Origin of the sequence: Rhodococcus sp. PML026, assembly GCF_000963615.1 — a bacterium.
In the GTDB taxonomy this organism is placed as follows: domain Bacteria; phylum Actinomycetota; class Actinomycetes; order Mycobacteriales; family Mycobacteriaceae; genus Rhodococcoides; species Rhodococcoides fascians.
This window is the reverse complement of record NZ_KQ031370.1, coordinates 275,490-506,175: the sequence shown is the minus strand read 5'-3', so window position 1 is coordinate 506,175 and position 230,686 is coordinate 275,490. Positions and strand designations below refer to the sequence as shown.

Below are 230,686 nucleotides of genomic sequence, written 5' to 3'. Positions count from 1 at the left end.
TCAGCACGTGCATTCTCCTCGGAGCCGAGGTGCGACGGGAGTGCGACGAAACTGGTGTAGAGGGCCCTGATTTGGTACGCAGACACCAGCTTCAACGGTGCTCCGCGTAAATCGGCTTCGCGTGCGGCCCAGCCGACCGCGTCGAGTGACGAACCGGATCCGTCGACGCCGACGACGATCGCCTTCGAGTTCACGGTACTCATGCGTGCGGCACAACGAGGACGGGGCATTCGGCGTGCCGCAAGACTTTCGTCAACGTGCTTCCCGGCACGCGATCGCGCTCGTGCCCCACCACCAGCAGCTGTGCAGTGTCGGACACCGCGATCAGTTCCGAACCCGCATCGGCCTCGGCGTAGACCGACGCGACCCGCACCGAAGGATAATCGGCGCTGAAGGGTTCCAACCGGACGTCCATTGCCGACTCGGGGTGCAGATGGTCGACCGGACCGCCGATGGCGCTGGCCAGAATGGTCGAGACAGTCTGGGTGTGCACGGCCAACACGCTGGCCCCGCGCATCGACGCTTCGTGGAATGCCTGCGCCACAACGAGGTCCGATGCCGAAACCTTCGCGTCTCCCAGAGCGGCGACGACCGCGCCGTCGCGCTCGGAATCGAAGGTGTGCACGATCGCCACGGGGTTCGGTGAGCATTCGACCACCGTGCGCACCATGGATCCGAGAACCCGTGCAGCGATCGAATTCTCGGTCTTGGCACCCAATACGATCAGGCACGCAGACGCTGCTTCGGACAGCATCACCGTTTCCGGGACACCCTGTAGAACAACAGCTTCCACGATGACGGTCGGGTCGCTCGCCCTCGCTATGATCGCGGCCTGGTCCAAGACGGTTCGCGCATAGTCACCGTCCACGTCGGGTGCTCCGTATACCGTTTCACGCTGAATCTGGGGTTCGATCACATGTACCAGTCGCAGTGATGTTCCTCGGCCTCGCGCCTCACGCACTGCGAAGCGCACTGCATCGAGCGCGGCCGTCGATCCGTCGATTCCGACCAGAACGGGTCCGGTGGTGTGTGAGATGTTCATCGGGTTCCTCTCGGTGGTGCGACGCAGGATCAGCACCGTCACCGAAAACGCTACGAGCTCATCGCCACTCGCGGTAACGGCCGGAGGTCATCGAAAGAGGTGACCAACGACTGGAGCCGTCAGGGCAGTGGTACCGCCCACGTAACATCGGTGCCGCTGCCGGAGGCACCGGGGCAAACGGTCATGGTCCCGCCGCACTCGGCCGCACGGGCCCCCAGGTTGGACAACCCACTGGTGGTGGTGTTGTCGGGCATACCGACCCCGTTGTCGGACACCACGATTTCGAGCTCGTTCCCCACCGACAGAGTAACGGTCACAGTGTCGCCCTGGGCGTGATGAACGACGTTGCTGACAGTCTCGCGGACAACGGCAACGGCATGATCGGCGAGTTTGGTGTCGACGACCGACAGTGGTCCGAACATCCGCACGACGGCACGGATATCGACGTTCTCGGTGAGTTCGAGTACCGCGCTGTTGATACGTTGCCGCAACCGTGTTGCGGAGTGGGATGTGCTCTGCAGGTCGAAAATGGTCGTCCTGATGTCCTGCACCGTGTCCTGCAGGTCGTCGATCGTTCTGGACAGACGCTGCCGTAGGTCCGGGGACTCGGTGCGCTGCAGGGTGCTCTGCAGCGCCAATCCTGCAGCGAAGATCCTCTGAATCACGTGATCGTGCAGGTCACGGGCAATACGATCCCGGTCGGACAACACGTCGAGTTGATGCATCCGCCGACTGGCGTCCGCGATCTGCATCACCAGCGCGGCCTGGTTGGCGAAGTTCGAGACCAGTTCGAGTTGGGTCTCGTCGAACGGTCCCCGCCCCGCGGCGCGCAGAACCACCAGGACTCCACTGACGCCCTCTGCCACGCGGAAGGGTGAAATCATTGCGGGTCCGAAAGCAGAGCCCAGTTCCTTGACCCCGTAGTCGAGTCGCTCCTTCCGCAACGCTGTTCGACGCCGAAAGGCTACTCCCGAGCTCGAGCCCTCGATCGGAACGACTGCCCCGATCATTCGATCGGCCCCGAGCCCGTCGCTGACCGTGACGACGAGTTGCGTGACATCCCCGAAGGCTTGGTCTGTGTCCTCGGGTACCGCGATGAACGCCGCATCGGACCCGGTCAGGTGCAACGACTTACGCGCCACCATCTGCAGTACTTCGTCGATGTCCGTCCCGGAAAGGAGCTCGGTGCCGATGTCCCGCGTTGCCTCCATCCACGCCTGACGCACCCGCGAGTCCTCGTACAGTCTCGAGTTGTCGATGGCGATGCCGGCGGCGGACGCCAACGCCTTGGTGACGACTTCGTCGTCCTCGGTGAACTGCTTGCCGCCCTTCTTCTCGGTGAGATAGAGATTGCCGAAGATCTCGTCGCGAACCCGAATCGGCACTCCGAGAAAGGTTTTCATCGGAGGATGGTTGCGCGGGAACCCCACCGATTCCGGGTGCGATGTCAGATCGTCCAGACGTAGCACTTTCGGTTGGTCGATCAATAGTCCGAGTACCCCGCGTCCGGTGGGGAGCGGGCCGATGGCCACCCGGGTGTCCTCGTCCATGCCGTAGTTGATGAACGCACTCAATCCGTGGCCTTCTCCGCGCACGCCGAGCGCACCGTACTGGGCGTCGACGAGCTTGACGGCCGATTCCACGATCGAACGCAGCGTCACCTCCAAATCGAGTCCCGAGGTGATGACGAGCATCGCGTCGAGCAGACCGTCGGCTTGAATCCTCGCATCGGCGATGCGACCGATACGATCCTGCACCTCGGCAAGCAGCTCCCCGAGCCGGAGTTGCGGTAGCGAAGACCGGGTTTCCCCGTGCTGGTCATCCATCCCGGGACCCCGGTTTCCGGTGGGCAGGCGGATCGCCGTCGGCGAGCTTCGACGCATACACCGCAGCTTGGGTGCGGCGTTCCATCCCGAGCTTGGCGAGCAGCCGAGACACGTAGTTCTTCACCGTCTTCTCCGCCAGGAACATCCTGGCCGCGATCTGTCGGTTGGTCAGGCCCTCTCCCAGCAGATCCAGCAGGGTGCGCTCCTGGGGCGTGAGGTGATCGATAGGGCCCGATGACGCCGTCCCGGCTCGCAATTTGTCCATCAACGCCGCGGCTGCACGGTTGTCGAGCAGCGACCGGCCGGAACCGACGTCCTTGATCGCTCGGGTCAGTTCCATGCCGGTGATGTCCTTGACGACATAGCCGCTCGCGCCCGCGAGTATCGCGTCGAGCATGGCCTGGTCCTCGGTGAACGAGGTCAGCATCATGGTCTTGAGGTTCGGCAGTCGATCGAGAAGCTCACGGCACAGTTCGATGCCGTTGCCGTCGGGTAGCCGCACGTCGAGCACCGCGACGTCGGGCTGCAGGGCCGGAATTCGGGCCAGCGCCTGCGCAAAACTACCTGCCTCGCCGATGACCTCGAGATCGGGATCGGAGTCGATGAGGTCGATCAGACCGCGCCGCACGATTTCGTGATCGTCCACCAAGAACACCGTGACCACGTCGACACCCCTCTACCTGCGTCCATGTCGAACGCCTCGACTTCTGAGCCTACGGGGGACGGGCGGCGGTGGTCCGACCTTTCGTCACCGAAACAGAGGACCAAAGTCCTCGGTCCAGGTGTTGTTGTCCTGCCGCGCCCGAGGCTGTGCGCGGCGTCTGATGGATGTTCGACACCACGACCGAGGAGGAAATCGATGGGTCCACTTCCGACCATCGTCGGGGTCGACGGTTCGGCGGCGGCTCTGGACGCGGTGCGCTGGGCCGCTCTCGACGCACGATTGCACCTGTCCGATCTGCTTGTCGTCTCGGCGACGTCGCTGCCCAAGGTCTTGACCGGGTTGGGCGTCCTCCCCGATACCGTGGTGCACCAGGCCAGATCGGAAACCGACCGAATTCTCAGCGAGGCCCGGGAGACTGCGTCTCGTGGGACGGCGACAGTCACCGTCGATACCGTCTCGTCCGAAGCCTCTGCGGTGTCCACATTGCTCGAACTGTCCGAGACGGCCCGCATGGTGGTCATTGCCACGCGGGGGCTCGGTGGCACCGAGCAGCGGTCACTCGGCTCGATCGGATTCGCCGTCACCACTCATGCTCGCTGCCCGGTCACCGTGGTGCGTGGCTGGACCGACGGCAGTATCGACCACGCGATCCAACCGGTGGTCGTGGGCGTGGACGGCACCAAGGCGAGCGCTGCCGCAATGACGTCGGCGTTCGAGGAGGCGGATGTTCGATCGGCACCACTGACTGCGGTGCACTCCTGGTCGGACACGGATCTGTCGATCGGCTTCCCGATTCGAGGAATGGAGTGGCCGGACAACCGACGCGCGGCTGCAGATCACTTGGCGCGGCTGCTCGAACCGCACACTCGACTCCATCCGACGGTGTCGGTGCGGTCCGTGGTGGTCAAGGACAAACCGGTGCAGGCACTTCTCGATCACGCCCAAGGTGCTCAGCTGGTGGTGATCGGTAGTCACGGACGCGGCGGCTACGCGGAGATGATGCTCGGCTCGACCAGCCGGTCGGTGCTGACGCGAGCGCACTGCCCGGTCACCGTCGTGCCGTCGCCCGGTCGCCTCGCCGCTGTTACCCACCGGCCCATCATGTGACTGTCCCCGACCGGACAATGCCGTTCGTCGACCTACGAGGGTCCTAATGCCCTACGACGGCCGGGCCGAGCCGAGCACGCTGTGTTCATGAGCCGACCGGACACCGCCGCCTACGCCATCGAAGTACGCGCACTGAGCAAGAGCTACGGCGGGAAGCTCGTCATCGACGACCTGTCGTTCGTCGTCGAACCCGGCACCGTCACAGGCTTTCTCGGCCCCAACGGATCGGGTAAGTCCACCACGATGCGATTGATCGTCGGATTGGATCGCCCCAGCGCGGGCACCGCACTGATCGGGGGCGTCGAGTACGCGCAGCTGCACCGCCCACTACTCACGGTCGGCACCTTGCTGGATTCCGAGGCCGTCCACCCGGGCCGGACCGCATACGACCACTTGTTGTATCTGGCTCAAACTCAACGTATCCCGGTCACACGCATCATCGACGTACTGAAGCTGGTCGGTCTACGCGACGTCAGTGGCGGCGCGCATTCTGCACCTGAATCGCTGCATTCATCACTGCTCGATTCCTTGTGAGCACACGCGCTGGTCCAGCGCGTGTCTGCCCTCGAGCAACCCTACGGCGAATCGAGCCCATGGGGAACACTCGTCGAGATCGGAGAGCCCCTCAGAACTCGAAAACCTGACGAGCGGTGACGCGTCCGGCCATCAGGTCGTCGAAGCAGTCGTTGACCTCGTCGAGTTTGCGCGACACCGCCGATACCGTCGTTCGTCCGGCCTCGTGCAGTGCGAACACTTCACGCAGATCTGTCCTGGTGCCGACGATCGAGCCGAGTACCGAGATTCCGCCGACCACCGTCTCGAAGATCGGGATCGGGAACACGCCGTGCGCCGGCATCGACACGCACACCAGACGTCCACCGCGGCGTAGCGACCGGAAGGCCTGATCGAACACACTCGGGATGACGGCCAGGACGATCGCGACATCGGCTCCACCGAGCGCCTGAATTGCCTCCACCGGATCGGTCGTCGCCGAGTTGACGGTGTGGTCTGCGCCGAGTTCTTGTGCGAGGTCGAGTTTTTCGTCCTCGATATCGACCGCGGTGACGAAGCCGCCGGCGATCTTGGCGTACTGCACCGCCATATGACCGAGCCCGCCGACACCGAAGATGGCCACGCGCTGCGCCGGGGTGACGCCACCGACCTTGACAGCCTTGTACGTGGTCACGCCGGCACAGGTCAGTGGGGCAGCGTCGAACGAGGAGATCCCGTCGGGAACATGGACGACATACTTCGCATGGGCGACAGCGTATTCGGCGTACGCACCGTCGATCGAGTAGCCGCTGTTCTGTTGCGTGTCGCACAGCGTCTCCCAACCCGAGACACAGTGATCGCATTCGCCACATGCCGAACCGAGCCACGCGATGGCGACTCGCTCACCGATTCTGTCCTTCGACACCTGCGACCCGACCGCCTCGATCACTCCGATGCCCTCGTGCCCGGGGACGAAGGGCAAGGTCGGCTTGGCCGGCCAATCCCCCTGCGCAGCATGGATATCGGTGTGACACACACCGCACGTCTCTATCTTCACCAGCACCTGTTCGGGCGCGGGCTGCGGTATCGGGATGTCCTTGACTATTAGGGGCCCGCCGAACTCGGTGACAACAGCTGCTTTCATCGTGAACTTCCTCCAACATCAGAAACCGGTGCCGTTCTCGACCGTCGAGCAATGCACACCGTCGATGATCGGCGCTGCGGCGGTCGGCGCGTAGGGCCGGAAGTCATCGACCGGTCGGGACGTCTCCCGAGGTGCGCGTGGGGAGGCAAAAGGCACAGCAGTCATGGACTTTCGTCCCTGGTGACTCTGGCGATCAGGGGCCACACTAGGCACCATGGACACTTCTGCACCCTCCGATTCGAAGACTTGCGAACGATGAACCTGTGGAGAAGACATCCGGGCGTCCGAACCGGTGATGCACTGACCACGGGTGAGCGTGCGGCGGATTACGTCCGAAACGGAATGGGCTCCTGGCCGTTCGTCTTCCTGTTCCTGGGCGTGATGGCGCTGTGGGCCGCGTACAACCAGAACGACGGGTTCGATCCGTACCCTTTCATCCTGCTCAACCTGTTCCTGTCGATGATGGCAGGACTGCAGGGTGCCATTCTGCTGATCTCGGCCAAGCGCGCGGACTCGGTGAGCAGTGAGGTTGCCGTACATACACTTTCGAATACCGCACTGCTGCAGGACATGATCGAAGCGAATACCGTCTTGACCGAATCGGTGGCACAGTTGGCGGCAGAGATTCACGAGCACGTCTGCCCGTCCGCTCGGCGTGTCGGTGCAGGCACGTCCACGAAGGTTACGAGCCCGGTGTCCCAGCCCTGAGACAGGCAAGGATCTCTCGGGCCCAGTTGCACACACGAACCCAGTCTCGGAAGTCTCCGGCAACCGCGCCGGAGTTGTCGAAGATCTGACGTTCGCCCACCGAGAGCCGTTCCGCGTCGAGCCGACCGGGAAATGTTCGATGCGAGGATGCATCCAACATCGATACCGCGCGTGCGGCGTCGGCGGTGTCGTTGACCGGTCGGTCGCTCGAATGCAATGGCCCGCAGGAGAACAGCCACACGGGTGGGTGCGCAGACCTGGAGACCCGCTCGACGAGCCGCTTGGCGGCGGGGACCCACCGATCGGAATAGACGGCACTTCCGATGACCAGGGCGTCGTAGCCACTGATGTCGACGACGGAATCCGGAGCGCAGACCTCGACCTCGGCTCCCCCGTGCCGGAACACGCGGGCCATCTCCTGCCCGAGCGAGTTCGTCGCTCCGTGCCGTCCGGCGGTCGAGACCAGGATTCTCATGCGGTGCGACTTGCGAGGCGGTTCGTGTACGCCGTGATCCGCCACCCTCGGAGGGCGACGAGAACTCCCAGTATGCCGAACATGCCCTGCAGCCAACTCGTTTCGCCGATCACAAGCGGCTGGACCACTATCCAGGCAGCGAGCAGTACGCCCGCCGTGTGGGCGATGGGGCCGGTCTTGCCGCCACCCGCAAGAGCCGACGCCGCCGCCAGTCCCATCGGCACTCCGACGACCAGAACCAACGCGAGGCCGGCGAGCGCGGTATTCGACAGCGGCAGGCGTGCGTGCGCCTCGGTGCTCAGATCGATGGCACCCGAGGCCAAACCGATCGCGCCCCCGAAAGCGTTGATGGAAATTCCGGCGCACACTGCGCCCAGCCACGGCCATCGTCGGTCTTTCGTGGTGAGCGCTCGCGTTGTCGACATCATGGATTCAGCATGGCTGCCCGAACAACTCGCGAACTAGGGCACAAGGTCCGCCGCCACGAGGACTTCTCTCCACTTCGTCGTTCAGCGGCGAAAGAACGACCGCACAGTTCGCCGTTCCTCGCGCGGTGGCGTCGGGTTCTCACCGCAGGTGCAGCGGTGCGATGCCGGCACCGATCGCATGACGGCGTCGACATGTCGACCACAGCCACCCCATCCGGTCTTGCGGCACGTCGCACAGGTAACGGGATAACACATGAACTTCTCCTCTACGAGTCGTAAGAATCGATCAGGCCGGGACGTGGGCGTCGACCCAGGCGTCGTATCCGCCGGCCAGGTCCGAGACGTTCTCGAACCCGTGTGCGCGCAGTAGTGACGCAGCCACGCTCGAGCGCCACCCGCCTGCGCAATACACCACGATCGGCTTACCTGTCGGAACAGATGCAAGTCGAGTTCGTAGCTGCGCCAACGGTATCGGCGTCGCTACCGGTATCGTGCCGAGGTCGCGTTCACCGGGGTTACGAATGTCCACCAATGTCACCTCGCCTGCCGCGAGCATGGCGTCGAGTTGCTCGACCGTGGTGCGTGGGGCGGTCTCGACCAATTCGGTCAGCTCCACGGGGAATGCTCCGTCTCGGTCGACCACCAGGTAGCCGATTGCATTGTCCGATCCGATTCTGGCCAGACGCAGTGCGGCTTCCTGTTCCTCCCCTGGGTACGCGATGAGGACGATTCGTCCGCCGATCTCCGCAACCATGCCCCCGGTCTCGGCGAAACGACCGTCGAAACCCACATTGACCGATCCCCGAAGATGGCCGGCAGCGAAGTTGTCCACACTCCGCGCGTCGAGCACTCGGGTGCCGGCGGCAAGCTCGCCTCGGACCTGCTCCGGCGTCAACGCAGGGATCGTGCGGCTCGGAGACAGCAACGGGTGGATCTGCTTGTTCATCGCGGCGTCGGCGGCAAAGTACGACGGTGCCGCCGGCTGACCTTCGGTGACCAGCGCGACGAACGCGTCTTCGGTCATCGGCTGCACCGACGGGTTGGTCGCCCGCTGCTCGCCGATGGTGGAGGTCAGCTCGGTGGACAGGTTCTTGCCGCAGGACGAGCCGGCTCCATGGGCAGGCATGACGACGACGTCGTCCGGCAACGCCAGCAGCGTGTTGTGCACTGTGCGGTACATCGCTCGGGCGAGGTCGGCGGTGGATCCGTCCCCCAGGTTCACCAGATCGGGTCGCCCGACATCGCCGATGAACAGGGAATCCCCGGTGAGCACCGCCGTAGGCGTGGCCCCGGGGTGCTCGCGCACCAACACCGATATCGACTCCCAGGTGTGACCGGGCGTCGAGAGGATTTCGAGTTCGACTTCGCCCAGGGACAATCGCTCCCCGTCACGCAGTCGCCGGATCGGGTAGTCGGTCTCGGCGGCCTCGCCGAAACCGATCCAGGCACCGGTAGCGTCGACCAGTTCGAGGTGCCCCGAGACGAAGTCGGCGTGGAAGTGGGTGTTGACGACACCCTCGATCGTGAGGCCGTGTTTCGCCGCATCGTCCAAATACTCGGCGATGTCGCGGCGAGGGTCGACGACGATCGCACGTCCGGTGCCCTCGTCACCGATCAGATACGAAGCGTGGGAAAGGCATTCGAGGTAGTACTGCTCGAGGATCACGGTTTCCTCCGTCCGGACGTCGCCGAGCGAGTGTCGCTGGGCGGTAGACACAGTGTGCAATACCCCCTAGGGTATGTCAAGTACCCCCTGGGGTATGCAGGCATCTTCGATGGGAGTGAATACGCGATGACAGTGGGGCTGGCGCTCGGGTTCGGCGCCGTGATCGGAATTCTCCTCGGCCTGCTCGGCGGAGGCGGATCCATCCTTGCCGTTCCGGTGCTGGTGTTCGCCCTCGGCCTCGGCGTCGAGGAAGCGATACCCGTCTCGCTGATCGTTGTCGGTGCCGCCGCGGCTGTGGGGGTGATCCCGAAGCTGCGCGCCGGACGCGTCGAATGGCGACTGGCGGCGGTGTTCGCTGCGACCGGCATTCCCGCGACCTTCGCCGGCAGCGCCATCGGCCGATTGCTTCCGGACAGGATATTGCTGCTCGGGTTCGCCGCAGTGATGGTGGCCGCAGGAGCACGGATGCTCGCCGAGCGGGGTGATATCGGAACAGCCTGCACCACTTCGGCATCGGGCATCAATTGGAGACACTGCGCACCGCGCTCGATCCCGGCCGGCCTTGCTGTCGGCTTCATGACCGGGTTGTTCGGCGTCGGAGGTGGATTCCTCATCATTCCGGTGCTCGTGCTGATGCTCGGCATCGAAATGTCGGTCGCGGTCGGCACCTCGCTGGTGATCATCGTCGCCAACTCCGTCGCGGGTCTGTTCTCACATCTGAGCGGCACGACCATCGACTGGTCGATCACCCTTGCCTTCGCCGGCACGGCAATCCTCGGCTCCGTCGTGGCCGCATACTTCGGAACTCGTCTCGATACGGCGCGGCTGCAACGCCTGTTCGCCTACCTGGTGTTCGCCGTCGCCGGGTACGTCGTCATCGACGCTGTTCTTCTGAGCTGATCGGGACGTCTTCGGGTCCCATGTCGAGCCGGAACGGTGGGTAGTCGTCGGTCATCAGGGCCGCGTAGGCCGCGACTCGATACACCCACCGGTTGATGCCGAGCACCAGGTCGAACAGACCTTTCGGATAGCGACCGGTGAACAGCAGCGATACTGCGACGATCAGGACGAGCACACCGAGGACGGAGCCGAACAGATACGGCTGGCCCGTGGGGCCGGCGTCCCCGCTACCGGCCAGCCGGAAGCCGGCATACCAGCCGCCGGCCAGCAGGGAGAGCACCAGGTAGTGCGGGATTGCCAAGAGCCACCACTTGATCAATACCTTTCCCCGTGAAAGCTTTTCGGGATAGTCCACCGTTAAGTCGGCGGGATAGCTCGCGTGATGCAGGGTGAACGGCGGGTAGCGATCGGTCCCCAGCGCCGAGTACGAGTAGAACTGCACACGCCACATCCATCGGAGAACGCCGACGTTGAAGTGGAACAGCCCGCGCGGATATCTTCCGGTAAACAGGATGGCCACGCCGGCAACGAATGTCGTGACGACAAACCCTGCCGCGAGAAAGACCAAAACGACGTAATGCGGCATGGCCAGAAGCCATTTGACGATCCACAAGCCACGGGACAGCGACTCGGGACGCTCGCCCGTCAGCGTGACCGGATATCGAGACCGTTCGATGCTGCCGGACACCGGGATGGGTTCGGCAAGTGGTTCCGAGACGGGGTCGGAGTCGGACCTCCTCCCGAGCCCGGACGCTCCGAACACGATGGACACGACACCGAACACCAGAAGGATTGCAGAGCCCGCGAGAACAAATGCGGCCACCGGTCCGAGCGACTGCACTCGAACGCCTGCACTCACGTCCACGTCGATGCCGGCGCTACCGTCGGCATTCATGACGACCAACGTCCACGAGCCGCCCTGTGGCGTCCATTCCACCTGTGTAGTCCCGATGCCGCTCGAGCGGGCCGACCACCACTGCTGATCCAGCGGCGGACCGGACGGTTCGCCGCCGGCGACGGTGTCGTATCGAGCCCGGAAGGGCGAGAACTCGACGTCGGTGACCACGGTGTGCGCCACACCGCGAAGGTAGTCGTCGACCTCCGCGGTGGGCGCGACGCCGATCAGTACTTCGCGTGCAGGGTCGGACGAGGTGACCCGGGCCGAGACTGTCACTTCGTCCGCCACCTGCCAGTCGATCGCACCGACCAGCGAGACGTCCTCGGACACAAGCGCATACGACGCCGTCGTCAACGGTGCAGTCGGCAAGCTGATTCGCCCCTCGTCGTCCTGCGCGAGGTAACCGGCGAACAGGAGTAGGCCGACACCGAGCATGGCGAAGGACACGAATGCCACCACACATCCGACGACGAGCGCGAGAATTCTGTTGATTCCCATCGGGCATCCTTCGGTCGATACAGCTCGTACTGCTTCGGGCATCCGGCAGTCCGGACGACGCTACGAGGCCGGCGACGACGACAGAGGGGCCTTCGGTAACCGGCCTGCCGACGAAAGGCCCTACATCACGTGAGACGCGTCGGCCACCCTCGGTGGACAAGCTCTTTGCGCCCACGATCCACCCACCGGTGAACGGTGCCGTCCCGGGCTGAAATGCCTGGATGGGAGACATTCATGACCCTGATCGATTCGGCACCATCGACGTTGCCGTTGACCGGTGAATTGGCATCGATTGCCGCGATGCTCGCCGAGAGGTACCCCGATCTGACTCGTGCGAGCGTCGACGATGCAGTCCTTGCCACATACGACCGACTGAACTCGACGGCACGCCTTCGCGGCCACCTGTTTCCGTTGACCGCCAATCGAGCTCGGGTGCTCCTCGAACAACTCGAAGCCGAGCGTGCGATCGACGAAGATCTCGCTGACGTCGCGGTCGACATACGTCGCGCCCTGGCACCGGTGGTCGGACGATCATGGTGAGCACGGTGCCGCAGAATCGCCCTGCGGGCTCCGCTCCCGGGTTCTGGGCGAAACCCGAGTGGGGTGACATCGTCGTCGCGCTCGACGGGACACGGGAATCGCGCGGCGCACTGATCTGGTCGGCGGGCATGGCATCGATCACCGGATCGCGAATTCGCCTCGTGCACGCGCTGATATCGCGACACTCACCGACAGTGGGTAACCAGGAATCCACACGATCGAGGGTGCAGATACAGGGTCGGCGGCTCCTCCGATCGGCTCGCAGCGAGCTCTTCGGCATCGACCCCGGTATCGTCGTCGATTCGATTCTGACGGACGACCCGATCGCCTCAGCTCTCGGCGCACTGTCGCAGACTGCCGATCTGCTCGTCATCGGCGGTCATACCTCAGGTCCGATCAGAGACATCGTGTTCGGCCGCAACGCAACTCGAATCGTCATGGCGTCACGGTGCCCGGTTCTGGTGTGGCGTGCCCAGCCCCGAGACGCCGCGCCGAACTCGCCGGTCGTCGTCGGGGTGGATCGATCCGAATCCTGCACCCGTGCGATCGACGCAGCCTTCTGGTGCGCGGACGCACTCGGTGTCCCGGTCACCGTTCTGCACGTCCGCTCTCCCCACGAACGTCCTGCTCCGAAAGAGTCTGCACCGGAACGAATGCGAACCCTGCATTGGCTGGGCGGACGCGTCGCAGCTGCCGCGTCCGCACACCCATCCGTTGTCGTGCACCTACACGTGCTCGAGTCCTCGGCCGAGCACGAACTTCGTCTCGCATCGGAGGCCGCACACCTTCTCGTGGTCGGCAGCCGCGGGCACGGACCGTGGGCCGCTCCGATTCTCGGCTCGATCGGACGATCACTGGTGCATGCGTCGGGCGGCCCGATCCTCGTGGTGCGTTGATTCTTCGATCGATCGAATTCACGGTCCACCGCCCTCGGCGTATCGGGACCTTGTGCCCTTACCTACCAGGGCGCAGCGTCGGAGACTCGTAATCGACGCCGAACACACGGCGGTGAGGGGTAGGTGACGGCATGCTCGCAGAACTCGCGCACCGGTGGTGGCACCAGAGTCCTTGGTCTTCCAATCCGCTGATGCGACTGCCCGACAGGATCGAACGAACGGCCTTCGTCGTCGGTGTCGCTGTCCTTCTGTTACTGATACCCGTCGCGGCGACGATCGGCTCGGTGACCTACAACGACCTGTCGTCGCGGTCGCAACAGCAACGGGCAGAATACGTTCAGGTCGACGCCCGAGTGATCGACGCCGTGCAGTCCAGGAGTGCCGGCGGCGACAGCACCACGCTCGCCACCGGTATCGCAACGGTGCAATGGAGTGCACCGGACGGGTCGATTCGCTCGGAATCGACCGAGGTTCCCTCGGACGTGCAGATCGGTGAGACCACTCCGATCTGGTGCGATGCGAACGGAACCCTCGTGCATGCGCCCGTCAGTGCGGTCGGTGCCGTCATCAACGGTGCCTCCACGGCCATGTTCGTATGGGTTCTCGGCGCAGTCTTCGTCGGATTCCTGGTCTACCTCACCACCGTCGCCGGTGACCGAAGCCGCATGCGGCACTGGGACACCGACTGGGAGGATTTTCTGCAGGCGCGAAACCACCCGTCGCGGTAGTGCTGTCCAACCTGTTCTCCAACACCTTTCGAAGGATGCACCATGCCTGCAGTCGTCGATTGCGATCCGTCGGCCGACAGTGCCGCAGTGGTCCACGAAACCCACAGTGCCTACGTTTTCCTGTTCGGCGACTTCGCCTACAAGATGAAGAAACCGATCCGAACGGATTTTCTCGATTTTCGGACCGTCGACTCTCGACGGACAGCGTGCGAACGCGAGTTCTCGTTGAATTCGCGATTCGCACCCGATGTGTACCTGGGCATTGCCGAGCTCACCGACCCGCAAGGCGGTCCAGCCGAACCAGTGCTGAAGATGCGTCGTCTTCCCGACTCCACTCGACTGTCTGCTCGTGCCGCGGCCGGCGACGATATCGGCAACACGGTCGATCTGGTCGCACGGGCGGCCGGGGTCGCCCACAAGAACAGCCATCGAAGTAGTCGCATCGACGACGAGGGACGACAGAGTGCTGTGGAAGAGAGGTGGCGCAACAACATCGCCGAATTGCATTGGCTGGCGGTCGGCGTGCTCGAGCCGGCGCTCGTCGAGCGACTGGAGAGTCTGTCGGCACGTTACGTCAGCGGGCGTGCCGCCCTGTTCGATCAGCGTATTTCGCAGGGCCACATGGTCGACGGGCACGGCGACCTTCTCTCGGACGACATCTTCTGTCTGCCCGACGGCCCCCGGATACTCGACTGTCTGGACTTCGACGACCGCCTTCGCTTTCTCGACGGGATCGACGACGTCGCCTGCTTGGCAATGGATCTCGAGTTTCAGGGTCGCCCCGACGCGGCACGACGCTTCGTGGCGTCGTACCTCGAGGCGACCGAAGACGATCCTCCCTGCTCGCTGATCGATCACTACATCGCCTACCGCGCCACCGTGCGCGCCAAGGTGGCCTGCCTTCGCTTCCATCAGGGTCATCCGTCTTCGCAGACCGACGCGCTCGCCCACATGCAGCTCGCGCTGGACCACCTGGCGTCCTCGGCGGTCACCATCACGTTGGTGGGAGGCCTGCCCGGTACCGGCAAGAGCACGATGGCGGCAGCGCTCGGGGAACGTAGCGGAGCCGTGGTGTTGTCGAGCGATGTGGTGCGTAAGCAGCGCGCCGGACTCGATCCGCGGTCACCGCATCCGGCGGCTGTCGGATGCGGACTCTATACATCCGAGAGGACAGCAGGCACCTACGCCGAGATGATGCGTCGAGCGCACGAGCAGGTCACGATGGGCCGTTCTGTCATCATCGACGCATCGTGGAACGACGAGCACACCCGAGAGCAGGCACGGGAGCTCGCCGCCGACACCCACAGCGATCTCGTCGAGTTCGAGTGCCGGGTTCCGAGGCGAATTTCTCTGGACCGCATCGCGACTCGACCTCGGGGGGCCTCGGACGCGTCCACGTCGGTGTACGACGCCATGGCCCGTTCCCGCTGCCCCTGGCCGAGTGCAACCGTGATCGACACTGACGGAACTCCTGCCCGATCACTCGCCGCTGCGCGCACTCGATGACACATCTCGACGGCGAATTCGGAAAAGTCTGGCGCACAACGGTCCCCGGGTCGGTGGACAACAGTCCGCTGCAGCTCGTCGACGAAGGCCGCCCGATCCCTGGACCGGGAGAACTGTTGGTCTCGGTCGAGGCGTGTGGTGTGTGCCGGACGGACCTTCACGTCGTCGAGGGCGATCTTCCGGTGCACGCCCCTCACGTCGTCCCCGGGCACGAGATCGTGGGGGTCGTGTCTGCCGTCGGGGTGGATACCCTCACCTCGTTCCGGGTCGGCGACCGCGTGGGAATTCCGTGGCTTCGGCACACGTGTGGGACCTGCTCGTTCTGTACCGCTGGGAAGGAGAATCTGTGTGCCGAATCCCGCTATACCGGTTGGGATCACGACGGAGGGTTCGCAGAGTGGGCGGTTGTTCCCGCTGACTACGCTCTCGCGTTGCCGGACGGATACCGCACCGCCGAGCTCGCGCCCCTGTTGTGCGCAGGAATCATCGGTTACCGAGCACTGCTCCTTGCCGAGCTTCCCGCCAACGGCATACTCGGGCTCTACGGATTCGGGGGCAGCGCACATATCGTCGCCCAGCTCGCTCGTTCGGCCGGAGCCACGGTGCACGTGATGACCAGGGATCCTGTTGCTCGCGCGTTCGCCTTGTCTCTCGGACTCGACTCCGCACAGGACACATTTGCCGCGCCTCCCCAGCAACTGGATGCAGCGATCGTGTTCGCGCCGATCGGTGAGATCGTGCCGGTGGCGCTCGACGCACTCGTACCGGGCGGAACCGTCGTACTGGCCGGAATCCACATGACCGATGTCCCTGCCCTGAATTACCAGCGACACCTGTTCCACGAAAAGCGTTTGCGCAGTGTCGAAGCGAACACCAGAGAGAATGCACGGGCATTTCTCGAGATCTGCGGTCGAATCCGCCTGAAAGTCGAGGCCACGGAGTACTCGTTCGCCCACGTGCCGGATGCCCTGCGAGATCTGCGGCACGGCCGGTTCGCGGGTGCCGCGGTCATCGTGATGTGAAACCGGGCGACGCGCCCGGACACCGCGAAAGGGCCGAGTGGCCTTGATAAGAGGGCACTTGGGCCGATGGCACAGCCCTCTGGTCGTCGTACGCTCAGGACTGTCGTCCTGGCAGTCGTCGACACGAAGCAGACCCGTTCGAGGAGACGATGACATGAGCGATCTCGACACCGAATATCGGTCCGCCCGCATCGACTACGAGCGCAAACTCATGCGCAGCCCTCTGGCGGCGCAGTTGCGTGTTGTCGAGCAGCTGATGAGACTGATGATGGCCGAGCAAGGCGTGCTGCACCCTCGTGATCTCGTTGCGTCGGCGCTGCCGCCGAACATGCACCCGACGCTGAACTCTGCCTGACGTCGGCGGGGTCGTATGACCTTCGAGACGCTCGCCCTGTGTGCCGCGGTGGGTTTGTTCGGCCCACTTCTGGCGCTTCCGCGTGGGCTTCGGATACCGGTTGTCATCGGAGAACTCGTCGCTGGAATTGTCATCGGTCACACAGGCTTCGACGTCATCGATCCGAGTGAGCAGACACTGAGCTTTCTGGCGCAGGTCGGGTTTGCGCTCGTGATGTTCGTGGCGGGCAGTCAGGTACCGATTCGCGATCCTCGACTGAGGGTCGGCCTCCGGGTGGGCGCTGCGCGGGCTGTGGCCGTCGGGCTGCTGGCTACCGCACTCGGCTGGGCCGTCTCCACTGCGTTCGATCCACCGCACCCCGGTCTCTACGCGGTGTTGATGGCATCGTCCTCGGCCGCGGTCATCATGCCGATAGTCGAATCCAGCAAGACGGCCACATCCGGGCTGATGTCCTTCCTGCCACAGATCGCGATCGCCGACGCAGTCTGTATCGTCGCTCTACCCCTGGTGATCGATCCACCGCGCGCTGTTCCGGCCGCGCTCGGATCCATCACGGTCATCGCTGCCGCGGCCGCGATCTTCTTCGTACTGCGACACTTCGACCTCACCGGACTGCGCCGCCGAATCCACCATGTATCTGCCCAGCGTAAGTTCGCTCTCGAATTGCGACTCAACCTGGTTCTGCTGTTCGGCCTCACGGCCCTCGCGGTCCACACTCATGCGTCGGTGATGCTGGCCGGCTTCGGCTTCGGACTGGCCATCGCTGCGATCGGAGAACCGCGACGTCTGGCGAAACAGCTGTTCGCCATCACCGAAGGTTTCCTGGGTCCGCTGTACTTCGTCTGGCTCGGCGCGTCACTCGACCTGCGTGCACTGGGTGGCCACCCGAGCATGATCGTGCTGGGGCTCGTGTTGGGTCTGGGTGCAATCGCGGTGCACGGTGCGATGCGCGCGACAGGCCAGCCCGTCGGGCTTGGGATACTCGCGGCCGCCCAACTGGGCGTTCCGGTTTCGGCCGTGACTCTCGGGGAGCAGAGCAGCGTGCTGGCACCCGGTGAAGGCCCCGCCATCGTGCTCGGCGCACTGGTGACCATCGCGGCGGCGGCCGTCATATCTCGGTCTGCTGCTCGTCGTCCTGCCTGAGCGGTGGGCCAGAACTGCGGGGCCCAACGGCGGGTCTTCGGCGCCGCAAGGCATTTGGTTGTTTCGAGTCTCCAGGGATGGGGAATAAGCGTTGTGGAACGATCGGCACGACGCGAAACGGATCACGACGATGACGGATGACCAGGTCTGGCGCCTCAAGGGTGCGTGCATCGAAGACATGGATGCATACGACTCGCAACAACTTCCTCGGCACGGACGCAAACGCGCAGAGAAGGCATGGCGGCTGTGCGCCGACTGCCCGGTGTTGCGGAACTGCGCCGAGCAGACGGCTCGCGATATCGAGTCGGGTCGAATTCCGGTCGGCGTGGTCGTCGCCGGCGCGGCGTATCACGACAATGCCAGCAACGGTCGGCGAACGGATGCCTACCGCACCCTCGAACTTCTGATCGGGAGACCTCTGGCCAACCCGGCTGCCTGATAACGAGGCGGTTACGGAACACTACGCCACCGGTAACGGCTACGGCACGGTCTGTCGCTTTCACCGCGTGTCTTTCGGTCTTTGACCTGCATGGACGTCAGGTGCGCAACAATCAATGCATGAGCACAGCGCACGTGACGAGGATCGAGGGCCCGCTCGATCTCCAGGACGCGTTGGCGCGTCGCGCGCCGATCGAACAGGCAAAGGGAATCCTGATGGCGGTGCACCGCATCACTGCCGACGAGGCGTTCGCTTTGTTGGTCGAGAGGTCGCAACGTGCCAATCGCAAAGTGCACGACATCGCTCTGGATTTCGTGCACGAGATGTCCGAGTTGCCCTGACCGACAAGTCGACCCCGCACGCTGTGTTTTCAACGTACGGGGTCTGAGCAATGTGGCAGTCCGGACTACTTCATCACCTGTTGTGCCGTATGCCCTGCCGTGGCTGCCCGAAACATCCAGTACGCACACCGCCGACTCGACGGTTCAGAAGCGCGCGAGAATTGCACGGGCGCAACGGACTACGGTGGCGCGGTCGTACGACATCACATAGTCGAATTCACGATCCGCATCGGCTTCGCCCCGGTGTAGGTCGATGGCAGCGAGCACTCCGCAGAAATGCGGGCCGAGAACTACCACGTTCCACTCCTCGACGAGTGAGTCCGTCGGGTCGAGCGGGGCGTGCACGATGCCGCCCTCTTGCACGTAGCCCATCCCCACGCCGTAGACGCCGGCATACGAGATCTGCTCCGCCATCGACACCCACCGCGCACGGCTGGTCGGTGTGAAATGCTCGGCCCGCTGAAAGGTGCCGAGTACCAATGTTTCCGGGCCCGATGCCGATGCCTGCATCTCCAGGGACGTGCTCATGGCCACCAACAGACGCTTGGTGCTCCGCGTAGCGACCTTGCCTGCGGCGGCAATTGCGTACGGCGACTCCAGCGCGGTGGCGGGGGTGCTCCAGGTGGGGAACGGCGGCATGATCTCCGCGGCGTCGGCCGGCAACTCTTCCGTCGTCTGAGCAGCCGGGTACAGCTCGCCCACTCCGTAGGTGGCACCGAGACCGAGTGCCCGGCTGCGGTGCACGGCGGTGTCGACTCCGCTGGCCACGACCACGGCACCGGTTCGCTCCACCTGAGCCGACACCGCGTGCGCCGTACGGGCGGTGGCCAGATCGGGCCGGGTGGAGACCATGGAGGAAGACAGAATGATGACATCGGGTTCGATGAGCGGCAGCAGCGTCAGGGACTGCGGTCGGCGACCGACGTCGTCGACGGCAACCACTTTTCCGTCGCGACGTGCCTTGTCGATCGCGGCCAGTGTGCGCGCCGGGCTGTCCACGAGTGCCGCCTCGGTGACGACGACGATGTCGCGACGCAACTGTTCTTCGGTGGCTTCGTCGAGTGCTGCGAGCGAGTCGACATCCATCGAGACCAGCATCGGCAGCCGAACGGCGCTTTCCAGCCGGGCCACTCCCCACGCGAGAACATCGAGTTCACGCTTGGCGTCCATGGCGCGAGCAGCGCGCTTCAGTGCATCGGCGGAGGCGAGTGGCCCATCCTTCGGGCCGCGCAGTTGTACTTCGATTGCCGCCAGCGCACCGTTGTCCAGTCGACAGACCGGGGCGAAATGCGGCTGCACCGTCAACTCTCCCGTGTCCGTGTCGACTGTTGAACCAACTTCGGCCAGCGCGAACGTCACACCATAGTTTGACATGAAAAAGCCACCCCCGTAACGCAGGGGTTGCTATCTGTTTCAAACCTCTTCGGGTCGTCTTTTCTCGCTGACGCCAGCTTGAACGACTCAGGTGTCACCGAAGCAATACGGCGCGTCTCGTTTCGGTAACGAACCATAACGGTTCGATAACGCCACAGATGAGCGTCCGACGCGCCCACGATGCCGACTCCCCCAGGAAAAACGGGCCGAAAACCCATGAAGCGCATACCTTCCGAGGTGCCGACCGAAATCAATACCAAGACTTACAACAAACATACCGACCGGATTGTGACTTGTCACTGTCTTGCAAAAGAACATATCCGACATCCATTTCGTCGTCCTAATGTTCGTTCCGGCTGCCGGAGCACCGGAGCCACCGGATGCCCGTCTGGGAGCCGGAAGCTGCTCGGACTTGGAGGATCGATGACGCTCAACCTGCCGTCCCGTACCCGAACGTTCACCACTGTCGCTGCTGCAGTCGCCATTGCCGGGGCCACCCTCGGCGCCGGAAGTGCCGCTGCCGCCACCATCTCACCGGCGAATACCGCCTTCACCGCACCCGGCACGATCGTCGTCACCACACCGGCCTCGTTCGGGGTACCCGTCAGCTGCTCGATCACCCTGTCCGGATCCACCAGCGCGGACGGCTCGTCGGCGTCGATCACCGACGCGAAGATCAGCGGATCGAACCGCCTCTGCGGTCTGCCGCAGCTGAAGAACCTGCCCTGGACCCTCACTCCCACCAGCTCCACCACCGGTGAGGTCTCGAACGTCGGCTTCTCGCTTCTGGGCTACAACTGCGGGCCCGCAACGCTCGCAGGTTCGTTCGACAACATGACCAACACTCTGACGTCGAGCAACCAGCCGATGTCGGGCAACTGCACGGTGAACAGCCTGTCGGTGCAGCCGAACCCGGCATTCACCTTGTCCTGATCGCCAATCCCTTTCCAGCACAACAACAATATTCAGGAGAGCACGTGAAGATCCGTAACAAAGCCGTCGTCACCGCGACGGCCTTGGCGTCGAGTGTCGCTCTGGCGACCTTGGTCGCCGGCCCGGCCAACGCTGCCGACACCCTTCCCATCACGTTCCAGGCCGACACCACGACCGTGATCGCCAAGACCGGCCAGCCGGTGGTCTTCCCGACAACCGCTCTGGCCACCGACGTCGACCTCGTCGGCGGAACGGTGACCGGCACTCTTGCCTTGCCGCAGGCGTCGGCCGATCTCAAGCTCGGCCCGGCGACGCTCGCCAACTTCACCATCTCGATCGTCGACGCCACTCCGGTCTCCGGCACCATTGCAGCCGGCGGTCCCGCCGAGGCACCGCAGCTGGAGCTGAATGTCGCGCAGAGCTTCAAGATTCGCATCGACTCCGTCAAGCCCCTCGGCATCGGCGGCACCGGATCGTCCGGGTCGGCGGCACTCGACCTGATTCCCCCGGGTAGCAACTGCGTCACCAGCGAGACCACCGCCAATCTGACCGGTGCCCTCGACGCGATCGATCTGATTCAGAACAACGAGGCCGACACCCATGTGAAGGGCACGTACACGATTCCGCAGTTCCAGAACTGCGGCACGTACACCTCGTTGCTCAACGGTCTCATCGCCGGCCCCAACAACACCCTCGACGTGCACCTGACCAACCCGGTCTTCGACGTCGGAACGCAGCAGGCCATCGCGGCCAAGGTTGCTCTGTAGCACCATATTTCGACTTCGTTGACGGCGTCGACCGGTTCCAGTAGCGGGATCGGTCGACGCCGTCGCTCGTCAGTGCGGCTCGCCGGCCGGCCGCGGCGATCGAGGCTCGCCCTCCGACAGGGCGACGCGGTCGCCGCCGAGCCCCTTGGCCCGGTACATCGCCCGGTCCGCGCGACCCAGCAACTCTTCCACTGCGGTACCGATCTCTCGCGCGTCGACAATCGCATGCGCGACGCCTATCGAGGCGGTCAGTGGGGAGCGATCGGTGGCGTTGCACAGTCGAATTCGTAGTACCTCAGCGCTGGCGACAACCGAGTCACGGTCATCGAGGGCAATGATGGCGAACTCTTCGCCGCCGAGTCGAACGGTGATGGCGGGTGCCGGAAACACGTCGAGGATGCGGGACGCCGCCAGCCGGATCACGGCGTCTCCCTGCAGATGGCCGTATCGGTCGTTGACGGCCTTGAAGTTGTCGATGTCCATCACCACGGCCGTCATCCCGGTTGCCGATCCCGGCCGAAGTCGCAGGTTCCCGATCGCCGCGTCGAATCCCCTCCTGTTCTGCAATCCGGTGAGGGGGTCGTAGAACGCGCCGGTGGCATCGCGTCGCAACATCATCATGAACGTGTGCACGATCAGCGGTGCCGAGAACATCACCAGTATCAAGATCACCAGGTAGACCGTGGCCAGTAACCGTAGTTCGGGTTCGGACACCAACGCCGAGCCGTACAGCACCGCGGTCGTGACCAAGGCGAAACCGTAGTGGGCAGTGAGCAGCTTGGGACCGTGGAACCCGACGACGTAACTGCCGATGACGGTGAACAGAGCGGCTGTCGGCAGAACCGTCGTGGGAACACCGATGGTGAGCACCACGGCAGCGAGGACGACGTCGGCGTAGAAGACGAAGGCGATCGACATCTGCCAGCTCGGCCAGCCACCGACCCACCAGGCGACCCCGACCGGGACTGTCGTGGCGACGGTGAACCACAGTGCAGCCGTACCCAGGCTGCCTTCGGCGAGGCCCGGCACCACCAACCCGATGGCCGCCGCCGCGCCGAACAGCCAGCACCAGAGGCCGATGAGGATCTTCGTGATCTCGAGCGCCTGCTGCGAGCGCGCGAAGGCAACGTTCCATCCGTAGTCGACTGGAAGTGCCCACCATTCGCGCAGACTGTTCACGTATCTCGAGCGGCTTTCCTCGTGTCCCGACTTGGATCAACCAGTGAACCACAGAAGATACCGCCTGGTACGCGAACGGCAGATGTCTTCGGCAGGCGTCAGCCGCGCATGCCGTCCGCCAATTCGAGCACTCGGCCGGCATAGGTGCCGACGAACGCGTCGAGTGCCTGCTGCGACAACTCGGGGCAACCCGCTCGGCGGAAGTAATGTTCGAGATCGACCAGCCGGTCACCCATCCCGACGCGTTGGCGGTCGAGGGCCTCGAGCTCGGCGACCAGTGCTTTGAGCTCCGCTACCTTGCGCAACACGTCGTCCATCGCCGTCACCGTCCACTCGCTCGGGTGTCATATGTAGGAGCGGTGGAGCAAGGCTTCCCTCCTCGCTCCACCGACTCGAACTCTACTCCCGATCGAACAGGTGTGCGAATCATATCGGCACATTGGTCGGTTTGTACCATCCAACTTGTGCACAAACCCGAAAAGTGACCTACAGTCTGTGCCATGCTCCAGAAAAGGGGTCCGAACGGCGTTCGGCCACCAGGCTCGACCAGCCCAATCCAGTTGGCACTCTTAGCAATACTCATTATCGCGGCGATCGCTCTTGTCGTACTCGCCATCGCCGAGGGCCGCTTCTAGCTGTTCGCCATCGAGCGTGTGCGGCGATGCCCCGCGTTCACTCCTACCGCTTCGCCACTGACGCTCTGCGGGCTGCGCCGGCATTCTCGCCGACGCAGCCCCTTCGGGTCAGGATCCGAGGATTGCGCTCACTGCGGTGCTGCCGCTCTCGGCACTTCCGCTGCCGATGAGCCCGAGGATGACGTCGACGATGATCTTGGCGATGAATGCGTCCATAACTACTCCTGATGTGAAGTACCCCCGACGGGATACAGACGAACCTGCGAGTGCCGTGACCATTCGTGACCGATCACAACGAGTCGGAAGGTAGCAGGCCGATTCGTCCAAACGGTGACACTGTGACTGCCGCAACAATCCATCCACTGATGTACAAATATCTTTATTTGTACACACGGGATACAAATTGCGCGTATTGTCCACAGCACAGTGATCCGCCCTACACGAGGAGTGACGATGACGGCATCGAATGTCGACGATCAGGCACAGGCGCCCGTCGACGAGTGGCACGACCGCAAGCGATACCTCTGGCTCATGGGCCTGATCCCGCCGACGGCGGTGTTTCTGGCAACCGGCCTGGTGTGGGCTTTCAACCAACTCGGCTGGAACGCCGTGGCGCCGGTCTGGTGGTGGATCGGCGCGCTGCTCGTCTACGGGTTGCTCCCGATCCTCGACAGGTTCTTCGGACCGGACGGCGACAACCCGCCCGACGAGGTGATGAAGGCGCTCGAGGAAGACAAGTACTACCGCTACTGCACGTACGCCTACATTCCGTTCCAGCTCGCCAGCCTGGTGTTCGCCTGCTACCTCTGGTCCGCCGACAACCTCTCGTGGCTCGGCATCGACGGCGGTCTGGGGCTGCTCTCGAAGATCGGCCTGGCCATCAGCATCGGTGTCATGGGCGGCGTGGGCATCAACACCGCGCACGAGCTCGGTCACAAGAAGGACGACCTCGAACGCTGGCTGTCGAAAATCACACTGGCACAGACGTTCTACGGCCACTTCTACATCGAACACAACCGCGGTCACCACGTGCGCGTCGCGACTCCCGAGGATCCGGCGAGCTCCAAGTTCGGTGAGAGCTTCTGGGCCTTCCTCCCCCGCAGCGTGTGGGGAAGCCTGCGGTCGTCCTGGGAACTCGAGAAGACTCGCATGGAGCGACTGGGCAAGAGCACGTGGAGTATTCACAACGACGTACTCAACGCGTGGCTGATGTCCGTCGTCCTCTACACGGTCCTTGCCGTTGCGTTCGGCCCGATCGTGTTGCCGTTCTTGGTCGTTCAGGCAATCTACGGCTTTTCGCTGCTCGAAACGGTCAACTACCTCGAGCACTACGGCCTGCAGCGCCAGAAGAAGGACAACGGCCGTTACGAGCGATGCACCCCCGAGCACAGCTGGAACTCCGATCACATCGTGACCAACATCTTCCTGTATCACCTTCAGCGACACAGTGATCACCATGCCAACCCCACCCGGCGCTACCAGACTCTGCGCAGCATGGACGGAGCACCCAACCTGCCGAGCGGTTACGCAAGCATGATCTCGCTGGCCTACTTCCCGCCCGTGTGGCGCAAGGTGATGGATCACCGCGTTCTCGATCACTACGCCGGCGACATCACTCGCGTCAACATCCAGCCGTCCAAGCGGGAGAAGATCCTCGCTGCCTACGGAGCGAAGTGATGGCTGTCTACGAATGCCCGGTGTGCGAGTTCGTCTACGACGAGACCGCGGGCGCACCACGCGAGGGCTTCCCGGCCGGAACTCCGTGGTCCGAGGTACCCGACGAGTGGCCGTGCCCCGACTGCGGCGTCCGAGAGAAAATCGACTTCAGGAGCAAGCAATGAAGCTTTATCGCTGTGTGCAATGCGGATTCGAGTACGACGAAGAGCTCGGCTGGCCCGAGGACGGCATCGAACCCGGCACGCGTTGGGACGACATTCCCGACGACTGGTCGTGCCCCGACTGCGGTGCGGCCAAGGCCGATTTCGAGATGGTCGAGGTCGAGCGCGGGTGACCGCTCGCCAACCCGGCAACGTCGTGATCGTCGGCACCGGGGCCGCCGGATACACCGCCGCCAAAGTGCTTCGCGCCGAGGGTTTCACCGGATCCATCACGATCGTCGGTAGCGAACCGGAGACCACGTACCGTCGACCGACTGTCTCCAAGGAACTGCTGCTGGGTACGAAATCGGTCGATCAGGTTCAGCTCGGTGCAGCCATCGACGGGGTCGATGTACGCACAGGCGTCACGGCTACCGCCGTCACCGATTCCGAGGTGCACCTGGACGAGGGAGCTCCGGTCCCGTACGACGCCCTGCTGCTGGCAACGGGTTCTCGTGCACGGCAACTCGACCTACCGGGTGCCGAGCATGTGTTCACCCTTCGCACCGCAGCCGATGTCGCCCCGCTGCAGGCCGATATCGTCCGCACGAGATCACTGCTGGTGATCGGCGGCGGCCTGATCGGGTGCGAGGCGGCGGCAGCGGCACGATCGCTCGGTGCCGAGGTCACGGTGTTGGAGGCGGCATCGGCTCCGCTGAACCGGATCGCACCGGCCGCGATCTCGCAGATGTACCGAGACCTGCATGCCGACAACGGCGTCACGATGCACACCGACGTCGCCGTGACCGCCCTGGAGAAGCTGGCCGACGGCACCGTTCTCGCAACCTCCGCGGACGGTCGTTCATGGTCTGCCGGCACCGTGCTGGTGTCCGTCGGCTCGGTCGCGAACATCGAGCTCGGGGCGGACATGGGCCTCGAGACCGCGTCGGGAATCCTGGTCGACGCCGGCATGCGCACGTCGAGACCGAACATCTACGCCGCGGGCGACGTCGCCGAAGTTCCCAACTCGGTACTCGGCGGGACGTATCGGAGTGAGCACTGGAACGGAGCCGTCGATCAAGCCACCCGGGCGGCGCGATCCATCCTCGGTCTCGACGTCGGTGCTCTCGATGTCCCGTGGGGATGGTCCATGCAGCACGGCGTCAACCTGCAATTCGCGGGGTGGACCGATGCACACGACGAGTATTTCGTGGTGCGCGGCTCCATCGAAAGCCGTCGGTTCACGGCCTGCGCGGTGCGCGACGCCAGGCTCGTCGGGGCAATCGGGGTAGGTCATCCCAAGGACATCCGGCAGGTTCGCACCCTCATCGCGAGCGAGGGCCCCGTCGATCGGAACAGTCTCGAAGAAGGTTGGCTGGACAGGCCACATGCGGTCGTTCGATAGAGTCGTGTTCATGCCCGCCGCCGAACAGACGTCGACTCCCGGTCGATACCGTGAAGCCGCGTCCACTCTGGCGCGCGATGTGGCGCTCGATGCGCTGCGCGAGTTGTTGCACGAGCGCAACTGGCGCAACGTCACGATGAGCCACATCGCCAAGGCCGCGGGGTTGAGCAGGCAGAGTCTGTACAACGAGTTCGGTTCGCGACGCGGCGTCGCACAGGGGTACGCCATCAGATTGACGGACGCGTTCGTCGCGATGTGCGAGACCGCGCTGTACCAACACGAGAACGATGCGTCCGCCGCTCTGAGACAGGGCTTTTCGTCGTTCTTCGAGCTGAGCGGTCTGGATCCACTCGTCCGATCTCTGCACAGCGGCGACGCGCCGGAGGATCTTCTGCGCCTGATCACCACCGACAGTGAGGTGCTGATCGACCGTGCGGGCGAGCGTCTGGCGGAGACATTTCAGCGTGGATGGGTGGGCGCAAGTGCACGACAAGCCGACGTCATCAGCAAGTCCATCGTGCGCCTGGCCCTGAGCTACATTCCCGAGCCGCCCGACGATGTCGCCTCTGCCGCAGACGATCTCGCCCTGCTGCTGACGCCGTTCATCGACTCCATCGCCGACGGCAACTGACCTCAGCGCCCATAGTTCGTACCCACCCCCAGTTCTCGCACCCACCCCCGCAGATCTCGCACCACCCCGCAGATCTCGCACCCACCCCCGCTGATCTCGCAAACGCGCGCGCGTTTGCCAGGTGCGAGCGAAATAGGCCCCGAATCGGTAGCAAACTCGGCCGCGTCTGACGAATGCGCGCGCGTTTGCTGCAGCACAGCCACATCAGTCGACGTTCACACGACTGCGCGGAGGGCCCGTCGGCGCGCTTCTCCCTCCCTCCCGTAGGGCGACCACGGTCCATCCCGCGCCGACCAATGACAAGGCCAATACAGCTCCAATTGCGATCATGCGACAACAATGGACTGGTTTTACCGTGAATAGTTCAGTCCAGTGTGCGACAGTGGACTGCATGGACTCGTTCGACGCCACCGCGATCTCGGCCCCAGAGTTGGCCGCACGTATCGGCCCGTCGACGCTGCGCAACAGATCCGGTGGTCCGCTCTACCTCGAGATCGCCGACGAGTTGCGGCGGTTGATCGAGAACGGCGAGGTGTCGGCTCAGACGCGGCTACCCGCCGAGCGGGCGCTCTCGATCAGTCTGGACGTCAGTCGGGTCACGGTGGCGTCGGCCTATCGCCACCTCCGTGAAGGTGGCTGGATCAGCGCCCAACGGGGCTCGGGCACATACGTTTCCCCGACGGGGTCGATGCCGGCGTGGAGTTCCCTCGCGGGCGATCGTGACAGCGCGACAGTGGAATTGGTCAACGCGTCACCGTCGGCTTCTCCCCTGCTGGCCGATGCGTACAGAACCGCGGCCGAAAGGATTCAGGGCCGATTCGCGTCCGGCGGCTATGCCCCACTCGGGCTGTTCGAGCTCCGCGAATCGATCGCCACCTACTACCGCGGGCGTGGGGTCCCGACCACTGCCGACAACATTCTCGTCACTTCCGGTGCCACCGACGCCATCCATGCGGTGTTGGCGACATTCACCGAGCCGGGCGCCCGCGTGTTGGTCGAGCACCCGACGTATCCGGGTGTCGTCGAACTCGTCCACTCACTCGGCGGCCGATGCATCCCGGTGCCCATCGACCCGGACGAGACCGAGGCGTTCGTGTCGGCCGCAGACCGGGCCGCACGTCAAAGCGCACCGACCCTGGCCTATTTCATGCCCGATTTCTCCAATCCATCTGGAGCTCGACTCCCCCTCGGCACCCGCCGACAGCTGTCCGCAACAATGCACCGCCACGCAGTACTGACCATCGTCGACGAGGTAGCGGCGGACCTGTCCCTCGACGGGTCGCGCGACATCGAACCCTTCGGGGCGGCAACGCCGGATAGTGCGACGGTGACGATCGGGTCGACGAGCAAGACGGTGTGGGGTGGGCTGCGAGTCGGGTGGGTTCGCGCCGAGGCAGGGCTACTGGCGAGGATCGCCGCCACCTATGCGCGACGCCAACTTTCGACGTCCATTCTCGATCAACTCGCTGCGGTCGAGTTGATGGGCAAATACGACGAGGTACGCCGAGTGCGCGCCGACATATCGAGAGTCGCACGTGATCACACCGTTGCTCTGATACGAGATCGATTGCCCGATTGGCACTTCCGCGTTCCGGACGGCGGGCTCGCATTATGGTGTTCCCTGCCCGACGGTCTTCGATCCAGTGCCCTTGTCGCCGAAGCTCAGTCGCACGGAGTGCTGCTGGCACCCGGACTACGATTCGGGACGGGATATGCCTTCGACGACCGTCAACGCATCCCCTTCACTCGTTCACTTCCCGACATCACCTCGGCTGTAGATATTCTCGCGCGCCTGTCTGCGACGGACAGGCCGACGGAGGTCATCGCATCGAACAGGCCCGCGACAGTGGTCTGATCGACGCTGACACCCGCGCCCCAATGCCGGGTGGTACGTCAGGGCCGAAGAGCCTCGACGATCGACGCGATGCGTCGGTCGCGGGTGTCGGCGCGCTTGGCGTCGGCGACCGATCGTGCGTGTTCTTTTCTCTTCGACGGAGACAGTGCGTCGAATGCTGCGCGCACCGCAGGTTCGGCGTCGAGTGCAGTGGCGAGCTCGGCCGGTAGCTCGACGGTGCGCGGTTCGTCGTCGAGTTCGATGGTCACGTCGACGGTGTCGCCGGCCTCGACTCCGAGCGTGGTGCGCACACTTTTGTTCAGGCCCAGCAGGTTCTCCCCGCCCATGCGCCCGATGCGTCCTGCCACCGTCTGCCCACCGATCGTGAACCGCACTGGCGGCGTCTTGGTGCTGCCGAGTGACGCGACCTGGGCGTCGGTCAGCACGATCGCAGCCGCTGGGCCGCGAGGCTCGAGGACCGTGGTCAGTTGAAGAACCGTGGACGTCATCGGCACAGAATAGGCGCGACTACAGGGCTGAGTGTCCACAATTCGCGTCGACAGGCGGATTCTCCCGCACGCCGACGCACAAAGTGGACAGCCAGCGCACCTGCCTGTCAGGACTCCGATTCGATGATGCGCTTGATTGCCGCCAGGGTGCGCGGAATGCCGTCGAGCGCGGCCTTGCTGCGGGTGTCGATCTGCTCCTGCGCGGAGTCTCCGAATTTGCGGTGGAAGAGAGAGATGCCGTCGGGCAGGAAGTTCCAGTTCTCGGTCAGTCGGGTGCCGCCGTCCACCGGTTCGAGTGTGTATCCCCAGCGCACGAAGTTGTCGCCGACGACCCACGCGAATTCGCGTCCGGGCTCGGCCGCTGCGACGGTCGAGACCGTTTCCCAGGTGCGGTCGGGAGTGACGTTGCGTCCGGTGAACGTCGATCCCACACCGCCGCCGTCGGGTTCGTTCCACCAGCATTCCTGGCAGATCGGGCTCCATTCACCTGTTCGGGTGACGTCGGATACGACGGCATAGACATCCTCGGGCGATGCGGCGACGACGACGGAATCGGAGAATTCGAGTGTGGTCATGCCTCCATTGTCCCTCGAGCGTCGCGCAGCTCTGAGCAGCGTCGCTGCCGACAGCAGAATCGTTGGCACACAGCGCTATTGGAGTTCACACTCGAACTATGAGCGAGACACCCCGAATGTTCCCACCCGAACTGCGCGACCGACTCCTACGTCATCGAATCCTCGTGCTCGACGGCCCACTCGACGACGACAACGGCACCGTCCTCACCACCCATCTGTTGACGATGGCGGCCGAGAATCCGTCGGCCGATATCGCCCTGTGGATTCACTCCCCTGGCGGATCGGTGCCTGCCATGCTCGCGATCCGCGACGTGATGCACCTGATTCCCTGCGACGTCTCGACGTTGGCACTCGGATTGGCCTGCAGCGCTGGTCAATTCCTGCTGTCGTCGGGCACACCCGGAAAGCGCTACGCGCTACCGCATTCGCGGATTCTGATGCACCAGGGCTCGTCCGGCATCGGCGGTTCTGCTGTCGAAGTGGAGGTGCAGGCCAACGATCTTCGTCATACCCGCGATACGGTGCTCGGCCTCATCGCCGACGACACCGGGCAGACACGAGAACAAATATTCGACGACTCCTTGCACGATCGTTGGTTCACCGCGGACGCCGCGCGTGACTACGGGTTCGTCGACGCCATCGTCAGTTCGTTCGATCAGGTCATGCCTGCGCGTCGGGTGTCGTTCGGGATGGAGATGGCCCGATGAGTACGTACACCATTCCCAATGTCGTCACCCGTGATTCGCGCGGCGAACGCGTCGTCGACGTCTATTCGCATCTGCTCAGCGAACGCATCGTGTACCTCGGTACCGCACTGGATGCCGGTGTTGCGAATGCGATGATCGCGCAGCTGTTGCATCTCGAGGCCGACTCGCCCGATCAGGAGATCTCCATGTACATCAACTGCGAGGGCGGCGATACTGCGGCCATGTTGGCGATCTACGACACGATGCAGTTCATCGGATCCCCTGTCGCCACAACATGTGTGGGGCAGGCAGTGGCGGCCGGCGCGGTGCTGCTCGCCGCAGGTGCGCCGGGTCGACGTTCGGCGTTGACGCACAGCCGGGTGGTGTTGCATCAGCCTGCCGGGCAAGGGCGAGGCACCATTCCCGATCTCATTCTCGCCGCCGACGAGATCGTCAGGGTACGCGCCGAGATGGAGATGATCCTGGCGAAACACACCGGACGCGATGCCGCGAAGATTCGGCACGACACAGACCGTGACCTGGTGTTGACGGCTCCGTCGGCGCTGCAGTACGGCCTGGTCGACCAAGTCCTCGAGGGACGACGTCAGGCAGCCATCAACGTCGCATTGCCGCGGGACAGGTCGTGATGCGCCAGGCCTGAAATTTCGGCCATCGACGTGCCGAGTGCCCCGACGACGGCCGCAAGAATCTCACTCGACGGGTCCTTGCGGCCGCGTTCGAGCTCCGAAAGATACTGCGGTGCAATCCCTGCGCGCGCCGCCGTGTCGGCGAGCGTGTCGCCGCGGGAGTGTCTGCGCTCGCGCAGCCGGCGACCGACCACCTCACGCCACAGCGGTTCCACTGCGCGTGCTGCTCGGCGCTCATCGATTCGTATGACCTCGCCCATGATCGGAGCCTAAGCCTCGATTCCATGGAGGGTCGGCGATTCTGCTCAAAGCAGAGAACCTTCGATCACCCGGGCTGTGTCCATTCGATGGTGTGCCTGAATCCGACGCGATGTCGCATCGTTGCCCCGGGCAGTATCGCGTCGACCGACCGCTTCACTTCGTCGAAACTGAGCACCGGGTCCTTGACCGGGAAAGGTGCCGGCTGCTTTCCCGCTGGGCTCGGCCAGGGATGGCCGACGAAGCCGATCAGCGGGTTGGTCACGATGGATACGGCGTCCCACAGCAGATCCCGGGGACTTCGTGGCGCAGCCATACCCACGACGAGCAGCCGGCCGTTCGGCGCGAGAACACGCTCGACGTGGCGAAGCGTGTCGTCGATGTCGAGGTGGTGGAGAACGGCGATCATCGTGATCAGATCGACGGATTCGTCCGCCCACGAGTCGAGTTGGCGTTCGGAGACAGTCACATTGGTGACATCGGAGCACGCAAGACCTGTGCGGCGGCGCATGTCGGAGTCGATGTCGACTCCGGTGACGTGATCGAAATACGGTGCGAGAGAGTGCACGAGACCGCCACGGCCACAACCCACGTCGAGTGCCTCGCGTCGTCGGCTCGGCAGGTTGGCGAGAATCCAACTGTGGAAGTAGTCGTTGTGACTCCACGGATGCCGCGCGTTCAGCGCTTGTACCCATTGAGCCCCCTTGCCTCCGATCAACGAGGTTCCCATTCGTCTGAGCATGCGTCGAGTATCCAGGTCAGTGCCCGGCCGTTGCGCTTGAACATGTTCAAAAATGGGTCTACCGTTCTTTTTGAACACGTTCAGAAAACGAGGTGACCGCATGGCCCGCACATCCGAGACGCGCGACAAGCTGGTCGAAGTGGCTCTTCGGCTGTTTCGCGAAGAGGGGTTCCAGGCCACCACCATGCGCCGGATAGCCGACGAGGCCGGCGTGTCGCTCGGCAATGCGTACTACTACTTCGCGGGCAAGGACGAACTGGTCAACGAGTTGTACGTGGTGATCCAGCGCGATCACCGCGAACGTGCGGAGCAGGTCATCACCCAGGGCGGGTCGCTGTCGGAGAACCTGGCCGCGGTTCTGCATTCCGGCTTGGACGTCCTGACGCCGTATCACGCGTTCGGCGGCGCGTTCCTCCAGCTGGCGCTACCGACGAGGTCCAGCTCCAGTCCGTTCTCCGAGGAATCCTCCGACGCCAGAGCCATGGCCATCGATCTGATGCGCACGACGTTGGATGCATCGAAGCAGAAGGTACCCGCTTCGCTGAACGATGCACTGCCGCTGCTGCTCTGGATGATCTACATGGGCGTCACGCTGCACTGGGTCACCGATTCGTCCGACAACCAGACTCGCACCCGCACTCTGGTCGACGGGCTCGTGCCCGTCGTATCCAAGGCGGTTCGTCTCGCCCGACTCCCGGTAGCGCGCGGCCTGGTAGCCGATGTCGCCGCTCTCCTGAAACGAATGACCTCTCCAGAAGGGTTGAGTCGATGACCGATTCACCATCGACCGTCGTCCTGTGCGGTGCCTCCGGCTACATCGGCGGGTATCTGCACAGCTACTACGAAAACCGCGGCATCGGCGTCAGGACGGTCGGACGCGGATCGTCCAGCGATGCACCATGGTCCGACCATCGCGGCCTCGTCGAGGTCCTGAACGGGTCCGATCTGGTGGTCAACCTCGCCGGCCGCTCGGTGAGCTGTCGCTACAACAAGACCAACGCCGATGCGATCATGTCGTCGCGGATTCAGACCACAGCCCAGCTCGGGCGTGCCTTGGCACAAGCACACAATCCGCCCGCGCTGTGGGTCAACGCGAGCACCGGAACCATCTATCGCGATGCCCGCGACAGGTCGATGAGCGAACGGGACGGCGAACTGGGATCGGGCTTCTCGGTCGAGGTGGCCAGATCGTGGGAACGCGAACTGTTCGACGCCGATGTGTCGATTCGCCGAGTGGCACTGCGGTTGTCGATCGTGTTGGGCGCAGGCGGTGGGGCGATCAACCCCATCATCGATCTGGCGCGAGTGGGTTTGGGTGGCCGCATGGGTGATGGCGGCCAGATGTTCAGCTGGGTGCACGTCGATGATGTCGCTCGGACTCTCGACCATCTGTACGCCACCTCGGACATCGCCGGACCTGTCAACGTGGCGACACCGTTCCCGGTGACCAACGAGGTTCTCATGCACCAGGTTCGATCTGCTCTCGGTCGCGATCACGGACTGGCGACGCCGGCATGGCTGCTGAAGCTGGGCGCACGGGTGATCCGAACCGAACCCGAGCTGGTCCTCAAGAGTCGGTGGGTCGAGCCGCAGGTGTTGACCGACACCGGGTTCGACTTCCGATACCCGACGTTGGAGGGTGCGTTGGCCGACATCGCATCTCGGACGCGACCCGGCCTGCTCCCCGTCGCACTCGGCTGACGGGGAGCACCGAGCGCTACACCAGGGACGCCGAGAGGCCGCCGTCCAAAATGTAGTGACTGCCCGTGATCCATGTTGCGCGGTCCGAGGCCAGGAACAGCGTCACTTCTGCGATGTCCTCAGGTGTTCCCAGCCGTCCCTGCTTGGCGGCGACCAGATCACCGAACGGGACCTGAGTTGCCGCTTCGAAGTCCGGAACGAGGCGTTCGACCATGGCGGTATCGGCGAAGCCGGGGCACACGGCGTTCACGCGTACGCCTGCGGCACGCATCTCGATGGCCGCGACGCGTGTCAGCTGAATGACGGCTGCCTTTGTGGCGCAGTACGACCCGAGCAGCGCCGTGCCGCCGACACCGGCCAGCGATGCGATGTTGACGATGTTGCCCTTCGACTCGACGAGCGCACCGATCGCCGCTTTCATCACCAGGAATGTGCCCCGCACATTGACGGCGTAGATCTTGTCGAAACTCTCCGTGGACTGCTGCAGCAACGGGGACGAGACCTCGATGCCCGCGTTGTTGACGACGATGTCCAGTCCGCCCAGAATCGCGACCGCGCCGGCGACGGCTCGCTGTACCTGGCTCTCGTCGGAGACATCGCAGTTGGCGGTGCCCTCGGCACCGATTTCCTGGGCCGTCGTCGCTGCGACATCTTCGTCGATGTCACTGACCACGACGCGCGCGCCCCGCTCGATGAACATCCGGGAGATGGCCTTTCCGATTCCGGCACCGGACCCGGTGACGAAGACTCGTTTGCCCTCGAACTCGCTCATACTGTGCTTCCCTTCGCTGGTGACGGTGCAGACATCGTGCTGCGTACTTCGGTCTTGAGGATCTTTCCCACCTTCGAGCGGGGCAGATCGGTCCATATCTGAATCTCTTTGGGAGCCTTGACACTCCCGACCCGTGCCTTGACGTGTGCGATCAGATCCTCGGGGGACGCGTCGCGACCGGGGCGCAGAAGCACTGCAGCCGTGACTCGCTCACCCCACTTGTCGTCGGGAAGGCCGACGACTGCGCATTCCTTCACCGAGGAATGCGACAGCAGGGCCTGTTCCACCTCGGCCGAGTACACGTTGAATCCTCCGGTGATGATCATGTCCTTGGCACGATCGACGACGTAGAGGTAACCGGCTTGATCGAGGTACCCGATGTCTCCGGTGTGGTGCCAGCCATGAGCGCCGACTTCGGCTGTGGCATCGGGATTCTGGTGATAGCCCTGCATCACGAGAGGCCCTCGGACCACGATCTCGCCGCGATCCCCTCGATCGAGCAGGCCGCCGTCCTCGTTCATGATCGCCACCGTCGTCAGTGGCGTCGGCTTGCCCGCCGAGGTCAACCGTTCGACCGCGATGGAACCGTCACTACGGAAGTGATCGGCCGGTGCGAGCGTTGCGATCATGTTCGGTGCCTCGGTCTGCCCGAAGAGCTGCCCCAGCACCGGCCCGATTCGGGTCAGCGCCTCCTCCAAACGGGTTGGCGACATCGGCGCAGCCCCGTACCAGAGGCATCGGAGCGACAACAGATCCCGCGTGTCGAGGTCGGGATGGTCGAGTACCCCGTAGATGACCGTCGGCGGCAAGAATGCGTGTGTGATCCGGTGCTGCTCGATGAGTGAGAGAAACTCTCCGACGTCCGGAGCCGGCATCACGACGACGTGGCCACCCAGGCTCAGGATGGGGAATGTCAGTACCCCCGCCGAATGGGTCAACGGTGCCAGTGCGAGGTATCGGGGCCGGTCCCCGAACGGATAGCTCATCAGTGCCGTCGCCGTCGAGGTCATCATGTTCTCTTCGGTGAGTCTGACGCCCTTCGGTTTTCCCGTCGTTCCGCCGGTTCCGGCGATCATGGCGAGCCCGTCGGCCGGTCGCCTGTCGACGACCGAGTCCGAGCGGTGTTCGACGAGCCATCGGTCGTACGACAGTGCTCCCGGCACGTCGCCGTCCAGGCAGACCAGCCACTCCAGTTGCGGCAGGTGGTCTCTGATGCGGCCGACCAGATCCGCGAATGCTTTCTGGAAGAACAGGAATCGGCACCCGAACAGATCGAACAGTTGTCGATTCTCGTCGGCCTCGTTTCGCGGATTGATCGGACACCACACTGCGCCTGCGCGGGAGATTGCGAAAACGCAGGTCAGGGCGAGTGGATCGTTACCGGAGAGCACCGCAATACGATCCCCGGTCTCGATACCGTTGTGTTGCAACGCTCCGGCGATGGAGACCGTGTCGTCGTACACCTCGCCGTAGCTCTTCGTGGTGTCACCCATGGTGAGGCAGGGGGCGTCTCGGCCGAGGGACAGGCCCTTGTCGAGGTAGTCGGAAAGCCGCATCGGCCGGGTCCTCAGCTGTGTGCTGTGACGACGGGGTCGAGGACCAGACCGAAGGCGCGGAGCACGCCGAGCAGTTCGCGGTGTCCGAATGCCTGGCAGCTCGAGGCGAATCCGACCTTCTTGGGCGGCCCCTGCAACACGTGTGCCGCCGCGAATGCGTTGAGCAGAGCGGTCTGCTTGTAGTTGCAGTTGCCGTGAATCACCGTGTGCACGCGGCCGAGTGGGCCCGATGCGTAGACCGAGTCGAGGGAGGTGTTGATACGGGGATTCTCCCGCGGCGGTGTCTCACTGCGCACCGACGCCGACACCGTGTCGATGATGTCGTACTTCTCGGCGTCGGTCTTGCCTTCCATCTGCGCCATTGCGCCGGCGATGATCTGAGGCACGGCGAGCATGAGGGGCTTGTTCATCACCCCGCCGTAGGCGCGTGCGTTCGCGACTCGGGGATCGTTCTTGAACCACACCGGGTGCGACGTACCGCCCCACGGCAGCGCCAAGCCCAGATCGTGCTGGCCCGGCACGACCACCTGGAACACCCCGTCGTCGGGCCATTCCACGTACTCGTTCTGTTCGAGGTAGTACGCCTTGGAGAAGGCGGCATTGGTCAGGATGGTGTTGGTCGACGCGACCGTCGGATGCCCCTTCCAGAAGACCTCGATGTCGAGGGTGTCGAGGCCCGGGGTCTCGAGGCAGATATTGGCCGCGATCTCGCCGATGCTGTACATCTGCGCCAAACCCGGTGTCAGAACGATGTTTCGGGCGGCAAATTCCGCACCGTACTTCTTCTCGGCATCGATGATCCAGTCCTGCTCACCGGTGGTGTCGGTGTAATGCGCACCGATCTCGATGCATGCCTGCGCCACCTCGTGTCCGAACCGCGAGAACGGACCGACCGTGTTGAGCACGATCTCGACTCCTCGAAACGCTTCTGCCAGTGCGGAAGCCGTGTGCTCGACCTCGACGACATCGTATTCGACCGTCTCGACGCCGGGGACGGCGTCGACGATGCCCTTGACTCGGCTTTCGTCGCGGCCGGCGGCCAGGAAGGGAATGTTGTACTCGCGCAGGTATTCGCAGATCAGTCGCCCGGTGTATCCCGATGCCCCGTAGACGACGACGCGCTTGTCGGTTGGCATGAAGAGTCCTCTCGTGATCGGCCGTCGTCGGACGGGCCGAGGTTGATCGAGCCGTGAAGCACCGGAGGCAGGTGTGCATCCACCCCTCTGACGTGTGCTGCAGATCACACTAAGTTAGAATTTGTACACCCGTCGAGGTTTTTCTTGACGACTGCCCAGAATCCGGTTTTCGACGGCCGGGCATACACTGATCGACAAAACGCCGCGCGGAAAGGACACCGAACATGACCCAGACGGTCGATCCGCGCGCGCGCATCGAAGAACGCGCCCGCAACAAGTTCGAGTCCAAGCGAACCGAGCTGGCCGAGGCGACGCTCCACACGCTGGCCGAGCTAGGGTACGCCCGCACCTCGTTGCGGGAGATCGCGCAGAACTCCGAGTACTCGCACGGCGTTCTGCACTACTACTTCACCGACAAGCTCGACCTCATCACCCACGCAGTTCGCCAGTACGAGGCCATCTGCGTCACCCGGTACGACGAGGTGGTGGCCAACGCCGTCGACGCCCCCGGCCTGTACGCGGACTTCGAGACGAAGTACTTCGCCACCCTGGTGGCGGACGCCGGAATTCATCGACTCTGGTACGACCTCCGCAACCAAGCCCTGTTCGACGGTTCCTTTCGAGGCGACGTCCTGGACATCGAGGAACGTCGCGAAGACATGATCTGGCGTGTGGTGACGAAGTACTGCGAGCTGCGCGGCTCCGAATCGGCCCTCGACCGCCCCTCCGCCTACATCCTGCTCGACGGGATCTTCCAACGCGCCTTGCTGCACCATCTGGCGGGCAACACATCCGAAGTCGACGCAGCCCGAGCGCAATTGACGGCCGCGTTCGCGTTGTTGGACCATCCCAACGTCACGACTTCGTGATCTTCTCCAACGGGTAACCGCCGACCACCACGACGACGAAGACGTAAGCAGCCAGACCGGCCAGCTCCCAAGTCGTTCTTTCACGGTGAAAGTCGGAGCCGATCCATACGATTGGCACCACAGCCATCACGGAACTGACCGTGCACCAGATTCCGACCGATCGATTGGCTCGTGCACGAAGTCGGGGTGTCGATTTCACCGTGTCCGACACTCGTGCACCGTAGTAGTCGGGATTCGTTGCCCTGCCGCGAAATCCGACGGATGCCGCGTACGCGAACACGACGAACCACAGCATGAGCATCAGTATCAGCACGGTGTTCATGGGTTATGTTGCGGACGCTCGACGTCGACTCTTCAGTGCGCGATGGTTACGAATCGTGTTGGAGCAAGCCCACGCCGCAATGAGCGGCGCCAGGAATCCGGCTGATGCGGTAGCGGTCACGAACACCAGAACAACGACGGCGTAGGCAATCAGTGTCACCACCACCGCGTCGACTTTCCGCCCGATCGACGACCCCGGTGTGACGACAATTCCTGGGAACCTCGGAGACTCGGCCAGTGCGCGAACTGCCGCAACACATGCAGCGAGACCGCCCACAATCATGAACGAGAACAGCAACACTTCACCGAAGCCCTTGTCGGCCCAGTCTATTCGTGGGTCGAAGATCCCGTGGATCAGCGATGAGAGGGTCGGCACCGACGCGAAGTACCCCAGATACAGCAGCACAATGGGTCCCGCGAGCCCTGCTACTGCTCCCCGATCGGCCATACCGAACGGTATCAAAATTGGGGCGACGTCAGCGGGAAGTTATGTTTTTCGTTTCGATCACCGTCGCGAACTCGCCGTGCAGGTTGGTTGCCGTGATGGCAGACAGTGTTGCGGCAAGTACGACTGTCCCGTCGGGCGCGACGCGATCGAAGGTATGCGTCGCGTCTATGACGAAGTAGGTGTCGTAGCCGAGATTCCCGGCCATCCTCGCGGTTGTCTCGCAACAGTGATTGGTGGTGATTCCGCAGATGACCACCTGGTCGATGTCCTCGCCGCGTAGCCAGGCGTCCAGATCGGGAGTTCCGTAGAAGCTCGAATTGACGCGTTTACGAACGAGCAGATCCGGAGTCCCGTCGAGCATGTCCTTGAAGCGATGCCCGTCCTGCGTCGGCGACAACGGCGACTGTGGATTGTCGGAATCGTGCTGAACGAATACCACGGGCCAAGCCCTGGATTGCCAGAACTGAACGAGCTGAGCAATATTGTCCTCGCACGACGGGTTGTCCCGTGGACCCCAGAATTCCGAATCGTCGAAACCGGCCTGCACATCGACGACGATCAGTGCAGGTCGGCTGAGGGACATCGATAGAGCCGTCATTCTGACCAGACTAGTCGCGAACACAGGCGCAAACCATCATGCCGGGTGGCCCCTTACCCACCCTCGTTTCCGTTCGATCAGCACACGGTAGTGCAAGGTATGCTGTGCACCGTTCTGCGTGAATTGTACTGAGCTGCACTGTGACCGAGTGAATGCCCGGAACGCTGCTCACCACGCAGGAGAAGGGCCGGAAGACCGCCGACCCGCGGTACGTGCTCGCCTCGACCGAAAACTACCTACTACCCGGCATGTGGCATGCTAGTCGACTAGGTCGAACTCCCAATTGACGCGTTGGATCTCCAAATCCACCAACCGAATCTGCTTGGCAACATCATCTGCGGCAGAACGTAATTCGGCAACCGGAAGAGCTGCGACGTAGACCAATTCCGACCTCAGCTGACGTGGGCCGTATCTGTGCTCCTGGTTGCGTCCCGATGCTGCGTCCGCGGCCGCAGAGATCGCCTTGTGTCGCATACGCAGCACGTCGCGGGACGCGAGCGCATCGGTGATGGTTCCATCCCGCACCGCGGCAGCACTGTTGGTTCGGTTGATCCTACGGATGAGAACTTCGAGACGATCGAGCGCGGAGTTGTACTCGGACAACAAGATCGCTGCATCCTCAGCCGGTGATTCACCGTCTTGATGGCGAGCGTTCGCCAGAATCCGAACCTTCAGATGTTCGGTGCGCTTGATCAGTTCCCCTCGTTCAGCGAGGGCCTCGGCAAGCTTCATGATCTGCACCTCGGTGTAGTGGAACCGGAGGTGGGATAGCTACGGGCGCTCATGCGCCTTTCGACGTGTCGAATGTGTTCATGACTCAAGAAGTACCACAGTTCTGTGGCCGGCGATAGGCCTGCTTTCAAGATCCGGTTGGGAAATCGGAACGCCCCGGGTCGATGCTCGTCGAGCATCCACCCGGGACTTCAGTCGAATTATCGCGTCGCGAGTTCGTAGATCAGTAGTCCGGAGAGCGAGAGGATGGAGAGGAAGCCGAGACCTCCAATGATGTTCTTCCACCAGGTGTTGCGGAGTTCGCCCATCAGTTCTCGGTTGTTGCTCATGACGTAGAGCAGGAAGCCGAGGAACGGCGCGATCAGCACGGTCAACGCTTGCGCGAAGATTATGAGCTGCACAGGCGATTTGGTGAAGATCAGCGTGATGGCCAGTCCCCAGGCAAGGATGGCCGCGCTGGTGCGTTTGGCGGTCATTGTGCTGGGTGACGGGCCCTTGCCGAGTGCGTCCGAGAGCATCGTGCCGCCGGCGGTTGCGTTGGCGACCATGGCCGAGAAGGCAGCACCGGACAGGCCGAGGGCAAAAATGGTCGATCCGACGGGTCCGGCGATGGGCTCGAAAATCTTGGCGAGGCCGACGAGTGTCTGCGCTTCTGCATTCTGTCGACCGAGCACGGCCGCGGCGACGATGATTACCAGAGACGTCATGATTCCGGGAGCGATGATGCCGGGGATGGTGTCTGCGATGGTCGTCTGCTTGTACTGCGCGCGGGTGCGGCCGCGTTCGTGGGTGCCGTACGAGGTGAAGAAGGCGGCGTTGAGCGAGAAGTTGGTGCCCACCAAGGCCACGACGAGGAGCGCTCCTCCCGGGGGGATGCTGGGGACGACACCGCTGACCGCTTCGTACCAATCGGGCTTGGAGATGACGGCACTGATGATGAACGTGGCACCGAGGAGTCCGACGATGACCAACAGGACGCGCTCGACGGTGCGATAGACGTTGCGGAACAACAGGATCAGGCCGACGAATGCGGTACACACTGCCGACCAGATCAGCGGTGATCCGCCGAACACCATCGAAAGCCCGAGGCCGGAGCCGACGGCGTTACCCACCGAGAAGCACAGCGTGATGATGAAGACGCCGAATCCCGCAGCGACGCCAACCTTCTGGCCGAGGACGTCTTTGACGGAGCTGATAATCGATTTCGGGGTGCGAATGCCGAGCCGGACACTCATGTCCGCGTACACCAGCATGAACACCGTCGAGAGCACGATGACCCAGATCAGGCTGTAGCTGTACTTGCTGCCGGCTTCGACGGCGCTGGCGAGGTTGCCGGGGCCGAATTGCCATGCACCGGCGATGAATGCGGGGCCGGCCATCGCGATGGTGCTCAGGAAGGCTTTCCATTTGCCGGAGCGGGGTGCGGGAGTTTGCGAAGTTCGCACGGCTGCGGACGGTACCACCGGTGTTGCGTGGTGCTGACTCATTGCGAGCCCTTTCTCGAAGCACTTTTCGAGCCGGCGACGTGGCGCACGTCTGCTGTCGGCCTGATGTGGCAAGGGGCGAATACGTGGGGTGGATCTGATGCAGAGCTCGGCAGTCCAACCGAACGGACTCGACCCGGTCCGCGTGCGCGGTGATGCATGCCGAAAGAAGTGGTGCTCGGTGCCCTTCCGGGCCGTAGCGGCTACTACGGAAGGGCACCGAGGGTAGGGAGTGACCGTCGACCGGGTCAGACCAGCGCAGGTACTACCGAGCCGAGGTTCGCGGAATCGAGTGCCGCTGCGATCTCCTCGTGGGCACCGGCAGCGAGCGGAAGCAGTGGTGAACGCACGGTGGCGTGTTCGAGGATGCCGCGGTGCACGAGGCCTTCCTTGAGGGCGACGGTGCCTTCCATGTGGGATCCGCGGTGGTAGACGTTCGCGGTGACGGGCAGCAGACGGTCGTGAATGGCGCGCGCGGCCGGGTAGTCCTTGGCCTTGCCCGCCGCGATGAGCTCGACGAGCGGCTCGGGCGCGAGGCCGCCGTACCCCACCAGCAGGCCGTCGACGTCGAACATGGTGTGCAGCAGGTACTCGTCGTGGCAGCTGAGGATCTGCAGTTCGGGGTTCTCCTTGCGCAGCACCGGAATCTCGCGATCCCAACGACGCATGTTGCGGACACCGTTCTTGGTGGCGAAAACGCCCTCCTGAGCGGCAATTTCGAGCTGTGTGTCGAGGTTGTACGTCGCCTTGGTGACGTCGGGGTACTGGAACAGGATGAGCGGCAGGCCCGAGCCTTCGTACAGTGCCTTGTACCGGTCCTGCGGCGCACCGTCCTGGTATCCGAATCGCAGCCATCCGTGCGAGGGGTAGACCAGGCCGGCGGATGCGCCGGCGTCGACTGCACGCTTGGCTTCTTCGACGGATACCGCAGTGCCCTCACCGGTGATGCCGGCGACGATCGGGAGCTTGCCGTCCACCGAATCGCGGAACGCACCGATGACCTTGGCCTGCTCGGCCTGCGTGAGGAACGTGCCCTCGCCTGCATGGCCGAGGACGACCAGGCTCTTGACCCCGTCGACACTGCCGAGCCACGACCCGAGTCGCTGTATCGCGTCGTAGTCGACCTCGCCGTCGCGGGTGAAGGGCGTGATCGGTGCCGGGCTGAGTCCGCGGAGATCGAGTGAATTCATGGTGACGTCCTTTTCGAGAGGCGGTTGGGAACGTTCTCGGGAACGTTTGCATGACGCTAAACCCGCGACCCCGAATGTGTCAACCATCACCTCGCCGGCTGAGAGGTGACAGGGCTCGCACCCGGCGCCGACCCACATGCAACACTTCGTGCAAACGTTCCTGGGACGTTTGCATGTGCGATCAGCTGGGGATCGGTAAGTTCGGTCCTGTCGTGCGATCGGGCCGATCGATCAAGGAGGTGTGGATGCGTCCCACTCGAACCGGGCTCTCGGCGGAACGGACGGACGTCGTCACGCTCCGCGACGTCGCCAAGGCGGCGGGCGTCAGTGTGTCGACGGTCAGCCGCGTGCTCGACGACCGCGTCGCCCCCTCCCGTACCGCGACGGCCGTCCGGGTGCGAGAGATCGCCGAGCAGCTGGGCTATCGGCGCAACACGTTCGCGTCCAACCTCAGGCGCGGTGCAACGGCGACCATCGGAGTGCTGGTTCCGCGGCTGTCCGACACCGTCATGGCCCTGATGTTCGAGGCGGTCGATCGGGCCGCGGGCAAAGACGGCTATCACGCCATCGTCGCGACCAGTGGCGACGACCCCACCGACGAGTGGAACGCCGCGCAGTCCCTGCTCGAACGCAATGTGGACGGCGTCGTTCTCGCCACCAGCCGAACCGACGATCCTCTCCCCAGCCACCTGCGCGACAACGGCATTCCGCACGTTCTCGTCCTACGAACCGACGGCAAGAGTCCGTCGTCCATCGGCGACGACGAGACAGGCGGGTACCTGGCAGTTCGACACCTCATCGATCTGGGCCACACCGACATCGCGGTTCTGACCGGTCCGCTGTTCACCTCCAGCGCCGTCGGACGGCTCGCGGGTGCCCGACGGGCTCTCGACGAGGCCGGCGTGTCACCGAGGTCGGAGTGGACTGTCGAAACCGGTTACGGAATCGAAGCGGGCGCGCGCGCAGGACACGAATTGTTCGACGCCACAGAACGTCCCACCGCGGTCTTCGCGGCCAACGACAATCTGGCCCTCGGCGTGTTATCCGCAGCTCACCGCCACAATCTGGCCGTCGGCGTGGACCTGTCACTCGTCGGATACAACGACATTCCCCTCGCCCAGTTGCTGCCGGTGCCGTTGACGTCGGTGCGTACCGCGTTCGATCAGATCGCCGGCACCGCGATGGATCTGTTGATCAACGGAACCGATGACTCGGCGGCCGTACACAAAGCGCTCCCCACCCTGATACCCAGGCAATCGTCGAGCCGAGCAATCCGCTGACAAAACGTACCGGTCTGTCCGTGTCGAGTTCCTTGTATCAGGTACAACGATCTATCGTGTAGGCCATGACGACGTCCAGTTTTCGGCCGCTCTACGCGCGGTCAGACTCGGACGTGCGCGTAGAGAACGACCAGAAGACGGCCATCCGGGAGACGCAACCGGAAGTGCATGCGACGCGCGTCGGCCGGCTCGGTTGGCGCTGGTTCGTCGCGTCGGCCATCGCCGCGTGCGTCGCGGTCGTTGCGCACGCCTACTTCTTGGGATGGACAACCCCCTTCGGTCTGTTCGGCAACGGAATCGACACCATCGTCTATCGACACGGTGCGTACGTCGTTCAGCATGGGGAGCCGCTGTACGAGTTCGCATTGTTCGACATCGGCCTCCCGTTCACCTACCCGCCCTTCGCGGCGTTGGCCTTCGCCCCGCTCGCCCTCCTCTCGGTCACGAGCGCTGTGGCGGTGGTGCAGGCGATCAATCTGTTGCTGATCTACGTGGCCGTGGTCGCGAGCTGGCGCGCGCTCGGATATCGAAGCGCAACAATGTATCTCGTCAGTGTCGGATTGGCAGTGGCGCTGACGTGGCTCGAGCCCGTCCGGATGACCATCTGGCTCGGCCAGATCAATGTGCTTCTACTGGTTCTCGTTCTGCTCGATCTCACCCGCGGCGAGGGCAGTCGACTCCGCGGTGTGGGGGTCGGCATCGCTGCAGGACTGAAACTGACGCCCGCATTCTTCGTGCTTCATCTACTGGCACAGAGACAGTGGCGAGCAGCCGTCACGGCGATCGCAGCGTTCACAGTGACCGTGCTTGCAGGACTGATCGTCATTCCCGCCGATTCGTGGAGATTCTGGACGTCGACGATGATCGACTCGGAACGAATCGGCGCACTGGCCTCGCCCGCCAACCAGTCGATACATGGCGCGTTGGCTCGACTGTGGCCGGGCAATACACCTCCATTTGCCGTGTGGCTGGTGCTCGCCATCGTTGTCGCCGCCCTGGCGCTGTGGGTGGCGGCACGCGCACAGGCAGCCGGAAAGACGTTGCTGGCCCTGACGATATGTGGAATGGCGACGCCGATGGTCTCGCCTTTCGCGTGGGGCCATCACTGGGTGTGGTGCATTCCGCTGACCGTCCTCGCTCTCGACTACGCCAACCGACACCGAACCTGGTGGAGTTGGCTGGCCCCGATCGCCGTGACCACGCCGATGATCGCCTGGTACTTCACCGACTACCGCGGCATCAAGGCCATCGGAATCTTCATGTTCGAGGGCTCCCCCGCCTTCGAGTTCGCCGTCCAATTCACCTATCCCGCGGTGTTTCTGACGACCCTTGTCGTTGTTCTCGTCGGCCTGAGGATCAGGCCCACTGCGGGCCATGACGATGCTCGCCAATAGGCGCACACGCGTCCCACAGATCCGGTGACCGTCCTGCTCACCAGGGATGGGCAGCGATCATCTCTGTACATCTACTGCCCAGGACATTGACGCGACATCCGGCCGTGTCCGCGCCCCCACCCCAGGTTTCCAAACCGACTCGTCTGTCGAAATCGCGAGGACAGCGCTACGATCTTCGATACAACGGACCGAGCGGTCTTGGACATGGAGGGACACAATGCCGTATTTCGGTTTGCTGGTCATGCTGCTGTGGGTGTTCTGTCTGATCGACGCGATCACCGCAGACGAGGGTGGCATCCGCTATCTACCCAAGATCGTCTGGATTCTGCTCATCGTCTTCCTCCCGTTCGCTGGGTCGTTGGCCTGGCTCGTTGCGGGCCGACCCGTCGGTGCCGGGATTTGGGGAGGTGCCGGCGGGTCCGGTTACGGTCGCGCAAGCAACTCCGCGTACCCCGAATACGAGACGCGGCCGGGACGTCAGGCCGCCCAGAATCCGGATGCGGACGCCGAATTCCTCCGGCAATGCCGCGAACGCGCCGAGGAACAGCGACGCATCGAACGCGAGCGTCGTAAGCGCGATCTCGGGTTCTAAGACGCTGCTACTCGACGGGATCATGGGAATGCGCTCGATGGTTCTGATTCTCACCACCCTCGGCTTCGTGGTGGGGCTGCTTCCCATGGGCGCTCACCTCGTCGAGCTGGCGTTGGCCCCTGACATCGCATCACCCGAGATCTATTACGGCACGTACACGCCGCTGTCCGGAGTCACGATGAATTCGGACTACGTGAATGCGCTGGACCTGTCCTTCGAGGTGCGTTCACGCACTTGGCTGTGGCTGTGGCTCGCTCCGTTCGCGGGATCGGCGATAGGAGCGGTCCTCGCCGTTGTTCTGTACTGCAATGGTTTTCGTATCACACGCAGGCGCGACGCCGACTAGCGATCAGCGCTGTATCGCAGGCGAGTCGATGACACCCCATCTCGACGGTGGCAGCACGATGAATCTGGCCTTGCCGATCACATTCTCGATGGGGACCGTTCCGCCCAGTTCGTCACGGGAGTGTGCCCTCGAATCTGCTGAGCCGCTTCGATTGTCGCCCATCATCCACAGATTGCTGGACGGTACGGTCACCGGCCCGAAACAGCGACCGGACTGCGGAACTGTTGCGCAGTTGAGTGTGTCCGCGTCGTAGGGGAAGTCGAACGCGATGTAGGGCTCGTCGAGCGGCTGCCCGTCGACCTCGACTCTTCCTTGCACATCGCAACACTGGACGGTTTGCCCGCCTGTTGCGATCACCCGTTTCACCAGGTCGTTCTCGTCGGGCGCGACGAGTCCGACCCACGATCCCGCGTCCTGCAACGCCTTCACTCCTGCGTTGCTCGATCGGCTCGACGTGTATCCCCTGTTCCACGACTCCGTCGGAGCCTTGAACACCACCACATCACCCGGCTGCGGATCTCCGAATCGAAACGTCATCTTGTCCACCACGATTCGATCGCCGGTACAACCGGGACAGCCGTGCAGCGTGCGTTCCATGGACTGCGACGGGATGAGATAGACACGGCCGACAAAAGTTTGCAGCAGCACACTCAGTAACAATGCGACCACGACCAGAACCGCCAACTCTCGTAACCAGGACGGCACCCGACGACGGGTCGCATCGGAATTCGCAGCGGCAGTCATACCAGCAGCCTAGGGCCACAAGTTTGCGTATCGTACTGAGCATGTTGTTTCTCGGCCTCGTGATCGCCGCCATCAGCGCGGCCATGATAACTGTCGCTACGCTGCAGCTGTCACAGGTGAACGAGGGCCACTATCTGCCGATGACCATCGGCAAATTCGCAGTTCGTTCACCGTGGACAGTGACGGCCCTCCGACTGGGTGCGCAGGCCATCGCGGCCGTGGGTGCATGGATAGTGGCTGTAGCAATCCACAACCTGACGACTGCTCCTGCTGCCCTCGTGCTTCCAGCGGCGGCCCTGATCCTGCCGATCGCCATACCGGTACTGGTGATCACTGCCCAACACAACCGGCGCCTGACGACGTCGGGTATCTGAACCCGATTCACCTACCCACCATGCTGTTTCGGTTCATACTGGGCCGGTGAAACTTGTTGGAGTGAGCGCGGTCGCTGTGGTGTTGCTCGCCTGCGCCTGCTCCCCCGCCGAGGTGGACGAGCCGGAGTCGCCGGTCGCATCGATCAGCCCGACGCAATTCGCCTCTCCGCCACCGCCCATCACCGACGATGTGCCGACCGCAGCCCAGTTGACGGCTCTGTTCGCAGCGAGCGTGGACTACTCGATTCGCGAAGAAGATCGAGCTCGATTGTTCGACGGGCCGGCCGAGAACAACGTGCGGCTCGCACGTGCCTGGGGCGCTCAGCCGGATCCGCAACACATCGAGTTCACAACCGTCGCCGCGACCGGTCCCGATTCGGTGGAGGCCATGGGTGTCGGAACTTTCCGAAGCATGGACAGTTATCCCGTCGGACCGATGTCATTCGTGCGATACGACAATCAGTGGAGAGTTCCGCGTGATATCGCCTGCCTCTTGGTGGGCGCGTTCGACGGCCCTGACGCCTGTCGGTGAGCGTGTCCTCGGCGCGTTCACCGGTTCGGACTGAACCGCTCCAGCCGGAGTCAGTTGACCTCGGGCGCAAGGAAGTACGCGAACACGTAACTGATTGCAGTCAACGCAATTGTCACCATCAGCTGTATCGGCGGCTCCGCGCTGTCCGAAGCGACCATCCCCGAGGCAGCGCTGGCCCATGCAGAGAGCCCGGCAACGAACAGTGTCACCAATGCCGCAGTGCACAGGGCGAATCGGTGTCGCCATTGTTTTCGACCGCTAGGCGGCCACGGCACCGCAGTCTTCAGTGCGTACTTTCCGCCGACCACCGCCGCGAATCCCACCAGCAGTCCACCAATTGCACCGAGTACGGCTGGGAGAGTCAGATCCAACCACTTGCCATCGATGACCGGTGCGATGAGTACCGCCGACGTGACTACCCCACTCCCGGCGGCCACGCTCAGCTCCCTGCCGACCCAGTCCATGGGACTCACCCAAACACATGGCCTCACCACCCTCGAATCGGGTGCAGCTGAGCGCGGCTATCTGCACCCGATTCAGGTGGATTGGGAGGCAACGGGTGCCCACGCCGAACTGCTCCGGCCGAGTCACGAAACGGGACTGAACCCCGCCGCAAACGCGCGCGCTTTTGTCGAATGGCCCTCTCTGGCGGTCGAAATTGGCGACGAATCCGCGCGCACCTGACGAATGCGCTCGCGTTTGCGCCGCCACGCCGACCCGACGCCGACCCCCGAGCATCGATCTAAGACCGCATCCGTCCGTCTATTCGCCGGATGGCCTTCCATCCCGCAGGAGTAGCGACGGTGCAGATGATCGCGCCGAACATGATTCCCTGACTCAGGGCCGACCAGTGGCCGGGGCTGTCTCCGAACACCGGCCACTTGTAGATGATCGCGAGTACAGCGAGGAAGACAACAGCGCGCACAACTCGAACCCTACCTAAACCAACTCTCCGGTATCGTGGCTGAACGGGACAAATCAGACCCATACGAGGAGCCTGAGATGCAGAAGCCATTTCGCGAGTGGGTCATGACCGGCGCGTTGAGCAAGAAGTGCGGCGCAACTCGCGCCGATTACATCAACGCCCTGGCACTCGTCCCGGCCGTTGCAATAGGGTTCCTCCTGCTCCACTTGACGATCAACTCGGGATCCACCGCCCTCGATATCGCAGCAGGATGTCTCGGCGGCACCGTTACCGGCTTCCTGTATCTCTATCTGGCGTATCGGGTCGATTCGCGCAAGAAGCGTGGGCCTATCCCCGCGCCGCCGCTAGGTGCTCGGCCGACACGGCTTTGAGGTGCGTCAGGTCGGATGCAACGGTGGCCAACGTGTAGCCCTGGGCAAGTCGTTGCGCAGCAATGCTTCCCGATGCGGTATGAATTCCGGCGGTGATGCCCGCTGCCGCGGCGGCCTTCTGGACTCGGACGAGAGCGGCATCGAATTCTTCGTCCACTGATGGGTCGCTCGGCGAGGACCCTCCGACGGCCAGGCGTAGGTCCGATGGCCCTACGTAGACGCCGTCCAGACCGGGGACCGCACAGATCTCTTCGACGTTGGCCAGGCCCTGAGGTGTCTCGATCATCGCGAGGACGACGGTATCGCGGTTGGCATCGGCGGGGTTGGGTCCGATGCGTAGTTGGGAGCGCATCGGACCGTAGGACCTTATGCCTTCGGGCGGGTAGGTAGCTGCCGCTACCGCGGCGGCAGCGTCTTCGGCAGTGTCGATGAGGGGCACGATGACTCCCGCTGCACCGGCATCGAGGGCCCGGCCGATCACCGTGGCGTTGTTGGCTTCGACGCGCACCAGAGCGGCCGGTCCCTGTGCGGCGTCGATAGCGGTGATTCCTGCCAGCATGCCCGAGTATCCGATCAGGCCGTGCTGCAGATCGAGTGCGATGTAGTCCCACCCCACATGGGCGAGCCATTCGGTGGAGACGGGGCTGTCGATGACCGACCAATACCCGAGTATCTGTTCGCGGTTGCGTACGCGGGCGGCGAATTCCTGTGCAGTCATTGAAAGCCTCTCAGCGGTTGTAGTTCGGCATCGGTCCGCGCAGAGCCGCGCCGACCTCGTCGCACGCTGCGACCACGTCGTCGGGGAGCGGCCCGCGGCCGAGGGCGGAGATGTTCGATTCGAGATGCTCCACTTTGGAGCCGCCGAGCAACACCGGTCCGGTCGCGGGCTTGGACACCAGCCATCGTAGAGCCAGCTCGGTCAGCGGCATTCCGGCATCGTCTGCCACGGTACCGAGCTGGGCGATGGCGTCGAATATTGCGGTGTTCCAGTACCGTTCGCGGTACATCGTGGCCAGGCGCGAATCTCCGAACCGGCCGTCCGTCGGTTGCACTCCCGCAGCGTGCTTGCCGGTGAGGAGCCCGCCGCCGAGCGGGTTGTAGACCATCGTGATCAGGCCTGTGAAGGCCGCGAACTCCACGTACTCTTCTTCGATCCGACGGGCGAGCAGGTTGTACAACTGCTGCGCCACAACGGGTCGGGGCGCACCCACGTCGTCCGCTACCCGATTGACTTCACCGATCTGCCAGGCAGCGAAGTTCGAGACACCGAGGGCTCTGATCTTTCCTTCGGACACCAGCTCGGCGACCGTAACAAGAGTGTCGGACAAGGGAGTCGCACGGTCTGGCTGGTGCAGATAGAACAGGTCCACGTAGTCGGTGCCCAGCCGCGACAGGCTGGCATCGATGCTGAGTCGCAACCCTTTCGGAGACAGCGGGCTGTTGCCGTCGGCGTCCGGGTGCGGCATTCCGGCCTTGGTGGCAAGCGTGACGCGATCACGGCGAGTGGCGAGAAGGTCAGCGAGAATCCGCTCCGATTCACCGCCCGCGTAGCCGTTCGCGGTATCGATATGGGTGATGCCGGCGTCCAGGGCCGCGTCCACCATCTTGGCCGCCCCGGATGCGTCGACGGTATCGCCGAACGTCATCGTTCCCAGGACGAGGGGTGAGATATTGAGCGCGGTCATGCGGTTACTCCAGTCTTGGCGAGCCGCGAAACGATATGTCGCGGTTTGGTTCCTGTCATCGTCGAGGGGTCGAGAGCTGCCGCTCGCAGCGCGCGGGTGTACGGCTGCTTCGGTCGCGCGAGTACTTCCTCGGTGTCACCTCGTTCGACGATGCGTCCCTTGGACATGACGACGACCGTCTCACTGATTTCGCGCACGACGCCGAGGTTGTGCGAGATGAACACGTAGGTCAATCCCGTCTGCTGCTGGATCTCGCGCAGCAATTCCAGCACCTGGGCCTGAACGGAAACGTCCAACGCGCTGGTGGCCTCGTCGCACACGAGGATCTCCGGTCCCGACGCCAGTGCGCGGGCGATACCGATTCGTTGACGCTGTCCGCCCGAGAACTCCGCTGGTCGACGAGTCAGGGCAGTGCTCGGCAATCCGACGCGGTCGATCAGTTCTGCTGCTCTGGTCGCGCGTTCGGACTTACTCCGAATACCTTTGAGCCGAAGCGGTTCTCCGACGATGTCGACTGCGGTGAGGTGCGGATCCAGTGAACCGTAGGGATCCTGGAAGACCATCTGGACGCGAGAGCGGAAGGGTCGCAGTGCTTTTTCGGACATCTGCGCGATGTCCGTGCCGTCGACCATGATCGATCCCGACGTAGGGGTCAACAACCGCACGATCGACTTGGCGATCGTCGATTTCCCGCAGCCCGATTCACCGACTACAGCAACGGTTTTGCCCCTCTCCACCGAGAAACTCACCGAGTCGACGGCTCTGAACACGCCGTTACCGACCGGGTATTCGACGACGAGGTTCTCCACCGACAACAATGGTGCGCTCATACCGAGGCCTCCACCTTCTCGTTCCAGGGCCCCAACTGCGGGATCGCGTCGAGCAGTTTCTTCGTGTACGGGCTCTTGGGAGCGTTGACGAGCTCCTCGGCTCCACCGTTCTCCACGAACACACCGCTTTTCATGACGTAGATACGATCGGACATCAGTCGAGCCACGCCCAGGTCGTGGGTGATGACCAGCATGCCGATGCCGGTGCGCTCCTGTAGTTCGAGCAGCAGATCGAGGATGCTTGCCTGCACGGTGACGTCGAGCGCACTGGTCGGCTCGTCCGCGACGATGAGCTCCGGCCCGGAGGCCAATGCGCCGGCGATCAGTACTCGTTGCAGCATGCCGCCGGACAACTGGTGTGGGTATTTGTCCAATTGTGTTGCAGGGTCGGGTATGCGGACCTGTTCGAGCAGTTCGATACAGCGCTTGGTCTGTTCGGATCGACCCGATACCCCACTGTGTCGAACGGCTTCGCGCAGCTGACTGCCGATGGTGTGCACCGGACTCAGAGCCGTCATCGGATCCTGCGGGATCAGCGCGATGTGCTTGCCTCGGATTCCGCAGAGCTCCTTGTCTTTTCCGAGTATCTCGGTGTCCTTGAACGTCACCGATCCGGACAGCACCGCCAGATCGGACGGCAGCAACCCGAGGATGCCCATTGCAGTCGTGGACTTGCCGGAGCCCGATTCACCGATGATGGTCACCGTCTCTCCTGCTTCGATGCAGAACGAGACACCGTCGACGGCTCTGATGAGGCCCTTGTCGGTGACCAACTCGATCTGCAGTTCGTCGACCTTCAGTAGATTGCCCATGTCTCAGGCACGCCCTTTCTTGTTCGTGCGGGAGAACATTCGCAGCAGGCCCGATCCGGCGGGACGGTCTCGAAGTCCGTCGCCGAGCAGGTTGACTCCGACGACGAGGAGCACGATGACCAGGCCGGGCAAGGTGACGAGCCACCACGAGGTGGTGATGTAGTCCTGGCCGTCGGAGATGATGCGACCCCAGGTGGCGAACGGACGTTGCGGCCCGGCACCGAGGTAGCTCAACGCGCTTTCGAGCAGCACGGCCTGCGCCAGCAACAGCAGAACCACGAGCGACGCCTGCTTGATGATGTTGGGAACGACGTGGCGAAGCAGGATGGCGATGCGGCCGAGGCCGAGCACCCGAGCCGCGGCGATGTAGGGCTTCTCCCGCTCCACAAGCACCAGTGATCGCGTGAGACGGGCGATTTCGGGCCACTGCGCGATGGCGATGACGAAGGTGATGACCGGAATCGACGGACCGAACAGGGCGACGACGAGCAGCAGCATCATCAGAAGTGGCAGTGACAGCTGAGCTTCGAGCAGGCGGGAGACCGTCGCGTCCACCCAGCCGCCGAGAAAGCCTGCCAGTGATCCCAGGGTCAGTCCGATGAGACCGGAGACGATGACGGCCAGAATTCCCACGGTGAGCGAGACCTGTCCGCCGTAGAGGACGCGCGCCAGCAAATCTCGGCCGAGTTGATCGGTGCCGAACAGATGTCCGTCGGTCAGCGGCGCGAGCCGGCGTTGACCGAGGTCGGTGGCATCGGGCGAGTCGAGGGGCAGGACCCGCGCGAAGGCGACCGGGAGAATGACCACGAGTGCACACGCGGTGCCGATCCAGATCTTGACGCGGCTGTCGCGTCGGCGACGGGTGGCACCCGCCGATGCGAAGTCCTTCGCGGTGACGGCGCTGGGACGTGGAGTGTCCGTTGGCTTGTCGACGACTGTCATCAGTTTGCTGCCTTCCCGAGGCGAACGCGTGGATCGAGGAGCGGATAGCAGAGGTCGACGGCCAGTTGCACCAGAACAGCGAGCACTGCGGTGACCAGAACGGTGGCTTGGATCAGCGGGTAGTCCCTGGTTTCGAGGGCGCGAACCACGAGTGAACCGACGCCCGGCCATGCGAAGACCACCTCGACCACGACGACGCCGTTGAGCATCGAGGCGAATCTGGTGCCCAATGCTGTGACGACGGGGATCGACGAGTTCCGCAGGGCATAGCGCCAGGTGATCTCGCGTTCGGTGACGCCTCTCGATCGGGCGACGGTGACGTACGGGGAGGCATAGGCGTTGACCATCTCGCGCCGGACCATGCGGGAGATCAGGGCGATCTGCAGGATGGCCACGGTGACGGCGGGCAGGATCAGCGAGGACCAGCTGGTGAATCCGGCTGCGGGGAGCACGGGAACCAATACGGCGAAGAACGTCAGCAGCATCAGGCCGGTCCAGAAGTCCGGCATCGACTGACCGGCGATCGTCACGACGTTCGCGCCGAGTTCGCGTCGGGTATCGGCGCGGCGAGCCATCCAGATGCCCAGGGGAATCGACACCACGGTGGTCAGCAGGATGGCGGCGAAGGCCAGGGTGATCGTGTACGGAATGCGCTGCAGAACCACGTCGAGTGCCGGTGCCTGGAAGGAGTACGAGGTACCGAGGTCGAGTGTGAACAGGCCCTTCAGGTACAGCGCGTACTGAGTGAAGATCGACTGGTCCAGACCCAGATTGGTACGAATCTGCGCGAGGTCCTCCGTGCTGGCGAGCGGGCCGGCCATCGAGTAGGCCGGGTCGCCGGGAGCCATGCGAATGAGCACGAACACCGTGGTGAGCGTCAGGAAGATGGTGAGCAGGCTCTGCCCGAGGCGCCGCACCACGTAGCGCGCCATGGGCGCAGCGAGAAATGCGGGCAGCACGGAATCGGCCCTGGCCTTCGGCACACTCGGCGGGCTGGCGGTGAGCTGGGTCATCGACCCACCTGCGATTGTGGTCTTACCTGGGTCATCGTCGACCTTTCGATAACACTGCCTTGTTGTAACTCAGCTCACAATTGCACTCATGCGCGTTTTGCGCAACTGGCAATATTTTTCTGCGCATTTCAAGCATTTCGTAGTACAGTCCGGTTGTGTCCACGATCACTTTCGTCGACGCGGGTCTACGAGACCCGAACCGACATCCACATTTCGATGTGACAGTCCCGAGAGGTCAACGATGACCGAAAGCTTTGCCAACCAGCGCTTTTCACGACGGTCACTGTTCCGCACGAGTCTGATACTCGGAGCCGGGCTTTCGCTCGGCGGCGTGAGCGCCTGCGCAACTCCTACCGGTCGTCCCGGCCCCGACACCGTCAGCCTCGCGATGAACCGATCCATGGTGAGCCTGGACAACAAGCTTCTGCAGTTCGACGCCGCACTGACTGTTCAGCGCTCGATCCGCCAGGCCCTGACCACCATCGATTCTGCTCTGGCAGTCCAGCTCGTCCTGGCCGACAGCTTCGAGCTGGTCGCACCGACGCGATGGCTGGTGCATCTGCGACCGGGTATCGCCTATTCCGACGGTCGGCCGGTTCGGGTGGAGGATGTCGACACGGCACTGCGCATGTACAGCCAGGTCACCGGTGGGTTCGTGGGCACCTTCTTCCCCGAGTGGCCCACCGTCGGCAAGATCGACGACTCTACGTTCACGCTCGACACGCAGCGCCCCATCCCGGTCCTGGACTACCTGATGTCGAACATTCTGATCACTCCCGCTGAGGACAACGTCCCCGAGGATCTGCAGGGTGGCGTCGGTACCGGGCCGTTCGTGGTCACCGACGCAGACCGCGGTACCGGCAACTACTCGCTGGCGCGTAACGAGAAGTACTGGGGCACGCCGGCTTCGGTCGATTCGGTCAACGTACGTTTCGTTCCCGACGAGTCCAATCGCGTCGTCTCTCTGCGCAGCGGCGAAGTCGATGTCATCGACGCCATCACCCCGGATGCCGCCGATCAGCTCTCGGGCCTGGCCGGCGTCACGGTAGAACGCACCGACGGGGTGCGCCTCAACCAGCTCTTCTACAACTTCCGCAAACCGGCCGGGCACCCACTGGCCGATCCGCGCGTCCGTAGAGCACTGAGCTACGCGATCAACGGGAATGCGTTGGTCGACCAGGTGATGCAGGGCGCGGCAACTCCGTCCCGCGGCGTGGTCCCCGGCATTCTGACCGGCGCGATCGAGACCGGTGAGTACGTCTACGATCCACAGCGCGCACGCCAGGAGCTCGACGCGCTCGGAGTGCAAGACCTGGAAGTGAAGATCATCTGGGAGACAGGTGAATTCGCCGCCGACACCGACATCATGGAGTCGGTTCTGCAGATGCTGTCCGCAGTCGGCGTCCGTGCGACCCTGCAGCAGTTCGAGCCGGGCGGCGACATCTCGACGTGGCGTCAGGGCAAGGCGGGCGACTGGGACATTCTCGGCAACGGTTTCCCCAGCCCCACCGGACTCGCGGTCACCATCATGCAGGGTATGTACGCGGGCACTGCTGCGAAGGAAGAGACCCGAGATACGTATCACGGCTACATCTTTCCCGAGATCACCGCACTGATCGCCAAGGCTTCCGAGGATGCCGACAGCGTCACCCGCAACGAGACACTCGCGCAGGCGCAGCGTCAGATCTGGGAGACGTGGCCGTGCCTGTGGTCGTTCGTACCCAAGACGGTCATCGCCCGACGCAATCGCATCGACGGAATCGATCTGCGGCCCACAAACTCCTACGACATGGCTTCGGTCACTCTCACTTCCTGAGAGAGAAGAGGTAGAACATGAGCAACACGAGCTTCCTCACCCCCGGCGACCTCCTCGCCGACGGCACCCTGCGTGCGACGTCCGAGCCCGGTCGATCCGACGCGTTCCTCCCTGCCCCGCAGGTGCAGAATCATGCGGCGAACCTGGCGATCCTGCCCGACGGCGCCCTGGCATGTGTGTGGTTCGCCGGCACGCAGGAGGGTGTTCCCGACATCAGTGTCTGGTTCTCGCGCCTCGATGCCGAACAACAGCAGTGGAGCACCCCGATCCAGCTGTCCGACGACGGCACCCGTTCCGAGCAGAACCCCGTTCTGTTCGTTCGTGATTCGGGCGAGGTCTGGTTGCTGTGGACTTCTCAGCACGCCGGCAATCAGGACACCGCACGGGTACTGCGTCGCATTTCGTCCGACGGCGGGTCGACGTGGGGCGAGACGCACGTGTTGGTTCCCGAGACCGACGCGGGTGGCGTGTTCGTCCGGCAGCCCGTCGTACAGCTGGCATCGGGACGCCTGTTGCTGCCGGTCTTTCACTGCGTCAAGATCGACGGACGGAAGTGGGTGGGCGATCGCGACTACAGCGGGGTCCTGATCTCCGACGACGACGGTGCGACGTGGCGTGAGGTCGTCGTGCCGGGCAGCCTCGGATGCGTCCACATGAACATCGTTGTGCAACAAAACGGTTCGCTGGTGTCGTTGTACCGCAGCCGCTGGGCCGATCACATCTACCGAAGCGTCTCGACCGACGACGCCGAGACGTGGAGCGCCCCCGTCGCCACCGAGCTACCGAACAACAACTCCTCCATTCAGGTCGTCGGGCACGGGGACGGAACCCTCGCGCTCGTGTACAACCACTCCTCCGCGCTCGACGCCACCGCCCGCCGAGTATCTCTCTACGACGAGATCGACGACGACGGACTGGCCGAGGGCACCGACGCCTCCGAGAGTCCTCTCGACGACGGTGACGACCGCGCCGCATTCTGGGGCGCACCGCGTGCCCCGATGACGCTGGCACTCTCGTCCGACGGTGGCGTGACCTGGCCGATTCGACGCAACCTCGACGAGGGCGATGGTTACTGCTTGACCAACAACTCCAGGGATGGGTCGAACCGCGAGTTCTCCTACCCGTCGATCGTCTACGGCCCCGACGGCCGAATTCACGTTGCGTACACGTACTTTCGTCAGGCCATCAAGTACGTTCGGCTCGAGCCGACCTGGATCGGTGACGGCCGGTGACATCCCCATTGCATGCCGTCGTGACCGGAGTGAGCAGCGGCATCGGTGCATCGATCGCTCGGACGCTGTCCGCCCGCGGTTGGCAGGTGACCGGCCTGAGCCGCTCTCGGCCTGCGACCGGCTTCGAGGACGACGGCCCACATCGGTGGATCGGCGTGGATCTGGCCGACAGTGCGGCGGTGTCTGCCGTCGTCGACCGACTGCCCGACCCCCATTCGATCGTCCATGCCGCGGGAGTCCAGCGTTCGGGGCGGCTCGGCGCGCTCGATCCCGCGCACAGCGAGCAGATGTGGCGGGTGCACGTGGCAGCGGCCGAGATTCTGGTGAACGGGCTGGCGCCTCGGATGGTCGACGGCGGTCGAGTGGTCATGATCGGCAGCAGGACGATGACCGGGGTGGCAGGCAAGAGCCAGTACGTCGCCACCAAGTCCGCGTTGACAGGAATGGCTCGCTCGTGGGCCATGGAGTTGGTCTCGCGCGGAATCACCGTCAACGTTGTCGCGCCGGGCCCGACGGACACACCGATGCTCAACGATCCCGGACGCGTCTCCACCCCTCCGATCACGCCGCCGTTGGGTCATTTCATCGCTCCGGAGGAAGTCGCCGAGACTGTCGCGTTCCTGCTGTCCCCGCACGGACGCAGCATCACCGGGCAGACGATCGTCCAGTGCGCAGGGACATCACTATGAAGCTGCGTGAAACACGCAATAGTGTTACCTTGAAGTGCGCACTCAGCGCAGAATCGAAGGGGTGAGCGCACGATGACCATCGCGCAGCGCCCCGCCATCGCCATTCTCGCCGACGACCTGTCGGGTGCAGCAGAATCGGCCGCACTGTTCCTCGATCGTGACGTGTCACTGCGAATCGACATCGGCAGCATCGACGACGGGACCGACACCGACGTCTGCGTCGTCGATCTCGGCACCCGGGTCATGTCCCCCGACGAGGCCGCGGCCCGCGTACGTGAGTCCATCGCACTACTGCCGTCGCACGTCACGGTCGTGAAGAAGATCGATTCGATGCTGCGCGGACACATTGCCGCCGAGGTCGAATCGCTGCTCGCCACCGGCCCCGTCGTGTTCGCGGCCGGGCTTCCCGCTCTCGGCCGCACCGTCGAGAACGGCGTCCCTCACATCGACGGCGTTCCGCTGCACCTCAGCGGCCGGTGGGCCATGGAGCCCACCGAGGCCCCGTCCTCGATCACCGAACTCTTCGGACGAGTCCCCACCGTCGCCGTCGCATCCGACGCCGGCCCCGAATCACTCCGTGCTGCAGTCGATTCCGGCGCAGTGGCAGTGTTCGACGTCAGGTCCGATGCAGACCTCGACGCCATCGTGGCGGTGTCGGCGAACATTCCGGGTGTCCGACTCGTCGGCACCTCGGCGCTGGCGGCGGCCGTGGCGCGTACCCTCGATCCTCGATATCGCGGCGCTGCGGCAGTGAACCAGGATTCGGTTCTCGTCGTCGTCGGAACCGCCGAATCGGTTGCGATGCAGCAAGTATCGGAGTTGGTCGACGCCGGTGCAACGCACGTCGCCGTCCACGTCGACGAGTTGCCGCAAACCCACGCCTACGCAGACAAGGTGCGCAGCGCCCTGTCCGACGGAACGGTGGTGCTGTCCCTGGCGGGGCCGGTGGACGCGTCGCGTTCGGCCGACATATCCCAAGCGCTCGCCGGCACGGTGGCCGAGGCCGTTCGCGGGCTCTCGGTGAGTCTCGTACTCACCGGCGGGGAAACCGCCCGCCGGGTGCTCGACGGCCTGGGTGTCACCGCCCTTCGTCCGGTTGCCGAAATCCATCACGGGGCGGTCGTATCCCGCACACCCGCAGGCGAATACGTCGCCACCCGCCCCGGGAGCTTCGGCGGCCCGGACAGTCTCGTCGCAATGGCCGCGTACCTACACGGCACTGCTCGTACGCTTTCTTCTTCTCACAGTGAGGCTTTGACATGACCACAGCACTTCGGCCGTACATCGCGGTAACCATGGGCGACGGCGCGGGCATCGGCCCCGAAGTCATCGTGCCGGCCATGATCGATCCGGCAACGCTCGAACGGTGCAAGCCTGTCGTCATCGGCGATGCTCCGCGGCTGCGCCTGGCCGCTCAGGTTCTCGGCGTGGACGTCGACATCGTCACGATCGACACCGTCGATGCCGCACAGTTCAGCCCGCGGCGCATCAACGTGATCGATCTCGGCCTGCTTCCCGACGACCTCCAGTGGGGGCAGTTGTCGGCCGTGGCAGGCGACGCCGCGTTCCACTACATCCGCGTTGCGAGCGAACTCGCCGTGAGAGGTGAAGTCCAGGCCATCTGCACCGCCCCGCTCAACAAGGAGGCCTTGCACGCCGCCGGGCACATCTTCCCGGGCCACACCGAGCTGCTGGCACACCTGACCGGCACCGAGGAGGTGTCGATGATGCTGTCCACCCCCAAGCTCAAGGTCATTCACGTCACCACGCACATCGGTCTGCTCGACGCCGTTGCGAAGATCGAGCCGGGACTCGTCGAGCGAACCATTCGACGCGGACATGAGGCCCTCGTCCGCTCGGGCACTCCGAACCCGAAAATCGGTGTGTGTGGCATCAATCCGCATGCCGGCGAGAACGGCTTGTTCGGTTACGGCGAGGAGGACCTCAAGATCGTGCCTGCCGTCGAGAAGTTGAAGGCCGACGGCATCGATGCGGTGGGCCCGCTGCCCGCCGACACCGCGTTCTTCCTGGCCGGCCGAGGCGATTATGACTTGATCGTCGCGATGTACCACGATCAGGGTCACGGCCCGGTCAAGGTGCTCGGAATCGAGGCAGGCGTCAACATCACCGTCGGACTGCCGGTCATCCGTACCTCCGTCGATCACGGCACTGCGTTCGATATTGCAGGTAAGGGCATCGCCGAAGCCGGTAGCATGGTCGAAGCCCTGCGGCAGGCCGCCGAATTGGCAACGAGCCCAGCATTACTGGGCTGACGAGGGGGTAGTAGGTGCGAGCATCGGAAGCGCGGCGCGGCGAGATCGTCCGGCTGGCCAAGTCCGGTGGCCTCACCAGCGTCGACGAGCTCTCGTCACTGTTCCAAGTGACGGCCTCGACCATCAGGCGCGATCTCGATCACCTCACCAAGCAGGGGCATCTGGCCCGCACCTACGGCGGGGCGATTGCCATCGGCAGCCGTCACGAGGCGTCGGTGAAGCAACGCTCCCTCGAGGGATACGAGGCCAAGCGGCTCATCGCAGCCAAGGCCGCGGAGTACGTGCAGCCGGGGGAAACCGTCCTGCTCGACGCGGGTACGACGGTCGGTGCCATGGCGGAGTATCTGCGCCATGCCGTCGACCTCACCGTCATCGCGGCTGGATTGACGGCACTCGAGGCGTTGGCCGACGCCGACGAGGTGCACGTCGAGTGCATCGGCGGCACACTGCGGCACCTGAGCCAGGGTTTCGTCGGTCCTCTCGCCGAGGCGTCGCTGCGACGAGTGTCCTTCGATCGGGCGTTCCTCGGTGCCGACGCCGTCGCCGCCGATTTCGGGATCTGCGAAGCGGGTTACGAGCAGACTCAACTCAAGGAGTTGATGATGGAACGTGCCACGACGACGTACATCCTGGCGCATTCGACCAAGCTCGGCCAGAAGCCCTTTCACGCCTGGGCCCCGATTCCGCCGGGCACCACGCTCATCACCGATTCCGATGCCGCGCCGGAGCAGATCGAGGCCTTCCGTGACAGTGGCGTCGAAGTGGTGCTCGCGTAGTCCGCACCCTTCGGGCCGGTCGCCCGCCGTGCAGACGACGCAGACGCGAACAATCCGGTCCGCACCTCCCCGCCGCCCCGCTCACCCCCCCCTACCGGCGGATCAATGCGACTTTGTTGCACTCCAAGCGACTGCAAGCCACATTGATCCGCAATGGGGAAGCCGCGCGAGGGGTCAGCCGCACGTCGGGGAGCCGCACGAGGGGTCAGCGTCGTTTCGACGAGTACATGCGTTCGTCCGCGATGTGCAGTAACTTCTCCGGGCTGACGGGCTTGTCCCAGCTCCATCCGACGCTGACCGATGCGGGTACCGGAACACCGTCGATGAGGTACGGGCCGGCCAGTAGCACCCGCACTCGTGCGGCGAGGCGTTCGACGCTGTCGGCCGATCGGGAGCTACGCAGCAGAGCGACGAATTCGTCGCCTCCGGTGCGGCAGGCGATGTCTCCGGCGCGGAGGTTGGCGCGGATGCGGGCTCCGATGGCGGCGAGCAGTCGGTCGCCTACTGCGTGGCCATATCGATCGTTGACGGACTTGAAGGAGTCGACGTCGACGAACAGGATTCCGACCGGGTTCTCGTCGGCGGCTTCCTTGAGGGCCTGAAGTTCTGCCATCAACCGTCGGCGATTGGCCAGGCCGGTCAGGTCGTCGATCAACAGTTGGCGCTCGAGTGCCGCCTCGGCTCCCTTCCGGGCGGTGATGTCCTGGATCTGGGCGATGATGATGTCGTCGCCGTCGTTGTCTCGCACCACGGTGGCGTTCCGCTGGACCCAGATCGTGGCTCCGTCCTTGCGGATGTATCGCTTTTCCGATGCCACGCTGGTGAGGGTCCCATCGGCCAATCCGGCGAGGTGTTCGTCTGCCATCGCGATGTCGTCGGGATGCGTAAGGTCTCGAAAGGTTTTCTGCAGCAGTTCTTCCGAGGTGTACCCGAGGAGATCGCACAGTGCTTTGTTCACTTGCAGCCAGCGGCCGTCGATCGTCAGTAGCGCTTTGCCGATGGGTGCGTACTCCATGGCGATCTGGAAGAGGCGGACGGCACGGTCGCGTTCGCGTTCTGCCTCGGCACGGGCGCTGACGTCGACGACCATTGCCGTGAAACCGACGACGCCGCCGTCGACGACATCGGGGACGTAGGTGGCCTGGGTGACGCGTACGACGCCGTTGACGTCGATGAGTGTGCGGTCGAACTGTTGCTGCTCGCCCGCGAGCGCTCCCGAGATGTAGGGCTTGTTCAGTTCGTACAGTCCCTCACCGAGGAGCTCGCTGATGTGCATACCGACCAGGCGCGCCGGCTCGATGCCGAAGTAGTCGACATAGACCTTGTTGGCGAAGACGTTGCGCTGCGCGCTGTCCCAGTAGCCGATCATCGACGGCAGCTGATCGATGGCGCGTGCCAGTTGCCCCACTGGATACGTGCGCTGATCGGCCATTGACCACCCCTGGATATTCGTTGAGCCGACAACCGACAACGCTACAGAAAATAGCCCCTTCGTGGGGCGTTCGTCGGTGCATCTTCAATAAAACATATGAGTGCGCAAGTGCGCACGCATATGTACAGTGAACGCATGCTTCGGCACAATCACACTTTCCGACGCCTGTTCACCGCACAGGTGGTCGCGCTCGTGGGCACCGGGTTGCTGACGGTGGCGCTCGGGCTCCTGGCCTACGACATCGCCGGCAGCGCCGCCGGAGCCGTCCTCGGCACCGCATTGGCGATCAAGATGATCTCGTATGTGGTTGTTGCGCCGATTGTTTCGTCACTGACCGGCACAGTGCCGCGCAAGCTCGTCCTCGTCGCCGCGGACCTCGTCCGAGCGCTCACCGCGCTGGCGCTCCCCTTCGTCGATCAGGTGTGGCAGGTCTACGTCCTGATATTCGTGCTGCAGGCGGCGTCGGCCACGTTCACACCCACCTTTCAGGCCATCATCCCGTCCGTCGTGCCGGACGCGCAGCAGTACACCCGCGCGCTCACGCTCTCCCGCCTGGCCTACGACCTCGAGTCCCTGGTGAGCCCGCTGGTCGCCGCCGCACTGCTGACGGTCGTCACCTTCCACACCCTGTTCGTCGGGACGGCGGTGGGGTTCGTCGCCTCCGCAGCAATGGTGGTCGGCACAGCCCTTCCCAGATACGTTGCACCACAACACAAGAAACCGCTCGACGGCATAGCGACGTTCGTCCGTCAGCGGGAACTCCAGGGTCTGCTGGCGCTGAACGTCGTGGTCGCCGCAGCCACGGCTCTCGTACTCGTCAATACTGTTGTCTACGTGCGTGATCTGTTCGGCGGTTCGAGCACGCAATTGGCCGTCGCCCTCGGCTGTTTCGGTGCGGGGTCGATGGCGGCGGCGCTGCTCGTTCCGAGAGCCCTCGAGCGGATCTCCGACCATCGCCTCATGCTCGCCGGTGCCGCCGTCGCGGTCGTCGGCACGGCAGCCGCAGCACTCGTCGCCACCCTCGGCGGCGGGCCGACCGCGTGGACCGCTCTGGCGATCACGTGGTCGATCCTGGGTATCGGCACCTCGCTGATCAACACGCCGTCGGCGAGGATCTTGCGCCGAGAGTCGGACGAACACAGCCGAACCTCGATCTTCGCCGCTCAGTTCTCCCTGTCCCACGCGGCGTTTCTGCTCACGTATCCGTTGGCCGGTTGGGTCGGGGCGCAATTCGGACTGCTCGCCGCGGCGACGGTGCTCACGGCCTTGGCTACACTTGCGGCACTGTCCGCAGCACGCCTGTGGAGTCGCTCCCGAATCCCGGTCGCCGCCTCCGCATGAGGAGACGCCGTCCACAAAGGAGACACCTCGATGCCACCGAAGAAGGAACAGCGCATCAGTCTCCATCACGAGGCACAACCCGACTCCGCGCGACTGGCGACGGCAACCGACACGTTCCGGATGCTGTCCGATCCCACTCGGCTGCACATACTCTGGCTACTCGATCGCGGCCCCGCCGACGTCAGCGAGCTCACCGCGGCCACCGGCACGTCCCGCACTGCCGTCAGCCAACATCTGGCCAAGCTCCGGTTCACCGGTCTGGTCGAGACTCGCCGCGACGGACGCAACGTCATCTACAACCTCGCCGACGGGCACCTCGCTCGGCTGGTGCGTGAGGGCCTCAATTTTGCCGACCACAAGGTCACCGGTGAACCCCCGCACGAGTGACCTCCGAACCCCAACGCGCCCACAGCAGCCCGTGGAACATGAGACCATGCAGCATGAGTGACGGTGGCGCACGCCCGAAGGCCGATGGCCGCAAGCGGCGGTGGGAACAGCACAACACCGATCGTCGACGCCACATCATCGAGGCCGCGATGACGGTACTGGCCCGTGACATCGCTCCCGGGGAGCGTCTGACCACTGCACAGATCTCGGCCGAGGCGGGCGTTCATCGCACCGGCCTCTACCGGTATTTCAACGATCGCACCGATCTCGACACCGCGATTCAGCGTGCCATCTGCAAGCAGCTGAGCGCTGCGCTGGTCGCCTCGTTCGCGTTGACCGGCACTCCACGCGATGTGGTGCATCGTGTCGTGAGTACCTACGTCCGCTGGGTCGCCGAGCATCCCGCGTGGACGCGCTTCGTCGAGCAGGATGTCAGTGCCGAGTCGCCCAGTCCGCTCGAGGAGACCAATGCCCTGCTCGCCGAGCAGCTGGAGGTCAGCGTCGCGGCGTTCCTCGCGTTGGTGAATGCCGATCTGTCGCCGGAGGATTGGTCGCTGGTGCGCCCGTGGGTCGCGGGCCTGGTCTCCGGATGCATGGGCGCGGTGCGCAGCTGGAGCGCGCAAACCGAATCACGCACCGGGCTGGATCATTTCGCGACGTTCCTGGCCGACACCATCTGGCTGCAGGTCAAAGGACTTGGGGCATCCCGCGGAATCGCGATACCCCAAGTCCCTCTCGAATCTGTCACCGGCCCCCAGACAGCTCAGCCGAACGAGGGCTCACTGCGGTAGCGCGACGGTCGTCCGTCGATACCGAGGGCGCGCCACACGCGCTTGGAGACGCGGTTCATCAGTCCCAGTTCACCGGCGAGCATGCGGACGTCACCGAAGGTGTCGCGCAATGCCTTTCGTGACGATTCGCTGTTCCACCACACGGCATCCACTACCTCGTCGGGGATGTCGAGTTCGCGTCGCATCTGCTTGCTCGGCTTCATGATGACGTCGCACAGCAGCCGCATGATGACGGGCGTGAGAATCGAGATCGACGCCTTCTCGAAGGGACCGAGACGAGGTGCCTTGTACCGCAGGTACTGATGCGCGAAGCCGATGTGGCGCGCTTCCTCGGCGATGTGGATCTGCATGACGCGCTGGACCAACGGGTGGCCGACTGAGCCTCCGCGCAGAACGCCCTTCTGCATGTGGTCGATCGGCTCTTCGCCCGCGAGGACGCCGACGAAGAATCCGAACGGTGCCGAGCGGCTGGCGAACACCGTGAGCATCGGCACGATCTTGCGGAACCATCCGGGTCCACCCGGCACGTCGATGCCGATGCGGTTCACCAGCTCCTGGAACATCTGCGTGTGGTGGCACTCTTCGGTGGCCTCGTGCGTCGAGTACCGGAATTCCGGTGAGTCGTTGGGCAGCGTCAGGGCGTACTGCATGAGGCCGCTGATGAGGATCTGCTCGAACTGCAGGCCCACCTTGACCATGCTGGCCTGGCGATACATGCCGATGTGGATCTGCCGATCCAGGGGAAGCGACTTGTACCAATCGGTGTGACCGAGAGGATCCTCGTCCGGGAGTACCCACCGGGGATCGTTGGGAACGATCGCGTATTCGGGCTCGTCCCAGGGAATGTCGAGGAAAGCGTCGAAGTGCTGATGCACCGATGCCGTCGACAAGGAGTGCAAGGTTTCTCGGTAGTGCGTTCGTGCGTCGTCGACTGCAGTCATGGTGGTCCTTCCGCCTGCGTCCCGAACGATCTTTACGCTACAGAGCGTCACATATAAATCCCGTTAGTGCAACGGACCGTCGCAGATACTTACCGAAATGTTGCCGAAGACGACGAAAGCCGGCCGACGCGTCGTCGACCGGCTCTCGCCACGAACCCTCACCTCACCAGTGCGGCAGCACCATCAACAGGAAGCCGAGACCGATGAGAACGCCGACCGCTCCGGTGCCGATGGCGAGCGCGGTATCGCTGCGTTCGGCGCGCGGCCCGGAGAGATCCGGGCTTCGATCCGCCCACAGCGCGGACACGATGGCGATCAGGCCGGCTGCGATGCCGAGGCCGGCGGCCCAGAACGACACGATCGACAGAGCGCCGAACATCACGGCAATCTCGGTCACCTGCGTTCGGGTGCGAATATGTCGATTCCACCACCGCGGCGGCACGTCATCCGTGTCGTGAGCGTCGAAATCGGGGGATGTCACTGTCACTGTTCTCTCCTTCCTCAGGCTCGCTGAGCTGGGGTTTGTTGCACGAAAGTATGCCTCTCCATTTTGGCACCCGACGCCCGAGAGTGCTAATCCCAAATTAGTTGTATACGCGCTATAACGGCGTAGGCTCACAACGAACACGACGAGGAGGATCCATGCACATCGATCTCGACGGACGTACTGCCCTGGTGTCCGGCTCCACGCAGGGAATCGGCTTGGCGATCGCTACAGCGCTTGCACAGTCGGGTGCCCGCGTGGTGATCAACGGGCGTTCACAGGCCACCGTGGACAAAGCCGAGCAGCAGATACTCGACACCGTTCCGGGCGCGCGTGTCATCGGCGTCGCCGCCGACCTCGCCACCGCCGAGGGCGTCGAGCAACTCACCGCGCGCGTCCCCGCGGTCGACATCCTCGTCAACAACCTCGGCATCTTCGGATCCAAGCCCGCCCTCGAGATCGACGACGACGAATGGCGTCGCTACTTCGAGGTCAACGTGCTCTCGGCCGTCCGCCTGATCCGCACCTACCTGCCCGGGATGATGGAATTCGGCTGGGGTCGAGTGCAGAACATCTGTAGCGACTCCGCCGTGGTCATTCCCGAGGAGATGATCCACTACGGCATGACGAAGACCGCGTTGCTGGCCGTAAGTCGCGGATTCGCCAAAGCTGCTGCCGGGACCGGAGTTACGGTCAATTCCGTCATCGTCGGCCCCACCCATACCGGCGGGGTGGAGGATTTCGTGGCCGAGCTCGTCGGCGACGACCTCCCGTGGGATGAGGCTCAGGCGACGTTCATGAAGAACCATCGCCCGAACTCGTTGATAGGCAGACTGATCGAGCCCGAGGAAGTCGGCAACATGATCGTCTACTTGAGCTCGGATCAGGCGTCGGCCACCACCGGCGGCGCTCTGCGGGTCGACGGCGGTTACGTCGATTCCATCCTGCCCTGACCGAGCACTGTCAGCGCCTGCGGCGCAGCATCTTTCGGCGGTACATGTCGGCGTCGGCAACCTGGGTCAGCGCCTCGAGTACGTCGGGTCCGGGGGAACCGACGGCGATGCCGTACGTGACCGAGACGACATGCCCGTCGACGAGTTCCTGCGCGAGAGCGTCGATCTGCAGCGCGTCGAGGCCGGCGACGAGGACGATGAACTCGTCGCCGCCGAGCCGGGCGATCACACTTCCGGCCGGTGCTTTCTCGGTCAGCGTGTCGGCGAGCCCGATGAGAATGCGGTCGCCCGCAGCGTGGCCGTCCCTGTCGTTGACGGCTTTGAAGTGGTCGACATCGAACACGATCGCGGCGATGTTCTCGGATCGACGAGCCGCTCGGGCAGCGAGATTCGTCGCCGCGTCGACGGCACCGGCGCGGTTGAACACCCCGGTGAGCGGGTCACGGAGAGCGCCTGCGATCAGGGCGGCACCGAGAGCGCCGAACACCTCTGCGGCAGCGAGAATGCACACGACGTAGAGCGCGCCCCACAGCATCGGTGCCGGGGCAGGCGCGAGCAGCAGCGCCGTGGCCGACAGCAAGGCCAGCGCCACACACAGGACCCGTGCTACGACGACGGGGTACGTCGCGCGCAGGTAGAGCGCCAGAAACATCGCGGGAATCAACGCCCACACCTGGGCAGCGAGATTCTGATGGGTCAGCATCGTCAGCGCTGGAGCCAGTGCCGCACAGGCAATCGCGATCCCCTGCCGCACCGGGCCTGGTCGACGAGACAGGATCGCGACGAATCCCACCGCAGCGACCACTGCGGCCCACATCTCACCCATAGCCCCGGCACCGTTCGTGTCGGCCCAGGATGCGAAAAACGCAGCCGAATAGAGCACCAGCAGTACGGCGAGAATGGACGACAGAACGCGGCGACGCGAGTCGATCACCACCGACCCCGCGCTCGCCGGCTGCCTGTTTCGCCGTGGGGACACAGCTCATCATCGCCGCCTACCCGCTGGCGTTACCGGACCGCCCCGTACTTTTCCTGCACCAGCAACACGATCAGCCCAAAAAGCGGGCACGCTGTGGCGGCATTCACCGCCGCCGATGAGCTCGTTCGATGCGAAAGTCGTCGCAGGCAACGGAACGGCGGGGTCGTGGTCGAGACAGCCGCCGTGCGCCCTGGCAGGGTATTGGCCATGCCCTCGTTCCCGCACGTTCCGCATCCGAGTTCGGTGCACGGTACGGCGGGTCTACGGACGCGGCTGTTGATGTACTTTCTGCTGGCCACAACCGGTCTCTATGCAGTGGGGGTGATCTTGACGTTGCTGCCTCACGGGGACCGGGTGACGTCCGATGTCACCGGTGGTGTCGTGGCTGTCGGTCTGGGAGCGGCCGGCGTGGTGATGCTGTGGGTTCGGCCCGGTACCGCGGTGGCGCTTCGGCTTGCCCTGGCCGCGGCGATGGTGGCGACACCCGCGGTGATGGCGTTCCATCGGCTCGCGGCGGCGCAGAGCCAGTGTCTGATCGCGGCGATGTTTCTGGCGATGTACATCCGTGCGTTCCATCGGGACGGACCCGGCAGAGTGCTGGTCGGCGTGCTCGTGGTGAGTGTGCTGTCTGCGGTGTGGGTTTCTCCTGCTCCGATGTATCCAATTTCGTACCTGATCTTCGGCGTCGCGGTGATTGCCGCAGGCGAGGCGTTCGGTGTGGTGACCAAGGCTCTCATCGTGGCGTCGTGCACCGATCCTCTGACCGGAGTGTTCAACCGGGCGGGATGGGAGATGGCCGCGGCGGAGGTGGCAGGCAACAGGACTGCGGAGCTCCCGGTCGCGGTGGTGATCGTCGACGTGGACAATTTCAAGGCCGTCAACGATTCGGGCGGACATCGTGCGGGTGACGAACTGCTGATCGATCTGGCGCAGTCCTGGACCCGCGCAGCTCCCTCCGACGCCGTGATCGCACGTCTGGGCGGTGACGAGTTCGCGGCGCTCCTGACAGGGCACAGCCGTGACGTGGTCGACGAGTTCGCCCGGATCACCGCCGAGTCGTTGCCCTACGCCAGCGTCGGAACAGCTCAGTCCACGGATCCGCAGGAGTCTGTCTCGGACGTTCTCGCCCGCGCGGACGAAAATCTGTACGGCGTCAAACATGTTCGCCGAGAACGCCCTTGAGGAGTCGGTGTCATGGGGGAATCCCCACGTCGCCAAAGCAAATCCCTACCCGCATCGCTGCCGCGTCAGTTCCCGGCTACCTCGGTAGCCCGAGCGAGTCCGTCGACGAGGGTCGGCAGGAAGTACGGAATCGACAGTGCCGTAGGGCCTACTGCGGCACCGGCTTCCTGGCCGACGAATCCTGCCACGGCTCCCCCGGCGACGGCCGGGATCTGCCGCGTCACCGGTGATCCCGTGAATTCGGCCAGTGCAGCGTCGGTGTCGACCTGAGTGAACACCACGTCGGCGTCGATTTTCGAGATGTTCTCCGCCGAGACGGTGGTCGAGAACGTCGAGTCGCCGCTCGCCAGGGCCGTCACCGACGGGTCCGAGGTGAAGCCAAGATTCTCGAGCAGCTCCACCCGTGGGTCGGACGGCAGCAGCAGGTAGTAGACATCTGCGGCCTCGGACACGTAAGCGATTGTGCGGCCATCGAACTCGGGGTGTTGCGAACCTGCGTCGGTGACATGCTTGTCGAGATCGGCCACGAGATCTCGAGCCCGATCCGGCACGCCCAGCACGTCGCCCGTGGTGGTGATGACGTCGCGCCACGGCGTCGACCACAGCTCTTCCGGCGGTGCGATGACGGGGATCCCGGCGGCGGTCACCGCGTCGTACTCTGCCTGGGTCAGACCCGAATGCGGGGCGAGCAGAACGTCGGGGTCGGCGGCGAGCACCTTCTCGACCGTCAATGCGTCGGTCACGTTGTCCAGCAACGTCGGAGCGGGCCCACCGCTGGCGTCGATGGCGTCGGAGATCCACGGATAGATCAGGTCGTCGCCGCCGCCGTATTCAGCCGACGGCATGGCCACCGGCACCACACCCAGTGCGAGCACGGCGTCGGTGGTGCCGAAGCCCCACGTGGCAATCCGCTCGGGCACGGCGTCGAGGGTGGTCTCTCCGTACATGTGCTGCACGGTCAACGGAAACGAGTCGGTGGACGACGCGGCGGGGGCGGAAGCGTCGTCGGCATCGGACGAGCTGCAGCTCACCAGAAAGAGCGAGGTGAGCACAGCGGCAGCGAGGCTGGTCAGTACACGATGGGTCATCAAAAGTCCTGTATGTCGGGGTAGTGACTAGAGGTTAGCCTTAGCTTGCCCTAACCGCGAATCGGGCTCCCAGGAACCTCCCAGCCGGAGCCCAGGGTTCTCCCCGGATCTCCGCAGAGTATTGGCACTACCGAAACATCCAGTGCCACATCGAAGGAGACAGAGCGCGATGCCTCGCATTCCCGAACCCACGAACACCCCCGACGGACCCGCGTACGAAGGTCGACTGCTCGACCGTCCCGACGAGGAGGTGGTCGATCAGGGTGCCGCTTTCGACATCACCACCCTTCTGACCCGCCGCCGTGTTCTGAGCATCGTCGGAGCCGGTGCCGGAGCACTCGCCCTTGCGGCGTGCTCGAGTACGTCGAACGCCGGAAGTACCACCACCACAGCTGCATCGACGACGGCGACCACCGCCTCGGCCACGCGCGAGATTCCGCAGGAGACCAACGGCCCGTATCCCGCCGACGGCACCAACGGCGTCAACGTTCTCGAAGAATCGGGAATCGTTCGCCGCGACGTGACGTCGAGCCTCGACGGTGGCACCACCGTCAGCGGTGTCCCACTGTCGTTCACGTTCACCGTCACCGATATGGCGAACGACAACCGCCCCTTCGAGGGGGCAGCGGTGTACCTGTGGCAGTGCGACGCGAACGGCAAGTACTCGATGTACTCCGAGGGTGCCGAGGACGAGACGTACCTGCGCGGTGTACAGACGGCCGATGCGAGCGGGAGTGCCACCTTCGACACGATCGTGCCCGGCTGCTACTCCGGCCGCTGGACGCACATGCACTTCGAGGTCTACCCCGACGCAGCGTCGGCAACCAACGCGGAGAACGCAATTGCCACGTCGCAGGTCGCCTTTCCGCAGGAGATCCTGAACGACATCTACCAGCTCGACACCTATCCGGGCTCCGCGAGCAACCTGGCCCAGCTCGGCAGTCTCGACAACGACAACGTGTTCGGTGACGGCTACGACCTGGAGATGGGCACCTTCACCGGCGACCCCACGAGCGGTTACGTCGGCTCGCTGGCAGTCGCGATCGACACCACCACCGAGCCCGCCATGAGCGCAGCGCCTTCCGGCGGCGGTGCGGGTGGCGGACAACCGCCGATGGGCGGCACACCCCCTGCCGGCGGACCTGCCGGAACCGCTCCCACCAACTGACCCTCCCCGACCTTACCCACCGAAGGAAACATCATGTTGCACAACCTCACTGGATGGCACGCCCTCGTCGTTCTCGCCATCGTTCTGCTCGTGTTCGGTTCGACCAAACTCCCCTCGCTCGCCAAGGGTGTCGGTCAGTCGATGCGCATCCTCAAAGACGAAGTGCGTGAGGACAAAGCGAAGACATCGGCGACGCCCGACGACGTCTCGGTCCCGGTTCCGTACCGACACGCCTCATGACCGCAGCCACCGCCGTGCGGGGTGCGATGCCCCTTGCCGGGCACATGCGCGAGGCACGTCGCCGTGCGATCCGTGCGGCGGTGTCGCTGCTCGTCGGCGTCGTGATCGGCTTCGCAACCTCCGATCGGATTCTCGACATCCTCCGCGGCCCCGTCGAGGAACTGGCGCTGTCCCGCCAGGCCAGCCTCAACTTCGAGACCGTCACGGGCGCATTCGACCTCCAGCTGCGGATCGCACTGTTCACCGGCGTCATCGTGTCGAGTCCGGTGTGGCTACGGGAGATCTTCGCTTATCTCACTCCAGGATTGACCCGTCGCGAGAAGAAGTACGTTCTCAGTTTCTCTGTGGCCGCCACCCCACTGTTCGTCGCCGGGTGCGCGTTCGGGTTCACCATTTTCCCTCGCATGGTGAGCGTGCTCGCGGGCTTCTCCTCCGACGAGGACAGCACCATCCTCAACGCGTCGTACTACGTGGATTTCGTCATGAAGATCGTGTTGGCAACCGGTATCGCCTTCGTCCTGCCGGCAGTGTTGGTGATGCTGAACTGCCTCGGCATCGTCTCCGCGCACAGGCTACGCAGCAGTTGGCGTGTCAGCGTGGTGGCGATCGCCCTGTTCAGCGCGCTGGTCACCCCCGCGGCAGACGTGCTGTCCATGTTCCTCGTCGCGCTGCCGATGGTCACCCTGTTCGGCGCGGCTCTCGCGATCACCGAGATACACGACAGACGATCGTCCAGACGTGCTACTGCACAGGAGAATTCATCATGTTCGGCCTGACATTCGAGAAGTTGTTCCTCGTCGCGATCATTGCGGGGTTCATCCTCGGCCCGCAACGACTGCCCGGCTACGCCCACCGACTCGGACGGGCGGTGCGCACGCTGCGGCACTTCGTCGACAGCACCCGCAGCACAGCGGAGGCCGAGATGGGCGTCCCGCTGCGCCGCAGCGAGTGGGAGTCGTTGGACCTCAAGCAGTACGACCCACGCCGCATTGTCGCCGACGCACTGCGAGAGAACGACGCTCTGCGAGAGAACGACACGGGGACACCGGCTGATCCAGATCTGGTCGCAGAGGCCGCCCGAGTGCGACCCGGTCAGAAGTATCTGATCACCGGACCGTCATCGCATCCGCGTCGCGTGCTCATCGAGTCACTGCCCGAGAACGATCCACGCCGGATCGCGGCCGAGGCATCGACGCGCGAAAGTGCGTGCTGAGGCGGTAAATTGTCGGCTCAGCAGCCAGGACTCCAGGAGAGTGAACGCCGATGTCCGATCACCGTGCACACGAGTTCGAGATCCCCACGATCGACATCGGTCCCTTCGCCTCGGGCAGTACGGCCGACGCGGTAGCCCGAGGTCGTGTGGTGGCCCAGATCGACGATGCCTGCACCCGTTCCGGATTCATGCAGATCGTCGGGCACGGCATCGGAGACGATGTACTCGACGGTCTGGCGCGGTCCATCGACTCGTTCTTCGCGCTGCCGCTTGCGACCAAGAACGAGTACCGGATACCCGACGCGAATCGTGGATACAGCCCGCCCAAGAGCGAATCATTGAGCCTCAGTGTGGGAGTCGAGTCGGCATCGCGGATGAACGACTTCTTCGAGGCGTTCAATGTGGGGGTCGAAGCGCGGTCCTTCGACTCCCTCGATCTGGACGAGTCGGATTACGGGATCAACGTGTGGCCCGACGAGCTGCCTGATTTCCAACGCGACGTCGAACGGTATTTCGCCGAGGCGTCTCGGGTCGCCCGCACTCTCACCGGAATCTTCGCTGCGGCACTCGAGCTACCGGTCGACTTCTTCGACACTCTCACTGACCACTCGATCGACGTGCTGCGGATGAACAACTACGCCCTGCCCGAGGGCATGGTCACCCTCGACGGTGACCTCACCGGGATGGGCGAGCACACCGATTTCGGGATCGTGACGGTGTTGTGGGCCGACCAGGTGGCCGGTCTTCAGGTGCTGGGTACCGACCGCGTGTGGCACGACGTCGCTCCTCGTGACGGAGCGCTGTTGGTGAACCTGGGAGACCTCACTGCGCGATTGACCAACGACCGGTGGCTGTCCACTCTGCATCGCGTCAAGCCACCCGTCGTCGACGGCACGATCGTGCGTCGGCGGTCGGCAGCGTTCTTCCACGACGGCAATGTCGACGCGGTGATCTCCACGTTGCCGTCCCACCTGGACGCGGATTCCGGCCTGGCCTACGAGCCGGTGTCGGTACGCGATCACATCGCCGCCAAGCTCGCCGGATCGCGGCAGGGCAAGGCGAATGTCGGCGCGGTCCGCGAGGCCGCACGCGTACGCGCGGCGGAAGGCCGATGACGGACGCGTCGGTCAGTCTTCCGACCTCTTGAGCACGGCGATGCACGTCAGAAAGACGATCTTGATATCGAGCCGGAGGGACCAGTTCTCGATGTAGTAGTTGTCCCATTCCGCCCGATCCGCGATGGGGGTCTGACCGCGTAGTCCGTTCACCTGAGCCCATCCGGTGAGACCCGCTTTGACGCGATGTCGCTCGCCGTAGCGTCTGATCTGCGCTGCGAACAGGTCGACGTACTCCGGCCGCTCGGGACGGGGGCCGACCAGGCTCATGTCGCCGCGCAGCACGTTGATGAGCTGCGGCAGCTCGTCGAGCGAGGTCTGCCGCATGATCTTGCCGATCCGGGTGCGTCGATCCACGCCTTCCACACCGCCGGGTGCCGCTCCCTCGGTCCGGACGAAGTCCGCATCGGAGTCACGTGGTGGCCGCATGGATCGGAACTTCAAGCAGTCGAACGGAACTCCGTCTCGGCCGATTCGTTCTTGCGCGAAAAAGATGGGCCCGGGGGAACTCGCCCGTACCAGTACGGTGAGCACGAGGAACACCGGCGACAGCAGCAGCAGAGCCAGTCCCGCAGCGACCCGGTCCAGCGCGCCCTTGAGGACGAACTGCCACCCCCTCGGATCGACATGCCGCAACACCATCAGGGGCAGCCCGCCCAGATGCTCTATGCGCGCGTGCATTCCGACGGTATCGAACATGCGGGGTACGAGCCAGACGCGGGCACCGGCATGCTGTGCTGCACGGATCGCGTCGACTATTTGTTCGTGCGGAGCCGACGCGAACGCGATCACCACCTCTTCCACCCGATGCGCTCGGAGTATTCGAGTCAGGTCGGTGAGCGGTCCCAGATACGAAAGCCCGTGTTGCACAGAGGGGTCGACGTCGGGCGAGGAGTCGACTGTCCCGACGAGATCCATCCCGTATTCGGAGGACTGCTTCATTCTGCGCGCCAGTTGCTCTGTGACGGGACCACTACCGACGATGACAGTCGGTGCACTCGCATGGTGTTTCGCGCGAAACCAGCGCTGCCCCCACGCCCGTGCCAGGCACGCGATCGCGAGCGCAACCGCTGCGCACAGCCACACACGGACCATGACTGCACCTGGGCGATAGGGAGTCTCGATGGCCAGTATGAAAGCGAGCGTGATCAGGGTCGCGAAAGCGACGGCGGATTGAACCGGGCCGATTTCATCGATGAAGTTTCGTCGAAGCCCACGCCGGTAGAGCTTTCTCGACGCGAGCAGCACAATGACCGTGGGCACGAACAACCATGGGTACCAACCCAACGCAGCGACGCTGCCGGAGCTCCAGTGGACACCTTCGGCTACGCCGATGGCGGTGGCGAGCACGTCGAAGAGAACGGTGAGGATCGTACGAACAGGGTTGCTCCGTATTCGATCCGATACGTTCCTCCCGAAGCGGGCTTTCACTGACTGCGGTGTCGATATCGTCATCGTCGATCCGCGCGAGTTCGACTCGATATCCGGTCCTTCCAAATTTCATGTCCTCAGAGCGGTGTTGCCGTTCGGCAGTCGACATTTCGTACACCGAAGACATATCACCCTTCACGTTCTTCCGGCGTGCAACGCAAGCATCGTCACTGTCGAAACAGCGCTGCTGTCAACGAATTCGCTGTTGAATGAGCCAGGCGATGTCTTCGAGGGTCTTCACGTGGCCGGACGTCCATTTACGTGGCCGGTAGTCCCACACATCCAGCATTCCGACGGTGAAACCCGAGTCGGACTTGATCGGCGCTGCCATATAGGCCATCAGATCCGCAGTCGCGTGATCCCCCAGTAGCGCATGCTCTCGAATGTCCTGTGCCACCAGCGTTTCGCCGGTTTCCACCACGACACGGCACGCCGACCGCTCCACCGCTACGGTCTGTGGCTGCGCTGCCGTTCCCGATGTTCCGACGCTGGCCTTGATGAATTGCGTGTGATCGTCGACGAACGAGATCGACGCACCCTGTGCTCCCATGGCTCGCAAGGTCATCCGGGCCAGTTTGTCGAACTGCTCGTCACGAGAACTGCCGATCATGCCCGTAGCTCGTACGGCGGCGAGACGGTCGACGTCGCCGATCTGCAGGTACGTCTGCGGAAGTGACGTCGAATCGGGATCGGACAACTCGATGTTCTCGTATTCGAAACTACGGGCGTCCGCGAGCACGGCGGCCACTTCCGGTGAGGACTCTCGTTCGAGTTCGGTGACGAGCCGAGTGATGATTGCCCGACGTGCGTAGGTGTTGAGGGACTCGCCGGCCTTGTCGGCATGGTGCGTCAACAGCCTGTTGATTCGATCTCCGAATCCGGTTTTTCCCAAGTCCACCTATCGGACGGTGATTCACTCCGCTCTGTTACGCGCAGCGATCGGCGGCCACCCCGGCTCACACTGGGCGGAAACCGGCTCCCGGCTCTCCCGATTGATTCAGCAGCCGAACGGATTCCGCTGCCGACGCGTACGCGGTGGGACTGATCAGCGGCACCCCGGATGCGTGGCTGGTGATCCCGACGAGGGTGGTGCCGACGACCAGTGGCCCACCGGAGTCGGCCCAGACGGTGAGGGCGTCGGACATCAGGTCGCTGCCGCGGGCGTCGACGATGCTGCCGCAGGTCACTCCGCTGCCGAGCCCGGTCTTGCAGACGGGCTGCCCCACCGATGCGGTACCGATGTCGGTGACGGTGATTCCACCCAGACTGTTGACGGGTGTCACCTTGGTGGGGTCGAGAACGATGACGCCGTAATCCGGCCCCCAATGTCCGACGGCGGTAGTGCCGACCGGGGCCGCGGGCGATCCGACGAGCGTGACGGGGAGTCCCGACCGAAGGATGCAGTGGCCTGCGGTGAGTGCGACGAGTCGGCCCGCGTCGTCGTAGCCGACGGCCGCGATGGAACAGACGGTGAGATCGTCGAGGCCTCCGGTGGTGACGAACCCACTACCGGGGCCGACGACCGGAAGTGGCGCCGCGGTTGCGGTGCCAGCGGACGTCGCGGTGAACGCGAGAACCAGGGCGGTGAACAGTCCACTGACAACACCGAATCGAGCAGTCTTCATGGTGGGCATTCCTCGTCGATGAACGTCGGTTCGGGGCGAGCGACAATTGTCGCGTTTCACGCCCATCCAACCAGCGCCCGGCTACGAATGCGACTTGTGTGGTGGATTGTCGGCATCGTCGCCGTGTGGTTGCTGATCGGCGCGCTCGTTGCCGTGTGGATCGGTCGTGGCATCCGTCGAGCCGACGTCGAAGAGTCGGCAACCGAGTCCACGATCAGATCGACACAGGAACCACCACCTGAAAAGGACGCCGCGTAGTCAAGCGATGTCACTGCGAGCCGGCGTCAGGAACGCATTACGAACGAACCGTGCGACTTCGAATCAACACGGCAACTCCCATCCCGATGAGGGCCAGGATCGGCGGAGCCGCTATTGCCATGTTCGCACCGATGGCAGTGAACAGGACCACCGCCGCCAGAGCCGCGAGAAAGTACACAACCGCAAAACGTGGTGCCCAGAACACTGTGTGCACGGATTCCTCCTACATCGGAAGCAGTCTCACTCGGACCACAAGACAAGAACGATTACGACCAAGACGACGAACAGCACCAGGCCACCGCCGGACAGAGCAAGTGTTCGTGCGTTGGTCACGGTGAAAATCCCGTCGCCTGCTGGGGTGGCGTTAGTTTCGGTGATCGAGAACGTGACCGCGAGCAAGAGCAAGAACTCGACAACCCATGCCCACCAGGGCAAGTCGAGTCGTGCCATCGTCAACGCGGATCCAAGCGTGACGGCCAGCGACACTACTGCCGCGTAGACCACTGACGGCAGGGTCACACCCCACGGAGTCCGGATGCTCTTCATGTCTCCACCCCGGCCCAACCGCTGCCCCGCATTTTACGAACATGGCCACTGTCGTTAGCCAGAGTACCTAGTTGACCTCCCCAGTCAAGGACTGGTCGCACCATCACTCCGCAGGCGTGTCCCCGGCTTCGAGGGTGAACTGCACAACGTTGATGCGTGAGTTCTTGAATCGCTCCGACGACCCGGTGAGGTACTGCACGTATTTGTCGTAGGTCGCTTCCGACGACAGTGCGATGGCCTCGTCCTTGGACGCGATCAGCTTCTCTGCCCACGTGTCGAGTGTCCGCGCATAGTGTGGTCCCAGCGCGTGCTCGCGGAGCAACTCGAATCCCGCCTCGGCCGCTTTCGCCTTCACCACCTTGACCAACGTCAACTGCCCACCGGGAAAGATGTCGCGCAGAATGAAGCGAGAGAAGTGCGCATCCTCACGCGTCAGTCCGCCTGCACCCGACGCCGGATCGGGCGGCGTGATGACGATGGTGTGCAACAACATTCGACCGCCCGGCTGCAACACCGAGCGGCACTTGGCGAAGAACGCCGAATACCGCTGACGTCGAAAGTGCTCGAACGCGCCGATACTGACGATCCGATCGACGGGTTCGTCGAATTCTTCCCAGCCCTGCAACCGGATGTCGACGTTGCGTTCGGTCGGGAGATCCGCGACGAGCGCGCGACCACGGTCGTACTGGTTTCGACTCAACGTCAGACCGATGACATTGACGTCGTATTTCTCCACCGCGCGTTTGACGAGAGCTCCCCAGCCGCAACCGATATCGAGCAGTGTCATGCCCGGCTTCAGATCGAGCTTGCCCAGCGCAAGGTCGATCTTGGCCGTCTGCGCTTCCTCCAACGTCATGTCGTCACGCTCGAAGTAGGCGCAGCTGTACGTCATGCTCGGATCGAGGAACAGCGCGAAGAAATCGTCCGACAGGTCGTAATGCGCCCGCACATCGTCGACGAACGGCTCCAGTTGTTGGTTCATCACGCCACACCCTTCCCCACAGCATCGGCGCCGATCACTCGGCCTAGTGCACGGGCACCCTGCTCGCCCAGCATGTCTTCGTGTTCCACATCGACCTGTGTCACCGAGATCCGCCCGTCGACGAGGCCCGTCCAGTGCTTCGCGCCGTCCGAGCCGCGGGCGGCGAAGTAGTGGACATCGCCCGCGTACACCGCCGGCTCGTACGGCGCGACCCAGCTGGGCGCGGAGGCAACCGGCCGATACATGGCACGTAAATCGTCCTCGGTGAGGAAAGTCAGTTCGGTTCGCGTACTCCGCAATTCGGCAACGATGTCCTCGAAGGAGGTCGCCTCGACCCCGAGCTGACGAGCCAGATCGTCGACGCCGAATTCCTCGGCGTCGTCGGGGGCGGAAAGTTGCGCATCGACGAGGGCCAGCAACGCGACGTCCTCGCCTTCCGACTGCAACTGCACGGCCACCGCGTGGGCGATCACACCGCCGAGCGACCACCCCAGCAGGTGATAAGGCCCGTGCGCCTGAACCTTTCGGATTTCACGCACGTATACGAAAGCGAACTCCTCGATCGACGACGGCGCAGCGTCGCGGTTCGAGATGCCCGGATCCTGCAGGCCGTACACCGGTCGGTCCGTCTCCCCGAGCAAAGACAGGTAGCTCCAAGCAATTCCGATGGCCGGGTGCACACAGAACAGAGGTGCGCCCACGCCGTCGGTCCGCAGGGACAGCAGCACATCGAACGCGCCACTCGGTTCGATGTCCCCATCGTCCATGTCGAGGCGCGAGGCCAGTGCCGTGATCGTCGGGTGCTCGAGCAATGCACTGATCGGAATTCGACGGCTCAGTTTGTCGCCGAGGGCGTCCATCACCTGCACCGCCGAGAGGGAATGCCCACCGAGGTCGAAGAAGTTGTCGTCGATGCCGATGTCGTCGGCGGCGATGTGCAGTACGTCGGAGAACACGGTGTGTACGAGTACTTCGGTGGACGAGACCGGCGCGCGTCGTTCGGTCGACATCACTGTGGGTTCGGGCAGCCCGCTCGTATCGACCTTGCCCGACAACGTCATCGGCAGTGCATCCACGACGGTCACCGTGCTGGGCACCATGTAGGCGGGCACCGTTCGCGCGAGGAAGTCGCGAGTCTCTCGCGGTTCGACCGCACCCACCACGTAAGCAGCCAACGAGTTCGCATGCCCGATCACGCTGGCTTGACGCACAGTCGGGTGACGCAGCAATGCCGCCTCGACCTCGGCGAGTTCGACGCGATGGCCGCGGATCTTCACCTGTGAATCGACTCGGCCCAGGTATTCGAGTTCGCGTCCGGTCTCGCGCGCCACCCACCGCACCAGATCGCCGGTGCGATAGAGCCTGCCGTCACCGAACGGATTGGCGACGAAGCTGCTCGACGTCAACGCAGCGTCGCCCACGTACCCTTCGGCCAGGCCGGCCCCGCCCAGGTACAGCTCCCCCACGACGTCGGTGCCCACCGGTCGCAGACGGGCGTCGAGAACCACCGTGTCGAATCCGAGAGTGGGTTCCCCAATGGTCACCGCAGCCGATGCCCAGTCGCGCTGATGTGTGGTGCAGGTGCTCATGACGGTGCCCTCGGTGGGCCCGTACGCGTTGAACACCGAACGATCCTGCGACCACCGCTGCAGCAGTGCAGAATTGGCGGCCTCGCCGGCCATGACGACCACACGAAGAGAAGGCAGAGCCGCAGAGTCGGTCACCTGCAGCACGGTCGGCGTGAGGCAAGCATGGGTCACCTGGTACCGGTCGATGAGCGCTTCGAGCTCACGCCCTCCATGCACCTCGGGCGGCACGATCACCAGGCTCGCTCCGGCCCCGACGGCCATCAGTGTCTCGAAGATCGACGCGTCGAAACTCGGTGACGCGAACTGCAACACGCGGGATGTCGGCTCGACGTCGAACAGGTCTCGTTGGCTCTGAACAAGATTCGCGATGCCGCGGTGCGTTACCCGCACGCCCTTCGGCACCCCGGTGGATCCCGAGGTGTAGACGACGTACGCCGTGCTGTCGACGGGGACTGCGCGTACCTGGAAGTGGTCGAGCTCGTCATCGTCGACCGTCAGCCAGTCGTTTCCGGCCGAGAAAAAGTCCACGGATGCGATTCCCGCGACGGGGGCTGCGCGATCGAGAATCTCCCGTACTCGTGCAGCGGGCTGCGATGGATCGATCGGCAAGAAGCCGGCACCGGTCTTGGCCACGGCCCAGATCGCGGTGAGGTACTCGACGGACCGTGGCAGGGCGATCGCCACCAGAGATCCCAGCTCAGCGCCGGCCCGGACGAGCTTGTCGGCCAGTGCATTCGATTCTCTGTCCAGCTCGCGGTAGGTCACCGATCGTGCATCGTCGATGACCGCGATGTTGTCGGGCCAGCTACTCGCCGCCCGCACGAATACTTGCGTCAGTGTGGACTGGTCGGCCGTGCCGTCTCGACGGGACACGACAGCCGATCCGCCCTGACCGAATTCTGCGCTGCCGAGCCGAAGGTCCGGTGCCGCGGCGACCGTGTTCAACACCGTGGTCAGACGTTCCGCGAGTCCGGTGACGACGGCCCGGGAGAACCGGTCGGCGGAGTACGCCAGAGTGCCCAGCAGCCCGGCATCGGATTCTTCCACCACGAATTCCAGATCGAATTGCGTCGCCGTGATGTCCACCCGGCGCGGGCTGACGGCGCTCTGGCCCAATTCGATTGTGGGCGTGTTGACGTCGCCGAAGGCCAGGAGCACCTGGAACAGCGGGTGGGTATCGACGGCGCGGGTGGGTTGCACCGCGTCCACTACCCACTCGAACGGGACGTCCGAGTTCGCGAAAGCATCGAGGTCGCGGTTGCGCACCTCGGTCATGAAGTCCTCGAACGTCGTCGCCGGATCCACGTCGGTCCGCAGGACGACGGTGCCGACGAACATGCCGACGAGGTGGTCGAGCGCTGGGTCTGCTCGGCCCGACACCGGAGTTCCGATGGCGATGTCCCGCGTGCCGCTGGCCTCGGCAAGTACGGCCGCCAGCGCCGCATGGACGACGACGAAGACCGTCGCGCCCAGTCGATGCGCGAGCGACCGCAGACTCGCGAGAGTGTCTGCGTCGATGGCGAACTGGACTCCCGACGCCTCCTGCTCGGCGTCAGGAGTGCCGGTGGGCAGGTCGAGGAATTCCGGCAGGCCGGCCAGGGTGCGCCGCCAGAAGTCGAGTTGGTCGAAGGCCACCGCGTCCAGGACGTCGCGTTGCCACACGCGGTAGTCCGCATAGTCGACGGCGAGTGGAGTGAACTGGGGTGCAGCTCCGGCCGTTCGAGACAGCAGAGCCGTCTCGATGTCGCGGCTCAATGGGCGTAGCGACAGGCCGTCGACCGCGATGTGGTGGGCGACGACGGTCAGCACGCGCTCACCGCGACGTTCGGCGAGCATGAGTCGTAGCGGTGCCTCGACGGTCAGGTCGAAGCCCTGCTGTGCCACCCCGCCGATGCCGGCATGGGCGTCGTCCAGTGTCGAGAGTACGATCTGCGGATCGAGGACGACGGTCACGGGCCCATCGCCCGTCGACGGGTATACCGTGCGGAGCGGCGTATGCCGTTCCAGCACATCGGCAATCGCCGAACGCAGTACCTCGAGGTCGAGGCCTTCCGGAAGCGTCACCTCGAAGGCGATGTTGTAGGCCGCCGATGTCGGGTCGTATCGATTCTGCAGCCAGATGCGTCGCTCGGCCGGCGCGAGGCCGGAGTAGGAGCGCGCATCGGCGCGGTGCACCAGCGCAGGGAGCGCGGTGTAGTTGTCGGACAGCAACTCGATCGCCGACGCGAGCTGCGCCGCGGTGGGGGCCTCGAATACCGTCCGCACCGGAACCCGAACGCCGAGAACCGCACTGATGCGGGTGGATACGCGGGTGGCCGCGAGGGAGTCTCCGCCGAGGACGAAGAAATTGCTGTCGACGGCCGGCACGTCGACCCCCAACGTGTCGGCGAAGATTCCGAGAATGACGTCCTGCGTCAACGTACGTCCGGCCCCCGATTCGGAGTCCGACGGCACCGCCGGAAGCAAGGCAGCCTTGTCCACCTTTCCGTTGCCGGTCAACGGAATACGATCGATCGATGTGATGACGGCCGGCTGCATCGACAACGGCAGCTGGTCCAGGAGCCACTGGGCCGCGTCGAACTCGCTGATTCCCACCACCCAGGCATGAATTCTGTTGTCGACCACCAGTGCTGTTGCTGCGCTGACGTCGGGATGTGCCTTGAGTGCGCTCTCGATGTCTCCCAGTTCGATGCGCACACCGTTGATCTGCACCTGGTCGTCGCGCCGGCCGCGGTAGTCGAGCAGTCCCGACAGCTCACGTCGGACGAGATCACCGGTCCGGTACATCCGGGCACCGCCGTCGGTTGCGACGAAGCGCGCGGCGGTCGACGCCGGGTCGGAGCGGTAGCCGCGAGCCACGCCGGACCCCGCGAGATACAGCTCTCCGACGCCGCCGAGTGGCACCGGCTGCAACCGGTCGTCGAGCACGAATGCTCCGACGTGGTCTAACGGGCGGCCGATCGTGACGGGCTCTCCGGTGCGCAGCGAATCGGCCAGGGTGGCCACCACCGTGGCTTCGCTGGGTCCATAGGCGTTGAGCATCGACCGTCCGGGCGACCACTCGTCGACGACCCCGGCACCGAGCACATCTCCGCCGACGGCGACGGTCTCGACGCCGTCCACCGGCGGCACCGTCGCGAGCACCGCGGGTGTGGACAGGTAGTGGGTCACCCGATGCTCGGCGAGGAAGGCCGCCATCTCCTCGCCGCCGAGGAGGTCACGTGGCGCGATCACCATGGTCGCTCCGGCCCCGAATGCAAGCACGAGCTCGAGCACCGCGGCATCGAAGTTCACCGAGTATCCGTGCAGCACCCTGGCAGTCGCTTCGACTCCGTAGCGCGTAACAACTTGCTGCGCCAGTGAATACACACCCTGATGCGTCACGACGACGGGCTTGGGCGTACCGGTGGAACCCGACGTGTGGATCACGTACGCCGGGTGCGCGGGTTCGAGCGTGGCCAGGCGGTCGGCGTCGGTCACTGGCGCTTCGCTGAACGTCTGCGCGTGGCTCTCCTCGACCCACAGCACTCCCGGTTCCGTTCCGCCGAAACCGATCTCGATGGGCCCCAGCATCTGCTCCCGTCGGGCCGCCGGGTAGCGGGGATCCACCGGTACGAATGCTCCGCCGGCCTTCACCACGGACCACAGCGCCACGATGTACTCGGCCGAGCGCTCGAGCGACAACGCGACGAGGGTTTCCGGTCCCACGCCGTGGGCGATCAGCAGGCGTGCGATTCGGTTGGACCGACGATCGAGTTCCGAGTACGCCAGCGATTCCAGGCCATCGATCGCCACCGAATCTGCTGTGCCACGGACCAACACGTCGAGGAGCGTGCCGGTGTCGGATTCGGCGGGTTGTGTCGGTGCATCGGCAAGAGCGAGGTCGCCGACGACGAACGCGGGGTCCGACACCGCCGCATGCAGGAGTGCCGTCATCGCGGACGCGAACTGTTCGACGGTGGCCCGCTGATACAGGTCCAGCGCATATTCGATCTGTCCGACGAGACCGGCCGATTCGGCATGTCCGGCGGAGGATTCCTCCAGCACGAGATTGAGGTCGAACTCCGAGGTGCGAGTGGGTATCTCCAGCACCGAGAACGGCAGGTCGTCGACCGATCGGTGCGGTGCGTTGTCGAATGCCAGCATCACCTGGAACAGCGGGTGCCGGTCCAGAGATCGGTCGGTAGTCACGGCGTCGACGATGCGCTCGAACGGCACGTCCGAGTGCGAGAAGGCGTCGAGGTCTGCGGAACGGACGGCACCCAGCAGGTCGGCGAAACTGCCGGCCGGGTCCACTGTGACTGCGAGAGGGAGTGTTCCGACGAACATTCCGACCATCTCGTCGAGCGCCTCGTGGCCTCGCCCGGCCGTCGGAGATCCGACCACCACGCGGTTCGACGTTCCGAATCGACTCAGGGCCGCAGCCACGGCGGCGTGGACCACCATGAACGTGGTCGCGTTGTTCGACCGCGCCAGCTCACGGATACCCGCATGTAGGTCCGGCCCTATCTCGAACGGAACCGCGTCGGTGGTCATCGATTGCACTGCTGGCCTGGGGAAGTCCGACGGCAATTCCGCCAACGCGGTGTCGCGCTCCCCCAGCACCGACGTCCAGAACGAGAGCTGTTCGCCGGCAACCGCATCCACTGATGCCCGGTTCCACACCGAGTACTGGCCGTACTGCGCCCGCAAACGTTGCCAGGTCGGTGCGTGCCCGGCCGCTCGTGATGCGTGGGCGAACGCGAAGTCGCGCACGAGTGGGTCGAGAGACCATCCGTCCATCGAGATGTGGTGCACTGCCACGACGACCACGGTGTCGCGGGACTCCTCCACGCTCAGCAGCGCTGCCCGGATGGGCACGTCGGCAGCGACGTCGAACCCCTGCCCGGCAATAGCCGCGACGGCGTCGTCGAGATGATGCCCGGGCACAGTGCGGGCCGGAACGTCGACCAGGACGGTGTCGGTGGGCCGCACCACCTGCCGCGGACCGTCGCCGTCGTCCGGGTAGTAGGTACGCAGCGCTTCGTGTCGTTCGGCGACATCGCGCAGTGCTGTCAGGACCAACGAAGCATCGCCGCCCGCTGCGACCCGGATGGCGATGGGCATGTTGTAGGCGGGGGATGTGGGGTCGAACTGGTTGAGGAACCATAGCCGCTGCTGCGCATACGACAGCGGAACATGCTCCGGCAGAACGGTATCGAGCAAGTCGAGCGACACTGCACGCTCGGCCGACGAAACGATGGCGGCCGCGACGGCGCGGACGGTGGGGTCGGCGAACAACGCGGTGAGCGAGACTCCCGAGCCGAGACGAGCGAGCACTCGGGTGGCGCTGAGCGAGTCACCACCGAGCTCGAAGAAGGAGTGCTCGCGACCCACCTCCTCGACGCCGAGGACGTCGGCGAAGGCTGCGGCGACAGCACGTTCGGCGGCGGTCTGCGGCGCTACGTACTCGGTGTCCGTCGGCGCGGTGGGGGCCGGTAGTGCGCGGCGGTCGACCTTGCCGCCTGCCGTCATCGGCAGTGCGTCCAGAACCACGATGTGACGGGGAATCATCCATGCCGGCAACCGGTTCCGCAGGTGACCGTCCAGCCCGTCGCAGGCACCGGTGACGTACAGGGCCAGTCGGTCGTCGCGAACGACGGCTGCGGCCGCGGTCACTCCAACGAAAGAGGTTGCTGCGGCTTCGATCTCACCGAGTTCGAGTCGGCGCCCGTGCAGTTGGACCTGGTGGTCAGAGCGTCCCAGGTATTCGAGCGAGGACCCGTCGAACGACCATCGGACGATGTCGCCCGTGCGGTAGAGCCGCGCTCCGGCCACGCCCGGGTCTGCAACGAACCGCGTCGCCGTCGAACCGGGTTGGCCGTCGTATCCGCGGGCGAGTCCGTCGCCGCCGAGATACAGCTCGCCGACGCCGCCGTGGGGTGTGGACCGCAGGTGCGAATCCAGTACCAGGGCACGAACACCCGGCAGTGGCGCACCGATCGTGACGCGCTCACCGGCGACCATCGGGGCAGACAGTGTCGCCAATACCGTTGTCTCGGTGGGGCCGTAGGCGTCGAGCATCGTTCGTTCGGGAGAGGCGAACCGGTCTCGCAACGTGGGTGGGCACTCTTCGCCGCCGACGTCGAAGACCTCGATGGAGTGCAGATCCGCCGGGTAGAGTGTCGCCAGCACCGTCGGCGAGGTGATCAGATGCGTGATCTTCTCGCTGGCCAGGAACGCGGCAAGGGCAGGCCCGGCGTAGACATCGGCCGGCGCGATCACCAGGGTGGCACCCGCCGCGAATGCGGCAAGAACCTCCTGGATGGACGCGTCGAACACCGGCGAGGCCAGGTGCAGCACTCGTGAGTCGGCGGTGACGGCATACCGATCGACGACGTTGTCGGCCAGTTGCGCCAGGCCGCGATGAGTGACGCTGACGGCCTTGGGTTTTCCGGTCGAGCCCGAGGTGTGGATGACGTATGCCTCGTTGTCGACGTGCAGCGCCTGCGGCACGAGGTCACGCTCGTTCGCGTCGAGCAGATCCTCGATGTCGAACCATTCGATCGTGTTCGGAAGTTGTTCCAGCACATCCTTGGTGGTGATACCGAATTCGATGTCTGCGCCGGTCAGCACAGTCGCCAGCCGCTCCGTGGGCTCGGTGGGGTCGATCGGAACGAACGAGGCCCCAGCCGTGGAGATCGACCACGAGGCAAGCAGGGATTCGTAGGAGCGTTCCATCGCCACGGCGATGCGCTTCTCGACGCCTGCGCCCAGCGAGATCAGTTGCGCAGCAATGTGTTCTGCGACCCTGGTGAAGTCCTCACTGGACTGATCGACACCCGCGGCACGCACCACCGTCCCGCGTCGCAGCAGCGCCGGCAACGGCCTAGGCGACACCGTGTCCGCTGGACGCGCTGTCAGGAACGCGGATTCGTCCGCGGCGTCGAGCACATCCAGTTCCGATACGGCAAGGCCCTCAGGGGCATTGACCACCGCACGCAGCAGAGCCAGGAACCGGCGGTGATGGGCTGCGAGTTCGTCGGTGGAGTAGAGAGCCGGGTTGCCGAGGAAGTCGACGCGGGTGCTGGTGCCGGCAACTCCGGGGTAGACGTTGACCATCATGTCGTCGATGGGGCCGCTGGAGAGCACGCGGTATTCGCCGATGACATCGCCGAGCCGAATTGTGCTGTTGTACATCATGATGTTGACCGTGGGGCCGAACACTCCGCGTCCCGCGGCGGCGCTGTCGGTGCCGTCGCCGGTCTCGCGCTGCATGTCCTCGACGCGGAATCGCTGGTGGCGCAGCGCGCCGGTGAGTTCCACCTGAATGCGTCGGAGGAGTTCTTCGACGGTCACGCCCTGTTCGACGCCGATGCGCAGGGGCACGACGTTGGACATCATGCCGGACGATTCCCGCAGTTTGGTGGTGGCTCGGCCCGATACCGGGAGGCTGAGCATGACGTCGTCGGTGTCGGTCATGCGCGCGAGATACAGCGCGAATGTGGCGAGCACGACGGGAACGTCGGAGCTGTTGTACCGATGTGCCACGGCCGCCACGGCTTCGGTGAGGTCTGCGTCCAGCACGGCACCCACACTCACCGTCACGCCGCTCGGTGCCGCGCGCGTGTACGTGTTGCCGGCCAGTCGGGGTGCGTCGAGGTGGCCGTCGAGTCGGCCGAGCCAGTACTGGCGGTCGGTGTCGTAGCGGGAGGAGTTGGGGTACGCGGCCTCGTAGTCGTAGATCTCGCGGACGCCGATGGCGCGCGTCTTGGGAATCTCGGTGCCCTCGGTCAACGCGGTGTACACCGCCGCGGTGCGTTCCTGGACGGAGATCGCGCCGAGTCCGTCCATGACGATGTGGTGGGCGCGGCTGTACCAGTAGTAGTGCCCATCGTTCACCTGAATGATCTCGGAGGCGATCAACTGATCGCGAACCAGATCGACGGGGCGACGGTACTGCTCGTCCATGTAGCGCTGAGCATCCTCGACGGGATTCTCGCGGTCTCGGAAATCGCGATAGATCATCGCGTACGGCACCCGGAGGTCTCGCCACTGGTACGGATGACCGTCGTGCAGTCCGATCCGCACTGCGGGCGATTCGAGTTGCCTGCATGCGATGTCCGTGGCTCGGATCAGTACGGCCGGATCGATAGCGCCGCGAATTTCGACGTATTGGGCGATGGTGAACGGCACGTCCGGTGCCAGCTGCTGGGCGAGATAGATATTCATCTGAGCAGCCGACAAAGGGAAGCGGCCATCCTCGAACAGCTCACCAACCTCTGGCGACACTCGATGACCTCCTCAACGCATATGCTTCGACGGCGTGAATTTTCGGCTGACGTGCCGCCCAGCAACGTCGATCTACATCGCCCGTAACAAACCTAGTCGACCCACTGTGAATGCTCTACCCGGATCGGACGACAGGTACGCCGGAACCGCCGCTCCCCTTTAGGCTATGCACTCGACCGACTTCCTATGACCGAGAGGCCACCGACAATGGCGACCAGTTCCACCGATGTTCGTGGTTCTCGATCCGGTAAGAAGCGGCCGATTCTCCTCACGGTAGGGGTGTTGCTGGTCGTCCTCGTCGCATTTCTGGTGTGGCTGGGGTACGAGGCCTACACCGCGCAGTCCAGCCTGAACGCCACGCGCGACTCCGCCACGCAGGCGAAAGATGCTCTGCTCGACGGTGATGCGGCCGGTGCCGAGGCCGCAGCGGCGAGGGCCTCGGAATCGGCGGACGACGCGGTGTCGGCAACGACGTCCATCCCGTTTTCGATAGCGAAAGCCGTTCCTTACCTTGGTAGTCCGCTGAAATCGGTAGCTCAGATCACCGATGTGGTGCACGGACTGGCCGTGGACGTCCTCACCCCGGCATCGACGGCCGGCGAAAGCCTGAATCCCAGCAGCCTCGTCGAAGGCGGCGGCAAGGTCGATACCGCGGCTCTCCGGGACGCACAGCCTGTACTGGAGCAGACCGCTGCCGCAGCCGAGGAATTGAGCCTCCAGGCGCAGCAAGTGGACGAGCCCGCATTCCTCGGCGTCGTGAGCGATGCTCGTACGTCGTTGATCGATCAAACACACGATCTCGCAGGCCTGCTCACCAACACCCGCATCGCCAGTCAGCTGTTGCCGTCGATGCTCGGCGACAACGGTCCGCGCAGTTACTTTCTCGCGTTCCAGACCAATGCGGAGGCCCGCGGTACCGGCGGTCTGCTCGGTGGTTACGGCATCATTCGCGCCGAGAACGGCACCGCCCGTGTCGACACTCTCGGTGCCAACAACGAACTCGAATTCGCGAAGCAGCCCATCGACCTGGGGCCCGAGTACAACGCACTGTGGGCACCGCGTAACACCACGACCGACTTCCGTAACTCGAATGCGAGCCCACACTTTCCGTATGCCGGCCAGATCTGGTCGTCGATGTGGACGGAGCAGACCGGTGAGGTGCTCAACGGTGCCATCGCCACCGATCCGATTGCGTTGAGCTACATCCTCGGAGCCACCGGCCCGGTCACGTTGGCCGACGGCGAGCAGATCACGGCAGACAACGTCGTCGAAATCACCCTCAGCACAGCCTATTCGAGGTTCGGCGACGATCAGTTGGCACGCAAGGAGTATCTGCAGCAGATTGCGTCTGCGGTGGTGCAGAAGATGACGACGGGCGCTGCCCCCACCAGATCTTTGCTCGACGCGGTGGGCCGCGCCGGCAGCGAAGGCCGTATTTCGGTGTGGAGCGCAGATCCGGCCGAGGAGGCAATTCTGGCCGGCACAAAGGTGGGTCACGTGTTGCCGGACAACCCGGCTCCCTACGCCAATGTGGTGGTCAACAATGCCGGTGGCAACAAGCTCGATTACTACCTGGCCCGCGATATCAAATATTCGGCCGAATCCTGCACAGCCGGGACCCGTAAGTCGACGGTGACGGCGACACTGACCAACAACGTGGATCCGAACGGCCTGACGTCGTACGTGGCGAGCACATTCCAGCCCAACGTCCCGTACGGCACCAACGAATCGATCGTCTATCTGTACGGCACTCAGGGCGCGAAAATCACGTCCATGAAGGTGAACGGCGTTTCCGGATTCTCCATCCAGGCCGGCACCGAATTGGGTCGCCCCGTACAGGCCGCGTATCTCACCATCCCGCCGGGAAAGTCGCAGACGGTCACCTGGGAGCTCGAGGAGCCCTCGGCTCCGGGTGAGGCGACGGTGCCTGTGCAGCCTTTGGTCGATCAGCCGACGGTCAGCATCGACGTCCCGCAATGCTGACTCCCCAGCGCTGACAGCCCGATAACCCCAGCCCCGCGCGTCTTCGTCACACTAGGCGCGACGGGGCTGCGGTTGTTCTTCGACTGATTTACAGTTCGGTCCGTGTTCGGAAAACGACGTAGGGACCGAGTCAGGCCGCCAGAAAATGCGCATCCATTTGTTTGGATCGTATTGGTAGTCCTGACGCTTGCACTGATCGTGCTGTTCGTGGTCGCGGAATTCGAGGGTCGCGTCTAGCTTCCAACAATCGACAATGCCCCGCCACTGTGAATGTGGCGGGGCATTGTCGGTTGCGGCCGTGATACATCACGATGCGAACTGCTCTTGTGTTGGCGGAACCGACTATTTACGGAAACGGGGGTTGTCGGTGCCGTTCGTCGACGGGTCGGTGTGCACCTCAGGACGGCGTGCTCGTCCGTATGGAGCCGCACTGACGGCCGTGCGTGCAGTTTCGGTCGGTGCCGACGGCGCAGGCTGCGCCGATCCGGGGTACGTCGAGGCAGCCTGTGGCGGAGTGGGTGCAGCTGCCGGCGTCGGATGCTGTACCGGACCTTGGGGTGCCGGCGCGGGAACCGGGGGTACAACCTGACGCGGCAGGTTGGTGTCGGCCGTGTAGTTGTACGAGTAGCTGTACATATCCCCCTTCTTCGACGGGGTCAACGCCAGCACCACGCCGAGAACATGTGCGCCGATGGTCTCGAGGTTGCTGATGGCCCGCGCGAGTTCGTTGGACTTCGTGTGTCCGTAACGCGTGACGAGCAGGGCACCGTCAGCATGGGTGGTGAGGACGGCCGAGTCGGTCACGGGGAGCAACGGCGCACCGTCCACGATCACATAGTCGAATCTCGAACGCAGTTCGACCAACAGAGCACGCGAGGCTTCGGAGCCCAACAACTCGGACGGGTTGGGCGGAATGGGACCGGACGCCATGGCCTGCAGGCCCTCGTACTTGGTCGGCTGCAGCACCTCCTCGACCGTTGCTTGGCCGGCGAGAACGGTACTCAGTCCGACCGAACCGATGAGACCCATGTATTTCGAGACCCGCGGACGACGCAGATCGCCTTCCACGAGAGCCACATGGTGACCTGCTTCGGCAAGGGCCACAGCGAGATTCACTGCGGTGGTCGTCTTACCTTCACTGGGAATTGCACTGGTGACGACGATGACACGTGGTGGATGGTCGACCTCGAGGAACTGCAAGTTGGTGCGCAGCTCGCGGAACGCCTCGGCACTAGCCGATTGAGTGAGGTCCTGAAAGTCGACGGCCGGATGCGCCTTACGTTCTTTGTCGAACGGAATCGTGCCGACGAGCGCCTTGCCGGAGATTGCTTCGATCTCGCGACGACCCTTGATCGTGTTGTCGAGGCGGTCGCGCAGGACCGCGAGAGCAATTCCGAGCAGAAGGCCGACAGCCGCACCCAGGGCGAGATTGCGCTTGGTCTTAGGGCTGACAGGCGTTGACGACGCCTCAGCCTGTTGGAACGTCTTGACGCCAGCTGCGGGGTCACCGCCATTGGCGGGCGTCTCCAGTTCTCGGACTTGCTCGGTCAGCTCGGTCGCCATCGCATTGGCGATATCGCGAGCCCGTTCAGGCGATGGATCGGTGACCGTCAGATTGAACAGAACTGTATCGGGTGTCGACGACGCCTTGACCTTCGACGCCAGCTGTGAGGCGCTCATCCCTCCGAGCGGAAGGACATTGAGAACCCGAGCCGCCAGCGCCTCGCTGGTCGCCAACTCCGAGTACGAAGCCACGAGCTGCTGCGAGGTCAGGTTGCCCTGATAGGTCTCACTCACCGACGCACCACCAGAGGTGGAGACGAACATCCTGGCGCTGGCTTCGTAGAGCGGAGTCGTCAGCAAGGACGCACCCAGGGCACCAAGGATCGCTACGACCACGGTTACGGCAATGATGATCCATCTCGCCTTCAGGATTTTCAGATAATCCTGTATCTCCATGCTTCGAGCTCCTCGTCCGTTCGTACAACCCCGCAACGGGCTACTGTGTGGCTCAATCGTTACATAAGTATTCGATCGCCGTGCACCGGATCAGTATTGCCTCTGGAGCCAGTCACTCATTCGTTCGATTCACGAAGACCTACTCGGCGAATTCCCTGTTGTGACGTGTCACGACAATCCGTGTCCCCAATTTCGTTTTCAAAATTTACGAACGGGCGTGGAGTGCCGGTAGCGTTCGACCAGCTAGAGCAGGAACCATAAAATGCTTCGCAAACCCGGCCCAAGTCAGGGTGATTCTCGACACTGGAGTCCTCGCATCCTCTCGTTCGAGCTGCGAGACAGCCCGGACCCCGGCGAGCCGCACCTGACTGCTCTCTGAAGCCTCTCGATCTGCCATCGCCACGGCGGCCGCCTCCGCAACCGCCAGAGCGATGACGCCAGGCCCCGTAGACCACGGCGCTACTGCGCGAACAGCTAGGGCGGACGTCCTTCACCTTCGAGGAACCCCGGCACGCTGGAACAAACCGCGGGTCCCTCGAAAGAACCACAAAGAAACTTCCGGGCTCGCCAAATTGCCCACTAGACAGAATCGATTCTGTTAAGAGCATCTTTCAAAACCGACACCAAGTTCGCGAAATCGGTTTGTGCACGCAATGTTTCGTTTTCACGCGTTGGACGGACAAAAGCGTTGCCGCGTGTATAACATCCCTTTCAAATTGCTATGTCGAATGTCAGGGAATCGACGAGCGCACTGGTATGTCGACGCTCAGTGGGAGCACTATGACTCGTACGGTCGCCATCATCGGCACACGGGGATACCCGAGTTTCTACGGCGGTTTCGAAACCTTGGTCCGACATCTGGCCCCCTACCTGGCCGATCACGGCTGGAACGTGGTTGTGTACGGCCGAGGAAAGGCGTTGAGCACCAACCCGATCGACATGGATCCCCGTGTGCGTTCCGTGGTGACCCCTGGCATCGACAGCAAGTCGGCCAGCACCATCACGTACGGGGCCACGTCGTCGATCCATGCGGTGGCGACGAAACCCGATGCGGCCCTGGTAATGAACGTGGCAAACGGCTTCTGGTTGCCGTTGCTTCGGCTTCGCAAAATCCCCACGTTGGTCAATGTCGACGGAATCGAGTGGGAACGGGAGAAGTGGGGACGCATAGCCAAGGCGATCTTCGCCATCGGCGGCCGTGCGACAGCGCGGTACGCGACCACTCTCATCTACGACTCCCGAGCGCTGGGTGTTCGATGGGAGGAACTCTCCGGCCGGGTTGGTGTATTCATTCCGTACGGCGGCGATCCTCGAACCGGAGACGATCCGCCCGACGGTCTAGCGCGCCGGAAGTACATTCTGATGGTGGCTCGCTTTGTTCCCGAGAACACCATCGGACCGTTCTTGGACGCCATCGAAACACTGTGCGAGCGTTGGCAAGTGGTGATCGTCGGTTCGTCAGGGTACGGCGGTGCCCTGGAGGAGCGGGTGGCCGACATAGCCGCCCGAGAGACCAACGTGCGGTGGTACGGGCACATCAGTGACGACGACATGCTGTTCTCATTATGGGAGAACGCCGGTGCGTACTTCCACGGGCACAGCGTGGGAGGAACGAACCCTGCGTTGGTTCAAGCCATGGCCTGCGGTGCGCCGGTAGTCGCACGCGACACCGTCTACAACCGTGAGGTTCTCGGCGACGGAGCGGTGTTCGTCGACCCGGATCCGCGGTGCATCAGCGCCGGACTCGAGACCGTGCTGGACGACAGCGAACTACAACAGGAGTTGAGCACAGAATCGATCCGCCGTGCTCACGACCACTACACCTGGGAACGAGTCTGTGCCGATTACGATCGAGCGCTTCGCGACCACCTGTCGTCGGCGGACGCCGTCAGTGCTCGGAACACCGCGTTGGAGTGACGAGTGAAATCTCCGGCTGCGCGATGCAATTCGGCCGAGCGATGCAACAGAGACTGCAACAGGAAGACGACGGCCCGGAACCGTAGACCACATCCCACCACGAGCGCCCACACGATTCGCTGCAGGCGCGACTCGGCAAGGTCTGCGCAGTAGAACTCGTAAAGATTGAGCACCCAGGCGGAGTTGGTGCCTGCCTCCGGCGCACCATTGCTGCTGCCCACCAGATGTTGTGCATGCGCAAGCGGCTGGATCAACACCACGCCCCCTGCGCGGGCTACGCGCCAGCAGAATTCGATGTCCTCGGCGTACATGAACCACCGCTCGGTCAATCCGTCTACTCGCCACCACGTTTCGGAATCGACCATCAGACAGGCACCGGTCACCCAGTCGGTGGAGACCACGCCCTCCCCGACGTCCGAGGGCAGCAAATAGTGCCCCTGCAACCACGTCCGGCCCCGCGAGAGCCGGGAGATCCCGAAATAGTGACTGGCCATCGCCCAGATCGTGGGCATTCGGCCGGCTGCCATCACGCGCACGCCGCCGGTATGGATGACAGGCGCGACGATCCCGCCGTGGGTCGACGGCACCGTCCTGGCCAGAACCAGTACGTCCGCGGCGGCGATGACGGCATCGGGATTGAGCAGCATGATGTTCCGGCCGGTGGCTGCTTCCGCAGCTCTGTTGACACCCTTGGCGAATCCGAGGTTGCGCGCGCCCGCGATCACGCGCACGGCCGGCCAATTCCGCTCGATCAGTGGCACCGTCTCATCCGTCGAGGCGTTGTCGTACACGATGATTTCCATCTCGCCGTCCCGTCCGTGCCCCGCTTCGAGCGCATCGAGGCATGCAGAGATTACGTGCGCGCTGTTGTAGGTGACGATCAGAACCGAGACCTCGGGTCGAGTCATGTGACGGTGTGTTCGCGGGCCTTGATCAAACGGGCCGGCACGCCTCCTACGATCGTGTAAGGCGCAACGTCTTTGGTGACCACCGAACCGGAGCCGACGATAGCGCCTTCACCGATAGTGACCCCGCGGGTGATCACGCAGCCCGCCCCGATCCACGTGTCCGCTCCGATGACCGTCGGGCTCCGGAGGTAACCCTGCCTGTTCATGGGCTCCGACATGTCGGCGAAACCGTGATCCTCACTGAAGATCGACACATGGGGCCCGATCATGGCGTTGTCCCCGATCGTGATCCCGCCCTGACCCCAGATCACGTTGTACATCCCCACCGCGACACCCTCGCCGATCACGACGCCGACACCGGGTTCCGAGATAACACCCGATCCGTTGATCGACGACCCACGACCCACAGTGGTCCTGTCGCCGAACGTGATTCCATGTGCCGAGTGCGCGTCGATGGCCACGCCGTCGCCGAACACCACGGCGGTGCCCACGCGCAGTTTGGCTGCGTTGCGCACCTTCACGCCGCGGCCCCGAAAGTGCAGTGCCGGTCCCCTCAAATAGGGCAGGCCCAGCAGTTGCCCCCGGAGCGCCTGACCGACTCGATCGACCACGAAGGTCAACAAGGCCGTAGAAGGAATGTCGTCGGGCATTCGCCTCCGACGCAGCTTCCAGTAGATGGTGTCGATCAACGCGTGCAGCATCTTGCACTCCTTAGAACGCAATTCGGTGCGCTCACGGTAACCGTCCACGCCAGGATCGGCACCCCGTTCGGACGCTATGAGCTTGGCGAACTACTCTGTCGCACAACATGAACCAGATGGGCATCATCAGTCGACGGCAAGAAACAACCAACATGAAGGTTAGCGGGCCATTCGCCGGACCACCCTGAACGCATTCCGCCTTCTAACCGCCGTTCGGATCGTTGACGGTTTCTGTGTTCGCTTACCAAAGCTCCGAATCCGGCTAGTATTCGCTTCACCGACCGGGGTTTTCCGGAAGTCACGCACATGCCTCGAGGACTGCAGATGTCACTGCACGAAAGGAAAGCCGGCCGACCGCCGGCTGTTTCGACGCCACCGAGTATTCCCGGCAAGTCCAACGACTTCGGATTTCTGCTCGACATTCAGGGTTTGCGGATGATCGCCGTGACGTTCGCGATTTTGCATCACGTCGTTCGTTGGCCCGAAGGCGGATACGTCGGCGTGGACATGTTCTTCGTCATTTCCGGGTTCCTCATCACGAGCCTGCTACTGCGAGAGGGAATGCGCTACGGCCGGGTGTCCATAGCGAACTTCTATCGCAGACGTGCCCGCCGGATCCTGCCCCTTGCACTGCTGGTCCTGGGCGCAACTCTCACCGCGTCGTACGTACTGGTTGTCACCAGCAGGTTCGAGGCGATCGTGGTCGATACGTGGTGGTCGGCTGCGTTCATGATGAACTGGCATCTGATCTCGATCGGGACGGACTACTTTCAGACGGCGTTGCCGCACTCTCCGTTGCAGCACTACTGGTCTCTTGCCGTCGAGGAACAGTTCTACGTGGTGTGGCCTCTACTCGTGGTCGGCCTGCTCTTCATCGCTACGAGATGGCGAAAGAACCTGCCGCTGCGGCCGTTCGTCGGCGGATTCGCTGTGGTCGCGATTGCGGTGTCGTTCCTCTGGGCCATGGACGAGAGCGTCGCCAGCCCCACCGCGGCCTACTTCTCCACCTTCAGCCGGGTGTGGCAACTGGCAGCAGGGGCATTGCTGGCATCCATTGCGCCGATCTTCCACCGGCTGCCCGTGTGGCTCCGGTCCGTCATGGCGGTCACCGGCCTCGTGGGAATCTTCTATTCCGAGTTCACCTTCGAGGTCACGTACACCATCCCTGCGCCCTACGGCGTCGTCCCCGTCGTGGCCACGTGTCTGGTGATCGCAGCGGGTATCGGATCCACCGGCCTGGCGGTGACGAAACCGCTTCGGCTAAAACCCGTGGTGTACATCGGTGCCATCTCGTACTCGTTGTATCTGTGGCACTGGCCGCTCGTCGTGCTTCTCCTCACCGTCATGAATGTGGGCATCACGTACTACGTCACCGTCATCGTGTGCACCGTTCTGCTGTCCGTGGCGTCCTACCACCTGGTGGAGAAAGCCGTCCTCGACTCGGACTTCCTGGCTCCCCGATCGAGACGCCCCGGGCACCGCTCCGTTGCGAGCGACAGTCACGACGGTCAACGCGTGTTCGTAGCCGCGCTGGGGGCAGTCATGGTCTTTCTCCTGGTCGCCCTGTTCAATCAGCCGTCCGTCGTGCTACCCGCGAGCGGGCCCGCCCCGGTTCTCGCCGCAGCATCCGTCGGAGAGGACCGCGACCCGCTCGAGGCCGCCATCGTGGAGTCGCTCGGTGCCACGTCCTTTCGGGTCACAACTCCCCCGCTCGACGACGTCGAGAGCGGTAAGCCAGTCGAGATGAGCCCGGAGGCCGGGTGCTTGGATCCCCCGGAACTGAGCCTCGATGTGTGCAATTACGGACCTCCCGACGCGCCACGTTCTGCGATCGTCGTCGGCGACTCCTTCTCGGCTTCCTGGCTGCCCGCCATCGTCGGAGCGTTGATTCCCAACGGCTTTCGGGTGCACGGCATGGGACTCAACAACTGCCCGTTCGTCGCCTCCGACGTGACTATCGGCGTGGACGAGCAATCCACCGATCGATGCAACTCCAGCCGCGACGAGATGGTAGATCAGATCAACACCGCCCGGCCCAGCATGGTGGTGATGGTGGATATGGAATACGGGATCCAGGCCATGGTGGACAACAAGGGCTCGGCGCAGGCGTGGACAGCCGCGCGCACCGCGATCATCGAGCGGATCGCACCCAGCGATGCCGCCGTCGTGATCCTCACCCCGAACCCACTCGGCAAGGCCGCCACGGAATGCGCGGGCAGGCTGGCCGTTCCATCCAATTGCGTCAGCACCATTTCCGAGAACTGGCTGACCGCTCGCATCGCCGACGAGGCAGCCGCACAACAAACGGGAGCCACGTTGATCGACACTCGTTCCTGGTTCTGCTATCGCAACACGTGCCCATTGGTCGTATCCGGCATAGTAATCAGCTGGGATACCGGTCACATCACCCGACAATACGGCGAATACCTGATTCCCAGAATGCAAGAAGCGTTGCTACCGACCTGAATTGTCCCGCCACGAATATCGTTCTTGCACCCGACGAGTCACTTAATGCGTTGCTATGGTTTGCCAATGACGACGGAAGTCACCGATATCGACTTGGTGAGAGGTCTTTATCTGAACACGGTCAAACGCGCTTTGACGGGCGCTCTGGCGGAAGACAACGATTCGGTGCTGGGCGGCGTTCGGTGGCAGGGAAACCCATCGCTACCCAAACGATTGGCGAGCTCCTTCGCCCATGCGGCCGGCCGATTCGGTGTCGAGATTGCGATCAAGAAACCGTACGACGAGCGCGAGCGAGAATCCGGCCTCGACTGGCCCTCCCGGGCGGAGTCCATGATCGGTCTGCGCCGAATGACCAACATCGAGGAGTGCGTCGCAACGATCGTCTCGGACGGGGTCCCCGGCGATCTGATCGAGACCGGCGTATGGCGCGGCGGTGCATCGATTTTCATGAAGGCGAACTTGGTCGCCTGGGGTGACCGGAGGCGGACCGTATGGGTTGCGGATTCGTTCGAGGGACTCCCGCCCCCGGACGCCACCCGGTATCCCGCCGACGCGGGCGATCGCAACCATCAACTCGGCGGCCTCGCGGTGGGCCCCCGCACGGTGCAGCACAACTTCGAGCGATACGGCCTTCTGGACGAGCGCGTGCAATTTCTCGTGGGGTGGTTCAAGGACACGCTTCCGACCGCACCGATCGATGCGCTGGCGCTGATGCGACTCGACGGCGACATGTACGAGTCGACGATTCAAGCTCTGGAGTCGTTGTACCCCAAGCTCTCACCGGGCGGGTTCTGCATCGTGGACGACTATGGAAGTCATTCCTCTCAGGCCGGACAAGCTGTCCGGGACTACCGCCGGGCTCACTCGATTCAGGACGAGATCATCGACATCGACGGTTCCGGCGCATTCTGGCGACGCACCGTTCCCTGATCGCTCGGCACACAACACACCGAAGTTCGAGGGCCTGCAGTTCGAGGGAGAGATGCGAATGACAGTTCGCCGGTACGCTGCCGCGTTGCGCGCGAGGTGGCTCGTCATCGTGGCCACGACCATCGTCGGCACCCTCATTGCTGTCGTGTTCTCGCTCGTGTCCACACCGATGTATCAATCGACCACGCAATTCTTCGTCACGACGACGGCGGTGTCGCCCAGCGACGTGTACCAAAACAACTTGGCGTCGCAGCAGCGAGTCGTCTCCTACACCGAGTTGCTCACCGGCCGGGAGTTGGCTCGTCGTGTCGTCGACCAGCTTGGGCTGCCCATGAGTCCGGACGAACTGACCGACCGCATCACCGCCACGGCCAAACCCAATTCGGTTCTACTCGACGCGTCCGTTGTCGATTCGTCTCCGGCTCAGGCCCGCGACATCGCCAACGCCATCGGCGAGCTGTTCCCCACGCTGGTGGGCGAACTGGAGAAGCCTGTCGACGGGGGCACGGCCAGCGCTGCGGTGACCGTGGCCGAGACCGCGGAGGCATCGACCACGCCGGTCTCGCCCAAGAAGGTCCGCAACGTTGCCCTCGGATTCGTCCTCGGACTTCTGGTCGGCATCGCGGGCGCACTGGTTCGCGACAGGATGGACAACACCGTCAAGGAACCCGACGAACTCCAGGCGCTGACCGACAGCGTGCTCATCGGGTCCATCCCGTTGGACAAGAAGATCCGCGACACCCCTCCCATCGACTTCGGTTCGTCCACCGCGCCCATCGCCGAGGCGTTCCGTCAACTGCGGATGAACCTCAAATTCCTTTCGGTCGACAATCCACCCCGCATCCTGCTGGTCACCAGTTGCATTGCGGGCGAAGGTAAATCGACCACTGCCGTCAACCTTGCCCTCTCCCTCGCGGAATCCGGCAACCGGGTCGTCCTCGTCGATGCCGACCTGCGACGGCCACACATTGCCGACTACCTCGGCATCGTCGGCTCGGTAGGTGTCAGTTCCGTGCTCGCACACGACGCCGGCCTCGACGAGGTGGTGCAGACAACCGGCCACACCGATCTGTGGGCACTGGGCTCGGGCCCGGCCCCGCCCAATCCGAGCGAACTGCTGGGGAGCTCCACCGCCCAATCCCTCCTGCGCGATCTGGGACGGGCCTTCGACTACGTGGTGGTGGATTCGCCTCCCCTGTTGCCGGTCACCGACGCCGCCACTCTCGCCACGCAATGCGACGGCACCATCCTGGTCACGCGGTACGGATACACCCGCCGCGAGGAATTGACGCGCGCTGCGGCCAACCTCGAGAACGTGGGTGCCTCGTTGCTCGGTGTGGTCATGTCGATGGTCCCGGCAACGGGACGCGGACGAGATCAATACGGTTACGACTTCGAGCCTGGTCGAGTGCCGACACCGCCGACGCAATCGGCACCCGTGCGCACCAACCGGCACTGACCCGATGTTCCTCACCGGGCGAGTAGGCCGCAAAGCAGGCCCATCCTCTGCAGAAATAACAGGACTCGTCTGCGCTGCCTCCGTCGTCGTGTACCTGGCGCTGGCCGTTCCCACGATCGCCTCGATCGCGCTGGCTGCGGTGATTGCTGTTGTTCTCGCTGTCGGATCCTTGAGAAGCATGGAATGGGCATGGTGCGTCTTCTTCTTCGCGTTGTGCTCCAACGGTGTTCAGGTGACGGTCGCAGGGCTGAGCATTCGTCCGGAATACTTCGCAACACCGTTGTTCCTGCTCGCCCTGCACGCCCATGTACGGCGGAACCCGTCCGCGAACGTCGGCAACTCACTCGGTCCGGGTCTCGTCCTCGGCGGGGTCGGGCTCATCGCAGTCGGACTCGCGTCGAGCATGGTCTTCGCTCTCGACCCCGGAGCGAGCCTGCGCATGGCCATCCAGCTGCTCGTCGCGCTCGTCGCGGTGGTTCCACTGGTCACCTCGGCCCTCGACCTGAGGTTCATCGTCCGTTCCGGCACAACCATTCTCGGGTTCATCTGCGTCATGAGCATCGCTGCCTTCGTACTCGATCCAAGTACCCGCATCGACGGCCTGGCCTTCGAGTACAACATCATGGGCTGCTTGTGCTTCGGATGGCTGGGCATCGTCTACTACTTCGCCGGTACATCGGCCGTGACGAAAAGCATTCTGGTGATGACTATTCCGATCACCATCGCACTGATACTGACGTCCACCAGATCGGCCTGGATTGCCCTAGCGCTCCTCGCCGTCTGCGTCTTGTTCCGTTGCGTCAAGCGTTATCCCACAGCCGTAGTCTCGGCGGTGGCCGCGTTCACCCTCGTCGCCTTCTACCTGCAGGACGTGTACTACCGCGTGGGTGACGAGGACACGTTTCTGTGGCGCGTGGTCCACGTGATCGACACACAGAGCGGGACCGGTGCCTACCGCGTCCAACTGTGGAACAACGCGATCGATCAAATTGCCGCACGCGGCTGGGGCGCGTCGTCGTTCGGAACCGGACTGAACACGTTCTCGCAGTTCAACCCCGTCGACCCGACCAATACCGGCCCCGCGTATCTCAGCTCGATGTGGCTGTCACTTCTGTACGACGTGGGCTTCGTGGGCTCGGCTTTCTTCGCCGTCTTCGCCGTCGCACTGTTCCTGGCCGCCCGAGACAAAGCGCACGCCCTTCCCCTGTTTCTGGGATTGGCGATCTGCACATCCGTGACCAGCGTGATTTGGTTTGCATTCCCCTGGGTCTTCCTCGCACTGACGGCGACCACACCGATTCGGAACGCAGAGACGCATGCCCGGACGCCGGCGTCCCACGGATCGCCCCGACGGCGCAGACGGCACCGCCTCGCGGGGACGCGATGACCTTCACGGCGTCCGATGGTCGACCGCGTGCAATCGTGTTGTCCTCGTTCACGGTTCACCCGGACATGCCCAGCGAACCGGGGATCGGCTGGCAGTTCTTGATCGCCACCCTCGAGCACGCCCGAACCGTTGATGCAACGGTGGTCCTGGTGACGATGCGCCGTTCTGCCCAAGCCTGCGCCGGGCGGGTTCCGGCCGAGCTCGAGCAGCACCTCGAGATCGTCACCGTCGAGATTCCGCTGGCACCGCCGTTCTTTCGATGGCACTATCCTCGGTTCACCCGGCTCGAGCACGAACTATGGGTTCGACTGGCTGTCAGACACATTCGAGAGATCGAGCGGAGACACTCGGTGGTCTACGCGCATCACGTGACGTTCGCATCGGAGATACTGTCGACACCGATCACGAGGATGTCACCGAACACCTACAAAGTCTGGGGGCCGGTCGGGGCGGGCGGCGTCGCCGCGGTGTTCGCCATTTCGCCCACCTCGCCCGCATCACGTCGACAGAGGATTCTGCAGACGGTTCGGGACCGTGTGGCATCAATTCCGGCGACGCGCATCGCGCGGCAATGCGATCTCGTACTCGCGCAGAACGGAGCGATGGAAGCGACTGTCGGACAAATTGATACCGAGTTCCGGCGGTTTCCCAACGTCGTGGTTGATCTTCCCACCGCACGGCCGTCTCGGGCCGACCACGACGGAATCGAGATCCTCGTCGTCGGGCACCTCATCACGCGCAAGCGGCAGGAACTGGCGATCGAGGCGTTGGCGTCGACCATGCTGCAGAACGCCCACCTGCACATCGTGGGCTTCGACAGTACGAGCCACGGCGCGTACCTGCGCAGAAGGGCAGAGATTCTGGGCGTGAACGATCGAGTGACCTTCCACGGATCCCTCGACCGCGCAGCGGTATTGGACATGATGGTCCATTCGGATGTGCTGATGCATCCCTCGGGTCGGGAAGGTGCGAGCGGCGTGGTGGGCGAGGCGGCCTCGTGCGGGCTCCCGGTGGTGTGCTTCGAGCGAACCGGCGCCAGCTCGGTGCTCGAGGATTCGGGAACGTCCGGGGTCGTGCTCGCTGCCGACCCGACGACCACCCGGGACATGTTGGCGGCGGCCGTCGTTCGGGCATCCACCATGCCGCGCATCAGCACGACGCAGTGGACCAAGCAGCGGTTCATCGACCTCGCCGCGCAGCTCTACGCCGAGGGCCTGGCGTTCAGCACAGCGATGCCCGGCCGGGTAGGTCGGCCACGATGACCGCGAGCCCCTCGGTGGAGAACTCGTCCGTCACCCGAGCCGGGATCCTGGTCCGCACTCTCGACCAAGGCTTGTGGTCCCTCGGCTTCTTCGTCTTCAACGTCACGGCCGGTGTGTCGCTGACGGTAGGCGAATTCGCTTCGCTGTCGGTCGGTGCCGCACTGGGTTTCATCGCCGTCGGGACCTCACGAGCGTGGGGGATCTACGCCCCCATCGTCGACGCAGCACGAATAGGTATCCGCCCCGAGGATTCCATCGACCGGTGGTCGAGTTGGCGCGGAACCCTTGTCTTCTCGACGGTCGTCGGTGTTGCTTCGTTCGCGTGGATAAGCCACGGCGGCGATTGGGGCTATGCCGCCGTGGTGGGGGCCTTGGCAGCGACGATGGCTATCTCCGATCTGCCGCGTCAGGTCCTCATCATCCGTGGCAGCTATTCCCGTGCGGCACTGTTGGCGGGGCTCTATGCCGTCGGCGCGCTCCTGGCCGCGGGTATGATCGCACTCGGTGTCGACAACACAGCGCTGCTGCCGATCTGGTTCTGCACCTTGCTGATCGTGCTCGCGGCCGGGCTCGTCTCCTGCGGCACAGCCACCTCCACCAGTAAGTCCGATTCGCACTTCTCCATCGCGTGGCGGATCACCGCAGAGGCCGTCTACCTGGGATTCGGAAGCCAGATCGCCACACTGCTGCTATATCTGATTCAGGACGACACTGCCACTGCCGGGATCCGGTTCGCCTACTCATTGGTGTTCGCGCCGGCGTTCGTGATCATCCAGAGCATCCAGCCGTTGATATTCAAACAGTTCGCCACACTCAGTGCTCAGGGCACCTGTGCAGTACTCGCGGTCTCGGTGCGTTGGAACATCGCGGTGGCCCTCGGCCTCGGCGCCTGTGGGGTGGTGGGTTACACGGCGCTTTCGACGGTGTTCTCCGACGTCGGTCCCGCCGCCGCGCTGCCGTACGTTGTTCCGGTGGGAATGGCGATCCTGTCTGCGCAGACCTTCGAGGTGGCGCTGATGGCCACCCGATTCTTCGTCGGCCCTGTGTTCACACATCGAGCCCGACTGGCCTCAGTGCTCGTCGACGTAGGTAGCCAAACGATCGGTGTATTGGTCGGCGGTGCAGCAGGTTTGGTGTGGACGTTGATAGTCCTGAGTGCGCTACGCATCGCTGTGTCGGTGGCGATGCTCGTCGTACTGCCCCGACGCGACAGAACGGAGACGACATGAGGGTCCTGTTCGACGGGTACTACTGGTTCGACGGTCCGCCCGCCGGCATAGTCATCACACACGAGAAGATCGCGGCGTGGCGACGCGAGTTTCCTGGCGATGTGCTGACCGTCGCGCTGCGGCGCAGTCCCACACCGGCGGAGGCGGCAGACTTGGAACGGCAAGGTGTGCGATGGATCCGCACATACCTGCCGACGCAGCCGCTGAAGAACATGGTGGAGCTGTCGCTTCGAGTTCGCCTCGGCCCATACGACATGGCGTGGGGATCGAATTATTCTCCACTGCTGGGTAAATCGGCCGTCTTCGTGCACGATGCGCTGTTCCAATCCAACCCGGAGTGGTTCACCCGCATTGAGCGGATCTACCTCTCGCCGATCATGATCGCCGCCCGTTTCGCGACCGTGCTATTCGTCAGTAGCAACACCGAGGCTGCGCGCATCGTTCAGCACAACCCTCGGCTGGCGCCCACGGCGGTCACCGGCTTCGGCATCTCGCAATCCTTGCTCGACGCCGATCCGCAACCACCTCCCGCACTCGACCTCCGTCCCGGCTCCTTCATGTTGTCCGTCGGTCGGTTGAATACGCGGAAGAATCTGGCAACGACACTCTCCGCAGCCGTACGTTCGGGTGCAATCTCACCCAACCGCCCGTTCGTGGTCGTGGGTCCGGCCAACGGAAAGGCCGACCAGCTCGAGCAGGAGGTACTCGCTGCAATCGACGACGGCTCCATTCGCTACACCGGTTTCGTACAGACCGAGCAGCTCTCATGGCTGTATCGCAACGCCGCACTGTTCGTATACCTCTCGCTGAACGAGGGCTATGGTCTGCCTCCACTCGAGGCGCTACGCCTCGGGGCACCGGTGCTGGTGAGCGACCGCCCCATCTTTCGAGAATTGCTCGGTGAGTCGGTACGGTACTGCGATCCCACCGACATGGACGCGGTAGCGCAGGCCATGACAATGAGCCTGTCCAGCGGTCCGCGCCCACTGCCGTCCGGTTTCGGATTTCCGTCGTGGGAGCACATGGTCCACACGATGCGAGTCGCTATGACCCATCCGAAAGGCGTGTCCTGCCGGCGGTCGATCTCGTGACGCGGTGGCAAGTGGGGGCATCATGACGGCGCGCAGAACGGTGCTCATCTCGATCGCTGTCTCGGTGTTGGTCGTGGCGTTCAGCGGAATCGTGGGATGGCAGATCGGGTCACGGTCCGAGGCTCCCCAGGCAGCAACACCCCCACCTGTGTCCATTCCGGATTCCGTGCCCGTGGTCGCATTCCTGGGTGACTCGTACAGCAAGGGCATCGGTGCGTCCTCGAATGGACAGCGCTGGACGACGCTCGTGTCGGCGGCGATGGGGTGGTCGGAGCTGAACCTCGCTGAGGGCGGCTCCGGGTACACCACGAGCTATCTCGGGCAGAAGACCGACTACGGAATCAAGCTGGATGTGGTTGCCGCGGCCCAGCCCGATGTCGTCGTCGTGTCCGGTGGCCGCAACGATTACGAGGCCGGTACCGCGAGCGTCACCGGAGCCGTTGCATCATCGCTATTCGCGGCCATCAAGGCTGCGGCACCGAACACGGAGGTGATAGTCACCAGCCCGATCTGGGATTCAACCGAACCTCCGGCAGAGTTCGCGACCCTGATCGACGGGGTGAAGGCCGCAACCGCAAGCGCAGAGGCCAGGTATGTCGATATCGGTGAGCCACTGGCCGGTCATCTGGACATGATCGACCCCGACGGCCTACATCCGAACAACGCGGGTCACCGGACCATCGCGAACGCGGTAGTCACTGCGTTGGTGTGAGACTTGCCCGACTCAGTCGTTCTAGTTGGACGCGCAAGTTCCTATCTCAGGAACGAGAATTTACTCGATGGCAATTCGTCAATTCAAGAATGGCCGAATTAGCCAACAACAGTAGCTGCTGCCAGAGCCAACAGCGAGTCACGCAACCAGTTTCGTGTTGGCGATATAGCGAGTTTCCGACTGTTCGAACGGCTGCGGGTGCAACGGGTGAGTGAATCAAGACGGGATCATCGATACAATCGTAGGTATGGCGAACTAGACGTCGACTCCGGTGCGAACTCTGCCCGAGTCCGACAGGGCCGTCGCTCAAAGCGGCACCACGGCCTGAAGAGCGAACACCAACAGTCGACCCGTGTCCGTGGCGAGAGGGAGAACCGCAACGCTCAACGAGATCGTCGTAGAAAAGACTTGTAGATGCTGATGGTCGAGGGTTCGGCGCCGCCGCGAAATCTGTAGAAACGTCACCGCAGCGAGAAGCCACCCCGCTCCTAGAACGAATGCCAGATTGACCACAAGCCAACCTGAGCATTCTGCGAGTATGACTAAGCCTGGGGCTGAGGAAACCACCACCCCGCACTAGACCAACCCTGCAAGCCCGAGATCGCCCGAGGGCAACACACTCCGCTCTATGGCCGAACAGTGCCCATCGTCACCCTAGGCTGGTGGGACTAGAACTACTAGACAGAGCCTGCGAAGTACACGTACCGCCGGCCGGCACTACGTAGGAACAACAGACCTCACGCCGGATAGTCATTCCGTCTCAAGCCCTGCGGCTGTAACACTCAACATGACGGGAGATCTGCGGTGGCGGTCCAGGTGAAGACCGCCAAGCAGCCGAAAACTAGACCACCATTGGACACCCAGACCGGAAATATGGTCTGCGCATCTACCACCAGTCAGCCATAATGGGGCGTGGAAAAAATCCTGTGGGTGATGATCAGCATCCTCGTAGCCCTGCTGAGTATGGGCTATCTCGCGGACCGGAGGGCTCGGCTACTGGAGCGACCGATTCACGTGAATCACCTGCTAGCATCACTGCTGATATTCTCAGCTTGGGCGTACGGAGTCGTTCCAAATTACCTGAACATCGTCTCATCAGGTCGAGGAGAAGTCCTGACAACAAACGTACGGGTCATTTCAGGAACAGCCCAAGTCATGGGACAACTGTTTCTGCTACTCACGGCAGCGTGCGCAGTAGCCCTGCTAATCAACACGATGAGTCGACCCTCGACCCTCCACTACCCCGCAATTATGCTTCTGCTACTCCCTTTTATACTCCTTTCTATCTCATCAATAACAAACGCAGGCGGGTACAGTATCTACTCGCTCGTTTACCCACTGGTTGTAATCGCGCTTTGGCGAGCCCAAGTCGGCCTCTCCGTTCTGGCAACGGTTGGATGGCTGACCGTATTTTTGGCCATTGCCAGCCTTGCACTCGGGCTGATAAATAAAGAAATCGGCACCACACCTGCACCAATTGAGGGCGGCAAAGTCATCTGGGACTCCTTACTAGCGGGCCCCCACTCGCACCCGAATGTTCTCGGATTAGCACTATCACTGGGGCTGCCATTCGTACCACTCATAAAGCAACTTCCGGTGAAGGTCGTAGGTACGGCCCTGATAGCAGTCGCGCTAGTTTGGTCGGGTAATAGAAACTCGATCTTCGCGGGCGGGGCAGTATTGCTCATCTGGTTACTCATATCATGCACGCGGCGGAAAAAGTGGGTAATCTTGCCGATCATAATCGGAACAGCAATGACGATCATGACTCCGATACTTTCTAATAACGCCGCAGACTTTAGCTTCAGAGGTCGAATTTGGAACGCAAGTTTGCTGCGCGCTCATGAAAGCCCTCTGTTCGGACTCGGTCCACGGTTTTACCAGCTAATCGCCCGATTCCGAAACGAACTCGGTCAAACGGCGTTTTCTGGACACAACGCTTATGTCCATACAGTCACAACTGGCGGGATCGCAACCACTTTAGCCGTCGTTCTGTTGCTCACACTGATCGCAAAGAGATCGATTGAAAGCACTTCTCGTGATTTTGTCCCGGCTCTATTCATAACAGGCCTAATTTTCAACTCTTGGCTTCAAAACCCCGGCACTTATAGCGGGTTGGACGTGATGTCATACGCGTTCTTTATACCAATGGCAATCTTGCTATTCCAGCCCCAAACAAATTCACGATTAACAGCCGACGGCGGCAAAGAAACACCCGAGGGTCTGTCGTCACGTGCCCGCCCAAGACATACATTCGACTACTCGCGCACATAAGACTGCTGAACAAACGGGGGCAAAGGAATACTTTTGAGAAACTTCGACGACTTAACCGTAGTCATTCCGGCTTACAATGCGGAGAAGACTCTCAGCGACTCAATCCGGAGCGTATCCGATCGGCTACGATGTAGGATAATCGTGGTAGACGACGGCAGCACCGATCACACATCTGAAGTAGCAAATCAGATGGGGGCTGAAATTAAATACCAACCAAACGCGGGCGCATCAGCCGCCCGATATGCCGGTATTCGCTTAGTGAATACCCAATACGTCATTCTCTTGGACAGCGACGACCGACTTGCAGACGGCATGATGGCAGCCATCGACGTTATTCGAAGGAATTCCGACGTCGTTGCTGTCGGAGGCCGAGTCGCGATCCTGGGACCGTCGGGCAAGACTCAGCGAGTCACCCGCCCTATTCCATCAACCTGGACAACGCAGACAATACTCGGAGAGCCGAACAGCCCTTGGCCTCCAGCAGCAGCCGTCTGGCGTACCGACGCGATCCGCGCCTCCCTCAGAATCGATCCGGATAGACTCCGCACAAAATTTGCGGAGGACTTCGAACTGCTTATTAGGGTCTCTACATTGGGAAAGGTGGCCGCCGTATCCGACACTACCTGCAACTACCGTGCGGACGGCGGCAAGTCAGCCCGCAGCTCTCAAGCTGCGGTCCTAGACAGCGAAAAGATTCGTGCCTATTACTCTCGTGCTTTTAAGGTTGATATTGACCTAATGTCGACACAGGCAGTGTCTGATCAAGCAAAATGGCGCCACTTTCGAGCTTGTCAAGCAGCGTCAGGCCTCCGATCAGCTGCATTTACACTCTTACTAGAACCATCATCGTTATCAGCAGTGATACGACACCACGCACGGAATACTCGACGCCGAATGAAACGTAATTTTAGGTCGGAATGACGTATCATCCATCGAAACACTGCGAGCGAGGAAATGAAATATGAGATCTGCAATACATTTGGCCAAGACCCGACTCAAATCAGCTCTCATTAACCGTCACGGGCTCGAACTTGGACGACGGGTATCGTTCAATGGGCTACCCAGGGTGAACCGATCCGAGGGGTCGGTGATCAAACTCGGAGACCGGGTGGTCCTGAACTCGAAGTGGAACTCCAATGACATCTCATGCGAGAACCCCGTAACACTTATCACATTGGAGAAAAACGCACGTATTTCAATCGGAGTAGACACAGGCGTGTCATCGACCGTAATCTCAGCGCGCATGTCTGTGTCCATTGGCGACCGCGTCTTAATCGGGGCGGGTTGTTTGATCACGGACTCGGACCACCACCCAACCGAGATCGATCCGGTAACGGCGAGACGGTACGGGTCCGTGAGGCCGGCGGACTCGAGGCCTATTCTGATTGAGGACGACGTCTTTATCGGCACGCGCACTACTATTTTGAAGGGCGTTACAATCGGAAAGGGTGCCATAATTGGAGCAGGCTCAGTCGTTACCAAGGATCAACCTCCAATGACGATCTGCGCCGGCAATCCATGCGTGCCGTTACGTGCCGTCCGAAACGAAGCCACGTGATGAAGATCGCCATTGCAATGGCCTGCAGAAACCGAGCCGCGCAGTCTGAAGCCATAGCTCGGTCGCTTCTTGAACAACAAGACGATTCCACAAGCATCAAGATATTTGCGGTGGACGACGGTTCTTCCGATGACACATCTCATCGTTTAGGGCAAGCAGGCGCAACTGTCATCCGCGGAAACGGAGAACTATACTGGGCAGGCGGCATGCGAGTCGCCCACAATCGAGCGATGCGAGAAAGCCCAGATATAATCGTGTGGGTCAATGACGACGTAAAGCTGAATTCAGATGCTATATCTACACTTGTACAAGGCATAGGTGAGTGCGCGGGTTCTGGCACAATTCTTGTCGGGGCTGTAGTTGGGCCAGAAGGCGAAATCACCTACGGTGGCCGACTGCAGGCGCGATCGAATCCGTTGTCGTTTAGACTAGCAAGTTCCGACCTGCTTGGCCGCGCGGTGGATACCTTCAATGCCAACTTTGTCGCAATCCCTCGACCTGTTTTTCAACAAATTGAGTTTCCATCAAAGTACCGACATGGATATGCAGACCTGGTCTACGGTCTACTAGCAAGGCGAGCCGGATTCAACGTCCGAATGTTAAGCCGGCCAATTGGCCAGGACTCACGGAACCCAGCGACGGGATCTATGTTCAACAGGAGCGTCCCACTTAGAGCGCGGATAAATTTTGCGCTCTCGCCTTTTGGCATTCCGCTGCGAGACCATTGGCGTTTCTCTCGAGTTTGTGCAAACTACGCGGCACCCGTCTGGTTTGTTTACTCGTACGTTCGAGTACTTTTACCGAAATCAAACAATGAGACATAGACGTCATCCGACACGCGACGTACAGAGCCGGGAGATATTGTCGAAAGCACGAGCAAAACTGACAACCGGCGTCGCCGGTGCCGGAATGGCCAGGATGCTTGTCCTGCTCAGCTCGCTGTTCTTTACCGCAATCTCTTCTCGCCTAATATTTCAGCATTATGGTCCGGCCACATTTGCCGTTGTATCGATCTTCGCAACGCTGCAGCTAATGATACCTTTCGCCGATCTGGGCCTGGGTGCAGTCGTTATGAATAGGGTCGCTCGCTTAGTTGACGAGCCCGGACGTTCCGGGTTGCGAATACTGGTGCAAAGAGTTCTGAAAGCACAACTGGCGGTGGTACTAATCGGAACTTTATGCGTAGCAATCGTTACGCTGTCTGGTCTAACGGGCGTAGCCCTTCATAGCAATGGTGAAATTCTACCCGCTGCGATGGGTGCCCTCGCGATTCTCTTAATATTTATAAATGTTCCAGTTTCCATTGGAAATCGTCTTTTAATCGGCGCGGGTAAGACTCATCGGTCAGTTCTCTGTTCGGTATTTGGGCCGCCCCTGGTCTTCCTTATGACGACATGCGCCACCAATTTGCATGTTGACGGAAGTGTTTTATACGCGGCGTGGCCGTTGTCTTCATTGCTGGTACAGACATACGTTTTCAGGGCCGGCTTTCGAGTGGTGAAGTTGCCTATAGGCCACACGCTTGCGGGGATATACCGTGTGAAAGTCAGAGACAAGTTAGATCCAATCTTCTCTACATCCGCGTCAATGCTTGCGATCTCTGTTGCCTCACCCATTTCGTACAACTCCGCACGAGTAGTTCTCGGCATCTTTGCGCCTGCAACTTCTCTTGCCACATATTCTGTCGGCGCTCAAGCCTTCAGTCCTCTGCTAAGCCTGATAAACACGGCCGCAACCCCTCTTTGGCCAGTCTTTTCCCGCCAGCCATCCAACTCAAAGCTTATAATCTCTTACACCAAGAAGTTTGCCGCTTTGGGTTTGATCGCCGCCCTTATTGTCTTAACGCTTGGTCCAGTTTACGGATGGTTCATAACCGGTGACGTCAAGTACGTACCGTGGTCTGTATGGATCGCATTTGGCGTTTTGCTTTTTGTTAATTCAGCTGCCGTACCGTCTATGATGAGATTGAACGATGGGCCTGATATAAGATTTCAAGCCTATACGGCCATGCTGTCTTGTATTGCGAACATACCGCTTGCGATCTTGCTTTCCATCCACTACGGAGCGATCGGGCCAATTGCCGGCAGCATCGTATGTTTATCGTTACTTCAGGTGCTACCGATGTTTGTCTGGCAGTACCGAAATCGCAGCTCGGAAAAGAACTAAATCAAACATAAATACTAGCAATTCTTGTACACTGACTCTAGCCTCTTAACCACTGCGGCAATATCGAACTCTTTACAAATCATGTCAACGGCGTTGCGTGACATTGATGCCCTCAGCACCTTGTCTTCTATCAATCTCTTAACAGCAGCAATAAGCTCCTCTACGGACTCGTCGGTGACAATTCCTGAGTTATGCCTGCCCACTAATTCAGCTAGACCGCAACTTTTGGTAATTACTGCCGGTATTCCTAAGGATTGCGCTTCGATGACTGACATAGGGTACGGCTCGTCGACTGATGGCAACACGTATATAGAGCTCTTTGACATCCGCTGTAAAACCATTTCCGGCTCAATAGGTCCCTCGATTTGTATATGCGCTGCCATTTGTGACGATTCGATTCGTCTATGAATCTGACTTAGCTCTCCTTCATCGGGCCCAACGATAGAGAATCTCACATTGCCATGATTGGCAAGGATAGCAATTGCCATATCTACAAATTGAGTCGGCCGCTTTCTCGCATGGAGCCTTCCTAGAAAGAGCACATCTATCGGTTCACGTTCCGGACGATCAAGTCCATGCCTTATTTGGATTCCATTTGTCAATTTTGTTTGTTTAACGTCATCGCCAGCAACTTTCCGAATGTCCGCTCTCTCTGTCTCTGTGAGATAAAGAGTCATTGATGCTTTGTTCAGGACCTTACGTGTCAGGAGCGCGTCAAGCGGTTTCGCAGTTCTTTTATCTGACTTTGTAACCATCCCGTGAGATTGAACCACCACCGGGACGCCCCTTAAACACGCAAGGGCCGCGGCCGGAAGCACTACTAGATCGCGAGCTAGGTGTACGTGAATCACATCGTAGTTCTTTGCGTGCAAGAAGACCCATGCCCACAACCCGGGACCTGCTAAAGCTGCGAACCCAGCGGTCGGCATTACGGAATGCACCCGGAATAGCTTCAGTGGTACATTTTCCTTATGTTTGGGCGTTTCTGTGTATCCACGAGTCCCCGCCGCAATGTCGACAGTGTGACCTCGTCGTATTAGCTCCGCCGATTGGTTGAGCGCAACCCGCACTGGCCCACCGTATTCACCGCCGGGCGATATTAGCGTGACGATGTGCAAAATTCTCATTCGGTAATGACACTTTCCCGAATGCTGGGGTGCGGTCGGACCCGATAAGAATTCGGTACGTCCCTTGTTACCAGCGAATTGCATCCCACAAGCGCATCGTTGCCAATCGTCACACCTCTTAAGACAGTCGAACGAGCAGCAATCCAGGTTCTGTCACCAATTTTGATCGGAGCGTTGTCGAACTCGAATGTTTCGGATTTATAATCGTGACTGCCGGTGCATATCAGTACATCCTGCGATATGCATGTATCGTGCCCAATCGATACTGATTCCAAGTTTAGGATCCACGCCTTCTCCCCAATCCAACTGTTGTCACCGACTTCCAGCTTCCACGGCCAGTGGATCTTTACCTGGGGCTTGATAACGACGCCACCGCCGATTTGTGCACCAAACAGACGCAGAATTGCGGAACGAGCCGAGTTCGGACACCACCACCGCATGAAGACGGCTCCTGATATAAACAGCCAAGTAATTTGCCAGATAACGCCGCGTCCCTTGTCGTAGTTCGACCCGGTAAATTTCGCAAGATTGCGCATATCTCACCCTTTCATCGAGTTACTGCTTAGTCTTCTTAAACCAGGAGCGCGAAGTCCGCCTTTTTTCAGGACCCTGTCTCACCAATTGGTCGACCCATAGCTCAAATTCATCGATTGCCGTTGACTGTCCAAGGCATGCCTCGGTATGTCTAAGACCCGCCTGTCCAAGCGTCTCGCAAAGTGCCGGGTCGTTCGTTAGGTTAATTACCGCGTTGACAAGCACATGCGGATTGCCCGCGTCAACAGTCACACCCGCGCGGGCTTCTCGTACGACCGAAGTCGTCACACTGTCCGGATCGCTCACCGAGAGTATCGGTTTCCCAGTCGCGAAGTACGTCGTCAATTTGCTTGGAACTGCCATCTCCGAAATGCCCGGCTTTTCGTGAACGAGAAGTATGTCCGCGGCAGCGAGCACTTCCATGAACTGGTCGCCGGGAAGGGATCGGATGAACTGAACCGTGGTGATCCCTCTGGCATCGGCCAGCAAGAGTTCCTTCTGATTTCCGTCGCCCACTAGACAAAATCGTACTTTCAGGCCATCGCGTTCTGCGATGCGCGCGGCAGCGATTACATTGTCCAAACCTTGCTTTACACCCATGTTTCCAGCGTGCACGACAATGGTCTCATCAGGCCGCCAACCCATCGATTCTCTAACCGTCACCCTGTCCGACTGTTTGGCCCTCATCACATGTGACCAATTTGGTAGCACTTTGATACCCTCGCCTGCGATATCGAGCTTTTTTACTAGGTGGCTCTTAAATCGTTCGTGGATCACTGCAGTTGCGTCAGCGCGCGCAAGGACTCCAGATTCAAGTCTACGGACTAGCTTCGTAGCTCTGGTGCCCATGAGCCCTGTTTCTTCAACACCAAGGCTGTAGATATCCTGTACCCAAACAGCGGTGACCGGCCTGCGGAGAAACAGTCGCGGTCTGAGGAGTGCCATTCCAGTCGACACCAGAGCGGGTGACACCGCGAGAACCACGTCCGGCTTGCCCCAGCCGACTGCAGACGAGAAAGCGCCAAAAGCAATTTCAAGAATCAATCGCGATTTGGCACCGTTATTTCCAATTAAGATTGGCCGAACCCGCGTAATTTTGACGCCATTTAGCACCTCTCTTGAGAAGCACTTACTCCTGTACTCAGACGCTATTTTCCACTCAGGGTAGTGCGGCATTGCCGTCACTACCCTAACTTTGTGTCCGCGGGCCGAGAGCTCCTCCGCCAGATTTGTAACGTATGGCGCTATGCCTGTCTTTTCTGGGAAGTAGTTTATTGCGAGCAGTGTGATTCGGCGAGGCACGTTCATTTCATTCTTCTTCATGTAGTAGCTACCGCAGCTAGCCTTCCGACCGAAAGACCCTGACAACATCACAACTTCGTCTACGCCTGCGCCACCTGCCAAACTCTTCTAAGTTTCAGCTTAGTTGCAAGCAGCCTCTTACCGCGACAGCAGCAACTAGTGTCAAGTCCTTACCGAGTCGACGTGCTTTCGATACCACTCGACCGTCGACTCGATCCCTGCCGCCAGGTCGATCTGCGGCTTCCATCCGGCGTTGCGAAGCTTATTGACGTCCAGCAGTTTCTGCGGTGTTCCGTCCGGCTTTGAGGTGTCCCACTCGGTCTCACCTTTGAAGTCGACGGCGGCCGCAACGATACCTGCAATTTCCTTGATCGTGGCATCTTCACCAGTGCCGACGTTGACCTGTTCAGGGCCGTCAAAGTTCTCGAGCAAGTGAAGGCACGCAGCTGCCATATCGTCGACATGCAAAAACTCGCGACGAGGAGAGCCACTACCCCAGTTGGTCACTGTGTCGACACCATCTCGGCGGGCCTCGTCGTAACGACGAATGAGCGCGGGCAAGACGTGCGAGCCCTTAGGAGAGAAGTTGTCGCCCGGGCCGTACAGATTGGTCGGCATCGCCGAGATCCACGGCAAGCCGTACTGCTTACGTACCGATTGGATCTGCAGGATGCCGGCGATCTTCGCGATGGCATAAGCATCGTTGGTCGGCTCGAGATGACCGGTGAGGAGGTACTCCTCCTTGATCGGCTGCGGAGCCAGCTTTGGGTAGATACAAGAGGATCCGAGGAACAACACACGCTGCACGTTCTGCGCCAATGCTGCATCGAGCACGTTTACCTGTATTCGGAGATTGTCCGAAAGGAAATCGACCGGGTACGTGCTGTTGGCCAGAATTCCGCCTACCTTGGCGGCCGCCAACACAACTGTCTTCGGCTTCGTCTGCTCGAAGAACCCGAAGACCGCGTCGCGATCCTTTAGATCGAGCTCCGTCGATGAGCGTCCGATCAGATTCGTGAATCCGCGGCCCTCGAGCTGACGCCAGATCGCCGAGCCAACGAGCCCCCGGTGTCCGGCAACGTAGAACGACGCATCCCGGTCGAGCGGACCGGGCGTGTAGTCGGATGCCCTCGACACATCCGTCTCGGCGGCGCTCATGCCCAGTCCGGCAATGCAGGGCGGTCGATCCACGGGCGACCCTCGTGCTCTAGCGCCGCGATATCCGCGTCGACCATGATTTTTGCGAGCTCTGGCGTGTGGACAGTCGCCTTCCAACCGAGCTTTGCTTCGGCCTTGCTGGCGTCTCCGATGAGAGCGTCCACCTCGGTGGGACGCAAATAACGCTCGTCGAATTTGACGTGCTTCTCCCAGTCCAAGCCTGCTCGCTCGAAGGCTACGACGAGGAAGTCTTTCACCGAGAAGTTGCCGCCGGTAGCCAGCACAAAGTCGTCCGGCTCATCGACCTGCAGCATCCGCCACATACCTTCCACATACTCGGGCGCATAACCCCAGTCGCGAATGGCGTCGAGGTTGCCCATGTACACGTTCTCTTCGATGCCGGCCTTGATGCGGGCAACTGCCCGGGTGATCTTGCGGGTTACGAATGTTTCGCCACGACGGGGAGATTCATGGTTGAAGAGAATACCGTTCACTGCGAAGATCCCGTACGCCTCGCGGTAGTTCTTGGTAACCCAGTAGGCGTAGACCTTGGCTGCGCCGTACGGCGAGCGGGGGTAAAACGGGGTTTCCTCGTTCTGCGGAGGCGGGGTCGCACCGAACATTTCGGAGCTCGACGCCTGATAGAAGCGACACTGCAAGCCAGCTAGACGAACGGCCTCGAGCAACCGGATCGAACCAACACCGGTCGTGTTGCCGGTGTGCTCGGGCTCGTCGAAGCTCACGCGGACGTGTGATTGCGCACCGAGGTTGTAGACCTCGTCCGGTTGGATTTCGGTGAGCAAGGTGACCAGGCGGGCACCATCACTGAGGTCGCCATAGTGCAAGAACAGCTTGGCGTCCTTGTCATGGGGATCCTGGTACAGGTGATCGATGCGTGAGGTGTTGAAGGTGGACGACCGTCGAATGAGGCCATGCACCTCGTACCCTTTGCTCAGCAACAGTTCCGCCAGGTACGACCCATCCTGGCCAGTAATACCCGTAATTAGCGCGCGCTTCATATATTCATTCCCCTCGAGCCCAGCATTCGGTCCAGTTGCATTGCGCCATAGCTCTAGTAAGCCCCATCGCTACCAGCCACAGCTTTCATAGTTTTCGCGATAATTAGTAGATCCCCCACCATCGACCAGTTCTCGACATACGAAAGATCAAGCCGAACAGTCTCTTCCCATGACAAGTCTGATCTTCCGCTGACCTGCCACAGCCCGGTGACACCCGGCTTGACCAGCAGCCGCCTACGAACCTCGCCGTTGTAGGTCTCTACCTCACGCCGCAGCGGAGGCCTGGGGCCTACGACACTCATCTCACGCTTGAGAACGTTGATGAACTGCGGGAGCTCGTCGAGACTGAAGCGACGCAAAATTTTGCCGACAGGTGTAACCCGCGGATCGTCACGCATCTTGAACAACACCCCGCCGGCACCTTCGTTCCGGTCGAGAAGATGCGCAACCTGCTGGTCCGCATCCACGGTCATGCTGCGGAACTTGATCATCGAGAACGGCTTGCCGTCGATACCCATCCGCTCCGACTTGTAGAACACCGGTCCGCGACTCGTCATCTTCACAGCGACAGCAACTGCCAGCAGTACCGGCGAAATCATCAAGAGAACGAGCGCCGCGAATGTCAGATCGAACGCGGTTTTACTGAATCGGGTCGCGCCGTTGTACTGGGGCTTCTCGACGTGAATCAGAGGGAACCCTGCAACGGGCCGCATCACCAAGCGAGGGCCGGCAACATCGACGACGCCGGGCGCGACCACGAGGTCGACATCCTTCTTCTCCAGATCCCAGATCATCTTGCGAATGCCCTTGTGGCCTAGGTGTTCGGTGGCCGTCACTGCGACGGTGTCGGCACCACATTCGTCGATTGCAGCGAGGACGTCTCGCTCACTACCGAGTACCGGTATGTCGGCACCTTCGACGTGAACGATTCCGTCACTCGGCACCTCGTAACCGGGCATGCACATTCCCACCACCGCGTAGCCCGAGGACGGCGAACGCTCGAACGACTCTGCCATCGAGACTGCGGCCGAGCGGCTTCCAACGATCAGCACCGATGTCTTGTACTTGTCCTCGCTGCGGAGTCGAGTGACCACTTTTCGCCACAGCCAGCGGCTGACAAGTAACGCCACCAACCCAACTGGCAGGGCGATGGCGAGGTAGAGGCGTGCAAAGTCGATACGGAACAGCAAAGAGATGATCGCGATAACACCGAAGAGCCGGAAGGTGGCTGAGACGATGCGGCGGTACTCCTCGGCACCGTTGCCGATCACCCGCGTCGACCGGGTTCTGAAGATCGCGAGAAACGCGATCCAGACGCTCGCCACTGAGACGGAGACACCGGTATAGATCACCGAGTTGGTCAGTCCTGTGGTCTCGATTCCCCCGAACCGAACGATCTGGGCCAGAGCGACGGAGAGGACCACAGCCAGTACGTCGGTCACCCGAAGACGGGCGATGTACTGACGTTCCCACACGTGCCGCGACGTGAGCTTGCGAGTCTTCAACTCCCCGGACCGCGAAGATCCCCAGAGTGAGCGTGGTGCCGCCCCGACAGATGCCACCTGCTCCCCTCCTTCTGCGCTTCTGCGACCACCTCCGGTGGCCGCTGGTCTGACTCCGAACCAATCCGGAATGCGACTGGTATCGAATTGGAATAGTCCCACGCTGCTATGCAAAGCACCACGCGAGCGGCGCAGATCACAGATGAATAACAGCGTCCGTTCGGTTTACCACACATACGCTGACTAGGCGAAACGGGTAACTGGGACTTCCAAGGTGTAACCGCCGCGAGGTCCAAAAACGTTACACACGAGCACGATCGACGCACTTTGGTGACCACTCACAGTGTTCAGCGCTGTTTATCGGGTGATTTACCCGTCAACCGCGGTGTCGACCGCTTTTAACAAACATCAGCACTTGTCGTCGAGTGCAAAGCAAGACGTTTGCCTTTTAAAACAATGTGCGTGAATGCGAATTACAGATACCTGCATCCACAACGGGCCGATAATTCATTCCATCGAATGAATCTGTGCGGTCGATGTGTCGGGCCGAGCTCAGGGACGACCCAGGCCTCGGTAGTTCCACCCAGCCGCCCGCCACTGCTCCGGGTCCAAGCAGTTACGGCCATCGATCAGCTTCTTGCTGCGCACCACGCCGTCCAGGTCGCTGGGAACGAGAGCCTTGAACTCTTTCCACTCCGTCAGCACCAGCACCACGTCAGCACCCTCGCAGGCTTGCAGAGCGGTGTCGTTGTAGGTCAGCGTGGGGAACAGCGCCCGGGAGTTCTCCATGGCCTTGGGGTCGTACACGTTGACCGTGGCACCCTGTAACTGGATCTGACCGGCCACGTTCAGAGCCGGTGAATCACGGACGTCGTCGGAGTCGGGCTTGAATGCCGCGCCCAGCACAGCCACCCGCGCACCGAGCAGCGAGCCGCACGCCTCCCGCGCCAACTCGACCATGCGGGTGCGGCGTCGCATGTTGATGTTGTCGACCTCGCGGAGGAACGTCAGCGCCTGATCGGCACCGAGCTCACCGGCTCGGGCCATGAACGCCCGGATGTCCTTGGGCAGACAGCCACCACCGAAGCCGATGCCGGCGTTGAGGAACTTACGGCCGATGCGCTCGTCGTGCCCGATGGCGTCGGCGAGGACGGTCACGTCGGCCCCGGCCGCCTCGCAGACTTCAGAGATGGCATTGATGAACGAAATCTTGGTGGCCAGGAACGCATTGGCCGAGGCTTTGACCAGCTCGGCCGTGGCCAAGTCGGTTACCAGGAACGGGATCTGCTCGTCGAGCAGCTGGGCGTAGACCTTGCGGGCCAACGCCTCCGCGCGACCCGGCCGCTGGCGATCGACACCCAGTACCAGGCGATCCGGGTGCAGAGTGTCTTTGACGGCATAGCCCTCGCGCAGGAACTCGGGGTTCCACGCCACCTCCACGCCGTCACCGGCCGGGGCAAGTTCGCGGGCCATGCGGCCGAGCCGCTCGGCGGTGCCGACGGGGACGGTCGACTTACCGAAGATCACGGCAGGCTTGGTGAGCAACGGCGCGAGCGTCTCGATGACCGAGTCGACATACTTCATGTCGGCTGCGAACTCACCCTTTTTCTGGGGAGTACCGACACCGAGAAAGTGAACCTCCGCGAAGTCCGCGGCTTCCTGGTACGACGCGGTGAAGCGCAAGCGACCGGCCGCGATGTTGCGTTGCAGCACCTCTTCGAGACCCGGCTCCCAGAACGGAACCTGGCCGGCCTCGAGCTTCGCGAGCTTGGCCGGGTCCACATCGACGCCCAGAACCTCGTGACCGAGTTCGGCCATGCAGGCGGCGTGCGTGGCACCGAGGTAGCCGGTACCGAAGACTGTGATTCGCATTCTGCTCGTTCCCCATCGATTGTGCTGAGCGTTGCATTCGGTCGAGATTCAGTCTCGAAGATGTGGGGCCGCCGATCAGGTCACACCCGCACCTGCGAATAGTAAACACACCTCGTGTCGCATAGATACTCGAGCGCCCGCTCTGAACGGGCGGTTATGCATAGGAGAACAACAACGGCGGATCGGCGTCGAACGGGCTTCAGTACGCGCCTTCACTCTTGGCGACCGCAACAGCGGTCTTCGCGATGATGAGCAAATCGCCTGTCATGGACCAGTTCTCGACGTACGAGAGATCCAGACGCACGCTTTCTTCCCACGACAGATCAGATCGACCACTCACCTGCCACAGTCCGGTGATGCCCGGCTTGACGAGCAATCGTCGTCGCACTTCGCCGTCGTAGGTTTCGACTTCACTGCGCAGTGGCGGGCGCGGACCCACCACACTCATCTCGCGGGTGAGGACGTTGACGAACTGCGGAAGCTCGTCGAGGCTGTATTTGCGCATCACCTTGCCGACGGATGTGACGCGGGGGTCGTCGCGCATCTTGAACAGCACGCCCGCACCCTCGTTGAGGGCAGCGAGATCCTGCACCCGCTTGTCTGCATCCTGCACCATGCTGCGGAACTTGATCATCTGGAACGGCTTGCCGTCCATACCCATTCGCTCGGACTTGTAGAAGATCGAGCCCTTGCTGGTGAGCTTGATGATCACGGCAAGGGTGAGCAGAATCGGCGAGATCACCAGCAACACCGACGCGGCGAAGACGAGGTCGAAGGCCGTCTTCCCGAATTTCTTTGCCCCGTTGTACTGCGGCTTCTCAACGTGGATGAGCGGGAAGTCCGAGACCGGCCGCATCACCAGTCGCGGGCCGGCGACGTCCATGACGCCGGGAGAGACGACAAGATCGACTTTCTTCTTCTCGAGGTCCCACACCATCTTTCGCAGGCCGTGATGGCCGATGTGCTCGGTTGCCGTCACCGCGACGGTGTCTGCGCCGGAGACCTCGATGGCCTCGACGACGCTGTGCTCGTCCCCCAGCACCGGAATGTCGATGCCGTCGATCGTGAAGGACGCGGCGCTGCTGGGCTCGTAGTTGGGCAAGCAGATGCCGACCACGCTGTAACCCGCTCCGGGCGAACGCTCGAACGACCGCGCCATCGACAACGCCGAACTCTTACTTCCGACGATGAGCACCGCCGTCTGATACTCACCACGCGCGCGCTTGCGCGCGACCACCTTGCGCCATCCCCATCGACTCAGCAGCAACCCGATCAGGCCTACGGGAAATGCGATGGCGAGATACAGACGCGCGATGTCGAAGCGAAACAGCAGAGACAGAATTGCCACCGTGCCGAAAAGCCGGAACGTGGCCGAAATGATGCGTCGATACTCTTCTGAGCCATTGCCGATGACCCGAGGGGAACGAGTGCGGAAGATGGCGAGGAACGTCGGCCACACTAAAGCGAGGGCACCCGATACGCCGATGTAGCCGGCAATCGACCATGGATTGCGAAAGTCGATCTCACCGAAACGGATGATCTGCGCAACCGTCACGGCGAGGAGGACCACCAGCGTGTCGGTGATGCGCAGTCCATCGATGTAGTGCGACTCCCACTCACGACGCGAGGTCACCTTGCGCAACCGCCGAGCGTCGCGTCGAGACACGACCGATCCCAGCGCGCCCGAGCCGCTGATCGCCAACTGATTCCCCTATGCATCCGCTGTATCGCGCCCTGCGCGATCGACACGATTGCGTGTCACCCCACGGAGCAGACTAGCTGGTCCTACTTGCTTTGTCCTGATGAAGATCGGCAGGTAGACGCAGGTCGTTACATGTTTTTGCGGGATTTCCTCGACGTGTCCGCTACGTTGCACACGGCTCTCAGAACTCCCACTCGGGAGGTTCCCGCCCATTCATTAGCTCCGAATCGTCAGATCGAAGTCAAGGGTTGTCGGTCGAACGTCGGACCGATACCGAGGTGCTAGCGTGTGGCGACTTCGGGGGGAGCGTTGTGAGCCTGAAAATGCGTCTACTGCGCATCGCGGCGTTACTGGGACTGTTCTTGGCGGTCGGCTACCTGCTGCCCAAGCTCGGCCCACAAGCACCGAACTCGTACCAGGGCGTCACAACGTCGACGTCGGCGGCAGCCACAACGCTGCCGCCGACGGGAACCACGACTGCCTCGAAGTCTCCGCCAGGATTTCCGTCCATGGAACTTGCTCCCCCGGAGAACGACGTTCCCGACGGCGACCCGATCCCCATCGACACCAAATACGGCATCCGCTACACAGTGCCGGGAGACTGGCAATTTCAGCGGGGTGGGGTTATGGGGTGGGAGAACGACGAGGAGTCACTGCGCTTCGGCGATTTCGCGGAGTTCGAGTACGACTACTGCCCCGAGTTTCGGGACGGAGTCTCGAAGGCAAGCACCGGAATCACCGGCCGTAGCGGAGTGGACGTGCAGACTGCGGCGTTGGAAGTGAGTCGTCGAACTGACATCATTTTTCGGCGGGCCCCCGACGACGACGCCGTTATTCAGTACTCGGAGCCCATCAACCTGCAGATCAATGACGCACCGGCGGTTCGGTACACCGTCACTGCATCGAACCTCCTGCAAGAGTACGACTGCGATCCACCAGCGGCATCCATCGACATTGTTGCAATGCAAGGCTTTTCGAATGCGACCATCGCCGTGTTCATGGTCTTGGCCGAACAACAGACAGACCGGTCGATCTCGCGCGACACGATCGACGACATCATTGCCAGCCTTAGTCGAACGCCAGGGGATTGAGGATTCGCATGGACGCCGGTGATGTTCCTGCGGCAGATGTACGCCGCCGGGGCAGCCGGATTCATGGGGAGCCTGAACGAGGCGTCGACCCTGCCCTACATCGGGCCGGTCTTCGTGCATTCGTTACGTGACTCTGGAACCGACCCCGCCGATGCCGAGCAGAACTTTGGACTGCTGCGGGCGGACTTCACCCACAAGCCGGCATTCGACGTGGTGCGGGGTCGTAGCCTCGAGATCAGTCCTCCGCAACCGCGCTATGGCAACCGGCGCGAATGTGCGCCCGCATGATGGCTTCGACCCACTCCTCGTCTTCGTACTGCAACGCGTCGACGATCTCGAGGTGATGCGCGGCGCTTCGCGAGATCTCGGTCGCCGAGTACTTACGAAAAGTTCGTGCTGCGACTAGCGGCTTGAGCAGTGCAATGGCCATCTCGGACATTCGAGCATTCGGACACTTCAGCAGGATTGCCGTGTGGAAGGTGTTGTTCAGACTGGCAACCTCCGAAAGGTCAGTGCCCTCGACCACGATGTCCTGCATCCGCTGCGCCGTGCGACGCAGTGCCGCGAGTTCCTCGACCGAGAAGCACCCTGTCGCAAGTTTGGCCGCATGCGGTTCCAGCAGCGAACGGGATGAGTAGATCGCTTCGATGGTTTCACGGGTGAACTCGGTAACCCTGGCACCCTTGTTCTTCTCCACCGTGACCACGCCCGTGGTGGAAAGAGTGACTAGTGCTTCGCGCACCGGAGTGCGGCTGACACCCAACCGTCGGGCGAGCTCCGCCTCGTTCAGCTTCTCGCCTGGGCTGTAGAGACCGGAAATGAGCAGGTCCAGAATCTTGTCGCTCAGCTCGGACACTGCATGTGCCTGGCTGTCGGAGGTGTTCTCACACGGGCCATTGTGCATCAGCGAGCTGCTGCCGGGTGCCACCTCGGGACACGAACGAGTACGACGGCGTCCCGGTGTAACCCTCACTGGTCCTCACCATCGCCAGGTAGGACTCGAGATCGACCCCCGTCTCGATTCCCAGCGAATCCAACAAGGCCACCACGTCCTCCATCGGGGCGTTACCGAGAACGGACGGGTCGCCGGGGAACCACATGTCTCCGCCGAGGCCGCCGAAGGATGCCTCGATCCAATCCGCCCCCGCAATCAGGCTCGCCACCGCGTTGACGGTGCCGAACCCGTTGCGGTTGTGCAGATGCACCCCCACCGGAACGGCTGGGTAACGGCTCTTGACTCGTCGAACGCCGTCGTAGAATTCGTTCGGTGTTTCGACGCCGCTGGTTCCCGCCAGATACAACGAGTCGGCTCCGGCGTCGACCACTCGATCGACCACCGCGTCGAGTTGGGCTGAGTCGATCGCACCGTGGCACGGAGCGAAGAACGCGGTGGCAACTGCGGCGCTGACCTTCTTCCCGGACACGTGCCCCTGGTCGACGATAGCTGCGAAGTCGTGGAGCAACTGCTCGGGCGTCGAATTCTGGTTCTTCGCCGCCATGTCCCGGTCGATCGGGATGATTGCGACGATCTCCTCGATCTGCGTCTCACAGGCCCGTTGTGCGCCGCGAACATTGGGCACCAGGGCCTTGTAGTGGACGCCGTCTCTGCGCGGCGCTTCGGCGATGATGCGTTCGGCATCGCTGAACTGCGGCAACACCTTCGGATGCGCGAAGGACGTGATCTCGACGGTGGTCACTCCAGAATCGAGAATGCCGTGCAGCAGTTCGAGTTTGTGGTCGGTGCTGACGAACTGCGATACCGCCTGCAGACCGTCTCGCAGGCCAACCTCGACCAACTTCGCGCTCGTCGGCAATCTGTCGAACACCATCAGATGGTCCCGTCGGCGCGGAAGGCGGCGATGGCGTCGTGCGTGAATTCGCCGACGGTGGTGAGTATTTCGTCGGTATGTTCGCTGAGCTTCGGGCCGGGCCAGCGCACCGATCCGTCGGTACGACTGAGGCGGGGGAAGGTGTTCTGCATCGGTACCTCGCCCAACGTGGGATGCGGAGTGGTGATGATGGACTTGCGGGCGATGAAGTGCTCGTCGCCCAGCATGTCCTCGGGTCGGTAAATCTTGCCGACCGGAACCGAATGCGCGAGCAACAATTCTTCGAGTGCGCGCGCATCGTGCTGAAGGGTGAACTTTCCGACCATGGCGTCGAGCTCTTCCTGACGTTCCCCGCGTGCACCGTGCGTGCTGTACCGCGGGTCGGTGGCCAACTCGGACATACCCATAGCCTCGGCGAGACGCGCGAACACCGTGTTCTGATTGGCTGCGATCAACACCCAGCCGCCGTCCGCGGTCAGATACACGTTACTGGGCGCGACATTCGGCAGAATCGCACCGCTGCGTTCACGCTGATAGCCCGAGATGACCCACTCCGGCACGATCGATTCCATGATCCCGAGAACCGCCTCGTAGATCGCCGAGTCCACCACTTGTCCACGGCCACTGCGGGTTCGCTCGTACACCGCGCCCAGGGTTCCGATGGCAGCGAACACTGCGGCCAGGGTGTCACCGATCGAGATCCCGACGCGCGAGGGCGGCGTCGAGGGGTCGCCGACGACGTAGCGCAGTCCGCCCATCGCCTCACCGATGGAGCCGTAACCGGCACGCGAGGAATACGGCCCGGTCTGGCCGAATCCCGATACTCGGGCAAGAATCAGACCCGGGTTCTCGGCGGAGAGCTGCTCGTATCCCAACCCCCAACGCTCCAGCGTTCCTGGGCGAAAGTTCTCGACGACGATGTCGGACCGGGAGATCAGAGTCCGGGCGATGCCCTGCCCCTCGGGGGTACGCAAGTTCACCGTCACCGACTTCTTGTTTCGACCGACAACCGACCACCACAGCGATTCGCCCTGTGGACGCGTCCGGCCCCATTCACGCAGTGGGTCCCCGATTCCGGGCTGCTCGAGTTTGATCACCTCGGCACCGAGATCTCCAAGGATCTGCCCGCAGAACGGCCCGGCGATCAATTGACCCATCTCGATCACGCGCAGGCCCTGGAGGGGGCCAGCGGACGCCGGACGAGGCGTACTCGGGTCGGCCGTAGCTCGGTCGTCGACGGTCACAAATTCTCCTCTATTGCATGCAATTGGGCTGTCCTGATGCGGTTATTACCCAGTTCTACCAGGCTCGTGCGCTGTATTGCATACAATCATGTTGACGTAGTGATCCGCAACACATAACGTAGCGCTAGCTCGATCCCCATTGCCGAGCACCGAAATCTCAGGAGAATCCGTTGACGTCAGCCAGACCGACCGAATCCGAAGTCGTCACCGAGGACGGCGAACGCCCGTCGGACATGAACTCGACTCTCGGCTTGCCGATGCGCTGGTTCGTGCCGATGGCTTTGGTCATCGTGGTGCTGGCGTACCTGTTCACCCCAGCGGAAGGGATGACGGCGGGCTTCGCCACCACGATGGCCCTCGGCGGCCTGCTGATGGTGATCGGTAACGCGATCCCCGGGTTCAATCGCATCGGCGGCGGCGTCATCCTTGCCATCTTGGTTCCGGCCGTACTGTTCAGCTACAACCTGATGCCCGAGCGCACTGCAACGGCGATCGACGACTTCTACACCCTGTCCGCGTTCGGCGAATTCGTCGTCGCAGCACTGATCGTCGGCAGCATCCTCGGCATGGATCGCACCCTGCTCATCAAGGCGGGCTCACGCATCATCGTGCCGATCGTCGCCACCATCGCGGTGTGTTTCGCACTGTTCGGCCTCATCGGGCATCTCACCGGATACGGCCTCGGCAAAATGCTGTTCTACGTCGTCGGGCCCGTCCTAGGCGGAGGTGTTGCAGCAGGGGTCATTCCGATCTCGGAGGTCATCGCGCAGAACAGCGGCGGGAACGCGACCGATTACCTGTCCATGCTCGTTCCCGCCGTCGTCGTGGCCAATACCGTCTGCATCATCGCGGCCGGCGGACTCGCGTGGCTCGGCCGTCGCAAGCCGAATCTGTTCCCCCGCTTCAACGGGAACGGCGAATTGGCCGTCAAGAAGTCGACGATGACCGTTCCTGTGGGCAAAGCCATTTCCTCGGCCGACGCCGTACGGAGCTCGATCATCGGATTATTCACAGCTGGAATGCTTTTCATGATCGCAGACGCCATGTCCTTCTACGTCCCATCGATCCACAGCTACGTCTTCCTGATCGTGTTGTGCGCTATCGCAAAGATTTTCCTACCCATCCCCGACTTCTTGGTTCAGGGTGCCGACATCTGGTACAAACTTGTCGCCAACGCCTTCATCCCGGCAATCTTGGTCGCCGTGAGCATTGTAGCGATCGACTTCAAGCAGGTGCTCAGTCTGCTCAACGATCCCGTGTACATGTTCTCCACCATCGCAGTCGTTTTCGTCGCTCTGTTCGCCGCCGGATTCGTGGGTTGGCTGGTACATCTGCACTTCATCGAGTCGGCAATCTCGGGCGGACTCGGCCTGGCCGACTTCGGCTCGAGCGGCGACTTGGCAGTGCTGGGTGCCGCCGACCGATTGGAACTACTCCCCTTCCTGTCCATCTCCTCACGCATCGGCGGCGGTCTGGTTGTGCTGACCTTGTCGCTCCTAGGGCCAATCGTGTTGTAACGCGTTACGCCGAAAGCTATCCGCAGACTCAGACCACACCTCGAACTGCTGTGGGCGGACTTCACCCACAAACCGGCATCCGACGTGGTGCGGGGGTCGTAGCACTGCAACTCTCGCTCCACTCTGGGGCCCGGGTCGCGGGATCCCGCAGGCCGAGGCATCGAGTGGAGCATGCCGTGCAATCGCAGGGGTGACAGCGCGCCGGATAAAATCACTCCACACGTTCCTGACAGCAATTAGGCTGTGCCCGCATGTTCCTCGGCGCTCTCGTGTCGTCGGTCTTCATTGCCCGCATGAACCGACCTCCAGGCTCGGGCCGCTGAACGAAGGGAGCGCTACCTATGGAGTCCGTGTGGGACTACACGCGCGCCGACAGTCTCGTCTGGCAACTCCCGATGTACTCGAGCACTGTTGTACCGCAGAACAATCCGGGTTTCGATCCGCCCGCAGCATGGGTACGTGCGCTCGACGCCGTGGCGCGCGACTTGGAGTGCCTGCGGGTCGGCCGCCAAGTGAGCATGCACAGCCTCGTGTGGGAATTCGAGATCAACCCGGATTACTGCGTGATCATCGGATGGAGCGGCGGCGGCTTTTACGGATTCGGGCGAGGCGACGGCATGTCGATGGACGCGGACTATCCCGACGCTGTCGAATGGGTAGCGGAGACCGTGCAAACGGAGTTGGCGGGGTACGAATTCGTTCAGTGGCCGAGCCGAGGTAAGCACCTACTGCATCCGCACGGTGCACAATGGGTCGATCCGCAGGACAACGCTGTCGTCGCCGATATCGGATCCCTCTGCAGCACTTGACTTTACGGTGAGATGCCCGCCTGGAGAAACTCGCTTTTTCGCACGGAGACGCCCGCCAGCCCACTCTCGAGCCCTCGCTGGCGACGCATGCACTGGCAATGCCCTGACCTTTCGGGACGTGCTTGCACTGAGTCTCTGGATCGAGAACGCTACCGCCACCGGCATATAGACCTGGAACACCGTTCCAGTTGTGGCAGGATTTGCACATGCCCGAGAAGAAGCCGACACCCGCGCGACGTTCCGACGCCCTCTCCAAGGGCCGCATCGTGCAGGCAGCGATCGAGATGCTCGACGAGGGCGGCACCGATGCTCTGACGTTTCGCACCCTCGCCGCACACCTGTCCACGGGCGCCGGAGCGCTCTATCACCACGTCGGCAACAGAGAAGATCTGCTCGCGGCAGCGGCCAAAGCCGTCATGGCGTCGGTGTTAAAATCCTTGCCCGAGAACGAGGCGACAGAGCAGGGCGTTCGCGGCGTGATGATGAGGGTGTTCGACATGATCACCACGCGGCCATGGGTGGCAACGCAACTCGCTGGGGCACCGTGGCAGCCGGCCGTCATGCATCTGTTCGACCGCATCGGAACCGAACTGGACGTCCGCGGAATTCCGGAGAATGAGCAGTTCGACGCCGCGTCCGTGCTCATGTACCACGCTCTCGGGGCTGCGAGCCAGCGCCATGCCGGGAGGCAACTAGCCGCCACGGTGACGGACCGCGCGACATTTCTCGACTCCACACGCTCGGCGGTGACGGATACCGGCGACTATCCGTTCCTGACCCGAATCGCGTCACAATTCGCCGAACATGATGATAGAGAACAGTTTCAGGCCGGTGTCGACATCATCCTGGCCGGTATCGACCGAACTAGCGCAAGACGATGAAGACAGCGCACAGGAGAAATACTCCGGCGGTGGTTCGGTCCACTATGCGTTGACCGCCGCGGTCGAAGAAGCGCCGAAGGCGCAATCCAGCGAGACCGTAGACCCCGATGATCACCGCCATGACCGTGGTGAGGGTGAGTCCGAGCAACAGATAGTCGTCGAGGTGCACTTGTGTGAGGTCGATGACGCTGGGAAGTAGCGCAACGTAGAAGCCGATGGCCACGGGATTGGACATGGTGAGCACTATTCCGAAGCCGACACTGTGAGCTCGGCGGGGCGTGTCGCGTGTGGGCACTGATAGCGCCGGCGCTCCGGCTGTCCTCCACTTCTTCGCGGCGAGGTAACAGAGATACCCAGCGCCGGCCCAGGTGAGGACGCGAAGGATCGGCTCGTAGGCCGCCGTCGCCGCGGCGAGTCCTGCCATGGCCATGCCGAGGAGAGTCAACTTTCCGACGACGATGCCGGCCGCCAGTCCAGGAACGCCCCGGAACCCGGAGTCGAGGGATCGAGCCATCACCGCAACAACTTCGGGGCCGGGGGTGGCAGCCGATGCCGCGAACACTCCGGCGAACAGCGCGAGATCGGCGATGCCGATCACTGCCCGCCGCCGTCGACAGTGCGCGATGCGATCCGCGTCGGTGCCGTCTGCCGGGGGTGTTGATCGAGCCAGTCGAGGACGGCCTGCGCGTGTCGGTCCGGTGGGAACACAGGGTAGAACACGTGCTCGATGCTTCCCCCGGTGATGACGAGAGCAAGTCGTCGGTAGACCGTGAGATCCTCTGTGCTGAACGTCGGTAGTCCAATCACGTCGTGCAGAATCAGTTCACTGTCGGTGAGCAGCGGATAGGGAAGTCGCAGTGCGCCAACCAGTTCCGATTGATACTCGACGGGTTGGCTCGAGAGTCCATAGACCGCGCTGATCCCGGCCTGCACCAGCTCTGCATAGTGGTTACGCATGTCGCAGTTGTGCGGGCTGCATCCGCGGGCACCGGGAATGGCGTCCCAACCGTCGGGCATGTCGTGCCCTGGTGCACCGGTCATCGGAAATACATAGACCAGGACACGGCCCGTTCCGAGAACGGCGAGGTCGACGTGGCCACCGTCGGTGGATGGCAACCGGGTGGTCGGCATTGCCACTCCGTACAGATGATCGGTCGCTCCGTCGTCGTGTGGAACGTCCAGGTCTGCCGGCAGCGGGGCGAGATTGGGATTGTGCGCATCGGCGGTGGCCCACTCGTCGGCCATCCGTGCGCTTGCCTCGGCGAGGTTGGCGACCAGCGCGACGCGTTGTCGGTCGAGGTCGTCGATGGCCTGTTCGACCCGCTGGATCGCCCGGCGATACCCCGACAGCGAGGCGGGGCAGGTGTCCGCGTGCAGACTTCCGGCGTTCAGGCAGTCGACGAACGGGTGCATGTCCGCGAGCGGAATTCCGAGTGCATTCAGGCGGTGGATCTGCGCGACGACTCGAACCTGGTGGCGGTCGTACATGCGGTAACCGTTGGTCGCCCGTTCGGGGACAACGAGATTCAATGCCTCGTAGCCACGCAACGCCTTCGACGAGGCACCGGTCTCGCGGGTCACATCTCCAACACTCAGCAGGTCGTCCATCTCCGTACCGTAAACCCGGCCCCCAGGGAACAGGTCAAACGCGAAAGGCGACCGAGGGCTTCCGCCTACTTGACAGCGTTGGAACAGTGTTCCATTCTTATTGGAACAGTGTTCCAACAACGAGCGGAGACATCCATGAAGACATCCATCTCGATCATCGGTGCAGGACTCGGCGGCCTGGTGCTGGCACGAGTACTGCACGTTCACGGAATCGCCGCCACGGTGTACGAGGCCGACGCCACGGCTGACGTGCGCACTCAAGGCGGGCAGCTCGACATTCACGAGGAGGACGGGCAGGTCGCCCTCGCCGCAGCCGGGCTCACAGAACAGTTCCGCGCCATCATTCACGAGGGAGGCGAAGCGACTCGCGTCCTGCGTCCGAACGGCGAGGCTCTGCTCGACGAACCAGACGACGGCACCGGAGGTCGACCAGAGGTGTTGCGCGGCGACCTGCGACGCATTCTGCTCGACTCGCTGCCGGCCGACACCGTTCAGTGGGGCCACAAGCTCACCTCCGTCCGCCCATTGGGCGACGGTCGACACGCACTCGAGTTCGCGAACGGAACCACGACGGTCAGCGATCTGCTCGTCGGGGCCGACGGCGCCTGGTCACGAGTGCGGTCTCTGCTCTCGGATGCCGTACCCAGCTACGTGGGCACCGTCTTCGTCGAGACCTACCTCCACGATGTCGACGCACGTCACCCCGCAACGGCCCGCGCAGTCGGCGGTGGCGCGATGTTCGCCCTCACACCGGGCAGGGGAATTTCCGTACATCGCGAGGCCGGCGACATCCTGCACACGTACGTTCAGCTCACCCGTAGCTCCGACTGGATCGACGCGATCGACTTCACCGACACCGACTCCGCCAAAGCCGCGATCGCAGCCGAATTCGACGGTTGGGCACCGGAATTGACAGCGCTGATCACCGACGGCGAGACCGCGCTGGTTCCCCGCAGGATCTTCACGCTCCCCAACGACCACCGCTGGGATCACACGCCGGGAGTAACCCTCGTGGGCGATGCCGCACACCTGATGCCTCCCTCCGGAGACGGCGCGAATCTCTCGATGTTCGACGGTGCCGAACTCGCTCTTGCCATTGCCGATCACCGCGACAACATCGACGAAGCGCTGTCCGTCTACGAGAAGTCCCTGTTCACCCGAAGTGAGGCAGTCGCCATCCAGTCACACGAGACGCTCGACCTCTGCCTCGGGGAACGCTCCCCGTTCGGGATGATCGACCTGATCACCGGAGTCACCCCCGTCATCTCGGCAAATCCCGAAGCGCGGGTGTTCTGTCGCGGTGAACGCTGAGCTCAGGATGTCGTCGTCTGTCACGCACTCCGTCATGATGTACCGGTGCCATCTATCGATCCGTTCCATGCCCTCGTTCTGATGAACGCCGTGTTCGCCTCAGCAGCATGGTGTCTGGCCAGGCCGTCGTGGCCCGCGGCGATATCGCTGGGTGTCGTCTCGGTGCTGTGGCTGTTCTTCAACGCCCCCATCGAAGGCCGAACGTTGTACGTGGTCGATGCAGAACGGGGTCTCACCGAGTCCGACTTCATGACACTCGCAGGGTTGGTGTTGGCAGCGGTGACGATTGTCAGGGTCCGGCGCGGGCGGCCCGATCACGCACCGAACAGCAGGAACAATCCACCGAATGTGTAGAGCACCATCACGACCATCATGGCGAGTTGACCGGTAGCCGCGTGTTCTTTCGGCAAAGTTCGCAGCGAGGCGTCGTGGGCGAGGGTGATGCCCACCAGGTGCCCCACCACGACCGCCAGGACGGCGATGCCGGCGACGACCGACGGGTGGTTGGACAGGACGTAGGAGACCGATGCATCCTGCAGCCCGAGTACATTCGCTCCGTTGCCCAATGGATCCGACAGCGAAATGATTGTCTGCTGGCCCTTTTCGACGAAGTACGTGAGGTAGTGAGCCGTCATGTAACCCACCACGATCGGGATCAGAGAATGGGCGAGCAGGCCAGGTAACGCGGAACGACGACTACTCGTCACTCCCCCGGTGGCACGGGCCGCAGACCAGAACGCCGCTCCGACAACGCAGATGACGGCAATCAACCCGAGGGTTCTGGCCGGCACCGATCCGAGAGCGGATTCGTCGACCAACGAACGCCACGCCGGTATCTGCCCGATGCTGTCGAAGGCGGTGGACCCGAGCAGAACGGCGAGCACTGCCACCGTGCCCCGCTGCAGCGGCAGGCTCACGGCACCGTCGAGCGGTGATCGCAGCGCCAGTAGGCCGGACGCGGCATCTCGGGTGAGTGGAGACAACCGAGATACCGTGTCGCTGTACACCTCGAAAGGATCTGCACGAGAGAACCATTCGTCGCCGAAGATCGCCGCACCCACCGCCATCACCAGGACGTACACCGCGCACCACAGACGAACAGCCGACACCGAACCCGAGTCGGGCGAGGCCAGTTCGAGCCAGACGAACGCGAAGAGACCGACAACTGCTGGTACGCAGCCCCATTCGCGACGGTAGGCGACTATCGCCGACGACGTCGGACGACGCAACAGGCCGCACACGACCCGGTGTAGTGCCCGCATCGGAGACACGATCCGCCAGAACGGCCCGAACACCAGCGACGCCGGAACGATGCCCACCCACACCAAAACGTAGAGGGTGCCGAGCAACGCGTTGCTGGAATCCTGTGGCCCCCACACCGATGCTGCGGCGACAGTGCCCGCCAGCAGCACCGACAAGGTCCCGACGAGACCCCGGACGATCGCCGAATCGGCCACCACCGTCGTCCGCGGCAACGCCACGACGACACGCGTGGGGTCGAGCCTGGGGCGACGCCACGCGAACAGCAGCAGCACGAACGACGCCGCCAACGCCCACGCCCCTCCGATCAGGGCGTAGGTTACCGGGATCGGCAGATCGGTCGACCCGCCGAGGCCGTGGGCGAGAATCACGGACGAACGACGAGCGTGGCGACAGTGCGATCGCTGTGGTGCAGTTCGATATCCACCTGTCCGGGCACATCGACGGTGAACGTGAACAGCTGATCTTTACCCGGCTCGATCTCGAAGGTGTGCTCGGGAACCGAATGCACGTGCAGTTCGTCGGCGACATCACTGGTGATCGACATCGAAATCGATTGCCCCACAGAGGCGTCGAGGCGTTGATTGGTCGGTTCGACCGTCCCGCCGTCGATCGACAGATTCATCTGCAGGGTATCGGGCTGCGCGGACACCGACGCGGCGGAGTCGGTGCTGGGCACCGGTTCTGCTGTACTGGGCGAGGTACCGCCGGACGACGATCCGCAGCCGGCCACCAGCGCCACCGCTGCACATCCGATGATCGCTGCCCGCACTGGCGACGGTCCCATGTCAGTGCTCTCCTTCTTGTTCGAGTTTCTCTGCGCGCTCCGCCCGGCGGTCCTTCCTGACGACGTACAGCACCGCGGCCACGATGATCAACGCGGGCGCGACTGCCGGAATGGCCAGAACCACAGAGTGATCGGCGAGATAGACGACGTCTGATGCTGCCGTCATACGGAGCTCGAATCCAGCGTCCTGCGTGACACCGATGCTCCCGGGGTCTCGGTACTGATGCGCACTGCGCCCCACGACAGAGCCCAGATCAATGCCAGAGTGCAGACGAGCACAACCAGTGATGCGGCACCGAACAGCCACGCCGGGTGATCGAAGCTCCGCTCACGCTGCAGCAGCGCGGTCTCGCTCTGCAGCTGCCGTGTGAACTGGGCGTCGGCCGAGACCTCGGATGCGCCGATGCCGGGATCGGCCGCCATGAAGATCGGCGTTCCGGTCAACGTTCGACCGTCCTGGATACGCAGGAACGTCTTCCACGTTCCGTGCGCCGGAACCGGACGGGTCGACTGATACATCCCGGGCCCGGTTCGTTCGAGACGATCGACGACCAGACCACGCAGAGTGTCACCGGCTCCCTGCCATGCCAGGATCGCCACCCATTCGGGGTCGTCGGACACCAGATCGGCTGGATCGAGACGGACCGTCGCCGTCACCATGCGGCCACCGTCCTGCGGCGCGGCATCGGCGAGAGTGACCGTCGCCGTTGCGTTTTCCGGTACATCGATCATCAAACCGTTGGCTGTCGCGCCGCCGAGTACGAGTACCAACGCGACGACGATCGTGCGCCGGACAGCAGGTGCCGGCAGCCCGTCACCGCTGAGCAGTTGCGCGAACAGTCCCGCCGTCAGCCCGCACATGACGCCGACGGGTATTGCCATCGCAAGCGCCTCGACCCACATCGACGTCGGCCACGGGTAGACGAATACCGCGTCGATCCACAATGATTCGAGCCACAGGCCCACGGTTGCGGCAGCGAATCCTGCGAGCATTCCGAATCGAAGTCTGTGCACCACGAGCGGAGTGAGACCGACGAGTTCGACCACCACCGCGATCCCGAGGAACAGCGCGAAGACGTTGTGCGGTTCACCCAGAACTGAACCGACGACGAATGCCGTCAGCTCGCGAATGACCGCGGCAAATGCGACGACGAACAGAGTCGCGCCCCGTCCCACGACAAGTCGTGCGGCGACGAGTGCGAACGCGCCGGCACCGACGATGAGCATCGGTTGGAACACCAACCGGAACTGCTCGACTCCGAAGTCGAATTCGATCTGGAACACCGACAGTCCGATGAGGAGGCCACCGAAGGCGCTGGCCTTGAGAATCCAGGACAACACCGAGCGCCTGGGGCCCTGCGCAGTTTCGTCCACCTCGTCGGGGGAGGTCTGCCGTGCTGCGGCGAGCGCCAGTCTGCCTTCGTGCTCGAGCAGCAGGACGCCAATGAGAGACAGTCCGGCACCGCCGATCAGCATCAGGTGCGTCGGGCCCCACAGCGTGACGTCCTGGCCGAAGATGCGGTGCCAGATGTCGTCCAACGGAAAACCGATGAGCGCATACAGTCCACTGCCCGCGATCAGCAGACCGCCCGTGGGCGCGTACCAGGTGCGGGTGATCTTGACGGCCGCGCGACCGGGCTTCTCGTCGAGCGGCAGAATGATCGCCAGCGCGCCCGCGATGAACAGGAAGAACAAGCCGACCAGGATGAAGTAGTGGGCCGGGTTGGCCAGTGGTCCCTCGTCGCGCCCTCGTCCGATGTGCAGGCTGACGTCCCAGATGAACCCGAAGAATGCCGTCAGGATCGTCGAGACGAACAGGACCAGAGGCAACGCAGCCCAGCCGGGCAGGTTCAGCTTCGATCCCGCGTAGTCCGCCAGCCTCGCCAACCACGTGATGCGGCGAGTGCGGTGCATGAATGCCAGGTACAGCAGAAACAACGACACGACGGCCGCGGCTGCCGTCATACCGAAGACCTGGTCCAGCGCCGCGCCTCCGCTTTCCGACTGAGCAATGACGTTACCCGTCGTCACACTTACATTGACCATAGCGAAAGTATGAACCACGGGCCGTCGTTTCGGTGAAGTTCGGGACAATCGGTGCCTGCTGATTGCGATCTAGTCCTACAGAGGGATGTGCACCCGAGCTCTCGGTGATTGACTCTCGTGCGGAAAGGAGCCGTCCGATGAGTAAGTCCATCCCACGCGACCGCTGGTCGATCGTTCTGTTGGCGTGTGCAGGGGCATTATTGGTGGCCGCGTTCGTTCTCGGACCGGCCGCTCTGCTGCGCGGAAGTTATCCCCAGTTCCAGGATCAGTCCACCATGGGCGAGCTGCTCGGCCGTGAATTGGTCGAGTACTGGGGCAGCGGTGTTCGCACCTTTCCTCCCGGGTTGGCGGAGATGGTGGACTACTGGTTCGCGTGGCACGCCATCAAGATCGTCATCTCGGTACTGCTGACCGCTGTTCTGGGCCTGCTGGCGGCGACGCTGTGGAGGCGATCCCTGACTGCCGGCATGGGCTACGTGATCGCTGCGGGTACTTCGACCGTGCTGTCACTGTTTTCGGTGTTCGTGGCCGTGATCAACATCCAGTCGACGGTAGCTCCCGTCGTCGCCCTGCTTCCGATGCTCTCCGACGACAACGCGGACGGGACGACGGCGCAGTTACTGATCGAAAGCGGTGTGCGGAGCGGAGATACGAGGCCGCCTCTGCTCGAGCTGCTCACGCAGGTCAAGCATTACAACTGGGCGGTGATCATCGCGACGGGTGTGGTGATCGCCGTTGTCGGTACCGGAACCGTGATCGCGCTCCGGCGCTACAGATCGGCGGACACGACAGACGCCGCTCACCGTCGGAGGTTCGTCACCCTCGGTTCACTCGGCGCGCTGATGACGATCGGGATGGCGCTGCTTTTCGTCGCTGCCGTCGTGGCGGTCGTCGATCCGGGAGAAGCACTCCTCGGATCAATCGGCTTGTAACTACTGCCGGCTGCGGTCGCGGGCACGCGCGCGGAATTGGCCGATCGCGAGGATGGTCAACGCGACCCCCAACAGGGTGAGGGGGATTTGGGCGCGGGGCGCGTCGATATCGAGTACGAGGATCTGCCACACCACCCACCCGATGGTCACCAACCCCACGAACACGACACACGTCGGAGCGTCGTATGCATCGACGAGCACAGCAGCAACCGAGATCAACGATCCGAGTCCGAGAAAAATCAGCACGAACAGCCCGGAGATGCGGTAGTCCCAGGTATGCCACGCAGGGAGCATGTCGACATCCAAGCCCAGTGACCGCCCGGTGGGGTCGGAGGTCAACGACATTCCATTGAACGTTCCGGCAGCACCCAACAGGATCAGCAGTGCCACCGTCGAGAGCTTGTTCACGGTGACGTCATCGTTCGTCGTCCTTCGGTCGCGGGAGCAGCGTCGACCCGAGTTGTGACGGGCCCGCACACATGACCGTTGATTCTGCCAGAATCGGGCCGATCGGTCTTGTTCTTCTACTGCAGCCCACGGCTACCGGGTCCGTTGATCGACGCAATGCCGCTGTGCACGGTTATCGCTGCGGGATTGCCGCTGGGTTTGTATCGAAGTAAATTTGCGGGAACGGCCGAGCCCGCGCCGCGTTTGGCCGTGCGATCACCATCGGTGGCGTCGGTCTACGGAAGTGAGTGGTGCGTGATGACAACCGAATCGGTAGATCGAGGTAGCAGCAGCGAGCCCGCACACTTGCGCGACGCAGCGGCCGTCTCGTCCGAGGTCGCAGGCTACGCACACGCGCTGGAGAATTTGAGATCGAAGTTGGTGGCCCGGATGGATCTGTCCGTGATCCTGCAAGCCACATGCACAGAGGTGGTTCAGGCATTGACCACCGCGGATCTGGCAGGCATCACACTCCTCGACGAGGACGGCGAGCAGCCGGAGACAGTGGCATCCACTGATCCCCGCGTCAACGACGTCGACGCCGATCAATACCGAAGCAACGAGGGACCGTGCCTGGAGTCGGCCCGCACCCAACAGATGGTCCGGCTGCTGGTCAGCGATGTCGAAGACCGCTGGCCACGATTCGCGAACAACGTGTCCGGTCTCGGCGTCGAGAGCTATCTGTCGGCCCCTCTGACGGTCGACGACCGCCACCTCGGGGCTCTGAACATCTACAGCTACGACCAGCACGGCTTCAGCGATATAGACGAGGCCCTGGTGGGGCTGTTCGTCAGCTCGATCGAAACCGCGGTGATGGTATCTCGACGGGCTCGAACTGCAGAAGAGGAAGTCGACGGGCTTCTGACCGCGATGAAGACCCGTGCACAGATCGAACAGGCCAAAGGAATCATCATGGCGATGCGCGGTATCGGCGCGGATGAAGCCTTCGCATTCCTCTCCGAACAATCCCAGAACCGCAACATCAAAGTCACCGACATCGCCGCCACATTGATCGCCTCGATCAATACCGAAACGCGCTGACTCCATTCGGCACCCCTCGACCGGCAGCCTCGCCGCAACACTCACCGAGCACCTAGAAGAAGACATGACGACTCGATCCGCTGCAATTACGACGCTGGCTGCCGGACTGCTCGCTGCCACAGGCATTCTCACGCCCATCGCCGGCGCGGCACCGGCAACGTCCATCGATGTACTTCCCCGGCTGATCGACGGTGCCGCCGCGGGCTACTCACTGTCCTACACAACCACCGACGAGCACGGCCGTCCCGCGATTGCCCACGGACAGGTCTACCTCCCCTCCGGCACACCACCACCGGGAGGATGGCCGGTCGTGTCGTGGGCCAAAGGGACCGTCGGCGTGGGTGATTCATGCGCCCTGAGCACAGCACTCGACGACGGTGCTGCCGAGGACCCCATGGCCGTCGAGCTGTCCAAGCCCCTGCTCACCCAGCTGCTACGAAGCGGCACGGCCGTTGTCTCGACGGACTACATCGGGCTCGGAACCGCCGACGCCCACCACTACCTGAACAGCATCTCGGAGGCCAACGCCGTCACTGACATCGTCAGCGCTGCCGCAGACGAACTACCCGAGCTGTCCCGCACCTGGGTTGCCGCCGGACACTCGCAGGGCGGCGCAGCCGCACTCACCACCGGGGCTCGCGCGGATGCCTACGGGGCGGACACAGACTTTCGAGGGATGATGTCGTTCGCACCGTCGTCGAACCTCGAAGCCGTCCTTCCGCTGCTCTCTCCCACCACTCCTCGCATCGCACCACTCGACAACATCACGGCCACTCTGATCTACGTCCTGTACGGGCTCAGGGACTCTCGGCCGGATCTCGACGTGAACAGCTATCTCAGCGAACTGGGGCGCGACTACCTGGCGCATGCAGAGGACAATTGCATCAGCGACCTACGACAGAAGGCCAGTGGCGTTGCACCACAACAGCTCCTCGCTCGATCGCTCTCCGACCCCGCCATGACCTCGGCTATCCGCGACTACCTATCCGTGCCGACCATTGGTTACACACGGCCGGTGACCATCGAGCAGGGGCTTGCCGATACCGTCGTGCCGCCGGCTCTGACGACCGCCCTCGCTGCGGAACTGGCGGCACAGGGCATCCGCGACGTGACCTACCTGCCCGTGCCCGGCGCCACTCATTACGACGTCATTGCCGCAACCGTCGACGACGCCCTGCCCCGCATACTCGACATGCTGCACTGATCAGCCACCGACATGCGGCGGACGCCGATCGCTACCGAGCACGTAGTCCCGCTGGGTCGCCGAGCCGGCGGCACGAAGGACTGCGTCGAGGGTGGCGGACAGAACGGAGCGATCGATCCCTGCCGCCCATCGAGACCCAGTGGCAGTGCGATATTCGAGCATCGAGACCGCATCACTGTCGTTGCCGGCTCGCACACTCGTCTGCGTCAGACCGAGGATGTCCACGTGCCTGCCATGAGCAGACAACGCGTCGACGAGTGCCTCGACGGGTCCGACTCCCGTGTGTGAAGACTCGAAGGACGTGCCGTCGATCTTCAACGTGATGCAGGTGTCGGCGGACCCGTCGTCGTCGTGAGAGTCGAAACCGATCAGGGTTACGTCGGGTTCGTCGACACCGATGTACACCTCCTGGAAGACGTCCCAGAGTTGCTCGGCCGACAGTTCGGTACCGATCGAATCCGTGCGGGCCTGCACGTGCCGGGCGAGGTCGATCTGCAGGCGACGCGGAAGTTCGATGCCGTAGTGGGTTTCGAGGAGGTACGCGATTCCTCCCTTGCCCGATTGCGAATTGACGCGAATGACCGCGTCGTACGATCGACCGATGTCGTCGGGGTCGATCGGCAAGTACGGCACCCGCCATTCGATATCGCGCTCGGAACGGCCTTCGCTCAGCGCCCGAGCGCGATGCTCGACGAAACCCTTCTTGATGGCGTCCTGGTGCGTACCGCTGAAGGCGGTGTGTACGAGGTCGCCGACATACGGATGCCGCGGGTGAACCTCGAGCTGGTTGCAGTATTCGACGGTGCGTCGAATCTGATCGATGTCGGAGAAGTCGATCATCGGATCGACACCCTGAGCGTGCAAATTCAATGCGAGAGTGGCGATGTCGACGTTTCCGGTGCGCTCGCCGTTGCCGAACACGCAACCCTCCACCCGCTGCGCTCCGGCCAGGACGGCCAGCTCGGCGCAGGCAATGCCGGTCCCGCGGTCGTTGTGTGGATGCACCGACAGGATTACGCTGTCTCGTCGCGCAAGGTTGTCGTTCATGTACTCGATCTGGTCCGCATAGACATTCGGCGTCGCGACCTCCACTGTGGCAGGCAAATTCAGGATGACCGGCCGCTGCTGCGTCGCGTCCCACAGAGTCGTCACTGCATCGCAGACATCGAGGACGTAGTCGGGTTCGGTGAGATTGAAGACCTCGGGTGAGAACTCGAATCGCACGTTGGGCAGGTCGCCGGCAAGTTCGAGAACGTCGGCTGCGCCCGAAAGTATCAGTGAGCGAAGCTCGTTGGCTTCCCGGCCGAGCACGACCTCGCGCCACGTAGGAGCCGTGGCGGTGTACATGTGGATCACGACGTCGTTGGTGATTCCGCGGATCGACTCCACGGTTCGCTCGATCAGGTCGCGTCGCGCCGGGGTGAAGACGACCACGGTGACGTCGTCGGGTGCCAGATCGGTGTGTGCCAGCAGCCGCACGAAATCGAAATCGGTCTGCGATGCCGAGGGATACCCGACTTCGATTTCCTTGTAGCCCATCGCAACCATCAACTCGAAGAACTGCTTCTTGCGGGCAGGATCCATCGGCTCCGGCAACGCTTGGTTGCCGTCGCGCAGATCGACCGGCACCCACAGCGGTGCCTCGGTCAACCGTCGCTCCGGCCAGCGACGCTGGGTCAGCGGAATGTCGACCTTGGCGTAGACGTCACGGTAACGATGCGACGGCATCTGGGAGTGCCGCTGCCGATTCCAGGTGGGCGCGCCGGCGGGAACGGGTCCGGCGGGAGTGGACAGAGTGGGGAAATCTGTACGCATACGAGCAATGTAGCACCACTCCTCAGACAAGCTGAGGAGTATTCTTCGACTGTGACCGCGATACGCCGAACCTCGTTGGCCGATCAGGCCGCCGAACTGTTGCATGCCAAAATTCAGTCCGGTGAGTGGCCGGTCGGCACCAAACTGCCAGGTGAAACGACCCTTGCCCCCATGTTCGACGTCGGCCGATCGACGATGCGCGAGGCCATCAGACAACTGGCGGGGCGCGGAATCCTCGTCACCCGGCAGGGATCAGGAGTCTTCGTCGAATCGATCGACGAGGCGCGGACGGACTGGGACAAAGTTCTCCAGCGCGCACACATCACCGCGGTCCTCGAAGCCCGCCTCGCCATCGAAGGTGAGGCAGCAGCTCTCGCCGCAGCCCGACGCACTCCCGCCGACCTCGACGCGATCCGTCGCTCACTCGAGCTACGCAACACCGCCCGCGCCGACGCGGTCGATCTGGTGGAGGCGGACATGGCTTTTCACCGCTCCATCGTGGTCGCGTCGCACAACGACATCCTGCTCGAACTCTTCGACTCCATGGCTCCACGGCTACGGACCGCCATGATCGACATGCTGAAGATCAAGGGCGCGTTCGGAGAGCACGCAGACCACGACGCCCACACGCACGTCGTCGAGGCTATCGCCGCACGCGACGAGCACCGCGCACACACGCTCACCCGCACACATCTGCGGGAGTTGTCGACGACCATCGCTCCTCCGACGTGAGCACCGGCCGGTCAAGGCTTTTCGGCTACTGGAACAGTCCGAGTACAGAATCGGGCTAGACTTCCGACGCCTCGACCACCACCTTTGGAGTCTCCACATGCCCCAGCTGAAGACCGTCAGCGAATTCACCGGCAAATGGTTTGCCCTGATCGTCGTCGCGGCGGGGGCTCTGGCCTTGATCACTCCCGACACGTTCAGCGGCGGGACACCCGCGGTTCCGTGGTTGTTGTCGATCATCATGCTCGGCATGGGAATGACGTTGCGGCTCTCCGACTTCGCCGTGGTGGCGCGTCGCCCGTGGGCACTGCTGCTCGGTGTCGCAGCACAGTTCATCGCAATGCCGCTTCTCGGTCTCGGAATTGCGAATGTCCTGGGTCTGTCCGCTGCGCTCACTGCCGGGATGGTGCTCGTCGGATCCGCACCGGGCGGCACCGCGTCCAATGTGATGGTCTACCTCGCCAAGGGTGACACCGCACTGTCGGTGGCGATGACGTCGGTGTCCACACTCCTCGCGCCCATACTCACACCACTGCTGGTGCTATGGCTCGCCGGCGAATACCTGCCGGTCGATGCAGGCGGATTGTTCGTCTCGATCCTGCAGATCGTGCTGGTACCCGTCGTACTGGGAGTTGTACTGCGACTTCTGTTCCCGAGGGTCATCGATCGCATGCTGGACGCCTTGCCGCTCGTCTCGGTTGCCGGAATCACCGCTGTGGTTGTCCTCGTGGTGTCCGCCAGCGCGCCGACCCTGCTGTCGATCGGTGCCCTCATCGTCGTTGCCGTCGTGCTGCACAACTCGCTGGGCCTCGCGGTGGGCTACGGAATCGGTAGGGCATGCGGACTCGATGTCGCCAGCCGTCGTGCGATCAGCATCGAAGTCGGTATGCAGAATTCCGGCTTGGCAGCGGCACTGGCCTCGGTTCACTTCTCGCCCGCTGCAGCACTCCCCGCTGCGATTTTCTCGGTGTGGCACAACGTATCCGGATCGCTGCTGGCCAGCTACTGGTCCAGACGGTCGACGGGTGCCGATCACCGCCAGGACAGTACGGTCACACAGGACTGAGTCTTGGACGCAGCAAACAGAATTCATTGCCTTCCGGATCCGCCAGCACGTGCCACGACTCCTGGCCGGTCTGGCCGATATCCACTCGTCGGGCACCGAGGGTGAGCAGTCGTTCGAGCTCGGCGTCCTGATCTCGATCGGTTGCATTGACGTCGATGTGCAGTCGATGTTTCGCCGGCTCGGGATTCTCGCTGGGGATGAAGATGATGGTCGGCTGCGAGCCGCCGAAACCGTCGCGCGCACCGATTTCGACGGAACCGTCACCCTCCCTGTCCAATACGACGAAGTCCAACACTTCACACCAGAACGATGCCAAGGCCTCGGGATCGCGACCTTCGAGTACGAGTTCACTGATTCGACATGCCATGGGCGGGAATTTACACCTGCCCCGGCGTCGAACATGTCGTGTTCACGGCCTTTTCGCGCGAGAAATGAATCCTCGACGACCGAATGCTCGCAGGCGGTCCTTCGCGGTACGCGCGCGCAGGGACGTGGTGGACGCACCCGCGTTGTCGCGCATACCCCGAATGACCTCTCGGGCCACGTCCGGACCATCGATTCGCGGAGTCCAGTCCAGGTCCCGTCGAGCGCGGTCGGTGTTCAACATCGGGGTGGCGAACGCGAGATCGACCCAACCGTGATGGACTGCGGACACGTGGGTCTCGAAGCCGAGGCGCGCAGCAGCGGACAACACCCGAGAGGGCACAGGCACGATGCGGGCACCGAACGCGTCGGCCACGTCGTGGGCTCGCACGGGCGTCGGGCCGCCGAGGTTGTAGGGCCCGGTTGCACGCCTATCCAGCACTCGCACGGTGGCATCGGCGACATCGTCGCTGTGGGCAGCCGGAACGGCGAACGACCTGTCGATGGGCAGGATCGGAAGATGATCGACGATTGCCGACGGCACGAGATCGGGTAGGGCGTAACGCAACAGCGCGCTTCCGAACTCGTACTGCCCGATCAGGCCCGGCCTGATTCGAGCGACCGCGACATCGGGATGCGCTGCCTCGAACTCGTCGAGCACATCCTCGGCGGCGGCCTTGTCCATGCTGTACGTCGACGAAGACACCCCCGTTCTCGGCCACGACTCGTCGACATTCTCGCCGTACGACCCCGGTGCGTACACCCCGCCGGAAGACATGTGCACCAGACGAGGAACTCCGGCGTCCGCACAGGCCGTTGCCACCGTGCGCACTGCGTCGACATTGACTGCCCGCAGATAATCGCGATCACGCATCGGCTGGAAGGCGATGGCCAGATGAACCACTGCGTCTGCGCCGCGGCACAACGCGCGTAGCTCGTACGGTGCGTGTTCGCCGGTGAGATCCAGCGGAACCCAGTCGACCTGCTCGGCAAAAGGATTGAGGCTCGGCGGACGCCGCGCTACGGCGACAATGGAGTTGCCCGGATGCTCGTCGGTGAGCCTTCGCAGCAGGGCGGTGCCGACATTGCCGGTCGCGCCGATCACTACTGTTCGCATCTCTACCTCCGAAAATCGACCACAGTCGAAGTGCCCTCGTGTGCGTCGATCGAAACCGACGTGATTCACGAGTTTGAGCCGCCATCCTCCCGGGCATCGAATCACCATGACTGAAAACAACGAACCGACCCTCGACGACGTCATGATCCCCACCGAGGAAGCTCACCCCGACCACAAAGAGCACGCCAAGACGCCGAAGCATCTCGACGACAACGACCTCGAGTCGCGTACCGAGCACGAGCGCAACGAAGTGAACTGACGGCCGAATCGAACGACCGTCATGGCGGTCGCATTTCCCGGTTTCCACCGAAAAACCCCGGGTATGCGATCGCCATGGCCGATTCAGCAGCATCACCCGCACCCACCGAGGCAGATCCGGACGATCCGCGCAAAGCGGATTCACCCGCCGATCTGACCAAGCCGTCGTGGATCTATGTTCTGAAGAAGACTGCCCGTGAGTTCTCCCGGGATCAGTGCACCGACCTTGCAGCCGCGTTGACCTACTACGCCGTGCTCTCGCTCTTCCCCGCCATCCTGGCCATCGTGTCGTTGCTGGGTGTGTTCGGCCAGGGACAGGCCACGGTCGACGGCGTGCTGCAGATCGTCGGCGATCTCGGCCCGCAATCCGCTGTCGACACGTTGCGTCCAACCATCGAACAGCTCGTCCAAGCGCCCACTGCCGGATTCGCGTTGATCATCGGTATCGCAGGCGCACTGTGGTCTGCATCCGGCTACGTCGGCGCATTCGGCCGCGCGATGAACCGCATGTACGAGGTGGACGAGGGACGGCCCATCTGGAAGCTGCGCCCCGTGATGCTTCTGGTCACGCTCATCGCCCTGGTCCTCATCGCGCTCGCCGCCGTCATGCTGGCAATCAGTGGCCCCGTGGCCAAAGCTGTGGGCGACGCCGTCGGACTGGGCGACACCGCACTGACGATCTGGAACATCGCACGCTGGCCGCTGGTCCTGATCGTGGTGGTACTCGCGGTCGCGATTCTGTACTACGCAACACCGAATGTGCAGCAGCCCAAGTTCAAATGGATCAGTTCCGGTGCCGCGGTCGGCATCGTCGTATGGATTCTCGCCACCGTCGCGTTCGGCTTCTACGTCGCCAACTTCTCCAGCTACAACAAGACCTACGGCTCCCTTGCCGGAGCCATCGTGTTCCTGCTGTGGCTGTGGATCACAAACTTGGCCTTGCTGTTCGGTGCCGAACTGGACTCCGAACTCGAACGCGGCCGCCAACTCCAGGCCGGAATCGTCGCCGAAGAACGTCTGCAACTGCCGCCCCGCGACACCCGGGTATCGGACAAGAACGATGAAAAGGATGCGCAGGCTGTCGAAGAGGGTCGCAAATTGCGGGAGGAACACAACCGGACTCCGTGAACATCCCGGACGCCACCGACCGATCGATGAAACAGATCCGCGTGGTGCGCTGATCCGGTGTGGCGGTGCGAATGACGCAGAAAGGCAGGGCAACGTGGCTGAGGAAGAAAATACGGAAGAGTCCCGACGCGCCCACGCCCCGGACTCGGGTAGCTTCGGCGCGTCGATGTACGGACACCACTTGGAGGGGGTTGTACGAGTCAGCAAGAGGTGTGTGACCGACGCCGGCGTGGACGGAGCCGCGGTCGCCATCCTCACCGACGATGCAGATGCTCGGGATCTGCTGTACGCCACGAACTCCGAAGCAGCCCGCCTCGACGAGCTCCAATTCACCACCGGCGAGGGCCCCTGTATCGATGCCTTCGTCACCGGGGAGCCGCAACTACACCCGGACATCGGTAATCGGCCCGATACCACGGGATGGCCGTCGTTCGCGTCGGAAGTTCTTCAGGAGCTCGGCGTGCATGGGGTGTACGCGTTCCCTTTGTTCAGTGGTGGTGCTCGACTCGGGGTCCTCGAGCTCTACACCCAAAAGTCGGGAACGATGACGACACAACAGATCGCCGCTGCCCAGGCTGCGGCGTCGACCCTCGGTGACATCGTCGTCGGAGAAGTGGCAGCCCGACCGAATTATTTCGACGAGTCGACACTTCGACCACCCGAGGGCGCATTTCGCTTCGCTCGGTCCGACATCAACATTGCGGTCGGTGTGTTGGCCGAACGTCTGCATGTGTCGCTCGACGAGGCAACCGCGCGGCTGCGTGCCCGTGCCTACGCCGATGCCCGCTCGATCTCCTCCCTCGCGTTCGACATCGTCCGCGGAGACGGCTTGTTCTACGACGACCCGGGGAGCACGTGACATCGAAGCCCACCGTCCATCGACCACGAACGTCCGAGTTGACAGCTCCAACAACGAAAGAAGGCCGAACATGCCACCCATCCCTCGCCCGGATCAATCGTCGCCGGCACCCAACGGCCCGACCGGAGCTCGCGATACGAGAGCCCAGACCGGTGATTTCCTGACCACAGCGCAAGGCGTACGTCTCCCCGACACCGATCATTCGCTCAAGGCGGGCGATCGCGGCCCGACGTTGCTCGAGGACTTCCACCTCCGCGAGAAGATCACCCACTTCGATCACGAGCGAATTCCGGAGCGCGTCGTGCACGCACGCGGTGCCGCCGCACATGGAACGTTCGAGTCCTACGGGTCGGCGAAGACCGTGACCAAGGCAGGATTCCTCGCCCAGAAGGGCAAGCGGACACCGGTTTTCGTCCGCTTCTCGACCGTTCTCGGATCGCGTGGTTCCGCCGACACCGTCCGCGACACCCGCGGTTTCGCGGTCAAGTTCTACACCGACGAAGGAACCTTCGACCTGGTCGGAAACAACATGCCCGTCTTCTTCATCCAGGACGGCATCAAGTTCCCGGACATCATTCACGCCGGCAAACCGCAGCCCGATATCGAACTGCCGCAGGCTCAGTCGGCACACGACTCGTTCTGGGACTTCGTCTCGCTGCACACCGAGGCAACTCACCACGTCATGTGGAACATGAGCGATCGAGGTATCCCGCGCTCGTATCGCACTATGGAAGGCTTCGGCGTCCACACGTTCCGCCTCGTGGCCGAGAACGGCGAGACCAGGCTCGTGAAATTTCATTGGAAGCCGCTCGCCGGAGTGCATTCACTGGTGTGGGAGGAAGCCCAGATCGCAGCGGGCGTCGATCCGGACTTCCATCGACGCGACATGTCCGACGGCATCAAGGCCGGTGCCCCACTGGAATACGAATTCGGAATCCAGGTCATGCCCGACGACGGCACCGAGACCTACGAGGGTATCGATCTGCTCGATCCCACGAAAATCGTTCCCGAAGAACTGGTTCCGGTGCAACCCATCGGCAAGCTCACCCTCGACGCGAACCCCACGAACTACTTCGCCGAAACCGAGCAGGTCGCGTTCCACACGGGCCACCTGGTGCCGGGCATCGAAGTCACCAACGACCCGCTGATGCAGGCGCGTCTGTTCTCTTACCTGGACACCCAGATCACGCGTCTCGGCGGCCCCAATTTCTCGCAACTGCCGATCAACCGACCGCATGCACCTGTCAACGACATGCTGCGAGACGGCATGCACCAGACCGCCGTTCACACCGGCCTTGCCCCGTACCTCAGCAACTCCATCGACGACGGAGAACCAGCGGTAGCAGGTGAGAAGGACCACGGTTACGTGCAGACCGAACGCCTCATCGAGGGCCGCGCTGTACGAGCGAACCCCGCATCCTTCGACGATCACTTCACTCAGCCCACCATGTTCTATCGCAGCCTCAGTGCCGTCGAGCAGGATCACCTCGTCGAGGCATTCACGTTCGAGCTGGGCAAAGTGTTCGAGCAGTCGATCAAGGAACGTGAGCTCGAGGTTCTGTCGAACGTCGACGCCGATCTGTGCGAGCGCGTCGCCGCCGGCCTCGGCCTGCCTGCACCTGTCGGCACACCCGCTGAGGACGTATTGCTCTCCCCCGCACTGTCTCAGATCGTCGAGGCTCCGGGACCGATTGCCGGACGCAAGATCGGCGTCATCGCCGACGCCGGATCGGACCTGTCCGGAATCGGCAAGCTACGGACGGCAGCCGCGCGCCGCGGTGCCACAGTGCACGTCATCGCTGCGGCCGGCGGCATCCTCGGCAAAGGCATGCGCACTCAGGTGGTCGAGCGAACATTCCTGACAGTTCGTTCGATCGAGTTCGACGCCTTCGTCGTCGCGGGCGGAACAACGCCGACGAACGACATCAAGCTGATCTTGTTGCTGCAGGAAGCATTCCGTCATTGCAAAGCGATGGGTGCCTGGGGCGACGGAGCGGCACTGCTCGAGCAGGCCGGAATCGGTGCCGACGACGCAGGCGTCGTCATCGGCGAGACAGCGGTGAAAGCGTTCAACGACGCATTGTTCGCTGCGGTCGGACTGCATCGAGCCTGGGATCGTGCCCCCGCGGTGATGGCGTCGAACATCCCGCCTGCAGTCCCCGACAAGCCTGCTCGTAAGCGGGCAGCCAAGGCCAAGGCCAGGAAGTAGGGCTACCCCGACTGGGGCTCGGTCAGCATCGCTGCCATGTCGTCCAACTCGAAGTACTGGGCGATTGCGTGCGCCGATCGAGCTCCGGCTGCGGGGTCCGCGCCTGCCTCCAGCAACATCCTCACAATGGGCGTCGACCGACGAAACACCGCGGCCGCCAACGCTGTCTGGCCGTTGTCGTTCACGCAATCCACCGCTGCCCCCAGCGTGAGCAGCGTGCTCACCGCACCCGGTTGTACGTGATACGCCGCGAGAATCAACAGTGTGTCGCCCTTGTCGTTGGTCAAGTCGACGGAGCCCCCGGCCTCGAAGAACGACTGCAACCACGAGGCGTCACCGCTGCGCGCGCAGTCGAATGCATGCCGAAACACCGCCAGAACATCGTCGTCGTCCACCAACACATGATTCCCCGAGCAGTGAGGTTCCAACCAAGCACCGTCGATCTGGATCGAGCGCTGATCCGGTCTATCCACCGCATGCTCCGTGTAGTGACCGTGCGAGTGTTCCCGCACGGAGCGAGACCTCGCGTACGGACCCACCGACGTGGGAGAATCGTGCGGTCCACGGACATGCGGCGTCTGTCGTGTCCGACAAGGTGGGGGGAGCGTCATGACCGGTCCGGTTGCCCAAGGTAGCGCTATGAAGCGGCGAAATCCCGTTGTGGTCTGGATTCTGTTGCCGCTCATCACTCTCGGCATCTACCACTTCGTCTGGTACTACCTCATCCACCGTGAGATGGCGGACTTCGACCGACGCAAGGTCGACCCGCCGGTCGTCGGCCCACTGCTGGTTCTGCTCCTCCTCGGCTGGACCATCATTGCGCCGTTGATCAGCTACTACAACACCGGAAACCGCATCGCCGACGCTCAACGCGCGGCCGGCCTGCAGCCGACGTGCAGCTCGGTCGTCGGACTTCTGCTCACGTTCGTCTTCGGCCTGCAGTCCCTGTATTACCAGTTGGAACTGAACAAGATCACGGCCCGATACAACGACGTACCGCCGGGAACCGTTGTGCCGCTCGCGGTGTGAATCCCGAAACCGAAACGACGAAACGGACCCGATGACCACCCTCCATCACGCACCGCTCTCGCGCGTCGACCCGAGCACCCTGTATCGCATCATGGCGCTGCGGGTCGCGGTATTCGTGCACGAACAGAAGATCGTCGACGAGGCCGAACTCGATGGCGCGGACCTATTTCCGACGACCGAACTGTTCTGGATCCAGGACGAAAACGACGAGGTGTTGGCCACACTCCGAGTGCTCGTCGACGATTCGGTCCACATCGGCCGCGTCGCGACTGCGGCTGCGGGGCGTGGGCGCGGTTATGCCGGACAGCTCGTCGAGGCCGCGCTGAAGGCGTACCCCGGGGTGGTCGAGATGTCCGCGCAAGCACACCTCGAAAAGTGGTACGGCCGCTTCGGATTCGTTCGGATGGGCGAGCAATACCTGGAAGCGGGAATCCCGCACGTGAAGATGTCCACCCATCCCAGCTGAATCAGCCCAGTGTCGGTGCGTGTGCAACTTGTGCTCCACTCTGGGCCCCGAGTCGGAGAATCCTCGCGACCGAGGCCCCGACTGGAGCAGACCTTCCGTCAGCGAAGCGAGATCACTTCTTCTTCGGGTCGTGGCCCCAGTTCATCAATGAGTAGCGCCATTTGGTGTCGGTGATGTCCCCGTCGGGCCGCTGCGCAAGGTGTCGTTTGCAGTAGCCGACGACCTTTCGCATGTGCTCGTAGTCGTCGTCGGACAGGTCCGCCTTCTTCGTCTTCAGGATTTCGACGATGCGGCGGCCGCTCTCGTGGCCCGTCGACTCACCGCCCTCCTTCTTTTGCCCAACGTCCTTCGAGTCGTCGGTGCCGAGAAACTCGTCGAGTTCCTTCGCCGTCATGTTGACGAGGTCATCGAACTCCGTCTTGATGTCACTGTCGTCATCGGCCATCAGTCCGTCTCCTTCGATTCACCCTCGGTGGTGGTGCCGCGTGTCTCCCGTTCGACCGCATCGGCCTTCGGAACTCGTCTCGTTCCTAATCCGCCGCATACCCACAGTTGGGCGGTACTCAACCTGCTGGTCAGATCGGATCACACCGTCGCAGGACGGCCCACTCGGAAGCCCTGCAGCAGGTCGGCCCCGATCGACGTGGCCGCTTCGAGGTCGTCGTCGGTCTCGATGCCCTCGAACACGCACCTGGCCTCCGTTTTTCGCGCGAACTCGAGCACCAGTTCGGCCAAGGCCGACTTCACGCGATTGCCTTTCATGCCGTGAACGACGAACGCGTCGAGTTTGATGATCTGCGGCTCGAGCACGACGAGCTGCCGCATACCTGCGTATCCGGATCCCACATCGTCCACTGCAACGGCGACGCCGCCGCGTCGAAGTTCGGCCAACACTGCGATCACCGCATCCTCGTCGTCCTGGGCGGCATGTTCGGTGAGCTCGATTACCAGTGACCGTCGTCGGCCGAAGTCGAGCAGCACATCCACGAGGGCGGCATCGACCAGTAGCGTTGCAGCACTGAGGTTCACCGCAACGAAGCAACCATCCGGCAGACGCGCTGATTCGCCCAATGCCTTGACGGCCGCAGATCTGTCTAGAGCAGGACCGAGGCCGCACTGCGCTGCATCCGCGAACCACGCCTCGGTGTCACCGCCGCCCGCCGGGAAACGCGACAGGGCCTCGTATCCCTCGATCACCCCATCGCGTGCACGGACGATCGGCTGAAAGACGATGTCCGGGCCACCGCCTGCAATCACAGCCTCCACTCGACGCTGCGACCGCAACAGGGTCGAGCGCAGCGGTGTCGACGCTGCCCTAGTCGACGGCACGATTCCACACCCGCACCACCGGGTGGAGCTGAACCGGAGCTGCAATCGGGCGCATCGCGGCAAGGACGGCATCGGGATCCCGATCGCCGAAACTGGTCAGCAGTGCCCTGGCACGCTGTCCATCCGGCGGCCAGCACAGCCCGAACGCGTCTGCTATCGCCACATAGTCATGGGCACGCTGCTCGACGGTCGAGGCTGCGGGACAACGATTGCGCAGTACGAATTCTCGCACCGGCCGCCAGCGCCTGCGGCCGCCGATCAGTCGATGGAGCATGGTGCCATGGGGACGTCGGCGAACCGATCCATCAGGAACTTTGCAGCGGCGCCGCCGTACCCGTCGATCAGCTGCGGCCCGAAGTGGTTGGGCAACACCGCACCCTGCAGGATCGGCGGCAACGGGTTGGTTCGGAACTCCACCGTGGCCCCTCGCCCACACCAATCCTGAGCCAACTGCCGGGCCTGACCGTACGGCACGGTGTCGTCGTTGAGTCCGCTGGTGATCATCACCGGTGCGTTCGGAGTACTACGACCGATCCGCTGAGCCTCGAGGATGCGACCCGCCTGCGGAATGGTGCCCAGATTCTCGAGCATCGACTTACCGTCCGCGGTCAACGATTCGGTTCGCAGGAACGGGTACTTCAGAATGGTGTCGCCGATGCACTGCGTCGACAGATCGTTCAGCACTGCCTTGCCGTGATCGGTGAGTCGCTCTTCGACGAGCGGCAGCAAGCTCGGATCCCGCTCTACGAACCCGTTGAGGGCATAGCCGATCACCCCTCCGATCAGCGTCCCGTCGACGGTCTTCAACACCTCGAGCAAGTCCGCTGTGGGAGCTCCGGCCCAGGTGCCCTTCACATTCAGCCCCGGTGCGTACTCCGAGGCCAGTTCGGCCGCCGCGGCTGCCGCCCCACCGCCCTGGGAGTACCCCCAAATACCAACGGGTGCATCGGTATCACCGAGGAGCTCGTTCGCGGCACGAGCACCGTCGAGCACCGCATGAGCCTGCTCGACACGATTGACATAGGTGTGCACACCGGGCGTTCCCAACCCGATGTAGTCGGTCACGAATACGTTGGCACCCATCGATCCCCACAGAGTGGAAGACAACAACTCCTGATTGAACGAGATCGACAATGGCTGTGCCACAGCGTTGACAGTCGTCGGAAACGCACGAGAAGGAGCGCACTGATCGGCCTGACCCACCGTGCCGGGCGCGACGACGATGGTCGGCCGCGGGCCTGCACCACGCCAGGGCACCTCGGTCTCGATGAACGTGCCCGACACACCCACCGGCGTATCGTCCTGCGTCCGTGACGTGTACAGCACCCGCTGCGCCTGAACGGGGTAGGCACCGTCCGCACCGGGCAGAGCCGCGAACAGTGACATCGGCTGCGTCCGCAACACGGCCCCCGGGTCGTCGACGACCTGAGCCGGAGGGACGTAGAAGTCGTCGACGGGGTCGGCATTCGCTGCCGAGCCGCCGAGCACGGTCAGGGAAGACGCGAGCACGGCGGTGACTGCGACGCCGATCATGGTGCGGTACAGATGCATCGGTCTCTTTCTGGTGGGGGTCAGATAACGGAGCCGATATCGTCGACAACGATGTTGTCCAACGCACGTTCGGCCAGTGCGGCGATGGTCATGGATGGGTTGCACGCTGCGGTGGTGCCGGGCATAAGCGCCCCGTCGAGGACATACAGTCCTCGCTGGCCGTGGACACGACCGTCGAGATCACATACCGCGCCCATGTTGGCCCCACCCAACGGATGCCAAGTGGACGGGAACAGTGCATTGGTATCGGTGAGAACACTGCCTGATCCGGCGATACGACGCACCGTCGGATCGATCGAACCGTCCTGAATCAGGCTGTCGCCGTCGGCCGGCCAATGTAGTCGAACCTGGTCCATGGAGGAGTCGTAGCCGAAATGGCCGCGGCCGCTGCTGACTCCGTATCCGACGAGCATCGTGCTGTGGGCATCGAACGACAACGGCGGTATCGAGGCCTGGATGACGGTGTGCGCGGTGTTCGGGTCGTCCCAGTTCAGACTGCCGAACACCACCGGTCCGCCTTGGGGTGCACCGAATTGCTGCTCGATGCTCGACCACACGTAGATGCGATCGGCATTGGTGCCCCAACCCTGTCCGAGCTGGTCCGGCAAGTCCGAGATAGCTCCGGTGGCACCGGCACGCACGAGCAGCTTCGTGGTGTTCAGGCTGCCCGCCGCCATGATCAATGCGCCGGCGGTGAGTACCTTGTTTTCCAATACCGTTCCGTCGGAGTCGATCCGATCGACATACACCGTCCAACGGCCGTCGTCACGCCGCTCGACACTGGTGACGTGGTGATGTGTCGCAACCGTAGCCAGTCCCGTCGCCTCGGCGGCCGCGATGTAGGTGACGTCCACGGAGTGCTTGCCGCCGTTGTTGACTCCGAATGCACCGGACCCATCGGTGTACGACGGTGCCATCACCCCGCGCGTCTCGTCGAGGGCGAAGTTCCAGTCGATTGGCATCGGGATCTTGGACACCGGCAGCCCCGCTCGACGAGCATTGGCCGCAAACACCCGCGCTGCTTGATAATTGGGCGTACCGATCAACTCGTCGGGAGCCTGCTGGAGCTGCAACATCCGCGCCACGCGTGGGTAGTGCACCCGATTCAGAGTCGGCCAATCCAGACCGGCCGGAAAGTGTTCCTCGAACACCGGCGGCGATGGCTGCAGTGTCATTCCCTGGTAGATCAGGGATCCGCCTCCGACACCGGCCGCGCACAGCGCAGTCATGTTGTCTCCGGGCACCGCCTCGAGGAGGCCGACGTACGGATCGAACGGAACTGGCCTACCGAACAGGTTGGGACTCGAACCGTGCCACAGCATCCGCTTGTCCGGTGACGTGGCATCGGGAAACGTGTCCGCATTCGGGCCTGTGTTCCAACGCCTTCCGCGCTCGAGCACCAGAACCGGCACCCCGGCTTCGGCCAGGCGCAATGCGGCGACGCCACCGCCGAACCCCGATCCGATGATCACCACACGATGATCCTCGCGGGTCAGCGGGATCTGGACGCGTCGCCCGCCCGCTGCTCGCGCCACCCCCGCGCCCGACAGTGCGGCCAATCCCGCAATTCCAGTCGCGCCGAGAAACGAACGGCGATTCAAATTCGACACGTACCCCCCAATGGTGTGCAGCAGCGCGCACCGAGACCTGTGTCACGTGCACGTGCGAAGCAAAACTAGACAGATGCGGCTTATGGTGTCAAGTTTTTGGGGTCCTTTTAGAACAAGAGCGGAATCAGCCAGCGCCGCAGGTATGACCGCAAACCGTCGTCGTCGTGGATCTGCGCGTCGTCGAACAGGATGACGGACAGCGCCACTCGAACCAGCACTCGCTCGATACCTTCGAACCGAGTCGAATCGAATTGTGGGTTCCGTTCGATGTAACCATCGAGGAATTGACGCGCCACTGGCTCGGCCCGATCCACGACGTCCGGATCGAACAACGGGTTGGCGTTGCCAGAACGTAGCAGCGAGTTGAGCACAGGCTCGCTGCGAACGAGGTTGCGTGCGGACACGATCATCTCGACGATGAACTCCGATGGCGTTTCGGCTCGATCGGCCTCCTCTCGGATGCCACCGATGATGCCGACGACAAGGCCGACCATGGCCTCGGAGATCATGTCCTCACGGGTGGTGAAAATCGAATACACCGTCTGACGCGTCACGCCCGCAGCCCGCGCAGCCGCGGCAATGGTGACATCCTCGAACCCACCCTGGACGATGAGCCCGAGGGTGGCGTCGAGAATCTTCTGCTTCGAGCGCATGGTCCGAGTATGACTGCATCGCCGGCTCGGCGAGTCATCCGATGAGAGGCCGCCGATTCTTCGTCAATTTTTCGAGCTCGGCCTGCATCGCCCCGTGCACCCGCCCCGCGAACTCCTCCGCCGACTCGTCGGCGTCGGGATGCATGGGCGCGAGCACCGACGTCTCGAGTTTGGTGGGGAGCGGCAGGTACGGAAGAAGCCCGACCAGACCGAGATTGACGCCCCACGGAATGGACACCGACAACGGAAACGTTTTGAGCCGCAGTACCTTGTCCAACCTCAGCGCCTTCGCCAACTGCTTACCACTGCTGAGTACCAGCAGGGACTCCCCCGCTCCCGCTGTGACGACGGGGACGACCGGCACCCCCGCCTCGATTGCCAAACGGGCGAACCCGGTCCGACCCGAGAACACTATGTCGTTGCGGTGCCGCCACGATTTCAAAGCATCGACGTCACCGCCCGGGAAGACCAGGACATTGCTGCCCTCCGCAAAAGCGTCCAGGGCCGTTTGTCGTCCGGCGGGCCTGGCACCGAACGGTTCGATCAGCTTCTCGGCATGCAGAGTCCACGCGATCTGGTGGGTCAACGTGATCAGCTCGCGGTCGATACCGAGCTCGTCGTATGCGGCCGCGAATGCGAACACATTGAGATCGATGACTCCGCCGAACCCGTGGTTGGCGACGAACAGCACCGGGGTATCCGGAACCGGTTGCGCTACGGTCACTTCCAATCGGTTGTAGAGGCGAACAGCACTGATGCTCGCCGCGCGAACGACTCGAGCGATGTTGTCCACCGCCGGCTACCGGTCCAGTTGCAGGTCTGCCAGCGCGCCGGCGATCACGAAACCTCCGGCGATTGCACAGCCGGCTGTTCTCGTTCGTGGCGGCAGGTGAGCGGTGAGCGCGAACGCCGCCGTGTCCCAGACGTCGACGGCCACACCTGCTCGCAGCAGGGTGCGCACGGCCTTCGGCGCGAGCCGAGTTGCCGCATACAGGCCGCCGCCGATGTAGATTTCCCGAATTCCGAAGGTGCGAGCCGCAGCTCGCGTCGTCGCCACCGCAGCATCGGGCCCGGCGAGGAGTTCGTTGGCGCGAGTGGGCGCCACCATGTGGGCGATGCCGATCGCGGCCCGAGCAAGCCCGACCGCCTCGGGAAGACGACGAACCAGACCGGACGCAGAGCCGAAAGCCATGAAATTCCTTACGTAGTGGGAACAGCGGAGTCGCGAGCAAGCCGTCGGAGCAGGCCGACGGCCTTCTTCATGCCGTAGGCAACGATGGTCGTGCGGCCGTCCTCGTGGTTCCACTGCAGCAGCGCCGATCCGTCGTCGACGGAACCCTCTAGCACGGTCGGATTACCCAGTAGCGGAAGAGGACCGACGACCTTGATGGACAGTCCCAGAATCTCGGTCCAGAAGTAGTTGTCGGTGGGCGCACACGTGGGTTCGAGGCCGAGTGCGGAGGCCGCTGCGACCTTGCCCTGCGCGACGGCATTCGACCAGAACGGCGCTCGACCGGAACCGGCACGTGAATACGCGACGTCGCCTGCGGCGAACACGTCGGGAACTGCTGTGGCGCAGCGCTCGTCGATGGCAACACCTCGATCGTCGGCAATTCCGGTGCCGTTCAACCACTCCGTCTCGGGCACATCACCGGCGCAGGTGACCACCACATTGGCGTCGAGGATGCGGCCCGCGAACTCGATCCCGGTAACGGGGTTGCCCGTCAACGTAACCGGGCTGTCCGCGCGGAGAAACTCGACCGACGCGGCCTCGGCACGCGCGGTAATCGCGTCGGACAGATAGGTACCCAGTAGCCGTGTCAACGGAGGGTCGACGTCCACGACGGTGACTGCGATTCCGCGAGAAACGCACGCACTGGCGACCTCCATGCCGAGGAATCCGGCACCGACGACGATCGCCGTCTGCGCCGCATCGAGTTTCGGACGTAGTGCCCGAACATCGTCGAAGGTCCGCAGCACCGTCTCGCCCCTTTGCCCGGGAGCCGCAATGCGACGTGCAGCCGCTCCGGTGGCGACGATCAACCGATCGTACGGAACATCGGTACCGGCGGCGGTCGTGACTGTGTGGGCCTCGGGATTCACCGACACGGCCCGATCACCGATCGCCTCGATCCCGAGGTCCGACAGATCCCACGTTTCCGCCTCGGCTGCTTCGCCTTTGAGCACGTGCTTGGACAACGGCGGCCGCGCGTAGCAACCGTCGGCATCGGCCCCGATCATCGTCAGTGGACCTTCGTGTCCGCGGGCCCTCAGTTCGCGGACAGCGGTGCACGCGGCTATGGAGTCTCCGACGACGACGATCCTGCTCTCGAGAGAGCTCACGCCTGTTCTCGCAGTGCCGCCACCGGACACACGCCGACCGCAGACCGGGCCGAGGCCGCGAGGTCGTCGGGAATGTCGTTGCCATCGAAGGCGTAGTGCAGTTCGCCCTCGTCATCGAGGCTGAACACCTTGGGTGCCTGTTCGGCACAGATGCCGTGGCCCTCGCAGCGATCCCAATCGACGTCGATCCTCATGGCTGTGTCCCTTCTGCTGCCACCAATTTCAGCGGCAACCGTTCGTATCGATGAATGACGTTGTTGACAGCGCGTACGGGTGTTCCTGCGGGAACGAACTTCTCTACCCGCTGCGCCAGCACTCGGAGCATGGTCTGGGCTTCCAGACGAGCAAGCCCCTGGCCGGCGCACCCGTGCACGCCCGAACCGAAGCCGAGTTGACGCGCCGCGTCACGGGTGATGTCGAAGGCATCGGGGTTGTCCCATTCACGCTCGTCGCGGTTCGCCGACGCGTAGACCACCAGTACACGAGCACCTTTCGGGATTCGTGATCCGTCGATCTCGACGTCACGGACCGCGCGACGCGAGAATGCTCTGATCGGCGACTCGTATCGAACGACCTCGTTGATCGCTTTGGGGATCAGGTCCGGGTCCTGTCTGATCGCCTGCCACTGCTCGGGGTGCCGCGCGAACAGGTCGAGGGCCCCGGAAATCGCTCCGATGGTGGTATCGAGCGAGGGACCGAGGTAGTCGACCATCAACGCGGGACATGCCGACTTCTGAATCTTGTTGTCGTCGGCCGCCTTCAGAACATCGTCGCCCATACTTCCCGGAATCACCGATCGATCTCGCACCACGCGCCGCGAGTAGGCAAGCATCTCTGCGGCACCCTTGACAGCGGTGATCGAGTGTCGATTCACGGGACCGAGGGAGTCGAATGTCGCACCAGCCCAGCGGAGTAGATCCTCGCGTCCGTCCTCTGGCCACCCGACGAGATCGGGCACGATCGACATCGGCAGCGCTGTCGCGAGATCGTCCACGCCGTCGACAAATTGTTTCTTCAGTGCCGCGTCGACGATGGTCTCGGCCTTCTCCTCCACAGCCGCCTTCATCTTTCGGACGGCCTTCGGAGTGAGCCGATGCGCGAGCACCGATCGCTTGGTCGCATGCTCGTCGCCGTCACTGTTCAGTGTCGTTCCGCGGCCGAGCCGATTGGCGACGGGATTGAGCGCCACACCGTCACCCGAGATGAAGGTCACGTCGTCGAGCAGCACCGCCTTGCAATCCGCGTAGCGCGAGACGGCGAACACCTGCTGGCGGGGCAGCCACACCACCGGACCCAGCGCGCGCAGCCGGGCATAGTGCGGGTACGGATCGAGAATCGCGTCGGTGGAGTACAGGTCGGTGCGGTACTGCGGAATCGTCGCGTTCGTTGTCATGGGATCCTTCGGTGCTGCCGGAAGTCGAGGCCCCTGCCTTCACAGGGTGTTGACGATATCGTCACTCATGGCACGGTCGTACGTCAAGGCTTTTTGACGAATTCGTCATACTTGATTCGCGATAGGCTGCGCTCACTGACCCAAAGAGCAGGAGCAGATCGTGACCGAAGGCAACCGCGTCGAGCGCCGCAAGGCACGCACCAGAGCCGCGCTGATCCAGGCCGCCCAAGGGTTACTCGCCAACGGGAACACCAACGCACCCGTGCTCGAAATAACGCAGGCCGCCGACGTCAGCAACGGCTCGTTCTACAACTACTTCGAGAGCAAAGAAGAACTGTGGCAGGCCGCCATCGACGCCGCTCTCGAGTCCGTCGGCGACTACCTCGATTCGCTCACCGTCGGTTTCGAGGACCCGGTCGAGAAATTCACCCAATCGTTCAGACTGTCCGGGCGCCTGTTCCGCCTCGAACCGCAACTGAGCCGCGTCCTGCTCAACTCCGAGGCCGCCGCATTCGCCGCGGCCGGTGGCCTGGCACCACGGTCGCGTCGCGATATCGAATCGGCCGCAGCGCAAGGGAGATTCGACGTCGACGACCCGGATCTCGCCCTCGCGATCGTCGCCGGTTCGCTGCTCTCCATGGGCCGTCTGCTCCTCGCACAGCCCGACCGCGACGAAGCGGCGACGGTCGACGGCACCACCGAGCGAGTGCTCCGCGCACTCGGAATTTCGACCGACGAGGCACGCACACTGTGCAGTAGTCCCTTGCCTGCGTCCTACAGCGGCGACGTCCACGCGGCCGTCGTCCCCACTGCGTCGCACTGAGCCCCCTGGGTTTGCCGTCAGGCTCTCTGGTGCCGGGGTGGGCCGTGCATGGCCGCCGGGGCCGGTGCCGGCCGAGCAATGGGCTCGTTCTTCCGACTCCCCCCGCCGGTATCCATGTCGAGAAAGTGCTGAAGTTCGTCGTGAATCGGAGTGTCCGTCATGGGCCTTGACCTTCTCGACCTTCGGTGATGTCAATCGTTCGGCTTCGCTGAACCATTGATGATGCTCGGTGGACCGCGCTACCCCGACACTACGGCCATTCGGCATCCTGCCGTCCGACGACCGAATCGACCATCCGTGCCGCCAACACTGCAACTCGCGTGTTCTCTCGCTGCGATTGCTGAACCAACGCGGCGAACGCGGCCCCAGGAGTCATAGATTGCGTTGCCATCAGGATGCCCTTGGCCTGCTCGATGGTGGCCCTGGTCGCCATCGCCGCACGAAGACCGACGACTTCCTGCTTCGCCTCAGCCGTGTGCCGGGAATTCCATACTGCCGCTTCGACCGACGTGACGAACATCTTCACCACCACTTCGTCGATATCGCTGAAGCCACCGGCATCGAAGCCGTAGATGTTGAGCGAGCCTGCATGCTCGGAATCGACTGCCAGCGGTGCCGACAGGTAACTCTGCACTCCGATGTCTGCTGCTGCGGCTGCGAATGCGGGCCAGCGAGTAGTGATTTCGTCGACTCGGACGCACACCATCCGATCGTGGCGCGCCGCTTCGAGGCACGGACCCTCGTCCGCTCGGTACTGGTCGGCATCGATATCCACCACCCGCGCGTCCGAGCATGCTGCGGTGGCAGGATTCTCCGAATCATGCTGCAGCAGGGTCACTCCCGCCATATCAGCGCCGGGAATTGCCACCACGGCCTGCTCGCACAGGCCCTGCAGCACAGTCTCGAATCGGCTGTGCTCGAGCAATATTCCGCGGAACACGTCGAGCGCCTCGAAGGTGTCTTCCGCGAAATACGTCGACACACCCGGCATGTGAGATCGCCTCGGGAGTGCCGCCGCGATCTGTTCGTCGAACGCGGCTGCGGCCGCTCCTTCGGCACCCGAATCCTCCGGCGGTCCCTCGGACGTTCCACCGGTCACGTGATCCCGACCCCCATACGGTGCGGCCATCACACCCTTCGCCGTGAACGATCACCCTGCGGCGTTGGCCCTCGCCGAATGTTACAACCGTACGCCCGCTGTCAACCCGAACTGGATGAATCGGACATCACATTGATCTATTGACTTTCGATAGATTCCTGTTGATACTCGCTACATGCTGAGTGGTTATCGAGCGGTAGTCCTGTTGCTTCGCCTGTTTCTCGCCGCGTTGTTCGCGGTGCTGGTGCTGATGCAAGTCATGTCGTTGCCCGGCCAGTTCGCCCACATGGCCCAGGAATCTCCCGAATCCGCGTACCTGCGATGGCCGCTGACCATCGTGTCGATCTTCTGGGTGCTGTGTATTCAGGTGGTCGTGGTCGCGACATGGAAGCTGCTGACGATGGTGAACCGCAATGCCATCTTCACCCGCGCCTCGTTGGTGTGGGTCGACACGATCACGTGGTCGATCGTCGCGGCCTGGGTGGTGCTGGTCGCGGTGTTCCTCTACGTCGGATTCGGGGCCGACGACCCAGGCCTGCCGCTACTGCTCTTCCTACTCGTCGTCATCGTCGCCGTCGCCGCACTGTTGATGGTCGTCATGAGGACACTGCTCAGGCAGGCCACGGAACTGCGCAGCGACATGGACGCGGTCATCTGATGGCCATCGTGGTGCGCATCGATGTTCAGTTGGCCAAGCAGAAGATGAGCGTCGGCGAGTTCGCCGAACGCGTAGGGCTGACGCCCGCCAACATCGCAGTCCTCAAGAACGGACGGGCCAAAGCCGTACGCCTGAGCACCCTCGACGCCATGTGCCGGGTGCTGCACTGCCAACCCGGAGACCTCTTGGAATGGGTGGAGGAATGAGCACCCGCGGCACTACTGGCCGGTGACATCCAGAGCGGCACCGACGATCGAATCGGTGTCGATGTGATGATGCTTGTACACCTCGTCTAGAGAGCCCACCTGACCGAAGTTGCTGACGCCCAACGACGTCGACGCCACACGGTTCACCGTGGCCAGGAACGCCAGCGTGTGCGGATGGCCGTCGAGGACGGTCACCATCGGTGTCGCCCGATCGGCCGGCAACAGCTGATCGAGAATCCACGACTCCGCGTCGCCGTGCCCCTGCCGCGCCTGGACGGCTCGGTAGAGCTGGCCCGGGCTCGTGATGCACAGGACGTCCGCGAGAATGCCGATGCGCTCCAAACGTGCTGCGGCGTCCAGAGCTTCGGGCATGAGCGCACCCATCGCCGCGATCGTGACGGTGGCTCCGTCTCGTCGGACGAGCGGGTAGCCGCCGGCCACCACCTGCTTGCGCCTGCGTTCGCGGGCCGCCGGATCGCTGGGCACGTCGGCCAACGTCTGATCGACCGGACGGGTCGACAGGCGCAGGTACGCCGAGGTGCCGTCGGGGCGACCCAACTTGGCGATACTGGCGAGCAACGTCCACTCGACGTCGATGGCGAACGCCGGCTCGTACGAGATGCACCCGGGCTGCTCCAGACCGATCGACGGAGTCTTGATCGACTGGTGCGCACCACCTTCCGCGGCCAACGTGACACCCGACGGCGTACCGACCAGAATCGACTGACCACCCGCGTAGATGCCGTACGACCACGGTTCGAGGGCGCGTTCGACGAACGGGTCGTACATCACCCCGATGGGGAACAACGGCTCTCCCCACCGACTCCACGTTGCACCCAGCTCGCCCATCAATCCGACCAGATTGGTCTCTGCGATACCGAGTTCCATGTGTTGACCGGTGGGACCCTCACGCCAGTGCATGATGGTTTCGGCATCGTCGCCGAACCAATCGTGCCGCTCCGACGACGACCAGACACCGACCTTGTTGACCCAACCGCCGAGATTGGTGGTCGAGCTGACATCGGGACTGACCGTGACCACGCGCCGCGCCGCATCCGGGGCCTCACGCGTCAGGTCGATCAGGGTGCGGCCGAGCGCGGCCTGCGTCGTGGCCGTGCCCTTGGGAGTACGGCCGATGTCGGTGGGAACTGCAGGCGGTGCCGAGACGGGCACCGGCTCGCGGCGCAGCCGTTCGGCGACATCGGCGCACAACTGCCCGGCAGCTGTGGCGTCGTCGAAGCGGCCCCATGGCGAACCGACGTCGGTGCCGAGAGTGTCTGCCAGAGCCGCATATTCGTCGACAGTCAGCAGAGACGAGTGGTTCTGCGGATGCCCCTGAGTGGGGAGGCCGAATCCTTTGACTGTGTAGGCGATGATCACCGTGGGCCGGGTGTCGTCGATCTGCGCGTAGGCCTCGCGCAGCGCGTCGAGATCATGGCCGCCGAGATTGCGAATCGACTCGGTGAGAATCAGATCGTCGAGGTCTCCGATGAGCGCAGTGATCGCCGTGGAATCGGAACCGTTGCCGGGCAGTCGATCTCGCAATTCGGACGCCGAGCACCGCAGCAGCCGCTGATACTCGGGATTGGGCATGTCGAGGATGCGACGCCGCAGGGCGTCACCACCGGTACGCGCGAAGAGGTTCTCGAGCAACCGACCGAACCGCACGGTGATGACCTGCCAGCCTGCCGCGTCGAACATCTTCTCGAGGCGACGCGCGGCGATGTTCGGCACCACTCGGTCGAGGGACTGCCGGTTGAGGTCGACGATCCAGACGATCTCGCCCAACTCACCGATGCCCGGATCGATGACGGCTTCCCACACGGCACCCTCGTCGAGCTCGGCGTCTCCGACGAGCGAATACTGCCGGCCGCGAAACCCACTCGGGGTGTCCGCGGAAAATGCGGAGTCGACGAAACGACGCGACATCGCGCCCCAAATAGGTGCCGTCGCACCGATACCCACCGACCCCGTGGAGTAGTCGACGGTATCGGGATCCTTGGCGCGCGACGGGTAGGACTGCAGCCCACCGTACGAGCGCAGCGTCGTCAAATACTTCTCGTCCAACTCACCGAGAAGGTAGTTGATGGCGTGCAGCACCGGCGACGCGTGCGGCTTGACCGACACTCGGTCGCCCGCTTCGAGCTGCTCGAACCACAGCGAGGTCATGATGGTGACCATCGACGCGCACGACGCCTGATGACCGCCCACCTTGAGACCCGTCGGATTGGGTCGGATTCGGTTGGCGTGATGGATCATCGACGTCGACAGCCACAGCACCCGCTCGGAAATGTCGTGCAGGGTTTCGCGCCCTCCGGTGACCGAATCACCGTCGGTCGAATTGCCGGAGGTCGAGCTGAGGCTGGTCATGGCGAGCACTCCTGAAATAGGCGACGAAAGATTGCATCGAGTGGACGTGGCGGGACCGGATGGGTCCCGTCACTCCATGAGGCAAGCGTTCGGATTGCGAAGCGCCGAGTCAGTCGCGTCTGTGATGCAACCGGCGTCAGTCGACCAGAACCCGGCGGGCTGCGCAATAGAAGTCATCGACATTGAGCAATCTGCGCAATTTTCGGAATCGGCCTTTGCGGTTTCTGGTCGACCTGATCACCGCGGCCCGGCACCTCGGCGAGTCGCGGAATCGATGACAGCTTCGAATGCGTCGACGATCAGCGCGACCGACTCGTCCAGATCGAGATCCGCCGACTCGAAGAAGGCGTCGGCGGTTCGATCGAGAAAGCCTGTCCACCCCGAAATAGCAACAGCGACCAGCGGCGGCAACGGATCCGGGAGTTCGGCCAGGGCTGCGACCTGACGCTCGCCCTCGGCCCGAGCTTGCCGGAGGGCGCTCTCGACGCCTGCCTCACCGAATTCCTCCTCGCGCACCACCCGCAGGTAGAGCGCGCGGTGATCCCGCAGAAACTCGATGTGCCGTCGGACAAATCCTTCCAGCCGAGCTCGGACGGTCCGCTCCTCGGACTGAGGCCCCTGCGCGTCGGACAACTTGCCGAGAACGTCGGCCAGTGCGGCCTGCACCAGGCCCTGCTTGTCGGTGAAGTAGTAGAAGAGCAACCCGTGCGCCACACCCGCTCTGCGCGAGATCGCCGCCGCGCTGATGTCTGCGCTGGCACCTTCGGAGATCATCTCGATCGCGGCGTCGATCAACGCCTGACGGCGATCGCGACGTGGGCGGGCGCGCCGCGACTGCTCTGCATCGTCGACGTCGTTCGAAGGCACCGTCCGAGACTAATGCAGATCGAGGCGGCTTTTGCGTCGGCCCCTTGCGTTATGTGCAGATCCTCTGCAATATATGCAACCGAGCCGGAGTTGCCGCGCTCACCATCGAGGAGGTGCGATGATCACAGTGACCAGTGCCGCAGGCGGGATCGGACGGTTGCTCGTCCGGCAGCTAACTGCGCAGAAGATGCCCGTCCGCGCTGTCGTGAAGAACGACAGCCAGGCTGCGACCACCCGTCGAGACGGGGCAACCGAGATCGTCGTGGGCGATCTGCGGTCGCCCGACACGCTCGATAGAGCCCTGGCCGGGGCCGACGCGCTCTATCACGCGGCTCCGACCCAGGTCATCGACGAAAGACCGATCATCGAGCACCTGATCGCGACGACGCCGGCAACTGGGTTGCAGCACATCGTGTTTCACTCCGTCATCCATCCAGACCTGCATCAGCTGACACACCATCACCAGAAGGACATCGCCGAGGGTCTGCTCCGCGACAGCGGAATCCCCACCACGGCGCTCAGGCCGTCGCACTACATGCAGAACTACCTGGAAGTGTGGGAGTTCCTGCAGGCAGGCGTCATGCCGTACCCGGTGTCGCCGGACAGCGTCATGGGGGTCGTCGATCTCGCCGACGTCGCCGAGGCCGCGGCGAACGTACTGATCGACCCGCCGCCGCACACCGGCCGCACCTACGACCTGTCCACGGTCGAACTCACCCGACACCAGATGGCCGAGATCTGGTCGCGCGTGCTGGGGCATCCGGTTACCGCAATCCGAATCCCGCCCTCGTCGCTGACCAACTCGCTCGATGTACTACCCGCACTCCCCACTGTCATCGGTCACGCTGTGCGATCGACGAAACTGAATGCGCTCGGGCACCTCGTTCGCGGCGCGCAGGCCGCTTCGAACCCCCGCGACATGAAGAATTGGCCGGAAGACGCACGTCAGGCGTACCGCACGATGATGACCCATTACGACGGCCATGGCCTACCCGCAGGTGACCTGACGGTTCTTCCGACCCTGCTCGGACGACCACCCACCTCGTACGAGGAGTTCGCCCGGCGCTCGGCCGCCGAGCTCGGGCGCTCGGACCGATGAGCCGCACAGCTGGTCGATACAGTCCGGGCCGCTCGCTGGTCACCGGCGCGAGTTCCGGAATAGGCGCCGAATTCGCGCGCGTGCTGGCCGCCCGCGGCTCCGATCTGGTGCTCGTCGCCCGACGGGAAGATCGTCTGACAGCGCTGGCAGACGAGCTCGAATCGACCTACGGTGTGCGCTGCCGAACAGTGCCCTGGGACTTGTCGGAGGAGGCCAGTGGTCGGCGGCTCCGCGCCATCGTTCCCGAGCGCATCGACCTCATCGTCAACAACGCAGGATTTGCGGTCCAGGGACCGTTCGTCGACGGCGACGCCGACGATTTCGAGCGGCTCGTCGCCGTCGACATCCGCGCGGTCGTGGACATCTGCTCGGCGTTCCTGCCGGACATGATCGCCCGCACAGCAGGCACCATCGTCAATGTGGCCAGCACGACGGCATTCCAACCTGTCCCGACTCTTGCCGTGTATGCGGCCGCCAAAGCCTTCGTGCTGAGCTTCAGCCAGTCGCTGTGGTACGAAGCAGCGCAACACGGAGTCAGAGTGTTCGCACTCAACCCCGGACCCACCCACACCGAATTCTTCGACGTCATAGGCGATTCGGCCACAGCCACCGGTACCTACCAGACACCGACCGACGTCGTCGCCACCGCCATGAAGGCACTAGACGCCAAACGGTCACGGCCACATGTTATTTCGGGTCGCCGCAATGCTCTGCAGGCGGCGACGGCGGGTATCGTCCCCGCACGAGTTCTACTCCCGGCCCTCGCACGAATGCTGCACTAGACTGTCACGATCATGGCCAGGGTCTCGAGATTCACACTCGCCGATCGCCGAGAGGCGGTGGCACGGGCATTCGGGGGTTCCGAAAGCCCGACAGCCGTGGCCACGGACTTGGGCATCCACACCACCACGCTGTACCGCTGGGCCGGGTCGTCGACCACTGACGAACCCGGGCCCGCACCGACACGCCTCATCGAGGCCACCCAGGAGCTGCTTCGGCACGCCGACTATGCAGACATCACGATCGAAAGTGTCGCTGCGCAATGCGGTCTGGCCCCCAGAACTGCTTTCCACCACTTCCCCAACAAACGCCAACTCTTTCAAGCCGCCGTCGACGACGCCGCCACCGTTCTGATCGAACGCATCCGTGAACGGTCTGCGGACGCCGGCTGGCCGAGCACCCCACTCGAGCAGCTGCAGACATTTCTGCGAATAGCTGCCGAGAGCATCTACGAGACACCGCGCACGCACGTGCTGTTCCGCAATCTCGGAGTCCCGAAATCCGAAGGCACAGCCGAGCGATGGCACGACAGCTTCGTCGATGCCATCACCGAACTACTCCGCGCCGCTGCCGAAGCAGGGCAGATCGACAACGCCACGGACCTCCCTGCCTCAGCCCGACTGCTCACCGGTGCCATGCGCGGCATCCACACCGCAGTGTTCGACGGTGCCGACGCCGACACGGCTCTGGCCCTCGTCGGCCGCGTTCACCTTCTGATCCCGCCTGCCTGATTCCCGGACGTCTTCTCACCTACGGCATCGCTCGACGCTCGCAATCTACTGACTGTCAGTCAAATTATTGACTGACAGTCAAACTGCACTTAATCTGGATCACACTCCGATCGCGACGAAAGGTCGATTCATGAGCGCAACGCACGATGCACCGACGATCGAGACGCAACGGGTCGCGCCCGACTACATCGCGCATTGGGTCGTCAAATCTGCGCAAACCGAGGAGATGGTGCGCTGGTACGGCACCGTGTTCGGGGCCGAGATCGCCTACCAGGACGACGAGATCACGTTCTTGACCTGGGACGACGAGTCGCATCGACTCGCAATCATCGCCGTACCCAAGCCGGTGAAGTTCCTGTTCCCCTTCGCCAAGCTGCGGCGCAAGGCCTACGGCATCGATCACATCGCCCTGACGTTCCGATCGCTGGAACGACTGCTGGAGAACTACGTGCGGCTCAAGCGCCAGGGCATCCTCCCGGTGTGGTCCATCAACCACGGACCCACGATCTCGCTGTACTACGAGGACCCCGACGGCATTCGGCTCGAGTTCCAAGTGGAGAACTTCGACCCCGACCACACCGCTGCCTTCTTCTTCACCGAGGAATTCGCGCGCAATCCCATCGGCGTCAACATCGACCCCGACTACCTCCTCAGCCGACTCCGCAACGGAGCGACCCACGAGGAACTGCGGCAGCGTGAGGCCGGAACCAGGCCCGGCCGGCCGGTGATCGCCAACAAGAAGACCATCACACCGAAAACTTTGTGACCGATTGCTAGGGGGGGATCGAAAGCTATGCCCATCAACATCATTCGGACCACGGACGGCTGGTGGCGTCTCGACGGCGACCAGGCCGTCAAGATCGACACCGCTGCGCAGACCACCCGTGAGCTACTGGCCGACCGGTCGGCTATCGACGCCGCGTCGGGGGTCGGGACGAACGTCGCCGAGCTCCGGCTCGTCTCGCCCATCACCGCACCCTGCCGAGTGGTGGCGCAGTTGCTGAACTACCGATCCCATGCGATCGACGCCGGTTCGGACCCGAAAACCCTGCAGCCGACGTTCTTTCGCAAGTCGTCCGCGTCGATCAGTGGCCCGAACGATCCCATTCGGCAGCCACCGGAGGTAGCTCTGCTCGACTACGAAATCGAGCTGGGCGTGGTGGTCGGTGCCGATATCCCCATCGGGACAACCGTCACCGACGACAACCTCGCGTCCTACGTGGCCGGATTCGTCGTGGCCAACGACGTGTCGGCTCGAGAGATCCAGTTGACGAAAGTGCAGGTGTACGAGAGCAAGTCGTATCCCACCTTCACTCCACTGGGCCCTCGGCTGGTGCTGCTCGACAACGACGAGCTGCGACGACTGCCCGAGCTACGCATGACACTGGCGGTCAACGGGGAAATCCGTCAGGACCAGACCATCGGCGACGACCTCATCACGCCGCCCGCCGAGGCCTTCACCAGACTGGCCCGTTTTCAGAACATGACCGCAGGCGACGTCATGTTGACCGGAACTCCGATCGGCACGGCAATCTCCGCGCCGCCCAAAGCGATCCAGAAGATCGGTGAACTCATCCCGCCTGCGCTGAAGTGGAAGTTCTTCTTCGCACGCCAATCCAAAAACCCGAAGTACCTCTCGGTCGACGACGTCGTCACTGCCACCATCCGCACTCCGGACGGGTCGATCGACCTGGGGACCCAGGAAACCGTCGTCCGATGAGCACTCCCGTCGTCATCATCGGTGCCGGCCCGGCGGGTACCACTGCAGCGCTTCTGCTGGCACGCAGGGGTATTCGAACGGTATTGCTGGAGCGTCGAACCAGTCCCTTGTTCCATCCGGCGGCTCACGTCATCAATGCTCGGACGCTGGAGATCTGGAACGAGTACAGCCCCGAACTGGCCAAGTCCATAGCGGCGATGTCGCCTCCGCACGAACAGGTCAATCTGATCAGCTGGTACGGCGACCTGGCCGGTGACGCCATCGGGTCGATCGATCTGCTGTCCGATCCCGAACGCAAAGCCATCGTGGAAAGCCAGAGCCCGTACATGGTGTCGCACATCGGCCAGCACATTCTGATGCCCGTGCTGTGGGACGCCGTGGACGCCGAACCGCTGATCGAATTTCGCCGCGGAGTCTCCGTCGAATCGGTCGAATCGAACTCCGGTGACGCGCGCATCGCCTTCCGCACCCTCACGGGTGACGCCGCCGAGGTACATGCGCCGTATGTCCTCGCCTGCGACGGTGCCAACAGCGCGACCCGCGACGCGGCCGGGATATCGCTGACCGGACCGGTACTCGCCAACATGGGCAGTGCGTTCTTCACGTCGACAACACTGTTTCCCGACGACGCGCGTCCGCTGTTGAGTTGGATCTACACCCCGGACCTGTGCGGAGTGCTCATCTCGCACGCCGACCACCGCTACATCCTGATGACGGCCTATCTGCACCCGGCGCAGGAGATCGCCAGGAACGGCCGCCGATTCTGGGAGAAGACGCTACCGAAGGCGTTGGGTACGAACGACTTCACGCTCGAGTCGACGGGCACGTGGGTGATGACGTCACAGACGGCCGACACCTTTCGCCACGATCGGCTGCTGTTGCTGGGCGATGCCGCTCACCGCTTCCCGCATACCGGCGGCTTCGGGCTCAATTCGGGAGTGCAGGATGCCCACAACCTCGCGTGGAAGCTCGATGCCGTGCTCTCTGGTGCGGCAGGCCCGGAGCTGCTGGACACCTACGACACCGAGCGTCGGCCCGTGGTGGAGAAATTCGCCGAACAGAGTGTGGCCAACCACTTCCGCATGGACGACATCGGCAAGCGCGTTGGGATCACCAACGCCATGCTGGCCAAGGCAACTCAGGCGGTGGGGCGGGCACCACTGAACAAGATTCCGGGCAGACTGATCGCGCCCATCGCGGCTGCAGCAACCCGCAAGCAGATGAGTCGGTCACGAAGCCTGCGCCCGGACGTCCCCGGGTCGGCGGAACTGCGTGCCGGAATTGCCGCGGCGATTCCACTGCAGTTGGAGCATTTCGTCTCCACCGGCCTGCAATTCGGCTACCTCTACGACAGTCCGCTGATCGCCCAGGACGCGTCGACGAAGCCCGTGGAAGATGTTGTCGATTACGTGCCCACCACGTACCCCGGTGCGCGATTGCCGCATGCGCTCGTCTCGGTCGACGGGCAACTCGTCTCGCCGCACGACGTGTTGGACCCGAACATGTTGACGCTGTTCACGTTCGATGGTTCTGCGTGGGAGCCGGTGGTGGAGAGTATGCATGATGCACGCCCGGGTATGTCGCTCGTCGTGCTGGACGCACCCGTCGGCGTCGATCGCAACGAACTGATATCGCTGTACGAGGTAGGTGAGACCGGAGCGGTCCTCGTCCGACCCGACGGTCACGTCGCCTGGCGTACCAACGATTCGGGGAGTTCGCTGTCCGACTTCCTCGAAACGCAGTGGCGGAGGTACTACGCCGCCTGACGGACCGTCGACCGCCGTGATCGGAGCCTGATTCCCACCGTCACGACGGCGACGATCGCTGCGGCACATACAGCCGTCCATCCGACCGTGGCGTTCGCCAGCTCGCCGCCGAGACGCCCCTGTGCCAGCCATCCCAGTCCCCACACGATGGCGAGCATCGGAGCGATCGCTCCGTTCGAGTAGCGCGCCAGAGTCACCCCGACCAGTGCTGCGACGGCCAGTACGACGACTGCCCAGACCGTCGCGCCACCGGTGACTCCGAGATCGACCAACCACGCCGAGATGTTGGCGATGGTGGCCACGCACACCCACCCGAGGTAGAGACCCATCGTGCCGTCGGTGATCACCGCGTCGGCCACGGATTCCGGGCGTTGCTGTTGCAGGAGTACGAACACGCGCACGAGAGCAACCAACAACGCGACGATGACCACCACGCTGAGCCACACCTGCCCGAACTGAATCGCGAGAATCCACGCCGGATTGAGCAACATCGACGCGATGACCGGTGCCCGCAAGGCGTCGTGACGTGCAGTTCGACCGGGTAGGAACTGCCAGACGGCATAGACAACGAGACCGGTGTAGATCACCGACCAGATCGAGAACGCGGGACTAGCGGGAGCCACCAGCGTCGACGTCGCACCGAGCGCCCCGCCGGCCGCCTCGGCAATGGGCGTCCCTACCCACGCGCCGGAGCCGAGAAACGACACCACAACCGCTACGACCGCACTGACAACGACGCCAATCCTCATGGCTGCGATAGTCCCCGAAAATCAGAAGCGACAAACCCTGAACTGCGATGCCGCTACGTTGTGCTGATGACATGGCGATGGACGGTGGGACTGATGCTCGTCGCCATCACCGCAGTCACCTGTGCGTCGCCGGCGTCGCTGAGTCCCCACCGAATCGTCGCCGTAATCGGATCTGCAGAGGCATTTCGGTGCGACCGAGGGCCCCAGATAGACGAGCCGCGGCCGAGATCCCCTCGGCCCACACCTGGGACGGTGCCTGACGATTTCGTTCCAGTAGCCGCGATCGTCTGCGACCAAATCGACGAGGGGGTCGCCCCCGACACCGTGCCGTACCGCGAGCACAGATACGAAGGCGACCTCACGGAGGTGATCCGCCTACTCAACGCGCCGTCCGAAAGCATGCTGATCCGCGGTTATTGCCCGACATACAGCGTCGTCGAGCCACCACAGATATGGCTAGTCGACAACCGAGGGCGCGCAATGGAACCGACTCTCCCTACTGGCGAATGCGGGCTGCCGAATCACAGCGCCATCGCCGAAATTCGGACACTCGATATGGTTACCGAATTCGAGCACGACGTATCGGTGATCGGCTACGACCGGCAACGAGTCTCGAGCTGCTCCCCCCACTACTCCGAGATTCTCCTCGGCAGTGAGCGCGCAGCGGGTCTGACCATCGGCTACATGTACTGCTTGTTCTCCGGCGCCGAATTCACCGGAGTCACCGGCGAGACCGGGATATCGATCGAGGACTTGCCGCCCGCCGGACCCTGCTCGATGTCCGCGACACGGACGGCGGTGACGACGTATGTTGCTGACCGGCCGTCGAACATTCGTAATTTCACCATCGAACTCGACGGATGCCGTCGCGTCATTCCCGACGGATATGCGCCGCTGCAGGCGACCGAGGAGTTGTTGGCTGCGTTCTGGTAGACACGCGACATGCCCGCATCCATTGCCCTGTCGTCTCGTCGAGTCTTCGCAGCTGCGTGCGGGCTCACGCTGTTGACGGCCGTCGGATGCAGTTCGCCGCCCGCTGTGCCCGACTCGCCCGCGCCCGCAACGACGTCCGCAGCACAGTCGGGGTACGAGCTCACGGGCACTGCGGGGACGCTGCTCGAATCGGAGGATTTCGGGTCCCGGTCGGCCACACTCACTGCGACGGGCGCGACCGTCTATCGCTTCGTGTACGAGTCGACATCCGGTGTCGATGATTCTGCGACTGCGGTCTCCGGTGTCGCCGCTGTTCCGCCCGGTACACCTCCGGCAGGTGGATGGCCGATCGTCGTCTACGGCCACGGCACCACCGGCGTACAAGCCGACTGCGGACCGTCCCTCTACCCCGACCTACTCGGATTGGACTCCACGGTCGAGGCTTTCACCGAACTCGGCTACGTCACGGTGTTGCCCGACTACCAAGGACTCGGCAGCGGAGACGGCACCCACCCGTACCTGGAGCCGCGCACTGCGGGGCACAACATGATCGACGCGGCTCGCGCCGTCCACGACGCCCTGCCCGAGACCTCTGCTCGGTGGGCGGCCGTCGGACTGTCGCAGGGCGGGCAAGCCGCCTGGGCTGCAAACGAATTGAACTCCAGCTATGGGCAAGGGCTGGAACTGATCGCCTCGGTCTCATTGTCCCCGCCCACGGATCTGACACCGCTGGCGCGTGCCACCAGGGACGGCACCCTGACCACACCGCAGAAAGGGCTGCTGCCATACCTGCTCTACGGGGCGCAACAGGTCGATCCCACCCTCGACCCTCGGGACTACAGCGGCACGGTGGCCCAGACCAACGCAGAACTGCTACTCGCGTGCCAGGGCACGAACACCGCAACCAAGGAGCGCGCGGTCAGCGAGATGGCACCGACGGAGTTCGCACCGAGATCCCCCGAGGCAGAACAGAAGCTGTTCGATCTGATCGGCCGCTACACCCTCCCGCAGGTACGAACCACCGTGCCGATGTTCGTCGCCTACGGTGCGCGCGACGACATCGTGCTACCGCAGTGGACGGCCGACGCCGTCCGCGCAGCGTGTGCGCTCGGCGATCGGGTTGTCGCTCAGGAACAAACAGAGCAGGGACACAATGTGAGCGTCGACGCGGCCGTGCAATTCCTCGTCGCCGAATTCGCCGGTGCATCGGTTCCCAGCACGTGCTGACCAACGAAAGGATTCTTCGGTGAGCGAGAGGATCGCACGCTACACCCATGACGGACTCGAGTTCGACGTCCTCGACCAGGGACCTCTGGACGGACCGATTGTGTTGCTGCTGCACGGCTTTCCCGAACGAGCCGCGTCGTGGTCCGCCGTGATGGACCAGCTGAACGAGGCGGGGTTCCGAACAATCGCGCCCGATCAGCGCGGGTACTCGCCGGGTGCCCGACCCAAACGCCGACGCGACTATCGCGTCGGTGCGCTCGTCAACGACGTCGTGGCCCTCATCGACGAAATCGGTGCCCCGGTGCATGTGGTCGGCCACGACTGGGGAGCGATGATCGCGTGGGTCACCGCAGGCCGACGCCCCGATCTGGTGTCGTCGCTGACGGCATTCTCCGTCCCGCATCCCGGGTCGTTCATGACGGCTCTGCTCACCTCACGACAAATTCTGCACTCCTGGTACTTCGCATTCTTCCAACTGCCGGTGCTCCCCGAGAAATGGATGACACAGCCTGGCCAGAGGGCCGAAAAGTGGTATGAGAAAAGCGGTATGAATGCGGACGACCTGGAGCGCACGCGCACGGACATCGTCGAATACGGCGCACTTCCCTTCGCTGTCACCTGGTATCGCGGACTGCCGTTCTCGAACCCGGGCATCGGTCGACTGCGAATCACGGTCCCGACGTCGATGGTGTGGAGTGACGGCGACACCTTCATCGGCCGCTCGGCCGTCGAACGCGCACAGCAGTACGTCGATGCCCGCTACACCCTGACCGTCCTTGCCGGAGTGACACATTGGATCCCGACTCAGGCACCGACCGAGGCCGCGCAGGCAATCATCGCCAACGCGTCGTAAGTGCCCTGCGGCCACGGGCATACTGGAGTCATGGATTCCGTCGGACTTCTCACCGAACTGGTCACCCAGCCCACTGTGTCGGGTGATCCCCGCCCTCAGCGCTCCTCGATGGACGCGATCGTGTCCGTCCTCAGGGCTCGCGTCGGTGACCTTGCCATCGACGGCGATCCGGATGGTCCCCACCCGTGGCTGTTGATCACCAATACCTCCCCACCGACGGCGACGCGGTTGATGTTCGCGTGCCACGTGGACACCGTTCCGGCGGGTGATCTGTCGAATTGGCAGTTCGATCCCTTCGCCGCGGATATCGAACACGGTGTACTCCGTGGCCGCGGCACCTCGGACATGAAGGCCGGGCTTGTTGCCGCCACCGCTGCCGTGATGGACGCCTTCGACAACGGGGTTCCTGCCGCCCTGTTGCTCACCAGCGACGAAGAGATCGGGTCACTCGGTGCGCGTGCCGCCCGCCACGCCGTCGCCGACTGCGCCGTGGGAGCGGTCGTGGTGCCCGAGGCGACAGGGAACCAAGTACACCTGGGGCATCGAGGAGCACTGTGGGTCGATGTGACCACCAAAGGCATTGCAGCACATGGCAGCACTCCACAACGGGGCGAGAGCGCCATCATGAAGCTGGTCGACGTCTTGGCCCGGGCACGCACCGAACTCCCGCTGTCTACGGATCAGTTCCTGGGCGCGGAAACGTTCAACGTGGGATTGATCGACGGCGGCTCAGCACCCAACATCGTTCCCGACACCGCACATGTCGTCGTCGACCATCGCACCGTCGGGGACGGCTCGGCACTGCTGTCCTGGTGGCGCGATCAACCCGAGGTCGATCACGCCGACGCTCGCATCGATCTGCCCGGAGTTCGCACACCGCAAGGCGACCGATGGGTGGATGGCCTTCCGCATACCGTTGCTACAGAACCGGTCACGTACTTCACCGACGCGTCCATCATCGCGGCTGCGGCTCCCGGTGCCCCTATCGTCGTGTGGGGTCCGGGGACGCCGGCCCTGATGCACGCCGCCGACGAAACCGTCACGCTCGACGAACTCGACGCGGCGATCGTCGCCTACACCGCGGCGACGCGTGCGTGGCCGACCGTCGACTGACGGACCACCAACTCCGGCTGCAACGCGATGTGCGCAGTGCCGGTGTGATCGCTGTTCATGGCCTGATCCAGCAGTCGAGTGGCCTCCGCAGCGATTCGTTCCTGCGGTTGCCGGATGGTGGTCAGCGGCGGATTGCTCAATGCAGAGAACGGAATGTCGTCGAACCCGGTGACCATCACATCGCCCGGGACCGACAATCCCAGAGCCTGGCAGCTCTGCAGCACCCCGAGGGCGATCAGGTCGTCCGCACCCACCACCGCATCGGGCCGCGTGGGAGAAGCGAGGATCGAGCGCGACGACTCACGCCCCCAGTCGATCGAATAATCACCCAACAACGTCCACTCGTCCCGCGTCCGAATCCCCACGCGCTCGGCATGGCGGAAGAAGCCCGCCCGCCGCAACTCCGTCGACGAATTGGTCAGCTCGGAACTGATGAATGCGGCACTCCGAACCCCCTGTGCAGCAAGGTGATCCATGATCAGACCCTGAGCGGCATCATCGTCGACGCCGACCCAATCGGTATGAGTATCGAGAGCGAAGCGGTCGAGCTGAACCACAGGGATCGCACGGGCCGACGCACGAACGGCCTCGGCGGAACGTTCTCCATGGCACGGGCTGATGATGATGCCGTCGACCTGACGCGAGACCAGACTACGTAGCCGTTGCGCCTCTACTTCAGGATCCGATCGCGAATCGCACAGGAACAGTTGCAGTCCACGCTGCGAGAGAACGTGTTCGACGTTGACGACGAGCGAGGTGAAGAACGGGTTGGCAATACTGGGCACCACCATCCCGACCGTGTCCGTGCGGTTGCGGCGCAGAGAGCTGGCGATGATGTTGCCCGAATAGCCGAGTTCGGCCGCCGCCTGCCGAATACTCGCGGCAACGTCGTCCGACACCGGACGTGACCCCGAGAGCGCCCGAGACACCGTGGCTGTCGAGACGCCCGCGCGCTCCGCGACGTCACGAATGGTTGCTTTGCGCATCCAACTCCTACTCTCGCGTGTGAACCGAGGCTAGCGAACCGCACGGTCGCTTGCGATGCTGTTTACACAGTAGAGGTAATCGTTTACATAAACGACTCAAGAATTCCTTGACACGCCCCGGTGTCGATCCCCTACGGTGCATACATACGAGGCAATCGATTACATCGCCTTGGTCGACGCCCACACCAGAGGAGCTCCTTACGTGAGTACGTCCCCGTCGGATCCGAACCCCTCAGCCGCGCTGGGGGTATTTCCGACCAAGCCGTCGGCGCTGGCCGAGATGTTCACCTCCGCACCCGCACTCATCGGCGCAATCCACCTGCCCGCATTACCGGGCAGCCCGCACTACAAGGGCCAGCCCGTCTCCGAGATCGCAGCCTTCGCCGTGGAGGAGGCGCACGCGTACATCGACAACGGATTCGATGGCGTCATCGTCGAAAATCATTGGGACATACCTTTCCTCAAGCCCGGAGAGCACGGATACGAAACAGCGGCCAGCATGGGTGTCGTCACCGCCTCCGTCGTCGGTGAGTTCGGCAGCAGAGTCGGAGTATCCATCCTGTCCAACGCGGGCGAATGCGGCGTGGCCGCAGCGTGGGCCGCCGGAGCAAGCTTCGTGCGGGTCAACCAGTGGGCAAACGCCTACATCGCCAACGAGGGATTCATCGAAGGCCAAGCAGCCAAGACCACCCGCTTTCGCCACCGCATCGGTGCCGACCCGGTCAAGATCTTCGCCGACGTTCACGTCAAGCACGGTGCCCACGCCATCGTTGCCGATCGCACCATCGCCGAACAGACCGAGGACGCAGAATTCTTCGACGCAGACGTCCTCATCGCCACCGGCTCGAGAACCGGTGACGCCGCCTCGGTCGACGAGGTGTCGGTCATCAAGAACAACACGGTCCTCCCCGTCATCATCGGATCGGGAATCACGGCGGCCAACGTCGCCGACCTGATGAACGGATGCGACGGTGCCATCATCGCTTCTTCGGTGAAGGAGAACGCACGCTGGTGGGGCCGTGTCTCCGGCGAGAAGGTTCGCGACGTGTCCCGCGCAGCCGGGAAGTAGACGATGATCGTATTTTTCGGCTACGCCAACAACGATGTGACGGTTCATGTTCCGCATGTTCCGGCCCTCGGAGAGAGGGTGCAGGCCACGACGGTCGAGTAGATCGACGGCGGCATGAATGCCAACGCCGCGGTGTCGGCAGCCCGCATGGGAGCCCGCGTCGCGTTCGCCGGCGCGGTGGGCCCGGACATTCGATCCTCCGAATTCCTCGCGGCCCTCGAACGCGACGGAGTCGACACCAGCTGGGCACCGCGCGACGCATTCCTTTCCACCGCAGTGGTTCTCATCGCCGACGGCGGGGACCGATCGATCATCAGCCAGGACGACGCCAACGACGCAGGCAGACTACGCACGGTCCTCGACAAGCTCTCGATCGACGGTGGACGCGTGTTCCTCGACGGCTACCGCGCATCGCTGCTCCCACCCACGCTCCCCGACAACGTCGGCCTCGCCATCGACCTCGACGGCTGCGACGACGTCGACGCCGCACTGCACGCATTCGCCCTTGCCGACCACGTCATCGTCGGACGCAGTCTGTGGCAGAACAGCTTCGGCATCCCAGCCGAACGGTGGCCGATACTGACCGCCGAGCACGACACCCACCTCGTCGTCACCGACGGCGAACGCGGGTGGACTCTGGTCACACCCTCGGGTGAGACCATCACAGAACCGGCAGTATCGGTCGACGTCATAGATGCCGTCGGAGCCGGAGACTGCTTCTGCGGCACCTACATCGCCTTCATCGACGCGGGCGAACCCCCTATCCACGCAGCCCGAATGGCGGGAATCTCGGCAGCACTCGCCTGCGCTACAGCCGGACCACGCGGATGCCCCACTCCAACCGAACTCGCCGACTTCACCTCCACCCTCGCCACTGTCGATCTCCAGGAGACCCGATGATCAAACGCGCACTCCCCCTCGTTCTCGGTGCCGCACTCGCGCTCACCCTCACCTCGTGCGATTCCGCATCCAGCAGCGACACCGCGGGCGGAACCGACGCAGCCGCGTCGAGCATCCCGGATCCGAGCCGCGTCGCCGATTCGTGCGACGGTAAGAACGGTGCCCTCAAGGTCGGTCTCGTCACCATCAACCTGCAGGCGCTGTTCTTCAATCAGATCAACAATGCTGCCCAGAAGATCGCGGACCAGACCGGCGTAGAGCTGCAGATCATCAGCGGTAACGACGACTCGGTCAGCCAGGCCAACGCTTTCGACAATCTCATCGCCTCGGGCGTCGACGCGATCATCGTCGATGCCATCGACACGGACGGCATCAAGCCGTCGATCGTCAAGGCCGATGCTGCGGGCATCCCGGTCGTCGCAGTCGACGCCACCGTCGACGATCCTGCCGTGGACACGCAGGTCGGCACCGCCAACGCCGAAGGCGGCGTTCAGATCGGCAACACTCTTACTGCGTTGGCGAACAACACCGGCACCGTGGGAATCGTCGGCGCACTCAACAGCACCATCCAGCTCGAACGTCAGAAGGGCTTCACCGATACCGTCTCGGCGGCCGGGATGACCGTCGGCACCGTGGTCGACGGCCGCAACATCCAGGAGAACGCGCAGACCGCAGCCGAGAACCTGCTCACCGGCAACCCGGACATGCAGTACGTGTACGCCACCGGGGAGCCTGCTCTGATCGGATTGGTCGCCGCAGTGAACAGCCAGAACGCGCAGGACCGAATTCAGGCCGTGGGCTGGGATCTGTCCGATCAGGCCGTCTCAGCTCTCAACGCAGGGTGGCTGAAAGGCGTCGTGCAGCAGAACACCTTCGAGTTCGGCTACGAGGCCATGAATGCCGCCATCGACCTCGGCTGCGGACGGACCGCACCCGCTGACATCCCGGTACCGACCCAGATCGTCACTCCGGAGAACGTCGGCGACTACATGTACTACCTGGAGAAGTAGCCCTATGGCACAACAAGACCTGACGGTCGCGCCACTGATCGAACTCTCGGGAATCACCAAATCGTACGGCCCGGTGAAATCGCTTCGCGGAGTCGACCTTCGACTCGCCCGCGGCGAAGTACTCGGCGTCGTCGGAGACAACGGCGCCGGCAAGTCGACGCTCATGAAAATCCTTGCCGGTGCCGTCCAACACGACGGTGGCGAGATGCGCGTCAACGGAGAACCCGTGCGCTTCTCGACACCGCTGGACGCACAACAGAAAAAAATCGGCATCGTCTACCAAGACCTCGCCCTGTGCGACACCTTGGACGTCGCAAGCAATCTGTTCCTCGGCCGCGAGCCACGCAAGGGGCCGTTCCTCGATCGCCACGGGATGCACGAACGTTCCGCCAAGATTCTGGCGGACCTACACGTGAAGGTGAAGTCGACCTACCAGGAGATCGGGCAACTCTCCGGTGGGCAACGCCAGACGGTAGCCATCGCACGCGCGGTCTCGTTTCGACCGGACGTGTTGATTCTGGACGAACCCACCGCCGCTCTTGCTGTGGCAGAGGTCGAATCGGTCCTCAAGCTCATCACCGACGTCGCAGCCCAAGGCGTCGGAGTCATCCTGGTGACGCACCGCCTACAGGACCTGTTCCGGGTCTGCGACCGCATCACCGTCATGTACGAGGGGCAGAGCGTCGACGATGTTCCGATCGGCGATCTGAACATCGAGTCGCTCGTCGGATTGATCACGCGCACGCCGGTTCCCCAGCGTTCACCCTCCTCGCCGGAAGGCCGCCCATGATCACCGTGGACAAGAAAGCCCAGCCGGACGTAGAGAAACTCGCGGCTCGCCCGACTCTGTGGCAGCAGACCAACAAACCCACCCTGGCCATGCTGGCGGTCACCGTCGCAGTGGCCCTGGTGTTCTCGGTGACGACGTCCTCGTTCTTGACCTTCACCAACATCTCGAATCTCGCGACGCAGATCGCACCGGTTCTCATCATCGCCGTCGCCATGACGTTCGTGATCACCACCGGTCAGATCGACCTGTCGGTCGGAGCAACGGTTGCCTTCGTCGCCGCGATGAGCGCCGAACTCATCCAAGCCGGCGTCGACTCCTCGGTGGTGTTCGTTGCGGCACCTCTGATGGGTGCCGCATGGGGCTTGGTCAACGGTTGGCTCGCCGCGTATCAGGGCATTCCGCCGTTCATCGTCACCCTGGCAACCCTGTCCATCATCCGCGGCATCGCGTTGTACAGGACCGAGGGCTTCTCGGTACCGATCACTCCCGGTACCGCCTTTGCGAAACTGGGTACGGCGTCGTGGCTGGGCTTTTCGGCAAGCGCATGGATTGCTCTGGCCGTAGTGATCGTCGGCGCTGTTGCGCTCAATCGCACACGATTCGGCCGCTACGTCACCGGAATCGGCTCGAACGTCGAATCCGTCCGACGCTCCGGCGTCAACACCCGTCGCGTGCTGATGATGACCCTGGTGTTCACCGGGCTCGCCGCGGGCATCGCGGGCCTATTGATCGCTGCACGACTCGGATCGGGATCGGCCAACTCCGCCAATGGTTTCGAGCTCACCGTCATCACCGCAGTGGTGTTGGGAGGCACCAACCTGTTCGGCGGCCGGGGAACGGTCATCGGCACCGTCATAGGTGCAGTGTTGACCGGCATCATCGCCAACGGCCTGACGCTACTCGGTGTGAGCCCGTTCCTGACACCGATCATCACCGGTGTTGTTCTGCTCGTCGCCATCTGGATCAACATGCGCGGGCACTCTCTGGCTTCGCTGTTCAAGCACCTGCAGAGCGCACCGGGTAAGCAATGATCGTCCAGACCGTCACCGGGCCGATCGACTCCAGCGAACTGGGACTGGTGCTACCGCACGAGCATCTGCACAACGACGCCTCGACCGCGTATTCCGAAGCTGCCGACCCGGCTCTGGCGCAGTTGCTGTCCGGTCCGGTATCGGCGGACCGCGCCTGGCTGCTGCACGACAACCCGTACCACAGCGCAGACAACTGCCGAGTGGACGACGCGGCGGCCGTACTCGACGACCTGAAAGTGTTCGCGGACAACGGCGGTACCACGGTCGTCGACCTCACGCCGCCGGGCATCGGGCGGCGACCCGAGATCCTCGAGCACTACTCACGCGAGTCCGGAGTACGCGTCGTCATGGGTTCGGGCTGGTATCTCGAACCCACGCACCCGCCCGAGGTCACCGCGCTCGGTATCGACAACCTCGCGGCCCGGCTCATCGCCGAATTCACCGGCGACGGGCCGCGGCCGGGGGTGATCGGTGAGATCGGCGTTTCGCCGTCCTTCACCGACGCCGAGGCCAAAGCGCTGAGAGCCGCCTGCATCGCCCAAAGAGAAACCTACGTCCCCTTGTTCGTCCATCTCCCGGGCTGGCAACGCAGAGGGCATCAAGTCCTCGACATCGTCGTGGACGAGATGGGTGTCGACCCGGCAGCTGTGGTGCTCTGCCACATGGACCCCTCGGGCGACGACCCCGACTATCAGTGCGCCCTCGCCGATCGCGGAGTCTTCCTCGAGTTCGACATGATCGGCATGCCCTTCGAGTTCGCAGGCGAGGGCCAGTCGCCGTCGCCCGCCGATACGGCGTTCGCGATCTGCGGCCTCGCCGGTGGCGGCTATCGATCCCAGTTGCTGCTCAGTCACGATCTGTTTCTCAAGTCGATGCTGCGCAAGTTCGGTGGCAACGGATTGGCCTACGTTCCAGTCTCTTTCGCAGCGCGGCTGGTCCGCAGCGGAATGGACGCACACCACGTCTCCTCGCTCATGCAGGACAACCCCAGGTCGCTCTTCGAGAGCGCCGGAAAAGGATAGAGAACCACCATGGGTAAGAAAGTTCTGATCGCCGGCGAAAGCTGGATGACCTCGTCCACCCACGTCAAAGGCGTCGACGAATTCACCGTCCATTCCTACGTCGAAGGGATCGGCCCCCTGCGCGACGCGCTCACCTCGCGCGGGCACGAAGTGGTTCACATGCCCGCGCACCTCGTTCCCACACAATTCCCCGGCACGGCCGAGGCCCTGTCCGAGTTCGACGTAATCGTGCTGTCCGATATCGGAGCCAATTCGATTCAGCTCGCGCCCAACGTGTTCGACCGTTTCCAGGCCGGCGACGACAGGCTTGCCGCACTGCGTGAGTGGGTGAGCAGCGGAGGAGGACTGATCATGATCGGCGGGTACCTGTCGTTCTCCGGTTTCCAAGCGCGCGCCGCGTATCGGCAGACTGTGCTCGCCGACGTATTGCCGGTAACACTGCTGGCCGAAGACGACCGAGTCGAGGCTCCCGGCGGAATGGTTCCCGATGTCGTCGACAGCACGCACGCCGCACTGGGTGCCAGCGGAACACAATGGCCCGCCTTGCTCGGTTACAACCGAGTGGTGCCGAAGGAGGGCGTTACCGTGCCCGCCACCATCAATGGAGATCCGCTCGTCGCGGTCGGCGAATACGGCTCGGGCCGATCTGCGGTCTTCACCTCCGATTGCTCGCCGCACTGGGCCCCGCCCGAGTTCTGCGAACAATGGCCCGGTTACACCGACCTGTTCGACGGCTTGATCACGTGGGTTGCCGGCGCGTGACACGCTCGCAGCAACTCGTCGAGCGTCAACAGCCCAACCTCGCTGCTGCTCAGCAAGTTCGGTTCATCGTGCAATCGACAGACGGATCACTCTCCGATGAGGACTTTCGAAGGTACCTGGTGATCGAGGAGGCGTTCGTACTCACTGCGGTCCGCATTCTGGGGCTGGTCGTCGCGGAGTCGACGTCATTGGACGACGCGTCGGATCATGTGATGTCGATGTCGAACCTCGTCGGAGAACAGCGAGCGTACTTCGCCGGTCTCCGCGAGAAGTTTCCGTTCGACGGCAATACCGAAGAGTTGGTCGCGAGTTCCTCGGCGCTGTCGGACTATGCCCTCGGACTCGCGCAGCGAGAAGGTAGAAGTGCCGCTCTGGTAGCGATGTTCGCCGCCGAGACCCTGTACCGATCGTGGTGCCGAACAGCGATGAAGTCCTCCGCCGAACGCGAACCGGCACTTCAAGAATGGATTGCCATGCACACCCGGTCGACCTTCGTCGCTCAGGTCGACGCACTGGCCCATGAAGTCGACCGCATGGACGCCGTGGACGACGAGACGCTCGACAGGTGGTTCGAGGGGATGCTGGCCGCCGAAAACGAATTTCACGACGCAGTGTGAGTGCCTGCGGCAGTGGTGCGGCTATGTGCCCTGGGCGGCGCTTTGCCGCACCACTGCGCGAAGCGCACTCAGCTCTTCTGCGGCTCGATGGTCTTCTGCGTGTTGTCGTGGGCGATCTCGATCTTGCGCGGCTTCGCCCGCTCCGCCAGCGGGATGGTGACCGTCAGGACGCCGTTGTCGTAGGAGGCCGAGATCTTCTCCGCGTCGACGCCGTCTCCCAGGGAGAGTTGCCGACGGTACGTTCCGGCGAACCGCTCCGACGAAAGCCACTGCACACCATCACTACTCGGAGCGGTGCGATGCGCCGTCAGAGTGAGGGTGCCGCGGTCGATGTCGACGTCGATGGAGCCGGGATCGACGCCGGGTAGGTCGGCGTTGAGTACGTAATGGTCGTCGAGCTTGTACAGATCCATCGGCATGAATCTGGGCGCACGGTCCGAACCACTGGTCGCGCCGAGCATGCCGGCAGCAATGGAGTCGAGGTCACGGAACGGATCGAAGCGAAGCACAGCAACCACCTCCTGTACGACGAAGCGTCCGCCCCTGTGGCGGGCCGCCCTTCACTGTGCAGAACCAAATTAGCACTCTCCACCGGAGAGTGCCAAGAGGTAGTTCAATTTTTTCTGTGTCCAATTGCGTTGCAGTGGTGCAGCTGTGGGCTCAACTGCACCACTGCGGACATCTCAGGCTGCGTCGGCCAGTCTGACGAGATCGCGCCCCTTGGTTTCCGGTGCCAGGTAGGCCGACACCAGGGTGATCGCGGAGTAGATCACGAGCATTGCCGCGATGGGCCACCAGCTACCGGTCCATGCGGTGAGGCTGGCCGCGAGCAGCGGTCCGATGGCAGTGGCGAGGATGCCGCCGATCTCCTTGGACAGCGCGAGCTGCGTGAAGCGGGTACGTGCGCCGAACAGCTCCGCCATCGTCACGCTTTCGAGCGAGAACAGTCCCAGCACACCGAGGTTCAGAGCAAGAACCATTGCGACGACGAGGGCTACGGTGTTGCCACTGGTGACCATCAGCATCAGCGGGAACGCCAGGATCATGGTGAGGGCGCTGAGCACCATGTACATCGGACGGCGGCCGAACTTGTCGCCCAGGATTCCGATGATCGGGATGGTGGCGAATCCGATGAGCGAGCCGTAGACGATCGCGCTGGTGGCGATGGAACGATCGATCAGCAGCGTCGACGCGATGTAACCGACCAGGAACGTCTGAATCAGTCCGGAGTTGCCCGCCTGACCGAAACGCAGACCCAGCGCGATGAAGAACGCGCGCCCCTTCTTCTGCTTGAGACCGGACTCGAGAACGCTGACCTTCACGTCCTCGTCGGTCTTCTCGATCTCGTCGCGCGAGAGAGCCACACCGTCGACCACATCGGCACGCTCCTCGAAGACCGGGCTCTCCTTCAGGTTCGAGCGCAACCACACCGCGAAGATCATCAGGAAGAAGCTCGCGAGGAACGGCACTCGCCAGCCCCAGCTGAGCAACTGATCCTCGGACAGGACAGCGAGCAGCAGGGCCCAGATGGCCGAGGCCGCAAGGGTTCCGGAGTTGGTTCCCAGGGAGACCAGCGATGCGATGAGAGCTCGACGCTTGTCCGGTGCGTATTCGACCAACATGACCGTCGCCCCGGCGATTTCGGCTCCGGCACCGAAGCCCTGGATCAGGCGGAGGGCAACGAGCAGGATCGGCGCCATGATGCCGATCGCGTCGTACGTCGGCAGTGCGCCGATGAGGGTGGTGGATGCGCCCATCATCGCAATGGTGATGAACAGGACCTTCTTTCGACCGATCCGATCGCCCATCCGGCCGAAGTAGATGGCACCGACCAGGCGGGCCACGTAGCCGACTCCGTAAGTGGCCATGGCGGCGATCAAGCCGATCGCCGGGCTCACGTCGGGGAAGAAGATGCGATTGAAAACGATCGCGGCGGCGAGCGAATACAGCTGGAAGTCCATGAACTCCATTGCCGTACCCAGCCAACCGGACATCGCCGCCTTGGTGAGGTCTTTAGTGCTGCGAGTCGGGACGGCGGTGTTACCGCGATCGTCCGTCGACTCGTTGGTGTCCTGTGACATCCGAAGCTCCATTGCTGGTGATGATCGATGAGTTCATGATGCGAGTTCGCCGCGGCCTCCGCGAGACCTGTGCCTCATCGAGGAGGGTTGGTGGCGCTCGCCACAGTGATATACAAGCACTGTTATACCAATACGTCAATGACCCTTCGCGAACCGAACTACGCGGTGCCGAGCGCACTCGCAGAACGGGCCAGTTCCTCTATCGCGGCCCAGTCCCCCGCCTGCACCAGTGAGCGCGGCGTGAGCCAGCTACCGCCGACGCACACCACATTCGGCAATGCCAGGTAGTCGACAGCGTTCTGCGGAGTGATCCCGCCGGTGGGGCAGAACGTCAAGTGCGGCAACGGGCCTGCCAGCGCGCCCAGTGCCGCTGCGCCACCCGAGAACTCGGCCGGGAAGAACTTCATCTCGGTCGATCCGGCCTCGGCAACGGTCATCGCCTCGGTCGCAGTCGACACGCCTGACAGAACAGGCACCGGTAGCGTGCGTACCGCGTCGAGAAGACCCTTCGACGATCCGGGTGAGACCAGGAACCTCGAGCCGGCATCCACCGATCTCATGGCATCGTCGCGGTTCAACACCGTTCCCGCGCCGATGACCACTTCCGGCACGTCCGCAGCGATCGCCGCAATGGCACCGAGCCCGGCCTCGGACCGCAACGTCATCTCGATGATGCCGATACCGCCCGCATAGAGTGCACGCGCCAGCGGCACTGCATCCTCCACCCGATCGATCACGACGACGGGAATCACCGGACTCACGGATAATACATCTCGGGCAGTGAGGTTTTCGAGCAATGTTTCGTGTTCGGAGGTCATACCAGCACTCGTTTCCACTCGCTCAGCGAGTTGGTCCGTAGGAAGTCGGTCCACGCAACGACCTGCGTGCCGAACGGTGACGTGGGCCCGAGATCGGACCCGAAGATGGACTCGACAGCGAGCAGGTCCGACGCCGACCCGGTCCGGGTCAACTGCGCCGACAACGGATCGTCCAGTGCACGTCCGGCTTCCGTCTCGGCGAGAACGAAGGCGCACCAGGCTGCGACGGCAAGGGCGAGCATGTCCGTCGAACCACCGGCGTCTGTGGCGTCCCGCACGGTTCCGAGTAGGCGCGGTCCGAGCTTCTGCGATCCGTCCATCGCCACCTGCCGGGTGGTGTGTTTCAGCGCCGGATTGCCGAATCTCGTGCGTACCTCGTTGCCGTACCCGACAGCGTCCATTCCGCCGGCCGTCGTCGGCGCAACATCTCGGAGAACCATGGCCCGGCATATCTCGTCGAGCTCCGGATCCTGGACCGCCTCCGCGATGGTGTTGTGTCCACGCAGAATTCCGAGGTAGGCCAACACCGAATGAGTGGCATTGAGGACGCGCAACTTCATGGTCTCCCACGGCTCCACGTCGTCGACGAACTGCACGCCCACTCGTTCCCACGCCGGTCGCGGACCCGCGAAATCGTCCTCGATCACCCACTGCCGGAAGGGCTCGCACACCACCAGGGCGTCGTCGCGCAGGCCGGTTCGTCGTTCGTTCTCCGCCCTGTCGTCGTCAGTGGTGGCGGGCACAATTCGATCGACCATGCTGCTGGGGAACGTGACTCGACGCGAGATCCATTCGGCCAGAGCGTCGTTCATGCCGCGTGCCTCTACGAAAACACGGACGAGTTCGGAGAGTATGTGCCCGTTGGACGGTAGGTTGTCGCAACACAACACCGTGAGGGGCGCATCGCCTGCCATGCGTCGAGCCAGGCCCGCCACCAACTGTCCGGCGACGGTGCGCGGCGGCCTGCCTGCCAGATCCGCCGCGATCTCCGGATCGTCCAGGCGCAGTCGACCCGACGCGGGGTCGAGTCGATACCCCTTCTCGGTGACCGTCAGCGTGACGATGTGCGTTGCGGGATCGGCGATGGCCTCGACCACCGCGCCGGGGTTCGTGGCTGCGTTCCGTACGTCGAGCATCGAACCGACGACGGTCGCCGTCGTCTCCTCGGTTCCCTTCTGCACCAGGGTGAACAACCCGTCCTGTGGGGCAAGCTGTTCCACCACGGTGTTACTGCGCTGAGTGAAACCGGTGATGCCCCAATTGGTCTCACCGGTCAACAGCGCCGCCTCGTAGGTGAACGCGGCCTGATGCGCCCGATGGAATGCCCCGACGCCGAGATGCACGATTCCGCTGGACGTGGGACGAACGACCTCGGCGGTCGCATCGGACAATCGTGTGGAGGCCGTCATGTCGTCACTCGTTCTCTGTGACGTCGTATTTCGGCCAGCGGTGCGATGAGGCCGGTGCCGCCCCGCCCGCCGACGCTCAGCGATGCCGCAGCAGCTGCCAGCGCTGCGGCCTCGCGAAGATCGTCGCCGAGCGCGAGACGGGCCGTCAGAGTGCCGGCGAACACATCTCCGGCACCGGTCTGGTCGATGACGTCGAGCGCGGGGATCACCGGTTGGTGCGCCGTCCCCGCAGCGGTGAAGATGCTGGATCCTTCGGACCCTTGCGTGACCACCACGGAACGTGCACCCCAGCCCATCAGGGTTGCTGCAGCAGTCTCCGGTTCGGTTGTGCCCAGGAGCAATTCGATCTCACTCGGTGCCGAGGGCACCATCACCTCGGTACAGGGAGCAACGCTCTGCAGGAATGCGCGGGCCTGGTCGGCCGTGGTCAACCTGGGGCGAAAGTTGGGGTCGTAGACGAATCTGCCCGAGCGCTGCGCCGCGTGCAGCATCGTGCGGGCGAGCGTCGGCGACAGTGCCGCAGCGATTCCGCCGCCCAGCACGGCACCCGCCTGCTCGATGACGCCCTCGGGCAGGTCCGCCACATCGAGCTGGCTGCCCACCGATCCGGCTCGGGCATAGGAGAACTGGCGATTCCCCTCCGGATCGATGTGCAGGAAGTAGACACCCTGCTGTCCGGGAACTCGCCGAATGTAGGTGTCGTCGATGCCGAGTTCACGAATACGCCGACAGACGGCATCACCGAGTTCGTCGTCCGACACCCGCGCGATCAGCGCGACCGAGGCACCCGCGGCCGCGGCCGCGGCACCTGCGTTGACGACGTCTCCCGACACCCCGAGCACAGCACCTGCACCATGCCGGAAGGCCTCGGTGGTCGAGACCTCGACGAGGGGCTCGCCGAGTAGGACTACATCGAACTGCGTTGTGGTCATGTGGCGCTTCACCAATCGTGCATGCTGCCGTCGAGACGGCGATTGACGGGCAGATACTTGGGGTTGTACGGATACTTCGCGGCAGCCTCTTCGTTCACCTCGACGCCGATGCCCGGCTTGTTTCCCGGATGCATGAAACCGTCGGTGAAGGTGTAGCTGGTCTGGAACACATCGCCGGTCGGGTCGACGTGCCCCATGTACTCCTGCACTCCGAAGTTGGGGATCGACAGATCGACATGCAATGCGGCTGCGAGGGAGACGGGCGAAAGATCGCCTGCCCCATGAGATCCGGACCGAACGCCGTAAAGATCCGCCAACGAGAAGATTCTGCGCAGATGGGTGATGCCACCGGCGTGTGAGACCGACGCTCGGATGTAGTCGATCCACCGGTTGGTGATCAGATCCTGGCAGTCCCAGATCGAGTTGAAGATCTCGCCGACGGCAATCGGGGTGGTCGTGTGTTGGCGAATGGTGGCGAAGGCACTCTGATCCTCGGCTGGAGTGGGATCCTCGATCCAGAACATGCGCATCTCTTCGAGGTCGCGCCCGAGTCGTCCAGCCTCGATCGGGCTCAGACGGTGGTGCACGTCGTGGAGCAGGTGAAAGTCGAACCCGTGACGTTCACGCACGGCACCGAGCATCTGCGGTGCGAACCGCATGTACGGGGCGGTATCCCACGAATCTTCCTGCGGCGCAGCGCCGGAGGCTGGTTCGTAGAAGCCGTCGACCGGAATTCCGTAGGTCTTCTTCAGGCCAGGAATGGCCGACTGAGCACGAATTGCTTTGTAGCCCTTGTCGAGATGCGCTTGGACGTCGTCGAGCATCTCTTCGATGCTACCGCCGCTGGCGTGCCCGTAGACCATGATTCCGTCTCGTGCAGCACCACCGAGGAGCTGGTAGACCGGCATATCGGCGGCCTTACCCTTGATGTCCCACAGTGCGACGTCGACGGCTGCGATGGCCGTCATGGTCACCGGGCCACGTCGCCAGTACGCGCCCTTGTACAGGTACTGCCAGATGTCTTCGATCCGATGGGGATCGCGTCCGATCAGAAGTGGCGCAATATGGTCCTTCAAGTACGACTCGACTGCGAGCTCGCGTCCGTTCAGCGTCGCATCACCCCACCCGACGATGCCCTCGTCGGTGGTGATCTTGAGCGTGACGTAGTTGCGGCCCGGAGCCGTCACGATGACGGTGGCATCGATGATTTTCATTGCGGTCCTTGCGAAGTGGTGTCGATGACGATCTTGAGCTGGGTGGGGTCGGTGAGCGCGGCCTCGAGCGCTGCGGCAGATTCGGCCAACGGGTACGTCGATGTGACGAGCGCCGCGAGGTCCACTCGAGCCGATCCGGCGAGTACGATTGCGTCGGCGAATGCCGAAGGGCCGTAACGGAAGCACCCGCGGATGTCGAGCTCCCAGCGTTGCACTGCCCCGATCGGGAATTCGGCAGACGCGCGTCCGGGCACGCCGACGAGCGCCAGAATTCCTGCCGGGCCGAGTGAGCGTGCCGCGTCGGCAATGGCTCCGGGATGTCCCGAGCAGTCGAAGGCGATGTCGAAAGCGCCTTCCGGCAGTGCGTCTTCGCCGGAACGCAACGTCGTGGTGGCACCCAGCGCTGCCGCGACCTCGAGCCGAGCGGGTGCGACGTCGGTGATGGTTGTCTCCGACGCGCCCAGGGCAATGACCGTCTGCAGAACCAACAGACCGATGGGCCCGGCACCGGTGATCGCGATGCGCTTGCCCAACACGGAGCCGACTCTGGCGGCAGCCCACGCTGCGACGGCCAGGGGCTCGATGAGCGCTGCGACATCGTCGTCGATCGAATCCGGGAGTGGGTGCGCGAATTCGGCTGCGAGAACGACGGATTGCCGCAGCAGTCCGTGGTTCGGTGGGGATCCGAAACAGACAACGCTGGGGCAGACGTTGTAGTGACCGCTCAGGCTCAGCGGTGAGGTGCCCTTCGGAATCGCGGGTTCGATGGCCACTCGCTGGCCGATCCGGTCCTGGGACACGCCCGCGCCGACCTCGGTGACGACCCCGAATCCCTCGTGGCCCAAGACGGTGGGCTGCGTCAGCGAGTTGGAGCCGTTGCGGCCGTCGGCGTAGTAGTGCAGGTCCGAGCCACACAGGCTCACGCCGTGTACCTCCACCCTCACCTGGCCGTCGCCGACCTGCATACGGTCGATCTTCTCGATCCGCAGGTCACGTGGACCGTGTAGGACGGCTGCCTCGTCGTTGCCGCTGATCACTGCCATCGCTGTAGAGCCTCCGCCGTAGTGCCTTGAATATCAGTACTACCATACTAGTGACGGGCAGCATTTCGTCAAGGCTTCGGCCCTGTGGGTCACCCACGAGGTCACGTTAGTCTTGACCGGTGAGCACACAGAGCAGCAGGAAAGTCACCGCACGGGAGCGGGCGTACCGAGAATTGCGCCTACGCATCGTGTCGCTGACGCTCCCCCCGGGTAGCCCGCTGTCGGAGAACGACCTCGCCGAGCAGATGTCCGTGAGCCGCACACCCGTCCGCGAAAGCCTGATCCTCTTGGCCGAAGAGGGTCTGGTTCAGGTCTTCCCACAACTCGGCACCTTCGTCTCGCGGGTCGACACCGACCGTGTTGCCGATGCCCAATTCGTCCGTGAGGCAATCGAAACCGCGTCTTTGAAAGATGCAGTCAACTCTCGCTCGGACGAGGACCTCGCTGCGTTGCGCGCCAATCTGGCAGCGCAGGACGAGCCGGGAATCGACATGGACCAGTTCTTCGACTTGGACGAGCAATTCCACCAGCTACTCCTCGCAGCCGGAGGACATTCCGCCGCATGGCGATCCGTCGAATCCGCGAAAGCTCATCTGGATCGGGCCCGACGACTCGGTCTGCGCGACACCCGTCCCATCCCCGACCTCATCGAACAACACACCGCAATAGTCGACGGCCTCGAAGCCCGAGACTTCGAGGCCGCCGCCCAGTCGATGCGCGAGCACCTGCGCGCCGTATTCGCCGACGTCGAATACATCAAGAGCAAGAGCCCACACCTGTTCTCCAACGGCAACGAACGCCCGACGCGCAAAGTCGTCTCCAGCTGGGAATGAGTGCGGCGCTGCCGCTCCGGCGGGTAGCTTGACCACCATGGACGATGAATCGAGCATCGAACCTCAGGACGACCCGCGGGCACAGTGGCGACAACTACCGGAGCCGGTGGAACCCACCCATTAGGGCCAGACCCTCGAGTCCGATACATCCATTTGGGACCACAAACCCAAGAACGACCCGAGCATGGACATCGTTCGCTGACTCGCGCAAGTGCCTTCTTCGGGTCACACCGCCTCGACGGCGTGGCTCAGCCGACACATCTACGCCCCTAGCAGCAATCCACACCCCCCACACGGGGCGTAAATTCCGAACAGGGGCGTAGATTGCAACCCCCACCCACACATCCGCGCCCCCACCGACACATCAGCTCCCCACATTCGGAAACCCGACGCCGATCGGAGTCAGAAATCCGAAACTGAGGAGCCGATACGCGGCATCAAGCTCAGCCGACACATCTACGCCCCTAGCAGCAATCCACACCCCCCACACGGGGCGTAAATTCCGAACAGGGGCGTAGATTGCAACCCCCACCCACACATCCACGCCCCCACCGACACATCAGCTCCCCACATTCGGAAACCCGACGCCGATCGGAGTCAGAAATCCGAAACCGAGGAGCCGATACGCGGCAACAGGCTCAGCCCAATTGCACTGTCGCAGTAGCGCGGTGGCCGAAGATTCGCTTGCCCTCGAAGGTCGCGCCGATCGAGATGACGGCCGTACGGGACTCTTCGTCCTTCGACTTGATCTTGCCGCTGAAGACGATTTCGGCCGGCTTGTGTGTGTCCACCGGGATCGGGGTGGTGAAACGAACGGTGTAGTCCTTCACCGCGCCTGGATCGCCGAGCCACTCGCTGATGAATCCGCCGCCGACACCCATGGTGAGCATGCCGTGCGCCAGGACGTTCTCGAGATCGATCATCTTGGCGAACTTCTCGTCCCAGTGAATCGGGTTCGCGTCACCGGCGACGCCGGCGTAGTTCACCAAATCTCCGCGAGTCAAACGCACAGTGCGCGAGGGCAATTCGTCTCCGACATTGACCTCGTCGAACTTCCGAGTGGGCTGGCCCCGGTACTCCTCGACGATGAGCGGCTCGTGCTCCTGGGGAGTGGACAGGGTGTCGTGCTCACTCGCCTCGGCACTGCTGGTGTCGGTCGTTGCACCGAACATCACGATGTTGCGAGCCGCCTCGGAGATGGCCGGATCGATCTCGCCGGATCGCCCGACTAGCAGCGTGGTGTACGTGGTCTGCACCAGTTCGTTCTTCTGGTTGGACACGACGTTCTTGGTGATCATCATGTCTCGACCCATGACCGTCTTGAACGCGTCGAGGGAGACATCGCAGGTCAACTGGTCACCGGCCAGAATCGGCTTCTGGAACACCAGTACCTGATCGGTCTGCAGAATCTGGCTGAGGTCGTAGCCCTCGGCGATGGACTGCAACAGCTTCTTCTGCGCCAGAGTGCCGACCAACGACATGAACGTCAGCGGGGCCACCAGAGCGCTGTGGCCCAGCGCTGCTGCGGCATCGCCGTCCCAGTGGGCGGGGTGGAAATCCTGAACGGCACGGGCGTACTCGCGAACCTTCTCGCGGCCCACCTCGTAGTAGTCCTCGGTGCGGTAGTGATACCCGACCATGCTGCGCGCGTGCTCCGCCGGGTCGAATGCTCCCGCATCGGATGCTGCTGCGCCGGACTCCGCTACCTGCTCTGCCACTGTTGCCCCACCGTCTCGTCCCTACTGTTCATCATTACCCGAGCAACCTACCCAACGACGACGCACGTTGGCCAGGAAGGGGCTCAGGCAGAACGGTGCCGCGGGGCGTCCCGGTACCCCACCATGCCCACCATCGCGGCCGGCTGAGTCAGCACCGACGCACTGCTCATCGCGCCGCGCGGACGGTGTTGGCGCGACGCGACCGCATCGATCGCCATCAGGGCAGCCCCGTGCGCAGTGAGGGACTCGGGATTGGCAGGCGCGATGACGGGCAACATCAAATCGCGTCGAAACATCCGACGCAGCGACGGCAGGTTGGCGCATCCGCCCACCATCACCAACGCGTTCACGGCGCAGGGTGCGTCGACGATGATGCTGGCCACCCAATCTTCCAGTGATCGGATACTGCGCTCGAGAACATCGTCGAACGTGTTGCGCCACAACCGGACCGGTCCGCCGACGAACGGCCCGGCGACCTCGGCCACCCGCAGGCGTGACAGCTGTTCGCGTGCCGTGCGAACGGACACCAGCAACTCCGCGCGTGCCCGTTCCGAGGCCAATTCGTCTGCCCCGTAGACGGACAGAAGGTAACGCGAGATCTGGGCGTCACACCCGATCCCGCCGAACAACGTGGTGGGGACCGAACTGTGCACCGCTCCCGTGGCGGGGTCGGCAATGGACACGGTGGTTCCCGACGCCCCGATGTCGCACACGGCCACGGTGCGCGCACCCTCGAGCATCCCCGTGCCGCGTAGATACCGAAGTTGCGCCCCGAGCTCCGACGCCACCAGCAGACGATCGGCCTCGTACGTGGAATACGCCGACGCGCGTCCGCGCGCACCGGGATCGTCCGGAACGGCGAGAACGATGTCCGGTCGATCCACCATCTGATCCCGCGACATCGAATCCAACAGATCGAGCGCGACCTGCAGATGGTCGTCGGGATCGAACGATCGCACGACGTGCGCAGAACGTACCGACTCGTCCGACGCATCCAGGGCTACACCCCGGGCAATGGCTGAACCCACCGAGACACCAAGGACAGATCTCATGTTCCCTCGACTCGCCTAGCTACTCCGACCTGGCGATCGTAGCGCCTCGAACCATCGAGGAGTCGGTAAATGCCCCGTTCTATTCAACTTTCGGTTTGTTTTGGGATTCGTTACAACCACTCGGGCGACGAGTTGGGTCAGGCGACGTGCCCGAATCCGTCTCGACGGTCGGCGAGCAACGAGCCCCACTCCTCCTGCGCCGACGACATCGCGGCACAGCCCACGCCGTTGTCGGAGTCCATTCCTCGTGCCGCAGTGACGATGGACCGAGCCGACTGCACGAGAGAAACATCGAAACGGAAACTGTGCGCTGCCAATTCGGCGAACGCCTCATCCGGACTGCAGCCGCGCAAGGCAATGAGGACACCCACCGCCCTGTCGATGGTCGTGCGCGTCACCGGTTCTACTGCGGATTTGTCGGTCATCGAGAACTCACCGTCTACTGGTCGATCACCCGATGGTAGCCAGGCTCGAGCAGAAGTTCAGGTGTCCGAGTCGAATTCACACACCTGTCACATCACGGACTCTTCGAAGTAGCGAACCCGCTCGCTCACAACGGATTATCGATGAAATCGTCACTCGGGCGGATCGGTGACAGGTGGTTCCTCCATCCGAGGCGCGGGCTCGGAATCCGTCGGCCCCGAAGGCTCCGTGGGCTCCGAAGGCTCCGTGGGCTCCGAAGGCTCCGTGGGCTCCGAAGGCTCCGTGGGCTCCGTCGGCTCCGTGGGCTCGGACGGACCCGGTTCCGTGGGATCGGGGACGTCCGTATCGGTGGGAGCTGTGGTTTCGTCGTCGGTCGGCGGAGTCTCGGTCTCGGGCTTCGAGATCTCTGTTTTCGTATCCCGACCGCCGGGGGCGGAATTGCCGCCACCCGAGTTGCCCCGTCCCGTCGACGACGAACTCGGTGCGTTCGACGTCGCACTCGGGGCCGCCGCCGGGACCGCGTCGATCCAGATGCCTCCCGACCCGGAGCCGGCGGTCGACACATCCAGAACACCCGCGCCGATCGGTGGAACCGCGGACGGCCCAGCCACAGGAACAACCGGCCCGGCGTTCGACGCCGGCCGACCGGGCGCCGATGGGGCGATGCTGGAATCTGCGGTATCGACTACTGCGTCCTGAGTCGGCGCGGGCGAGGAGAACGCCCACACGGTTGCCCCACTCAGAGCAGCCAGCACGGCCACACCCAATCCGACCATGGTCCATCGAGATCCCCGCGACGCAGCATCGTATTCTCCGGCCCGATCGTCCCAGTCGGGTTGCCCCGCAGCGATCTCGTCACCCGTCGGGCGACCCGTCCTGGACGCGGCACCGACGACGGCGGCGGCCACGTCCAACGGGTACTCATCGGGCAACCGCGGATCGTCCATCGCCAATACCTCGACGTCGACGACGCGGTGGTCGGCCAGCGCGGCCCGAACGATCTCGCCGTGCAGAAGGTTGTCGCAGACCACGGCGGCACCGTCGACGATCAGGTCTCGTTGAGCTGCCTGTACACGCATGATTCCGAGAACCGTCGCAACGGCGTCACCGATTCCGCCGGGGGCAGCGGCGATCGACACGGGTCGCGAGGTGACCGGGCCCAGACCGGGGAGATCGGTTTCGACCAAGACGGCCGAGATCTCGTCGGTTCCGACGTGAACGCCCAACGCAACGGACATACCCGTCGACCCCCCTACTCGATTCGGCCTCACAGTACACTTCGAGGGCCTGAACGGGGAAAACGACGGTTTGTGTGCGGGGTCAGAACTCCAGCTTGCTCGCCTCGTCACGAGCCAGTTCGGCTGCACGGCGCTCACGCTCGAAGAGGAGTCCGAACGTGAACCCGTTCTCGCCGGAGGTGGTTCCCGCTCGAGCCCCGAGGGTGCGCAGAATCTCCGCCGCGATGACGGCATCCTGATGCTCGCCCAGAACTTCTTGAATCTGCTTGTATCTCTTGATATTCGACTTGGACACCTTCTTGTCCACGACGGGTGCCACCAACTCGGCCGCATACCGAGCCCGCTTCGAGGCCTTCCTCGCGCGGTGCAGTTGCTCGTCGTCGGTGCCTCGCACAGCCTTCTCGGTGCGGTCTACGGCCTTCTTACCGGCCTTGCGCGCCAGCTTGATCAGCAACCGCTCGCTCACCTCGCCGTCGATCGGCAATCCCCTCGACCAGGCAGCCACGGTCGTGAGCAACTCTCGATACCGTTCGCCGTCGAGCTCCGCCATCGCAGCTTCGCGGTGGCGGATCTGCTCGGCCAGCAGGTCGTTCTCGATGCGCGACGCCACCGGGCCCAGAACCAGTTCCGACGGAAGGTCTCGCAGCGCCGCTGCAAACCGCGCCCGCTGCACCTGCCGATCTCGCACCTCGCCGAGCAGGCTTGCATACCAAGACAATTCGGCTTCGAGTGCGGCCGCGGGCTCGTCCTCGAACACGCTGCCGAAGACGCGAAGCGTACTCCGATAGCGCCTGATGGCCACCCGCGTGGAGTGAATCGGATCCAGTCCGCGGCGCAGATACACGTCGCCGGCCACGATGGCCTGCGCTTGCTCGTCGAGATAATCGACGAGCAACCGAAGCCCGTCGTGCGCCGGCTCCTCCCGAACCACCGACAGCGCACGATTCAACTTGGACGGATGTGCCGACGGCGTCGCACCCGACGCGCGAAGCACCTTGCTCGCCTTCTTCAGGAACGATTCCGAGCCGGCGGGCCCGAGCTCGACCTCCACCTCACGCCACTGCGGCCCGGTCGCGCCGCCGATCAGGACGACCGACACCGCGTCGTCGGCGAATTCGGCCACGACGGCTCCGGATGCATCGGTGACGGTACGAATCTTCCGACGCGTCGTCAGGGTGGCGACAGCCGACAACTGCTTGCCCATGACCGCCCCGCGCAGTACGTCGGCCAGCTCGTCGGGCACGACCTGCGGGTCGCCGTGGCCGAGCGGAAGCCTGATCTCGGTTCGCGCCTTCTCCGCAGGAACCTTTGCGTGCCAACCGTTGTCGGAGTCTCCGGTGCGTCGCCGAAGGGTGATTCCCCGACGCAGCAGATCGTGACCGGTGGTGTCGAAGTACTCGCTGACCAGTTCGGTGTCGGTCTCCACCGCCGCGCCGTCGGCAGGAACGAGCGAGGTGAGGGAGGGGAACTCGAAGTCTGCATCGACATCGAACTTGTCTTCGCGCTCGGTCTGTGACTCCATACCGACCATCCTGCCTCGAGGACGCTGCCCCGTGGCGGTCGAAACCGTAGATCTATCGCCGCCACGGCGAAACGAACGGCGGTGTCTACGGTCGCCGGGGCGTGGTAATGGTGGGTTTCGTCGGGGTCGAGGCGCGAGTGGTGGTGTGCGGCACCGTCGTTGTGGTCGGTGCAGTGGTTGTCGGCGCAGTGGTGGTTGTCGGCGCAGTGGTGGTCGTGGGGTGAGTCGGAGCCGTCGTGGTGGTCGGAGCCGTGGTCGTCGTCGGAACTCGAGTGCCCTCACGCGCGGGCCGAAGGACAGTGACGTCAGGAATCGTGTGGCTTGGAGGCGGTGACTCGCCACTGTTCGGCGAGGTGGGTGCAGGAGAGGACGTCGAGACTCCGGATGTCGGAGACGTCGAGGACGACGCGGCCCCGTCCGTGGCCGACACCGAGGGCGGCGTCGACACGGACGGTGAGCCGTCCACCGCCGGCATCACAGCCTGCGATCGGGCGGAGGGCGACGCGTTCTGGGAGGTCGCGATCGACGGTTCGGGGGTGTCGTCGGTGGTCCGGGCCGCTGCCGCGACCACGGTTCCGGCCACGCACACCGCAACGAGCGCGGCGAGTGCGCCCCCGACGCGCCGGGACTTCGCTGCCCTGGCCATTCGTCTCGACGGGCTGCCGCTGTGCCGTGGACGACGGGAGGGCACGGCGGTCACGGCGGTCACGGCAGGGGCCGGTGCAGGCCTGGCTCCCACGGTCCGCGCGATCCCGGCTGCCCCACGGGCGGCCAACAACTCCGGTCGTTCCGGAACGTAGACGGGCACCGACACGGCGTCGAACAGTGTCTGCCGAACGATCTGCATGTTGGCACCGCCGCCGACTGCGACGATCGCCTCCACGTGAACGCCGCTCGCTGCGACGGACTCGAGCACGTCGACGGCTGTGAAGACTGCCGCACGAACGGCGTCGCCGATGAGCTCGTCGAGGTCGTGTCGCCACAACGAGGCGCGACCGCCGACGAACGGCCCGACGACAGAGACGCTGCGCAGGATCGACAGCTGGTGTTTGCCGTCTCGCACGTCGTGCACGAGCTGTCGACGAGCTGCCACCGTCAACGCCTCCGCCGCGCCGAACGTCTCGATCAGGTGGTCGCTGAGCACACGGTCGCAGTCGTCGCCGCGGAGTTCTTCGGTGCGATGCGAGGCCAGAACGCGACCGGACTCGACGTCGACTACCGACACGCTGGTGCCGGATGCGCCGACGTCGAACAGCGCGACGCAACGCTCTCCGGCGAGCACTCCGGTTTCTCGTAACGCGCCCAGCTGCGCACCCAGTTCGGATACGAGCACGATGCCGTCGGAGAAGTCCTCGCGGAAGGCCGTGTCGGGATCGCTCTCACGAAGGGCGAGCACCGGGTAGTGGCGAGCGGACGCGTATTCGTCTGCCGTGCTGTGCACCGATGCGACAACGGCATCCCAGGGATCCGGGGCGAGACCGTTGGGCGCAGGCCCGGTGGCAACCGGTTCGAGGACGTGGAGCACCGTGTCGACACCCGAGCTGTCGCTGATCACACTGCGGACGCCACTCGACCCCAGGGAAGCGCCGAGCACGGACGGATCGGGTACCGCGGACACGAGAAACCTCATTCTGGTAGGCCCCAACCCACGTTCGAGCACCAGAATACCGCTACAACCGGGAACTCACCAGGTTTCGTCCAAGAAAACAGACCGAACGTTGGTCTATGTCACGTCCGACTGGATGAAGTTCAGATACGCCTTCGACGGAGTGGGACCACGCTGCCCCTGATACTTGGAGCCGACCGCGGCGCTGCCGTACGGATTCTCCGAGGGTGACGACAACCGGAACAGGCACAGCTGCCCGATCTTCATTCCCGGCCACAGCGTGATCGGCAGGTTGGCGACGTTGGACAACTCCAACGTGATGTGACCGCTGAATCCCGGGTCGATGAATCCTGCCGTCGAGTGGGTGAGCAGTCCCAGCCGGCCCAGAGAGCTCTTCCCCTCGAGTCGACCCGCCAGATAATCCGGCAACGTCGTCAGTTCGAGAGTGGAACCGAGGACGAATTCCCCCGGATGAAGAACGAACGGCTCACCCGCTCGTGGCTCCACCAACGTCGTCAGCTCGTCCTGCTGCTGGGACGGATCGATGTGGGTGTACCGGGTGTTGTTGAACACCCGGAACAGCTTGTCGAGTCGCACATCGACGCTCGACGGCTGCACCATCGACGGATCGAAGGGATCGATCGCCAGGTTGCCCAGGGTCACTTCGGCACGAATGTCACGGTCGGAGAGCAGCACCACTGCAGGCTACTGGTCCTCACGGGCCTCACGCGAAGCACCCGAGTGACCACTTCCACAGGTACGGGCGGACCGAACAGTCGGACAATCGATCGGTCACACCTCTCACATTCGGTGACACTCCCTCAGGAAGAGCCCCTATGTACATTCGACCCACGCGAATTCGAATCGACGTTCCTTCGTACTTCGATCATCCCTCCCAGTGCCACATTCTGGCCACGACTCCCACCCGAAGTCCCGCTTTGTGGACACAATTTCTCGACGGTGCCGAAGAAAGCTATCGACGCCACGACGTGACACCAGCGCTCGAGATATCGGCAATTCGCGACGGCGGGACCACCGCATTGTTCTTCGCCGCTCTCGACCGAACCGGAACGATCCTCGGCGGAGTTCGCGTTCAAGGGCCGTATTCTTCGGCCGATCAATCACACGCACTCGTCGAATTCGCCGCGCATCCCGAGGGCCGACATCGCGTTCGCGCGATGCTCGACAGCCGCATCGAGGACGGGGTCGTCGAGATCAAGTCGGCGTGGGTTGCCCCGGGAGCACCCCGCGGCCGCGCCGTCACCACCATGATCGCGCAGTCACCGGCGTACAGCACAGCACTGCTGGGCGCTCGTTACGCGCTGGCCACTGCCGCCTCCCACGTCCGCGCCGCGTGGCTGCGCACCGGAGCAGCGATCGCAACGCACATCGAACCGGTGCCCTACCCCGACGACCGATACCGGACCGAGGTGTTCTGGTGGGACCGAACGACTCTCGCGTTCGATGCCGAACTCGAAACGTGGCGGCGCATGAAACGCAACACGGTCTCGCTGCTCGCACAGCACGGCACGTCGAAGAACCTGCACTCGGCGGTGGCGTCGTGACGATTCCCATCACTGCCGAATACAGCTGGCAGCCTGTGATATTCGACGAGACGGTCGCCACACAGCGGGCCGCCCTGGACGAGCTACGGGGTGACACCTCGATCACCGTTCGCGACGAACGCGCCACCCAGCGAGCCGGACTGCATGCATTGTTGCCGAGCCCTGAGCAGAGCCTTCTCGACGAAAGCGACAGGTGGGTCTATTTCCCGTGGCGCAATACCGTCGTCGCCGTTCTCGGTCCGAATTCGTATCGGCACCTCCGACTGGACCGAAACAGAAACAAGATAACTCTCGAGGAACAGCAGAAATTGGGAGATCTCACGATCGGCGTCATCGGTTTGAGCGTCGGACACGCCATTGCGCACACTCTCGCACTCGAGGGAATCTGCGGAACTCTTCGCCTCGCGGATTTCGACGAGATAGAACTGTCGAACCTCAACAGGATTCCGGCGTCGATCATCGATCTGGGTGTCAACAAAGCGATCGTCGCCGCCCGGCGAATCGCCGAAATAGATCCCTACCTGACGGTGGAGGTCTTTCGGAACGGGATCGACGAGACCACGATCGACGAGTTCTTCGACGGACTCGACCTGCTCGTCGAGGAATGCGACTCCCTCGACGTCAAGGTCCGCGCACGAGAGGCGGCCAGGTCGCGTCGAATCCCCGTACTGATGGAGACCTCCGATCGAGGTCTGCTGGACGTCGAGCGATTCGACCTCGAACCACAGCGGCCGGTGTTTCACGGCGTACTCGGCGACATCGAGTCCGCCGGTCTGCACGGACTCGGAACCCGCGACAAGATTCCCATCGTGCTCGATCAGCTCGACGCCTCCCTGCTCTCGGCTCGGATGGCGGCCTCGATGGTGGAGGTGGGCGAAACGATCGAGACGTGGCCCCAGCTGGGCGGCGACGTCCAACTGGGGGGTGCCACTATCGCCGCGGCGGTCCGACGCTTCGGGACCGGAGCGCACCTACCGTCCGGCCGTATCCGCATCGATCTCGAGGTGCACCTCGACGGGCTGAACACGCCTGCCCCCACCCGCAGACAGGTCTCGGGTGATGCGGCCGGTCCGCAGAGCGTGGATTCCCGTGACTCGATACTCGAAGCAGCGCGACGAGCGCCTTCCGGTGGAAACAGTCAGCCGTGGACCTTCTCCTCGAACGGGCCGACCTTCCGGGTCGACGTCGATCGATCCCGAACGTCCACCCTCGATATCGCGTACCGCGGCAGCTTCGTCGCTGTGGGCGCAGCCGGATTCAACGCGCGCGTGGCCGCCGCCGCCCAGGGCACGCTCGCCGGCATCGAGATCACCGACGAGGCGGTCGAGCTGTCGTTGCGCGACGGTACCGCCGAGCCGATCACCGATCGACGCCTCCTCGACGCCGTGCTCACCCGATCCACGGACCGGGACCTCGGGTCACCGTCGACGCTGGACGATGCGGTCGTCGCCGATCTCGTTGCGGCCGCAGCCGCCGAAGGCGGACGTGCCGTGCTGTTGACGACGCGCGAGTCCATCACCGCGGCAGCAGACATTCTCGCGGCCGCCGACCGGATTCGGTATCTCACGCCGCATCTGCACCGAGAGATGTTCTCCGAACTGCGCTGGGCAGGCGATCCGGACCCGGATCGGGGCATCGACGTCGCCAGCCTCGGCATCGACGCCGCAGACCTGTCCACGCTGGACATCATCGGGCGGCCCGACGTCATGGCGCTCGTGGCTGCCTGGAACGCAGGCGCTGCCCTGGCCACCGACATGCGCGATCGCGTATCGGCGAGCTCTGCGCTCGCAGTGATCGTGGTGCCCGGATCGACTCCGGCGCATTACATCCGGGGTGGATTTGCAACGGAGAACGTTTGGGTGACTTCACATCTGCACGCACTGGCAGTTCAACCCGTCTCGCCACCGTTCCTCTACGCGCGCACGATGGACGAGCACCGAGAATTGTCTCCGACCCACGCAGACACGTTGCAGCAGTTGAACTTCGATCTGCGGACGTTGGCGAAGCTGGACGAGGCCGAGTCGATCGCTCTGGTGTTGCGGCTCGGTACTGCGCCACGAGGCGCGATATACAGTCGCAGAGTCGCGGTTTCGGCGTCCTTACCGGGGTAGAGTCCGGCATAGACCAGGGGGAACAGTCCTGCACTGCGTCTACAGGAGCGGTTCACGAGACCGCGTCGACGAGAGGCGGGAGTAGGGCCCTGGAGAACAGTCGGACACTCGAGGTCCTCGTCACCGGCGTCGCCACCGAACTCATGGGCGTCGACGCGGCGACGGTGCGAGAAGCATACCTGTCGGTACTGCGTCAGCTCGTGGACTACCTCGGCATCGATTTCAGCTTTCTCCGGCACCACGATTTCGATGCCCGGGCAACCAGACTCACCGCGGAATGGCCACCGCGCCTGAGCGTGCCCGATCCCGACCCCCTGGCCGTCGTCTACTTCGACGAGGCCGACTCGGTCTTCGCGATGGCCGAAACACTGTCCGAACCGGCAGTGTTTCGGCCCGACCCGGAGCAGGAGGACTATCGCCGACGCGTCGAGACCGCCTCTGGATTGAGCGCCACCTCGATGGCCGTCGTGCCGCTGCTGCACTCCGAACGCACCACCGGGATTCTGGGCTTCATCAAAGTGGGAGACCGAAGTTGGTCCGAGGCAGAACTGAACGCCCTCAAAGCAATTGCTGCTCTGCTGTCGCAGTTGCAGGCGCGAGTCAGTGCCGAGGAACAGATCAGGTTCTCGGCCTTGCACGACGGTCTCACCTCACTCCCGAACCGGACCGCACTCACGCAGCACCTCCGTGACCGACTCGATCCGTCGATGCCCGGTCCGGTGGCGGTGTTGCACATCGACCTGGACCGCACCAAGGCGCTGAACGACTTTCTCGGACACCTCGCCGGCGACCAGTATCTCCAGGCTGTCGCCGGGCGCCTGCAGGCGTTCGTCGACGAATCGGCGAGTCTCGCGGCCCGCCTGAGCGGCGACGAGTTCGTCGTGGTCCTGGCGGGCCCGTGCTCGCACCGCGTCGCCACCGACCGTGCCCGCACGATCGCCGAGTCGATACAGGCACCGGTCACTCTCGGTGTCGAGAGAATCGGTCGCAGCGCGAGCATCGGAATCGCCTTCGGCGTGCCCGGCACCCACACCGCCGACTCCCTGCTCCGACAAGCAGGGCAAGCCGCTCTGGTGGCCAAGCGTGCTGGTGGACATCACATCTCGCTGTTCACCGACGAGATGCACGCGCAATCCGAACTCCGCAACGACGTCGAGATCCATCTGCGTGACGCCATTGCAGGCGACTCGCTGACGTTGCACTTCCAACCCGAGGTCGACCTCGTCACCGGGCGCATCACTGCGGTGGAGGCACTGGTTCGGTGGCGTCACCCCACCCGCGGGCTGCTACCACCGTCGGCCTTCATTCCGGTGGCGGAGGAGACGAACCTCGCCGGCGAGCTCGGTCGGTGGGTTCTCGACCACGCGTGCCGGACCTTGGCGGCGTGGCAACGGGACATCCCCGGCCTCGACATCGTGATGCGCGTGAACATCTCGCCCGTACAGCTGGTCACCACCGGCTTTGCGGCCACCGTGGCGAGCGCCCTCGACGAATTCTCGATCGCGGGTTGCAACCTGTGCCTGGAGATCACCGAAGTGGCCGTCGTACAGGATCTTTCGCGTACTCGAGTGACGCTCCGAGAACTGCGGGACCTCGGTGTGCAGGTGGCCATCGACGACTTCGGTACCGGATACAGCTCGCTGTCACACCTCAAGGAGCTGCCCGTCGACGCGCTCAAGATCGACCGCGCGTTCGTCACCGACCTGGGATCGGGAGCGACCGACGACCTCGCGATCGTCCAGTCGATCATCGGGCTCGCGCACGCGTTCGGCCTGAGCATCATCGCCGAAGGCGTCGAAACCGAGAGTGCCAGGAGCACATTGGTGGCCTTGGGCTGCACCCGCGCTCAGGGCTACCTCTTCTCCGAACCGGTGCCGGCCGAGGACGCCCAGGCCCTGCTGCACGGTGTACGCATCGACGTCGGGCCACCCTGCTAATCTGGACGCCGCACCACACGCCGGTGTAGTTCATTGGTAGAACGCGACCTTCCCAAGGTTGAGAGGCGGGTTCGATTCCCGTCACCGGCTCCACGTTCCCCTTGTCGGCGGTAAACCCGTCTTTCGATCGATCCCTGCGTCTGCACCCTCGCCGTCACCGGTAGCTCGGTCGGCAATCGGCATGCGACACAAAAATCGCTACAGAACTATTGTTGTGACTTTTATGCGTTCATGTCCGAATTCGTAGGGACATTTCACAACTGCAGGAATACCGTGTGATCATGCGCGGACCACGCCGAAGTCTGATTCTTCTCGTCGTCGCACTCACCGCTGCACTGTCGGCCTTGTCGACCCAAGCGGCACCACTCGCACATGCCGGCCCACTCATGCCCATCGCCGCTGCACCGCCGCAACCCGACCACGCCGATGCCATTCGGTACGCGTCGACCAACCGCGACGCCGCCCCGCCCGGGGCCAACGACATGAGCTGCGTGCCCTCTGCCGAGCACCCCAATCCTGTCGTTCTCGTCCACGGCACCGACGCCACCGCCTACTCCGATTGGGCCGGCTTCTCACCCATCCTGCGCGCCGCAGGCTTCTGTGTCTTCGCGATCAATTACGGCACTTCACCGGACGGTAAGTCCAACGGCTACGGCGTCATCGAAGACAGTGCAGCACAACTGAAATCGATGACGGCGACCATCCTCGACGCGACCGGCGCCGCGGCGGTGGACGTGGTGGGCTACTCGCAGGGTGCTGCCGTCGCCCGATACTTCGTCAACCGGCTCGGCGGGGCCGATGTCGTCGACCGATGGGTGGGAATCGCGTCACCGACCTACGGCGGCACCATGTACGGAGTCGCCCCCGTCGTACAAGCCGTGCCCGGCGCGACCGGTCTGGTAGCCGACGAATTCGGCCCTGGCCTCGCCCAGTTGATGGCCGGATCGGACTTTCTCGAAAACCTCAACGCCGGCGGCGACACCGTCCCCGGCGTCGACTACACCTCGATCGCCACCAAGGTAGACGAGGTCATTCAGCCATATACCAATGCGCTGCTGCGAGATCCGGGAGCGCACAACATCGTGATCCAGGACGTGTGCCCCGACACCGAGGTCGCCCACTTCACCTTCACCTACGACCCGACTGCGCTGCGTCTGGCGCTCAACGCACTCGACCCCGCGAATGCGCGTCAGCCGTCCTGCGTTCCGGTACCGCTGGGAACGGGAATCCTCGACGTCGTGCTGGCCAGCCACTGACCCGTCAGGTCAGTAGCTGATGGGCTCGAAGCCCGACATAGAGTTCGGCGGCCTGCACGGGATCACGGAAGTCGCGACCGGTGAGTTCGGCGATACGTCGCAATCGGTACAACACCGTATTGCGGTGGTAGTGCAGCTGTTCCGCGGCGTCCTTGGTGGAGCCACCGCACGAGAACCACGCATCGAGAGTGGCGAGCAGACTCGTCCGCTCGGCGCGGGGCAACGCCAACAGATCGCCGAGGATCTGACGAGCCGCGATACGGCCGGATTTCGGGTCGCGCGCGAGCAGTAACGGCACCGGGACCGAGTCGTAGCGCACCGGCGTCGACGGCACAGAATCGGGAAAGCTGCACGACCGGGCCAGACGGGCCTGCCCCACGGCGTCACCGATTCCCGACGGCGACCGGAACACCGAACTGACACCGATCCGCCCCGGGCACAGTTCTCCGAAAGTGGCCAGTGCCGTATCGATGTCGGATTCCCGAGCGGCACAGAACAATCCGATGCTGCCGTCCACCTCGGCATCCCACACCGACTCGGTTCCCGCGGCCCGCAACCGAGCGACGACGCCTTCGATACCGAGTCCCGTCGACGAGGGTTCCTGGGATACCACCGCAAAAAAGCCGCGATCCGGAATTCGGAACGCACGCAGGGCATCCGCCGCCGCGGCCGGATTCGCGGCGTGATCGGCGAACAGCACCCGAATCAGCCGGCCGCGGGCTTCGGCGCTCTCGCGGGCTCGCATATCGGCGCTCTCTCGATACGCCTCGGCCGCCTCGTCGGAATACACGTCGACCAATGCCCACACCTGCGCCGCCATGTCCAGCAGCGCGTGGCTGGCCCGGCCGTGCGAACGCACCATCAACTCGTCCCAGACCAGCCGACCACCGAGCCGGAACGCGTGCAGCAATGCCGCCAGCGGTACACCTTGCTCGGCCTTGAGCCTGCCCGCCTGCTGCGCCGACTCGAGCCGAACCGGCGCGCGCCCGGACAGCTTGCCCAACATCGAGGCCAGATTGCTGCGAGATGCTTCGTGGAGTTGATCCGCGGTGAGCAGCGTCGCCTCCAGATACGCGTGCTCGGCTCCCAGGATGCGCCGGACCAGTTCGCTCGCCAGCTCGTCGACGTCGTCGAGCATCGCCGCCGCCAGCTCGGTCGGTGACGGATGCAGAACGGACTCGGTGGTGGTCATGACTGAACCATAGCCCGGCCGATGTAAGCCACACCACACCCAAACTGTGCGACGGCACAATCCGCTGCGCTCGATTGACAGCGGCGGCCCATAGCCTGCCGCCCCGAATGCGACCAGAATCACACTCGAAGCCGTGTATCCGAACGACGAGTGGAGACGAAAAGTTGACCAGCGAAGTCACCCCGCATCTGCAGCCTGTACCGACGAACGGACCGGACGCCTCACTGGCGGTCGATACCGCTCTTGCCGACCTCGACGCAGGCGAGCAGACCTGGGGCAGGCTCGGCCTGGCCGACCGCCGGGCACTGCTCGAGCGCATGCACGCCCTCACCACGACGCACGCGCAGGAATGGGTGACCGCCGCGGCGTCGGTCAAGGGCCTCGACCCCTCGTCCAACCTGCTCGGTGAGGAATGGCTCTCCGGCCCGTACTCGCTTCTCGGCGGTCTCGGCACACTCGCGCACACCCTCTCCGCGCTCGAGGCAGGCAGCAGCCCGCTGGCCGGGGCGAAGTTCGGAACAGCTCCGGGCGGACGAACGACCGTATCGGTGTTGCCGCTCAACAACTTCGAGAAACTACTACTCAACGGGTTCAGTGCCGAGGTGTGGCTCCGGCCGGGAATCGACCGTGCCACGGCACAGCGCACCGCAGGCCTCGCCCAACTCGACCCGACGCGCACCGCGGGCGTCGGCGTCGTCCTGGGCGCGGGCAACATCACCTCGATCGCCCCGCTCGACGCCCTGTACGAACTGATCGCCTTCAACCGCGTCGTCGCGCTCAAGCTCAACCCCATCATGGACCCACTGCTGCCGGTCTTCGAGAAGATCCTCGCCCCACTGGTGGACATCGGCGCACTGCGTCTGCTCACCGGTGGAGCCGACGTCGGCACCTACCTGGTCAACCACGATCGCGTCGACCACGTCCACATGACGGGCAGCGCAATCACCCACGACGCCATCGTCTTCGGCCCGGGACCCGACGGTGCCGCCCGTAAGGCGGCGAACCGGCCGATCCTGACCAAGGAGATCTCCAGTGAACTCGGTGGCGTCTCGCCCACCATCGTGTTGCCGGGCGAGTGGAGCCGCGCGGACATCGAGTTCCAAGCCGAACACGTAGCCACCCAGCGACTGCACAACAGCGGATACAACTGTGTCGCTTCGCAGGTCGTCGTGCTGTCCTCGGAATGGAAGCAGCGCGACGAGTTCATCGCAGCCCTGCGCGCCGCACTCGACCGGGCACCGGCCCGCGCCCCGTACTACCCGGGCAGCGACAGACGCGTGTCCGACGCCACCGCCACGTACCCGTCGGCCGAACGGCTCGGCGACGGCGGTGGCCGCGTGCTCATCACCGACCTCGATCCCGGCGAGTACGCACCGCTCCTGCAGACCGAGTACTTCGCACCCGTGATGGGCGTCATCGAGTTGCCCTACACCGGAGCAGCATTCGCCGCCAAGGCCGTCCAGACGGCCAACGAGGAGTTCACCGGCACCCTCGGCATCAACATCATCGGCACGCCGAGCACCATCAAGGAACTCGGTGAGAAGTTCGACTCCATGCTTGCAGACCTGCGGTACGGCACCATTGCCGTCAATGCCTGGACCGCCCTCGGATTCCTCACCGCATCGGCCACCTGGGGCGCGTTCCCCGGCCACACCGTCGACGATGTGCAGAGTGGAATCGGCATCGTGCACAACGCATTACTGATCGACGGTGCCGAACGGACCGTGGTGCGCGGACCCTTCCGCCCACTGTCGAGGTCGCTGATCAGCGGAGAGATGTCCATCTCCCCCAAGCCGCCGTGGTTCGTCTCCAACAAAACCGCAGCATCGACCGGGAAACTGCTCACCGCGTTCGCCGGAGCACCGTCCTGGACCAAACTTCCGGCAATATTCGCCTCCGCCCTGCGCGGCTGAGCAGCGTCCAACGACAGCTGCCGACGAACCCGAAGGACAATCATGAGCACACAGAACACAACCGCCGACTACATCGTCGTGGGCGCGGGCTCGGCCGGCGCAGTGGTGGCCAACCGGCTCAGCGCCGATCCCCGCAACAGCGTGATCCTGCTCGAGGCAGGCCCGGAAGACAAGAACAAGTTCGCCCACATCCCCGCCGCGTTCTCCAAACTCTTTCGTACCGAGGTCGATTGGGACTACCTCACCGAACCGCAGCCGGGGCTACGCGACCGCAGCATCTACTGGCCGCGCGGCAAGATGCTCGGCGGCTCCTCGTCGATGAACGCCATGATGTGGGTACGCGGATTCGCCGCCGACTACGACGAGTGGGCGGCCAACTCCGACGACTCGTGGTCGTTCCGCAACCTCGTCGGATACTTCCGCAAGATCGAGAACATCGAGGGCACAACAGAACTGGACGCCGGAACCGGCGGGCCGCTGATCGTGTCCCACCAGCGCAGCTCACGCCCGCTCACCTCGTCCTTCCTCTCCGCCGTCGAGGAAGCCGGCTACTCGGTGGAAACCCCCAACCTGCCCGAACCCACGGGCTTCAGCCGCACCATGGTCAACCAGAAACGCGGCGCCCGCTGGAGCACCGCCGACGCCTACCTTCGCCCGGCGAAGAAGCGCACCAACCTCACCGTCCTCACCGAGGCACAGGCCACCCGGGTTCTCTTCGAGGGCAGCGCCGCCGTCGGCGTCGAATACACCTCCGACGGCGTCACCCATACGGTGCGCGCACACAAGGAAGTCGTTCTGTCCGGCGGAGCCATCAACACACCGCAGCTGCTGATGCTCTCCGGCATCGGAGACAAGGAGCAGCTCGCAGCCCACGGCATCACCGTCCGGCACCACTCGCCGGACGTCGGGCAGAACCTCCTCGACCACCTGGCCGCCCTCATCGGATGGAAGACCGAGAAGGACTCCCTCTTCCATGCCGAGAAGATTCCCGAACTCATCAACTATCTCGCGCGCCGACGCGGCATGCTCACCTCCAACGTCGCGGAGGCATACGGCTTCATCCGGAGTCGCGAAGATCTGCCGCTGCCGGACCTCGAACTCATCTTCGGACCGGCCCCGTTCTTCGACGAAGGCCTGATCGCCGCCGACGCACACGCCGCGGTCATCGGCACAGTCCTGCTGCAACCCAAGAGCCGAGGCGAGATCACGCTCCGGTCCGCCGACCCCCTGGCCAAGCCCATCGTCGAGCCGCGTTACCTCAGCGACCACGACGGAATGGACCGCAAGGCCATGATCGAGGGACTGCGCGTATGCGTCGCGCTGTCGGAGACCCCGTCCCTGAAGGGCCAGCTCGGGGACGTCGTACGCCCCAGGGTGGCGTCGAACATCTCCCCGGCGGATCTGCTCACCGAGGCCCTGGAGCAGAACGCGCACACTCTGTACCACCCGGTGGGCACCGCGCGGATGGGCAACGATGCCGGCAGCGTCGTCGACGCCGCGCTGCGGGTTCGGGGCGTCGACCGACTCCGGGTCGCCGACGCATCGATCATGCCCAGCATCATCCGCGGCCACACCCATGCACCGTCGGTGATCATCGGCGAACGAGCCGCGGATCTGATCCTGGGCTGAGCCGAACGTGAACATGTCTGGTTTGACCGTTCGCGCGGTGGGGTAACAGGTCGGCACGCTTCAATGCAGGCATCGCGATGAAGACCCATCCGATCGGCAAGCAGCGCCGAATAACCCACAACGCTCGAGAGACGAGCACGGAAGGTTGACCGACATGTTCACTGTTCGTAAAGCTTTGGCCGCCACCGCAATCGGTGCACTCACCATCGTTCCGCTCGCCGCGTGCTCCAGCGACGACGCATCCAGCACCGTCGAATCGGCCACGTCCTCTGCCACCGAGGCAATGGAGAGCACCCCCGAGCCCGCAGCCGAGGTCGACGACCTCAGCAACGGCGTCGACACCGCAGTTGCCCTCGACCCCGGCTTCCTGGGCGCACTGACCACCCTCGGCCTCACGCCGGGCGTAGTCGGAACCGCAACTCTCGCAGACGGTTCCATTCGCTTCCCGATCACCGGTGGCGACGTGAAGTACTGGGAGCCCGGCACGGTCGACCCCTACGTGCAGGGCGAGATCAACCACGACGGCAGCGGATTGTCGCTGACCGCAGGCGAGACCGTGGTTGAGCTGACCAACTTCGACATCGATCCGGGCACGTCGCTGCTCACCGGTGACGTCACGGTCAACGGCGAAGAGGCTGCTGCCGACGCCGTGCTGTTCGACCTCGACGGCCGCACCCTGCAGCCGTTGGCAACCGGCCCCGAGAACACCGCCATCCTGCAGGGCACGCAGGTGAAGATCTCGGAGACCGCAGCCGGACTGCTCAACGACACGTTCAAGACCGACGCTGTCACCCCGGGACTGCTCGTCGGCGTTGCGACCATCACGGTCAAGACCGCCGCATAATCAGCTCCTGAACCCGTGCGCGGGCAGTCACCGACGACGTCGGTGCTGCTCGCGCTCTGGTGCTTTCACAGACGTTTCGTAAAACGCGACAGGGGACCGGGAATGAGAGCCTTCCGACGGATCTACGGTGGCCACCCTCTGCATGCCGTCGGCCTGCTGCTCTCTTTCGCGCTGGTCGGCTACGTCGTCCACATCGCCGGGCCGAAAACGTTGTGGAACAGCGACATCTGGTGGCATTCCATCGCCGTCTGGTTCTTCGGATCGGTACTGCTGCACGACGCGGTCCTGTTCCCGCTGTACTCGGCGGCCGATCGCCTTCTCACCGGGCTCGGACGACTGCAGCTGACCGTCTCGCCCGTCAACTACATTCGCGTCCCGGCTCTCGGCACAGCGCTGACGTTCTTGATGTTCTTCCCCGGAATACTGTCCCAGGGCGCGGAAACCTATCGTGCGGCAACAGGTTTGACCCAAGACCCCTTCTTGGAACGATGGCTGGTTCTGACAACGGTGTTGTTCGCCGCCAGCGCCGTCGTCTACTTCATTCGCCTCACCGTGGTACGGAGCCGAACATGAGCGTCACCGCAGACACCCTTTTCCACCGCGCCGCCGCTGGATTGCCTTGCTGGATCGGCGATTCCGACGGCTCGAGAGAACGTCTGCCCACGGCCCGCTGGATGGGCGGAAGCGCATCCTCGGAAGAGGATCGCCGAGCCGACCACGCCATGATCAGCCGATGTACCGGGTCCACCATCGATCTCGGATGCGGACCCGGCCGGCTGACCGAAGCTCTTGCCCGACGAGGACTCTCGGCGCTCGGCGTCGACACGTCGAAGGCTGCCGTCGACCTGACCATCGGCCGCGGCGGAAACGCCGTTCTCCGTGACCTCTTCGAGCCTCTGCCCGGCACCGGCACGTGGTCGTGTGTGCTGCTCGCCGACGGCAACATCGGCATCGGCGGGGATCCGGTGCGCCTGCTACGCCGAGCCGCCGATCTGCTGGCACCACACGGAGCCATCATCGCCGAGGTGGACGAACCGAGTGACTCCGGGATTCGGCACCGCACCGTCCGCTGGGAAACCGACACCATGGTCGGCGATTGGTTCGCCTGGTCGAGTGTCAGCGCCGATGCCACCGCCGACCTCGCCCGCGCCGCCGGCTTGCAGATGGTGGACGTGGCTCCGATCGACGGCCGCTGGTTCGCGCAGATGACTCCGGCTCCGCTCACCAATTCGTGAACAGCAGATGATTGACGGCCAAGGCCCCGATCACCTGCAGCGCCAACCAGAATCGATGTGTTCGACGCGGCAGCACCGCCGGGGCGATCAACATCCACATCGCGAACGGCAGCCAGATTCGCTCCGTCTCCGCTTTACTCAGCTGACTCAGATCGGCCATTACCACCGCCGCGAGGCCGCCGAGCACCAACAGGTTGATCGGCTGCACCCGCGCGGCGATGCGTGGGAAGGCCGCCGGCACAGCGACGCCGAGCGCGCAGAACAGTGCAGCGAAGTTCGCCCAGCCCCAGTACTCGAACGGACGATCCTTGGCGATGCCCTGGTAGTACCGCTCCTGCACCAGCTCGTACCCGTCGTACCACCAGAATCCGTACGCCGTGAAGATCCCCGCAACGAGCAAGGCTCCGATCACCGCGCCGAGGAACGGCAGAACCTTTCGGCCCGCTATCAGCACCGCGACCGCCGGCAGACCCATCAACACCAGGCCGTAGTTCAAATAGATTCCGAACCCGAGAAGCACTCCCGCACCGATGGATGCGGGCCACAGCCAGCGCTTCGTCGAGACCGCCAGCAGCGCGATACCCCACGCCGCGACCCCGGCATAGAACGCGTCGGCGGAGACGGCGATCCAGATCGCTGCCGGTGCGATCGCCACGAACGGTGCTGCGCGCCTGGCCATGTCCTCGTCGCCCAGAACACCCAGCGTGAGAACCACAGCAACTGCGGCACTGGTTCCCACCAACACGCACAGCGTTGCCGCCCAGGCCCCGCCGCTCAAACCGAGACGGTCGAGCCAGACGAACGTCAGCAGCGCACCGGGCGGATGGCCCGAGACGTGAGTGGTCCACGAATCCGCCTGGTAATCCAGAATGCGCTCGGAGAATCCGCGCAGTGTCGCGGGGATATCGGTGATGCCGGGCACCTCGTGCAGGTACTCGTCCGTCGACGCCAACCGGTCGACGAACCCACGCTTCCAACCGTCGACCATCGCCAGCGCCATCGTCCACGCCGCCGACGCACCCCAGACGACGAACAACAGCCGCGTCCAGGACAGGCGTCGAGCCACGGTCGGTCCCCACAGCACGGTCGCCACCGCGATGAGGACGGCGAACGGCGTTCCCCATCCGACATGAACCTCACGAAAACCGAACAGCGGTGCGGCGTCGGCGAAATCGCGCACCTGCTGCGGTGTTCTGTTGATGATCGGGGTGACGATCTCGTTGCCCAGATACGGAACGACGAACGCGACGGCAACGAGCACGACGGCCAGCGCACCGGCGACGGCTTCTCTCCAGTAACGGATAGTGTTTTCTCCCTGCGGACTTGAAGACGAACACGGTTTCGGACCAGCATATCGACCGACGGTGATGGAGGATGGGTAGATGAACACGCAAGCGGGGTTACAGGCCGAGATCGCGGTGATCGGCGGCAGTGGCTTCTACTCGTTCTTCGCCGACGACGCCGAAGAGATCGAGCTGGACACGCCCTACGGATCACCGAGCGCACCGATCACCGTCGGCGAGGTGGAAGGACGACGAGTTGCGTTTCTACCTCGACACGGCCGCGCTCACGAATACTCGCCGCACACCCTGCCGTATCGGGCCAACATGTGGGCGCTGCGCATGCTCGGTGTCAGTCGCGTGTTCGCCCCGTGTGCCGTGGGATCGTTGGTGGTCGAATACGGTCCGGGAACCGTCGTGATTCCGGATCAACTCGTCGATCGGACGTCCGGCCGCACCCAGACCTACTTCGACAACGGCGGCATCCACGTCGAATTCGCCGATCCCTACTGCGGGGAGCTGCGCAGCGCGGCCGTCCAGGGGTCCGCGGTCGACGGCGGTGTCATGGTGGTCGTCGAAGGCCCCCGGTTCTCCACTCGCGCCGAAAGCCAATGGTTCGCGCGCCAAGGTTGGACACTGGTGAACATGACCGGTCACCCCGAAGCCGTCCTGGCCCGCGAGCTCGAACTCTGTTACGCGCCGATAGCGTTGGTGACCGACCTCGACGCCGGAATCGAATCCGGTCAGGGAGTCAAAGCAGTGGACGTGTTCGCCGAATTCCAGAAGAACATCGAACCGCTCAAGGCGCTCGTCCGATCCGCGGTGCGCGACGCACCGACGGGCGAGTGCCCCCACTGCCGGGTGCACGCCGGAGTCACACTGCCGGTCGAGCTGCCATGACTCGCGTACTGCTCACCGGCGCAGCCGGATTCATCGGGGGCCACATCCTCGACGCAGCGCGCGACACCGATCTCGAGATGGTCGCCGTCGACGCCATGCTGGGTTCCGCCCATGGACCCGGCGCGACAGCCGAGGGCATCACCGATCTGGATGTGCGAGACAAGGATTCACTCGTCGAAGCGCTACGCGGTGTGGATGTCGTGTGCCATCAGGCTGCTGTCGTCGGCGCAGGCGTCGACGCCGCGGACGCACCGGCATACGCCAGTCACAACGACTTCGGAACTGCAGTCCTGCTCGCGGCGATGTACGAGGCAGGGTGTTCCCGCCTGGTACTGGCATCGTCGATGGTGGTCTACGGCGAAGGGCGCTACCTCAATTCCTCCGGCGAGACCGTCGTGCCGCGACCGCGTACCCGAGCCGATCTGGACGCCGGGCTGTTCGACAACCGAGACCCTGCGTCCGGCGAGCCACTCGATTGGCTACTGGTCGAGGAGGATTCACCGCTGCAACCGCGCAGCACCTACGCAGCGAGCAAACTGGCGCAGGAGAACTACGCCTCCGCGTGGGCACTGTCGACCGGTGGTTCCGTCGTCGCGCTGCGCTACCACAACGTGTACGGCCCGCACATGCCGCGCAACACCCCGTATTCCGGTGTGGCGGCAATGTTCCGGTCCTCGCTCGAACTCGGGAAGCCGCCCACGGTCTACGAGGACGGCAAGCAGGCCCGCGATTTCGTCCACGTGCACGACGTGGCAGCAGCGAACATCGCGTCCATCTCCGCCGAGCTGGACGGCTTCACCGCGCTCAACGTGTGCTCGGGTCATCCGATCACCATCGGGGAGGTGGCGTCCGTTCTCGCCGACGCGAGGGGTGGGCCAGCCCCCGAGGTCACCGGCCAGTACCGAGCCGGGGACGTACGGCACATCGTCGCCAGTCCACAGCGGGCAGAAGAGGTTCTGGGATTTCGCGCGCAGATCCTGCCGCAGGACGGTCTCACCGCGTTCGCCGACGCACCGTTGCGCGACGCCGAGGGAACGGGCCCACCCCGTGTCTGAGCCCGGATCTGTCACCGTCGTCATTCCCTGCATGAACGAAGCCGAATCGCTTCCGGCCGTGCTGGATTCGATCCCGCCGGGATATCGAACGATCGTCGTGGACAACAATTCGACCGACGCCACCGCCGCGGTAGCAGCCGCCCACGGCGCTGCAGTGATAGCGGAAACCGTGCCCGGATACGGAGCTGCCGTGCACGCGGGCGTCCTCGCCGCCGACACCGATATCGTCTGCGTGCTCGACGGAGACGGCTCGATGGACCCGCGCGACCTACCCACCCTGGTGGCTGCACTGCACAGCGCAGACCTGGCCGTCGGCCGTCGCCGGCCCGCCAAGGGAAGCTCCCCGCTGCACGCAAAAATAGGCAATGCCGTTCTGTCTCTTCGGCTTCGGACCAAGTACAAGTTGCCCGTACACGACCTCGGTGCCATCCGAGCGGTCCGCCGACAAGCACTACTCGACCTCGATGTCACCGACCGACGCTCCGGCTACCCGCTGCAGCTACTCGTGCTCGCGGCCGAGGCCGGCTGGACCGTCGTCGAACACGACGTGGACTACCGACCACGAACCGCAGGCACGTCCAAGGTCTCCGGCTCGGTCCGCGGCACCATCGTGGCCGTGCGCGACTTCTGGAAGGTGCTCTCGTGACCGTCACCGCCCTCGTCGTGGCCAAAGCGCCCGTTCCAGGACTTGCCAAGACGCGTCTCGCCGCCACGATCGGCGACGCGGCCGCCGCCGAGGTGGCAGCCGCCGCACTGCTGGACACCCTCGACGCCGTCGCGGCAGCGGACGTCGACCACCGCGTCGTGGCCCTCACCGGCCATCTTCACGACGCGGCCCGCGCCGAGGAACTCACCCGAGCCCTCGCGTCGTTCACCGTGATCCCGCAGCGCGGCGACGGACTGGGCGAACGGCTGGCGAATGCGCACGCCGACGCCGCACCCGCGGGTGCGGTACTTCAGATCGGAATGGACACCCCGCAGGTCACCGGGCGACTGCTCAGCGACGCAGCCGCGCTGCTGGCCGACACCGATCTACTCGGTGCCGCCGAGGACGGCGGTTGGTGGATCCTGGGTCTACGGAATCCTGCTCAGGCCCGGGCATTGCTGGACGTACCGATGTCGGCACCGTCGACGGGCGACGACACTCGGGTGGCACTGACCGCTGCGGGAGCCGAGGTCACCATGGTGTCGCAATTGCGAGATGTGGATTTCGAGTCCGATCTCGATGTGGTGTCGAATATGTGCACACCGAACAGTCGCTTTCGCCGAGTCGTCGAACAATTACGCAAAACTCATTGATTTTTGTTTTCGAGAAGGACACGAAACAATCCATCGGGTCTCTACATCTGTTGGGGAACAAGAAGCTTCACTTTGTCGCATTTGCCGGACCGCACGCGATGTATATCGAACAGCAACACTTCATAACCACCGTTTCACGGCGATTTCTCAGACATCAGTGCTACAAAGTGTCCATGACCGGGTTGCTGATAGGCGTAGTCGTCTGGATGGTGTGCGCTGCAATAGTCGCCACCGTCCTCGGCCGCGTCGCGCACCGAGGAGATTCCGAGGAACTCGGATCCACCATCGAGTGGAATATCGACGGTCTCGATCGCGAAGTTCAACACGAGAACTGACGGTCTCAGTCGACTCGATCGACCAATTCGATCAGGATTGCCGACGCTGCGGCCAACGTTTCCCGCTGCCGAGCCGACAACTCGTCCAACTGTTCGGCGAGAGCGATTTCGCGAGACGCCACTTCGTCGCGAGCAGTCGCAACGCCCGCCTCGGTCAACTGCAGCACCACCTGCCTGCCGTCGGTCGGGTGCGGCTCACGGACAATCAGGCCGGCCTCGACCAACTGATGCGACGACCGCGACACCGACGGCGGCTTGATTCGCTCCCGAGAAGCCAGTTCACCGGTCGTCATCGGGCCCTCACGAAGCAACGTCGTCAGAATCGACAACTGAGCCACCGGCAACCGGTCGCTCGAATGCCGCAGACGCAGTCTCCGATTCAGCCGCATCGCACTGACGGACAGATCCCGCGCCAGTTGGGAATCGGGTAGATCACTCACGGTGTCCAGATTACGACACGGAGGTGCATTCGCCCGATTCGCGAAACCGGGCTCGAGTCGATTTACCCCACCTATAACAAACCGCTGCTATGGTTCCGAGGTGTTATCGGGGAAACACCATGAAACGGGGCAATTTTGACACGCGTGGGATCCAGAGTCCTGACAGTCGCAGCACTGACGGTGACCGCATCGGTGCTGGTCACAGGACCAACGGCCCTCGCCGACCCCAACGCGATCAACCCCATCGCCGGTCTCAACGGAACATTCGGATTACCGCAACTGCACGGCCGCGCACAGGCCGTCGCCCAGGTGACCGGAATGTCGAGCCCGAACATGACCCAGAACGTCAACATGATCGGCACCGACCTCGGCATCATGTGGGACAACGGCCGAGGCGAGGTCCTGACCGCCTTCGGCGACACCGCAGGCGTCGGCGTCCCCAACCTCCTGCAAGGCAGCCTTTGGTCCTGGCGCAGCAACGCCATCGTCCGCAGCAACGACCGAAACCTCGCCGACGGCATGAACTTCGACAGCGTCGTCAAGGACGCCGTCGGACAGACCAAAGAAGTCGTCCCCAGCCCCAAGATCCCCTTCGTCGAAATCAGCCGAATCCCCACCGCCGGAGTCGCCGTGGGCGACACCCAGTACCTCAACCTCATGTCGGTCAAGAACTGGGGACCCGCAGGTACCTGGGACACCAACTTCTCCGGCCTCGCCGCCTCGACCGACAACGGAGAGAACTGGGCCGCACTACCCGAGACCCACAGGCCCAGCGCCGGCGGAGATCGAAACTTCCAGCAAAGCGCCTACCTGAAGGACAACGGATACATCTACCAGTACGGCACACCGCCGGGTCGCTCCACACTGGGCCACGTCTCTCGCGTCAGAGAAGCGGACATCACGAGGCTCGGCGAATACGAATATTGGACGGGTAAGAATTGGAAGAAGGGCGACCCTGCTGCGGCCGCACCCATCGTCGACGGCGTCGGCGAACTGTCGGTTGCATACAACGCCGCTGTGGGCCAGTACCTGATGATGACCACCGACAACGCCAATTCCATTGTGCCGCGGCGTTCCTCATCGCCCGTCGGACCGTGGAGCCCACCCGAGGTACTGGTCGACACTCGCGAGATCAGCTCGATCTACGCCCCGTACATCCACCCGTTCTCGACGGGCCGCGACCTCTACTTCTTGGCGACGGTGTTCCAGAACTACAACGTGCTGTTGCTGCGGGCCACGCTGTAGCAGTTCCCATTAGGCTTCCGGCGTGGACGCTGCCGAATGGGATCGCAAATACGAACGCCGAGAACTCGTCTACGGCGAGGCTCCGAATGCCACCTTGGTCGAAGTCGCGACGACAATCCCGCGCGGTCGAGCCCTCGATCTGGCGGCCGGTCAAGGTCGCAACGCCATCTGGCTCGCGACGCGCGGCTGGACCGTGGACGCCGTCGACTTCTCGTCGGTGGCATTGACGCGGGCGAGTCGAGTGGCCGAGTCGGCCCCGCGGTCGGTGCGCGAACGCCTGACCTGGATACACGCCGATGTGACGAAGCTGGCAACCGAGCCCAACTATGACCTGGTGCTCATGTTCTACCTCCATTTGCCTCCGGACGAGCGACGCCGAGCCGTATCGGCTGCCGTGTCGGCGTTGAAACCTGATGGAATCCTCATGATTCTCGGCCATCACTCGTCGAACATCACCGACGGCGTCGGCGGTCCACAGGAGCCCGAGATCCTGTACACGCCAGAGGATCTGGCGGCGGACGTCGGGGACCGACTCACCGTCACCACGGCCGAGAACCGGTATCGAGACGTGACCGGCGGCACAGCGATCGACGCTCTATTACTGGCGAGTAGGTCCGCCCTTGGCAGCGGAACCGATCGGGGGTAATATCCGTTAAGTTACCGACGAGTAGCTAACTTGGGCGGTACTCACGAGACCGCACCACCGACTGGAGAGCGAACGAGCAATGGGCCATTACAAGAGCAACCTCCGGGACCTCGAATTCAATCTCTTCGAGCTGTTCGGACTCGACGAGACCCTCGAGGGCGACAACTTCGGCGACATGGACGGTGAAGTAGCCCGTGACATGCTGCGCGAGGTAGTACGCCTGGCCGAGGGCCCCCTGGCGGAATCCTTCGCGGACGCCGACCGCAACCCCCCGGTCTTCGATCCCGAGACCCACAGCCTGAAGCTGCCCGAATCCTTCAAGAAGTCCTACAAGGCCCTCGCCGACGGTGAGTGGTGGCGCGTCGGCCTCGACGAAGAGGTCGGCGGCATGGCAGCGCCTCGTAACCTCCTGTGGGGCATCAACGAGATGCTCCTCGGCTCGCAGCCCGCCGCCTTCATGTACTCCGCAGGCCCCGGCTTCGCAAACATCCTGTACCACAACGGAACCGACGAGCAGAAGGAATGGGCCAAGGTCGCCGTCGAGCGCCAGTGGGGTGCCACCATGGTCCTCACCGAGCCCGACGCCGGATCCGACGTCGGCGCAGGACGCACCAAGGCGATCAAGCAGGACGACGGCTCCTGGCACATCGAGGGCGTCAAGCGCTTCATCACCTCGGCCGTCTCCGACGACCTCTTCGAGAACATCTTCCACCTCGTGCTCGCCCGCCCCGAAGGTGCCGGACCGGGCACCAAGGGCCTGAGCCTGTTCTTCGTTCCGTCCATTCTCTTCGACTTCGAGAAGGGTGAACTGGGAGAGCGCAACGGCGCCTTCGTCACCGGCGTCGAGCACAAGATGGGCCTCAAGGCCTCCGCCACCTGTGAGCTCACCTTCGGTGGCCACGGCGTCCCCGCCAAGGGCTGGCTCGTCGGCGAGGTACACAAGGGCATCGCGCAGATGTTCGACGTCATCGAGCACGCTCGAATGATGGTGGGCACCAAGGCAATCGGCACCCTCTCCACCGGCTACCTCAACGCACTCGAGTACGCCAAGGAACGCGTCCAGGGCGCAGACCTGACGCAGATGACCGACAAGACCGCACCGCGCGTCACCATCACGCACCACCCCGACGTGCGCCGCAGCCTCATGATGCAGAAGGCGTACTCCGAGGGCCTGCGCGCGGTGTACCTCTACACCGCCGCACACCAGGACCCGATCACCGCCAAGCAGGTCTCGGACGCCGACGAAGACATCGCCTACCGCGTCAACGATCTGCTGCTGCCCATCGTCAAGGGCGTCGGCTCGGAGATCGCCTACCAGGTGCTCGCCGAATCGCTGCAGACCTTCGGTGGCTCCGGCTTCCTGCAGGACTACCCCGTCGAGCAGTACATCCGCGACGCCAAGATCGACTCGCTGTACGAAGGCACCACCGCCATCCAGGCGCAGGACTTCTTCTTCCGCAAGATCGCCCGCGACCGCGGCGTAGCCCTGGCTCACGTTGCCGGACAGATCAAGTCGTTCATCGACAGCGAAGCAGGCAACGGACGCCTCAAGGCCGAGCGCGCACTGCTCGCCACCGCCCTCGAAGACGTCCAGGCCATCGTCACCTCGATGACCCAGCACCTCATGGGCGCACAGGACCAGCCCACCGAGCTGTACAAGGTCGGCCTGGCATCGGTGCGCTTCCTCATGGGCTTCGGCGACCTGCTCATCGGCTGGCTGCTGCTGCGCCAGTCCGAAATCGCCATCGCCGCACTGGACAACGGCGCAGAGGGCAAGGACAAGGCGTTCTACGAGGGCAAGATCGCAGTGGCCTCGTTCTTCGCCAAGAACATCCTGCCGCAGCTCACCTCCACGCGTGCCATCCTCACCAACATCGACAACGACATCATGGAACTGGACGAAGCAGCATTCTGATTCCCTGAAACCTTCGACGGCCGCACCTGTTCACGGGTGCGGCCGTTGTTGTTTGTGGGCCGTCGGTCTCGCCTCGGTTGCCGGCCTGCGTAGCGGCGCAAACGCGCGCGCGTTTGTCAGATGCGCGCGGATTCTGCGGAATAGTTAGGCGATTTCGCGCGCGTTCGGCAAATGCGCGCGCGTTTGCTCCCGACTCGATGTAATTCGCACGCTCCCTCGCGGTGCCGGCAGGGCAGCGGCCCGTTCTACAGCTCGGGCAACGCGCGCCACCAACTCTGCTGGATTCGCCAGGTCCGCCCAGGTCCAGCGCACCACCGGATAGCCGAGATCGCGCACCGCGTCCTCCCGTACCTTCTCCCTGAACACCACGTCGCCGGGGTTCTCATCCTGTCGCAAGTACTTGGTGTACTTGGCTTTACCGTCGAACTCGCATACGACGAGGCCATTGACCATCCAATCGATCCGTGCCACCGATCGCCCACTTGGATCCAGGATCTCCACCTGAGACTCGACGTCGAATCCAGCCTCGCGCAATATGATTCGACTCTGCGATTCCCCCGGGTTCTCGCTGCGCCCGTCCATGAGGTTCACGGCTCGTCGCGCCTGCGCCACACCTTTCCAGCCCCGAGCCCGCTGCAACTCCGCGTCGAGCTCCCTCTCGTCACAGCACTTCAACGCCACGTCACCTGCGATTACCGCAGACAGCAGCGTCTCGGTTCGAGCAAGGTCGACCACTGTCCGAGCCAGCGAGGTCACCGAGACTCCGTCGACCGTCACGCTCGATAAGGACGGTGCACAGTGCAGGGTCACAGTCGTATTCGTACGACCGCCGCCGCGGCGGTGTCGGGTGATGTGAACCTTGTCCAATCCGCCAGTGGGTAAGGGTAATCCGTGCAGTAGTGCAGCCGAACGGTGACTGACGACGTAACCACCGGACAAGATCGGCAAAATCGCATCGATCAACAGTCTGTGCCGCTCCTGTTCTGTCAGCCCGGCCAATCTCGACGACGGAACGTAGACGCCATTCACAAAACGCTCCCAGCCACCCCGCTCATACATTGCGCGCAACTCGTGATCGGCGCTCCCGTCTGCCAGCGCCTCGGAGCGTCGAATCATTCGGTCGTCCTTCATGCTCCGAGTCTCGGCCATGCGTCGACGGAGTCGAGCTCGAAAGCTGACGACTGTGCACAACTCCCGGCTTGTGGATGAATACAGGTACCGGCGTACCAGTTCGCCTAGCTGTCAGTCCCGCAAACGCGCGCGCACTTGTCAGATGCGCGCAGAATCGTCGACTATTCGGCCACTATTTCACGCGCGTTCAGCACGTGCGCGCGCGTTTGCGAGGCAGACGGAGCCGAAACAGGTGGACGAGCAAACGAGGCCGCACCGAGCGAAGCGCAGCTGCACCACCAGGAGAACCGGCTCGGCAAAGCGTCGCTGGCAGACTTCACGAGACCGATCCGACAAACGCGCGCGCACTTGTCAGATGCGCGCAGAATTGCCCACGATTGGGCCACTATTTCGCGCGCGTTCAGCAAGTGCGCGCGCGTTTGCGAAAACCGGAGGGCGAACCGAACAGGCCGAAGGTGGGCGGACAGGGCCGAACCGGTGGGCGGGCCGAACAGGCTGAAGGAGGCCGAACCAAGTCGAACAGCGGTTACTGCTGAAGTTTGCGGAACTTGCTGCCGTGGAAGACGATTGGATTGACTTCACTCTGTACTTCGAGGGAATGGATGCGTAGCAACACTATTGCGTGATCGCCCGCTGGGATTTGTTGCTCGACGGTGGTGTCGAGCCAGGCGGTGGCACCGACGATGAAGGCCGCGCCTCCGTCGGTGACGGTGAGGTCGAGACCGGCGAAGCGGTCACCGGTCTTCGCAGCCAGAGTGCGGACGGCATCGTTGTGTGCTTCCCCGAGCACGCTGACGCCGATGTTCGGCGCAACTTCCAGCTTCGGCCACGTGGTCGACGTGTTCTGGATGCACACCGCTACCAACGGCGGATCGATCGACACCGACACGAAGCTACTGGCCGCCAAGCCCACCAGGACACCGTCGATTTTCGCAGCGATTGCCACGACGCCACTGGGGAACTGCGCGTACGCCTCACGAAGTGTCTGTTGATCGAGGACGGTGCGTGTGAGCGTCATGGAGGATGCTCCCTTTCGATCGTGCGGTGCCGAGCGCACCTCTACTGTTGCAACCTCGTCGCGGCGGCATTCGTTCCGGGCATACGTCTACATCCAGCAAACACCCGATCGAGCGTCGACGCCACAGTCCGAATCCGCGTGATTCGAAGTGACACGTCGAGCACAGGACGTCACTCGTCGTCGTTCGGGCGCGGGGGGTCGTCGGGTTCGGGGGTCGGAGCCGGACGATCGGGCTGGACGCATTTGACGATCGGGATGGGGTCGTATTTCACGGTTCTGGTGTTGCGCGAGATCTCCCTGCCCGACGCGGCGTCGCTGATCACCCGGGTGTCACTGGCGGTGAATCCCGGTCCCCCGCCGGACGCGACGCAGCCGGCACCGGCCGGCAATGTCACGGTGTTCGGCGAGGTGGGCCGCGTCCGGGGCCCGGTGATCGACTCGACGTCGACGGTTTTGGTGCCCCACAGCCGGACGGTGACGCTGGACGAATCCGCGAACGACTCGATCACCACGCCGGTGTCGTTGGGGTTGGTGAACTTCAGGTCGATGGCACCTTCGAAGACCGTCGCCTCCCGGGCCTCGGGGTATCGACTGATGTAGTAGCTGTGCTCGGTGTGATCGGTGTCTTCCATGCCCGCGAAGTACGACGCGTTGTACAGCGTCGTCGCGAATTGGCTGATGCCGCCGCCGACGGCACGATCGGGTCGACCGTTGTCGATGATTCCCGATTCGACGAAGCCCTGAGCGGTCCCGCGCGGACCGGTGTACCCGTTGAGCGAGAACGTCTCCTTCGGCTTGACCAGCGCGCCGTTGACGATCTGCGCGGTGAGCCCGATGTTCACGCCCGACGCGTACTCGAAACCTCCGGTCGTGTACTCCGCGACCACCTCTCGCACGCCGAGATTCTCTGCCGCCTCGGTGGTGAGGGCAGGCGGCGCCGGTTCGTAGACGGCCTCGGTCGAGCGCGGACCGTCCGCAGCCAGCAGGGCGGGAAGCTGCTCGAGGGTCTTGTTCCACTCGACCAGCTCACCCATCACCCCGGGAACGACAGTGGGAGCTCCGCCGGAGAACGTGAACGACGCATTCTTGGGCGGAACTTCGGTGCGGACCAGTTGCGGAGCAAGAATGCCGGTGGCGATACCGGTGTCGTAGATCGGCGTGAGGCCGCCCTGCCCGTCCGGATCGAAGCGCAGCACCTCACCCACACGGTCCACCGGCAACGTTGCATCGACGTTCTGTCGGCCTTCGATGACCACCGGTGCCGACACTGCGGGGACCGCGACGTTCGACAGAGCCTGATCGACCGCATCCTGCGTCACGGTGACAGGGGTGGATTCGTAGACGACCTCGGTCGCACCCGTCGACCACTCGGTCTGCAGATTTCGACGCGTCCCGTCGGCGTCCAGAACTCGCCCGGCCAGCGGTTCGACGGCTACCGGGGTGGCACCTTCGAAGACGACGTCGCCTTCGACGGGCGCACGGTCCGTCTCCTCTCGCAGGCCGTCCACGGCGACCGAGAGTGCCTGCTCGTCGGTGGTCGAGACAACGCCGATCTCCCGGCTTCCGAACAGCGACGTCAGACGCGTGATCGGGTTGATGGGCTGAGTACCTGCGCGATCGAGCGTCGCGTTCCAATCGACTCCCAGCCCGGCCGCGGCAGGCAACACCTCGACCTGCCGGTCGTCGATGCCCACCTGAATCGGCTCCTCCGCCCGAGGTCCCAATTCGGCACGCAGTACGGCCTCGGCGTCGGAATGACTCTTGCCGCCCACCTCGATGCCGGCAACGGTCACACCGCGCGGAACCCGATCGCTGGAGGCAATCCAGTCCGCCGCGTACAGCAGCCCGAGGACGGCAACCACCGCGCCGGTACCGATGGCAATCTTCTTCCACGGAGGCGTGGACCCGGATCCGTCGTGCTCCGCCGAACCGTTCTCAGGGGTAGTAGAGGGAGGTTCGGCCGGTGGCTGAGGTTGCCCGGCGTCAGAAGCGGACGGCAGAACAACGGGCTGCGCCACCGTCGGCGATTCGTCCGCCACCGGTGCGGGCTGCGCGTCCGCGCCGGGTGCAACAGACTCGGCCTCGTCGATCTGGTCGACGTCCGGATCACCGGCGGTATCGAGGTCGGCAACCGGCTCTGATTGCTGCTCGACCTCGGTGGTGGCATCGGGTTCGGTTCCCTCGGCCTGCGTCAGCTCGGCATGGTTCGCATCGGATTCGTTCGCGTCGGATTCCGTGGCGTCCTGGCCCTCGGAGACCGGCTGCTCT

At 63.5% G+C, this 230,686-nt stretch carries 227 protein-coding genes, 1 tRNA gene and 1 pseudogene (2 of these 229 only partly in view); 121 read left to right on the top strand and 108 right to left on the bottom strand.

Annotation, left to right across the window (positions count from 1 at the left end):
- The 4 genes from VF34_RS06915 to VF34_RS06900 form a co-directional block, all read right to left on the bottom strand.
- Positions 1-203 carry the start of a universal stress protein gene (locus VF34_RS06915; protein ID WP_052718642.1) on the bottom strand. Its footprint begins 682 nt before the window's first position, so the window shows 203 of its 885 coding nt (coding positions 1-203); the start codon lies at positions 201-203; the stop codon falls past the left edge of the window.
- Complete coding sequence (locus VF34_RS24295) at positions 200-1,042, bottom strand: universal stress protein (protein WP_139278416.1); 843 nt, start codon at positions 1,040-1,042, stop codon at positions 200-202. Before VF34_RS24295 ends, VF34_RS06915 begins: the two co-directional genes overlap by 4 nt.
- A 119-nt stretch (positions 1,043-1,161) precedes the next feature.
- Entirely contained in the window at positions 1,162-2,868 is a 1,707-nt protein-coding gene (locus VF34_RS06905; protein ID WP_080733394.1) for a GAF domain-containing sensor histidine kinase, read from the bottom strand.
- Positions 2,861-3,532: a response regulator gene (locus VF34_RS06900; RefSeq protein ID WP_032374979.1), complete on the bottom strand. Its 672-nt coding sequence runs from the start codon at positions 3,530-3,532 to the stop codon at positions 2,861-2,863. The genes VF34_RS06905 and VF34_RS06900 overlap by 8 nt, the downstream gene beginning before the upstream one ends.
- A gap of 195 nt (positions 3,533-3,727) precedes the next feature.
- Between VF34_RS06900 and VF34_RS06895 the strand changes: the two genes are divergently transcribed.
- Together VF34_RS06895 and VF34_RS06890 are read left to right on the top strand one after the other, a co-directional pair.
- Entirely contained in the window at positions 3,728-4,639 is a 912-nt protein-coding gene (locus VF34_RS06895; protein WP_032374978.1) for a universal stress protein, read from the top strand.
- An 87-nt stretch (positions 4,640-4,726) separates the two neighbouring features.
- Positions 4,727-5,173: an ATP-binding cassette domain-containing protein gene (locus tag VF34_RS06890; protein WP_080733408.1), complete on the top strand. Its 447-nt coding sequence runs from the start codon at positions 4,727-4,729 to the stop codon at positions 5,171-5,173.
- A 91-nt stretch (positions 5,174-5,264) separates the two neighbouring features.
- On the opposite strand, the gene adhP is transcribed toward VF34_RS06890, so the two are convergent.
- Entirely contained in the window at positions 5,265-6,275 is a 1,011-nt protein-coding gene (adhP, locus tag VF34_RS06885) for an alcohol dehydrogenase AdhP (protein ID WP_032374977.1), read from the bottom strand.
- Positions 6,276-6,293: 18 nt separating this feature from the next.
- Positions 6,294-6,440 carry a hypothetical protein gene (locus VF34_RS24930; protein ID WP_155289616.1) on the bottom strand — a complete coding sequence of 49 codons (147 nt, stop codon included), beginning with the start codon at positions 6,438-6,440 and terminating at the stop codon, positions 6,294-6,296.
- 90 nt (positions 6,441-6,530) lie between these two features.
- Here VF34_RS24930 and VF34_RS06880 point away from each other — a divergent pair, with 90 nt between their 5' ends.
- Positions 6,531-6,983 (top strand): DUF1003 domain-containing protein, encoded by a 453-nt coding sequence (locus tag VF34_RS06880; RefSeq protein ID WP_032374976.1) that lies wholly within the window; start codon positions 6,531-6,533, stop codon positions 6,981-6,983.
- On the opposite strand, the gene VF34_RS25245 is transcribed toward VF34_RS06880, so the two are convergent.
- From VF34_RS25245 to VF34_RS06865, 3 genes are all read right to left on the bottom strand, one after another.
- Positions 6,958-7,458, bottom strand: coding sequence for a flavodoxin domain-containing protein (locus tag VF34_RS25245; protein ID WP_032374975.1), 501 nt, complete (start codon positions 7,456-7,458; stop codon positions 6,958-6,960). The genes VF34_RS06880 and VF34_RS25245 overlap by 26 nt on opposite strands.
- Positions 7,455-7,886 carry a hypothetical protein gene (locus tag VF34_RS25240; protein ID WP_032374974.1) on the bottom strand — a complete coding sequence of 144 codons (432 nt, stop codon included), beginning with the start codon at positions 7,884-7,886 and terminating at the stop codon, positions 7,455-7,457. The genes VF34_RS25245 and VF34_RS25240 overlap by 4 nt, the downstream gene beginning before the upstream one ends.
- 286 nt (positions 7,887-8,172) lie before the next feature.
- Positions 8,173-9,552 carry an MBL fold metallo-hydrolase gene (locus VF34_RS06865; protein ID WP_032374973.1) on the bottom strand — a complete coding sequence of 460 codons (1,380 nt, stop codon included), beginning with the start codon at positions 9,550-9,552 and terminating at the stop codon, positions 8,173-8,175.
- Between the two features lie 126 nt (positions 9,553-9,678).
- Between VF34_RS06865 and VF34_RS06860 the strand changes: the two genes are divergently transcribed.
- Positions 9,679-10,452, top strand: coding sequence for a sulfite exporter TauE/SafE family protein (locus tag VF34_RS06860; protein WP_032374972.1), 774 nt, complete (start codon positions 9,679-9,681; stop codon positions 10,450-10,452).
- Here VF34_RS06860 and VF34_RS06855 read toward each other — a convergent pair.
- A complete protein-coding gene (locus VF34_RS06855; RefSeq protein ID WP_045841147.1) occupies positions 10,427-11,848 on the bottom strand; it encodes a DUF4389 domain-containing protein in 1,422 nt (473 codons plus the stop codon). The two genes, VF34_RS06860 and VF34_RS06855, sit on opposite strands and share 26 nt — an antisense overlap.
- Positions 11,849-12,082: 234 nt before the next feature.
- Between VF34_RS06855 and VF34_RS06850 the strand changes: the two genes are divergently transcribed.
- The 9 genes from VF34_RS06850 (at position 12,083) to VF34_RS25520 (ending at position 18,818) form a co-directional block, all read left to right on the top strand.
- Positions 12,083-12,388, top strand: coding sequence for a three-helix bundle dimerization domain-containing protein (locus VF34_RS06850; RefSeq protein WP_155288687.1), 306 nt, complete (start codon positions 12,083-12,085; stop codon positions 12,386-12,388).
- A 5-nt stretch (positions 12,389-12,393) separates the two neighbouring features.
- The gene (locus VF34_RS06845) at positions 12,394-13,284 is read left to right on the top strand and encodes a universal stress protein (RefSeq protein ID WP_196249590.1); all 891 of its coding nucleotides are present in this window, start codon (positions 12,394-12,396) and stop codon (positions 13,282-13,284) included.
- Positions 13,285-13,415: 131 nt separating this feature from the next.
- The gene (locus tag VF34_RS24290) at positions 13,416-14,012 is read left to right on the top strand and encodes an Rv1733c family protein (RefSeq protein WP_052061494.1); all 597 of its coding nucleotides are present in this window, start codon (positions 13,416-13,418) and stop codon (positions 14,010-14,012) included.
- Between the two features lie 42 nt (positions 14,013-14,054).
- Positions 14,055-15,518, top strand: a complete 1,464-nt coding sequence (locus VF34_RS06835; protein ID WP_032374969.1) for a bifunctional aminoglycoside phosphotransferase/ATP-binding protein — start codon at positions 14,055-14,057, stop codon at positions 15,516-15,518.
- Positions 15,515-16,540 (top strand): zinc-binding alcohol dehydrogenase family protein, encoded by a 1,026-nt coding sequence (locus tag VF34_RS06830; RefSeq protein WP_032374968.1) that lies wholly within the window; start codon positions 15,515-15,517, stop codon positions 16,538-16,540. The genes VF34_RS06835 and VF34_RS06830 overlap by 4 nt, the downstream gene beginning before the upstream one ends.
- A gap of 154 nt (positions 16,541-16,694) precedes the next feature.
- Positions 16,695-16,895 carry a hypothetical protein gene (locus tag VF34_RS06825; protein WP_027495568.1) on the top strand — a complete coding sequence of 67 codons (201 nt, stop codon included), beginning with the start codon at positions 16,695-16,697 and terminating at the stop codon, positions 16,893-16,895.
- A gap of 15 nt (positions 16,896-16,910) precedes the next feature.
- Entirely contained in the window at positions 16,911-18,038 is a 1,128-nt protein-coding gene (locus tag VF34_RS06820; RefSeq protein ID WP_045841146.1) for a cation:proton antiporter, read from the top strand.
- 130 nt (positions 18,039-18,168) lie between these two features.
- Entirely contained in the window at positions 18,169-18,477 is a 309-nt protein-coding gene (locus tag VF34_RS25525) for a WhiB family transcriptional regulator (protein WP_135043299.1), read from the top strand.
- 119 nt (positions 18,478-18,596) lie between these two features.
- On the top strand, positions 18,597-18,818 hold the full coding sequence (locus VF34_RS25520; RefSeq protein WP_032406160.1) for an ANTAR domain-containing protein: 222 nt from the start codon (positions 18,597-18,599) through the stop codon (positions 18,816-18,818).
- Between the two features lie 144 nt (positions 18,819-18,962).
- Here VF34_RS25520 and VF34_RS06805 read toward each other — a convergent pair whose 3' ends face one another.
- Positions 18,963-20,192, bottom strand: a complete 1,230-nt coding sequence (locus VF34_RS06805; RefSeq protein ID WP_082079171.1) for an EAL domain-containing protein — start codon at positions 20,190-20,192, stop codon at positions 18,963-18,965.
- A gap of 423 nt (positions 20,193-20,615) precedes the next feature.
- Between VF34_RS06805 and praA the strand changes: the two genes are divergently transcribed.
- Positions 20,616-21,125, top strand: coding sequence for an alkane oxidation protein activator PraA (praA, locus tag VF34_RS06800; protein WP_032366927.1), 510 nt, complete (start codon positions 20,616-20,618; stop codon positions 21,123-21,125).
- 44 nt (positions 21,126-21,169) lie between these two features.
- Positions 21,170-21,892 (top strand): hypothetical protein, encoded by a 723-nt coding sequence (locus VF34_RS06795; RefSeq protein ID WP_032366928.1) that lies wholly within the window; start codon positions 21,170-21,172, stop codon positions 21,890-21,892.
- 69 nt (positions 21,893-21,961) lie between these two features.
- Here the strand turns inward: VF34_RS06795 and VF34_RS06790 are convergent, their stop codons facing one another.
- Together VF34_RS06790 and VF34_RS06785 are read right to left on the bottom strand one after the other, a co-directional pair.
- Positions 21,962-23,071: a diguanylate cyclase gene (locus tag VF34_RS06790; RefSeq protein WP_045841144.1), complete on the bottom strand. Its 1,110-nt coding sequence runs from the start codon at positions 23,069-23,071 to the stop codon at positions 21,962-21,964.
- 98 nt (positions 23,072-23,169) lie between these two features.
- Positions 23,170-23,388 (bottom strand): hypothetical protein, encoded by a 219-nt coding sequence (locus VF34_RS06785; RefSeq protein ID WP_027495561.1) that lies wholly within the window; start codon positions 23,386-23,388, stop codon positions 23,170-23,172.
- Between the two features lie 771 nt (positions 23,389-24,159).
- Between VF34_RS06785 and VF34_RS06780 the strand changes: the two genes are divergently transcribed.
- The 6 genes from VF34_RS06780 to yczR all read left to right on the top strand — a co-directional run bounded on the left by VF34_RS06780 (position 24,160) and on the right by yczR (position 29,414).
- Positions 24,160-25,383: an alkane 1-monooxygenase gene (locus tag VF34_RS06780; protein WP_045841230.1), complete on the top strand. Its 1,224-nt coding sequence runs from the start codon at positions 24,160-24,162 to the stop codon at positions 25,381-25,383.
- The gene (locus VF34_RS06775) at positions 25,383-25,547 is read left to right on the top strand and encodes a rubredoxin (RefSeq protein ID WP_027495559.1); all 165 of its coding nucleotides are present in this window, start codon (positions 25,383-25,385) and stop codon (positions 25,545-25,547) included. The genes VF34_RS06780 and VF34_RS06775 overlap by 1 nt, the downstream gene beginning before the upstream one ends.
- Entirely contained in the window at positions 25,544-25,717 is a 174-nt protein-coding gene (locus VF34_RS06770) for a rubredoxin (protein WP_027495558.1), read from the top strand. Before VF34_RS06775 ends, VF34_RS06770 begins: the two co-directional genes overlap by 4 nt.
- Positions 25,714-26,928, top strand: coding sequence for an NAD(P)/FAD-dependent oxidoreductase (locus tag VF34_RS06765; RefSeq protein ID WP_045841143.1), 1,215 nt, complete (start codon positions 25,714-25,716; stop codon positions 26,926-26,928). The genes VF34_RS06770 and VF34_RS06765 overlap by 4 nt, the downstream gene beginning before the upstream one ends.
- A 10-nt stretch (positions 26,929-26,938) precedes the next feature.
- Positions 26,939-27,559 (top strand): TetR/AcrR family transcriptional regulator, encoded by a 621-nt coding sequence (locus VF34_RS06760; protein WP_045841229.1) that lies wholly within the window; start codon positions 26,939-26,941, stop codon positions 27,557-27,559.
- Positions 27,560-27,950: 391 nt separating this feature from the next.
- Entirely contained in the window at positions 27,951-29,414 is a 1,464-nt protein-coding gene (yczR, locus tag VF34_RS06755; protein ID WP_032374963.1) for an aminotransferase-like domain-containing protein, read from the top strand.
- A gap of 38 nt (positions 29,415-29,452) precedes the next feature.
- Here the strand turns inward: yczR and VF34_RS06750 are convergent, their stop codons facing one another.
- Positions 29,453-29,902 (bottom strand): YdeI/OmpD-associated family protein, encoded by a 450-nt coding sequence (locus tag VF34_RS06750; protein ID WP_032374962.1) that lies wholly within the window; start codon positions 29,900-29,902, stop codon positions 29,453-29,455.
- 107 nt (positions 29,903-30,009) lie between these two features.
- Positions 30,010-30,477: an SRPBCC family protein gene (locus VF34_RS06745; RefSeq protein WP_045841142.1), complete on the bottom strand. Its 468-nt coding sequence runs from the start codon at positions 30,475-30,477 to the stop codon at positions 30,010-30,012.
- A gap of 98 nt (positions 30,478-30,575) precedes the next feature.
- Here VF34_RS06745 and VF34_RS06740 point away from each other — a divergent pair, with 98 nt between their 5' ends.
- Both VF34_RS06740 and VF34_RS06735 read left to right on the top strand, forming a co-directional pair.
- A complete protein-coding gene (locus tag VF34_RS06740; RefSeq protein ID WP_032366937.1) occupies positions 30,576-31,184 on the top strand; it encodes a ClpP family protease in 609 nt (202 codons plus the stop codon).
- Positions 31,181-31,810, top strand: a complete 630-nt coding sequence (locus VF34_RS06735; RefSeq protein WP_032383043.1) for a ClpP family protease — start codon at positions 31,181-31,183, stop codon at positions 31,808-31,810. Before VF34_RS06740 ends, VF34_RS06735 begins: the two co-directional genes overlap by 4 nt.
- On the opposite strand, the gene VF34_RS06730 is transcribed toward VF34_RS06735, so the two are convergent.
- Together VF34_RS06730 and VF34_RS06725 are read right to left on the bottom strand one after the other, a co-directional pair.
- Positions 31,768-32,070, bottom strand: a complete 303-nt coding sequence (locus VF34_RS06730; RefSeq protein ID WP_045841141.1) for a helix-turn-helix domain-containing protein — start codon at positions 32,068-32,070, stop codon at positions 31,768-31,770. The genes VF34_RS06735 and VF34_RS06730 overlap by 43 nt on opposite strands.
- Positions 32,071-32,135: 65 nt before the next feature.
- Positions 32,136-32,810 (bottom strand): class I SAM-dependent methyltransferase, encoded by a 675-nt coding sequence (locus VF34_RS06725; protein WP_045841140.1) that lies wholly within the window; start codon positions 32,808-32,810, stop codon positions 32,136-32,138.
- A gap of 100 nt (positions 32,811-32,910) precedes the next feature.
- Between VF34_RS06725 and VF34_RS06720 the strand changes: the two genes are divergently transcribed.
- Positions 32,911-33,582, top strand: a complete 672-nt coding sequence (locus VF34_RS06720) for a TetR/AcrR family transcriptional regulator (RefSeq protein WP_045841139.1) — start codon at positions 32,911-32,913, stop codon at positions 33,580-33,582.
- Positions 33,579-34,511, top strand: a complete 933-nt coding sequence (locus VF34_RS06715) for a TIGR01777 family oxidoreductase (RefSeq protein ID WP_045841138.1) — start codon at positions 33,579-33,581, stop codon at positions 34,509-34,511. The genes VF34_RS06720 and VF34_RS06715 overlap by 4 nt, the downstream gene beginning before the upstream one ends.
- Positions 34,512-34,527: 16 nt before the next feature.
- On the opposite strand, the gene VF34_RS06710 is transcribed toward VF34_RS06715, so the two are convergent.
- From VF34_RS06710 to VF34_RS06700, 3 genes are read right to left on the bottom strand one after another with little or no spacing between them, the layout of a single operon-like run.
- Positions 34,528-35,283: an SDR family NAD(P)-dependent oxidoreductase gene (locus VF34_RS06710; protein WP_045841137.1), complete on the bottom strand. Its 756-nt coding sequence runs from the start codon at positions 35,281-35,283 to the stop codon at positions 34,528-34,530.
- Complete coding sequence (locus tag VF34_RS06705) at positions 35,280-36,839, bottom strand: AMP-binding protein (RefSeq protein WP_045841136.1); 1,560 nt, start codon at positions 36,837-36,839, stop codon at positions 35,280-35,282. The genes VF34_RS06710 and VF34_RS06705 overlap by 4 nt, the downstream gene beginning before the upstream one ends.
- Positions 36,840-36,850: 11 nt before the next feature.
- The gene (locus VF34_RS06700; RefSeq protein ID WP_045841135.1) at positions 36,851-37,975 is read right to left on the bottom strand and encodes a DUF5938 domain-containing protein; all 1,125 of its coding nucleotides are present in this window, start codon (positions 37,973-37,975) and stop codon (positions 36,851-36,853) included.
- A 224-nt stretch (positions 37,976-38,199) separates the two neighbouring features.
- Between VF34_RS06700 and VF34_RS06695 the strand changes: the two genes are divergently transcribed.
- Positions 38,200-38,844 carry a TetR/AcrR family transcriptional regulator gene (locus VF34_RS06695; RefSeq protein WP_027495545.1) on the top strand — a complete coding sequence of 215 codons (645 nt, stop codon included), beginning with the start codon at positions 38,200-38,202 and terminating at the stop codon, positions 38,842-38,844.
- Here VF34_RS06695 and VF34_RS06690 read toward each other — a convergent pair.
- From VF34_RS06690 to VF34_RS06665, 6 genes are all read right to left on the bottom strand, one after another.
- Positions 38,831-39,166 carry a hypothetical protein gene (locus VF34_RS06690; RefSeq protein ID WP_045841134.1) on the bottom strand — a complete coding sequence of 112 codons (336 nt, stop codon included), beginning with the start codon at positions 39,164-39,166 and terminating at the stop codon, positions 38,831-38,833. The two genes, VF34_RS06695 and VF34_RS06690, sit on opposite strands and share 14 nt — an antisense overlap.
- A 3-nt stretch (positions 39,167-39,169) precedes the next feature.
- A complete protein-coding gene (locus VF34_RS06685; RefSeq protein ID WP_045841133.1) occupies positions 39,170-39,613 on the bottom strand; it encodes a hypothetical protein in 444 nt (147 codons plus the stop codon).
- A 28-nt stretch (positions 39,614-39,641) separates the two neighbouring features.
- A complete protein-coding gene (locus VF34_RS06680) occupies positions 39,642-40,211 on the bottom strand; it encodes a cysteine hydrolase family protein (RefSeq protein WP_052718640.1) in 570 nt (189 codons plus the stop codon).
- A gap of 258 nt (positions 40,212-40,469) precedes the next feature.
- On the bottom strand, positions 40,470-40,943 hold the full coding sequence (locus VF34_RS06675; protein WP_045841228.1) for a DIP1984 family protein: 474 nt from the start codon (positions 40,941-40,943) through the stop codon (positions 40,470-40,472).
- Between the two features lie 200 nt (positions 40,944-41,143).
- Positions 41,144-42,322: an Nramp family divalent metal transporter gene (locus VF34_RS06670; protein WP_045841227.1), complete on the bottom strand. Its 1,179-nt coding sequence runs from the start codon at positions 42,320-42,322 to the stop codon at positions 41,144-41,146.
- Positions 42,323-42,675: 353 nt separating this feature from the next.
- Positions 42,676-43,617 (bottom strand): dihydrodipicolinate synthase family protein, encoded by a 942-nt coding sequence (locus VF34_RS06665; RefSeq protein ID WP_027495540.1) that lies wholly within the window; start codon positions 43,615-43,617, stop codon positions 42,676-42,678.
- Positions 43,618-43,862: 245 nt separating this feature from the next.
- Between VF34_RS06665 and VF34_RS06660 the strand changes: the two genes are divergently transcribed.
- The 4 genes from VF34_RS06660 to VF34_RS06645 all read left to right on the top strand — a co-directional run bounded on the left by VF34_RS06660 (position 43,863) and on the right by VF34_RS06645 (position 47,229).
- Positions 43,863-44,897, top strand: coding sequence for a LacI family DNA-binding transcriptional regulator (locus VF34_RS06660; protein ID WP_045841226.1), 1,035 nt, complete (start codon positions 43,863-43,865; stop codon positions 44,895-44,897).
- A gap of 65 nt (positions 44,898-44,962) precedes the next feature.
- Positions 44,963-46,291, top strand: coding sequence for a glycosyltransferase 87 family protein (locus tag VF34_RS06655; RefSeq protein ID WP_082079170.1), 1,329 nt, complete (start codon positions 44,963-44,965; stop codon positions 46,289-46,291).
- A 217-nt stretch (positions 46,292-46,508) separates the two neighbouring features.
- Positions 46,509-46,883: a PLD nuclease N-terminal domain-containing protein gene (locus VF34_RS06650; protein WP_027495537.1), complete on the top strand. Its 375-nt coding sequence runs from the start codon at positions 46,509-46,511 to the stop codon at positions 46,881-46,883.
- Positions 46,884-46,911: 28 nt separating this feature from the next.
- The gene (locus VF34_RS06645; RefSeq protein ID WP_032386523.1) at positions 46,912-47,229 is read left to right on the top strand and encodes a hypothetical protein; all 318 of its coding nucleotides are present in this window, start codon (positions 46,912-46,914) and stop codon (positions 47,227-47,229) included.
- Between the two features lie 3 nt (positions 47,230-47,232).
- Here the strand turns inward: VF34_RS06645 and lepB are convergent, their stop codons facing one another.
- On the bottom strand, positions 47,233-47,973 hold the full coding sequence (lepB, locus tag VF34_RS06640) for a signal peptidase I (protein WP_045841130.1): 741 nt from the start codon (positions 47,971-47,973) through the stop codon (positions 47,233-47,235).
- Between the two features lie 41 nt (positions 47,974-48,014).
- On the opposite strand from lepB, the gene VF34_RS06635 reads away from it, so the two are divergent.
- Positions 48,015-48,347: a hypothetical protein gene (locus VF34_RS06635; RefSeq protein ID WP_045841129.1), complete on the top strand. Its 333-nt coding sequence runs from the start codon at positions 48,015-48,017 to the stop codon at positions 48,345-48,347.
- A gap of 46 nt (positions 48,348-48,393) precedes the next feature.
- Complete coding sequence (locus VF34_RS06630) at positions 48,394-48,879, top strand: MTB12 C-terminal domain-containing protein (RefSeq protein WP_045841128.1); 486 nt, start codon at positions 48,394-48,396, stop codon at positions 48,877-48,879.
- A 50-nt stretch (positions 48,880-48,929) separates the two neighbouring features.
- Here the strand turns inward: VF34_RS06630 and VF34_RS06625 are convergent, their stop codons facing one another.
- Together VF34_RS06625 and VF34_RS06615 are read right to left on the bottom strand one after the other, a co-directional pair.
- Positions 48,930-49,316, bottom strand: coding sequence for a hypothetical protein (locus VF34_RS06625; RefSeq protein WP_156158506.1), 387 nt, complete (start codon positions 49,314-49,316; stop codon positions 48,930-48,932).
- A gap of 305 nt (positions 49,317-49,621) precedes the next feature.
- Entirely contained in the window at positions 49,622-49,804 is a 183-nt protein-coding gene (locus VF34_RS06615) for a hypothetical protein (RefSeq protein WP_027495532.1), read from the bottom strand.
- Between the two features lie 77 nt (positions 49,805-49,881).
- Between VF34_RS06615 and VF34_RS06610 the strand changes: the two genes are divergently transcribed.
- Positions 49,882-50,175 carry a hypothetical protein gene (locus tag VF34_RS06610; protein ID WP_156158505.1) on the top strand — a complete coding sequence of 98 codons (294 nt, stop codon included), beginning with the start codon at positions 49,882-49,884 and terminating at the stop codon, positions 50,173-50,175.
- Here VF34_RS06610 and VF34_RS06605 read toward each other — a convergent pair.
- From VF34_RS06605 to VF34_RS06580, 6 genes are read right to left on the bottom strand one after another with little or no spacing between them, the layout of a single operon-like run.
- A complete protein-coding gene (locus VF34_RS06605; RefSeq protein ID WP_045841125.1) occupies positions 50,132-50,893 on the bottom strand; it encodes an HpcH/HpaI aldolase family protein in 762 nt (253 codons plus the stop codon). The two genes, VF34_RS06610 and VF34_RS06605, sit on opposite strands and share 44 nt — an antisense overlap.
- Before the next feature lie 10 nt (positions 50,894-50,903).
- On the bottom strand, positions 50,904-51,860 hold the full coding sequence (locus VF34_RS06600; protein ID WP_045841124.1) for an aldo/keto reductase: 957 nt from the start codon (positions 51,858-51,860) through the stop codon (positions 50,904-50,906).
- Positions 51,857-52,690: an ATP-binding cassette domain-containing protein gene (locus tag VF34_RS06595; RefSeq protein WP_051365009.1), complete on the bottom strand. Its 834-nt coding sequence runs from the start codon at positions 52,688-52,690 to the stop codon at positions 51,857-51,859. The genes VF34_RS06600 and VF34_RS06595 overlap by 4 nt, the downstream gene beginning before the upstream one ends.
- Positions 52,687-53,502: an ABC transporter ATP-binding protein gene (locus tag VF34_RS06590; protein ID WP_052718637.1), complete on the bottom strand. Its 816-nt coding sequence runs from the start codon at positions 53,500-53,502 to the stop codon at positions 52,687-52,689. The genes VF34_RS06595 and VF34_RS06590 overlap by 4 nt, the downstream gene beginning before the upstream one ends.
- 3 nt (positions 53,503-53,505) lie before the next feature.
- Complete coding sequence (locus VF34_RS06585) at positions 53,506-54,444, bottom strand: ABC transporter permease (protein ID WP_027495528.1); 939 nt, start codon at positions 54,442-54,444, stop codon at positions 53,506-53,508.
- Entirely contained in the window at positions 54,444-55,376 is a 933-nt protein-coding gene (locus VF34_RS06580; protein WP_027495527.1) for an ABC transporter permease, read from the bottom strand. The genes VF34_RS06585 and VF34_RS06580 overlap by 1 nt, the downstream gene beginning before the upstream one ends.
- Before the next feature lie 322 nt (positions 55,377-55,698).
- Here VF34_RS06580 and VF34_RS06575 point away from each other — a divergent pair, with 322 nt between their 5' ends.
- The 6 genes from VF34_RS06575 to VF34_RS06550 all read left to right on the top strand — a co-directional run bounded on the left by VF34_RS06575 (position 55,699) and on the right by VF34_RS06550 (position 62,243).
- On the top strand, positions 55,699-57,273 hold the full coding sequence (locus VF34_RS06575) for an ABC transporter substrate-binding protein (protein WP_045841123.1): 1,575 nt from the start codon (positions 55,699-55,701) through the stop codon (positions 57,271-57,273).
- Between the two features lie 17 nt (positions 57,274-57,290).
- Entirely contained in the window at positions 57,291-58,505 is a 1,215-nt protein-coding gene (locus VF34_RS06570; protein WP_045841122.1) for a sialidase family protein, read from the top strand.
- The gene (locus VF34_RS06565) at positions 58,502-59,194 is read left to right on the top strand and encodes an SDR family NAD(P)-dependent oxidoreductase (RefSeq protein ID WP_032386531.1); all 693 of its coding nucleotides are present in this window, start codon (positions 58,502-58,504) and stop codon (positions 59,192-59,194) included. The genes VF34_RS06570 and VF34_RS06565 overlap by 4 nt, the downstream gene beginning before the upstream one ends.
- A 72-nt stretch (positions 59,195-59,266) precedes the next feature.
- Positions 59,267-60,457 (top strand): four-carbon acid sugar kinase family protein, encoded by a 1,191-nt coding sequence (locus tag VF34_RS25515; RefSeq protein WP_045841121.1) that lies wholly within the window; start codon positions 59,267-59,269, stop codon positions 60,455-60,457.
- On the top strand, positions 60,454-61,467 hold the full coding sequence (gene pdxA, locus VF34_RS25510; protein WP_032371816.1) for a 4-hydroxythreonine-4-phosphate dehydrogenase PdxA: 1,014 nt from the start codon (positions 60,454-60,456) through the stop codon (positions 61,465-61,467). The genes VF34_RS25515 and pdxA overlap by 4 nt, the downstream gene beginning before the upstream one ends.
- Positions 61,468-61,481: 14 nt before the next feature.
- Positions 61,482-62,243, top strand: a complete 762-nt coding sequence (locus VF34_RS06550) for a DeoR/GlpR family DNA-binding transcription regulator (RefSeq protein ID WP_032386532.1) — start codon at positions 61,482-61,484, stop codon at positions 62,241-62,243.
- 205 nt (positions 62,244-62,448) lie between these two features.
- Here the strand turns inward: VF34_RS06550 and VF34_RS06545 are convergent, their stop codons facing one another.
- Positions 62,449-63,675 (bottom strand): sensor domain-containing diguanylate cyclase, encoded by a 1,227-nt coding sequence (locus tag VF34_RS06545; RefSeq protein WP_052718636.1) that lies wholly within the window; start codon positions 63,673-63,675, stop codon positions 62,449-62,451.
- A gap of 135 nt (positions 63,676-63,810) precedes the next feature.
- Here VF34_RS06545 and VF34_RS06540 point away from each other — a divergent pair, with 135 nt between their 5' ends.
- From VF34_RS06540 to VF34_RS24285, 3 genes are read left to right on the top strand one after another with little or no spacing between them, the layout of a single operon-like run.
- Positions 63,811-65,016 carry an MFS transporter gene (locus tag VF34_RS06540; protein WP_045841222.1) on the top strand — a complete coding sequence of 402 codons (1,206 nt, stop codon included), beginning with the start codon at positions 63,811-63,813 and terminating at the stop codon, positions 65,014-65,016.
- 30 nt (positions 65,017-65,046) lie between these two features.
- A complete protein-coding gene (locus tag VF34_RS24925) occupies positions 65,047-65,403 on the top strand; it encodes an ArsR/SmtB family transcription factor (protein WP_032366952.1) in 357 nt (118 codons plus the stop codon).
- Between the two features lie 53 nt (positions 65,404-65,456).
- A complete protein-coding gene (locus VF34_RS24285; RefSeq protein WP_052057102.1) occupies positions 65,457-66,194 on the top strand; it encodes a TetR/AcrR family transcriptional regulator in 738 nt (245 codons plus the stop codon).
- On the opposite strand, the gene VF34_RS06525 is transcribed toward VF34_RS24285, so the two are convergent.
- Positions 66,167-67,135 (bottom strand): AurF N-oxygenase family protein, encoded by a 969-nt coding sequence (locus VF34_RS06525; RefSeq protein ID WP_045841120.1) that lies wholly within the window; start codon positions 67,133-67,135, stop codon positions 66,167-66,169. The two genes, VF34_RS24285 and VF34_RS06525, sit on opposite strands and share 28 nt — an antisense overlap.
- Positions 67,136-67,298: 163 nt before the next feature.
- Positions 67,299-67,622, bottom strand: a complete 324-nt coding sequence (locus VF34_RS06520; protein ID WP_155288685.1) for a hypothetical protein — start codon at positions 67,620-67,622, stop codon at positions 67,299-67,301.
- A 155-nt stretch (positions 67,623-67,777) separates the two neighbouring features.
- Here VF34_RS06520 and VF34_RS06515 point away from each other — a divergent pair, with 155 nt between their 5' ends.
- Positions 67,778-68,572, top strand: coding sequence for an SDR family NAD(P)-dependent oxidoreductase (locus VF34_RS06515; protein WP_045841119.1), 795 nt, complete (start codon positions 67,778-67,780; stop codon positions 68,570-68,572).
- A gap of 10 nt (positions 68,573-68,582) precedes the next feature.
- Here VF34_RS06515 and VF34_RS06510 read toward each other — a convergent pair whose 3' ends face one another.
- Entirely contained in the window at positions 68,583-69,506 is a 924-nt protein-coding gene (locus VF34_RS06510) for a GGDEF domain-containing protein (RefSeq protein ID WP_052718634.1), read from the bottom strand.
- A 252-nt stretch (positions 69,507-69,758) separates the two neighbouring features.
- Here VF34_RS06510 and VF34_RS06505 point away from each other — a divergent pair, with 252 nt between their 5' ends.
- Positions 69,759-70,733: a GGDEF domain-containing protein gene (locus VF34_RS06505; RefSeq protein WP_045841118.1), complete on the top strand. Its 975-nt coding sequence runs from the start codon at positions 69,759-69,761 to the stop codon at positions 70,731-70,733.
- Positions 70,734-70,798: 65 nt separating this feature from the next.
- Here VF34_RS06505 and VF34_RS06500 read toward each other — a convergent pair whose 3' ends face one another.
- Positions 70,799-71,821 (bottom strand): ABC transporter substrate-binding protein, encoded by a 1,023-nt coding sequence (locus VF34_RS06500; RefSeq protein WP_045841117.1) that lies wholly within the window; start codon positions 71,819-71,821, stop codon positions 70,799-70,801.
- Between the two features lie 169 nt (positions 71,822-71,990).
- Here VF34_RS06500 and VF34_RS06495 point away from each other — a divergent pair, with 169 nt between their 5' ends.
- The 5 genes from VF34_RS06495 to VF34_RS06475 are packed head-to-tail and all read left to right on the top strand — an operon-like array spanning position 71,991 to position 75,557.
- A complete protein-coding gene (locus tag VF34_RS06495; protein ID WP_045841116.1) occupies positions 71,991-72,989 on the top strand; it encodes a dioxygenase family protein in 999 nt (332 codons plus the stop codon).
- Between the two features lie 33 nt (positions 72,990-73,022).
- A complete protein-coding gene (gene tatA / locus VF34_RS06490; protein ID WP_032366957.1) occupies positions 73,023-73,229 on the top strand; it encodes a twin-arginine translocase TatA/TatE family subunit in 207 nt (68 codons plus the stop codon).
- Positions 73,226-74,005, top strand: a complete 780-nt coding sequence (tatC, locus tag VF34_RS06485; protein ID WP_045841115.1) for a twin-arginine translocase subunit TatC — start codon at positions 73,226-73,228, stop codon at positions 74,003-74,005. Before tatA ends, tatC begins: the two co-directional genes overlap by 4 nt.
- Complete coding sequence (locus tag VF34_RS06480; protein WP_045841114.1) at positions 73,993-74,442, top strand: Sec-independent protein translocase subunit TatA/TatB; 450 nt, start codon at positions 73,993-73,995, stop codon at positions 74,440-74,442. Before tatC ends, VF34_RS06480 begins: the two co-directional genes overlap by 13 nt.
- 50 nt (positions 74,443-74,492) lie before the next feature.
- Complete coding sequence (locus tag VF34_RS06475) at positions 74,493-75,557, top strand: isopenicillin N synthase family dioxygenase (protein WP_045841113.1); 1,065 nt, start codon at positions 74,493-74,495, stop codon at positions 75,555-75,557.
- Positions 75,558-75,569: 12 nt separating this feature from the next.
- Here VF34_RS06475 and VF34_RS06470 read toward each other — a convergent pair whose 3' ends face one another.
- From VF34_RS06470 to VF34_RS06445, 7 genes are all read right to left on the bottom strand, one after another.
- Positions 75,570-77,012 (bottom strand): sugar transferase, encoded by a 1,443-nt coding sequence (locus VF34_RS06470; protein WP_045841112.1) that lies wholly within the window; start codon positions 77,010-77,012, stop codon positions 75,570-75,572.
- Positions 77,013-77,178: 166 nt separating this feature from the next.
- On the bottom strand, positions 77,179-77,886 hold the full coding sequence (locus tag VF34_RS06465; RefSeq protein WP_045841111.1) for a GAF domain-containing protein: 708 nt from the start codon (positions 77,884-77,886) through the stop codon (positions 77,179-77,181).
- 58 nt (positions 77,887-77,944) lie between these two features.
- The gene (locus VF34_RS06460) at positions 77,945-78,613 is read right to left on the bottom strand and encodes a chymotrypsin family serine protease (protein ID WP_045841219.1); all 669 of its coding nucleotides are present in this window, start codon (positions 78,611-78,613) and stop codon (positions 77,945-77,947) included.
- 295 nt (positions 78,614-78,908) lie between these two features.
- Positions 78,909-79,085, bottom strand: a complete 177-nt coding sequence (locus VF34_RS24920) for a hypothetical protein (RefSeq protein ID WP_156158503.1) — start codon at positions 79,083-79,085, stop codon at positions 78,909-78,911.
- Positions 79,086-79,111: 26 nt separating this feature from the next.
- The gene (locus VF34_RS06455) at positions 79,112-79,417 is read right to left on the bottom strand and encodes a hypothetical protein (RefSeq protein WP_045841110.1); all 306 of its coding nucleotides are present in this window, start codon (positions 79,415-79,417) and stop codon (positions 79,112-79,114) included.
- Positions 79,418-79,520: 103 nt separating this feature from the next.
- The gene (locus VF34_RS06450) at positions 79,521-80,399 is read right to left on the bottom strand and encodes a cyclopropane mycolic acid synthase family methyltransferase (RefSeq protein ID WP_032371805.1); all 879 of its coding nucleotides are present in this window, start codon (positions 80,397-80,399) and stop codon (positions 79,521-79,523) included.
- Positions 80,399-90,259, bottom strand: a complete 9,861-nt coding sequence (locus VF34_RS06445) for a non-ribosomal peptide synthetase (protein ID WP_082079169.1) — start codon at positions 90,257-90,259, stop codon at positions 80,399-80,401. The genes VF34_RS06450 and VF34_RS06445 overlap by 1 nt, the downstream gene beginning before the upstream one ends.
- A 186-nt stretch (positions 90,260-90,445) precedes the next feature.
- Between VF34_RS06445 and VF34_RS06440 the strand changes: the two genes are divergently transcribed.
- Positions 90,446-92,242, top strand: coding sequence for a DUF4012 domain-containing protein (locus VF34_RS06440; protein WP_231578200.1), 1,797 nt, complete (start codon positions 90,446-90,448; stop codon positions 92,240-92,242).
- A 342-nt stretch (positions 92,243-92,584) separates the two neighbouring features.
- On the opposite strand, the gene VF34_RS06435 is transcribed toward VF34_RS06440, so the two are convergent.
- Positions 92,585-94,201, bottom strand: a complete 1,617-nt coding sequence (locus VF34_RS06435) for a tyrosine-protein kinase domain-containing protein (RefSeq protein WP_045841107.1) — start codon at positions 94,199-94,201, stop codon at positions 92,585-92,587.
- Positions 94,202-94,981: 780 nt separating this feature from the next.
- On the opposite strand from VF34_RS06435, the gene VF34_RS06430 reads away from it, so the two are divergent.
- A complete protein-coding gene (locus VF34_RS06430; protein ID WP_045841106.1) occupies positions 94,982-96,118 on the top strand; it encodes a glycosyltransferase in 1,137 nt (378 codons plus the stop codon).
- On the opposite strand, the gene VF34_RS06425 is transcribed toward VF34_RS06430, so the two are convergent.
- Positions 96,046-97,026, bottom strand: a complete 981-nt coding sequence (locus VF34_RS06425; protein ID WP_052718632.1) for a glycosyltransferase family 2 protein — start codon at positions 97,024-97,026, stop codon at positions 96,046-96,048. The two genes, VF34_RS06430 and VF34_RS06425, sit on opposite strands and share 73 nt — an antisense overlap.
- Positions 97,023-97,727, bottom strand: coding sequence for an acyltransferase (locus VF34_RS06420; RefSeq protein WP_045841217.1), 705 nt, complete (start codon positions 97,725-97,727; stop codon positions 97,023-97,025). Before VF34_RS06420 ends, VF34_RS06425 begins: the two co-directional genes overlap by 4 nt.
- A 324-nt stretch (positions 97,728-98,051) precedes the next feature.
- Between VF34_RS06420 and VF34_RS24280 the strand changes: the two genes are divergently transcribed.
- From VF34_RS24280 to VF34_RS24600, 13 genes and pseudogenes are all read left to right on the top strand, one after another.
- The gene (locus VF34_RS24280; RefSeq protein WP_197077448.1) at positions 98,052-100,193 is read left to right on the top strand and encodes an acyltransferase family protein; all 2,142 of its coding nucleotides are present in this window, start codon (positions 98,052-98,054) and stop codon (positions 100,191-100,193) included.
- A 66-nt stretch (positions 100,194-100,259) separates the two neighbouring features.
- Positions 100,260-101,123, top strand: a complete 864-nt coding sequence (locus VF34_RS06410) for a TylF/MycF/NovP-related O-methyltransferase (protein ID WP_045841105.1) — start codon at positions 100,260-100,262, stop codon at positions 101,121-101,123.
- Between the two features lie 58 nt (positions 101,124-101,181).
- Complete coding sequence (locus VF34_RS06405) at positions 101,182-102,582, top strand: tyrosine-protein kinase domain-containing protein (protein WP_197077447.1); 1,401 nt, start codon at positions 101,182-101,184, stop codon at positions 102,580-102,582.
- A 4-nt stretch (positions 102,583-102,586) separates the two neighbouring features.
- The gene (locus VF34_RS06400) at positions 102,587-103,969 is read left to right on the top strand and encodes an O-antigen ligase family protein (RefSeq protein ID WP_082079167.1); all 1,383 of its coding nucleotides are present in this window, start codon (positions 102,587-102,589) and stop codon (positions 103,967-103,969) included.
- Positions 103,970-104,034: 65 nt separating this feature from the next.
- Complete coding sequence (locus tag VF34_RS06395; protein WP_197077446.1) at positions 104,035-105,231, top strand: glycosyltransferase family 4 protein; 1,197 nt, start codon at positions 104,035-104,037, stop codon at positions 105,229-105,231.
- Complete coding sequence (locus tag VF34_RS06390) at positions 105,228-106,460, top strand: hypothetical protein (protein ID WP_156158502.1); 1,233 nt, start codon at positions 105,228-105,230, stop codon at positions 106,458-106,460. Before VF34_RS06395 ends, VF34_RS06390 begins: the two co-directional genes overlap by 4 nt.
- A complete protein-coding gene (locus VF34_RS06385; protein WP_052718624.1) occupies positions 106,457-107,551 on the top strand; it encodes a glycosyltransferase family 4 protein in 1,095 nt (364 codons plus the stop codon). The genes VF34_RS06390 and VF34_RS06385 overlap by 4 nt, the downstream gene beginning before the upstream one ends.
- Positions 107,552-107,573: 22 nt before the next feature.
- The gene (locus VF34_RS06380; protein ID WP_045841101.1) at positions 107,574-108,263 is read left to right on the top strand and encodes an SGNH/GDSL hydrolase family protein; all 690 of its coding nucleotides are present in this window, start codon (positions 107,574-107,576) and stop codon (positions 108,261-108,263) included.
- Positions 108,264-109,196: 933 nt separating this feature from the next.
- A complete protein-coding gene (locus tag VF34_RS25850; RefSeq protein WP_442970622.1) occupies positions 109,197-110,537 on the top strand; it encodes an O-antigen ligase family protein in 1,341 nt (446 codons plus the stop codon).
- Between the two features lie 33 nt (positions 110,538-110,570).
- Positions 110,571-111,458 carry a glycosyltransferase family 2 protein gene (locus tag VF34_RS25845; RefSeq protein WP_197077444.1) on the top strand — a complete coding sequence of 296 codons (888 nt, stop codon included), beginning with the start codon at positions 110,571-110,573 and terminating at the stop codon, positions 111,456-111,458.
- 40 nt (positions 111,459-111,498) lie between these two features.
- Positions 111,499-112,056: pseudogene (locus tag VF34_RS25740) on the top strand (DapH/DapD/GlmU-related protein); the annotation flags it as partial.
- Positions 112,056-112,919 (top strand): glycosyltransferase family 2 protein, encoded by an 864-nt coding sequence (locus VF34_RS25840; protein WP_082079163.1) that lies wholly within the window; start codon positions 112,056-112,058, stop codon positions 112,917-112,919. The pseudogene VF34_RS25740 and the gene VF34_RS25840, both read left to right, overlap by 1 nt.
- An 85-nt stretch (positions 112,920-113,004) precedes the next feature.
- Positions 113,005-114,261 (top strand): lipopolysaccharide biosynthesis protein, encoded by a 1,257-nt coding sequence (locus VF34_RS24600; RefSeq protein WP_197077441.1) that lies wholly within the window; start codon positions 113,005-113,007, stop codon positions 114,259-114,261.
- A gap of 14 nt (positions 114,262-114,275) precedes the next feature.
- On the opposite strand, the gene VF34_RS24595 is transcribed toward VF34_RS24600, so the two are convergent.
- The 8 genes from VF34_RS24595 to VF34_RS06340 all read right to left on the bottom strand — a co-directional run bounded on the left by VF34_RS24595 (position 114,276) and on the right by VF34_RS06340 (position 124,441).
- A complete protein-coding gene (locus tag VF34_RS24595; protein ID WP_045841099.1) occupies positions 114,276-115,388 on the bottom strand; it encodes a glycosyltransferase in 1,113 nt (370 codons plus the stop codon).
- Positions 115,385-115,924 (bottom strand): WcaF family extracellular polysaccharide biosynthesis acetyltransferase, encoded by a 540-nt coding sequence (locus tag VF34_RS24590; RefSeq protein WP_082079160.1) that lies wholly within the window; start codon positions 115,922-115,924, stop codon positions 115,385-115,387. The genes VF34_RS24595 and VF34_RS24590 overlap by 4 nt, the downstream gene beginning before the upstream one ends.
- A 19-nt stretch (positions 115,925-115,943) precedes the next feature.
- Positions 115,944-117,245, bottom strand: coding sequence for a glycosyltransferase family 4 protein (locus VF34_RS24585; protein ID WP_197077440.1), 1,302 nt, complete (start codon positions 117,243-117,245; stop codon positions 115,944-115,946).
- Positions 117,246-117,386: 141 nt separating this feature from the next.
- Positions 117,387-118,382, bottom strand: a complete 996-nt coding sequence (locus tag VF34_RS06360; RefSeq protein WP_045841098.1) for a GDP-L-fucose synthase family protein — start codon at positions 118,380-118,382, stop codon at positions 117,387-117,389.
- On the bottom strand, positions 118,379-119,401 hold the full coding sequence (gmd, locus tag VF34_RS06355; protein ID WP_032392192.1) for a GDP-mannose 4,6-dehydratase: 1,023 nt from the start codon (positions 119,399-119,401) through the stop codon (positions 118,379-118,381). Before gmd ends, VF34_RS06360 begins: the two co-directional genes overlap by 4 nt.
- 53 nt (positions 119,402-119,454) lie before the next feature.
- Positions 119,455-120,963, bottom strand: a complete 1,509-nt coding sequence (locus VF34_RS06350; RefSeq protein ID WP_045841097.1) for a sugar transferase — start codon at positions 120,961-120,963, stop codon at positions 119,455-119,457.
- Positions 120,964-121,455: 492 nt separating this feature from the next.
- Positions 121,456-122,775: a UDP-glucose dehydrogenase family protein gene (locus VF34_RS06345; RefSeq protein ID WP_045841096.1), complete on the bottom strand. Its 1,320-nt coding sequence runs from the start codon at positions 122,773-122,775 to the stop codon at positions 121,456-121,458.
- A 199-nt stretch (positions 122,776-122,974) separates the two neighbouring features.
- On the bottom strand, positions 122,975-124,441 hold the full coding sequence (locus VF34_RS06340; RefSeq protein ID WP_231578199.1) for a sugar transferase: 1,467 nt from the start codon (positions 124,439-124,441) through the stop codon (positions 122,975-122,977).
- A 347-nt stretch (positions 124,442-124,788) separates the two neighbouring features.
- Between VF34_RS06340 and VF34_RS25505 the strand changes: the two genes are divergently transcribed.
- The gene (locus VF34_RS25505; RefSeq protein WP_231578198.1) at positions 124,789-125,568 is read left to right on the top strand and encodes a DUF8017 domain-containing protein; all 780 of its coding nucleotides are present in this window, start codon (positions 124,789-124,791) and stop codon (positions 125,566-125,568) included.
- 235 nt (positions 125,569-125,803) lie between these two features.
- On the opposite strand, the gene VF34_RS06325 is transcribed toward VF34_RS25505, so the two are convergent.
- From VF34_RS06325 to VF34_RS06315, 3 genes are read right to left on the bottom strand one after another with little or no spacing between them, the layout of a single operon-like run.
- Positions 125,804-126,424, bottom strand: a complete 621-nt coding sequence (locus tag VF34_RS06325) for a GntR family transcriptional regulator (RefSeq protein ID WP_032389827.1) — start codon at positions 126,422-126,424, stop codon at positions 125,804-125,806.
- A 28-nt stretch (positions 126,425-126,452) separates the two neighbouring features.
- Positions 126,453-127,397 (bottom strand): beta/alpha barrel domain-containing protein, encoded by a 945-nt coding sequence (locus VF34_RS06320; protein ID WP_052718619.1) that lies wholly within the window; start codon positions 127,395-127,397, stop codon positions 126,453-126,455.
- Complete coding sequence (locus tag VF34_RS06315) at positions 127,397-128,641, bottom strand: CaiB/BaiF CoA transferase family protein (RefSeq protein ID WP_045841093.1); 1,245 nt, start codon at positions 128,639-128,641, stop codon at positions 127,397-127,399. The genes VF34_RS06320 and VF34_RS06315 overlap by 1 nt, the downstream gene beginning before the upstream one ends.
- A 170-nt stretch (positions 128,642-128,811) precedes the next feature.
- Here VF34_RS06315 and VF34_RS06310 point away from each other — a divergent pair, with 170 nt between their 5' ends.
- From VF34_RS06310 to VF34_RS06300, 3 genes are all read left to right on the top strand, one after another.
- On the top strand, positions 128,812-130,158 hold the full coding sequence (locus tag VF34_RS06310; RefSeq protein WP_045841092.1) for a 2-hydroxycarboxylate transporter family protein: 1,347 nt from the start codon (positions 128,812-128,814) through the stop codon (positions 130,156-130,158).
- A 341-nt stretch (positions 130,159-130,499) separates the two neighbouring features.
- Positions 130,500-130,967: a hypothetical protein gene (locus tag VF34_RS06305; RefSeq protein ID WP_231578197.1), complete on the top strand. Its 468-nt coding sequence runs from the start codon at positions 130,500-130,502 to the stop codon at positions 130,965-130,967.
- 206 nt (positions 130,968-131,173) lie between these two features.
- Entirely contained in the window at positions 131,174-131,848 is a 675-nt protein-coding gene (locus tag VF34_RS06300; RefSeq protein ID WP_045841091.1) for a TetR/AcrR family transcriptional regulator, read from the top strand.
- On the opposite strand, the gene VF34_RS06295 is transcribed toward VF34_RS06300, so the two are convergent.
- Both VF34_RS06295 and VF34_RS06290 read right to left on the bottom strand, forming a co-directional pair.
- A complete protein-coding gene (locus tag VF34_RS06295) occupies positions 131,832-132,446 on the bottom strand; it encodes a LysE family translocator (RefSeq protein WP_045841090.1) in 615 nt (204 codons plus the stop codon). The two genes, VF34_RS06300 and VF34_RS06295, sit on opposite strands and share 17 nt — an antisense overlap.
- On the bottom strand, positions 132,443-133,456 hold the full coding sequence (locus VF34_RS06290) for a MerR family transcriptional regulator (RefSeq protein ID WP_197077439.1): 1,014 nt from the start codon (positions 133,454-133,456) through the stop codon (positions 132,443-132,445). The genes VF34_RS06295 and VF34_RS06290 overlap by 4 nt, the downstream gene beginning before the upstream one ends.
- Before the next feature lie 135 nt (positions 133,457-133,591).
- Between VF34_RS06290 and VF34_RS06285 the strand changes: the two genes are divergently transcribed.
- Positions 133,592-134,767 carry an FAD-dependent oxidoreductase gene (locus VF34_RS06285; RefSeq protein ID WP_045841089.1) on the top strand — a complete coding sequence of 392 codons (1,176 nt, stop codon included), beginning with the start codon at positions 133,592-133,594 and terminating at the stop codon, positions 134,765-134,767.
- 45 nt (positions 134,768-134,812) lie between these two features.
- Positions 134,813-135,121, top strand: coding sequence for a hypothetical protein (locus VF34_RS06280; protein WP_080736502.1), 309 nt, complete (start codon positions 134,813-134,815; stop codon positions 135,119-135,121).
- Here VF34_RS06280 and VF34_RS06275 read toward each other — a convergent pair.
- The 4 genes from VF34_RS06275 to VF34_RS06265 are packed head-to-tail and all read right to left on the bottom strand — an operon-like array spanning position 135,082 to position 138,860.
- Positions 135,082-136,398, bottom strand: a complete 1,317-nt coding sequence (locus tag VF34_RS06275) for a hypothetical protein (protein WP_045841087.1) — start codon at positions 136,396-136,398, stop codon at positions 135,082-135,084. The two genes, VF34_RS06280 and VF34_RS06275, sit on opposite strands and share 40 nt — an antisense overlap.
- Positions 136,395-136,814 (bottom strand): hypothetical protein, encoded by a 420-nt coding sequence (locus VF34_RS06270; RefSeq protein ID WP_045841086.1) that lies wholly within the window; start codon positions 136,812-136,814, stop codon positions 136,395-136,397. The genes VF34_RS06275 and VF34_RS06270 overlap by 4 nt, the downstream gene beginning before the upstream one ends.
- A gap of 1 nt (position 136,815) precedes the next feature.
- Positions 136,816-136,980 (bottom strand): hypothetical protein, encoded by a 165-nt coding sequence (locus VF34_RS25225; protein ID WP_167326471.1) that lies wholly within the window; start codon positions 136,978-136,980, stop codon positions 136,816-136,818.
- Positions 136,977-138,860, bottom strand: coding sequence for a hypothetical protein (locus VF34_RS06265; RefSeq protein WP_045841085.1), 1,884 nt, complete (start codon positions 138,858-138,860; stop codon positions 136,977-136,979). The genes VF34_RS25225 and VF34_RS06265 overlap by 4 nt, the downstream gene beginning before the upstream one ends.
- 137 nt (positions 138,861-138,997) lie before the next feature.
- On the opposite strand from VF34_RS06265, the gene VF34_RS06260 reads away from it, so the two are divergent.
- Positions 138,998-139,792, top strand: a complete 795-nt coding sequence (locus tag VF34_RS06260) for a hypothetical protein (protein ID WP_045841084.1) — start codon at positions 138,998-139,000, stop codon at positions 139,790-139,792.
- On the opposite strand, the gene VF34_RS06255 is transcribed toward VF34_RS06260, so the two are convergent.
- Positions 139,793-140,200 carry a hypothetical protein gene (locus tag VF34_RS06255; protein ID WP_045841083.1) on the bottom strand — a complete coding sequence of 136 codons (408 nt, stop codon included), beginning with the start codon at positions 140,198-140,200 and terminating at the stop codon, positions 139,793-139,795.
- Between the two features lie 297 nt (positions 140,201-140,497).
- Here VF34_RS06255 and VF34_RS06250 point away from each other — a divergent pair, with 297 nt between their 5' ends.
- Positions 140,498-141,280 carry a GAF and ANTAR domain-containing protein gene (locus tag VF34_RS06250; RefSeq protein WP_045841208.1) on the top strand — a complete coding sequence of 261 codons (783 nt, stop codon included), beginning with the start codon at positions 140,498-140,500 and terminating at the stop codon, positions 141,278-141,280.
- Between the two features lie 64 nt (positions 141,281-141,344).
- On the top strand, positions 141,345-142,484 hold the full coding sequence (locus tag VF34_RS06245; RefSeq protein WP_045841082.1) for a lipase family protein: 1,140 nt from the start codon (positions 141,345-141,347) through the stop codon (positions 142,482-142,484).
- Here the strand turns inward: VF34_RS06245 and VF34_RS06240 are convergent, their stop codons facing one another.
- Positions 142,485-144,299 carry a 2-isopropylmalate synthase gene (locus VF34_RS06240; RefSeq protein WP_082079174.1) on the bottom strand — a complete coding sequence of 605 codons (1,815 nt, stop codon included), beginning with the start codon at positions 144,297-144,299 and terminating at the stop codon, positions 142,485-142,487.
- Between the two features lie 51 nt (positions 144,300-144,350).
- Between VF34_RS06240 and VF34_RS06235 the strand changes: the two genes are divergently transcribed.
- Entirely contained in the window at positions 144,351-145,031 is a 681-nt protein-coding gene (locus VF34_RS06235) for a FadR/GntR family transcriptional regulator (RefSeq protein ID WP_045841080.1), read from the top strand.
- A 97-nt stretch (positions 145,032-145,128) separates the two neighbouring features.
- On the top strand, positions 145,129-146,094 hold the full coding sequence (locus tag VF34_RS06230) for a bile acid:sodium symporter family protein (protein ID WP_045841079.1): 966 nt from the start codon (positions 145,129-145,131) through the stop codon (positions 146,092-146,094).
- Here VF34_RS06230 and VF34_RS06225 read toward each other — a convergent pair.
- Together VF34_RS06225 and VF34_RS06220 are read right to left on the bottom strand one after the other, a co-directional pair.
- A complete protein-coding gene (locus tag VF34_RS06225) occupies positions 146,081-146,461 on the bottom strand; it encodes a VOC family protein (RefSeq protein WP_045841078.1) in 381 nt (126 codons plus the stop codon). The genes VF34_RS06230 and VF34_RS06225 overlap by 14 nt on opposite strands.
- Positions 146,462-146,503: 42 nt before the next feature.
- Positions 146,504-147,574: an NAD-dependent epimerase/dehydratase family protein gene (locus VF34_RS06220; protein ID WP_045841207.1), complete on the bottom strand. Its 1,071-nt coding sequence runs from the start codon at positions 147,572-147,574 to the stop codon at positions 146,504-146,506.
- A 106-nt stretch (positions 147,575-147,680) separates the two neighbouring features.
- On the opposite strand from VF34_RS06220, the gene VF34_RS25220 reads away from it, so the two are divergent.
- From VF34_RS25220 to VF34_RS06205, 4 genes are all read left to right on the top strand, one after another.
- On the top strand, positions 147,681-147,833 hold the full coding sequence (locus VF34_RS25220) for a hypothetical protein (RefSeq protein WP_196248994.1): 153 nt from the start codon (positions 147,681-147,683) through the stop codon (positions 147,831-147,833).
- 74 nt (positions 147,834-147,907) lie between these two features.
- A complete protein-coding gene (locus tag VF34_RS06215; RefSeq protein ID WP_045841077.1) occupies positions 147,908-148,960 on the top strand; it encodes a YihY/virulence factor BrkB family protein in 1,053 nt (350 codons plus the stop codon).
- 214 nt (positions 148,961-149,174) lie between these two features.
- A complete protein-coding gene (locus tag VF34_RS06210; RefSeq protein ID WP_052718612.1) occupies positions 149,175-149,819 on the top strand; it encodes a GAF and ANTAR domain-containing protein in 645 nt (214 codons plus the stop codon).
- A 70-nt stretch (positions 149,820-149,889) separates the two neighbouring features.
- Positions 149,890-152,028, top strand: a complete 2,139-nt coding sequence (locus tag VF34_RS06205) for a catalase (protein ID WP_045841075.1) — start codon at positions 149,890-149,892, stop codon at positions 152,026-152,028.
- A gap of 2 nt (positions 152,029-152,030) precedes the next feature.
- On the opposite strand, the gene VF34_RS25500 is transcribed toward VF34_RS06205, so the two are convergent.
- Positions 152,031-152,423 (bottom strand): ankyrin repeat domain-containing protein, encoded by a 393-nt coding sequence (locus VF34_RS25500; RefSeq protein WP_231578196.1) that lies wholly within the window; start codon positions 152,421-152,423, stop codon positions 152,031-152,033.
- A 214-nt stretch (positions 152,424-152,637) separates the two neighbouring features.
- On the opposite strand from VF34_RS25500, the gene VF34_RS06195 reads away from it, so the two are divergent.
- Together VF34_RS06195 and VF34_RS06190 are read left to right on the top strand one after the other, a co-directional pair.
- Entirely contained in the window at positions 152,638-153,057 is a 420-nt protein-coding gene (locus VF34_RS06195) for a DUF4234 domain-containing protein (RefSeq protein ID WP_027495463.1), read from the top strand.
- 31 nt (positions 153,058-153,088) lie between these two features.
- A complete protein-coding gene (locus tag VF34_RS06190; protein ID WP_045841074.1) occupies positions 153,089-153,523 on the top strand; it encodes a GNAT family N-acetyltransferase in 435 nt (144 codons plus the stop codon).
- 112 nt (positions 153,524-153,635) lie between these two features.
- Here VF34_RS06190 and VF34_RS06185 read toward each other — a convergent pair whose 3' ends face one another.
- The 11 genes from VF34_RS06185 to VF34_RS06135 all read right to left on the bottom strand — a co-directional run bounded on the left by VF34_RS06185 (position 153,636) and on the right by VF34_RS06135 (position 162,402).
- Complete coding sequence (locus tag VF34_RS06185) at positions 153,636-153,968, bottom strand: DUF3140 domain-containing protein (RefSeq protein ID WP_032387659.1); 333 nt, start codon at positions 153,966-153,968, stop codon at positions 153,636-153,638.
- A 140-nt stretch (positions 153,969-154,108) separates the two neighbouring features.
- Positions 154,109-154,852: an EAL domain-containing protein gene (locus VF34_RS06180; protein ID WP_197077437.1), complete on the bottom strand. Its 744-nt coding sequence runs from the start codon at positions 154,850-154,852 to the stop codon at positions 154,109-154,111.
- Positions 154,839-155,126 (bottom strand): hypothetical protein, encoded by a 288-nt coding sequence (locus tag VF34_RS25215; RefSeq protein WP_032389705.1) that lies wholly within the window; start codon positions 155,124-155,126, stop codon positions 154,839-154,841. Before VF34_RS25215 ends, VF34_RS06180 begins: the two co-directional genes overlap by 14 nt.
- Entirely contained in the window at positions 155,111-156,403 is a 1,293-nt protein-coding gene (locus VF34_RS06170; protein ID WP_231578195.1) for a lipase family protein, read from the bottom strand. Before VF34_RS06170 ends, VF34_RS25215 begins: the two co-directional genes overlap by 16 nt.
- A 20-nt stretch (positions 156,404-156,423) precedes the next feature.
- Entirely contained in the window at positions 156,424-158,013 is a 1,590-nt protein-coding gene (locus VF34_RS06165) for a GMC oxidoreductase (protein ID WP_045841073.1), read from the bottom strand.
- Between the two features lie 107 nt (positions 158,014-158,120).
- On the bottom strand, positions 158,121-158,666 hold the full coding sequence (locus VF34_RS06160) for a TetR/AcrR family transcriptional regulator (RefSeq protein WP_032400433.1): 546 nt from the start codon (positions 158,664-158,666) through the stop codon (positions 158,121-158,123).
- A 34-nt stretch (positions 158,667-158,700) separates the two neighbouring features.
- A complete protein-coding gene (locus VF34_RS06155; RefSeq protein WP_027495456.1) occupies positions 158,701-159,459 on the bottom strand; it encodes a 1-acyl-sn-glycerol-3-phosphate acyltransferase in 759 nt (252 codons plus the stop codon).
- Positions 159,460-159,465: 6 nt separating this feature from the next.
- On the bottom strand, positions 159,466-159,858 hold the full coding sequence (locus VF34_RS06150) for a hypothetical protein (protein WP_027495455.1): 393 nt from the start codon (positions 159,856-159,858) through the stop codon (positions 159,466-159,468).
- A gap of 8 nt (positions 159,859-159,866) precedes the next feature.
- On the bottom strand, positions 159,867-161,009 hold the full coding sequence (locus VF34_RS06145) for an NAD(P)/FAD-dependent oxidoreductase (protein WP_027495454.1): 1,143 nt from the start codon (positions 161,007-161,009) through the stop codon (positions 159,867-159,869).
- Positions 161,006-161,203 (bottom strand): ferredoxin, encoded by a 198-nt coding sequence (locus VF34_RS06140; protein WP_027495453.1) that lies wholly within the window; start codon positions 161,201-161,203, stop codon positions 161,006-161,008. Before VF34_RS06140 ends, VF34_RS06145 begins: the two co-directional genes overlap by 4 nt.
- Complete coding sequence (locus VF34_RS06135) at positions 161,200-162,402, bottom strand: cytochrome P450 (protein WP_045841072.1); 1,203 nt, start codon at positions 162,400-162,402, stop codon at positions 161,200-161,202. The genes VF34_RS06140 and VF34_RS06135 overlap by 4 nt, the downstream gene beginning before the upstream one ends.
- Before the next feature lie 160 nt (positions 162,403-162,562).
- Here VF34_RS06135 and VF34_RS06130 point away from each other — a divergent pair, with 160 nt between their 5' ends.
- Positions 162,563-163,225 carry a TetR/AcrR family transcriptional regulator gene (locus VF34_RS06130; RefSeq protein ID WP_032374898.1) on the top strand — a complete coding sequence of 221 codons (663 nt, stop codon included), beginning with the start codon at positions 162,563-162,565 and terminating at the stop codon, positions 163,223-163,225.
- A gap of 250 nt (positions 163,226-163,475) precedes the next feature.
- Here VF34_RS06130 and VF34_RS06125 read toward each other — a convergent pair whose 3' ends face one another.
- Complete coding sequence (locus VF34_RS06125) at positions 163,476-164,324, bottom strand: GAF and ANTAR domain-containing protein (protein ID WP_197077436.1); 849 nt, start codon at positions 164,322-164,324, stop codon at positions 163,476-163,478.
- A 175-nt stretch (positions 164,325-164,499) separates the two neighbouring features.
- On the opposite strand from VF34_RS06125, the gene VF34_RS06120 reads away from it, so the two are divergent.
- Positions 164,500-164,982, top strand: a complete 483-nt coding sequence (locus VF34_RS06120) for a DUF2975 domain-containing protein (protein WP_045841071.1) — start codon at positions 164,500-164,502, stop codon at positions 164,980-164,982.
- Positions 164,982-165,188 carry a helix-turn-helix domain-containing protein gene (locus VF34_RS06115; RefSeq protein ID WP_045841070.1) on the top strand — a complete coding sequence of 69 codons (207 nt, stop codon included), beginning with the start codon at positions 164,982-164,984 and terminating at the stop codon, positions 165,186-165,188. The genes VF34_RS06120 and VF34_RS06115 overlap by 1 nt, the downstream gene beginning before the upstream one ends.
- Positions 165,189-165,200: 12 nt before the next feature.
- Here the strand turns inward: VF34_RS06115 and VF34_RS06110 are convergent, their stop codons facing one another.
- Together VF34_RS06110 and VF34_RS06105 are read right to left on the bottom strand one after the other, a co-directional pair.
- Complete coding sequence (locus VF34_RS06110) at positions 165,201-167,558, bottom strand: transketolase-like TK C-terminal-containing protein (RefSeq protein ID WP_045841202.1); 2,358 nt, start codon at positions 167,556-167,558, stop codon at positions 165,201-165,203.
- 237 nt (positions 167,559-167,795) lie between these two features.
- Complete coding sequence (locus VF34_RS06105; protein WP_045841069.1) at positions 167,796-168,425, bottom strand: TetR/AcrR family transcriptional regulator; 630 nt, start codon at positions 168,423-168,425, stop codon at positions 167,796-167,798.
- A 118-nt stretch (positions 168,426-168,543) separates the two neighbouring features.
- Between VF34_RS06105 and VF34_RS06100 the strand changes: the two genes are divergently transcribed.
- From VF34_RS06100 to VF34_RS06075, 6 genes are all read left to right on the top strand, one after another.
- Positions 168,544-169,524 (top strand): SDR family oxidoreductase, encoded by a 981-nt coding sequence (locus tag VF34_RS06100; RefSeq protein WP_032392140.1) that lies wholly within the window; start codon positions 168,544-168,546, stop codon positions 169,522-169,524.
- Positions 169,521-170,306, top strand: coding sequence for an SDR family NAD(P)-dependent oxidoreductase (locus VF34_RS06095; protein WP_032392139.1), 786 nt, complete (start codon positions 169,521-169,523; stop codon positions 170,304-170,306). The genes VF34_RS06100 and VF34_RS06095 overlap by 4 nt, the downstream gene beginning before the upstream one ends.
- A 12-nt stretch (positions 170,307-170,318) precedes the next feature.
- Complete coding sequence (locus VF34_RS24265) at positions 170,319-171,035, top strand: TetR family transcriptional regulator (protein ID WP_052718605.1); 717 nt, start codon at positions 170,319-170,321, stop codon at positions 171,033-171,035.
- 130 nt (positions 171,036-171,165) lie between these two features.
- A complete protein-coding gene (locus VF34_RS06085; protein ID WP_045841068.1) occupies positions 171,166-171,801 on the top strand; it encodes a VOC family protein in 636 nt (211 codons plus the stop codon).
- Positions 171,802-171,828: 27 nt separating this feature from the next.
- A complete protein-coding gene (locus tag VF34_RS06080) occupies positions 171,829-172,755 on the top strand; it encodes a fumarylacetoacetate hydrolase family protein (protein WP_045841067.1) in 927 nt (308 codons plus the stop codon).
- Complete coding sequence (locus VF34_RS06075; RefSeq protein WP_045841066.1) at positions 172,752-174,521, top strand: FAD-dependent monooxygenase; 1,770 nt, start codon at positions 172,752-172,754, stop codon at positions 174,519-174,521. Before VF34_RS06080 ends, VF34_RS06075 begins: the two co-directional genes overlap by 4 nt.
- Here the strand turns inward: VF34_RS06075 and VF34_RS06070 are convergent.
- The gene (locus VF34_RS06070; protein WP_045841065.1) at positions 174,509-175,270 is read right to left on the bottom strand and encodes a tryptophan-rich sensory protein; all 762 of its coding nucleotides are present in this window, start codon (positions 175,268-175,270) and stop codon (positions 174,509-174,511) included. The genes VF34_RS06075 and VF34_RS06070 overlap by 13 nt on opposite strands.
- A 555-nt stretch (positions 175,271-175,825) precedes the next feature.
- On the opposite strand from VF34_RS06070, the gene VF34_RS24915 reads away from it, so the two are divergent.
- Genes VF34_RS24915 through VF34_RS06050 form a run of 4 tightly spaced genes read left to right on the top strand, consistent with a single transcriptional unit; the run spans position 175,826 to position 179,396 of the window.
- The gene (locus VF34_RS24915; RefSeq protein ID WP_156158499.1) at positions 175,826-176,203 is read left to right on the top strand and encodes a hypothetical protein; all 378 of its coding nucleotides are present in this window, start codon (positions 175,826-175,828) and stop codon (positions 176,201-176,203) included.
- 9 nt (positions 176,204-176,212) lie between these two features.
- Positions 176,213-177,430, top strand: coding sequence for a lipase family protein (locus VF34_RS06060; protein WP_045841064.1), 1,218 nt, complete (start codon positions 176,213-176,215; stop codon positions 177,428-177,430).
- A gap of 19 nt (positions 177,431-177,449) precedes the next feature.
- Positions 177,450-178,283 (top strand): alpha/beta fold hydrolase, encoded by an 834-nt coding sequence (locus tag VF34_RS06055; protein WP_045841063.1) that lies wholly within the window; start codon positions 177,450-177,452, stop codon positions 178,281-178,283.
- 30 nt (positions 178,284-178,313) lie between these two features.
- Entirely contained in the window at positions 178,314-179,396 is a 1,083-nt protein-coding gene (locus tag VF34_RS06050; RefSeq protein ID WP_045841062.1) for a M20 family metallopeptidase, read from the top strand.
- Here VF34_RS06050 and VF34_RS06045 read toward each other — a convergent pair.
- Positions 179,357-180,382: a LacI family DNA-binding transcriptional regulator gene (locus VF34_RS06045; protein ID WP_027495434.1), complete on the bottom strand. Its 1,026-nt coding sequence runs from the start codon at positions 180,380-180,382 to the stop codon at positions 179,357-179,359. The genes VF34_RS06050 and VF34_RS06045 overlap by 40 nt on opposite strands.
- Before the next feature lie 202 nt (positions 180,383-180,584).
- Between VF34_RS06045 and VF34_RS06040 the strand changes: the two genes are divergently transcribed.
- From VF34_RS06040 to VF34_RS06005, 8 genes are all read left to right on the top strand, one after another.
- Positions 180,585-181,451 carry a BtpA/SgcQ family protein gene (locus VF34_RS06040; protein ID WP_231578194.1) on the top strand — a complete coding sequence of 289 codons (867 nt, stop codon included), beginning with the start codon at positions 180,585-180,587 and terminating at the stop codon, positions 181,449-181,451.
- A gap of 114 nt (positions 181,452-181,565) precedes the next feature.
- Positions 181,566-182,351: a carbohydrate kinase family protein gene (locus VF34_RS06035; RefSeq protein ID WP_231578193.1), complete on the top strand. Its 786-nt coding sequence runs from the start codon at positions 181,566-181,568 to the stop codon at positions 182,349-182,351.
- Positions 182,348-183,361, top strand: coding sequence for a substrate-binding domain-containing protein (locus tag VF34_RS06030; protein WP_045841061.1), 1,014 nt, complete (start codon positions 182,348-182,350; stop codon positions 183,359-183,361). The genes VF34_RS06035 and VF34_RS06030 overlap by 4 nt, the downstream gene beginning before the upstream one ends.
- 4 nt (positions 183,362-183,365) lie before the next feature.
- The gene (locus VF34_RS06025) at positions 183,366-184,151 is read left to right on the top strand and encodes an ATP-binding cassette domain-containing protein (protein WP_032392130.1); all 786 of its coding nucleotides are present in this window, start codon (positions 183,366-183,368) and stop codon (positions 184,149-184,151) included.
- Positions 184,148-185,182 (top strand): ABC transporter permease, encoded by a 1,035-nt coding sequence (locus VF34_RS06020; protein WP_045841060.1) that lies wholly within the window; start codon positions 184,148-184,150, stop codon positions 185,180-185,182. The genes VF34_RS06025 and VF34_RS06020 overlap by 4 nt, the downstream gene beginning before the upstream one ends.
- Positions 185,179-186,204, top strand: coding sequence for a phosphotriesterase family protein (locus VF34_RS06015; protein WP_032400449.1), 1,026 nt, complete (start codon positions 185,179-185,181; stop codon positions 186,202-186,204). The genes VF34_RS06020 and VF34_RS06015 overlap by 4 nt, the downstream gene beginning before the upstream one ends.
- Before the next feature lie 9 nt (positions 186,205-186,213).
- A complete protein-coding gene (locus tag VF34_RS06010) occupies positions 186,214-186,966 on the top strand; it encodes a glutamine amidotransferase (RefSeq protein ID WP_045841059.1) in 753 nt (250 codons plus the stop codon).
- Positions 186,963-187,583, top strand: a complete 621-nt coding sequence (locus VF34_RS06005; RefSeq protein ID WP_045841058.1) for a TenA family protein — start codon at positions 186,963-186,965, stop codon at positions 187,581-187,583. The genes VF34_RS06010 and VF34_RS06005 overlap by 4 nt, the downstream gene beginning before the upstream one ends.
- A 68-nt stretch (positions 187,584-187,651) precedes the next feature.
- Here VF34_RS06005 and VF34_RS06000 read toward each other — a convergent pair whose 3' ends face one another.
- From VF34_RS06000 to VF34_RS05970, 7 genes are all read right to left on the bottom strand, one after another.
- A complete protein-coding gene (locus VF34_RS06000) occupies positions 187,652-188,092 on the bottom strand; it encodes an Hsp20/alpha crystallin family protein (protein ID WP_027495425.1) in 441 nt (146 codons plus the stop codon).
- A gap of 174 nt (positions 188,093-188,266) precedes the next feature.
- Entirely contained in the window at positions 188,267-189,664 is a 1,398-nt protein-coding gene (locus VF34_RS05995) for an MFS transporter (protein ID WP_045841198.1), read from the bottom strand.
- Between the two features lie 158 nt (positions 189,665-189,822).
- Positions 189,823-190,482 carry a bifunctional 4-hydroxy-2-oxoglutarate aldolase/2-dehydro-3-deoxy-phosphogluconate aldolase gene (eda, locus tag VF34_RS05990; RefSeq protein ID WP_045841057.1) on the bottom strand — a complete coding sequence of 220 codons (660 nt, stop codon included), beginning with the start codon at positions 190,480-190,482 and terminating at the stop codon, positions 189,823-189,825.
- On the bottom strand, positions 190,479-191,891 hold the full coding sequence (locus VF34_RS05985; protein ID WP_032374834.1) for a mannitol dehydrogenase family protein: 1,413 nt from the start codon (positions 191,889-191,891) through the stop codon (positions 190,479-190,481). The genes eda and VF34_RS05985 overlap by 4 nt, the downstream gene beginning before the upstream one ends.
- Positions 191,888-192,823 carry a sugar kinase gene (locus tag VF34_RS05980; protein WP_032375078.1) on the bottom strand — a complete coding sequence of 312 codons (936 nt, stop codon included), beginning with the start codon at positions 192,821-192,823 and terminating at the stop codon, positions 191,888-191,890. The genes VF34_RS05985 and VF34_RS05980 overlap by 4 nt, the downstream gene beginning before the upstream one ends.
- An 8-nt stretch (positions 192,824-192,831) precedes the next feature.
- Entirely contained in the window at positions 192,832-194,037 is a 1,206-nt protein-coding gene (gene manD / locus VF34_RS05975) for a D-mannonate dehydratase ManD (RefSeq protein ID WP_032374833.1), read from the bottom strand.
- On the bottom strand, positions 194,034-195,080 hold the full coding sequence (locus VF34_RS05970) for a sorbitol dehydrogenase (RefSeq protein WP_032374832.1): 1,047 nt from the start codon (positions 195,078-195,080) through the stop codon (positions 194,034-194,036). The genes manD and VF34_RS05970 overlap by 4 nt, the downstream gene beginning before the upstream one ends.
- 119 nt (positions 195,081-195,199) lie before the next feature.
- Between VF34_RS05970 and VF34_RS05965 the strand changes: the two genes are divergently transcribed.
- Positions 195,200-195,913, top strand: a complete 714-nt coding sequence (locus VF34_RS05965; RefSeq protein WP_032374831.1) for a GntR family transcriptional regulator — start codon at positions 195,200-195,202, stop codon at positions 195,911-195,913.
- Between the two features lie 638 nt (positions 195,914-196,551).
- On the opposite strand, the gene VF34_RS05960 is transcribed toward VF34_RS05965, so the two are convergent.
- From VF34_RS05960 to dcd, 7 genes are all read right to left on the bottom strand, one after another.
- Positions 196,552-197,631 (bottom strand): fused (3R)-hydroxyacyl-ACP dehydratase subunits HadA/HadB, encoded by a 1,080-nt coding sequence (locus VF34_RS05960; protein WP_045841056.1) that lies wholly within the window; start codon positions 197,629-197,631, stop codon positions 196,552-196,554.
- A gap of 83 nt (positions 197,632-197,714) precedes the next feature.
- Complete coding sequence (locus VF34_RS05955; RefSeq protein WP_052063085.1) at positions 197,715-198,659, bottom strand: Hsp70 family protein; 945 nt, start codon at positions 198,657-198,659, stop codon at positions 197,715-197,717.
- Positions 198,660-198,820: 161 nt separating this feature from the next.
- Positions 198,821-199,108: an ANTAR domain-containing protein gene (locus VF34_RS05950; RefSeq protein WP_027495414.1), complete on the bottom strand. Its 288-nt coding sequence runs from the start codon at positions 199,106-199,108 to the stop codon at positions 198,821-198,823.
- 150 nt (positions 199,109-199,258) lie between these two features.
- Complete coding sequence (locus VF34_RS25210) at positions 199,259-200,344, bottom strand: hypothetical protein (protein ID WP_052063084.1); 1,086 nt, start codon at positions 200,342-200,344, stop codon at positions 199,259-199,261.
- A gap of 82 nt (positions 200,345-200,426) precedes the next feature.
- Positions 200,427-201,866: a CYTH and CHAD domain-containing protein gene (locus VF34_RS05935; protein ID WP_032369581.1), complete on the bottom strand. Its 1,440-nt coding sequence runs from the start codon at positions 201,864-201,866 to the stop codon at positions 200,427-200,429.
- An 85-nt stretch (positions 201,867-201,951) separates the two neighbouring features.
- Positions 201,952-203,484: an Hsp70 family protein gene (locus VF34_RS05930; RefSeq protein WP_196249581.1), complete on the bottom strand. Its 1,533-nt coding sequence runs from the start codon at positions 203,482-203,484 to the stop codon at positions 201,952-201,954.
- A gap of 105 nt (positions 203,485-203,589) precedes the next feature.
- Complete coding sequence (gene dcd / locus VF34_RS05925) at positions 203,590-204,168, bottom strand: dCTP deaminase (protein WP_027495411.1); 579 nt, start codon at positions 204,166-204,168, stop codon at positions 203,590-203,592.
- A 293-nt stretch (positions 204,169-204,461) separates the two neighbouring features.
- Here dcd and VF34_RS25205 point away from each other — a divergent pair, with 293 nt between their 5' ends.
- The 5 genes from VF34_RS25205 (at position 204,462) to VF34_RS05900 (ending at position 210,341) form a co-directional block, all read left to right on the top strand.
- Positions 204,462-205,037: a hypothetical protein gene (locus tag VF34_RS25205; RefSeq protein WP_197077435.1), complete on the top strand. Its 576-nt coding sequence runs from the start codon at positions 204,462-204,464 to the stop codon at positions 205,035-205,037.
- Positions 205,034-207,148 (top strand): Rv1355c family protein, encoded by a 2,115-nt coding sequence (locus tag VF34_RS05915; RefSeq protein WP_196249580.1) that lies wholly within the window; start codon positions 205,034-205,036, stop codon positions 207,146-207,148. The genes VF34_RS25205 and VF34_RS05915 overlap by 4 nt, the downstream gene beginning before the upstream one ends.
- Positions 207,149-207,291: 143 nt before the next feature.
- On the top strand, positions 207,292-209,085 hold the full coding sequence (locus tag VF34_RS05910) for a putative bifunctional diguanylate cyclase/phosphodiesterase (protein WP_045841054.1): 1,794 nt from the start codon (positions 207,292-207,294) through the stop codon (positions 209,083-209,085).
- A gap of 19 nt (positions 209,086-209,104) precedes the next feature.
- Positions 209,105-209,178 (top strand) — tRNA-Gly (locus VF34_RS05905).
- A 188-nt stretch (positions 209,179-209,366) separates the two neighbouring features.
- Positions 209,367-210,341 (top strand): esterase/lipase family protein, encoded by a 975-nt coding sequence (locus tag VF34_RS05900; RefSeq protein ID WP_027495408.1) that lies wholly within the window; start codon positions 209,367-209,369, stop codon positions 210,339-210,341.
- A gap of 4 nt (positions 210,342-210,345) precedes the next feature.
- Here VF34_RS05900 and VF34_RS05895 read toward each other — a convergent pair whose 3' ends face one another.
- Positions 210,346-211,533 carry a PucR family transcriptional regulator gene (locus VF34_RS05895; protein ID WP_032374827.1) on the bottom strand — a complete coding sequence of 396 codons (1,188 nt, stop codon included), beginning with the start codon at positions 211,531-211,533 and terminating at the stop codon, positions 210,346-210,348.
- A 224-nt stretch (positions 211,534-211,757) separates the two neighbouring features.
- Between VF34_RS05895 and VF34_RS05890 the strand changes: the two genes are divergently transcribed.
- From VF34_RS05890 to VF34_RS05870, 5 genes are all read left to right on the top strand, one after another.
- Complete coding sequence (locus VF34_RS05890; RefSeq protein ID WP_231578202.1) at positions 211,758-213,446, top strand: aldehyde dehydrogenase family protein; 1,689 nt, start codon at positions 211,758-211,760, stop codon at positions 213,444-213,446.
- Positions 213,447-213,488: 42 nt separating this feature from the next.
- Positions 213,489-215,075: a GMC family oxidoreductase gene (locus tag VF34_RS05885; protein WP_045841053.1), complete on the top strand. Its 1,587-nt coding sequence runs from the start codon at positions 213,489-213,491 to the stop codon at positions 215,073-215,075.
- A 154-nt stretch (positions 215,076-215,229) separates the two neighbouring features.
- Positions 215,230-215,919 carry a hypothetical protein gene (locus VF34_RS05880; RefSeq protein ID WP_027495404.1) on the top strand — a complete coding sequence of 230 codons (690 nt, stop codon included), beginning with the start codon at positions 215,230-215,232 and terminating at the stop codon, positions 215,917-215,919.
- Between the two features lie 102 nt (positions 215,920-216,021).
- On the top strand, positions 216,022-216,492 hold the full coding sequence (locus tag VF34_RS05875) for a hypothetical protein (RefSeq protein ID WP_032383142.1): 471 nt from the start codon (positions 216,022-216,024) through the stop codon (positions 216,490-216,492).
- A complete protein-coding gene (locus VF34_RS05870) occupies positions 216,489-217,154 on the top strand; it encodes a methyltransferase domain-containing protein (protein WP_032367078.1) in 666 nt (221 codons plus the stop codon). The genes VF34_RS05875 and VF34_RS05870 overlap by 4 nt, the downstream gene beginning before the upstream one ends.
- Here VF34_RS05870 and VF34_RS05865 read toward each other — a convergent pair.
- Entirely contained in the window at positions 217,141-218,424 is a 1,284-nt protein-coding gene (locus VF34_RS05865) for a hypothetical protein (protein WP_205914178.1), read from the bottom strand. The two genes, VF34_RS05870 and VF34_RS05865, sit on opposite strands and share 14 nt — an antisense overlap.
- A gap of 112 nt (positions 218,425-218,536) precedes the next feature.
- Between VF34_RS05865 and VF34_RS05860 the strand changes: the two genes are divergently transcribed.
- The 5 genes from VF34_RS05860 (at position 218,537) to VF34_RS25200 (ending at position 222,023) form a co-directional block, all read left to right on the top strand.
- Positions 218,537-219,334, top strand: coding sequence for an S-methyl-5'-thioadenosine phosphorylase (locus VF34_RS05860; RefSeq protein ID WP_045841052.1), 798 nt, complete (start codon positions 218,537-218,539; stop codon positions 219,332-219,334).
- Positions 219,331-220,389, top strand: coding sequence for an NAD-dependent epimerase/dehydratase family protein (locus VF34_RS05855; protein ID WP_045841051.1), 1,059 nt, complete (start codon positions 219,331-219,333; stop codon positions 220,387-220,389). The genes VF34_RS05860 and VF34_RS05855 overlap by 4 nt, the downstream gene beginning before the upstream one ends.
- Positions 220,382-221,035, top strand: a complete 654-nt coding sequence (locus VF34_RS05850) for a glycosyltransferase family 2 protein (protein WP_082079155.1) — start codon at positions 220,382-220,384, stop codon at positions 221,033-221,035. Before VF34_RS05855 ends, VF34_RS05850 begins: the two co-directional genes overlap by 8 nt.
- Positions 221,032-221,688: a TIGR04282 family arsenosugar biosynthesis glycosyltransferase gene (locus VF34_RS05845; protein WP_032390240.1), complete on the top strand. Its 657-nt coding sequence runs from the start codon at positions 221,032-221,034 to the stop codon at positions 221,686-221,688. The genes VF34_RS05850 and VF34_RS05845 overlap by 4 nt, the downstream gene beginning before the upstream one ends.
- Positions 221,689-221,861: 173 nt before the next feature.
- On the top strand, positions 221,862-222,023 hold the full coding sequence (locus VF34_RS25200) for a hypothetical protein (RefSeq protein ID WP_167328661.1): 162 nt from the start codon (positions 221,862-221,864) through the stop codon (positions 222,021-222,023).
- Positions 222,024-222,028: 5 nt separating this feature from the next.
- On the opposite strand, the gene VF34_RS05835 is transcribed toward VF34_RS25200, so the two are convergent.
- On the bottom strand, positions 222,029-222,463 hold the full coding sequence (locus VF34_RS05835) for a MarR family winged helix-turn-helix transcriptional regulator (protein WP_032367083.1): 435 nt from the start codon (positions 222,461-222,463) through the stop codon (positions 222,029-222,031).
- Positions 222,464-222,607: 144 nt separating this feature from the next.
- On the opposite strand from VF34_RS05835, the gene VF34_RS05830 reads away from it, so the two are divergent.
- The 3 genes from VF34_RS05830 to VF34_RS05820 all read left to right on the top strand — a co-directional run bounded on the left by VF34_RS05830 (position 222,608) and on the right by VF34_RS05820 (position 226,269).
- Positions 222,608-223,708 carry a DUF4185 domain-containing protein gene (locus VF34_RS05830; protein ID WP_052718599.1) on the top strand — a complete coding sequence of 367 codons (1,101 nt, stop codon included), beginning with the start codon at positions 222,608-222,610 and terminating at the stop codon, positions 223,706-223,708.
- 22 nt (positions 223,709-223,730) lie between these two features.
- Complete coding sequence (locus VF34_RS05825; protein ID WP_032390243.1) at positions 223,731-224,354, top strand: class I SAM-dependent methyltransferase; 624 nt, start codon at positions 223,731-223,733, stop codon at positions 224,352-224,354.
- Positions 224,355-224,433: 79 nt separating this feature from the next.
- The gene (locus VF34_RS05820; protein WP_045841048.1) at positions 224,434-226,269 is read left to right on the top strand and encodes an acyl-CoA dehydrogenase; all 1,836 of its coding nucleotides are present in this window, start codon (positions 224,434-224,436) and stop codon (positions 226,267-226,269) included.
- 144 nt (positions 226,270-226,413) lie between these two features.
- Here the strand turns inward: VF34_RS05820 and VF34_RS24910 are convergent, their stop codons facing one another.
- The 3 genes from VF34_RS24910 to VF34_RS05805 all read right to left on the bottom strand — a co-directional run.
- Positions 226,414-227,004 carry a hypothetical protein gene (locus VF34_RS24910; protein WP_231578192.1) on the bottom strand — a complete coding sequence of 197 codons (591 nt, stop codon included), beginning with the start codon at positions 227,002-227,004 and terminating at the stop codon, positions 226,414-226,416.
- Positions 227,005-227,926: 922 nt separating this feature from the next.
- Positions 227,927-228,418, bottom strand: a complete 492-nt coding sequence (locus VF34_RS05810; RefSeq protein WP_027495391.1) for a flavin reductase family protein — start codon at positions 228,416-228,418, stop codon at positions 227,927-227,929.
- A 170-nt stretch (positions 228,419-228,588) separates the two neighbouring features.
- Positions 228,589-230,686, bottom strand: partial view of a VanW family protein gene (locus VF34_RS05805; RefSeq protein WP_045841047.1) — the 3' portion only. It continues 131 nt past the right edge of the window; only the last 2,098 of its 2,229 coding nucleotides appear in the window; its start codon lies off the right edge, out of view; its stop codon occupies positions 228,589-228,591.

Coding starts and splice junctions, on each gene's coding strand:
- VF34_RS06170 (WP_231578195.1), bottom strand. CDS start 156,403: ATGCATCTGTACCGCACCATGATCGGCGTCGCAGTCACCGCCGTGCTC.
- VF34_RS06245 (WP_045841082.1), top strand. CDS start 141,345: ATGACGACTCGATCCGCTGCAATTACGACGCTGGCTGCCGGACTGCTC.
- VF34_RS06540 (WP_045841222.1), top strand. CDS start 63,811: ATGCTTCGGCACAATCACACTTTCCGACGCCTGTTCACCGCACAGGTG.
- VF34_RS06750 (WP_032374962.1), bottom strand. CDS start 29,902: ATGACGTCCACGGTTCTTCAACTGACCACGGTCCTCGAGCCTCGCGGC.
- VF34_RS24925 (WP_032366952.1), top strand. CDS start 65,047: ATGCCACCGAAGAAGGAACAGCGCATCAGTCTCCATCACGAGGCACAA.
- VF34_RS06425 (WP_052718632.1), bottom strand. CDS start 97,026: ATGACTCGACCCGAGGTCTCGGTTCTGATCGTCACCTACAACAGCGCG.
- VF34_RS06685 (WP_045841133.1), bottom strand. CDS start 39,613: ATGGCCGATCGGGGAGCAGTAGCAGGGCTCGCGGGACCCATTGTGCTG.
- yczR (WP_032374963.1), top strand. CDS start 27,951: ATGGACTCGTTCGACGCCACCGCGATCTCGGCCCCAGAGTTGGCCGCA.
- VF34_RS06400 (WP_082079167.1), top strand. CDS start 102,587: ATGTTCCTCACCGGGCGAGTAGGCCGCAAAGCAGGCCCATCCTCTGCA.
- VF34_RS06435 (WP_045841107.1), bottom strand. CDS start 94,201: ATGGAGATACAGGATTATCTGAAAATCCTGAAGGCGAGATGGATCATC.
- tatC (WP_045841115.1), top strand. CDS start 73,226: ATGACCGCAGCCACCGCCGTGCGGGGTGCGATGCCCCTTGCCGGGCAC.
- VF34_RS06515 (WP_045841119.1), top strand. CDS start 67,778: ATGCACATCGATCTCGACGGACGTACTGCCCTGGTGTCCGGCTCCACG.
- VF34_RS06395 (WP_197077446.1), top strand. CDS start 104,035: ATGCCCAGCGAACCGGGGATCGGCTGGCAGTTCTTGATCGCCACCCTC.
- VF34_RS06650 (WP_027495537.1), top strand. CDS start 46,509: ATGCCGTATTTCGGTTTGCTGGTCATGCTGCTGTGGGTGTTCTGTCTG.
- VF34_RS06805 (WP_082079171.1), bottom strand. CDS start 20,192: ATGTCAAACTATGGTGTGACGTTCGCGCTGGCCGAAGTTGGTTCAACA.
- VF34_RS24600 (WP_197077441.1), top strand. CDS start 113,005: ATGGCCAGGATGCTTGTCCTGCTCAGCTCGCTGTTCTTTACCGCAATC.
- VF34_RS24285 (WP_052057102.1), top strand. CDS start 65,457: ATGAGTGACGGTGGCGCACGCCCGAAGGCCGATGGCCGCAAGCGGCGG.
- VF34_RS25240 (WP_032374974.1), bottom strand. CDS start 7,886: ATGATGTCGACAACGCGAGCGCTCACCACGAAAGACCGACGATGGCCG.
- VF34_RS06525 (WP_045841120.1), bottom strand. CDS start 67,135: ATGACTGCAGTCGACGACGCACGAACGCACTACCGAGAAACCTTGCAC.
- VF34_RS06220 (WP_045841207.1), bottom strand. CDS start 147,574: ATGCGAACAGTAGTGATCGGCGCGACCGGCAATGTCGGCACCGCCCTG.
- VF34_RS06080 (WP_045841067.1), top strand. CDS start 171,829: ATGCCCATCAACATCATTCGGACCACGGACGGCTGGTGGCGTCTCGAC.
- VF34_RS06825 (WP_027495568.1), top strand. CDS start 16,695: ATGAGCGATCTCGACACCGAATATCGGTCCGCCCGCATCGACTACGAG.
- VF34_RS06270 (WP_045841086.1), bottom strand. CDS start 136,814: ATGGGACCGTCGCCAGTGCGGGCAGCGATCATCGGATGTGCAGCGGTG.
- VF34_RS06190 (WP_045841074.1), top strand. CDS start 153,089: ATGACCACCCTCCATCACGCACCGCTCTCGCGCGTCGACCCGAGCACC.
- VF34_RS06545 (WP_052718636.1), bottom strand. CDS start 63,675: ATGGCCGATCAGCGCACGTATCCAGTGGGGCAACTGGCACGCGCCATC.
- VF34_RS06475 (WP_045841113.1), top strand. CDS start 74,493: ATGTCCGATCACCGTGCACACGAGTTCGAGATCCCCACGATCGACATC.
- VF34_RS06120 (WP_045841071.1), top strand. CDS start 164,500: ATGCTGAGTGGTTATCGAGCGGTAGTCCTGTTGCTTCGCCTGTTTCTC.
- VF34_RS05935 (WP_032369581.1), bottom strand. CDS start 201,866: ATGGAGTCACAGACCGAGCGCGAAGACAAGTTCGATGTCGATGCAGAC.
- VF34_RS06695 (WP_027495545.1), top strand. CDS start 38,200: ATGACCCAGACGGTCGATCCGCGCGCGCGCATCGAAGAACGCGCCCGC.
- VF34_RS06115 (WP_045841070.1), top strand. CDS start 164,982: ATGGCCATCGTGGTGCGCATCGATGTTCAGTTGGCCAAGCAGAAGATG.
- VF34_RS05900 (WP_027495408.1), top strand. CDS start 209,367: ATGCGCGGACCACGCCGAAGTCTGATTCTTCTCGTCGTCGCACTCACC.
- praA (WP_032366927.1), top strand. CDS start 20,616: ATGACGCTCAACCTGCCGTCCCGTACCCGAACGTTCACCACTGTCGCT.
- VF34_RS06605 (WP_045841125.1), bottom strand. CDS start 50,893: ATGACTGCACAGGAATTCGCCGCCCGCGTACGCAACCGCGAACAGATA.
- VF34_RS05810 (WP_027495391.1), bottom strand. CDS start 228,418: ATGACGCTCACACGCACCGTCCTCGATCAACAGACACTTCGTGAGGCG.
- VF34_RS05860 (WP_045841052.1), top strand. CDS start 218,537: ATGAACACGCAAGCGGGGTTACAGGCCGAGATCGCGGTGATCGGCGGC.
- VF34_RS06585 (WP_027495528.1), bottom strand. CDS start 54,444: ATGACAGTCGTCGACAAGCCAACGGACACTCCACGTCCCAGCGCCGTC.
- VF34_RS06085 (WP_045841068.1), top strand. CDS start 171,166: ATGAGCGCAACGCACGATGCACCGACGATCGAGACGCAACGGGTCGCG.
- VF34_RS06250 (WP_045841208.1), top strand. CDS start 140,498: ATGACAACCGAATCGGTAGATCGAGGTAGCAGCAGCGAGCCCGCACAC.
- VF34_RS25215 (WP_032389705.1), bottom strand. CDS start 155,126: ATGCTCCATCGACTGATCGGCGGCCGCAGGCGCTGGCGGCCGGTGCGA.
- VF34_RS06730 (WP_045841141.1), bottom strand. CDS start 32,070: ATGGGCGAGGTCATACGAATCGATGAGCGCCGAGCAGCACGCGCAGTG.
- VF34_RS06850 (WP_155288687.1), top strand. CDS start 12,083: ATGACCCTGATCGATTCGGCACCATCGACGTTGCCGTTGACCGGTGAA.
- VF34_RS06410 (WP_045841105.1), top strand. CDS start 100,260: ATGACGACGGAAGTCACCGATATCGACTTGGTGAGAGGTCTTTATCTG.
- VF34_RS06785 (WP_027495561.1), bottom strand. CDS start 23,388: ATGGACGACGTGTTGCGCAAGGTAGCGGAGCTCAAAGCACTGGTCGCC.
- VF34_RS06135 (WP_045841072.1), bottom strand. CDS start 162,402: ATGACAACGAACGCGACGATTCCGCAGTACCGCACCGACCTGTACTCC.
- VF34_RS06500 (WP_045841117.1), bottom strand. CDS start 71,821: ATGACCCATCGTGTACTGACCAGCCTCGCTGCCGCTGTGCTCACCTCG.
- VF34_RS06595 (WP_051365009.1), bottom strand. CDS start 52,690: ATGAGCGCACCATTGTTGTCGGTGGAGAACCTCGTCGTCGAATACCCG.
- VF34_RS06890 (WP_080733408.1), top strand. CDS start 4,727: ATGAGCCGACCGGACACCGCCGCCTACGCCATCGAAGTACGCGCACTG.
- VF34_RS06655 (WP_082079170.1), top strand. CDS start 44,963: ATGACGACGTCCAGTTTTCGGCCGCTCTACGCGCGGTCAGACTCGGAC.
- VF34_RS06580 (WP_027495527.1), bottom strand. CDS start 55,376: ATGGCGCGCTACGTGGTGCGGCGCCTCGGGCAGAGCCTGCTCACCATC.
- VF34_RS24265 (WP_052718605.1), top strand. CDS start 170,319: ATGGCCAGGGTCTCGAGATTCACACTCGCCGATCGCCGAGAGGCGGTG.
- VF34_RS06045 (WP_027495434.1), bottom strand. CDS start 180,382: ATGCGCAAAGCAACCATTCGTGACGTCGCGGAGCGCGCGGGCGTCTCG.
- VF34_RS05880 (WP_027495404.1), top strand. CDS start 215,230: ATGTTCACTGTTCGTAAAGCTTTGGCCGCCACCGCAATCGGTGCACTC.
- VF34_RS06830 (WP_032374968.1), top strand. CDS start 15,515: ATGACACATCTCGACGGCGAATTCGGAAAAGTCTGGCGCACAACGGTC.
- VF34_RS05980 (WP_032375078.1), bottom strand. CDS start 192,823: ATGACCACAACGCAGTTCGATGTAGTCCTACTCGGCGAGCCCCTCGTC.
- VF34_RS06610 (WP_156158505.1), top strand. CDS start 49,882: ATGCAGAAGCCATTTCGCGAGTGGGTCATGACCGGCGCGTTGAGCAAG.
- VF34_RS06230 (WP_045841079.1), top strand. CDS start 145,129: ATGCCCCAGCTGAAGACCGTCAGCGAATTCACCGGCAAATGGTTTGCC.
- VF34_RS06300 (WP_045841091.1), top strand. CDS start 131,174: ATGCCCGAGAAGAAGCCGACACCCGCGCGACGTTCCGACGCCCTCTCC.
- VF34_RS06495 (WP_045841116.1), top strand. CDS start 71,991: ATGCCTCGCATTCCCGAACCCACGAACACCCCCGACGGACCCGCGTAC.
- VF34_RS06735 (WP_032383043.1), top strand. CDS start 31,181: ATGAGTACGTACACCATTCCCAATGTCGTCACCCGTGATTCGCGCGGC.
- VF34_RS05820 (WP_045841048.1), top strand. CDS start 224,434: ATGGGCCATTACAAGAGCAACCTCCGGGACCTCGAATTCAATCTCTTC.
- VF34_RS06670 (WP_045841227.1), bottom strand. CDS start 42,322: ATGGCCGGCCCCGCATTCATCGCCGGTGCATGGCAATTCGGCCCCGGC.
- VF34_RS06470 (WP_045841112.1), bottom strand. CDS start 77,012: ATGACGATATCGACACCGCAGTCAGTGAAAGCCCGCTTCGGGAGGAAC.
- VF34_RS05895 (WP_032374827.1), bottom strand. CDS start 211,533: ATGACCACCACCGAGTCCGTTCTGCATCCGTCACCGACCGAGCTGGCG.
- VF34_RS06575 (WP_045841123.1), top strand. CDS start 55,699: ATGACCGAAAGCTTTGCCAACCAGCGCTTTTCACGACGGTCACTGTTC.
- VF34_RS06360 (WP_045841098.1), bottom strand. CDS start 118,382: ATGAGCGCCGCCGAGACGGATGTGTCGAGGGCATCCGACTACACGCCC.
- tatA (WP_032366957.1), top strand. CDS start 73,023: ATGTTGCACAACCTCACTGGATGGCACGCCCTCGTCGTTCTCGCCATC.
- VF34_RS06380 (WP_045841101.1), top strand. CDS start 107,574: ATGACGGCGCGCAGAACGGTGCTCATCTCGATCGCTGTCTCGGTGTTG.
- VF34_RS25850 (WP_442970622.1), top strand. CDS start 109,197: ATGATCAGCATCCTCGTAGCCCTGCTGAGTATGGGCTATCTCGCGGAC.
- VF34_RS06600 (WP_045841124.1), bottom strand. CDS start 51,860: ATGACCGCGCTCAATATCTCACCCCTCGTCCTGGGAACGATGACGTTC.
- VF34_RS06690 (WP_045841134.1), bottom strand. CDS start 39,166: ATGAACACCGTGCTGATACTGATGCTCATGCTGTGGTTCGTCGTGTTC.
- manD (WP_032374833.1), bottom strand. CDS start 194,037: ATGAAAATCATCGATGCCACCGTCATCGTGACGGCTCCGGGCCGCAAC.
- VF34_RS06775 (WP_027495559.1), top strand. CDS start 25,383: ATGGCTGTCTACGAATGCCCGGTGTGCGAGTTCGTCTACGACGAGACC.
- VF34_RS25520 (WP_032406160.1), top strand. CDS start 18,597: ATGAGCACAGCGCACGTGACGAGGATCGAGGGCCCGCTCGATCTCCAG.
- VF34_RS24930 (WP_155289616.1), bottom strand. CDS start 6,440: ATGACTGCTGTGCCTTTTGCCTCCCCACGCGCACCTCGGGAGACGTCC.
- VF34_RS06680 (WP_052718640.1), bottom strand. CDS start 40,211: ATGACGGCTCTATCGATGTCCCTCAGCCGACCTGCACTGATCGTCGTC.
- VF34_RS06855 (WP_045841147.1), bottom strand. CDS start 11,848: ATGGGAATCAACAGAATTCTCGCGCTCGTCGTCGGATGTGTGGTGGCA.
- VF34_RS06140 (WP_027495453.1), bottom strand. CDS start 161,203: ATGAGGATCGACGTCGATTGGGATCGCTGCGAGGGCCACGGCATCTGT.
- VF34_RS06740 (WP_032366937.1), top strand. CDS start 30,576: ATGAGCGAGACACCCCGAATGTTCCCACCCGAACTGCGCGACCGACTC.
- VF34_RS06480 (WP_045841114.1), top strand. CDS start 73,993: ATGTTCGGCCTGACATTCGAGAAGTTGTTCCTCGTCGCGATCATTGCG.
- VF34_RS06745 (WP_045841142.1), bottom strand. CDS start 30,477: ATGACCACACTCGAATTCTCCGATTCCGTCGTCGTCGCCGCATCGCCC.
- VF34_RS06665 (WP_027495540.1), bottom strand. CDS start 43,617: ATGAATTCACTCGATCTCCGCGGACTCAGCCCGGCACCGATCACGCCC.
- VF34_RS24295 (WP_139278416.1), bottom strand. CDS start 1,042: ATGAACATCTCACACACCACCGGACCCGTTCTGGTCGGAATCGACGGA.
- VF34_RS05950 (WP_027495414.1), bottom strand. CDS start 199,108: ATGACCGACAAATCCGCAGTAGAACCGGTGACGCGCACGACCATCGAC.
- VF34_RS06895 (WP_032374978.1), top strand. CDS start 3,728: ATGGGTCCACTTCCGACCATCGTCGGGGTCGACGGTTCGGCGGCGGCT.
- VF34_RS06110 (WP_045841202.1), bottom strand. CDS start 167,558: ATGACCAGCCTCAGCTCGACCTCCGGCAATTCGACCGACGGTGATTCG.
- VF34_RS06260 (WP_045841084.1), top strand. CDS start 138,998: ATGAGTAAGTCCATCCCACGCGACCGCTGGTCGATCGTTCTGTTGGCG.
- VF34_RS06570 (WP_045841122.1), top strand. CDS start 57,291: ATGAGCAACACGAGCTTCCTCACCCCCGGCGACCTCCTCGCCGACGGC.
- VF34_RS05855 (WP_045841051.1), top strand. CDS start 219,331: ATGACTCGCGTACTGCTCACCGGCGCAGCCGGATTCATCGGGGGCCAC.
- pdxA (WP_032371816.1), top strand. CDS start 60,454: ATGACCACAGCACTTCGGCCGTACATCGCGGTAACCATGGGCGACGGC.
- VF34_RS06700 (WP_045841135.1), bottom strand. CDS start 37,975: ATGCCAACCGACAAGCGCGTCGTCGTCTACGGGGCATCGGGATACACC.
- VF34_RS06720 (WP_045841139.1), top strand. CDS start 32,911: ATGGCCCGCACATCCGAGACGCGCGACAAGCTGGTCGAAGTGGCTCTT.
- VF34_RS06430 (WP_045841106.1), top strand. CDS start 94,982: ATGACTCGTACGGTCGCCATCATCGGCACACGGGGATACCCGAGTTTC.
- eda (WP_045841057.1), bottom strand. CDS start 190,482: ATGACCTCCGAACACGAAACATTGCTCGAAAACCTCACTGCCCGAGAT.
- VF34_RS06320 (WP_052718619.1), bottom strand. CDS start 127,397: ATGGTGTTCGACAGATTGCCGACGAGCGCGAAGTTGGTCGAGGTTGGC.
- VF34_RS06880 (WP_032374976.1), top strand. CDS start 6,531: ATGAACCTGTGGAGAAGACATCCGGGCGTCCGAACCGGTGATGCACTG.
- VF34_RS06075 (WP_045841066.1), top strand. CDS start 172,752: ATGAGCACTCCCGTCGTCATCATCGGTGCCGGCCCGGCGGGTACCACT.
- VF34_RS06195 (WP_027495463.1), top strand. CDS start 152,638: ATGACCGGTCCGGTTGCCCAAGGTAGCGCTATGAAGCGGCGAAATCCC.
- VF34_RS06645 (WP_032386523.1), top strand. CDS start 46,912: ATGCGCTCGATGGTTCTGATTCTCACCACCCTCGGCTTCGTGGTGGGG.
- VF34_RS06590 (WP_052718637.1), bottom strand. CDS start 53,502: ATGGGCAATCTACTGAAGGTCGACGAACTGCAGATCGAGTTGGTCACC.
- VF34_RS06385 (WP_052718624.1), top strand. CDS start 106,457: ATGAGGGTCCTGTTCGACGGGTACTACTGGTTCGACGGTCCGCCCGCC.
- VF34_RS25840 (WP_082079163.1), top strand. CDS start 112,056: ATGCGTGCCGTTACGTGCCGTCCGAAACGAAGCCACGTGATGAAGATC.
- VF34_RS06035 (WP_231578193.1), top strand. CDS start 181,566: ATGAATGCCAACGCCGCGGTGTCGGCAGCCCGCATGGGAGCCCGCGTC.
- lepB (WP_045841130.1), bottom strand. CDS start 47,973: ATGACTGCCGCTGCGAATTCCGATGCGACCCGTCGTCGGGTGCCGTCC.
- VF34_RS06905 (WP_080733394.1), bottom strand. CDS start 2,868: ATGGATGACCAGCACGGGGAAACCCGGTCTTCGCTACCGCAACTCCGG.
- VF34_RS06215 (WP_045841077.1), top strand. CDS start 147,908: ATGGCCGATTCAGCAGCATCACCCGCACCCACCGAGGCAGATCCGGAC.
- VF34_RS06030 (WP_045841061.1), top strand. CDS start 182,348: ATGATCAAACGCGCACTCCCCCTCGTTCTCGGTGCCGCACTCGCGCTC.
- VF34_RS06050 (WP_045841062.1), top strand. CDS start 178,314: ATGGATTCCGTCGGACTTCTCACCGAACTGGTCACCCAGCCCACTGTG.
- VF34_RS06285 (WP_045841089.1), top strand. CDS start 133,592: ATGAAGACATCCATCTCGATCATCGGTGCAGGACTCGGCGGCCTGGTG.
- VF34_RS25210 (WP_052063084.1), bottom strand. CDS start 200,344: ATGTCCGTTGCGTTGGGCGTTCACGTCGGAACCGACGAGATCTCGGCC.
- VF34_RS06020 (WP_045841060.1), top strand. CDS start 184,148: ATGATCACCGTGGACAAGAAAGCCCAGCCGGACGTAGAGAAACTCGCG.
- VF34_RS06185 (WP_032387659.1), bottom strand. CDS start 153,968: ATGGCCGATGACGACAGTGACATCAAGACGGAGTTCGATGACCTCGTC.
- VF34_RS06265 (WP_045841085.1), bottom strand. CDS start 138,860: ATGGTCAATGTAAGTGTGACGACGGGTAACGTCATTGCTCAGTCGGAA.
- adhP (WP_032374977.1), bottom strand. CDS start 6,275: ATGAAAGCAGCTGTTGTCACCGAGTTCGGCGGGCCCCTAATAGTCAAG.
- VF34_RS06015 (WP_032400449.1), top strand. CDS start 185,179: ATGATCGTCCAGACCGTCACCGGGCCGATCGACTCCAGCGAACTGGGA.
- VF34_RS06060 (WP_045841064.1), top strand. CDS start 176,213: ATGCCCGCATCCATTGCCCTGTCGTCTCGTCGAGTCTTCGCAGCTGCG.
- VF34_RS25220 (WP_196248994.1), top strand. CDS start 147,681: ATGACTGAAAACAACGAACCGACCCTCGACGACGTCATGATCCCCACC.
- VF34_RS06345 (WP_045841096.1), bottom strand. CDS start 122,775: ATGCGAATCACAGTCTTCGGTACCGGCTACCTCGGTGCCACGCACGCC.
- VF34_RS06420 (WP_045841217.1), bottom strand. CDS start 97,727: ATGCTGCACGCGTTGATCGACACCATCTACTGGAAGCTGCGTCGGAGG.
- VF34_RS06860 (WP_032374972.1), top strand. CDS start 9,679: ATGACAGTGGGGCTGGCGCTCGGGTTCGGCGCCGTGATCGGAATTCTC.
- VF34_RS06635 (WP_045841129.1), top strand. CDS start 48,015: ATGTTGTTTCTCGGCCTCGTGATCGCCGCCATCAGCGCGGCCATGATA.
- VF34_RS06440 (WP_231578200.1), top strand. CDS start 90,446: ATGACCGAGAGGCCACCGACAATGGCGACCAGTTCCACCGATGTTCGT.
- VF34_RS06405 (WP_197077447.1), top strand. CDS start 101,182: ATGACAGTTCGCCGGTACGCTGCCGCGTTGCGCGCGAGGTGGCTCGTC.
- VF34_RS06160 (WP_032400433.1), bottom strand. CDS start 158,666: ATGCGCTCGAAGCAGAAGATTCTCGACGCCACCCTCGGGCTCATCGTC.
- VF34_RS05910 (WP_045841054.1), top strand. CDS start 207,292: ATGGGCGTCGACGCGGCGACGGTGCGAGAAGCATACCTGTCGGTACTG.
- VF34_RS05995 (WP_045841198.1), bottom strand. CDS start 189,664: ATGTCACAGGACACCAACGAGTCGACGGACGATCGCGGTAACACCGCC.
- VF34_RS05870 (WP_032367078.1), top strand. CDS start 216,489: ATGAGCGTCACCGCAGACACCCTTTTCCACCGCGCCGCCGCTGGATTG.
- VF34_RS24590 (WP_082079160.1), bottom strand. CDS start 115,924: ATGCGCAATCTTGCGAAATTTACCGGGTCGAACTACGACAAGGGACGC.
- VF34_RS06725 (WP_045841140.1), bottom strand. CDS start 32,810: ATGCTCAGACGAATGGGAACCTCGTTGATCGGAGGCAAGGGGGCTCAA.
- VF34_RS06705 (WP_045841136.1), bottom strand. CDS start 36,839: ATGCGGCTTTCCGACTACCTCGACAAGGGCCTGTCCCTCGGCCGAGAC.
- VF34_RS06770 (WP_027495558.1), top strand. CDS start 25,544: ATGAAGCTTTATCGCTGTGTGCAATGCGGATTCGAGTACGACGAAGAG.
- VF34_RS06095 (WP_032392139.1), top strand. CDS start 169,521: ATGAGCCGCACAGCTGGTCGATACAGTCCGGGCCGCTCGCTGGTCACC.
- VF34_RS06150 (WP_027495455.1), bottom strand. CDS start 159,858: ATGGCTTTCGGCTCTGCGTCCGGTCTGGTTCGTCGTCTTCCCGAGGCG.
- VF34_RS06660 (WP_045841226.1), top strand. CDS start 43,863: ATGCGTCCCACTCGAACCGGGCTCTCGGCGGAACGGACGGACGTCGTC.
- VF34_RS06205 (WP_045841075.1), top strand. CDS start 149,890: ATGCCACCCATCCCTCGCCCGGATCAATCGTCGCCGGCACCCAACGGC.
- VF34_RS24915 (WP_156158499.1), top strand. CDS start 175,826: ATGGTTACCGAATTCGAGCACGACGTATCGGTGATCGGCTACGACCGG.
- VF34_RS06450 (WP_032371805.1), bottom strand. CDS start 80,399: ATGAACCAACAACTGGAGCCGTTCGTCGACGATGTGCGGGCGCATTAC.
- VF34_RS25525 (WP_135043299.1), top strand. CDS start 18,169: ATGACGGATGACCAGGTCTGGCGCCTCAAGGGTGCGTGCATCGAAGAC.
- VF34_RS06010 (WP_045841059.1), top strand. CDS start 186,214: ATGGGTAAGAAAGTTCTGATCGCCGGCGAAAGCTGGATGACCTCGTCC.
- VF34_RS05875 (WP_032383142.1), top strand. CDS start 216,022: ATGAGAGCCTTCCGACGGATCTACGGTGGCCACCCTCTGCATGCCGTC.
- VF34_RS24595 (WP_045841099.1), bottom strand. CDS start 115,388: ATGAGAATTTTGCACATCGTCACGCTAATATCGCCCGGCGGTGAATAC.
- VF34_RS25245 (WP_032374975.1), bottom strand. CDS start 7,458: ATGAGAATCCTGGTCTCGACCGCCGGACGGCACGGAGCGACGAACTCG.
- VF34_RS24290 (WP_052061494.1), top strand. CDS start 13,416: ATGCTCGCAGAACTCGCGCACCGGTGGTGGCACCAGAGTCCTTGGTCT.
- VF34_RS25200 (WP_167328661.1), top strand. CDS start 221,862: ATGACCGGGTTGCTGATAGGCGTAGTCGTCTGGATGGTGTGCGCTGCA.
- VF34_RS06820 (WP_045841146.1), top strand. CDS start 16,911: ATGACCTTCGAGACGCTCGCCCTGTGTGCCGCGGTGGGTTTGTTCGGC.
- VF34_RS24585 (WP_197077440.1), bottom strand. CDS start 117,245: ATGAAGAAGAATGAAATGAACGTGCCTCGCCGAATCACACTGCTCGCA.
- VF34_RS24280 (WP_197077448.1), top strand. CDS start 98,052: ATGTCACTGCACGAAAGGAAAGCCGGCCGACCGCCGGCTGTTTCGACG.
- VF34_RS06305 (WP_231578197.1), top strand. CDS start 130,500: ATGGAGTCCGTGTGGGACTACACGCGCGCCGACAGTCTCGTCTGGCAA.
- VF34_RS06760 (WP_045841229.1), top strand. CDS start 26,939: ATGCCCGCCGCCGAACAGACGTCGACTCCCGGTCGATACCGTGAAGCC.
- VF34_RS06675 (WP_045841228.1), bottom strand. CDS start 40,943: ATGAAGCTTGCCGAGGCCCTCGCTGAACGAGGGGAACTGATCAAGCGC.
- VF34_RS06835 (WP_032374969.1), top strand. CDS start 14,055: ATGCCTGCAGTCGTCGATTGCGATCCGTCGGCCGACAGTGCCGCAGTG.
- VF34_RS06715 (WP_045841138.1), top strand. CDS start 33,579: ATGACCGATTCACCATCGACCGTCGTCCTGTGCGGTGCCTCCGGCTAC.
- VF34_RS06240 (WP_082079174.1), bottom strand. CDS start 144,299: ATGCGTACAGATTTCCCCACTCTGTCCACTCCCGCCGGACCCGTTCCC.
- VF34_RS06460 (WP_045841219.1), bottom strand. CDS start 78,613: ATGAAGACTGCTCGATTCGGTGTTGTCAGTGGACTGTTCACCGCCCTG.
- VF34_RS05885 (WP_045841053.1), top strand. CDS start 213,489: ATGAGCACACAGAACACAACCGCCGACTACATCGTCGTGGGCGCGGGC.
- VF34_RS06710 (WP_045841137.1), bottom strand. CDS start 35,283: ATGAGCGAGTTCGAGGGCAAACGAGTCTTCGTCACCGGGTCCGGTGCC.
- VF34_RS06290 (WP_197077439.1), bottom strand. CDS start 133,456: ATGGACGACCTGCTGAGTGTTGGAGATGTGACCCGCGAGACCGGTGCC.
- VF34_RS06455 (WP_045841110.1), bottom strand. CDS start 79,417: ATGAAGAGCATCCGGACTCCGTGGGGTGTGACCCTGCCGTCAGTGGTC.
- VF34_RS25225 (WP_167326471.1), bottom strand. CDS start 136,980: ATGACGGCAGCATCAGACGTCGTCTATCTCGCCGATCACTCTGTGGTT.
- VF34_RS06025 (WP_032392130.1), top strand. CDS start 183,366: ATGGCACAACAAGACCTGACGGTCGCGCCACTGATCGAACTCTCGGGA.
- VF34_RS05985 (WP_032374834.1), bottom strand. CDS start 191,891: ATGACGGCCTCCACACGATTGTCCGATGCGACCGCCGAGGTCGTTCGT.
- VF34_RS05970 (WP_032374832.1), bottom strand. CDS start 195,080: ATGGCAGTGATCAGCGGCAACGACGAGGCAGCCGTCCTACACGGTCCA.
- VF34_RS06390 (WP_156158502.1), top strand. CDS start 105,228: ATGACCGCGAGCCCCTCGGTGGAGAACTCGTCCGTCACCCGAGCCGGG.
- VF34_RS06070 (WP_045841065.1), bottom strand. CDS start 175,270: ATGAGGATTGGCGTCGTTGTCAGTGCGGTCGTAGCGGTTGTGGTGTCG.
- VF34_RS06225 (WP_045841078.1), bottom strand. CDS start 146,461: ATGGCATGTCGAATCAGTGAACTCGTACTCGAAGGTCGCGATCCCGAG.
- gmd (WP_032392192.1), bottom strand. CDS start 119,401: ATGAAGCGCGCGCTAATTACGGGTATTACTGGCCAGGATGGGTCGTAC.
- VF34_RS06780 (WP_045841230.1), top strand. CDS start 24,160: ATGACGGCATCGAATGTCGACGATCAGGCACAGGCGCCCGTCGACGAG.
- VF34_RS06100 (WP_032392140.1), top strand. CDS start 168,544: ATGATCACAGTGACCAGTGCCGCAGGCGGGATCGGACGGTTGCTCGTC.
- VF34_RS25515 (WP_045841121.1), top strand. CDS start 59,267: ATGACCATCGCGCAGCGCCCCGCCATCGCCATTCTCGCCGACGACCTG.
- VF34_RS06505 (WP_045841118.1), top strand. CDS start 69,759: ATGCCCTCGTTCCCGCACGTTCCGCATCCGAGTTCGGTGCACGGTACG.